Source organism: Arthrobacter sp. NPDC058127, from assembly GCF_042884555.1.
GTDB lineage: Bacteria > Actinomycetota > Actinomycetes > Actinomycetales > Micrococcaceae > Arthrobacter.
Genome location: NZ_JBHVTT010000003.1, coordinates 113057 through 343742, shown reverse-complemented (window position 1 = coordinate 343742; position 230686 = coordinate 113057). Strand labels below are relative to the sequence as shown.

201 protein-coding genes, 2 tRNA genes, 1 other RNA gene, 2 pseudogenes and 2 riboswitches (2 of these 208 cut by a window edge) are annotated in these 230686 nt (G+C 63.2%); of the genes and pseudogenes, 122 read left to right on the top strand and 84 right to left on the bottom strand.

Features of this window, described 5'->3' with window-relative positions; genetic code table 11:
• The 4 genes from ACFVTG_RS07730 to ACFVTG_RS07715 all read left to right on the top strand — a co-directional run.
• A protein-coding gene (locus tag ACFVTG_RS07730; protein WP_284751617.1) for a TIGR00730 family Rossman fold protein crosses the window boundary here: on the top strand, positions 1-191 show its end. Its footprint begins 610 nt before the window's first position; the window shows 191 of its 801 coding nt (coding positions 611-801); its start codon lies off the left edge, out of view; it ends in the stop codon at positions 189-191.
• A 37-nt stretch (positions 192-228) separates the two neighbouring features.
• Complete coding sequence (locus tag ACFVTG_RS07725; protein WP_390279317.1) at positions 229-564, top strand: DivIVA domain-containing protein; 336 nt, start codon at positions 229-231, stop codon at positions 562-564.
• Between the two features lie 35 nt (positions 565-599).
• The gene (locus ACFVTG_RS07720; RefSeq protein ID WP_390279362.1) at positions 600-1844 is read left to right on the top strand and encodes a hypothetical protein; all 1245 of its coding nucleotides are present in this window, start codon (positions 600-602) and stop codon (positions 1842-1844) included.
• A gap of 230 nt (positions 1845-2074) precedes the next feature.
• Positions 2075-2242 (top strand): DUF3117 domain-containing protein, encoded by a 168-nt coding sequence (locus ACFVTG_RS07715; protein WP_009357720.1) that lies wholly within the window; start codon positions 2075-2077, stop codon positions 2240-2242.
• A 75-nt stretch (positions 2243-2317) separates the two neighbouring features.
• On the opposite strand, the gene ACFVTG_RS07710 is transcribed toward ACFVTG_RS07715, so the two are convergent.
• Positions 2318-2950 (bottom strand): O-methyltransferase, encoded by a 633-nt coding sequence (locus ACFVTG_RS07710; RefSeq protein ID WP_028264931.1) that lies wholly within the window; start codon positions 2948-2950, stop codon positions 2318-2320.
• A 258-nt stretch (positions 2951-3208) separates the two neighbouring features.
• On the opposite strand from ACFVTG_RS07710, the gene sigE reads away from it, so the two are divergent.
• Genes sigE through ACFVTG_RS07695 form a run of 3 tightly spaced genes read left to right on the top strand, consistent with a single transcriptional unit; the run spans position 3209 to position 5186 of the window.
• Positions 3209-3853 carry an RNA polymerase sigma factor SigE gene (sigE, locus tag ACFVTG_RS07705; protein WP_234748318.1) on the top strand — a complete coding sequence of 215 codons (645 nt, stop codon included), beginning with the start codon at positions 3209-3211 and terminating at the stop codon, positions 3851-3853.
• A gap of 36 nt (positions 3854-3889) precedes the next feature.
• Positions 3890-4771, top strand: a complete 882-nt coding sequence (locus tag ACFVTG_RS07700; RefSeq protein WP_390279315.1) for a hypothetical protein — start codon at positions 3890-3892, stop codon at positions 4769-4771.
• Between the two features lie 31 nt (positions 4772-4802).
• The gene (locus tag ACFVTG_RS07695) at positions 4803-5186 is read left to right on the top strand and encodes a twin-arginine translocase TatA/TatE family subunit (protein WP_284751614.1); all 384 of its coding nucleotides are present in this window, start codon (positions 4803-4805) and stop codon (positions 5184-5186) included.
• Positions 5187-5189: 3 nt separating this feature from the next.
• On the opposite strand, the gene ACFVTG_RS07690 is transcribed toward ACFVTG_RS07695, so the two are convergent.
• Genes ACFVTG_RS07690 through ACFVTG_RS07680 form a run of 3 tightly spaced genes read right to left on the bottom strand, consistent with a single transcriptional unit; the run spans position 5190 to position 8306 of the window.
• Positions 5190-6317 (bottom strand): Mrp/NBP35 family ATP-binding protein, encoded by a 1128-nt coding sequence (locus tag ACFVTG_RS07690; RefSeq protein WP_390279313.1) that lies wholly within the window; start codon positions 6315-6317, stop codon positions 5190-5192.
• An 11-nt stretch (positions 6318-6328) separates the two neighbouring features.
• A complete protein-coding gene (locus ACFVTG_RS07685; protein ID WP_284751707.1) occupies positions 6329-6973 on the bottom strand; it encodes a DUF1003 domain-containing protein in 645 nt (214 codons plus the stop codon).
• A gap of 49 nt (positions 6974-7022) precedes the next feature.
• Positions 7023-8306, bottom strand: coding sequence for a magnesium transporter MgtE N-terminal domain-containing protein (locus ACFVTG_RS07680; protein WP_236812034.1), 1284 nt, complete (start codon positions 8304-8306; stop codon positions 7023-7025).
• A gap of 76 nt (positions 8307-8382) precedes the next feature.
• Here ACFVTG_RS07680 and ACFVTG_RS07675 point away from each other — a divergent pair, with 76 nt between their 5' ends.
• Positions 8383-9204: a general stress protein gene (locus tag ACFVTG_RS07675; protein WP_284751612.1), complete on the top strand. Its 822-nt coding sequence runs from the start codon at positions 8383-8385 to the stop codon at positions 9202-9204.
• Positions 9205-9207: 3 nt separating this feature from the next.
• Here ACFVTG_RS07675 and ACFVTG_RS07670 read toward each other — a convergent pair whose 3' ends face one another.
• Entirely contained in the window at positions 9208-11691 is a 2484-nt protein-coding gene (locus ACFVTG_RS07670) for an FtsX-like permease family protein (protein ID WP_390279310.1), read from the bottom strand.
• On the bottom strand, positions 11648-12427 hold the full coding sequence (locus ACFVTG_RS07665) for an ABC transporter ATP-binding protein (RefSeq protein WP_390279308.1): 780 nt from the start codon (positions 12425-12427) through the stop codon (positions 11648-11650). The genes ACFVTG_RS07670 and ACFVTG_RS07665 overlap by 44 nt, the downstream gene beginning before the upstream one ends.
• A 268-nt stretch (positions 12428-12695) precedes the next feature.
• On the opposite strand from ACFVTG_RS07665, the gene ACFVTG_RS07660 reads away from it, so the two are divergent.
• Positions 12696-12845 (top strand): hypothetical protein, encoded by a 150-nt coding sequence (locus ACFVTG_RS07660; RefSeq protein WP_390279306.1) that lies wholly within the window; start codon positions 12696-12698, stop codon positions 12843-12845.
• Between the two features lie 77 nt (positions 12846-12922).
• On the opposite strand, the gene ACFVTG_RS07655 is transcribed toward ACFVTG_RS07660, so the two are convergent.
• A complete protein-coding gene (locus tag ACFVTG_RS07655; RefSeq protein ID WP_390279304.1) occupies positions 12923-14506 on the bottom strand; it encodes an aminopeptidase P family protein in 1584 nt (527 codons plus the stop codon).
• Positions 14507-14586: 80 nt separating this feature from the next.
• Between ACFVTG_RS07655 and ACFVTG_RS07650 the strand changes: the two genes are divergently transcribed.
• On the top strand, positions 14587-15432 hold the full coding sequence (locus ACFVTG_RS07650) for a PHP domain-containing protein (protein WP_284751607.1): 846 nt from the start codon (positions 14587-14589) through the stop codon (positions 15430-15432).
• Here ACFVTG_RS07650 and ACFVTG_RS07645 read toward each other — a convergent pair.
• The 4 genes from ACFVTG_RS07645 to thiE all read right to left on the bottom strand — a co-directional run bounded on the left by ACFVTG_RS07645 (position 15429) and on the right by thiE (position 20533).
• Positions 15429-16292, bottom strand: coding sequence for a site-specific DNA-methyltransferase (locus tag ACFVTG_RS07645; protein WP_284751606.1), 864 nt, complete (start codon positions 16290-16292; stop codon positions 15429-15431). The two genes, ACFVTG_RS07650 and ACFVTG_RS07645, sit on opposite strands and share 4 nt — an antisense overlap.
• Before the next feature lie 8 nt (positions 16293-16300).
• A complete protein-coding gene (locus tag ACFVTG_RS07640; protein WP_390279302.1) occupies positions 16301-17995 on the bottom strand; it encodes a DEAD/DEAH box helicase in 1695 nt (564 codons plus the stop codon).
• A 290-nt stretch (positions 17996-18285) separates the two neighbouring features.
• Positions 18286-19806, bottom strand: coding sequence for an RNB domain-containing ribonuclease (locus ACFVTG_RS07635; RefSeq protein ID WP_390279300.1), 1521 nt, complete (start codon positions 19804-19806; stop codon positions 18286-18288).
• 37 nt (positions 19807-19843) lie between these two features.
• Complete coding sequence (gene thiE, locus ACFVTG_RS07630) at positions 19844-20533, bottom strand: thiamine phosphate synthase (RefSeq protein ID WP_284751603.1); 690 nt, start codon at positions 20531-20533, stop codon at positions 19844-19846.
• A gap of 26 nt (positions 20534-20559) precedes the next feature.
• Positions 20560-20679, top strand: a riboswitch (TPP riboswitch).
• Between thiE and thiO the strand changes: the two genes are divergently transcribed.
• The 4 genes from thiO to ACFVTG_RS07610 all read left to right on the top strand — a co-directional run bounded on the left by thiO (position 20671) and on the right by ACFVTG_RS07610 (position 23780).
• A complete protein-coding gene (thiO, locus tag ACFVTG_RS07625) occupies positions 20671-22011 on the top strand; it encodes a glycine oxidase ThiO (protein ID WP_390279298.1) in 1341 nt (446 codons plus the stop codon). (Overlaps the previous riboswitch by 9 nt.)
• A complete protein-coding gene (gene thiS, locus ACFVTG_RS07620; RefSeq protein ID WP_269992862.1) occupies positions 22008-22244 on the top strand; it encodes a sulfur carrier protein ThiS in 237 nt (78 codons plus the stop codon). The genes thiO and thiS overlap by 4 nt, the downstream gene beginning before the upstream one ends.
• A gap of 3 nt (positions 22245-22247) precedes the next feature.
• Positions 22248-23054 carry a thiazole synthase gene (locus ACFVTG_RS07615; protein WP_284751601.1) on the top strand — a complete coding sequence of 269 codons (807 nt, stop codon included), beginning with the start codon at positions 22248-22250 and terminating at the stop codon, positions 23052-23054.
• Positions 23055-23114: 60 nt separating this feature from the next.
• Positions 23115-23780 (top strand): 4a-hydroxytetrahydrobiopterin dehydratase, encoded by a 666-nt coding sequence (locus tag ACFVTG_RS07610; RefSeq protein WP_284751600.1) that lies wholly within the window; start codon positions 23115-23117, stop codon positions 23778-23780.
• A 50-nt stretch (positions 23781-23830) separates the two neighbouring features.
• Here ACFVTG_RS07610 and ACFVTG_RS07605 read toward each other — a convergent pair whose 3' ends face one another.
• The 3 genes from ACFVTG_RS07605 to ACFVTG_RS07595 are packed head-to-tail and all read right to left on the bottom strand — an operon-like array spanning position 23831 to position 25083.
• Positions 23831-24133, bottom strand: a complete 303-nt coding sequence (locus ACFVTG_RS07605) for a hypothetical protein (RefSeq protein WP_284751599.1) — start codon at positions 24131-24133, stop codon at positions 23831-23833.
• A gap of 36 nt (positions 24134-24169) precedes the next feature.
• Entirely contained in the window at positions 24170-24394 is a 225-nt protein-coding gene (locus ACFVTG_RS07600) for a DUF3107 domain-containing protein (protein WP_268021085.1), read from the bottom strand.
• A gap of 50 nt (positions 24395-24444) precedes the next feature.
• Positions 24445-25083: a TetR/AcrR family transcriptional regulator gene (locus ACFVTG_RS07595; protein ID WP_284751706.1), complete on the bottom strand. Its 639-nt coding sequence runs from the start codon at positions 25081-25083 to the stop codon at positions 24445-24447.
• Between the two features lie 103 nt (positions 25084-25186).
• Between ACFVTG_RS07595 and moeB the strand changes: the two genes are divergently transcribed.
• Positions 25187-26398, top strand: coding sequence for a molybdopterin-synthase adenylyltransferase MoeB (gene moeB / locus ACFVTG_RS07590; RefSeq protein ID WP_284751598.1), 1212 nt, complete (start codon positions 25187-25189; stop codon positions 26396-26398).
• Positions 26399-26431: 33 nt separating this feature from the next.
• Positions 26432-27424, top strand: a complete 993-nt coding sequence (locus tag ACFVTG_RS07585) for an SDR family NAD(P)-dependent oxidoreductase (protein WP_284751597.1) — start codon at positions 26432-26434, stop codon at positions 27422-27424.
• Positions 27425-27440: 16 nt separating this feature from the next.
• Here ACFVTG_RS07585 and ACFVTG_RS07580 read toward each other — a convergent pair whose 3' ends face one another.
• Positions 27441-28766 carry a glutamyl-tRNA reductase gene (locus tag ACFVTG_RS07580; protein WP_284751596.1) on the bottom strand — a complete coding sequence of 442 codons (1326 nt, stop codon included), beginning with the start codon at positions 28764-28766 and terminating at the stop codon, positions 27441-27443.
• A gap of 148 nt (positions 28767-28914) precedes the next feature.
• On the opposite strand from ACFVTG_RS07580, the gene hemE reads away from it, so the two are divergent.
• From hemE to ACFVTG_RS07530, 10 genes are all read left to right on the top strand, one after another.
• Positions 28915-30042, top strand: coding sequence for a uroporphyrinogen decarboxylase (gene hemE, locus ACFVTG_RS07575; protein ID WP_390279294.1), 1128 nt, complete (start codon positions 28915-28917; stop codon positions 30040-30042).
• 5 nt (positions 30043-30047) lie between these two features.
• Positions 30048-31547 (top strand): protoporphyrinogen oxidase, encoded by a 1500-nt coding sequence (gene hemG, locus ACFVTG_RS07570; protein ID WP_390279292.1) that lies wholly within the window; start codon positions 30048-30050, stop codon positions 31545-31547.
• A 72-nt stretch (positions 31548-31619) separates the two neighbouring features.
• On the top strand, positions 31620-32321 hold the full coding sequence (hemQ, locus tag ACFVTG_RS07565; RefSeq protein WP_284751593.1) for a hydrogen peroxide-dependent heme synthase: 702 nt from the start codon (positions 31620-31622) through the stop codon (positions 32319-32321).
• A gap of 65 nt (positions 32322-32386) precedes the next feature.
• Positions 32387-33562 carry a ferrochelatase gene (locus tag ACFVTG_RS07560; RefSeq protein WP_390279360.1) on the top strand — a complete coding sequence of 392 codons (1176 nt, stop codon included), beginning with the start codon at positions 32387-32389 and terminating at the stop codon, positions 33560-33562.
• A complete protein-coding gene (hemC, locus tag ACFVTG_RS07555; protein ID WP_390279290.1) occupies positions 33559-34560 on the top strand; it encodes a hydroxymethylbilane synthase in 1002 nt (333 codons plus the stop codon). Before ACFVTG_RS07560 ends, hemC begins: the two co-directional genes overlap by 4 nt.
• A 19-nt stretch (positions 34561-34579) precedes the next feature.
• On the top strand, positions 34580-35473 hold the full coding sequence (locus ACFVTG_RS07550; protein WP_390279288.1) for a uroporphyrinogen-III synthase: 894 nt from the start codon (positions 34580-34582) through the stop codon (positions 35471-35473).
• The gene (gene hemB / locus ACFVTG_RS07545) at positions 35470-36450 is read left to right on the top strand and encodes a porphobilinogen synthase (RefSeq protein ID WP_390279286.1); all 981 of its coding nucleotides are present in this window, start codon (positions 35470-35472) and stop codon (positions 36448-36450) included. Before ACFVTG_RS07550 ends, hemB begins: the two co-directional genes overlap by 4 nt.
• On the top strand, positions 36450-37526 hold the full coding sequence (locus ACFVTG_RS07540; protein ID WP_390279284.1) for an LLM class flavin-dependent oxidoreductase: 1077 nt from the start codon (positions 36450-36452) through the stop codon (positions 37524-37526). Before hemB ends, ACFVTG_RS07540 begins: the two co-directional genes overlap by 1 nt.
• A 63-nt stretch (positions 37527-37589) precedes the next feature.
• A complete protein-coding gene (gene hemL / locus ACFVTG_RS07535; protein WP_284751588.1) occupies positions 37590-38909 on the top strand; it encodes a glutamate-1-semialdehyde 2,1-aminomutase in 1320 nt (439 codons plus the stop codon).
• 93 nt (positions 38910-39002) lie between these two features.
• Entirely contained in the window at positions 39003-40298 is a 1296-nt protein-coding gene (locus ACFVTG_RS07530) for a glycoside hydrolase family 3 N-terminal domain-containing protein (RefSeq protein WP_390279358.1), read from the top strand.
• A gap of 84 nt (positions 40299-40382) precedes the next feature.
• Here ACFVTG_RS07530 and ACFVTG_RS07525 read toward each other — a convergent pair whose 3' ends face one another.
• The 4 genes from ACFVTG_RS07525 to ACFVTG_RS07510 form a co-directional block, all read right to left on the bottom strand.
• A complete protein-coding gene (locus tag ACFVTG_RS07525) occupies positions 40383-41120 on the bottom strand; it encodes an amino acid ABC transporter ATP-binding protein (protein WP_284751586.1) in 738 nt (245 codons plus the stop codon).
• On the bottom strand, positions 41117-41890 hold the full coding sequence (locus tag ACFVTG_RS07520) for an amino acid ABC transporter permease (protein ID WP_390279281.1): 774 nt from the start codon (positions 41888-41890) through the stop codon (positions 41117-41119). The genes ACFVTG_RS07525 and ACFVTG_RS07520 overlap by 4 nt, the downstream gene beginning before the upstream one ends.
• 12 nt (positions 41891-41902) lie before the next feature.
• Positions 41903-42856 (bottom strand): ABC transporter substrate-binding protein, encoded by a 954-nt coding sequence (locus ACFVTG_RS07515; RefSeq protein ID WP_284751584.1) that lies wholly within the window; start codon positions 42854-42856, stop codon positions 41903-41905.
• Positions 42857-43211: 355 nt separating this feature from the next.
• Positions 43212-43922, bottom strand: coding sequence for a 3'-5' exonuclease (locus tag ACFVTG_RS07510; RefSeq protein WP_284751583.1), 711 nt, complete (start codon positions 43920-43922; stop codon positions 43212-43214).
• Positions 43923-44010: 88 nt separating this feature from the next.
• Here ACFVTG_RS07510 and ACFVTG_RS07505 point away from each other — a divergent pair, with 88 nt between their 5' ends.
• From ACFVTG_RS07505 to ACFVTG_RS07495, 3 genes are all read left to right on the top strand, one after another.
• Positions 44011-44427 carry an MGMT family protein gene (locus tag ACFVTG_RS07505; protein WP_284751582.1) on the top strand — a complete coding sequence of 139 codons (417 nt, stop codon included), beginning with the start codon at positions 44011-44013 and terminating at the stop codon, positions 44425-44427.
• Between the two features lie 86 nt (positions 44428-44513).
• The gene (locus ACFVTG_RS07500; protein ID WP_390279356.1) at positions 44514-47780 is read left to right on the top strand and encodes an ATP-dependent helicase; all 3267 of its coding nucleotides are present in this window, start codon (positions 44514-44516) and stop codon (positions 47778-47780) included.
• On the top strand, positions 47777-51355 hold the full coding sequence (locus ACFVTG_RS07495) for an ATP-dependent helicase (RefSeq protein WP_390279278.1): 3579 nt from the start codon (positions 47777-47779) through the stop codon (positions 51353-51355). Before ACFVTG_RS07500 ends, ACFVTG_RS07495 begins: the two co-directional genes overlap by 4 nt.
• Before the next feature lie 34 nt (positions 51356-51389).
• On the opposite strand, the gene ACFVTG_RS07490 is transcribed toward ACFVTG_RS07495, so the two are convergent.
• Positions 51390-52688, bottom strand: coding sequence for a macrolide 2'-phosphotransferase (locus ACFVTG_RS07490; RefSeq protein ID WP_284751580.1), 1299 nt, complete (start codon positions 52686-52688; stop codon positions 51390-51392).
• Positions 52689-52831: 143 nt separating this feature from the next.
• Between ACFVTG_RS07490 and nudC the strand changes: the two genes are divergently transcribed.
• Genes nudC through ACFVTG_RS07475 form a run of 3 tightly spaced genes read left to right on the top strand, consistent with a single transcriptional unit; the run spans position 52832 to position 56576 of the window.
• Entirely contained in the window at positions 52832-53818 is a 987-nt protein-coding gene (gene nudC, locus ACFVTG_RS07485; protein ID WP_284751579.1) for an NAD(+) diphosphatase, read from the top strand.
• Positions 53815-55947, top strand: a complete 2133-nt coding sequence (locus ACFVTG_RS07480; protein WP_390279276.1) for an ATP-dependent DNA helicase UvrD2 — start codon at positions 53815-53817, stop codon at positions 55945-55947. The genes nudC and ACFVTG_RS07480 overlap by 4 nt, the downstream gene beginning before the upstream one ends.
• Entirely contained in the window at positions 55947-56576 is a 630-nt protein-coding gene (locus ACFVTG_RS07475) for a M48 family metallopeptidase (RefSeq protein ID WP_390279274.1), read from the top strand. Before ACFVTG_RS07480 ends, ACFVTG_RS07475 begins: the two co-directional genes overlap by 1 nt.
• A gap of 15 nt (positions 56577-56591) precedes the next feature.
• Here ACFVTG_RS07475 and ACFVTG_RS07470 read toward each other — a convergent pair whose 3' ends face one another.
• Positions 56592-58037, bottom strand: a complete 1446-nt coding sequence (locus ACFVTG_RS07470) for a zinc-dependent metalloprotease (RefSeq protein WP_390279272.1) — start codon at positions 58035-58037, stop codon at positions 56592-56594.
• A gap of 217 nt (positions 58038-58254) precedes the next feature.
• Here ACFVTG_RS07470 and ACFVTG_RS07465 point away from each other — a divergent pair, with 217 nt between their 5' ends.
• The 14 genes from ACFVTG_RS07465 (at position 58255) to ACFVTG_RS07400 (ending at position 72031) form a co-directional block, all read left to right on the top strand.
• A complete protein-coding gene (locus ACFVTG_RS07465) occupies positions 58255-59472 on the top strand; it encodes a PDZ domain-containing protein (RefSeq protein ID WP_390279270.1) in 1218 nt (405 codons plus the stop codon).
• A 133-nt stretch (positions 59473-59605) separates the two neighbouring features.
• The gene (locus tag ACFVTG_RS07460; protein WP_284751575.1) at positions 59606-62608 is read left to right on the top strand and encodes a UPF0182 family protein; all 3003 of its coding nucleotides are present in this window, start codon (positions 59606-59608) and stop codon (positions 62606-62608) included.
• Positions 62609-62810: 202 nt separating this feature from the next.
• Positions 62811-62884, top strand: a tRNA-Met gene (locus ACFVTG_RS07455).
• Between the two features lie 334 nt (positions 62885-63218).
• Positions 63219-63295 (top strand) — tRNA-Met (locus ACFVTG_RS07450).
• Positions 63296-63810: 515 nt separating this feature from the next.
• A complete protein-coding gene (locus ACFVTG_RS07445; RefSeq protein WP_390279268.1) occupies positions 63811-64053 on the top strand; it encodes a hypothetical protein in 243 nt (80 codons plus the stop codon).
• A 33-nt stretch (positions 64054-64086) separates the two neighbouring features.
• Positions 64087-64875, top strand: a complete 789-nt coding sequence (locus tag ACFVTG_RS07440; protein WP_390279354.1) for an ABC transporter ATP-binding protein — start codon at positions 64087-64089, stop codon at positions 64873-64875.
• Positions 64872-65165, top strand: a complete 294-nt coding sequence (locus tag ACFVTG_RS07435; RefSeq protein ID WP_390279266.1) for a hypothetical protein — start codon at positions 64872-64874, stop codon at positions 65163-65165. The genes ACFVTG_RS07440 and ACFVTG_RS07435 overlap by 4 nt, the downstream gene beginning before the upstream one ends.
• Positions 65166-65266: 101 nt before the next feature.
• Positions 65267-66673, top strand: a complete 1407-nt coding sequence (locus ACFVTG_RS07430) for a hypothetical protein (RefSeq protein WP_390279264.1) — start codon at positions 65267-65269, stop codon at positions 66671-66673.
• The gene (locus tag ACFVTG_RS07425; RefSeq protein WP_390279262.1) at positions 66666-67409 is read left to right on the top strand and encodes a hypothetical protein; all 744 of its coding nucleotides are present in this window, start codon (positions 66666-66668) and stop codon (positions 67407-67409) included. Before ACFVTG_RS07430 ends, ACFVTG_RS07425 begins: the two co-directional genes overlap by 8 nt.
• Before the next feature lie 112 nt (positions 67410-67521).
• Positions 67522-67893, top strand: coding sequence for a VOC family protein (locus tag ACFVTG_RS07420; RefSeq protein WP_284754776.1), 372 nt, complete (start codon positions 67522-67524; stop codon positions 67891-67893).
• Between the two features lie 184 nt (positions 67894-68077).
• Positions 68078-68845 carry an electron transfer flavoprotein subunit beta/FixA family protein gene (locus tag ACFVTG_RS07415; protein ID WP_390279260.1) on the top strand — a complete coding sequence of 256 codons (768 nt, stop codon included), beginning with the start codon at positions 68078-68080 and terminating at the stop codon, positions 68843-68845.
• 13 nt (positions 68846-68858) lie between these two features.
• Positions 68859-69830, top strand: coding sequence for an electron transfer flavoprotein subunit alpha/FixB family protein (locus ACFVTG_RS07410; RefSeq protein ID WP_390279258.1), 972 nt, complete (start codon positions 68859-68861; stop codon positions 69828-69830).
• 90 nt (positions 69831-69920) lie between these two features.
• Positions 69921-70853 carry a cytochrome b/b6 domain-containing protein gene (locus tag ACFVTG_RS07405; protein ID WP_284754773.1) on the top strand — a complete coding sequence of 311 codons (933 nt, stop codon included), beginning with the start codon at positions 69921-69923 and terminating at the stop codon, positions 70851-70853.
• Positions 70854-70894: 41 nt separating this feature from the next.
• Positions 70895-72031, top strand: a complete 1137-nt coding sequence (locus tag ACFVTG_RS07400) for an acyl-CoA dehydrogenase family protein (RefSeq protein WP_284754772.1) — start codon at positions 70895-70897, stop codon at positions 72029-72031.
• A gap of 58 nt (positions 72032-72089) precedes the next feature.
• On the opposite strand, the gene ACFVTG_RS07395 is transcribed toward ACFVTG_RS07400, so the two are convergent.
• Both ACFVTG_RS07395 and ACFVTG_RS07390 read right to left on the bottom strand, forming a co-directional pair.
• Positions 72090-72878 carry a PspA/IM30 family protein gene (locus tag ACFVTG_RS07395; RefSeq protein ID WP_284754771.1) on the bottom strand — a complete coding sequence of 263 codons (789 nt, stop codon included), beginning with the start codon at positions 72876-72878 and terminating at the stop codon, positions 72090-72092.
• A 100-nt stretch (positions 72879-72978) separates the two neighbouring features.
• Positions 72979-75048: a TPM domain-containing protein gene (locus ACFVTG_RS07390; protein ID WP_390279255.1), complete on the bottom strand. Its 2070-nt coding sequence runs from the start codon at positions 75046-75048 to the stop codon at positions 72979-72981.
• A gap of 331 nt (positions 75049-75379) precedes the next feature.
• Between ACFVTG_RS07390 and ACFVTG_RS07385 the strand changes: the two genes are divergently transcribed.
• The 6 genes from ACFVTG_RS07385 (at position 75380) to ACFVTG_RS07360 (ending at position 81800) form a co-directional block, all read left to right on the top strand.
• Positions 75380-76969 (top strand): trypsin-like peptidase domain-containing protein, encoded by a 1590-nt coding sequence (locus ACFVTG_RS07385; RefSeq protein WP_390279253.1) that lies wholly within the window; start codon positions 75380-75382, stop codon positions 76967-76969.
• 288 nt (positions 76970-77257) lie between these two features.
• Entirely contained in the window at positions 77258-78058 is an 801-nt protein-coding gene (locus tag ACFVTG_RS07380; protein ID WP_269992800.1) for an electron transfer flavoprotein subunit beta/FixA family protein, read from the top strand.
• A 13-nt stretch (positions 78059-78071) separates the two neighbouring features.
• The gene (locus tag ACFVTG_RS07375; protein WP_390279250.1) at positions 78072-79025 is read left to right on the top strand and encodes an electron transfer flavoprotein subunit alpha/FixB family protein; all 954 of its coding nucleotides are present in this window, start codon (positions 78072-78074) and stop codon (positions 79023-79025) included.
• A 5-nt stretch (positions 79026-79030) separates the two neighbouring features.
• On the top strand, positions 79031-79810 hold the full coding sequence (locus ACFVTG_RS07370) for a PIG-L deacetylase family protein (RefSeq protein WP_284754767.1): 780 nt from the start codon (positions 79031-79033) through the stop codon (positions 79808-79810).
• 74 nt (positions 79811-79884) lie between these two features.
• Positions 79885-80430 (top strand): gluconokinase, encoded by a 546-nt coding sequence (locus ACFVTG_RS07365; protein ID WP_284754766.1) that lies wholly within the window; start codon positions 79885-79887, stop codon positions 80428-80430.
• The gene (locus ACFVTG_RS07360) at positions 80427-81800 is read left to right on the top strand and encodes a gluconate:H+ symporter (protein WP_390279248.1); all 1374 of its coding nucleotides are present in this window, start codon (positions 80427-80429) and stop codon (positions 81798-81800) included. The genes ACFVTG_RS07365 and ACFVTG_RS07360 overlap by 4 nt, the downstream gene beginning before the upstream one ends.
• Positions 81801-81890: 90 nt before the next feature.
• Here the strand turns inward: ACFVTG_RS07360 and ACFVTG_RS07355 are convergent, their stop codons facing one another.
• From ACFVTG_RS07355 to ACFVTG_RS07335, 5 genes are all read right to left on the bottom strand, one after another.
• Positions 81891-82652 carry a MerR family transcriptional regulator gene (locus ACFVTG_RS07355; RefSeq protein ID WP_390279246.1) on the bottom strand — a complete coding sequence of 254 codons (762 nt, stop codon included), beginning with the start codon at positions 82650-82652 and terminating at the stop codon, positions 81891-81893.
• Between the two features lie 82 nt (positions 82653-82734).
• Positions 82735-83610, bottom strand: a complete 876-nt coding sequence (locus tag ACFVTG_RS07350; RefSeq protein WP_390279244.1) for an anti-sigma factor domain-containing protein — start codon at positions 83608-83610, stop codon at positions 82735-82737.
• Between the two features lies 1 nt (position 83611).
• Positions 83612-84208, bottom strand: a complete 597-nt coding sequence (gene sigK, locus ACFVTG_RS07345; protein WP_390279352.1) for an ECF RNA polymerase sigma factor SigK — start codon at positions 84206-84208, stop codon at positions 83612-83614.
• 233 nt (positions 84209-84441) lie between these two features.
• Positions 84442-84909 (bottom strand): tRNA (cytidine(34)-2'-O)-methyltransferase, encoded by a 468-nt coding sequence (locus ACFVTG_RS07340; RefSeq protein WP_059387528.1) that lies wholly within the window; start codon positions 84907-84909, stop codon positions 84442-84444.
• A 44-nt stretch (positions 84910-84953) separates the two neighbouring features.
• Positions 84954-85907 (bottom strand): J domain-containing protein, encoded by a 954-nt coding sequence (locus ACFVTG_RS07335; RefSeq protein ID WP_284754761.1) that lies wholly within the window; start codon positions 85905-85907, stop codon positions 84954-84956.
• Between the two features lie 252 nt (positions 85908-86159).
• Between ACFVTG_RS07335 and ACFVTG_RS07330 the strand changes: the two genes are divergently transcribed.
• Entirely contained in the window at positions 86160-87038 is an 879-nt protein-coding gene (locus ACFVTG_RS07330) for a diacylglycerol/lipid kinase family protein (protein ID WP_390279242.1), read from the top strand.
• A gap of 8 nt (positions 87039-87046) precedes the next feature.
• On the opposite strand, the gene ACFVTG_RS07325 is transcribed toward ACFVTG_RS07330, so the two are convergent.
• Positions 87047-87466 (bottom strand): hypothetical protein, encoded by a 420-nt coding sequence (locus ACFVTG_RS07325; RefSeq protein ID WP_390279240.1) that lies wholly within the window; start codon positions 87464-87466, stop codon positions 87047-87049.
• Between the two features lie 90 nt (positions 87467-87556).
• Between ACFVTG_RS07325 and ACFVTG_RS07320 the strand changes: the two genes are divergently transcribed.
• Complete coding sequence (locus ACFVTG_RS07320) at positions 87557-88222, top strand: helix-turn-helix transcriptional regulator (protein ID WP_390279238.1); 666 nt, start codon at positions 87557-87559, stop codon at positions 88220-88222.
• A gap of 97 nt (positions 88223-88319) precedes the next feature.
• Positions 88320-89570: a cysteine desulfurase family protein gene (locus ACFVTG_RS07315; RefSeq protein ID WP_284754756.1), complete on the top strand. Its 1251-nt coding sequence runs from the start codon at positions 88320-88322 to the stop codon at positions 89568-89570.
• Here ACFVTG_RS07315 and ACFVTG_RS07310 read toward each other — a convergent pair.
• Entirely contained in the window at positions 89567-90805 is a 1239-nt protein-coding gene (locus ACFVTG_RS07310; protein WP_390279236.1) for an NAD(P)/FAD-dependent oxidoreductase, read from the bottom strand. The two genes, ACFVTG_RS07315 and ACFVTG_RS07310, sit on opposite strands and share 4 nt — an antisense overlap.
• A 235-nt stretch (positions 90806-91040) precedes the next feature.
• On the opposite strand from ACFVTG_RS07310, the gene mnmA reads away from it, so the two are divergent.
• From mnmA to ACFVTG_RS07285, 5 genes are all read left to right on the top strand, one after another.
• On the top strand, positions 91041-92162 hold the full coding sequence (gene mnmA / locus ACFVTG_RS07305; protein WP_390279350.1) for a tRNA 2-thiouridine(34) synthase MnmA: 1122 nt from the start codon (positions 91041-91043) through the stop codon (positions 92160-92162).
• A gap of 266 nt (positions 92163-92428) precedes the next feature.
• The gene (locus ACFVTG_RS07300; protein WP_284754753.1) at positions 92429-94057 is read left to right on the top strand and encodes an ABC transporter substrate-binding protein; all 1629 of its coding nucleotides are present in this window, start codon (positions 92429-92431) and stop codon (positions 94055-94057) included.
• Positions 94058-94172: 115 nt separating this feature from the next.
• On the top strand, positions 94173-95261 hold the full coding sequence (locus tag ACFVTG_RS07295; RefSeq protein ID WP_284754752.1) for an ABC transporter permease: 1089 nt from the start codon (positions 94173-94175) through the stop codon (positions 95259-95261).
• Between the two features lies 1 nt (position 95262).
• A complete protein-coding gene (locus tag ACFVTG_RS07290) occupies positions 95263-96297 on the top strand; it encodes an ABC transporter permease (protein WP_390279234.1) in 1035 nt (344 codons plus the stop codon).
• Complete coding sequence (locus ACFVTG_RS07285; RefSeq protein ID WP_390279232.1) at positions 96294-98003, top strand: ABC transporter ATP-binding protein; 1710 nt, start codon at positions 96294-96296, stop codon at positions 98001-98003. Before ACFVTG_RS07290 ends, ACFVTG_RS07285 begins: the two co-directional genes overlap by 4 nt.
• 76 nt (positions 98004-98079) lie before the next feature.
• On the opposite strand, the gene ACFVTG_RS07280 is transcribed toward ACFVTG_RS07285, so the two are convergent.
• Complete coding sequence (locus tag ACFVTG_RS07280; protein ID WP_350225163.1) at positions 98080-98739, bottom strand: NAD(P)-binding domain-containing protein; 660 nt, start codon at positions 98737-98739, stop codon at positions 98080-98082.
• 78 nt (positions 98740-98817) lie between these two features.
• On the opposite strand from ACFVTG_RS07280, the gene ACFVTG_RS07275 reads away from it, so the two are divergent.
• Both ACFVTG_RS07275 and ACFVTG_RS07270 read left to right on the top strand, forming a co-directional pair.
• Entirely contained in the window at positions 98818-99204 is a 387-nt protein-coding gene (locus ACFVTG_RS07275) for a chorismate mutase (protein WP_284754749.1), read from the top strand.
• A 4-nt stretch (positions 99205-99208) separates the two neighbouring features.
• Complete coding sequence (locus tag ACFVTG_RS07270; protein WP_390279229.1) at positions 99209-100246, top strand: hypothetical protein; 1038 nt, start codon at positions 99209-99211, stop codon at positions 100244-100246.
• 18 nt (positions 100247-100264) lie between these two features.
• On the opposite strand, the gene ACFVTG_RS07265 is transcribed toward ACFVTG_RS07270, so the two are convergent.
• Genes ACFVTG_RS07265 through ACFVTG_RS07240 form a run of 6 tightly spaced genes read right to left on the bottom strand, consistent with a single transcriptional unit; the run spans position 100265 to position 106614 of the window.
• Complete coding sequence (locus ACFVTG_RS07265; protein WP_390279227.1) at positions 100265-100999, bottom strand: DUF4166 domain-containing protein; 735 nt, start codon at positions 100997-100999, stop codon at positions 100265-100267.
• A 52-nt stretch (positions 101000-101051) separates the two neighbouring features.
• Positions 101052-102344: a DUF58 domain-containing protein gene (locus ACFVTG_RS07260; RefSeq protein WP_390279225.1), complete on the bottom strand. Its 1293-nt coding sequence runs from the start codon at positions 102342-102344 to the stop codon at positions 101052-101054.
• A 49-nt stretch (positions 102345-102393) separates the two neighbouring features.
• The gene (locus ACFVTG_RS07255) at positions 102394-103467 is read right to left on the bottom strand and encodes an AAA family ATPase (protein WP_390279223.1); all 1074 of its coding nucleotides are present in this window, start codon (positions 103465-103467) and stop codon (positions 102394-102396) included.
• A complete protein-coding gene (locus ACFVTG_RS07250; protein WP_390279221.1) occupies positions 103464-104570 on the bottom strand; it encodes a DUF4350 domain-containing protein in 1107 nt (368 codons plus the stop codon). The genes ACFVTG_RS07255 and ACFVTG_RS07250 overlap by 4 nt, the downstream gene beginning before the upstream one ends.
• Before the next feature lie 59 nt (positions 104571-104629).
• Positions 104630-105316 carry a DUF4129 domain-containing protein gene (locus tag ACFVTG_RS07245; protein WP_390279219.1) on the bottom strand — a complete coding sequence of 229 codons (687 nt, stop codon included), beginning with the start codon at positions 105314-105316 and terminating at the stop codon, positions 104630-104632.
• The gene (locus ACFVTG_RS07240; RefSeq protein ID WP_390279217.1) at positions 105313-106614 is read right to left on the bottom strand and encodes a hypothetical protein; all 1302 of its coding nucleotides are present in this window, start codon (positions 106612-106614) and stop codon (positions 105313-105315) included. Before ACFVTG_RS07240 ends, ACFVTG_RS07245 begins: the two co-directional genes overlap by 4 nt.
• A 176-nt stretch (positions 106615-106790) precedes the next feature.
• On the opposite strand from ACFVTG_RS07240, the gene mtrA reads away from it, so the two are divergent.
• The 3 genes from mtrA to ACFVTG_RS07225 are packed head-to-tail and all read left to right on the top strand — an operon-like array spanning position 106791 to position 111161.
• Positions 106791-107465, top strand: a complete 675-nt coding sequence (mtrA, locus tag ACFVTG_RS07235) for an MtrAB system response regulator MtrA (RefSeq protein ID WP_059387541.1) — start codon at positions 106791-106793, stop codon at positions 107463-107465.
• On the top strand, positions 107437-109428 hold the full coding sequence (gene mtrB, locus ACFVTG_RS07230; protein WP_390279215.1) for an MtrAB system histidine kinase MtrB: 1992 nt from the start codon (positions 107437-107439) through the stop codon (positions 109426-109428). The genes mtrA and mtrB overlap by 29 nt, the downstream gene beginning before the upstream one ends.
• Positions 109425-111161 carry an LpqB family beta-propeller domain-containing protein gene (locus tag ACFVTG_RS07225; RefSeq protein WP_390279213.1) on the top strand — a complete coding sequence of 579 codons (1737 nt, stop codon included), beginning with the start codon at positions 109425-109427 and terminating at the stop codon, positions 111159-111161. The genes mtrB and ACFVTG_RS07225 overlap by 4 nt, the downstream gene beginning before the upstream one ends.
• On the opposite strand, the gene ACFVTG_RS07220 is transcribed toward ACFVTG_RS07225, so the two are convergent.
• Positions 111158-111313 (bottom strand): hypothetical protein, encoded by a 156-nt coding sequence (locus tag ACFVTG_RS07220; protein WP_390279211.1) that lies wholly within the window; start codon positions 111311-111313, stop codon positions 111158-111160. The two genes, ACFVTG_RS07225 and ACFVTG_RS07220, sit on opposite strands and share 4 nt — an antisense overlap.
• Positions 111314-111529: 216 nt before the next feature.
• On the opposite strand from ACFVTG_RS07220, the gene ACFVTG_RS07215 reads away from it, so the two are divergent.
• The 4 genes from ACFVTG_RS07215 (at position 111530) to secA (ending at position 117158) form a co-directional block, all read left to right on the top strand.
• On the top strand, positions 111530-112120 hold the full coding sequence (locus tag ACFVTG_RS07215; RefSeq protein WP_390279209.1) for a ComF family protein: 591 nt from the start codon (positions 111530-111532) through the stop codon (positions 112118-112120).
• A gap of 158 nt (positions 112121-112278) precedes the next feature.
• Complete coding sequence (gene hpf, locus ACFVTG_RS07210) at positions 112279-113004, top strand: ribosome hibernation-promoting factor, HPF/YfiA family (protein ID WP_234748144.1); 726 nt, start codon at positions 112279-112281, stop codon at positions 113002-113004.
• Positions 113005-113036: 32 nt separating this feature from the next.
• Positions 113037-114278, top strand: a complete 1242-nt coding sequence (locus ACFVTG_RS07205) for a winged helix-turn-helix domain-containing protein (protein ID WP_284751317.1) — start codon at positions 113037-113039, stop codon at positions 114276-114278.
• 135 nt (positions 114279-114413) lie between these two features.
• On the top strand, positions 114414-117158 hold the full coding sequence (gene secA, locus ACFVTG_RS07200) for a preprotein translocase subunit SecA (RefSeq protein WP_284751316.1): 2745 nt from the start codon (positions 114414-114416) through the stop codon (positions 117156-117158).
• A gap of 150 nt (positions 117159-117308) precedes the next feature.
• On the opposite strand, the gene ACFVTG_RS07195 is transcribed toward secA, so the two are convergent.
• Entirely contained in the window at positions 117309-117821 is a 513-nt protein-coding gene (locus ACFVTG_RS07195; RefSeq protein WP_390279206.1) for an Rv3235 family protein, read from the bottom strand.
• 89 nt (positions 117822-117910) lie between these two features.
• Positions 117911-118696 (bottom strand): LysM peptidoglycan-binding domain-containing protein, encoded by a 786-nt coding sequence (locus tag ACFVTG_RS07190; RefSeq protein WP_284751314.1) that lies wholly within the window; start codon positions 118694-118696, stop codon positions 117911-117913.
• A gap of 144 nt (positions 118697-118840) precedes the next feature.
• On the opposite strand from ACFVTG_RS07190, the gene ACFVTG_RS07185 reads away from it, so the two are divergent.
• Positions 118841-119413, top strand: coding sequence for a hypothetical protein (locus ACFVTG_RS07185; RefSeq protein ID WP_390279204.1), 573 nt, complete (start codon positions 118841-118843; stop codon positions 119411-119413).
• 44 nt (positions 119414-119457) lie between these two features.
• Here ACFVTG_RS07185 and ACFVTG_RS07180 read toward each other — a convergent pair whose 3' ends face one another.
• Complete coding sequence (locus tag ACFVTG_RS07180) at positions 119458-119673, bottom strand: helix-turn-helix domain-containing protein (RefSeq protein WP_059387549.1); 216 nt, start codon at positions 119671-119673, stop codon at positions 119458-119460.
• A 151-nt stretch (positions 119674-119824) separates the two neighbouring features.
• On the opposite strand from ACFVTG_RS07180, the gene ACFVTG_RS07175 reads away from it, so the two are divergent.
• The 4 genes from ACFVTG_RS07175 to ACFVTG_RS07160 are packed head-to-tail and all read left to right on the top strand — an operon-like array spanning position 119825 to position 128190.
• Positions 119825-120469, top strand: a complete 645-nt coding sequence (locus ACFVTG_RS07175) for an SAF domain-containing protein (RefSeq protein ID WP_390279202.1) — start codon at positions 119825-119827, stop codon at positions 120467-120469.
• Entirely contained in the window at positions 120466-121779 is a 1314-nt protein-coding gene (locus tag ACFVTG_RS07170) for a CpaE family protein (RefSeq protein ID WP_390279200.1), read from the top strand. Before ACFVTG_RS07175 ends, ACFVTG_RS07170 begins: the two co-directional genes overlap by 4 nt.
• A 57-nt stretch (positions 121780-121836) precedes the next feature.
• Positions 121837-126690, top strand: a complete 4854-nt coding sequence (locus ACFVTG_RS07165; protein WP_390279198.1) for an NAD-glutamate dehydrogenase — start codon at positions 121837-121839, stop codon at positions 126688-126690.
• 30 nt (positions 126691-126720) lie between these two features.
• A complete protein-coding gene (locus ACFVTG_RS07160; RefSeq protein WP_284751309.1) occupies positions 126721-128190 on the top strand; it encodes a sensor histidine kinase in 1470 nt (489 codons plus the stop codon).
• A gap of 130 nt (positions 128191-128320) precedes the next feature.
• Here the strand turns inward: ACFVTG_RS07160 and ACFVTG_RS07155 are convergent, their stop codons facing one another.
• Positions 128321-128569, bottom strand: coding sequence for a WhiB family transcriptional regulator (locus tag ACFVTG_RS07155; protein ID WP_003804966.1), 249 nt, complete (start codon positions 128567-128569; stop codon positions 128321-128323).
• A 228-nt stretch (positions 128570-128797) separates the two neighbouring features.
• Here ACFVTG_RS07155 and ACFVTG_RS07150 point away from each other — a divergent pair, with 228 nt between their 5' ends.
• Entirely contained in the window at positions 128798-129295 is a 498-nt protein-coding gene (locus ACFVTG_RS07150; protein ID WP_390279195.1) for a hypothetical protein, read from the top strand.
• Between the two features lie 6 nt (positions 129296-129301).
• Here the strand turns inward: ACFVTG_RS07150 and ACFVTG_RS07145 are convergent, their stop codons facing one another.
• Positions 129302-133408 carry an FtsK/SpoIIIE domain-containing protein gene (locus ACFVTG_RS07145; RefSeq protein WP_390279193.1) on the bottom strand — a complete coding sequence of 1369 codons (4107 nt, stop codon included), beginning with the start codon at positions 133406-133408 and terminating at the stop codon, positions 129302-129304.
• Between the two features lie 211 nt (positions 133409-133619).
• Here ACFVTG_RS07145 and glf point away from each other — a divergent pair, with 211 nt between their 5' ends.
• The 4 genes from glf to ACFVTG_RS07125 are packed head-to-tail and all read left to right on the top strand — an operon-like array spanning position 133620 to position 138461.
• On the top strand, positions 133620-134807 hold the full coding sequence (glf, locus tag ACFVTG_RS07140; protein ID WP_390279191.1) for a UDP-galactopyranose mutase: 1188 nt from the start codon (positions 133620-133622) through the stop codon (positions 134805-134807).
• Positions 134804-136831: a glycosyltransferase gene (locus ACFVTG_RS07135; protein WP_390279189.1), complete on the top strand. Its 2028-nt coding sequence runs from the start codon at positions 134804-134806 to the stop codon at positions 136829-136831. Before glf ends, ACFVTG_RS07135 begins: the two co-directional genes overlap by 4 nt.
• A complete protein-coding gene (locus ACFVTG_RS07130) occupies positions 136828-137721 on the top strand; it encodes an ABC transporter permease (RefSeq protein WP_390279187.1) in 894 nt (297 codons plus the stop codon). The genes ACFVTG_RS07135 and ACFVTG_RS07130 overlap by 4 nt, the downstream gene beginning before the upstream one ends.
• Positions 137722-137723: 2 nt before the next feature.
• A complete protein-coding gene (locus tag ACFVTG_RS07125) occupies positions 137724-138461 on the top strand; it encodes an ABC transporter ATP-binding protein (RefSeq protein WP_390279185.1) in 738 nt (245 codons plus the stop codon).
• A 191-nt stretch (positions 138462-138652) separates the two neighbouring features.
• Here ACFVTG_RS07125 and ACFVTG_RS07120 read toward each other — a convergent pair whose 3' ends face one another.
• Together ACFVTG_RS07120 and rfbA are read right to left on the bottom strand one after the other, a co-directional pair.
• On the bottom strand, positions 138653-140641 hold the full coding sequence (locus ACFVTG_RS07120) for a DUF6541 family protein (protein ID WP_390279183.1): 1989 nt from the start codon (positions 140639-140641) through the stop codon (positions 138653-138655).
• Between the two features lie 54 nt (positions 140642-140695).
• Entirely contained in the window at positions 140696-141559 is an 864-nt protein-coding gene (gene rfbA / locus ACFVTG_RS07115; protein ID WP_390279348.1) for a glucose-1-phosphate thymidylyltransferase RfbA, read from the bottom strand.
• Positions 141560-141723: 164 nt separating this feature from the next.
• Between rfbA and ACFVTG_RS07110 the strand changes: the two genes are divergently transcribed.
• The 6 genes from ACFVTG_RS07110 (at position 141724) to ACFVTG_RS07085 (ending at position 148783) form a co-directional block, all read left to right on the top strand.
• Entirely contained in the window at positions 141724-143868 is a 2145-nt protein-coding gene (locus tag ACFVTG_RS07110) for an acyltransferase family protein (protein ID WP_390279181.1), read from the top strand.
• A gap of 105 nt (positions 143869-143973) precedes the next feature.
• Entirely contained in the window at positions 143974-144972 is a 999-nt protein-coding gene (gene rfbB, locus ACFVTG_RS07105) for a dTDP-glucose 4,6-dehydratase (protein WP_390279179.1), read from the top strand.
• 3 nt (positions 144973-144975) lie between these two features.
• Positions 144976-146382, top strand: coding sequence for a sugar nucleotide-binding protein (locus ACFVTG_RS07100; protein ID WP_390279177.1), 1407 nt, complete (start codon positions 144976-144978; stop codon positions 146380-146382).
• A 111-nt stretch (positions 146383-146493) separates the two neighbouring features.
• Positions 146494-147159, top strand: coding sequence for a glycosyltransferase family 2 protein (locus tag ACFVTG_RS07095; protein WP_390279175.1), 666 nt, complete (start codon positions 146494-146496; stop codon positions 147157-147159).
• A 32-nt stretch (positions 147160-147191) separates the two neighbouring features.
• Positions 147192-147539: a DUF2304 domain-containing protein gene (locus ACFVTG_RS07090; protein WP_390279173.1), complete on the top strand. Its 348-nt coding sequence runs from the start codon at positions 147192-147194 to the stop codon at positions 147537-147539.
• Positions 147540-147685: 146 nt separating this feature from the next.
• The gene (locus tag ACFVTG_RS07085; protein WP_390279171.1) at positions 147686-148783 is read left to right on the top strand and encodes an acyltransferase family protein; all 1098 of its coding nucleotides are present in this window, start codon (positions 147686-147688) and stop codon (positions 148781-148783) included.
• Positions 148784-148898: 115 nt separating this feature from the next.
• Here ACFVTG_RS07085 and ACFVTG_RS07080 read toward each other — a convergent pair whose 3' ends face one another.
• Complete coding sequence (locus ACFVTG_RS07080) at positions 148899-150002, bottom strand: NAD-dependent epimerase/dehydratase family protein (RefSeq protein WP_390279169.1); 1104 nt, start codon at positions 150000-150002, stop codon at positions 148899-148901.
• A gap of 60 nt (positions 150003-150062) precedes the next feature.
• A complete protein-coding gene (locus tag ACFVTG_RS07075; RefSeq protein ID WP_390279167.1) occupies positions 150063-150950 on the bottom strand; it encodes a glycosyltransferase family 2 protein in 888 nt (295 codons plus the stop codon).
• A gap of 235 nt (positions 150951-151185) precedes the next feature.
• Here ACFVTG_RS07075 and ACFVTG_RS07070 point away from each other — a divergent pair, with 235 nt between their 5' ends.
• A complete protein-coding gene (locus ACFVTG_RS07070) occupies positions 151186-152385 on the top strand; it encodes a hypothetical protein (RefSeq protein WP_390279166.1) in 1200 nt (399 codons plus the stop codon).
• Positions 152386-152466: 81 nt separating this feature from the next.
• Here the strand turns inward: ACFVTG_RS07070 and ACFVTG_RS07065 are convergent, their stop codons facing one another.
• From ACFVTG_RS07065 to ACFVTG_RS07050, 4 genes are all read right to left on the bottom strand, one after another.
• The gene (locus ACFVTG_RS07065; RefSeq protein ID WP_390279164.1) at positions 152467-154698 is read right to left on the bottom strand and encodes a GH25 family lysozyme; all 2232 of its coding nucleotides are present in this window, start codon (positions 154696-154698) and stop codon (positions 152467-152469) included.
• A 449-nt stretch (positions 154699-155147) separates the two neighbouring features.
• A complete protein-coding gene (locus ACFVTG_RS07060; RefSeq protein ID WP_390279162.1) occupies positions 155148-156155 on the bottom strand; it encodes a GDP-mannose 4,6-dehydratase in 1008 nt (335 codons plus the stop codon).
• Positions 156152-157135: a GDP-mannose 4,6-dehydratase gene (gene gmd / locus ACFVTG_RS07055; protein WP_390279161.1), complete on the bottom strand. Its 984-nt coding sequence runs from the start codon at positions 157133-157135 to the stop codon at positions 156152-156154. The genes ACFVTG_RS07060 and gmd overlap by 4 nt, the downstream gene beginning before the upstream one ends.
• Before the next feature lie 89 nt (positions 157136-157224).
• Positions 157225-158376 (bottom strand): glycosyltransferase family 4 protein, encoded by a 1152-nt coding sequence (locus ACFVTG_RS07050; protein ID WP_390279159.1) that lies wholly within the window; start codon positions 158374-158376, stop codon positions 157225-157227.
• 122 nt (positions 158377-158498) lie between these two features.
• On the opposite strand from ACFVTG_RS07050, the gene galE reads away from it, so the two are divergent.
• A complete protein-coding gene (galE, locus tag ACFVTG_RS07045) occupies positions 158499-159542 on the top strand; it encodes a UDP-glucose 4-epimerase GalE (RefSeq protein ID WP_390279157.1) in 1044 nt (347 codons plus the stop codon).
• 123 nt (positions 159543-159665) lie between these two features.
• Here galE and ACFVTG_RS07040 read toward each other — a convergent pair whose 3' ends face one another.
• Positions 159666-161570: an S-layer homology domain-containing protein gene (locus ACFVTG_RS07040; protein ID WP_390279155.1), complete on the bottom strand. Its 1905-nt coding sequence runs from the start codon at positions 161568-161570 to the stop codon at positions 159666-159668.
• A gap of 192 nt (positions 161571-161762) precedes the next feature.
• Between ACFVTG_RS07040 and ACFVTG_RS07035 the strand changes: the two are divergent.
• Positions 161763-162238, top strand: a pseudogene (locus tag ACFVTG_RS07035) (CpaF family protein); the annotation flags it as partial.
• Between the two features lie 318 nt (positions 162239-162556).
• Here the strand turns inward: ACFVTG_RS07035 and ACFVTG_RS07030 are convergent.
• Positions 162557-163264 (bottom strand): recombinase family protein, encoded by a 708-nt coding sequence (locus tag ACFVTG_RS07030; RefSeq protein ID WP_390279154.1) that lies wholly within the window; start codon positions 163262-163264, stop codon positions 162557-162559.
• 431 nt (positions 163265-163695) lie between these two features.
• Between ACFVTG_RS07030 and ACFVTG_RS07025 the strand changes: the two genes are divergently transcribed.
• Positions 163696-164112 carry a hypothetical protein gene (locus ACFVTG_RS07025; protein WP_390279152.1) on the top strand — a complete coding sequence of 139 codons (417 nt, stop codon included), beginning with the start codon at positions 163696-163698 and terminating at the stop codon, positions 164110-164112.
• 153 nt (positions 164113-164265) lie between these two features.
• On the opposite strand, the gene ACFVTG_RS07020 is transcribed toward ACFVTG_RS07025, so the two are convergent.
• From ACFVTG_RS07020 to ACFVTG_RS07005, 4 genes are all read right to left on the bottom strand, one after another.
• A complete protein-coding gene (locus ACFVTG_RS07020) occupies positions 164266-164745 on the bottom strand; it encodes a hypothetical protein (protein WP_390279150.1) in 480 nt (159 codons plus the stop codon).
• Entirely contained in the window at positions 164742-168095 is a 3354-nt protein-coding gene (locus tag ACFVTG_RS07015) for an RHS repeat-associated core domain-containing protein (RefSeq protein ID WP_390279346.1), read from the bottom strand. Before ACFVTG_RS07015 ends, ACFVTG_RS07020 begins: the two co-directional genes overlap by 4 nt.
• A 97-nt stretch (positions 168096-168192) precedes the next feature.
• Positions 168193-170850 (bottom strand): hypothetical protein, encoded by a 2658-nt coding sequence (locus ACFVTG_RS07010; RefSeq protein WP_390279148.1) that lies wholly within the window; start codon positions 170848-170850, stop codon positions 168193-168195.
• Positions 170847-173690: a hypothetical protein gene (locus tag ACFVTG_RS07005; RefSeq protein WP_390279146.1), complete on the bottom strand. Its 2844-nt coding sequence runs from the start codon at positions 173688-173690 to the stop codon at positions 170847-170849. The genes ACFVTG_RS07010 and ACFVTG_RS07005 overlap by 4 nt, the downstream gene beginning before the upstream one ends.
• A 207-nt stretch (positions 173691-173897) precedes the next feature.
• On the opposite strand from ACFVTG_RS07005, the gene ACFVTG_RS07000 reads away from it, so the two are divergent.
• The 10 genes and pseudogenes from ACFVTG_RS07000 (at position 173898) to ACFVTG_RS06955 (ending at position 179564) form a co-directional block, all read left to right on the top strand.
• The gene (locus ACFVTG_RS07000) at positions 173898-174524 is read left to right on the top strand and encodes a hypothetical protein (protein WP_390279144.1); all 627 of its coding nucleotides are present in this window, start codon (positions 173898-173900) and stop codon (positions 174522-174524) included.
• A gap of 139 nt (positions 174525-174663) precedes the next feature.
• On the top strand, positions 174664-174951 hold the full coding sequence (locus ACFVTG_RS06995; protein ID WP_390279143.1) for a hypothetical protein: 288 nt from the start codon (positions 174664-174666) through the stop codon (positions 174949-174951).
• Between the two features lie 166 nt (positions 174952-175117).
• Positions 175118-175483 carry a hypothetical protein gene (locus ACFVTG_RS06990; protein WP_390279141.1) on the top strand — a complete coding sequence of 122 codons (366 nt, stop codon included), beginning with the start codon at positions 175118-175120 and terminating at the stop codon, positions 175481-175483.
• A gap of 21 nt (positions 175484-175504) precedes the next feature.
• Positions 175505-176497, top strand: a complete 993-nt coding sequence (locus tag ACFVTG_RS06985) for a phage major capsid protein (RefSeq protein ID WP_390279140.1) — start codon at positions 175505-175507, stop codon at positions 176495-176497.
• 267 nt (positions 176498-176764) lie between these two features.
• Positions 176765-177031: a hypothetical protein gene (locus ACFVTG_RS06980; RefSeq protein ID WP_390279138.1), complete on the top strand. Its 267-nt coding sequence runs from the start codon at positions 176765-176767 to the stop codon at positions 177029-177031.
• 376 nt (positions 177032-177407) lie between these two features.
• A complete protein-coding gene (locus ACFVTG_RS06975) occupies positions 177408-177626 on the top strand; it encodes a hypothetical protein (RefSeq protein ID WP_390279136.1) in 219 nt (72 codons plus the stop codon).
• Between the two features lie 2 nt (positions 177627-177628).
• Positions 177629-178675, top strand: coding sequence for an LPO_1073/Vpar_1526 family protein (locus ACFVTG_RS06970; RefSeq protein ID WP_390279134.1), 1047 nt, complete (start codon positions 177629-177631; stop codon positions 178673-178675).
• Positions 178676-178797: 122 nt separating this feature from the next.
• Complete coding sequence (locus ACFVTG_RS06965) at positions 178798-179088, top strand: hypothetical protein (protein ID WP_390279132.1); 291 nt, start codon at positions 178798-178800, stop codon at positions 179086-179088.
• A gap of 92 nt (positions 179089-179180) precedes the next feature.
• Positions 179181-179282: pseudogene (locus tag ACFVTG_RS06960) on the top strand (type II secretion system protein F); the annotation flags it as partial.
• 126 nt (positions 179283-179408) lie between these two features.
• The gene (locus ACFVTG_RS06955; protein ID WP_390279130.1) at positions 179409-179564 is read left to right on the top strand and encodes a hypothetical protein; all 156 of its coding nucleotides are present in this window, start codon (positions 179409-179411) and stop codon (positions 179562-179564) included.
• A gap of 44 nt (positions 179565-179608) precedes the next feature.
• Here the strand turns inward: ACFVTG_RS06955 and ACFVTG_RS06950 are convergent, their stop codons facing one another.
• Positions 179609-180067, bottom strand: coding sequence for a hypothetical protein (locus tag ACFVTG_RS06950; RefSeq protein ID WP_390279128.1), 459 nt, complete (start codon positions 180065-180067; stop codon positions 179609-179611).
• Positions 180068-180085: 18 nt separating this feature from the next.
• Positions 180086-180856 (bottom strand): hypothetical protein, encoded by a 771-nt coding sequence (locus ACFVTG_RS06945; RefSeq protein ID WP_390279126.1) that lies wholly within the window; start codon positions 180854-180856, stop codon positions 180086-180088.
• Positions 180857-180959: 103 nt separating this feature from the next.
• Here ACFVTG_RS06945 and ACFVTG_RS06940 point away from each other — a divergent pair, with 103 nt between their 5' ends.
• From ACFVTG_RS06940 to ssrA, 8 genes are all read left to right on the top strand, one after another.
• Positions 180960-181478, top strand: coding sequence for a hypothetical protein (locus ACFVTG_RS06940; protein ID WP_390279124.1), 519 nt, complete (start codon positions 180960-180962; stop codon positions 181476-181478).
• 154 nt (positions 181479-181632) lie between these two features.
• A complete protein-coding gene (locus tag ACFVTG_RS06935) occupies positions 181633-181944 on the top strand; it encodes a hypothetical protein (RefSeq protein ID WP_390279122.1) in 312 nt (103 codons plus the stop codon).
• A 66-nt stretch (positions 181945-182010) separates the two neighbouring features.
• A complete protein-coding gene (gene prfB / locus ACFVTG_RS06930; protein ID WP_284751283.1) occupies positions 182011-183126 on the top strand; it encodes a peptide chain release factor 2 in 1116 nt (371 codons plus the stop codon).
• Between the two features lie 163 nt (positions 183127-183289).
• The gene (gene ftsE, locus ACFVTG_RS06925) at positions 183290-184054 is read left to right on the top strand and encodes a cell division ATP-binding protein FtsE (RefSeq protein ID WP_284751282.1); all 765 of its coding nucleotides are present in this window, start codon (positions 183290-183292) and stop codon (positions 184052-184054) included.
• Complete coding sequence (gene ftsX, locus ACFVTG_RS06920) at positions 184051-184965, top strand: permease-like cell division protein FtsX (protein WP_390279119.1); 915 nt, start codon at positions 184051-184053, stop codon at positions 184963-184965. Before ftsE ends, ftsX begins: the two co-directional genes overlap by 4 nt.
• Positions 184966-184967: 2 nt before the next feature.
• Complete coding sequence (locus tag ACFVTG_RS06915) at positions 184968-186392, top strand: peptidoglycan DD-metalloendopeptidase family protein (protein ID WP_390279117.1); 1425 nt, start codon at positions 184968-184970, stop codon at positions 186390-186392.
• 64 nt (positions 186393-186456) lie between these two features.
• Positions 186457-186927 carry an SsrA-binding protein SmpB gene (gene smpB / locus ACFVTG_RS06910; protein WP_028264808.1) on the top strand — a complete coding sequence of 157 codons (471 nt, stop codon included), beginning with the start codon at positions 186457-186459 and terminating at the stop codon, positions 186925-186927.
• Positions 186928-187064: 137 nt separating this feature from the next.
• Positions 187065-187433: a transfer-messenger RNA gene (gene ssrA / locus ACFVTG_RS06905) on the top strand.
• Positions 187434-188156: 723 nt separating this feature from the next.
• Here the strand turns inward: ssrA and menE are convergent.
• From menE to ACFVTG_RS06875, 6 genes are all read right to left on the bottom strand, one after another.
• Positions 188157-189725, bottom strand: coding sequence for an o-succinylbenzoate--CoA ligase (gene menE / locus ACFVTG_RS06900; protein WP_390279115.1), 1569 nt, complete (start codon positions 189723-189725; stop codon positions 188157-188159).
• 40 nt (positions 189726-189765) lie between these two features.
• The gene (locus tag ACFVTG_RS06895) at positions 189766-191133 is read right to left on the bottom strand and encodes an MFS transporter (protein ID WP_390279113.1); all 1368 of its coding nucleotides are present in this window, start codon (positions 191131-191133) and stop codon (positions 189766-189768) included.
• A 63-nt stretch (positions 191134-191196) separates the two neighbouring features.
• Positions 191197-191652 (bottom strand): MaoC family dehydratase, encoded by a 456-nt coding sequence (locus ACFVTG_RS06890; protein WP_390279111.1) that lies wholly within the window; start codon positions 191650-191652, stop codon positions 191197-191199.
• A 26-nt stretch (positions 191653-191678) separates the two neighbouring features.
• Positions 191679-192902: an acyl-CoA dehydrogenase family protein gene (locus ACFVTG_RS06885; protein WP_390279109.1), complete on the bottom strand. Its 1224-nt coding sequence runs from the start codon at positions 192900-192902 to the stop codon at positions 191679-191681.
• Between the two features lies 1 nt (position 192903).
• Positions 192904-193800, bottom strand: a complete 897-nt coding sequence (locus tag ACFVTG_RS06880) for an amidohydrolase family protein (RefSeq protein WP_390279107.1) — start codon at positions 193798-193800, stop codon at positions 192904-192906.
• 1 nt (position 193801) lies between these two features.
• A complete protein-coding gene (locus tag ACFVTG_RS06875) occupies positions 193802-194743 on the bottom strand; it encodes an SDR family NAD(P)-dependent oxidoreductase (protein ID WP_390279105.1) in 942 nt (313 codons plus the stop codon).
• 123 nt (positions 194744-194866) lie between these two features.
• Here ACFVTG_RS06875 and ACFVTG_RS06870 point away from each other — a divergent pair, with 123 nt between their 5' ends.
• Together ACFVTG_RS06870 and ACFVTG_RS06865 are read left to right on the top strand one after the other, a co-directional pair.
• Entirely contained in the window at positions 194867-195337 is a 471-nt protein-coding gene (locus ACFVTG_RS06870; RefSeq protein ID WP_284751274.1) for a MarR family winged helix-turn-helix transcriptional regulator, read from the top strand.
• A gap of 141 nt (positions 195338-195478) precedes the next feature.
• Positions 195479-196477: a S1C family serine protease gene (locus ACFVTG_RS06865; RefSeq protein ID WP_284751273.1), complete on the top strand. Its 999-nt coding sequence runs from the start codon at positions 195479-195481 to the stop codon at positions 196475-196477.
• Positions 196478-196539: 62 nt separating this feature from the next.
• Here the strand turns inward: ACFVTG_RS06865 and ACFVTG_RS06860 are convergent, their stop codons facing one another.
• Positions 196540-196680: a hypothetical protein gene (locus ACFVTG_RS06860; protein ID WP_172465476.1), complete on the bottom strand. Its 141-nt coding sequence runs from the start codon at positions 196678-196680 to the stop codon at positions 196540-196542.
• 121 nt (positions 196681-196801) lie between these two features.
• Positions 196802-197176, bottom strand: a complete 375-nt coding sequence (locus tag ACFVTG_RS06855) for a hypothetical protein (protein ID WP_390279102.1) — start codon at positions 197174-197176, stop codon at positions 196802-196804.
• Between the two features lie 73 nt (positions 197177-197249).
• Here ACFVTG_RS06855 and ACFVTG_RS06850 point away from each other — a divergent pair, with 73 nt between their 5' ends.
• Positions 197250-198701: an MFS transporter gene (locus tag ACFVTG_RS06850; protein WP_390279100.1), complete on the top strand. Its 1452-nt coding sequence runs from the start codon at positions 197250-197252 to the stop codon at positions 198699-198701.
• 40 nt (positions 198702-198741) lie between these two features.
• Here the strand turns inward: ACFVTG_RS06850 and ACFVTG_RS06845 are convergent, their stop codons facing one another.
• The 7 genes from ACFVTG_RS06845 to ACFVTG_RS06815 all read right to left on the bottom strand — a co-directional run bounded on the left by ACFVTG_RS06845 (position 198742) and on the right by ACFVTG_RS06815 (position 205952).
• Complete coding sequence (locus tag ACFVTG_RS06845; protein ID WP_390279098.1) at positions 198742-199455, bottom strand: metal-dependent transcriptional regulator; 714 nt, start codon at positions 199453-199455, stop codon at positions 198742-198744.
• 29 nt (positions 199456-199484) lie between these two features.
• Positions 199485-200261 (bottom strand): class I SAM-dependent methyltransferase, encoded by a 777-nt coding sequence (locus ACFVTG_RS06840; protein WP_390279096.1) that lies wholly within the window; start codon positions 200259-200261, stop codon positions 199485-199487.
• A 51-nt stretch (positions 200262-200312) separates the two neighbouring features.
• Positions 200313-201737: an aminotransferase class V-fold PLP-dependent enzyme gene (locus ACFVTG_RS06835; RefSeq protein ID WP_390279094.1), complete on the bottom strand. Its 1425-nt coding sequence runs from the start codon at positions 201735-201737 to the stop codon at positions 200313-200315.
• Positions 201738-201772: 35 nt separating this feature from the next.
• Positions 201773-201885, bottom strand: a riboswitch (SAM riboswitch).
• 160 nt (positions 201886-202045) lie between these two features.
• Positions 202046-202858, bottom strand: coding sequence for a histidinol-phosphatase (gene hisN / locus ACFVTG_RS06830; RefSeq protein WP_284751267.1), 813 nt, complete (start codon positions 202856-202858; stop codon positions 202046-202048).
• A 59-nt stretch (positions 202859-202917) separates the two neighbouring features.
• Positions 202918-204033 carry a ribosome small subunit-dependent GTPase A gene (gene rsgA / locus ACFVTG_RS06825; RefSeq protein ID WP_284751266.1) on the bottom strand — a complete coding sequence of 372 codons (1116 nt, stop codon included), beginning with the start codon at positions 204031-204033 and terminating at the stop codon, positions 202918-202920.
• Positions 204034-204035: 2 nt separating this feature from the next.
• A complete protein-coding gene (aroA, locus tag ACFVTG_RS06820; RefSeq protein WP_284751265.1) occupies positions 204036-205430 on the bottom strand; it encodes a 3-phosphoshikimate 1-carboxyvinyltransferase in 1395 nt (464 codons plus the stop codon).
• A gap of 6 nt (positions 205431-205436) precedes the next feature.
• Complete coding sequence (locus ACFVTG_RS06815; RefSeq protein WP_284751264.1) at positions 205437-205952, bottom strand: DoxX family protein; 516 nt, start codon at positions 205950-205952, stop codon at positions 205437-205439.
• Between the two features lie 307 nt (positions 205953-206259).
• Between ACFVTG_RS06815 and ACFVTG_RS06810 the strand changes: the two genes are divergently transcribed.
• Together ACFVTG_RS06810 and rsrA are read left to right on the top strand one after the other, a co-directional pair.
• A complete protein-coding gene (locus ACFVTG_RS06810) occupies positions 206260-207009 on the top strand; it encodes a sigma-70 family RNA polymerase sigma factor (RefSeq protein ID WP_390279090.1) in 750 nt (249 codons plus the stop codon).
• The gene (gene rsrA / locus ACFVTG_RS06805; protein ID WP_028264789.1) at positions 207006-207263 is read left to right on the top strand and encodes a mycothiol system anti-sigma-R factor; all 258 of its coding nucleotides are present in this window, start codon (positions 207006-207008) and stop codon (positions 207261-207263) included. Before ACFVTG_RS06810 ends, rsrA begins: the two co-directional genes overlap by 4 nt.
• A 79-nt stretch (positions 207264-207342) precedes the next feature.
• Here rsrA and ACFVTG_RS06800 read toward each other — a convergent pair whose 3' ends face one another.
• The 5 genes from ACFVTG_RS06800 to ACFVTG_RS06780 all read right to left on the bottom strand — a co-directional run bounded on the left by ACFVTG_RS06800 (position 207343) and on the right by ACFVTG_RS06780 (position 213701).
• On the bottom strand, positions 207343-207417 hold the full coding sequence (locus ACFVTG_RS06800) for a 50S ribosomal protein bL37 (protein ID WP_369299106.1): 75 nt from the start codon (positions 207415-207417) through the stop codon (positions 207343-207345).
• 154 nt (positions 207418-207571) lie between these two features.
• Complete coding sequence (locus tag ACFVTG_RS06795) at positions 207572-208186, bottom strand: PadR family transcriptional regulator (protein WP_390279088.1); 615 nt, start codon at positions 208184-208186, stop codon at positions 207572-207574.
• Positions 208186-209034, bottom strand: a complete 849-nt coding sequence (locus tag ACFVTG_RS06790; protein ID WP_390279086.1) for a DUF4097 domain-containing protein — start codon at positions 209032-209034, stop codon at positions 208186-208188. Before ACFVTG_RS06790 ends, ACFVTG_RS06795 begins: the two co-directional genes overlap by 1 nt.
• Before the next feature lie 116 nt (positions 209035-209150).
• Positions 209151-209750 carry a GDSL-type esterase/lipase family protein gene (locus ACFVTG_RS06785; RefSeq protein ID WP_284751260.1) on the bottom strand — a complete coding sequence of 200 codons (600 nt, stop codon included), beginning with the start codon at positions 209748-209750 and terminating at the stop codon, positions 209151-209153.
• 144 nt (positions 209751-209894) lie between these two features.
• Entirely contained in the window at positions 209895-213701 is a 3807-nt protein-coding gene (locus tag ACFVTG_RS06780; protein WP_390279084.1) for a multifunctional oxoglutarate decarboxylase/oxoglutarate dehydrogenase thiamine pyrophosphate-binding subunit/dihydrolipoyllysine-residue succinyltransferase subunit, read from the bottom strand.
• A 532-nt stretch (positions 213702-214233) separates the two neighbouring features.
• On the opposite strand from ACFVTG_RS06780, the gene ACFVTG_RS06775 reads away from it, so the two are divergent.
• The 5 genes from ACFVTG_RS06775 to ACFVTG_RS06755 all read left to right on the top strand — a co-directional run bounded on the left by ACFVTG_RS06775 (position 214234) and on the right by ACFVTG_RS06755 (position 219741).
• Positions 214234-215715, top strand: a complete 1482-nt coding sequence (locus tag ACFVTG_RS06775) for a hemolysin family protein (protein ID WP_390279082.1) — start codon at positions 214234-214236, stop codon at positions 215713-215715.
• Positions 215712-216782 carry a hemolysin family protein gene (locus tag ACFVTG_RS06770; RefSeq protein ID WP_284751257.1) on the top strand — a complete coding sequence of 357 codons (1071 nt, stop codon included), beginning with the start codon at positions 215712-215714 and terminating at the stop codon, positions 216780-216782. The genes ACFVTG_RS06775 and ACFVTG_RS06770 overlap by 4 nt, the downstream gene beginning before the upstream one ends.
• 123 nt (positions 216783-216905) lie before the next feature.
• Positions 216906-217868 carry a metal ABC transporter solute-binding protein, Zn/Mn family gene (locus tag ACFVTG_RS06765; RefSeq protein WP_390279080.1) on the top strand — a complete coding sequence of 321 codons (963 nt, stop codon included), beginning with the start codon at positions 216906-216908 and terminating at the stop codon, positions 217866-217868.
• 121 nt (positions 217869-217989) lie between these two features.
• Positions 217990-218823 carry a metal ABC transporter ATP-binding protein gene (locus ACFVTG_RS06760; RefSeq protein ID WP_390279078.1) on the top strand — a complete coding sequence of 278 codons (834 nt, stop codon included), beginning with the start codon at positions 217990-217992 and terminating at the stop codon, positions 218821-218823.
• On the top strand, positions 218824-219741 hold the full coding sequence (locus tag ACFVTG_RS06755; protein WP_390279076.1) for a metal ABC transporter permease: 918 nt from the start codon (positions 218824-218826) through the stop codon (positions 219739-219741).
• Here the strand turns inward: ACFVTG_RS06755 and ACFVTG_RS06750 are convergent.
• Entirely contained in the window at positions 219738-220220 is a 483-nt protein-coding gene (locus tag ACFVTG_RS06750) for a Fur family transcriptional regulator (RefSeq protein ID WP_284751253.1), read from the bottom strand. The two genes, ACFVTG_RS06755 and ACFVTG_RS06750, sit on opposite strands and share 4 nt — an antisense overlap.
• Before the next feature lie 109 nt (positions 220221-220329).
• Here ACFVTG_RS06750 and ACFVTG_RS06745 point away from each other — a divergent pair, with 109 nt between their 5' ends.
• On the top strand, positions 220330-220986 hold the full coding sequence (locus ACFVTG_RS06745; RefSeq protein WP_390279074.1) for an MBL fold metallo-hydrolase: 657 nt from the start codon (positions 220330-220332) through the stop codon (positions 220984-220986).
• 18 nt (positions 220987-221004) lie between these two features.
• On the opposite strand, the gene ACFVTG_RS06740 is transcribed toward ACFVTG_RS06745, so the two are convergent.
• Entirely contained in the window at positions 221005-222093 is a 1089-nt protein-coding gene (locus tag ACFVTG_RS06740; protein WP_390279072.1) for a PLP-dependent cysteine synthase family protein, read from the bottom strand.
• Positions 222094-222208: 115 nt separating this feature from the next.
• On the opposite strand from ACFVTG_RS06740, the gene ACFVTG_RS06735 reads away from it, so the two are divergent.
• The 3 genes from ACFVTG_RS06735 (at position 222209) to ACFVTG_RS06725 (ending at position 224756) form a co-directional block, all read left to right on the top strand.
• Positions 222209-223063, top strand: coding sequence for a sulfurtransferase (locus tag ACFVTG_RS06735; RefSeq protein ID WP_284751250.1), 855 nt, complete (start codon positions 222209-222211; stop codon positions 223061-223063).
• A gap of 77 nt (positions 223064-223140) precedes the next feature.
• A complete protein-coding gene (locus tag ACFVTG_RS06730) occupies positions 223141-224331 on the top strand; it encodes an NAD(P)-dependent alcohol dehydrogenase (RefSeq protein WP_390279070.1) in 1191 nt (396 codons plus the stop codon).
• Positions 224328-224756, top strand: coding sequence for an HIT family protein (locus ACFVTG_RS06725; protein ID WP_390279068.1), 429 nt, complete (start codon positions 224328-224330; stop codon positions 224754-224756). Before ACFVTG_RS06730 ends, ACFVTG_RS06725 begins: the two co-directional genes overlap by 4 nt.
• A 237-nt stretch (positions 224757-224993) precedes the next feature.
• On the opposite strand, the gene hrpA is transcribed toward ACFVTG_RS06725, so the two are convergent.
• The 3 genes from hrpA to ACFVTG_RS06710 are packed head-to-tail and all read right to left on the bottom strand — an operon-like array spanning position 224994 to position 230174.
• On the bottom strand, positions 224994-228950 hold the full coding sequence (gene hrpA / locus ACFVTG_RS06720) for an ATP-dependent RNA helicase HrpA (RefSeq protein ID WP_390279066.1): 3957 nt from the start codon (positions 228948-228950) through the stop codon (positions 224994-224996).
• A gap of 13 nt (positions 228951-228963) precedes the next feature.
• Positions 228964-229950, bottom strand: coding sequence for a helix-turn-helix transcriptional regulator (locus tag ACFVTG_RS06715; RefSeq protein ID WP_390279064.1), 987 nt, complete (start codon positions 229948-229950; stop codon positions 228964-228966).
• Between the two features lie 59 nt (positions 229951-230009).
• Positions 230010-230174 (bottom strand): hypothetical protein, encoded by a 165-nt coding sequence (locus tag ACFVTG_RS06710; RefSeq protein ID WP_390279062.1) that lies wholly within the window; start codon positions 230172-230174, stop codon positions 230010-230012.
• An 81-nt stretch (positions 230175-230255) separates the two neighbouring features.
• On the opposite strand from ACFVTG_RS06710, the gene ACFVTG_RS06705 reads away from it, so the two are divergent.
• A protein-coding gene (locus tag ACFVTG_RS06705) for a GlxA family transcriptional regulator (RefSeq protein WP_390279060.1) crosses the window boundary here: on the top strand, positions 230256-230686 show its start. 538 nt of this gene lie beyond the right edge of the window; the window shows 431 of its 969 coding nt (coding positions 1-431); the start codon lies at positions 230256-230258; the stop codon falls past the right edge of the window.

Sequence of the window (230686 nt, the reverse complement as noted above, 5' to 3'; positions counted from 1 at the left end):
TCCTCCTGGGGGTCGACTTCTGGAGCCCGATGATCGAATGGATCAAGGGGACCCTGGTGGCCGAAGGCATGGTCTCCGCAAAGGACCTGGACCTGATCCAGCTTGTGGACGATCCCGCGGACGCCGTGCACCGGGTCCTGCACGGAATCCCGCGGCCACCTTCGACCAACGGAGACCAGCGCCCGGAGTAGCGTTGCCGGCGCTGAGCTCCCAGCTGAGTCTGGCACGATGGTTGTTGTGAGCTTTTTTCTGGTCTTTCTCGCGATTGTCATCATCGGTGCCGTGTTGTTCCTCGGCGCCGGAATGGCCAAATCGAGCCGCGACTCCGGCGCCGGGTTGGATGAACCTGTCCCGAACCTGCCTCCGGTTCTGCTACCGGCCGGAGCAAAGGCGTCCGACGTCGACCGGGTGCGGTTTGCCCTTGGCCTGCGGGGCTACCGGATGGACCAAGTGGACGAGGTGCTCGATGAGCTGAGGGATCAGCTGACCTCCCAGGAGAGGGAAATCGAACGGCTGAAACTGGCCCTTGAAGCAGCCGGGAACCAGGAAGAACCAAAAGAGTGACCCAGTCAGTCGAAGCGCGGTCCCCAAAGGGGTACCTGGCCCGAAGACTGCGCCGCCTCGGGGCCCATGCCGCGAGCTGGCCGTGGTGGCTCCAAGTGGCCCTCGTCTACATCGCCTCGAGACTTGTCAGCGCTTGTATCTTCATGGCTGCAGCATTGCAGCAAGGCGTCAATCCGTGGTTCCCGCCCGCACCCGACTACTGGAACTTCATCACCATCTGGGATGGGCGCTGGTACGCCGAAGCCGCAAACAACGGTTATCCGTCTGTTTTGCCGGTCAATGCGAACGGCGGCGTCGCGGAAAATTCCTGGGCGTTCTATCCGCTGTTTCCCTACCTTGCCAGGGCCCTCGGCGCCCTCGCCGGACTGGCGACGCTGCCCGCGCTGACGGTCGTCGCCATGGTGGCCGGGCTCGGAGCGGCCCTGGTGGTCTACAAACTGTTCCGCGAATACGCCGGGCGAACCACGGCACTGTGGGCACTGACCTTCTTCTCGATGTTCCCCGTCTCGGCCATCCTGCAGGTCCCCTACGCTGAATCCCTCAATACCCTGCTCCTGGCGGCTTCCCTCCTGCTGATCGTGCGTCGCAAGTACCTCGGGGCGATACCCGTGGTCTTGCTCATGTGCCTGTCGCGGCCCACCGGCGTGCCCTTCGCAGCCATGGCAGGGCTGCTCCTGCTCCACCACTTGTGGAAGAGGTTCGGGCGCCGCCCATCAGTGCCAGGCGACGTGCCAGCCGGCGTGCCCGCAGCCCGGTCCATTCCGACGCTCCGGGAACTTGGATCGCTGGCCGCGCTCGTAGTGGTCAGCGTGGCTGGGGCTTTCGCTTGGCCGGCCATTGCCTGGGCAGTCACGGGGGATCCGCTCGCCTACACCAAGACCGAAACTGTCTGGCGCGGGGACGACCTCGTTCCGTTCAAGCCGTGGTTCGAGACTGGTCAAATGCTCTTCGGACCGGTACTCGGCATCCTTGCGCCGTTCGTCTTCGTGGCCCTCTTTGCCCTGCTGATGTTGAGCAAACCTGTCCGGGCCCTGGGCACCGAACTGAGACTGTGGTGCACGTGCTACATGGGGTATCTTCTCGTCTTCCTGCACCCCCAGACGAGTACATTCCGGATGCTCTTGCCATTGTTCCCCTTGGCGCTCAGCACGGCCTGGTTGTCCCGTTCGAAGGCCTACCGGGGCACTGTGGTGGTCATGTTCTTCCTCCTCCAGATCGTATGGATCGTCTGGCTGTGGGCGTGGGCGCAGTTGCCGGGCGGCGGCGACTATCCTCCGTGAGGCACCGCGTCGTTTCGCCTGTTCAAGCGCGATCACGGCCCGCCGGGAAAAGTCCATCAATTAGCTACGGGCGGGTAATTACGAGATAATGGACACAAGCAAGGACAAAGGCACTCTCGGGTGCCCGGCGACGACGACTGAACTGCCATGACTGTCGACGCCGTATATTCCACGCGGAGCCAACCCGGCCGGGTTGGCGGGATTTGGGACAACTGGAGGGGATTTTCCTAATGGCGGCTATGAAACCACGTACTGGCGACGGCCCTATGGAAGTAACCAAAGAGGGCCGCAGCCTGATCATGCGTGTGCCGCTCGAAGGCGGAGGACGGCTGGTGGTCGAGCTCAACGCAGCAGAGGCGGCGAACCTCAAGGAATGCCTCGTAGGCGTTACCGAATAGATTCACTGGGCAGGGCCCGGCAGAAGAGCCGGCGCCCTGCTTTCATGTTTAAGCCTGAAAGCGAATGGTGGCCGCTTACTTCTTGACCGCTACGAGCAAGCCGTCGCCGGTGGGAAGCATCGCAGAGGAGAGCCGTTCGTCGTCGCGGATGGCCTTGCCGATCTGGCGCAACACGACGGTGGTGCTGTCCCTGGCAGCCGGATTGGAAACTTTGTCCTTGTCCAGGGCGTCATTGATGACGAGTGTCCCGCCCGACTTGAGCAACCGGATGGCTTGCTCGACGTAGCCGGGAAAGTTGGGTTTGTCGGCGTCGATGAACACGAGGTCGTACGCGGAGTCGGTGAGGCGCGGCAGGACGTCGGCCGCGCGGCCGGAGATGGTCCGGGTGCGGTTCGCCGGACTGCCGGACTCCAGGAAGGCCTCGCGGGCGGCCTTGAGGTGCTCGACGTCGACGTCGATAGTGGTCAGGACAGCCTGCGGGCTGAGGCCCCGCAGCAGGCAGACGCCGGAGACACCTGCCCCGGATCCGACCTCTACAACCGTCTGGGCCTTCGACGCCGCGGCCAGCACCGTCAGGACGGCGCCAACGCCGGGGCTCACGGGAGTAACGCCCAGCTCGAAGGAACGTTCACGGGCGCGAAGCAACACGTCGTCCTCGGCAGGCAGATCTTCTGCATAGGACCAGCTGGTTGACTTGTCGGCACTCATGGGGGTTCGCTTTCCAGGCAGAGGGGTATTGCTTACAGACTACTGGCTACGGGCCGCCCAGCCCGGACGCCTGTGGCGCGCAATTCTGTGTCTTCCAGGTGTCTTCCCCATGATGTTCGCTCTGCGGGAAAAGTGTGACTGCGATCAGCAAAATCTCAGGCAACACTGGGATGATGTATATCCAGCCATCCAAGTGACGGCCGGCAACGAACTCCTGAGTGACCGGCAGGATGACAAACAGTTTGAGGGGAGCGGACGATGCGGGCATCAAGTGCTGCGCCAGTCCAGACAACGGCAGCAGTCCTGGGTTCCACCGACACGGCCCCGCCGGCCGAAGAATGGGTCAGGCCAAGCTGGGAGGAAGTGGTGGAGAACCACTCCGCCAAGGTCTTCCGCCTTGCCTATCGGCTCACTGGAAATAAGTTCGACGCCGAGGACCTCACCCAGGAAGTCTTCGTCAGGGTCTTCCGTTCGCTCGAAAACTTCAAGCCAGGCACACTCGACGGCTGGCTGCACCGCATCACCACCAACCTCTTCCTTGACCAGGCGCGCCGGAAGAGCCGTATACGCTTCGACGCCTTGGCCGAGGACGCCGAATCCCGCCTGCCGGGGCATGAACCCGGTCCGGAGCAGAGCTTCGAGCTGAACAACCTCGATCTCGACGTCCAGCGCGCCCTGGAAGAACTCCCCCCGGACTTTCGCGCCGCCGTCGTGCTTTGCGACCTTGAAGGCCTCTCCTATGACGAAGTTGCCGAAGCGCTCGACGTGAAACTGGGGACCGTCAGGTCCCGCATCCACCGCGGACGGACAATGCTCCGCGAAAAGCTCGCCCACCGGGATCCGCGTCCGGTCCAAGCCCGCAAACCGCGGCTCAAGATGCCGCGCATCGCCGGTCTCCTTTAGTCGCCGATGGGTCTGCTGAAAGGACGACGCGGTGGTTTGGCCCGGGGAACTATCCGGCACAGCCGCGCCCCCGGCCATCTGCAGAAGTGCTCTGAATGCCACGCCGCGGTCCTGCGGGAACGCCAGTACCTCGAACGGCTTCGCCGCGCCGCCGTCCCTGAGGCCAGCCAGGATTTCACCAACAGGCTGATTGAGCACACGCAGCGGTTGGCGCAATCCGATTTTCCTGAGCGCCCTGCGCCTCAGCGAAGCGTGTGGCACGGTGTCCGGCTTGCCAGTGCCGCCGCCGGCGGACTCGCCGTCAGCGCCGGAATCCTCGCGGTTGCAGCCTACGCGCTCGGCGGTGAAGTTGCGCCACAGGCGTCTAACCGGGGAGAGCAGGAAGTCCGGACCTTGGTCAGTTCAACCGTGCCCGGAAACTCCGGCGAGCAGCTGCCCATGACAGGGTCGCAGTTGAGCCTGCCGGTCAGCGTAGCCGGAACGGTGAGCCTGAGCGAGCAGCAGTTGTCCGAGCTGCGGAAAGACGGCTGGGCATGTCCCGAAATGGCAAGCATGGGATACCACGTGGTTTCCGCCCGGGCCTTGATGCAGGACGGGCACCCCGCCGTTGAGCTGCACCTCAGCGACGGTGACCACCACGCCACCATGGTGGAGCAGCACTTGGAGGGCAGCAGCACTTCGGGAACCCAGCTGTCCATCACCCAGGGGGCCCCGTGGCAAGCCGTCTACTCCTCGCCCGTGGCCGTGCTGCGTTATTCCTCCGACATGCCTGCGAACCAGGCTGCGGGAGCCGTTCCGGAGCTCGTGAAGGCCGGCGACTCGCTGATGGTTGCCCGGCCCGCCGAAAACAGTGCAGAGACCTGGAACGAACGCTTGCAACGGGGACTCCACGCCCTGGCCGGCCTCGCGGGTTTCTGAGCGCACCAACAGACAAGGTAATCTTCGATACGTGTTTGGAATCAATGGCTCGGAGTTTCTCATCCTGCTGATCATCGGCGTCATCGTGATCGGTCCCAGCCGTTTGCCTGAATACACGCGGAAGTTGACGAATCTGGTCAAGGAACTGCGGCGCATGGCGTCCGGTGCCCGTGAGCAGATCAAGGAAGAAGTCGGCATCGACATCGATGAAGTCGACTGGAAGAAGTATGACCCGCGCCAGTACGATCCGCGCCGCATCATCAAGGAAGCGCTGCTCGACGACGACACGAAGCCTGTCAGCGACGGTGCGCCCGCCGCTGTAGCAGCCGTGGACGCCGCGCCGAAAGTTCCCGAGCGGGTTGTTGAACGGCTTTCCGTCGGTGAGAAAGCGCCCTTCGACGCTGAGGCCACCTAGAAGCTATTTCGGCTGGATCCCTAGGGACATACCAGCCAGGCCGCGAGGCTTGGCGTTGAGCTTGCCCGCGATGGCCTGAAGTGCCTGTGCGGCGGCCGTCTCCGGAGCCGTCAACACCACGGGGAGGCCTGCGTCTCCGCCTTCGCGCAGACGGATGTCCAAGGGGATTTGTCCCAACAGCGGAACGTCGGTTCCGACGGCGGTGCTCAGCCGCTCAGCCAGCACCTGCCCGCCGCCGCTTCCGAACAACTCCATCCTGCCGCCGTCGGGCAGTTCCAGGAAGGACATGTTCTCCACGACTCCGGCAAGCTTCTGGCCCGTCTGAGTAGCGATGGTTCCGGCGCGCTCGGCAACATCCGCTGCCGCGGCCTGCGGGGTGGTGACCACGAGGATTTCGGCGTTGGGAAGCAACTGCGCCACCGAGATGGCGATGTCGCCCGTGCCGGGCGGAAGATCCAGGAACAGGGCATCCAGATCGCCGAAATAGACATCCGTGAGGAATTGTTCCAGGGCGCGGTGCAGCATGGGCCCGCGCCAGGCCACTGCCTTGTTCCCGGAAACGAACATGCCAATGGAGATCACCTTCACGCCGAAGGCCACGGGCGGGAGGATCATGTCGTCCACCCGTGTGGGCTGCTGCGTGATTCCCATGAGCGCCGGGACGGAGAAACCGTGGACATCGGCGTCGACGATTCCGACGCGCAGCCCTTGTGCCGCAAGGGCACACGCAAGGTTGACCGTCACCGAGGACTTGCCTACACCGCCCTTGCCGCTGGCTACGGCGAAGACCTTCGTCAGGGAGCCCGGTTCGTTGAAGGGGATTCCGCGTTGCCCGCCTGCGCCTCGCAGACGTTCTTTGAGGGCATCGCGTTGCGCTTGCGTCATGACCTTGAGTTCAACCTCGACGCCGGTCACGCCCGGAACCCGCGTAAGGGCGGCAGTGGCGTCGGTCGTGATGGTTTCCCGCAAGGGGCAGCCGGCGATGGTCAGCAGCACCGCAACCCGGACGGTTCCGTCCGGACTGGCCTCGACCGAATCCAGCATCCCCAATTCCGTGATGGGACGGCGGAGTTCGGGATCGATGACGGTTGCCAAGGCAGCGTTGAGGGCCTCGACGGATGGAGTGCTCATGGGGTGGGTGTTCAGCTTTCGGGCTGGTTGGGAGGACCCGGGTTCCGCGCCGGCGCCGTGCCGACGGCCGAGAGGTCGGGTTCGGATTGGTCAGCGCTGGAATGCGCCGGATGGATCTTGGGGATCTGCTGGGTGGGGGGATTGCGCTGTTTGTTGCGCTTGTCCTTGATTTTGTCCTTGGCTTTCTCGCCGTTATTGGAGCCGCCGGAATTGTTCGGACCCAACTCTTCCTGGGCTTCGAGCAGATCTGACAGCAGCGAGCGGAGTTCGGCACGCACGTAATCCCTGGTAGCGACCTCGCGCAAGGCGATGCGGAGGGCCGCGACCTCACGGGTCAGGTATTCGGTGTCAGCCAGATTGCGCTCGTCACGGGCGCGGTCCTGCTCGATTGTCACGCGGTCCCTGTCATCCTGGCGGTTCTGGGCCAGCAGGATCAAGGGCGCAGCGTAGGAGGCCTGCGTGGAGAAGAAAAGATTGAGGAGGATGAACGGGTAGGGATCCCATTGGAAGCCGAACAAGCCAATAACGTTGAACGCGATCCAGACGACCACGAAGATCGTCATGTAGAACAGGAAATTCGCCGTACCCATGTAGCGGGCGAAGCGCTCGGCAAACCGGCCGAAGGCATCGGGATCGCTGCCGAAATTCGGCAGCATGCGGGAGCGCAGCTCGAGCGGCGTGTCCAGTCCTCCGCTGGTGGGCTTCTCAGCCAATTCGGCCTCCTAGTTTCCTGATCGGGGCTCCGTCTTCGTGGGTTCGCCAGTCGTCCGGGAGCAAATGGTCTAAGAGGTCATCAACAGTCACCGCCCCTACGAGACGGCCGGCGCTATTCACGACCGGGAGGGAGTTGAGGTTGTAGGAGGCCATGGTGTGGCTGACCTCGCTGACGCTGGCGTGATCGGAAACCGGCTCCAGGTTCTTGTCCACGATGCTGCCGAGCTGTTCGGGCGGGGCGCTGCGGAGCAATTGCTGGATATGCACGACGCCGAGGAAGCGCCCCGTGGGGGTCTCCAACGGCGGGCGGCAGATAAAGATGGCCGAGGCCAGGGCGGGGGAAAGCTCTTCGCTGCGCACATGGGCCAGCGCTTCAGCGACCGTGGCTTCCGGGGGCAGGATAACGGGAACCGGGGTCATGAGGCCGCCGGCAGTGTCTTCGTCGTACTGCAGGAGCCTGCGGACGTCGTCGGCCTCGTCGGGCTCCATCAGGAGCAGGAGTTCCTCGGCCTTCGCGGAAGGCAGGTCCGCCAACAGGTCGGCGGCGTCGTCCGGGTCCATTTCTTCCAGCACGTCGGCTGCACGTTCGTTGTCCAAAGCGGACAACAGGGTGACTTGGTCTTCTTCGGGCAATTCCTGGAGCACATCGGCGAGGCGTTCGTCCTGCAGCTCGCTGGCCACTTCGATCCGTCGCTTGTCCGACATTTCCTGGAGTGCATCGGCAAAGTCGGCCGGTTTGAGGTCCTCGTGAGTAGCAACGAAGTGGCTTGCACCCTGGGGATCGTTCTCGGAGCCCTGCAGCGTGTCCGCCCAGTCCACAAGGAGGGTATGACCGCGGCGCAACCCCCGGAGCCTGGAGGTGGACGTGCCGCGTCGAATGAAAAGTTTGGAGACCAGCCAGTCACCGTTGCGCTGCTGGTCCATGGCGATGTCTTCGATGATGGCGTCGCCGCTGCCGTCTTTAAGGGTCACCTTGCGGTCAAAGAGCTCGCCGACCACCAGTTGCTCGGCGCCGCGTTGCTGGAAGCGGCGCAGATTGACCAGCCCGGTGCAGATGATCTGGCTCTGGTCCATGGACGTCAGCCTCGTCATGGGAACGAAGACGCGCTTCTTGCCCGGAACTTCGACGACGATACCCACTGCGTGCGGGGCCCCGCGCAGGCCGCGCGAGAGCACCACGACATCGCGCAGCCGGCCCAGGCGATCGCCCAGGGGGTCGAAAACGTCGAGGCCGAGCAAGCGCGCAACAAAGATGCGTGACGGATTTGTGCTCACCCTTACAGGCTACCGAGTCTGCTCTCTTTTAGCTGAATTTCAGCCGGTTCACATGTGTATGGGACAGAATGGGGGTATGGCGAACATTTTCGGTGCCCCCAAGGCCACGGAGGAATCCCGCAGCGTCCCCAAAGGCGACACCGTGGGCTCTTACACTTCCTATCTCGATGCCCAAAAGGCGGTGGATTACCTTGCCGACCAGCAGTTCCCCGTCCAGCATGTCTCCATTGTCGGAAACGACCTCAAAATGGTGGAGCGGGTAACGGGACGGCTCAGTTACCCCCGGGTCGCTTTGTCCGGCGCCCTGAGCGGTATGTGGTTCGGCCTGTTCGTGGGCGTCATGCTTTCGTTCTTCACCCCGGCCGGAGGCCCCTTCTCGATCGTGACGTCGGTCCTCATGGGTGCGGCATTCTTCATGCTCTTTGGGATCGTCACCTACGCTGCGCAGCGCGGGAAGCGGGACTTCACCTCCACCAGCCAGGTGGTGGCGACGAACTATGACGTGATTGTCGCGCTGGAAGCGTCACAGGAAGCCCGCCGGCTACTTCACCAGTTGCCGATGAATCCCGCCGAGGCGGCTTTCGGCCGGCCGCCGCAGGCATACACGCCGCAGGACTACCGGAATCCGCCGGTCCATCCAAGTGCACCGCAGGGCCCGGCCCCGGAGCGCCCGGCTTCTTGGCAGGACCCTTACGGCCAGCGTGGACCCGAAGCAGCACAGGGAACGGCTGGTGAGGCCGCCCAGCCTGTCGCAGATGCCCCGGTCGCGGCCGCGCGGCCAACCACCGGCGTTCGCTACCCGGACCTTCCCGATGGCCGGCCGCAGTACGGTGTGCGGGTGAACGAACCAGGAAACGGCGAGCAGACCGGAAACGGTGAGGATCAGGCGAAGCAGTAGTTATTACTCGGCCCTCAGGGCCGCTACAGGCTCTATTCGAGCCGCCCTGCGGCTCGGTCCTATCGCCGCCAGGCATAAGGCAGTCAAGGTGACAATTGCGATTCCACTGAATGGCAGGACGGAAAAAGTCGTGCTCAGCGTCACGCCGAGTGCCCCGGCGACAAGCTGGGTTAGTACCCACCCAGCCAACTGACCAACGAGAAGTCCCGCAGCCAGCGCCGCAATTCCGATCAAGATCGCGTCAACGGCAACGAGCCTCGTGATGTCGCCCCGGGTGGCACCAATCGCGCGCAACATCCCGAACTCTTTCTCCCGACGAGCGACGCCGACTGAGAACAGGCCGGCCGCGCCGAGCGCGCCGAGACTGAGCGCCAGCACAACGATGCCGAAGGCGGCTCCGGCGTAGGAGCCGAGCTCTGATTCTGCGCGCTCCTTCATTTTGGCGGCAGTGATCACCGAGACCCCAGGGATGTCGGCAACTGAATCAGCGATCGTGTCCCGGAGCGCTGTGACGTCGGCACCCGGCCTCGCTTCTACATTCCAGCCGTTGGATCCAGTAATTCCGAGCTCGGCTGCCGCGTTGCGACTCATCACCACCTGGTTTCCTGTTGCCAAGGACGCGTACGTCCCGACAAGGCGAAGCGAGAGGGTCTTGCCTGCTCGATCTAATTGGACGGTGTCGCCCAAGGAAATATCGCGGCTCGCGGCGAGCGCTTCAGGAATGATGACCGCGCCTCCCTTTTTCAGGGCAGCGGGTGCAGATCCGTCACTTCCCTGACTCCAAGGAAGCTGAGCTGTGGCGAAGTAGCTATTTGGATCGACAGCCAGGATTGCAACCTGGCTCGTGGCGCCTTGGAACTGCAATGCTGCGTGATCCCAAACTGTGCCCGAAACCCTGTTGATCAACTGAATTGCCGCCAGGCGTTCGTCTAATTTTTCAGCGATGGGCGTCGTGGACGATATTTGAATGTCGGCCCCGAATTGACGGCCAATCTGCTCCATCATGGCACTCCGTACAGAGCCGACCCCGATCACAAGGGCCGCAGCCAGGCAGACGACAACGCCCATGATGGCCGTCGTCGAGTCGAGCGATGTGCGGTTGCGTAGACGCTGAGCCGCAGCCTTGCCCGTCCACCCTCTGAAGATCTGTAGCCTGGTGCAGGCGATGAGAATTGACGGAGCAAGGAAGCCCGCGGCGGCCAGCGATATGACGAAGCCAATGAGCTTGACGACGAGCGAGTCGAACAAGTAGCTGCCCGCTCCGAACATGAGGAGCATGATGCCGAGGGCGACGCGGAATTTCTTTGAAGACCTGCGCTCCGCGTCTTCGGGCGAGATGGCCGTAAGAGGGGCCTGGCGCAGCACTTTCACTATGGCCCGGGCCGCCCCGGCGCAGCCCGCGGCGACCCCGCTCAGGATGCCAAGCAGAACTTGCCAAAGTTCGACCGCCACGGTTGCTGGAGGTATGTTGCCAACAGACGATAGGCCTTGGTTGAGGATCCAGCTGACACCAAACCCAAGCCCCAGCCCGACCATCGAGCACGCGAACGCGAGCATCAGTGCCTCACACAAGACGGCGCCCGCCAGCCAGGAACCGCGGGCGCCGACAGCGCGCATGACACCATAAGTCAGCCGGCGGGCATTCACTACGGACTGGAAGGCCATCGCTGATAAGAGGATCGAGATGCCTAGTACGGTGCCGGAGGCGATCATCAAGATGAGTGAAACAACCGCGATGAGGGGACCGAGGGTCGAATTGAAGGCAGAAGTGTCCTGTACTTTGAACTGAGGAGGCAGGCTGGACGAATACTCGCTCTGCCAGCGTTCAGCGGAGGTCCCGGCCGCCAGCTGGATGTCAACCCTCGATACTTGGCCTTGTTGCTTGAAGATCATCTGGGCGTAGGACAAATCGACAAAAATGTTGTCGTACGCCAACGGACCAAGAACCTTGCCATTGAACACGCCCACAATGCGCAGTTGGGTGGTAGCGTCGCTCGACGCGACCACCAGCGAATCGCCAACGTCTACGCCTAAGCGCGAAGCCACGTCAGACGGAACCAGTGCCTCAGGCTTGCTTACGGCAGGGAGCCCGCCCCGAAGCTCAAGCCTCATGAGTTGAAGCTCAGTGTTGAACGTCGTGGGGTAACCCGTAACCGTCAGCGGGCGGCCTGTTCCAACGGTTCCCGCAGGCCGGACGCTCGAATTCCGTGCCAGAGTCGGGATCGGCGTCGCAACGCCAGGGAGATCCGCCACGGCCTTCACTGCGCTCTCCGGGACCGTGGTCCCGGGAATAGCAGGCACGACCGCGACGTCGCCTATGCCCGACAGCGAGCCGGCTCCTTGCGACAGCTGGTCGTTGATGCTCTTCGATGTAAGCAGGGTGCCGAAAGTGAGCGCAACGCCGAACACCAGCGCAACCGCTGCGACTCCATATCGGGAAAAATCAAAGCGAAGTTGCCGCAAACCACGAGCGAACGCGCTCATCATGGTGAGAATCTCCCTCCCGATGTGGTCCGTTGAGGGTCAGGTCGAGTTGATCAACGATCTTCCCGTCCCGCAGGGCGATGATCCGGTCGGCGTAACTCGCAGCATATGGATCATGGGTGACCATCAGCCCGGTCGTGCGACGACCGTCTCCGATCGCGTCGCGAATCAGACGGAGAACAATATCCCTATTCCCGGAGTCGAGGCTTCCTGTCGGCTCATCGGCTAGGACGACGCCAGGAGCCCCGAATAGCGCTCGAGCGACGGCGACCCGCTGACGTTGCCCGCCTGACAATTGATCGGGAAACCTATCGGCATATTCAAGCAATCCCAGCTGATCGAGCAGCACCAGAGCATCTGATCGCCAACGAAAGCCTCTTTGACCGGAAACAATCGATGACAACCCGACGTTCTCCACCACCGTCATGCTCGGAACAAGATGAAATGCCTGGAAAATGAATCCAATATTCTCCCGGCGGAAGATTGTCTTCTGTTTTTCATCCATCTCGGAGACCCGGAGTCCTGCTACGTCTATACTCCCTGCAGTCGGCGAATCGATTCCACCGAGCAATTGGAGCAGGGTTGACTTGCCGGATCCAGATGGGCCAATGACGGCAACAAGTTCACCCGGCTGGATCTCCAGTTCAGCAATGTCCAGTGCGGCTTTCTCGTTTCCGGCACCGTCGTCATAGTGGCGACGAACGCTTTTGAGGGAAATGGCGGGAAGGTTGCCGGTCATGTCTCGATGGCCCAGACCTGGGGGAGCATCCGCTCAAATTCGAACCACATTTCCCATTCTCCGACTTCTCCGGCGAGAAGCTCCGACTCGATGACCTCCCAAACGGCAAGCAGGGAGCGGCGACGTTCTTGCTATCTCACTTGGTTCGTTGGTGGCGATACACAAGCCTCGCCACCAACGAACCAAGCATGGCAACAGCACCAAACGGGGGATCGACTATCGGTGCTGCGCCTAGGAGGAGGGTACAAGTGCCGAGGGGCGTCTCCGTGTGGAATTCGTCAATCTCAGTGGTCAAAACGGCAAATCTCCGTGTAAAAAACCCGAAATTAAGTGGACGGTGGCCGGCGTCTACGTGTTTGAACGCCAGCAGGACATGGCACAGGAGCACCTGCTCATCGCGGCCGGCCATCATTACTAGGGCCGCCCAAAGCAAAAGAGGAGGGCTGCCGGATCATCAAGATCCGGTAGCCCTCCTCTTGCGGTTTGCCTCAGGGGTTACGCTTCGGCGTCCTGGTAGATGCCCGCCATCCAGGACTCGACGTCGTCGGCCTTGCGGGGGAGGGCGGCGCTGAGGTTGACGGGACCGTCAGCCGTCATCAGGATGTCGTCCTCGATCCGGACGCCGATTCCGCGGTATTCCTCCGGAATGGCGAGGTCCTCGTTCTTGAAGTAGAGCCCGGGTTCGATGGTGAACACCATGCCCTCGGTGAGCACGCCGTCCAGGTAGAGATCACGCTTGGCCTGGGCACAGTCATGGACATCCAGACCAAGGTGGTGGCTGGTACCGTGCGGCATCCAGCGGCGGTGCTGCTGGCCTTCGGCACTAATGGCTTCTTCGACGGAGACCGGCAGCAGGCCCCACTCGGCAAGGCGCTCGGCGAGCACCGTGGTGGCGGCCGTGTGGATGTCACGGAACTTCACGCCGGGCTGTGCTGCGGCGAATCCGGCGTCGGCGGCGTCAAGGACGGCTTCGTAGACCTTGCGCTGGACGTCCGAGAACTTTCCGTTGGCCGGAATGGTACGCGTGACGTCGGCTGTGTAGAGCGAGTCTGCCTCCACGCCGGCGTCCAGCAGCAGGAGTTCCCCGGCGTTGACCTTGCCCGTGTTCCGGGTCCAGTGCAGCACCGTGGCGTTGTTTCCGGCGGCCGCGATGGTGTCATAGCCGAGCTCGTTCCCTTCCTCACGGGCACGCGCGAAGAAAGCGCCTTCAATAACGCGTTCGCCGCGGTGGTGGGTCATGGCGCGGGGGAGGGCACGGACGACGTCGGCGAAACCCTCCACGGTCGCGGCCACGGCGATCTTCATCTGCTCGATTTCCCAGGCGTCCTTGAGTAAGCGCAACTCGGAGAGCGCCTCGCTGAGCAGTTCGTCGAGGGCATCGAGTTCGCCGAGGTCCAGGTTCTCCGGATCCTTGGCGGTGTTGTAGCGGGCGGTGTCCACGAGGGCATCGATGTTCTCGTCGACTTTGCGGACCAGGCGGATGGAGATGCCACCGATTTCCGGGGCGCCTACGTTCTTGGTGATGGCCATCTCGAGTTCGTCGAGATGTGCCGTCCTGAGTCCGAGGCGCGCTTCGAATTCTTCGAGCGTTGGGCGCGCGCCGATCCAGAACTCACCGGAACGCGAGTCGGCGTAGAACTGTTCCGTGTCCCGGCCGGCCAGCGGGCGGAAGTAGAGCGTCGCGAGGTGGTTGCCGCCGTCGTCGCCGGTTCCCTCCTCGACAGGTTCCAGGACCAGCACGGCGTCGGGCTCGTGGTCCAGGCCCAAGCCCGTGAGGTGGGCAAAACCGGAGTGTGGGCGGAAGCGGTAGTCGCAATCGTTCGAGCGGACCTTGAGCGGGCCGGCCGGTACGACGAGTCGTAGGCCCGCGAACTTGTCGGAGATGGCCCGACGTCGGGTGGCGGCGTGGTCTGCGACGGCGTCACGTGCAGGGGTTACCTGCGGCGAGGGCGCCCAATTGCTGGCCATGAACGCCTTGAAGGCATCGGATGTGGGCCGCTGGGAGCGGTTGTTGACGCGCTCCTCCAGTGGCTGGGAGGCTGTGGTTTCACCGTTTTGGGTGTTTTCTGCATCGTTCACCGTCCCATCGTCCCATCAAGGCCGACACTAGGCCAACGCCGCAACGGTCCAAGCCGCCCCTAATCAAATACGCTTGGAAAGTGAAGATCGACCTGCACGCGCACTCCAATGTTTCCGACGGGACCGAGGCTCCCGCGGGAGTGATCGCTTCCGCGTCTGCTGCGGGTCTGGATGTGGTGGCCCTGACCGACCACGACTCCACCGACGGATGGGAGCAGGCCTCCGTCGCGGCCCTCGAATTCGGGGTGGCTTTCGTTCCGGGGATTGAGATCTCGTGCCGCACCCGGGAAGGGATCAGCGTCCACCTGCTGAGCTACCTCCATGATCCCGCACATCCAGGCCTGCTCGAGGAAATCACCAAGGCGAAGGACGCGAGGCTCACCCGCGCCAAGCGCATGGTCACGCTTTTGGCGGAGGATTACCCCTTGAGCTGGGACGATGTCATTCATCATGTGGCTCCGGGTGCCACAGTGGGCCGGCCCCACATCGCCGACGCCCTCGTGGCCGCCGGTGCAGTTGCGAGCCGCTCCGAAGCGTTCACCGCGATCCTGACTTCGCACTCGCGCTACTTCGTGCAGCACTACGCACCCGACCCGGCGCTCGCCGTCGAGCTCGTCCGCGCGGCGGGCGGTGTCCCTGTTTTCGCGCATCCAGTGGCTTCGGCCCGCGGCCGGGTAGTCGGGGAACGGACTTACCGGGAAATGATCGACGCCGGCCTCCTGGGGCTGGAAGTGGAACACCGCGACAATCCCGAGGAAGGCCGCGTGTTCCTGCGCCGCCTGGCCGCCGAACACGGCTTGTTCATGACCGGTTCGTCCGACTACCACGGAACCGGCAAGCCCAATCTGCTCGGGGAGAACCTGACGTCCCCCGAGGTCCTGGCCCGCATCGAGGAACTGGGCACGGGAAGTTTTGTGGTCCGCTAGGTGGGATAGAAGGTGGCCTTGCCGTCCAGGCGCTTCCGCATCACTTCGATTGCCGGGGCGTTCTGGTCCACGCACACGAACTTGCGCTCGAGTTTCGCCGCGACTGAACCGAGGGTGCCCGAGCCGGCGAAGAAATCGAGGCACCAGTCTCCTGGCCGGCTCGATGCCGTGACGATCCGCCGGACCAGTCCTTCGGGCTTTTGCGTCGGGTAGCCGGTCTTTTCCTTGCCGGTCGGGGAAACGATGGTGTGCCACCAAACATCCGTGGGAAGCTTCCCCAGTTCGCGTTTGGCGGGCGTCACGAGGCCAGGTGCCATGTACGGCTCACGGTCAACCTCGGCGTTGTCGAAGTGGTACTTCGAGGGGTTCTTGACGTACACGAGGATATTGTCGTGCTTGGTGGGCCAGCGGTTCTTGGCGCGTGCGCCATAGTCGTAGGCCCAGATGATCTCGTTCAGGAAACACTCCCTGCCGAAGATCGCGTCCAGCATGACCTTGGCGTAGTGCACCTCGCGGTAGTCGAGATGCAAGTACAAAGTGCCGTCGTCCGCGAGCAGGCGCCAGGCCTCCACGAGCCGGGGTTCCAGGAAGGACCAGTAGTCGCTGAACGCGTCGTCGTAGCGGTGCAGGGCGCCCTTGATGGTGTCATACGAGCGCCCCTTGAAGCCGACGCGGTCGCCGTCGCCATCGGCGTTGCGGACCATGCGCGTTTCCTGGCGGCTCTGGACCCGGCCCGTATTGAAGGGCGGGTCCACGTAAATCAGTGTGAAGGCGCCGTCCGGCAGCGTCGGGAGGAAATCCGCGTTGTCCGCGTGAACCACCAAATTGCTGCCGTCCGGCGCCCAAACAAGGTCAGTCATTGAGGCCGTTAAGCCTCGGTGCTCTCGCCGGATGCACCGGAAGCGGATACCACTTCGCCGTTGCGGCGGCGGGTGCGGGAACGACGTGCGCGGGCAGGCTTGTCAGCGCCCTCGCCGGACTGCGGCTCGGCAGACTGGGCCGTTGCCTCAGCGGGGGCTGCCTCACCTTCGGACGTACGACGGCGGCGGGTTCGGTTGCGTCCGCCGTCACCGTCGCCTTCCCGGGACGGAGCGTCGCCGGACTTGGGACCGCGGCGGGCACCTTCACGGCCACCGTCACGGCCGGAGCGTCCACGCGCGGAATCGCCGCTGGAACGGGAGTTCTTCTTGCCGGTCTCGCCCAGGTCTTCAAGGACCTCGGCGTCGACGCCCGCAAGGGTGCGCTGGTTGCGGGGCAGGCGGCCTTTGGTGCCTTCCGGAATATCCAGGTCCGAGAACAGGTGCGGGGACGAAGAGTACGTCTCCACGGGCTCGGGAGAGCTCAACCCGAGGGCCTTGTTGATGAGGGCCCAGCGGGGGACGTCGTCCCAGTCGACGAACGTGACCGCGGTGCCCTTGTTGCCGGCACGGCCGGTGCGGCCAACGCGGTGCAAGTAGATCTTTTCGTCTTCGACACACTGGTAGTTGATGACGTGCGTGACGTCGTCCACGTCGATGCCCCGGGCGGCGACATCCGTGGCCACCAGGACGTCGACCTTGTTGTTGCGGAAGGCGCGCAGGGCCTGCTCGCGGGCGCCCTGGCCGAGGTCGCCGTGGATAGCCGCGGCAGCGAAGCCGCGATCCACGAGTTCCTCGGCAACCTTGGCTGCGGTGCGCTTGGTCTTGGTGAAGATGATGGTCCGGCCACGGCCGCGTGACTGCAGAATGCGGGCCACGACCTCGATCTTGTCCATGCTGTGGGCACGGTAGATCAGCTGGCGGATGTCTCGCTTGGTCAGGCCTTCGTCGTTCGGGTCGGCGGCACGGATGTGCGTGGGCTGCGTCATGTAGCGGCGGGCCATGGCAATGACCGGGCCGGGCATGGTTGCCGAGAAGAGAAGAGTCTGGCGGACGGCGGGAGTGCCGGCAATCAGCGTCTCCACGTCCGGAAGGAAGCCGAGGTCAAGCATCTCGTCTGCTTCGTCGAGAATCACCATGCGAACGTTCTTGAGGTTCAGGTGCTTCTGCTTGTAGAGGTCGATCAATCGGCCGGGCGTGCCGACAGCAACCTCGACGCCCTTCTGCAGGGCTTCGATCTGGGGCTCGTAAGCGCGGCCGCCGTAGATGGTAGCGATGCGGGCGTTGCGCTTCCGCGATGCTGTCTGGAGGTCGTTGGCCACCTGAACGGCGAGTTCACGGGTAGGAACAATCACGAGGGCCTGGGGTGCGCCCGGGACAGCGAGCTTTTCATGGCCGGCGTCGCCGGGTCCGACGACGCGCTGCAGCGCCGGAATGCCGAAGCCGAGGGTCTTTCCGGTGCCGGTCTTGGCCTGGCCGATGATGTCGTGACCGCCCAAGGCCACCGGGAGGGTCATGGCCTGGATGGGGAAGGGGTGGGTGATTCCGGCATCGGCGAGGGATTCAACGATGTCGGCGCGGACGTTGTAGTCGGCGAAGGACTTTTCTGCGATCTCGTGCGGTGTTTCGTCCGAGGAAATGGTTTCCTCGGGTTCGATCGTTTCGGTTCCGTCTGTCAGAACTTCATGGGTGTGCAATTCACTCACAGTGGAGTTTTCCTTATTCATTTTGGGCTGCGCTGCGTGCTCAACGGTTGTGGCCGGGCCGTTCCGGAGCACGAATGGGCGCAAGCAAATCCAGTGGAAGCCGATCGCGGGCTATCTAAATACTGGCACTGGGGACCAGCTGGTGTATCTCAAGATCGCGTAGGGGCGGGCTTGTTGATGTCAAGAAAATTAACTGAATCAACGACCGGGCATCCATTACTACTCACACAGTCTAGCGTCTGGGGGCAATAAACCCCGGATCGCGGTTCCAGGCCTGCGAACTGAGTGCGCTACGGGAGCAGTTCGAAGGTGATTTCGCGGGTGGCGATGTCCGCGTCAAGCAGTTTCACACGGACCTTCGTACCGGACTCCATTTCGCCGTCGCAACGAGCGGTGACCGCGGGTTCGGCGATCTGGACGATGCCGTAGGGGCCGTGCGGGGCTCCGTTCCCATTGCCGTTTCCGTTGTTGGTGTGGTTCCCGTTGTTGTTCCCGTTGCCGTTTCCGTTGTTCTTGGCGGGTTTCGATCCGGAGATCACGACGGCGTCGAATTCCTGTCCGATGTGGTTCACCAGGAGTGCTGCCTCCACGGTGTCCAGGGCCAGGCGCTCCATTTTGGCGGCAAGCTGGTCGGATGACGCCATGATCTCGGGCAGGCTCGGCAAAGCGTCCCTGGCCCATGCAGGGATCTCTGTTCCATTACTCAGTGCTTCGCAGATGACCAGGACAAAACGATCGACCAGCCTGCGCAATGGCGCCGTGGTGTGGGCGTACGGTGCGCCGATGGCTGACTGCATGACGCTTCCCGGTACTTCGCCGTCGAAAGGCGTGTAGCCGGCGCCGCGGAAAAGCAGCCCCGCGGAGTGGAGGATGGCCAGTTGCCGGGGGTCCTTGGCGTCGAGGGTCCGCAGGTACTCGCCATAGCTGGTCCCCTCGGTCCAGGGCTTGCCGAGTGCCCCCGTTTGCCGTTTGAAATGGAGCAGCGAGCGTTCATCGGGCGCCGGCATGGTGCGCAGGATTCCCACTTTGCCGTCGAGCATCAGTTGCGCGGCGGCCATCCCGGTCATGAGGGAAATCTGGGCGTTCCAGTCCTCCACCGGCAGCGAGGGAGCTGCGACGATCCTGTACCCCTCGCCGTCGGGCAATTGGACGATTTCCTGTTCAGGCATGTTCAGGCTTGCTCCGCCGCGGCGGCGTTCGAGTTCCACCCGCTTGAGCCCGACGTCCTTGAGGAGTTGGAGGACCGGATCGGCCGTTCCGGAATCGATCTCCGCCTGGACACCCTTGTAGTTGAGCTTCGCGCGGCTGCGAACGCTTGCCCGGCGGACGGAGACGGTGCGGAACTCCGCCTCGGCATCGAGTTCGAAGTCCCATACAAATGCGCCGCACGTTTGGCCGGCCAACAGGCTTCCGGCATGCTCGCTGATGATCTCGGGGTGCAGCGGTATGCGGCCATCCGGGGCGTAGTATGTTTGCCCCCGGTGGCGGGTCTCGGCGTCGAGCGCTCCTCCGGGCGGCACAAAGGATGGCACATCGGAGATGGCGTAGAGAACCCTGTAACCATCGCCGGAACGGTCAATGAAGAGGGCCTGGTCCAGATCGGTGGAAGAGGCCGGGTCGATCGTGATGAACGGAACGTCCGTGAGGTCCTGCACCGGCAGGGTGTGTCCGGAAACCGCGGCTTCGGCGTCACGCAGCGCTTCAACGGGATAGCCGGCGGGCAGCTCGAGTTCAGTCCGAAGCGCCGCCAGTGCTTCCGCGAGCCGGTTCGACGTTTCACTGACATTCGGGGCTATCCGCTGATGTGACACGAAAGTCAGGGTAACTCCAAAATCTTTCGGCGTCTCGCTAGGCCGCCGCTGCGTCAAGGGCGGCCAGGAGTGCCTGGGCCGCCGCCGTCGGATCCTGTGCTTCGGTGATGGCTCGCACCACCACGATGCGGCTGGCGCCGGCCCGCACTACCTCTTCCACGTTGCTGAGATCGATGCCGCCGATCGCAAACCAAGGGAGCACAACACCGCCGACGGTCTCCTCGTCTGCCTGCTTCACCGCGTTGGCGGCGTACTTCACCAGATCGAGCCCGACGGCGGAGCGTCCGGGCTTGGTGGGGGTGGCCCATACCGGCCCGACGCAGAAGTAGTCCAGCCCGCTGCGGCCGGGTGATGCGGCGATGGCTGCGTCAATCTGTTCCGGCGTGTGCGTGGAGAGCCCGATGATGGCGGGGTCGTGGAGCAGCTTCCGGGCCGCCCGCAGTGGAATGTCCTTTTGGCCGATATGGAACACCGGTGCGCCGGAGAGGGAAGCTACGTCCGCGCGGTCGTTGACGGCCCAGAGACGGCCGTGGCGGTGCGCCACGGATTGCAGGATCTCCAGGAGCTCCAGTTCCTCTGCCGCTTCGATGGTCTTGTCGCGCAGCTGGATGATGTCCACGCCGCCCTCGAATGCGGCGTCGACAAACTGCTCAAAATCACCCTGTTGCTTGCGGGCGTCGGTGCAGAGGTAGAGGCGGGCGGTGGTGTGGACATCGTGCTGGGTCATGGAAACAGAGTAGTTCCTCTAAACTGGGCTGGTACCGCGGGAGCCGCGGCGGCAGTCACAATCGCCGCGCGGCTGAGAGGGCTTCAGCGCCGACCGCTTGACCTGATCCGGCTAGTACCGGCGTAGGGAAGGACTCCATGGACGAAGTAAACACCCGGCACGAACCCCTGCGCGCGTCCCTGCACGCGGATGTGGCGGTGATCGGAGGCGGTGTCATCGGCCTTGGCATCGCGTCGGAAGCCCGAAGGTCCGGCCGCTCGGTTGCCCTGATCGATCCCGCACCGGCCAGCGGAGCCACCTTCGCGGCGGCGGGCATGTTGGCGCCCGTCAGTGAACTGCACTACCAGGAAGAGGACCTCCTGGAACTCATGCTCGAATCGTCGGCATTGTGGCCGGACTTCGAACACAATGTGACTGGCTCAAGTGCCGGACGCAGCACGGGTTACCGTACGACGCCGACCCTCGCCGTCGGCGCGGACGCTGCGGACCGCCGGGCGCTCGCCGACCTCCGGGACGTGCAACTGGCCAACGGCCTGCTGGTGGAATCCGTGCCGTTGCGCGAGGCCCGGGAGCGTGAGCCGCTGTTGAGCCCGCAGATTTCCTGTGCCTTCGACATCCCGGGCGACCACCAAGTGGATCCGCGCCGGCTTTCGGCCGCGATCCTTGGCGCACTGGCAGACCACCAGCCGGGCAATTCCAGCTGGATTGCGGGGGCCGAGGGCGGTTTTGCGGTCCACGACACGGCGGCGGGCCTCTTGTGGGAGGACGGACGCGTCGTCGGGGCCGTGCTTGGCTCAGGCGTCAAAGTGCTCGCCGCGGAAACCGTGGTTGCCAACGGCCTGGGCGCCGCCCGCTTGAAGGGCCTGCCGGATGGATTGTCGCTCCCGTTGCGTCCCGTGTACGGCGACATACTGCGGCTGCGCGTCCCGGACCAGCTGCAACCTCTGGTCACCGCCACAGTGCGGGGAATCGTGCGCGGAGTGCCCGTCTACATCGTTCCCCGCGAGGACGGGACAGTGGTGATCGGCGCAACGCAACGTGAAGACGGATTGTCGGCGTCCGGGGGAGCGGCCAACCCGGTGTCGGCGGGCGGTGTGTACCAGTTGCTCCGCGATGCCCAGGTACTGGTCCCGGCCGTGGCTGAACTGGAGCTCCTGGAAGCAACTGCCCGCGCCCGTCCGGGCACTCCGGACAATGCACCGCTGCTGGGCCGTGTAAGGGTAAAAAGTGCCGAAAGGGTGGAAGGAAGCGAAGGGACCGTGCCCGGACTCATCGTGGCGAGCGGATTCTTCCGCCACGGCGTCCTGCTCACTCCGGCGGCGGCGAAAATCTGCGTCGGGCTGATGGACGGCACCGCCGATCCCCGGTGGAGCAAATTCCGCCCGGACCGCTTCTCCCGCCCCCTTTCAGCAGCAAGGGCCTCCACAAACGGCCCATCGGCCGATACCTCGAATCCCCTTCCGAAGGACCACGCATGAACATCAAATTGAACGGCGCAGACCACACGCTGAGCGACGACGCGTCCGTCACCACCCTCGTGAGCCACATCACCGGTCGGGTTGTGGACTCGAGCGGCCAGGCGGCCGACGGACGCAAGATCGGCGTCGCCGTCGCACGCAATTCCGAAGTGGTGCCGCGCAGCCAGTGGGCGGCAACCGCGCTCGCAGAGGGCGACGAACTCGAAATCGTTACCGCAGTACAGGGAGGCTGAACCATGACCACGGCAAGCACTGAAGCAGCAAGCACCCGGACCGACGCCCTGGTGATCGACGGTGTTGAGTTCGGCTCGCGCCTCATCATGGGGACCGGCGGAGCCCCGAGCCTGGACGGACTGGGGGCAGCCTTGCTGGCCTCGGGCACCGAACTCACCACCGTTGCCATGCGGAGGTACTCACCGACGGAAACAGGTTCGCTGTTCCAGTTGCTCGTGGACCACGGCATCCGTGTCCTGCCCAACACGGCCGGCTGTTTTACCGCCAAGGATGCTGTCATGACAGCCGAGCTTGCCCGGGAGGCCTTGGAAACGGATTGGGTGAAGCTTGAGGTCATCGCGGACGAGCACACGCTCCTGCCGGACGCCGTGGAGTTGGTGGACGCAACCGAGAAACTCGTCGACCGCGGATTCAAGGTCTTCGCATACACGAACGACGACCCCGTGCTGGCACTTCGCCTCGAAAACCTCGGAGCCACTGCCGTGATGCCCTTGGGCGCGCCCATCGGCACCGGCTTGGGCATCCTGAATCCCCACAACATCGAGCTGATTGTGTCCCGCGCTTCTGTGCCGGTAGTGCTCGACGCCGGCATCGGCACCGCGTCCGACGCAGCGCTGGCCATGGAGCTCGGCTGCGACGCCGTGCTGCTGGCCACCGCGGTCACCCGTGCGCAGAACCCGGTGCAGATGGGCGAGGCCTTCAAACACGCAGTCATCGCCGGTAGGCTGGCGAAGCAGGCGGGCCGCATCCCGCGCCGGGAACACGCCCTGGCCTCCTCGGCGATGGAAGGCCGGGCCGAGTTCCTCTAGCGGCCCACGCTGGCCTCTCCGGGGATTCCTGCGAATTTCCCCGTCAGCGAAGGAGCCACCATGGCCGGCAAGGATGACGTTCTTAGCAGGTCCGCGATCGACGACGCCTTGGCGGAGCTGCCGGACTGGCGGTACCGCCTTGGCGGCCTCGTCACCGTCTATAAATCCCCGACGTCGGCTGCCGCACTGGAGCTGGTTGCCGCCGTCGGGCGCATCGCCGAGCAGCAGAACCACCACCCGGACCTGGACTGGCGCTTCAACCGGGTGTTCGTCCGGTACACCTCCCACGACGCCGGGAGCGAGGTGACCCGGCGCGACGTCCGGGCGGCCACGAACGCCAGCCAGGTGGCCGCGGAAGCCGGGGCAGTGGCCGAACCCGGGCTCTACCGGACGGTTGAAGTCGGAATCGACACCCCGGATCCGGAAGAGATCTCGGAAGTCTGGAGGGTGGCGCTCGGCTACCGCAAAGGCCGCTTCGGAGACCTCGAAGACCCGTATGGGCGAGGGCCCAACGTGTGGTTCCAAACAACTGAAACACCCAACCCGAACCGGATCCACCTGGATGTGCACAGGAGCCAGGCTGAATCGGGACCCGCCATGGAGAAAACCGCGGCGACGGGTGCGTTAATGGACCGTGACCACGCACCCAAATGGGTGGTGGTCACGGATTCACAAGGAAACCGGCTGTGCCTCTGCACCGAAGCAGGTGACGGGCCGGATCTGTAGATTGAGCCGAAGCGGTAGAGCCGCGGCGCCAGCTAGGGTCTCGCCGCCAGCTAGAGCCTGAGGGCCGCGGTTAGCTGGGCGGTGTCGTGCCGGGCCCGGTGGCGGCCCAGGAAGTACGAGACCACCGCGGCCGCCACGGTACCCAAAATGACGGGCAGGACCCACGGGATCCACGTCACCCCGGGCTGGTAGCCAAAGCCAAGCTGGATGAAGATCATCCAACTCAGCATGGCGACGGCCAGGGAAACACCGGCGGGCAGGGCGATGCCATATGTGCCACGGTGTTTGTCATTTCCCCAGACGATGAAGCCTGAAGCGATGGTGGCTAGCGCCACGATGACAAGTGAGAGCATGCGGACTCCTGGCTCGCTGGTGTTCTGACGTATGAGCTAGAGCGCGCCGAAGCCGACCCGGCGTACTTCTTCGGCACCGATCTCCACGTATCCGAGGACGTTGCCGGGAACGATGACCTGACGGCCCTTTTCGTCGGTCAGACGCAGGTCCGTGCCATTGGCAATGGCGTCGCCCACGATCTTGGCAACAGCCTCGGCATCCAGAGCGGATTCCAGCACGATCTCACGGCCAACGTTCTGAATGCCGATCTTTACTTCCACAGCAGGGCCTCCCAGCCAATCAAGAATTTACTCAGTCCTCTATTTGTAGCCTAGGACTCTTTCGGGAAGCGACTGATTCCGCGCCAAGCTAAACGGTAGATCAAATCGCTGGCGACATCGAGGTCCAAATCGCCATCGGTCTCAAGCCAATACCGGGCACTGACCTGCGCCATTCCTGCTAAGCCCCGGCCGAGCAACTGGGCCTCCAGCGGGGGCAGCTTGGTGTCTTCGGCGATGACCTTGGCGACGGCGTCGGCGAAAGTGCGGTTGAAAGTTTCCAGCCGGGAGCTGACGTCCGGGTCATTGATGAGATCGGATTCGAAGACGAGCCGGTGGGCTTGGTCATCGCTCGCGATGAAACGGTAGTAGGCGCGCATGACGGCCTGGACGCGTTCCTTGTTGTCCGACGTCGAATTGAGTGCCGTCAGCATCTGGTCCGTGAGCATGGCCAGGTGGCTGTCGAGGAGGGCCATGTAGAGCTCCCGCTTGGACGGGAAGTGTTGGTACAGCACCGGCTTGCTGACATGGGCGGTCTCGGCGATTTCGTCCATCGCAGCACCATGGAAGCCGTTGGCAACGAAAACTTCCAAGGCGGCGTTCAAGAGCTGGGCCCGGCGCTCATCGCGTGGCAGCCTTGCCGAGCGTGGCGAACCGATCCGATCTTGCCTGACCTGTGCCTCCTGTTTGATACGTGCACTCTCAGCCACTTGTCTGCCGCCTTTCCTTTGCAGTTATGACCACAATACTGCGCAGTAATATGACCGGGCGGCAGCGGCAGGCATACTTTGGAGTATGGCCACTATTTTTGCTGCCCAAACGTTGCCGCCCTCTCCTTCTTCAACGCTGCCGCCACTCGTGGAACCGGCCGCGGGGCTGACCACCGAAGAGGTCGAACGGTACTCGCGCCACCTCATTATTCCCGAAATCGGAGCGGCCGGTCAGCGTCGGCTCAAGAATGCAAAAGTCCTCGTGATCGGGGCAGGCGGGCTGGGCTCTCCGGCGTTGCTGTACCTCGCCGCCGCGGGGGTGGGGACGCTCGGAATCGTGGACGACGACGACGTAGACCTCAGCAACCTGCAACGCCAGATCATCCACGGCGTCGGCGATGTGGGCCGGCCGAAGATCGAATCGGCACGTGACGCCATCAAGGAACTCAATCCGCTGGTCAACGTGCAACTGCACAACGTGCGCCTGGACTCCTCCAACGCTTTGGAGATTTTCTCCGGCTACGACCTCATCCTGGACGGCGCAGACAATTTCGCCACCCGGTACCTGGTCAACGATGCTGCCGCGATTCTCGGCAAACCGTACGTCTGGGGATCCATTTTCCGCTTCGACGGCCAGGTCAGCGTGTTCTGGGAGAAGCACGGACCCAGCTACCGGGATCTGTATCCCGAGGCCCCTCCGGCCGGTTCGGTCCCGTCCTGCGGCGAAGGCGGCGTGTTCGGCATGCTGTGCGCCGCTGTCGGCTCGCTCATGGTGACGGAGGCAGTCAAGCTGATCACCGGCGTCGGGCGCTCCATGCTGGGACGCGTGGCGCTCTTTGACGCGCTCGGCGGCAGCTGGCGCGAAATCAAGGTTTCGAAAGACCCGGAGGCCGAGCCGATCACCGAATTGACCGACTACGAAGCCTTCTGTGGCATCACCCCGGCGCCCGCGGGCGACTCGGTTCCGACTGTGACCGCCACCGAACTTTCGGGAATGCTCGAGGCCCGCGCTGCGGGGGAGCGCGACTTCGAACTGGTGGATGTCCGCGAGATCGGTGAACACGAGATCGTGAGCATCGACGGTTCAGTGCTCATCCCGCAGGGACGCATCCTGGCGGGAGAGGCATGGACGGAACTGCCGCAGGACAAAGAGATCGTGTTCCACTGCAAGGGCGGCACCCGTTCCGCCGCGGTGCTCGCGGCCGCACAGCGCGCCGGCTACACGCGCGTGAGCCACCTCGACGGCGGGATCCTGGCGTGGGTGCACGACGTCGAGCCGGGCAAACCGGTTTACTGAACCCACAATGCTGGTGAGCGCGAAGGTCCCGACATGATTGAGGAATCCATGAACACACCGCAATACCCCATCGGATCGGGTTTCGGCCACGGATCGACGGCGTCGGACGTTTTGGCGGGAGTGGACCTCCACGGCAAGACGGCAATTGTCACGGGCGGGTATTCCGGGCTCGGACTGGAAACGGTGAAGGCCCTGTCCTCCGCTGGAGCCCGGGTCACAGTTCCCGCCCGGCGTCCCGAACACGCCACGGAAGTCCTCGCCGCGGCCGGCCTGGCACCGGAGCAAGTCACCGTGGAGGCCTTGGATTTGGCCGATCAGGGGGCAGTGAAGGATTTCGCGGTACGCTTCCTGGAATCGAACCCAACGCTGGACATCCTGATCAACAACGCGGCCATCATGGCCAGCCCGGAACAGCGCGTGGGTCCGGGCTGGGAATCCCAATTCGCCACCAACCACCTGGGCCACTTCACGCTCCTCAACACTTTGTGGCCCGCACTGGCAGCTTCCGGTTCTGCACGCGTCGTGTCCTTGTCCTCCACCGGGCACAAACTCTCGCCCATCCGTTTCGAGGACATCAATTTCGAGAACGGCTACGACAAGTGGAAGGCCTACGGCCAGGCAAAGACGGCCAACGCACTGTTCGCCGTCGAGCTGGACCGCGTGGGCAGTTCCTCCGGGGTGCGGGCCTTCGCGGTCCATCCCGGCGGCATCATGACCGAGCTCCAGCGCTATCTTCCCCGCGAAGAGATGGTCGCGGCGGGTTGGATGGACGACGCGGGCAATGTCCGGGAGGGTTTCAAGACTCCGGAGCAAGGAGCCGCCACGTCCACGTGGGCAGCCACGTCGCCGGCCCTGGCAGGCATGGGCGGGGTGTATTGCGAAGACTGCGACATCGCCAAGCCCACGGACCCGGCCTCGCCGCTCGCCCGATACCAGGGAGTGGATGCGCACGCAGTGGACCCGGAAGCCGCGACAAGGCTGTGGGCCGTGTCTGCGGAAATGACGGGTGTCAACGCGTTCGCGTAGAGCGGGATCGTGTGGGCTAGGCGCTTTCAGCCTGCTGGGGTGCCTTTTGGTGGTCCACGGGGCACTCGGCTGCGGATGACGCAGCCGGTTGCTCCACCTGGATGCCATACAAGGCCTCGAGGGCTGCCACGTAATCGTCTTGCTGGCCGTTGGCGGCGAGTTCGCGTGCGCGGACCGTGGGGATGTGGAGCAATTGCTTCACCATGCGGCGCAACGCGAACTCGACCTCTTCGGCCGCAGCGGTGCAGCCGTGCCGGGCCCGGACTTTCTCCATTTCGGCGTCGAGCACGTTCATGGTGTGGCGGCGCAGTGCCACAATGGCCGAGTCGACGGACCGGGCTTCGCGCTCTTGCTCGAAGGCCTCTGCCGCGCCGGAAACAATGGTGCTCGCTTGCGCCAGCGACTCCGCTTGTTCCTGGGGCGCTGCGAGCCGCACGGATTCGAGCGTCAGGAGCTCGACGCCGTCGAGCTCGCCCACTGCGGGGTCGAAGTCGTGGGTGAGGGCGAGGTCGATCGCGATGAGTGTCTGGGTGGACAAAGCGCGGACCTTGGCAAGCTCGGCGGCCTCAACGCGGGTGTCCGATCCGCTGCAGCCGATCATGACATCGGCGGCAGCGACGGCGGCGGGAAGGGTTTCGGCGTCGAGCGCGGTTCCGCCGCGGGTCGCCACGAAAGCCTCGGCCCGGCCTGAAGACGAGTAAACCGAGACGTCGGTGCAGCCGCGATCGCGAAGCAGCGACATAGTGGCCCCGGCGTAGGCCCCGGTCCCGAAGACAACGACCTTCTTGGTGCTCCAGTCGGCATTCTCGGAGAGGTCGGTGGCGAGGTCCAGGGCAACTGAGACGATGGACAGCCCCCGCGAACCAAGGGCGGTCTGGGCACCGACGTCCTTGGCCGTCTTGGAAGCGGCCTGGAACAAGCGGACCAGCCCGGAACTCGCGGTTCCTTCGTGCTGGGCAGTGATGAGGGCGCGGCGCACTTGGCCAGCGATTTCGCGTTCGCCGACGACGGCGGAGTCCAGTCCGGCGCTGACGGCGAAGAGGTGCCTGCTGACCTCAGGGCCGGTGCGGGTGCTGAAGGCGCGGGAGACGACTTGCTCGTTGAGTCCGCTCAATCCGCTGATCTGCGCGACGAGCGCCGAGCGGGCGGCTTCGAGGTTCTCGGCATGCGGGGTTTCGCCGTAGATTTCGTAGCGGTTGCACGTGGCCAGGACCACGGCGCCGGAGACAAGTTGGGAATCGGCCAACGCGGACGAGGCAACCTCGGATGAACCGTTGCTCAACTGAGCGACGGTCTCAAGATCGATGTCGGCGTGTGTAGCCACCAATGAGAAAAGAACCACAGCAAAGCAATCATAGCTTTTTCGGTGCCATGTAGAACAACGCGGGCCAGTGGTTCTCCGCACTGCCCGGAGTGACGCCTGTCACCCGAGGTGGTGCGGGACAGGCTGTCGTTATCTTTTGATCCCGATCTTCGGCACAATCGAAGGCATGACTTCCAGTTCCGCACTGCCTCACTCTGTGCCGGCCAACGGCGTTTCCGGCACCGCCGCCTCGAGCCTTGATGCAAGCCACCCGCTCATGGATGGCCGCACCGCAGACTCCCCCCTGATCCAGGCGTACCGCGGAGGCAAGCCGTCCCGCCGTCCAGTGTGGTTCATGCGACAGGCCGGCCGATCGTTGCCGGAATACCTCATAGTCCGTGAAGGCGTCGCGATGCTGGACTCCTGCCTGCGTCCCGAGCTCGCCTCCGAGATCACTTTGCAGCCGGTCCGTCGCCACGACGTCGACGCAGCCATCTTCTTCTCCGACATCGTCATTCCCCTCAAGCTGGCGGGTGTCGGCGTGGACATCGTCCCAGGCGTCGGGCCCGTCCTGGACAAGCCTGTCCGCACCGCCGCTGACGTAGCAGCCCTGCCGCAGCTGACGTGGGAAGCCCTCGAGCCGATCCGTGAGGCCGTGCGCCTGACGGTGGCAGAGCTTGGCACCACGCCCTTGATCGGCTTCGCCGGCGCTCCGTTCACGCTCGCCGCGTACATGGTGGAAGGCAAGCCTTCCCGCGACCACCTCGGTCCGCGCACCATGATGCACGCCGATCCGGAAACCTGGACCGCCCTGGCGAACTGGGCAGCCGACGCCTCCGGCATGTTCCTGCGCGCGCAACTGGAAGCAGGCGCCTCGGCAGGACAACTGTTCGACTCCTGGGCCGGTTCCCTTGGCTTGGCCGACTACGCCAAGTACGTTGCACCCGCCTCGACCCGCGCCCTTGACCACGTCCGCCACCTCGGCGCGCCGCTGGTCCATTTCGGTACGGGAACGTCCGAGTTGCTCGTCGCGATGCGCGACGTCGGTGTGGACGTCGTCGGCGTGGATTACCGACTGCCTCTTGACGAAGCAAACCGGCGGCTCGGCGGCACCGTGCCCTTGCAGGGCAACATCGACCCCGCGCTGCTCTCCGCGCCTTGGGAGGTTCTTGAAGCCCATGTCCGCGAGGTGATCGCAGCCGGATCCGCGGCCCCGGGCCACGTCCTGAACCTCGGCCATGGCGTGCCCCCGGAGACGGACCCCGCGGTCCTGACCCGGGTAGTGGAACTCATCCACTCGATCCCGGCAGGATAGCGAGCATGAGCCGCGGGCACGCACGGTCCGAACAAACACGGCCCGAACACGCATTTCCCGGAGATTCAGCAGCTGGCCCGGCCGCCGTCGTCCTGGGCGGCGGCATTTCCGGCCTGCTCGCAGCCCGGGGACTGGCCAAGGCCGGATTCACTGTCACCGTACTCGAAGCGAGCGACGCGTGGGGCGGCTGCGTGGGAAGCCACACTGTTGGCGGCCTTGGGCTGGACAGCGGAGCAGAGTCCTTCGCGACGCGTTCCACCGCCGTGGCCGATCTCGCCCGCGATCTCGGGCTCGGCGGCAACATCGTGGCGCCCCACCCTGGAGGTGCCTGGGTGCAGTTGCCGGACGGTCCGCAGGAACTGCCCAAGACCGGAGTGCTCGGAATCCCCGCGAATCCCTGGGACCCGGAGGTCCGGCGTTCCCTGGGCTTCGCCGGTTCCTTGCGGGCCTCGCTTGACCGCTACCTGCCCGTATCGGTGGGTACTTCCGCCGAGGTCACCAGCGTCTCTTCCTTGGTCCGGGCGCGGATGGGCAAGCGGGTGCTCGAACGGCTTGTGGCACCCGTCGTCGGGGGAGTGCACTCCGCTGATCCCGGATTGCTCGACGTCGACATGGTGGCCCCCGGCCTACGTGCGGCATTGCGTCAGCACGGCTCGTTGGCCGCGGCGGTGGCCAGCCAGCGCAAGGCCGGTTCAGGACAAACTGCCTCAGGGCAAAACGGGACCGGACCGGCGAAGGCCGGATCCGCCGTCGGCGGCTTGAAAGGCGGAATGAACACCCTGGTCTCCGCCCTCGTTGCGGAACTGCGTTCGCAGGGCGTCGCCCTCGTTTCCGGCGCCCTGGTGGATTCGATCACCCGCATTGAAAGCGGTTGGCAGGCTACCGCTGCGGGCACAACGTACGACGCCGGGCGGCTCGTGGTGGCGCTCGACGGTCCGGCCGCGGTCGGGCTGCTGGAGGGGGCACTTCCGGAATTGTCCGCGCTGCGTCCCTCCGCGGGCCCCTTGGTGAGCCTCGTGACGTTGGTGGTGGACGTGCCCGAGCTGGACCGCCGTCCCCGCGGCACAGGCATTCTCGTCGCTCCGCAAACCGCTGGTATCGAGGCGAAAGCGCTCACGCATGCCACGGCAAAGTGGGACTGGCTGGCAGAAGAAGCCGGCCCGGGAACGCACGTACTGCGCTTGTCCTATGGGCGGGGCGAAGGGGTGGATGCCCCTGAATCGGCGGCCGCGCTGGATGACGATGCCTTGTTTGAGGCTGCGCTTCGCGACGCCTCGACTTTGCTGACCGTGCCGATTGTCCGCGAAGACGTGCTCGATTGGGACGTCGTCCGGTGGGCGGGCGCCCTGCCGTTCGCCGCCGTCGGTCACAAACAGCGCGTGGCCGAGGTGCGCCGCATCTGCGCCGAAGCCGACGGCTTGTCCGTTGTGGGCGGCTGGCTCGCCGGAAACGGCCTGGCCGCGGTGGTTGCCGACACTTCTGCGCAAATCGACGCAACATTGTGAAATGCACCACTTCTACGCCTTGTAGAAGTGGTGCATTTCGACTTAGCGCCATACACGGGGCAGACTTGTACCATGAGCCACACTTCTGCCGAATCTGTCACTAAAACTGCCGAATCCGAAGAGCAGTTCTTTACGCTGTGGACCGTGTTCAAGCGGTCGGGCGATGTCCTGCGCAGCGCCGATGCTGTCCAGGATTTCGAGCAGCTGGCTGCCAAGCTCGCCGAGGACGGCGTGGTCCTCCGCGGGAGCTACGATGTCTCCGCAATGCGCTCCGACGCCGACATCATGGTGTGGCTCCACGGGGCCAAGCCCGAGGCCCTGCAGCAGGCCGTCCGCGACATCCGCCGCAGCGCGCTCTTCGCGGGCACTGAGATTGTCTGGTCCGCCATGGGCGTCCACCGCGAAGCCGAATTCGCCAAGAACCACGTTCCGGCCTACGCCCGGGGCGTCGAGCCCAGCACCTGGCTGTGCGTTTACCCGTTCGTCCGCTCCTACGAGTGGTACATCCTGCCGGCCGAAGAGCGTGGCAAGATGCTTCGCGATCACGGCATGCTCGGCCGCGACTTCCCCCAGGTCATCTCCAACACCGTGTCCTCCTTCGCTTTGGGCGACTGGGAGTGGATCCTCGGCCTGGAGGCGCCCGAGCTCGTTGACCTCGTGGACCTCATGCGCCATCTTCGGGCCACGGATGCCCGCAACCACGTCCGCGAGGAAATCCCGTTCTACACCGGCCGCCGCATCAGCGCGGCGGAGATCGCCGAGGTCCTCGCGTGAGCGGCCGCCACTCCACCGGCCCGGCCAGCCTCACCGAGGTCAATGACGTCACCGAGGCTGGACGCATGGCTCCCAAAGAGTACGACGCGGTCCTTCTCGCCTCTTTCGGCGGGCCCGAGGGCCAGGACGACGTCATTCCCTTCCTGCGCAATGTGACCCGTGGGCGCGGCATCCCTGATGAGCGTCTCGAAGAGGTGTCGCACCATTACCGTGCATTTGGTGGGATCAGCCCCATCAACCAGCAAAACAGGAACCTCAAGGCCGCCCTCGAAGCGGAGCTCGCATCGCGGGGCATCAGCCTGCCCGTGCTGTGGGGCAACCGCAACTGGGACCCCTACATCCCCCAAACGCTCCAGGAAGCCTACGACGCCGGCCACCGCAAGTTGCTGATGGTCACCACGAGCGCTTACTCCTGTTACTCCAGCTGCCGCCAGTACCGTGAGGACATCGGCATTGCGCTGACGGAAACCGGCCTTGACGGCAAACTCGAGGTGGACAAGGTCCGCCAGTATTTCGACCACCCTGGCTTCGTCGAACCCTTCGTGGAAGGAACGGCTGCAGGACTTGCGGAGGTCAAGGAGAAACTCGAAGCGGCAGGTCTCCAGGACGCTCCCGTGCACATCCTGTTCGCAACGCACTCCATTCCAACCCGCGACGCCGAGGCTGCCGGGCGTTCGGACGCCGAGCCCCGCGAGTTCGAGCAGGACTCGGCCTACGTGGCACAGCACTTGGCTGCCGGCGCAGAGGTGGTTCGCCGTGTTGAAGCCGAATCCGGGCTGACTGCGCCGTGGTCCTTGGTGTACCAGTCCCGTTCGGGTGCCCCGCATGTTCCGTGGCTTGAGCCGGACATCAACGATGCCATCGAGGAACTGGCCGGCCAGGGGATCAGGGGTGTTGTGATCGTCCCCCTCGGCTTCGTCTCCGACCACATGGAAGTGGCCTGGGACCTGGACACCGAGGCCTTGGAAACGTGCAAGAACCTCGGCGTCGCGGCGACCCGCGTCCCCACGCCCGGTACGCACCGCAAGTTCGTTGCCGGCCTGGTGGACCTTATTTGCGAGCGGACGGTAGCCAACAACATCGCCGATCGCCCCGCCATGACCGGGCTGGGGCCGTGGTACGACATCTGCCGTCCGGGCTGCTGCGCCAACTTCCGCGGCGAGAAGCCCACGATTGCCGGGGCGGACACCACAGTCGGCACCGGACACGATGCCTACCCCGTAGAAGAAAGCGCGAAATGACGGTTCGGATCGGTACCCGCGCGAGCAAACTCGCGCTCACCCAGAGCCAGCAGGCCGCGGACCAGTTGGCCGCCGTCGGTGGCTTCCCCGTCGAACTGGTGCGCATCAAGACCGAAGGCGATGTCCGGACGGGCTCCCTGTCCCAGATGGGCGGCACCGGAGTATTCGTCGCCGCCCTTCGCGACGCGCTGTTGGAGAATGCGTGCGACGTCGCTGTGCACTCTCTGAAGGATCTCCCGACAGGTTCGGCACCGGGACTCACCATTGCCGCAACGCCCAAACGCGTCGACGTCCGGGACGCCCTGTGCGCCCGTGATGGGCTCAAGCTGGCGGACCTTCCGGCCGGCGCCAAGGTCGGCACCGGATCGCCGCGCCGCGCCGCCCAGCTGCGCGCCGCCCGCCCGGATCTCGACGTCGTGGACATCCGCGGCAACGTGGACACCCGGTTGGGCAGGGTTCCGGGGCTCAGGGGAAACATCGAAGACGCGCTGGTTCCCGGAAAGAGTGGCGACCTCGACGCCGTCGTCCTCGCCGCCGCGGGACTGGAACGGATCAGCAGGCTCGACGTCGTGACAGAGTTCTTCGAGACCGACGTCATGCTTCCTGCCCCCGGGCAGGGCTCACTTGCGATCGAGTGCCGCACGGCCGACGCACCCGGGCAGTCCGGCTCGGGTGAAGGTTCCCAGGGCGCACTCGCCCAGGCCCTTGCCGCACTCAATGATGAAGACACCCGTCTGGCCGTCACCGCGGAGCGGGCCGTCCTGGCCCGTCTCGAAGCCGGCTGTGCCGCGCCCGTGGGCGCCTATGCTTACCGCAAGGGCAGCATGCTGTACCTGGAAGCCGTTGTCTGCGCCGTGGATGGGAGCAAGTCCGTGCGCGAGAAAAAGGCCACGGACGGGCTCACTGAGGTGGGCGCCACGTTGCTGGGCATCGAAGTCGCCGAGCTCCTGCTTGCCGCGGGTGCCGCGGACATCACAGATCTTGCAGCTTCCCGATAACCGGAGCCAACAGGAGACCATGGGACGGCACAGCGCGGTGAAGCCGGGGGAGACCCGGGTCCTTGAAGGCGCCCGGGTCCTTGTGACGCGCAGCCCGGATCGCGCCGCCCCGCTCGTCAGCGCACTGCGCGAGGCCGGAGCCGAGCCGCTCCTGTTGCCCTTGATCGACTTTGAGCGTGCACGCGACCAGCACTCCCTCGAAGTCGCCTTGGACGCCCTCCGCGCGGGAGCGTACGGCTGGCTGGTGGTCAGCAGCATCACCACGGTGCGCGCCCTGAAGGAAAAGGCAGCCGAGCGGCGCTTGGAACTGAAGGAGCTGATTCCGGATTTCGTCCGGATCGCGACGATTGGTCCGTCGAGCCGGCGAGTCCTTGAAGCGGAGGGCATTCCCGTGGACCTCGCGCCGGAGCTTGTCCAATCTGCCGCTGGACTCGTCAGCGTCTGGCCGACAGGCCCGGCCAACGTACTGTTGCCCCAAGCGGACATCGCCGACGCCGTATTGGCGGCGGGGATTGAAGCCAAGGGAGCCGCGGTCCAGGCAGTGACGGCCTACCACACTGTTGACTACCCGGCCGACCCCGAGCGCCGGCTCACGGCTGTCCTCGCGGCGGCGAACGGCTGGCAGCCCGGCGACGCATCCCGGGCGCCGGAACTCACTCCGGCAGCCGCCAAAGCCGAGCTCGCAAGCGGCCGGCTCCACGCCGTCGTCGCCGCCTCTCCCAGTGCGGCCCGCCGCATCCACGCCTCGCTGGCGCCGCTGCGGGATTGCCGCTTCATCGCGATCGGGCGCTCGACGGCGGCAGAGGCTGCCGCGCTCGGCATCCCGGTCGCGGCAACCGCCAAGGAACCCACACCCGCCGGCATCGTGGCCGCCCTACGCACCGTATTCGACACCGAAGGGAACGAAAGTTGAGCTTTCCAAACCACCGGCCCCGCCGGCTCCGCACCACCCCCGCCATGCGCCGGATGACCGCCGAACACCGGTTGGCGCCAGCGGACCTCATCCTGCCGGCCTTTATTCGCGAGGGACTCAGCGAACCAGCCCCGATCAGCTCCATGCCCGGCGTCGTGCAGCACACCACGGACTCGCTCAAGCGCGCCGCTGCCGAAGCCGTGGAATTGGGTGTCAGCGGAATCATGCTGTTCGGTGTTCCGGCAGTCCGCGATGCCCGCGGCACAGCCTCCCTGGATCCCGACGGCGTGTTGAACAAGGCCATCCGCGACGTCCGTGCAGAAGTCGGCGATGACCTGGTTGTCATGGGCGATGTGTGCCTCGACGAATTCACTGATCACGGCCACTGCGGTGTCCTGGACGCCAACGGCTACGTGGACAACGACGCCACCCTCGAAATCTACGCCCAAATGGCAGTAGCGCAGGCCGACGCCGGTGCCCACGTCCTGGGGCCGTCCGGGATGATGGATGGCCAGATCGCCGTGATTCGCCAGGCCCTTGAAGAGGCCGGACACCAGAACACCGCGCTCCTGGCGTACGCGGCGAAATACGCCTCCGCCTTCTACGGCCCCTTCCGCGAAGCTGTCGACTCGCAACTCAAGGGTGACCGCCGCACGTACCAAATGGATGCCGCCAACCGCCGGGAAGCCATCATCGAGGTGGAACTCGACCTCGAAGAGGGCGCAGACATGGTGATGGTCAAGCCGGCCATGAGCTACTTCGATATCCTCGCCGACGTCGCCGCCATGAGCCCGGTTCCCGTGGCGGCCTACCAAATCTCCGGTGAATACGCCATGATCGAAGCGGCTGCCGCGAACGGCTGGATCGATCGCCGCGGCGCCATCACAGAATCCGTGCTCGGCATCAAGCGGGCCGGCGCCGACATGGTGCTGACGTACTGGGCCTCCGAGCTTGCCGGCTGGCTTAAGGAGTCCTGATGACCGATACCGCTTCCACTCCCACAGCCCCTGTCGGAGCTACTGAGATCCTCCTGGGACTGAATACTTTCGGTGACGCCGGGGTGGACGCCGACGGCAATCCGAAACCGCACGCCCAGGTTTTGCGGGAGCTGCTGGCGGAAGCGGAACTGGCGGACGCCGTCGGGCTTCATGCCTTTGGGGTGGGGGAGCACCACCGGCGCGACTTCGCCGTCTCGGCGCCCGAAGTGTTCCTCGCGGCCGCCGCCGCCCGGACATCACAGATCAAGCTTGGCTCGGCCGTCACCGTGCTCAGCTCCGACGACCCCATCAGGGTCTTCCAGCGCTTCTCCACTGTTGACGCGCTCTCCAACGGTCGTGCGGAAGTGATGCTGGGCCGCGGCTCCTTCGTGGAGTCGTTCCCATTGTTCGGCCTGGACCTGGCGGACTACGAAGTCCTGTTCGAGGAGAAGCTGGAACTCTTCGACAAGGTCCGGGCGCAGAAGCCGGTGCATTGGGAAGGCCGCACCCGGCCGAACGTGAACGGAATGAGCGTCTTTCCACCGCTGGAACACCACTTGTTGCCAACATGGATCGGTGTGGGCGGCACCCCCGAGTCGGTACTGCGCTGCGCCCAATACGGCTATCCGATCATTTTCGCCATCATCGGCGGGGAACCGCGCCGCTTTGCCCCGCTCGTGGAGCTCTACCGCGAGGCAATGGGAAAATACGGGCACACCATGCAGCAGATTGCCACGCACTCTCCCGGCTACGTCGCCCCCACCGACGAGCAGGCCCGGGAGGAACTGTTTCCGCATTGGCTGGCCCAGCGCAACCGCATCGGCGCGGAACGCGGCTGGGGACCGGCGAGCAGGGGCGAGTTCGACGCCATGTGCGGCCCGGAAGGAGCCCTCTACGTGGGCTCCCCGGAAACGGTCGCCCGGAAGATCGTCTTTCTGAAGCGGAACCTCGGCGTTGACCGTTTCGACCTCAAGTACAGCAACGGGACCTTGCCCCACGAATCGATGATGCGCTGCATCGAACTTTTCGGCACCGTGGTGGCCCCACTGGTGGCCGAGCAGCTTGCCAGCGCCTGAACCGTCTTTGCAGGCGCCTTGCCGTCGCCTGAACCGTCCCGAATCCCTGAAAGAATGGACACCATGACTTCAAACACCCCTGTCTCCGACCAGCTGTTCGACCGTGCCCGCTCCCTGATGCCCGGCGGCGTCAACTCTCCGGTGCGCGCCTTCGGCTCCGTGGGCGGCACCCCGAAGTTCATGGTTTCAGCAAAGGGGCCGTACCTCACCGACGCGGACGGCCGCGAATACGTCGACCTCGTCTGCTCATGGGGCCCGGCGCTGCTGGGTCACGCGCACCCGGCCGTCCTCGACGCCGTCCACGCCGCCGTCGACCGCGGCTTGTCCTTTGGTGCCTCCACACCCGATGAGGCGAACCTCGCCGCGATCGTCAAGGAACGCGTCTCCGCCGTTGAACGCATCCGCATGGTGTCCACCGGAACCGAGGCCACCATGACCGCGGTGCGCTTGGCCCGCGGATTCACTGGGCGCAACCTGATCGTGAAGTTTGCCGGCTGCTACCACGGCCACCTCGATGGACTGCTCGCTGCGGCCGGCTCGGGACTGGCGACCATGGCGCTGCCCGGTTCCGCCGGAGTCACTGAAGCGGCCGCGGCCGAAACGCTCGTCCTGCCGTACAACGACCTCAACGCGGTGGAAGCCGCTTTCGCTGCGCACGGGAACAACATCGCAGCCGTCATCACCGAAGCTGCTCCTGCCAACATGGGCGTCGTTACGCCGGACGAAGGCTTCAACGCAGCGCTGTCACGCATCACCCGTGAACACGGCGCACTCTTGATCCTGGACGAGGTCCTCACCGGCTTCCGCACGGGCTACGCGGGCTACTGGGGCCTCACCGGCCGGCAGGAAGGCTGGGCGCCGGACCTGCTGACCTTCGGCAAGGTCATCGGCGGCGGCATGCCGACGGCGGCCCTCGGCGGGCGTGCCGACGTCATGGATTACCTTGCGCCCCTTGGCCCGGTGTACCAGGCGGGAACCTTGTCCGGGAACCCGGTGGCGATGGCTGCCGGCGTCGCCACCCTGACGCTCGCGACGCCCGAGGTCTACAGCTTCGTGGATGCCCGCTCGCTGGAACTCTCGGCGGCACTCTCATCCGCGCTGGACACCGCCGGCGTGGACCACTCCATCCAGCGAGCGGGGAACCTCTTCTCCGTGGCGTTTGGCACGTCGGCCAACGGCGTGCACAACTACGCCGACGCCCAGGCCCAAGACGTCTTCCGCTACGCGCCCTTCTTCCACTCCATGCTGGACTCCGGCGTCTACTTGCCGCCGTCGGTCTTCGAGGCGTGGTTCCTGTCCGCTGCCCACGACGACGCCGCCATGAACCGGATCTTCGACGCGCTCCCTGCAGCAGCCAAGGCGGCCGCGGAGGCCGCAGCCTGATCTACGGCGCTTTTCCGATGTTTTGCAGCCTGCTCCTTGCACGCACTGCCGGGCCGGGAGCAGGCTGTGGGCAACGATCGAATCGACAAGGCGATGATTCATCTGCTCAAGCCGTCCAGAATTTCACTGCTCGTCCTCTTCGCCCTGATGGCCGGGGCATTTGCCGGAATTGCGCATTCTGATAGCGCGGACCGCGGTTTGTTGGCGGGCGGGGACCCTCCCACGACGCTGGGCATTCCCCAGGCCGCCCCGCCGCCCAGGCTGTTAAACTCTCCACCGGTGGGATCGCCGAGCGCATCTACAGCGCCGGCCGGGCCTACTGAGCCGCCACCGCCACCGCCACCGCCTCCGCACCCGACGCCGGAACAGCGGCTCGCGGGCCTGACCCTGGAACAAAGGGTAGGGCAGTTGTTCATGGTGGCAGCCAAGGCCGACGGAAGCGATGCGGGCACCGTGGCCGATCTCCTGAACAACTACGTGGGCAATATCTATTTGGCCGGACGCAGCCAAGCAGGCGTTGCGGCGACAGCCTCAGTGGTGGCAAAGCTTCGGGCGGGCATTTCGCCGACCTCAAGCCGTGGCTTGCCGCTGTCCGTCGCTACGGACCAGGAAGGCGGCTCCGTTCAAGTCCTCAGGGGACCCGGGTTCCTGCCTATTCCCGCGGCCTTGGACCAAGGGAATTCGAGCCCGGAACAACTTCGCGCCGACGCCCGGAACTGGGGGTCCGAGCTCTTGGAAGCCGGAGTGAATGTTGATCTTGCGCCGGTACTGGACACAGTTCCCAGCCCCGAATTTGCTCCCTCGAACAAGCCCATTGGTGCGTTCAAGCGCGAATATGGCTTCACCCCGGCTGCGGTGTCCGAGCATGGGAACGCAATGGCGGCGGGATTACGGGATGCCGGTGTGGCGCCGGTGGCCAAGCACTTTCCGGGAATGGGGCGCGTAAGCCTGAACACGGACGTCAGCGCGAACGTTCACGATACCGAAACCACCCGGACGGATCCCTACCTAATGCCGTTCAAGGCCGCGATCGACGGCGGACTCCGGTGGGTCATGATTTCCAACGCCTACTACGACAAGATCGATCCCGACCTTCCGGCCCCGTTTTCCCCCGTGATCATGCGCACCATGTTGCGGTCGGACGCAGGGTTCACCGGCATCATCGTGTCCGATGATCTGTGTAACGCCGTGCAGCTGTCGCCTTGGAGCGTGGGGGACAGGGCAACGAATTTCATCGGCGCGGGCGGCACCATGGTTCTGTGCGCAGACACTGCTTCAGTTCCGGCGATGTATGCCCAGGTCCTGCAACGGGCGCAGACCGATCCTGGATTCCGCAACTCAGTGGATGCCGCGGCCTTGACCGTTCTTCAAGTGAAAGCAGGGAAATAGGCTGGACGCGAAAAATCCCCGGCTTCCGGACGGTTCACCACTACGGGTGTTTCGTCCGGAAGCCGGGGATTCCCGTCACAAGGCCTAGAGCACGTCCGAAAGGAAGCCCTTCAGGCGATCGGTCCGCGGCGCGCTAAAGAGTTGCTCCGGCGATCCGGTCTCCACAACGACGCCCGCGTCCATGAACGTCACGGTGTCGGACACGTTCCTTGAGAAGCCCATTTCGTGGGTCACAACCACCATGGTCATGCCGCCCTTGGCCAGATCGGTCATGAGCGCGAGCACGCCCTTGACCAGTTCAGGGTCCAGGGCCGATGTTGCTTCGTCGAAGAACATGACCTCGGGCTTCATGGCAAGCGCGCGGGCAATGGCCACTCGCTGCTGTTGCCCGCCCGACAGGTTCGCTGGCCGGGCGTCGGCCTTGTGCTTAAGTCCCACGAGGTCCAGTTGGGCCAAGGCATCTTCGCGTGCCTGTTCCTTGGACATGCCGCGGAGCTTCCGCAGGGCCAAGGACACGTTCTCCGCCACTGTCTTGTGCGGGAACAAGTTGAACTGCTGGAAGACCATGCCGATCCGCCGGCGCAGTTCATCCGGGTTGTCCTTGAGTACCGAACGGCCATCGAGCAGAATGTCGCCCTGGGCGGGTTCGATCAGCCGGTTCATCACTCTTAGGAGCGTGGATTTCCCTGAGCCGGAAGGGCCGATCACGGAAGCCGTGGTGCCCTTCTCGACGTGCAGGTCTATGCCCCGCAGGACGTGGTTGGACCCGAAAGACAGATGGATATTTTTTGCCGTCAGTGTTCCTGAAGCGAACTCGCTCATGCCTGGGCTCCCTTCCCGACGACGGCCGCTGCCTCGTCCGGTTCCTTCTTTTCCGGCCGGCCTGTCCTTAGGCGGCGGTCAATCGAGTTCACGAAGTGCGTCAATGGAATGGTCATCGCCAGGTAGAAGATTGCTGCCGCTACATAGGGCGACAGATTTCCGCTTGTGGAGGCCGCATCCTTGCCAATCTGGAAGATCTCGCGCTCTGAGGCCAGCAAGCCAAGGAGGAAGACCAACGACGACTCCTTGATCAACGCAATGAATTGGTTGACCAGCGCCGGCAGGACCCGCCGGACGCCCTGGGGAACCACCACAAGCCGCATGGCAGGGCCGTAGCCGAACCCCAGGGCACGTGTTGCCTCTAGTTGGCCTTTGTCGACACTCTGGATACCGGAACGGAAGATCTCGCCGATGTACGCCGCCGACATCAGGGACAGCGCCGCGACGGCCAACGGATACGGACTCGTGGAGCCGCTCAGCTGACGGATGATGGGGCCGAAGCCGAGGCCGATCACGAGGATGGTGAGGACGGGCGGCAGCCCACGAAGGACGTCGGTGTATATGCGGGCTATCCACCGGGCCACGGGGTTCCGGGAGATCCCCATCAAGGCGAGCGCCATGCCGAGCACAGTTCCGATCACGCCCGAGGTGACGGCCAAGACAATGGTATTCGGCAAGCCGACGGCGAACATCTTGGGGATGACTTCGCCTATCGCCTTCCAATCGAGGAAGGTCTCACCGAGTTGCTTGAGGATTTCCTGGAGATCCATGGAACGCCTGGGTTACTTGGCCGGGATCTGGACGGCCTTGCTGCCCGGCTTCCAGCCCTGAGGGGTCTGCTCCGCCTGGGTCGGGCGGTCCTTGTACCACTCGGCCGTCAGCTTGGTCCAGGTACCGTCTGCGATCACGGCGTCAAGGCCGGAGTTGAGGGCGTCGATCAGGGGCTGGTTGTCCTTGTTCACGGCCCAAGCAGTGAAGTTCTGGGTGTTGACGACCTTTTCGGCGATCTTTGTGTTGTCGCCGTCCTTGACCTGGCCGGTTGCCTGCTGCGACGGGGCGACCCAAGCGTCAACCTGGCCGCTCTTCACGTTGGCGTAAACCGTGTTGTAGTCCGGGAAACGGACGGGCTCAAGCTTGAGCGTGTTGGTGACGTAGTCGTCCTGGACGGTGCCCTGGACGACGCCGATGCGCACGTCGGACTTGAGGTCCGCGAAGCCCTTGACCTTGGAGTCGGTCTTGGTCACGACGGCCATGTAGCCGAAGTCGTAACCATTGGTGAAGCCGACGGTCTCGCGGCGCTTGTCCGTGGTGGAGATCGAGGAGGATCCGACGTCGAACTGCTTGTTCTTGACCTGGGAGAGCAGCGCCGAGAAGTCAGTGGAGGCGAACTCGACCTTGAGGCCCAGCTTGGCGCCGACGGCGCGCAGGAGCTCGTTGTCATAGCCGGTGAACTTGCCTGAGGGATCGATGAAGATGTTCGGCGGGGCGTCCGAGAGCGTGCCGACGCGCAGGGTGCCGTCGGTGATCAGGCCCAGCTTGGACTTGTCGATCTTGTCCACCGGAGTGACGTCCTTGGTGGTGTACTTGTCCAGCGTCTTCTGGTCGCTGCCCTGGAGGGCGTCGGTCGGCGAGGCGCTGCTGGTGCTGCCCGCTCCGCCACCGCAGGCGGCCAGGGAGACGGCGAGAACTGCAGCCACAGGGACAGCAGAGAACCACTTCAGGGCTTTGATTTTCATCAAGCAAATCACTTTCATCGGGGAACACGCGTTCGTATCGAGACGGGCGGGGAACGCAGCCAAAGCAGGTTTGGGCCGCAATATCAGAACTCGACCCGCCAAACTTAATTATGTCATCCGCCCATTCATCGATAAATTGACGACGATAAGGCGTGCAGTTCCCGGAAACTCCGAATTAAATTCAGCATTGAATGGAATTTGTCGCTGAAGTGCAGCACCCTACGGCGTCGAGGGGAATTCGTGGCTGACGTCCAGCTGGCTTTCAGGCAGCAGCTGCCATGTGACGTGCGTCCCATCATGCGGACGCTGGAAAAGCGTCCGGTCCGTGGACGGGCGCTTTGAAAGTCCCGACGCTTTAGAAGTCTCCGCGGCTGGCGTCTTCCGGGGGAAGAACCGGCCAATTGCCTTCGATGACGGCTGTTGGTTTTGTCTTGCGCAGGTAGCTCTGGAAATCGGCGGCCTGTGCAGCTGCCCAATCAACCTGGAGGTGGTGCAGCTTGGAAGCGGGCATCTGCAGCTTCGGGAATTTGCCGGCCATGGCATCAAGGACGCGCAGGGTGGCGAGGGCGTCTGCGGCGGAGGTGTGGGCGTTATCGAGGTTCACGCCGTACTCCTCGCACAGCGCGGTCAGGGTCCGCTTGCCCTTGCGGTATCGGTCGACCTGCTTGTTCATGACGTAGGGGTCAAGCACGGGGAAACGGCTCAGTTGAGGCACGCCGTAGCGGGCGGATTCGGCCGCCAGAACTGTGAAGTCATAGCTGGCATTGAACGCAATGACCGGCACGCCGTCGTCGAACAGTTCCTGGAGCGCTGCCGCGACTTCCCGCGTCACGTCTGCGGCCGGACGGCCCTCGGCCCTGGCCTTTTCCGTGGTGATGCCGTGGATCTCGCTGGCCTCCAAAGGGATCTCCACCCCCGGATCCGCCAACCATTCGAGTTCCTTGATGATGCCGCCGTCGTCGTCCACTACAGTGACGGAAGCGGTGACGATCCTCGCGGAACGGGAGTTCCGTCCCGTGGTCTCAAGGTCGAACGCGGCGCGGGGGAGGGTGTTCCAGGAGCTCATGCTTCAACGCTACCGGCGCCCTCCGACAAGAACCGGAGCGACACTCCTTCTGCGCCGATCCGGCTGCGCATGCCGATAGGCTGGTGGCATGCGGATGGAGTTTGTGACGGCGGTACTGGCCGTCGTGGATCTCATGCCGCCCGGCGTTGCCGTGTCCTATGGGGATGTTGCCGAGCTTCTGGGCTCAGGTGGTCCCCGGCAGATCGGATCGGTCATGAGCCACCATGGGAGCACAGTGGCTTGGTGGCGCGTACTGCGTGCAAGCGGGGAAGCGCCCCCAGGACTTGAGTCGGAAGCGCTACATCACTACTTGGATGAGGGAACGCCGCTGCACGGCGCCTACGCGGAGTATCTGCGGACCGGCGAGGGCCGCTGGCGGGTTGACCTGTCCCTGGCCCGGTGGGCTCCCACGGACCGCGATTTCGACAGTATCGACGCGATCTCTGAGCAACTCGAGCGTCAGCTCCATAAATTGTCGGTACCCGATGATGAAATGACCGTGTGAGTCCAACACCGACACCTCAAGCAACAACGCAGGAAGCAACATCGGCACAACCGCGGCAGGCACAACCGCGGCAGGCGCCCGCCCGGTTGCGCCTGCTTCCCCCGCGCGAGGTCCACTACGCAGCGCCGGAGTTGTCAGCCGACCAGGCTGCCGTCGTCGGGCTCCCGCACGGATCCGGGCCGGTCCTGATACCGGGGGCGCCGGGCACCGGAAAATCCACTGTGCTGGTGGAAACCGCCGTCCGCCGGGTTCAGCGTGACGGCGTGGATCCGGAACGGATCCTGATTCTCGCACCCGGCCGGCATGCGGCGTCGGCGTTGCGGGACACCTTTACCGGGCGGCTGGACCGCAGCTTGAGTACGACGCCGGCGCGCACCTGGGCATCATACGCTTTCGACCTGATCCGGCGAGCCAAGGCCGAGGGCGTGCTGCCGCTGCAGCGGCCGCCCAAATTGCTCTCGGGGCCGGAACAGGACCTCATCATCAAGGAACTGCTGGAGGGGCACGCCCGGCCGGGCTTCGAACTTCCCTGGCCGCAGGACTTGTCGGCCGCGTTGCCAACTCGGGGTTTCCGCCAGGAGATCCGGCAACTCTTCGACCGGATCATCGAATCCGGCCGCACTGCGGACGACCTCACGTCGCTTGCCTATGAATGCGGCAGACCGGACTGGATCGCTGCCGCAGACCTCTATTCGGAGTACCGGGATGTCCTGGACCTGCGCATGCCGGAAGCCTTTGACCCGGCAGGAATCATCACCGCGGCGCGCCAGATCTTCCAGGACTCGCCCGGATTCCTGGCGGCAGAGCGCGAGCGGCTGCAGTTGATCCTGGTGGACGACGTCCAAGAGGCAAATCCCGCCGTGTTTGAACTGCTCGCGGACATTGCAGAAGGAAAGGACGTTTTGGTGGCGTCCTCCCCGGACACCGTGGTCCAAGGGTTCCGCGGTGCCCGTCCTGACCTTGTCGCCGAACTGCCGCGGCTTCTCGGAGGCCTTGCAGGCACGGTGCGGGAGCTTCCGCTATGGCACACCCACCGGCATCGCCCTGTCGTTGCGGAGGCGTGGACCGGCGTGGCTGCGCGTATTTCGCAGCGTGCGGGAGGCCAATTGGCGCGGCGCCTGGACCCGTTGCCTGCATCGGCGGAGGAAACGCGTTCCGGAGGCAGGCAGGGCGCGGGCCGGGTGGAAGCACATGTCCTTCCCTCCACAGTCCACGAATTGCGCTACGTGGCACAACGCATCCTCGAAGCACAGCTGCGCGAGAACCATGAGTTCGGCGACATTGCTGTGATCGTGCGCAACGGTGGTCAACTAGCGCAATTGCAGCGTTATCTGAGCGGCCAAGGCATCCCCGTCCGTGTCCCGGTCGCGGATTCCGCTGTCCGCGACGAAGTGGCTGTTCGTCCCCTGCTTGAGGTGTACGGCGTCGTCCTGGATGCCGCCAAGCTGACGCCTGAGTCTGCCGTCTCGCTTCTCACGTCGAGGATCGGCGGCGCTACCGCCATCGAGTTGCGCCGCCTACGGCAATCCTTGCGCCGGGAGGAGCTGTTGGGCGGCGGTGGACGGTCCAGCGATGCGTTGTTGGTTGAAGCGTTGCTGGAGCCGGGGGCGCTGGGGTCTTTGGGTATCGAGGGTAGCTCGGCACGGCGTTTGGCCCGCATGATCGCGGCGGGACGTTCGGCGGCCGCCGAACCCGGAGCCAACGCGGAGACGGTGTTGTGGGCGTTGTGGCAAGCCACCGGTCTGTCTTCGCGCTGGACGGAAATGGCGCTCGACGGCGGCGCGGCCGGCGCCCGCGCGGACCGGGACCTTGACGCCATGATGGCCCTGTTCCACACCGCCGAGCGCTACGTCGACCAGCTCCCTGGCTCAGGTCCCGAACAGTTCCTGGAATATCTGCTCAGCCAGGAACTCCCCATGGACACCCTTGCCGCCAGGGCGCAGTTGGAGGAAGCGGTGGAGCTCATGACGCCGGCCAGCGCGGCCTGGCGGGAGTGGGCCGTGGTTATCGTCGCGGGCCTGCAGGAGGGCGTCTGGCCCAATACCAGGCTCCGGGGTGAACTCCTCGGCAGTACTTTATTTGCCGATGCCGTGGAGCATGGAGTTGAACACGCCTTGCAGCGAGGGCCCCTCAGCAGGCTGAGGGATATCCGCTACGACGAACTGCGCAGCTTCTCCACAGCCGTTTCGCGTGCCCGGGAAGTCCTCATATGCACAGCGGTTTCTTCCGAAGACGAGCAGCAATCGGCCTTTCTCGACTACGTGGTGCCTTTGGAACCAGGGCAATACAGGCGCGAGTACACGCCGGTTGGCCGGCCCATGACCCTGCGCGCCTTGGTGGCCGAGTTGAGGCAGCGCGTTCAGCCGGACGACGCCGCGCTTGCCCGCCCGGGCGTGGCCGAGGACGCCGCCGAAGCCGCGCGCGTGCTGGCACACCTCGCCACCGCGGAGCCTGCAGTGCCGGGGGCGCATCCGGATTCCTGGTGGGGATTGGCACCGCTCAGCAGCGAGGAACCGGTGGTCCCGGCGCAAGGCACGGTGTTCGTTTCTCCTTCGAAGGTGGAAACTGTGCACAAATCGCCGTTGGATTGGTTTGTCCAGGCGGCAGGTGGCGAAGCCGCTACCGACTTTGCCCGTAGCCTGGGCACCTTGGTCCATGCGATTGCCCAGGAGTTGCCCGATGCCTCCGGGGCCGAGTATGTCGCGGAGCTTGTGCGTCGCTGGCCGACCCTGGGCATGAAGGACAACTGGGAGGGCAGGCTTGACTTCCAGCGAGCAGAGCAGATGGTCCGGAAACTCGCCCAATACGTCCTTGTCATGCGGAGCGAGGGCCGAAGCCTGGCCGGGGTCGAAGCGGACTTCGAGGTTCCCCTTCCGGAAGTCCGCCTGGGCCACGTTGCCGAGGATTCCGATGCTGTCCGGAACGCCGTGCTTCGGGGACAAGTGGATCGTTTGGAAATAGACACTGAGGGCAGGCTGGTGATTGTTGACCTCAAGACGGGCAAACGCCAGCCAGGCAAAGCCGAGCTCGCCAGGCACCCCCAGCTGGGTGCCTATCAGGCGGCCGTGCTGCACGGGGCATTCCAGGATCTGCCTGTTCCGGGGCTTGTCCCGGGCGGCGCCGTCCTGGCGCAGCTGGGGACCAAGACGAAGACACCGGCGGTCCAAGTGCAAGAGCCCCTGGACCCGGGAGACAACTGGGCGCAGGACCTTGTCAGCGAGGCCGCCGTGCTCATGGCCGGAGCAAGCTTCGAAGCACGTCACGATCCCTCAAAGGGCAGCCATGGAGGCCACGGCTGCCGTCTGCCCGATATTTGCCCATTGTGCGCCAGGGGAAAGCAGGTCACCGAATGACCGTCCAGACACTCGCCGGAATCGAAGCCGGAGAGGCCGCCGAGGTTGCCTCCGTACTGCCGGAACCTCGATTCTCGCCCGGCGCATTGGCCGATATCCTCGGCGAACGGAACCGTCCCACGGAGGAGCAATCCGCCATCATTGCCTCGCCCCTGACTCCCCGGCTGGTCATCGCCGGCGCCGGATCCGGGAAAACCGCAACTATGGCGGACCGGGTGGTGTGGCTCGTCGCGAACGGATGGGTTCGCCCCGAAGAGGTCCTTGGCGTCACCTTCACCCGTAAAGCGGCAGGGGAGCTGGCCAGCCGCATCCGGGCCAAATTGGCCACCTTGCAGCGCATCGCGTCCTCGGACAACGGGCAGTTCGGCTTCCCGGAGGGGGTTGCCGGCTCCGACGAGCTTGAACCCAAAGTGTCCACCTACCACTCCTACGCCAGCGGGATCGTGTCCGATTACGGTCTGCGCCTGGGTATCGAGCGCGATGTGGTGCTGCTCGGCGGCGCCCAGGCCTGGCAGCTTGCGAGTGAAGTGGTCGAAGCTTACGACGGCGACTATGAGCACTTCACCGCTGCCAAGTCAACGTTGGTCAACGCCGTGATGCAATTGGCCGGCGAGTGCGCCGAACACTTGCGCGAACCCGCCGAGGTTCAGCGCTGGTTGATGGAGCGCGTGTCCGAATTCGCGCAGTTGCCCTATATGTCCGCGGCGAAAAAGAACCCAACCCAAGCCGCCGGCGATCTCGGCGCCATGTTGCGGACCAGGGCAAGTGTCGCGGATATGGTGGGGCGTTACCAAGACGCCAAGAGGGACCGCGGCGTCCTGGACTTCGGCGACCTCGTTGCGCTCGCTGCGAAGATTGCCCAGGACATACCCTTGGCGGCCGCCACCGAGCGGGCCCGGTACAAGGTTGTGTTGTTGGATGAATTCCAGGACACCTCGCACGCGCAACTAGTCCTGTTCTCCCGCCTGTTCGGAGGAGGGCACGCCGTGACGGCGGTGGGGGATCCCAACCAATCCATCTATGGGTTCAGGGGTGCATCGGCCGGCCAACTGTTCCACTTTGTCCAGGAATTTCCCGTCCGGGTGGAAGACAGCGTCGGAGCGGGATCCCTTGCCACCGCACCTACCTCGTACCTGACCACTGCTTGGCGGAACGGGCGCAACATCCTGGCCACCGCCAATGTCATTTCTGCGCCGCTTAACAAGGCCGGCGCGAGTGAGGGAACCCCGGGCTCGAGGGCCGAAGACAGTGCCGTGGCGGTGCCTCCGCTGCAGCCGAGCCCGGCGGCCGTGGACGGCAACGTTGTTCTCGGACGTTTTGCCACAGATGAAGACGAAGCCGCAGCGATTGCCCGGGACGTCCGCCGCTACCGGCGCACAGTCTTTGAAACCTCTGCGGACGGTACGCCGGTTTCTCCCACCATGGCAGTACTTTGCCGCCGTCGGGCCCAGATGGAGTGCTTGCGGCGTGAATTCGAGGTCCAAGGGATCCCGTACGAAATAGTCGGACTGGGCGGCCTCCTCGATACCCCTGAAGTAGTGGATCTCGTGGCAGCGCTCCGGGTCCTCGCCGATCCCGGCCGTTCCGATGCCCTGATGCGTTTGCTGGCAGGCGCCCGGTGGAGGATCGGAACTGCAGATCTGATGGCATTCCGCGACTGGTCGCAGTTCCTTGCCAGGCGGCGATCCCACGGCGGTGCGGGAGACAGCGGTATGGGGGACGATCCGTCAAGCGCGGATGAAAGCCCGATGGAGACGGTCGTGGAGAGCGACATAACCGATGCAGCCAGCCTTGTTGAAGCGCTGGACTTCCTGCCACGCCCGGGGTGGACCTCCGGCCATGGACGCTCCCTCAGCGTTGCGGCCTTGGACCGTCTCGGCCGCTTGTCTGCAGAGCTTCGGAACCTGCGCGGGTTCATCGGAGACGATCTGACCACGCTAATTGGCGAGGTGGAACGTGCCATGCTGCTGGACATCGAAGTCGCAGCCAAGCCCGGCACGAGTATCCACCAGGCCCGCCGGAACCTGGACGCATTCCATGACGCCGCGGCGGGTTTCCTGCAGACCTCGCAGCGCGTCGATCTATTGGCTTTCCTGGGGTGGCTTGAGGCGGCCGCATCAGAAGAAGGCGGACTGGACATGGCCGACGCCGAGGTGAACCACGAGGCCGTGCAACTGCTGACAGTTCATGCCTCCAAAGGCTTGGAATGGGACGTTGTCTTCGTCCCTGGCCTCAACGCCGGAGCCTTCCCAAGCAACCGGGACTCCCGGTGGAGCAGCGGTACCGCGGCCCTGCCATGGCCCCTCCGTGGCGACCGGGCGGACCTCCCCCAATGGGATCTGGACCAGCCGGACCAAAAGGGCTGGCTGGACGCAGAAAAGGACTTCAAATCGGAAGTCCAGCATCACGGCGAGGCTGAAGAGCGGCGACTCGCCTACGTTGCCTATACCCGTGCAAAGTTCGTCCTGTGGGCATCGAGCGCCGCGTGGAATGGTTCCCGGGCAGGCATTGCGGAGACGTCACCTTTCCTTGCCGAGCTGGCCGGCCTCGCCGGTGGGGCAGGAGACCATTCCGGCGGAGCATCGGCCGCTGCCATTCACCCGCAGTCCCTCAGCGAAGACGCGCTGCCCACTGAGAGCCCCCTGACCGCCGGCACAGAGGTGGCAATCTTCCCCTATGATCCGCTCGAAGGTCCCAGCGACCCTCGTACGGGGGAACGGCTCCGCTTGGTACCGGGGCGGCGGGCCGCCATGGAAGCGGCAGCAACCCGGGTCCGGGACGCTGTTGAGGCACTGCGACCGGATGCGCCGCTGGTCGATGCCACCCTGACCTCCCTCCGCGGGGCGGCAGCCGGCTGGGCCGCCGAAGCGGAGCTGTTGCTGGAACGGCAGTTGCGGCGGAAACCCGTCCAGGACGTCCATTTGCCCGGACACATCTCAGCATCCATGTTCGTCGACCTCGGAGACGATCCGGCTGCGGTCCTGGCCCAGCTCCGGCGTCCGGTGCCCCGGCAGCCCGGGATCTCGGCACGCAAAGGCACCGCGTTCCATTCCTGGGTGGAGGAATACTACGGAACCACAGGCATGCTGGATCTCGACGAAGCGCCCGGTTCTGATTCCCATATCGACGAAGCTTACGGACTCGATGACATGGTGGCGACGTTCACCAATTCAGAATGGGCACACCGGTCCCCGGCTTTCGTCGAAGTTCCCGTGGAAACAAGGATCGGGGACGTCGTGGTGCGCGGACGGATTGACGCAGTTTTCCGCGGCGCGGACGGCACGTGGGAACTGGTGGACTGGAAGACGGGCAAGCGCCCGGCCGGCAGGCAACTCAAGACCCGTGCCGTGCAACTGGCCGTCTACCGGCTGGCATGGGCGCGCCTCAAGGGTGTGCCGTTGGAGCACGTCAGTGCAGCGTTCTACTACGTTGCCGACGACGCTGTCGTGCGGCCCCACGACCTGGGCACAGCCGAAGAACTGGAGAAGATCATCGCTTCCGCGTTAGGCAACCGAAACCACCAGGCAGCCGAAACCACTAGGCAACCGAAACCACTAGGCAACCGAAACCACTAGGCAATCGAAACCACGGTAGCTAAGCCGGGACGGACTAGTGGTCCTTGGCGTCCTGGAGCGGCGCGGGCTCCACCACCTGGAGGGCCGTCGTCGACGTGTCGTCTGATTCGGACGGCGCCTCCGGCGTGGAGCCGGTTCCGTTTGCTGAATCTTCCGCAGGCTCCACGGCGGCTTCGTCTGTGGTGGCGACATCCAACGGTTCAACCGTGACCGAGGGCGTTGCGGCGGCCGTCTCCGGGCGAACCTCGGGAACGTCGTCGGGAGCAGGCTCGGGGATGGCTGTAACACTCACCGTGGGCTTCGCTGAGCCGCCCTCCGGGGCCTTGGCTTCCGAAGCAATGACGACTGCCGGTGCCGCCAGCCCGTCGGCAGCGGCAAGCTCCGCAGCGGCGGCCTCTGCCTCCTCGGCTGCCAATGCGTTTTGCTCTTCGATGTCGTCGGCGAGGGATTTGAGCATCGCCTCGGCTTCTGCCGTCATCTCGCTGTGACCGGCTGTCAAGGCCTTGACGAGATACTGGGCCAAGGCGAATTCGGCAAGAAGTGCCGAGCGTCGCAGCAAGTGGCCGTCAGGCGTGTCCCGCCGGGCTTCCGTGTAGTGGCGGAGGACGGACTCAACAAACTTCTGTTCGTTTGACGCCACGAGCCAGGCGAAGTCATCGGCAGGATCGCCGATCCGCAGATCCGTCCAGCCTGTCAGGGCGGTGACGCTGTCGCCGTCGATCAGCAGATTGTCTTCATGGAGATCGCCGTGGACCACGCACGGATTGAAGCGCCACAGCGCCACGTCCTCCAGGGCGTGCTCCCAGCGGCGGAGCAGGGAGGGCGGAATCTTGCCCGTGGTGGCGGCCTGGTCCAGCTCGTTCAACTTGCGCTGGCGGAATTCGTTTGCCGTGTAGCTGGGAAGATCGGCGTTATTGACGAGGGACTGGGGGAGGTCATGGACCGCTGCCAGAGCCGTGCCGATCTCCTTGGCCAAGGCATCATTGCAGGTGGACAGCTCTTCGATGCTGCGCGTGGCCCCCGCCAAGTGTGCGTATACAAAGGTGCTCAGCGCACCCTGGCGAACCGTTCCGGCCACGGTAGGCATCAGAAAGGGCAGCTCGGCCCGGATGGCCGGGGCGAAAGCCCTGAGAATCATGAACTCGGTTTCCAGCCGGGCACTGGCTTCCGGATGGCGTGGTGAACGGACGCGCCAACGCTTGCCCTCCGAATCCAGCAGAAGTGCCGAATCGAAATCGGCAGCATCATCCGGGGCGGAGGCGGCAGCCATCGGCGTCAGGCCGGGCACCGCCGCGGTAGCTACAGCGGCCAGTTCGAACGGTGTTCTTCTCACGTCTTCCACGGTAGATTGACAAGCGCCTCTGGCAGCGATGCAGCGCGGCGAGTCTCGAGATCCGCAGGAAAACAGCATCCAGGGGCGTGCATCGCTGGAGGATCCAAATGTCAATTGTCGGTGCGAGTCAGTACGGTAGGTACATGAGTTTCACCGAGTTCCAGGCGCCGGCAAACCACCTTATCGATACCGTTCTTCCCGTGCGCCCCGCCATGGTTGACCGTGGATCTGCTGAACGCCTGAAACCGGGCATGCTTGACGAAGTGATCTCATCGGGCAAAGCCAAGGCCCTGGTATTGTCGCAGCGCCAAGCCCTCGTAGTGGGCGACAAGCTGTGGCTGGGCGACGCCGCGCCGCTCTTCGAATCCCTCCAAGCCGCAAGCGGACCGCTCACAGCCATTTATCTCGGCCGGACCCTTGCTGCTTCCTCCGTCCCGGAGCAAACACCAATCGTCCTCTTTGTCCCTGCTGAGCCGGTTTCGCCTGGAGCCGCGGGCCTTCCGGCCGATGGCTCGTGGGCGGGATTCCGGGAGGTAGCCGCCCGCCTTGGTGCACTGGACACAGCCTTGTTTGTCGAGGCCAGTGCCATTTCCAATTGGCATGCCACCCATACCCACTGCCCGCAGTGTGGAACTCCCACGGAAATCGAAGCCGGCGGCTGGGTGCGGCGATGCCCGCGGGACAAATCGGAGCACTATCCGAGGACCGATCCGGCCATCATTGTCACCGTGGTCGGTTCCGACGGCAGGCTGCTCCTGGGTGGAGGCGGGCCGCTTGACGCCAAGAACTACTCCACGCTGGCCGGCTTCGTTGAGCCAGGGGAATCGCTTGAACAGGCCGTGGTTCGCGAAATCGGGGAAGAAGTGGGTGTGCGGGTCACCGCTTGCCAGTACCTTGGTTCGCAGTCGTGGCCATTTCCGGCCTCGCTTATGCTCGGGTTTACGGCAACAACGGACGACGTCGAGGCCCGGCCCGACGGCGTCGAGGTCACCCGGGCGCGCTGGTTCAGCCGCGCGGAACTCCAAGCAGCCGTGCTCAGCGGTGAGATCACGATCTCCACGAGGCTTTCGATCGCGCGTTCCCTGATCGAGCACTGGTACGGCGGCGTCATCGAGGACCTCCAGCAGTGACAGGCGGCATTTTCAACGACACCGTTTCACTCGAGGACCGGATTCTCGGCGGCCTCGATGCCGAGCAGCGCGAAGTCGCCAGCAACCTCAACGGGCCAATGTGCGTTCTCGCCGGAGCGGGTACCGGAAAAACCCGGGCCATCACGCACCGCATTGCCTACGGTGTCCACTCCGGGGTCTACAGCCCACAGCGCCTCCTGGCTGTCACCTTCACCTCCCGGGCCGCCGCCGAGATGCGCAGCCGGCTGCGGGATCTCGGCGTCGGAAACGTCCAAGCACGCACCTTTCACGCCGCTGCGCTCAGGCAACTGCAGTTCTTCTGGCCGCAGGCGATCGGCGGCGTCCTGCCAAACTTGCTGGACCACAAGGCGAACATGATCGCCGAAGCCGCGCGGCGGCTCCGGCTGAGTACCGATCGGGCTTCCATCCGCGACCTCGCGGCGGAGATCGAGTGGGCCAAGGTATCCATGCTCGCGCCGGCCAACTACCTTGAGAACGCGCATGGCCGAGGCACTCCGGGAGGCTTCGACCTCACAGCCGTCGCACGGGTTTTCCAGTCTTACGAGGACGTGAAGACCGACCGCAACGTGATCGACTTCGAGGACGTACTGCTGATCACGGTGGGCATCCTCCAGGAAGACCCGAAAGTGGCTGCCACAGTCCGCGAGCAGTACCGGCACTTCGTGGTGGACGAGTACCAGGACGTTTCTCCGCTTCAACAACGGCTTTTGGAACTGTGGCTTGGCGGTCGTGACGAACTCTGCGTCGTGGGCGACGCAAGCCAGACCATCTATTCCTTCACGGGAGCTTCTCCTAAGCATCTCCTGGGATTCAAGGGCCATTACCCCTCGGCGACGGTCGTCAAACTGGTCCGTGACTACCGTTCTACGCCCCAAGTGGTGAAGCTGGCCAACGATCTCCTCGGGTCCCGCCGCAGCGGTGGAACTGTTGCCGACGCCGCGTGGGCCAAGCCACTGCAGTTGGTGGCCCAGCGCCCGGCCGGACCGGAGCCGCGGTTCATGGAATGCCCCGACGACGAGGCCGAGGCGGCGGTAGTCGCAGGCCGGATCCGGGAATTGATCGACGCCGGTACCAAGGCGAGCGAGATTGCCGTGCTGTTCCGCACCAACGGACAATCGGAAGCCTATGAACAAGCACTCGCTTCCGCAGGTATCGGGTACCAGCTGCGAGGCGGTGAGCGGTTCTTCGCGCGCAAGGAAGTCCGGGACGCCATCCTCCAGTTGCGCGCCGCCACACGTGCGGTAGCCGAAGATTCCACTAAGGAGCCGCTCGGTCAACTGGTCAGGGACATCGTGGCTTCGCTCGGCTACACGGATTCCGCCCCGCATAGCGGCGGCGCCCTCCGCGAACGCTGGGAGTCCCTCGCAGCGCTCGTGGCGCTCGCGGACGAACTCGCCGTCAGCCGCGGGGCGGAATTCACGTTGATGGAATTCGTCAACGAACTCCAGGAACGTTCGGTGGCCCAGCACGCCCCTACGGTCCAAGGTGTGACGCTCGCATCGTTGCACGCCGCGAAGGGCCTGGAATGGGATGCTGTGTTCCTGGTTGGCCTGAGCGAGGGACTTATGCCTATTTCCTTCGCCGACACTCCCGAGAGCGTGGACGAGGAACGCCGCCTGCTCTACGTCGGAATCACGCGGGCACGCGAGCACCTGACCCTGTCCTGGTCCACGGCACGCACGCCCGGTGGCCGTGCCAACCGCAAGCCTTCACGCTTCCTCGACGGACTCCGCCCCGATTCGGTGCTCGGAGCCAGCGCGCGCAGCCGGGCCACGCCACGGCGCAAGGCGGCAGCACCGGCGTCGTGCAGGGTCTGCGGCACCATGCTCGCCACTGGCGCCGAACGCAAAGTGGGTCGCTGTAGCCAGTGCCCGCCCACATACGAAGAACAGACCTTTGAGGCTTTGCGGCAATGGCGCAAGGAAGAGGCCCTGAGCAACGAGGTTCCCGCTTATGTGGTCTTCACGGACGCGACGTTGACGGCCATCGCCGAGGCCCGCCCGGCGTCGCTCGAGGAACTGGCAAAACTCGCTGGTGTCGGTCCTTCCAAGCTGGAAAAGTACGGCGAAGCCGTGCTGGCGGTTCTGGTCGAGAACGGGTCTGCCTAGTGCCCCGGGTCGCGGGACAGCCCGCTTTGCCGCTGACCACCGACGACGGCGCACCCGTCGTCGTGCGTCGCTCGGCCCGCCGCCGTCGTACTGTGGCGGCTTTCTGGGAGGATGGGAACGCAGTTGTTGCAATCCCTGCCCACTTCACGAAAGCTCAAGAGGGTGAATGGGTCCGGCGGATGCTGGACAAGCTCAAGCGTCAGGGTGAGAGGGGCGCCCAAGGCGCCGGCAGGAGGAGACCCGCGAGCGACGCCGCCCTTGCCGGTCGTGCCGCGGAATTGTCTTCGAGGTATCTGGGCGGGCGTGCCACACCGACGTCGGTGCGCTGGGTCAGCAACCAGAAGTCACGGTGGGGCTCGGCAACTCCGGCGGACGGGACCATCCGGCTTTCGGACAAGCTCCAGGCGATGCCGCAGTGGGTGGTCGACTACGTGTTGCTCCACGAACTCGCCCATTTGCTCGTGGCCGGGCACAACGCCGCGTTTTGGCGCTTGCTGGAGGCGTACCCCGAAACGCAGCGTGCCAAGGCCTTCCTGGAGGGCGTCGCCTTTGCGACGTCGCGGGGGCTTGGACCGGATGAAGAAGGCGTCGGCGTCCCGGCCGGGGGCTGGGACGCCGACGCCGATTAGGCGTTTTAGGAGCGGCTAAGCCTTGGGCTCTCCGGGCTCCGTGTCGTCAGTGGAATCGCCGTCTTCAGGCTTCGGAGCCTCCGGTGTGCCCTCGCCCTTCTCCTCATCGTTCGGAGCGTCGTAGCCGCCTTCAAGGAGCTTCTGCAGCGCGTCGTCCACTTCGGTGTCGCTGGCTTCAGCCAGGCGGCGCCGTTCCGTGAAGCCCGCTGGGTCGTCGAGGTCATGCGCCGTGGGGAGCAAATCTGGGTGCTGCCAGATGGCATCGCGGCCGGCTATTCCACGCTCGTCCTTCAGAGCGGCCCACAGTGTGGCGGCTTCGCGCAGGCGCCGCGGGCGCAGTTCGAGTCCCACCAACGAGGAGAACGCGTGTTCAGCGGGTCCTCCCGTGGCGCGGCGCCTCCGCACCGTCTCGCGGAGCGCGACGGCGGATGGCAGCACGTTCTCGGTGGCGGCGGCAGTCAGTTCGTCCACCCAGCCCTCAACCAGCGCGAGCGCGGTTTCGAGTTTCTCCAGGGCGGCCGATTGTTCGGGAGTGCGCTCGGGCGTGAACACCCCTTGGGAGAGGGCTTCTTGAATGCCCTCTGGGTTGCCGGGATCCAGGTCCCGGGCGAGGTCCTCGACGCGGGACATGTCGATGTGGATTCCCCGGGCGTACGCTTCGATGGCGCCGAGGAGATGGCCTCGCAGCCAGGGAACCTGCACGAAGAGCCGGGCATGAGCGGCTTCGCGGACGGCGAGAAACAGCCGGACGTCGTTCTCCGGGACGCTCAGGCCTTCACCGAATTTCGCCACATTGGCCGGTAGCAATGCCATCTCGAGATCAGCGAGCGGAACTCCGATATCGGTAGAGCTGACCACCTCGGCGGACAGGGCACCGATGGCCTGGCCGAGCTGCATGCCGAAGATGGCTCCGCCCATGTTCTGCAACATGGACGAGGTGCCACCCATCATGGCCTTCATTTCCTCCGGCATCTGCTGTGTCAGCGCGTCCGACAGGGCATTGGCGATGCTGTTGGCCACCGGTTCCGTGAGTCGTTTCCACGTAGAGAGGGTGGCTTCCACCCATTCGGCGCGGGACCAGGCGCGGCCGATGAGGCCCGTCGCCTGAAGATCGGTGACCGGATCCAACCAGAGTTCCGCGAGCCGGAGCGCCTCGTCGACTTCTCGGGCCTGCAGGGCATTCACCGACGGATCCGTGCCCGCAGCGGCAACGCGGCGGGCATTCTCGTGTGCGAGCTGCCAATTGACAGGGCCCTCGGAAGTGGAGCTCATCATGGCCTGCACTTGGGCGAACATCTGCTGCAGCATGTTGGGATCGTTCGGGAGCCCCGCGGCCTTGGCTAATTCGGCGGGGTCGATGTTGCCCATGCCTTGCCCGCCCATCAGGTTCTTCAGCATTTCTGCCAAGGGATCCACAGGGGAATCGTCTCCATTGGAGGGGGTATTGGGGTTGGAGGTCATGGTGCCGCCGATCGTCGGTGTGACTGGTGATCACTTTCAAGGTACCGCGATGCCCGGGGGCTGTCTGCCTCAATAACGCGTCGTTCGCTCTAGGCAAAGCAGGTCTGGCGGGCACAGCGACGTAGGGTGGATCGTTGGTATGTTTACTCGCCTCCACCCTGAGGGAGTCGAAACGGTAGCGTCGGGCACACGGTTCCCGGCGCGGAGAGGTCTTTCATTGACTAGTTTGCCGAGCCCCGGAGCTGCCGGGGAACCCGGACAGCCTCTCGGCCCCTCCAACCCCCAGGGCGTCCCGACGTCGCCCGGCCATTCCCCGGCACAGGATGCGGCAGCATCGCAGGAGCCAGGGCAGGAACCGCCCCGCGCGCCCCAAGCGGCACAGCGCCGCGACGGACGGTACATCGCGATGCTCGTCTCCGGCGCCCTGACCATTGTGTTGGGAATCGCCGCGGCTGTTCTCCCTGTTCCTTACGTCGTGGAGTCTCCCGGGCCGACGTTCAACACCTTGGGCACGGACCACAACAAACCGGTCATCAGCATCACCGGGCACGCGACGTATCCTGCCAAAGGAAATCTGGACCTGACCACCGTCTACATCAACGGCGGTCCCAACGGACCCGTCAACATTTTCGAGGCCTTCCAAGCCTGGCTGGACGGTTCCAAGGCTGTGTACCCCGAAGAACTTCTCTACCCCAAGGGCACCACCAAGCAGCAATCCGAACAGGAAAGCGCGCTTGCCATGACCACGTCCCAGGAGAACGCTGTTGCCTCGGCCCTGCAGGAAGAGAACATTCCGTACGGGCAGAAGCTTGAAGTCGCGGGGTTGTCTGACGGCTCCGCCTCTGCAGGCAAACTCCAAACAGGAGATGTCTTCACGTCGATCAACGGCAAGGCGATTACGTCCCTGAACGTCGTCCAAACCGCACTGGCCGACGGCGCGGGCGCGCCCGCCGTCGTCGTCGTCGACCGGAATGGCAAGCCCGTGACGGTGAGCATCACCCCGGGCAAGGGCTCAAACGGCAAGTACATCCTGGGCGTGCTGCTGCAGTACAAGTTCACGTTCCCGTTTGACGTCAAGATCTCCCTGGACCAGGTGGGCGGACCGAGCGCCGGCATGATGTTCGCGCTGGGCATCATCGACAGCATCACCCCCGGCGACCTCACGGGGGGCAAGCATGTGGCCGGTACCGGGACCATTTCGCCGGACGGCACCGTGGGACCTATTGGCGGGATCGCCCAGAAAATGCGCGGAGCCCGCAACGGCGGCGCCACGCTTTTCCTCGCGCCTGCCGCCAATTGCGACGAGGTAGTAGGACACATTCCGGACGGGCTGCAGGTAGTCAAAGTGGACACTCTGGCGGACGCAAAATCAGCCGTGGAGCGACTCGCCTCGGGCCAGGATATGTCCCGCCTCCCGACATGCTCCAACAACTAGACTGATGATGGAACTTAGCTCCACTGCCACTCGTGGCACTAGTGACGGCCTCCGCCATTAGCACCCGGCACCGGGGCCGACGAACACACGCACTGATGACCGTTAACTGACGACCAGCGATGAGGTATCGAGTTTGTCCCGTCCAGCCAGCACCAGCCCGCCCGGAAGACCGCAGCGGAGACGGGGTGCCCTCACTCCAACTTTGATCATCGTCGCCGTCGCGGTGGTGGGATTCATTTTCTTCGCCAATGTGTGGACAGACGTCCTCTGGTATCAGCAGCTGGGCTTCTTCGAAGTTTATTTCAAGGAAAACCTTGCCCGGATACTAATTTTCCTCGCGGGCTTCGTCCTGATGTCCGTGCCGATCTTCTACGCAATCCGCGTTGCTTACCATGCGCGGCCTGTCTATGCCCCGGATGCCGAGGTCAGGGACAACCTGAACCGGTACCAGGCCCAGCTGGAACCCGTGCGACGCGTGGTCATGATCGGCATCCCCGTGCTGTTCGGCCTGTTCGCCGGCAGCGCGGCCGCGAGCCAGTGGCAAGCGGTGCTTTTGTTCTTCAACCAGGTACCGTTCGGCCAGACCGATCCCCAGTTTGGCCTGGACATCAGTTTCTACCTCATGACGTTGCCGTTCCTTGGCTTTGTCACGGGTTTCCTCATGAGCGTTGTGGTGATTGCCGGAATCGCGGGAATCCTCACCCACTACCTCTACGGCAGTATCCGGCTCATGGAGCGGGGGATCTTCACCAGCCGTGCCGCCCAAATCCACCTGGCCGTGACCGGGGCTGTTTTCCTGCTGCTGCTTGGAGCCAACTTCTGGCTTGACGTCTACAGCACCGTCCAAAACAACGGCGGACACTGGGCAGGCGCCCTCTACACCGACGTCAATGCGGTGATCCCGACGAAGACCATCCTGGCCGTTGCCGCGGGTCTGGTAGCCATCCTCTTCATTGTGGCCGCCGTGATTGGCCGTTGGCGCTTGCCCGTCATCGGCACGGCCATGCTGATCATCACGTCCATCCTCGCTGGCGGTGTCTACCCATGGGTCATCCAGCAGTTCCAAGTCCGCCCCTCGGAGCAGACGCTGGAAAACAAGTACATTGACCGCAACATTGCCATGACCCGGTCCGCCTACGGTTTGGACAAGATCAAGGTTTCTCCGTACAACGCCACCACGGACGCCAAGACCGGGGCGCTTGCCAAGGACGCCCAGACGGCCGCCAATATCCGGCTGTTGGACCCGAACCTGGTTTCCTCGGCGTTCTCCCAGCTGGAGCAGTACCGTCCGTACTACCAGTTCCCCAAGTCTCTCAACGTCGACCGTTACACCGTGGACGGCAAGACCCAGGACACCGTGATCGCTGTCCGCGAATTGAACCAGGACGGGCTGAACGCCAGCCAGCAGACCTGGGTCAACCGGCACATCGTCTACACCCACGGTTACGGCGTCGTCGCCGCCAAGGGCAATACCTTCACGGTTGATGGCAAACCGGACTTCCTGCTGTCCGGAATTCCATCCATGGGTACGCTTGGCAGCGATGCGAGCTACCAGCCCCGCATCTACTTCGGTGAAGATTCGCCGGACTACTCAGTGGTCGGTGCCCCGGATGGCGCTCCGCACCGTGAACAGGACCGTCCGGCCGGCAAGGACACCTCCACCGAAACGCAATACACCTTTACCGGCAACGGTGGCCCCAGCGTGGGCAACTGGTTCAACCGACTCCTGTACTCCATCAAGTTCCAGTCCTCGGACCTGCTGCTCTCTGACGGCGTCAACGAGAAGTCGCAGATACTATACGACCGCACTCCGCGTGAGCGCGTGGAAAAGGTTGCTCCCTACCTGACGGTGGACGGCAGCGCTTACCCCGCAGTGGTCGACGGCCGGGTGAAGTGGATCGTGGACGGCTACACTACCAGCCAGTACTTCCCCTACTCCCAGCAGCAGCAACTGGGAAACGCTACGGCCGATTCGCAGACCACCTCCGGGCGCACTGCGGCCCTGCCGAACAGCACGGTCAACTACATCAGGAACTCGGTCAAGGCCACTGTTGACGCCTATGACGGCTCGGTCACGCTGTACGCCTGGGATGACCAGGACCCCATCCTGAAGTCGTGGGAGAAGATCTTCCCGACCACCGTCAAGCCGTACTCGGAGATGTCGGGACAGCTGATGAGCCACGTACGCTACCCGGAGGACTTGTTCAAGGTCCAGCGTGAGTTGCTTGGGCGTTACCACGTGACCAATGCGGACAGCTTCTACCAGAACAACGACGCGTGGAGCGTTCCGAACGACCCCACGGTCACGGATCCCGTGCGGCAGCCTCCGTTCTACATGTCCCTGCAGATGCCTGACCAGACCAAGCCGGCCTTCCAGCTGACATCGTCGTTCATCCCGCAGGTGGTCAACGGCGCCGCCCGGAACATCCTGTACGGCTTCCTCGCGGCCGATTCCGACGCCGGTAGCCAGAAGGGGGTGAAGGCCGACACCTATGGCCAGTTGCGATTACTCCAATTGCCAACGGATACCCAGGTACCGGGCCCCGGCCAGGCCCAGAACAAGTTCAACTCCGATCCTGAAGTGTCGCGGGAACTCAACCTGCTCAGGCAGGGAGCATCTGATGTGCTCAATGGCAACCTCTTGACGTTGCCGGTGGGCGGAGGCCTGCTCTATGTCCAACCGGTCTATCTGAAGTCCACTGGTGAGACGTCATATCCGACGCTTCAGCGCGTGCTCGTGGCCTTTGGCGACAAGGTCGGCTTTGCCCCCACGCTCGACGGTGCGTTGAAGATCCTCTTCGGCGGTGACTCAGGAGCATCGGCAGGGGACTCGGCCAATAACGGCCAGACTCCCACTCCGCCGGGGACAACGACGCCACCGGCTGCAGCGGATGCGCAGGCCCAGCTGAAGGCTGCACTGGATCAGGCCAACAAGGCCATCCAGGATGGCCAGGCTGCACTGGCCAAGGGCGACTTCGCCGGATACGGTGCCCAGCAGAGCATCCTGTCCGCGGCGATACAGAAAGCGCTCGACGCCGAGTCCCGGCTTGGTGTCACTCCGGCTCCGTCGGCAAGTGCCAGCCCTTCGGCGAGCCCGTCGCCGTCGTCGTCCTCGTCGCCTTCGCCGAGCAAGTAGGCAATTCTCCAGCAGGCTGATTTCGGCTTGGCTGGGGTTTCGAAAGACCGGGCCAGCCCTCAGACGAGGGCTGGCCCGGTTTTCTCTTGATCTGGCTTCTGATCTGGCGGCCCGTGAGAGGTGGCCGCTGGACAGGGGAGACGGAGGTCACGTCGTTTGGATTTGGCCTGACATTCACCTGCAGGTAAAGTAGTTCTTGCGACGCGGGGTGGAGCAGTTCGGTAGCTCGCTGGGCTCATAACCCAGAGGTCACAGGTTCAAATCCTGTCCCCGCAACTGGAGAAAAGATCCGGCACAGTGGAAACACTGTGCCGGATCTTTTTGTTTTCCACCAATTTGTGGAGGGGGGATGGGTAGATCGTGTCCCCCGTGTGGGCGTGCAGACTCCGTCCTGACCTTCTTTGCGCCGCCTCGACGCCGATATGACGCGACTCGCCGTGTCGCAAGCGCTTTCCCAAAGCAAAGAAGGTCAGGATGGCGCCAAGCCCCCGAGAATAGCCCCCTCAAGGGCTGTCACTGCGCCCGAAGGTCCTCCAGATCCCATCGTGCTGCAGCGCACATCTGAATGGTCAGGGGCGCCCTCGAATGTGCGGTAGAGTTGATTCTGCGACGCGGGGTGGAGCAGTTCGGTAGCTCGCTGGGCTCATAACCCAGAGGTCACAGGTTCAAATCCTGTCCCCGCAACCAAATAAACGAAAGAGTCCGCCCGTCTGGGCGGACTCTTTCGTTTAACTCCTGTTTTGCAGCCCTCTCGATCCCGGGGTCATAGGACAAAACGTGTGTAAATCCCTGATGCGTCATGTCCGTCCCGGGATCGTCTTCGCTGGGATGTCAGATTCTGCTCAATCATTCGAATCGACAAATTCCGGGCCCGCGGAATCACGGGGCGGGCAACCTCAGCGAAGCGAATGATCTAGCAGAATCCAGCGGTGTGCGCAGATCCTGTCGATCTGGATCTGGTCTTGGACACGGATTTAGACGGCTTATGCGGGCCGATCCGGGTGAAACGTTTTTTCACACGTAGAAGGGCCGAGGTCCACACTGAGATTGCCCAAAAACACACTGATTTTTGGCAAATCTGTACGGATTTTGACCACTTCGACCGCTGAGAGGCGAAATATCGCGCTAGTTTCTTGGGCGGGGGAACAAAGCTTCATCACGGGATTTCCCCGCAGCCAGTTCAAGAAGCTAGGAGGAAATCGATGCAAAAACTCTCAACGCTATTGCTCACGGCTCCCGCACTAATCCCACAACAAACCGCGGACGCGATGGCCCGTCGTAAGAACGACGTCGGATTTCTGATCGTGATCCCGATTGTAGCCGTCATCGTCATGGGCTTCGTTGCCGCTTGGTTCTGGTATTGCCAGCAGCGTGGCGCTTGGCCGGCAGTGGATATGCCGAGTTGGGAATCCGGGGGAACGGGGAAGCTCTACTGCCGGGTCTAGATCGACGCAACGGTGAATGAACCATTGAAATCTGTGCATTTCACCTGCAGGGTCGAGGAGCTCGGAAAGGACTATGGAACGGTACAAGCGGTGCGGGACATCTCGTTCGAGCTTGTACCCGGAGAAGTATTCGGACTCCTCGGCCCGAACGGGTCCGGAAAGACAACCACCCTTCACATCCTGACTGGTTTGCTTGATGCGAGCCGGGGCAGTGTTGAAGTCAACGGCATTCCTATTGGCCACAAGGAGTCCCGGCAATGGATCGGGTTCGCGCCCGATGACTTGCCGTTGCCTTTGTCGTTGACGGGCACTGAATACCTGGATCTCCATCACCGGCTCCGGAAGCGTGACGACGGGGACGTTGCCGCCCGGTTGGCCGACGTGCTTGGTCTGACGACGGCCCTGGAACGATCCATCATTGGCTACTCCCATGGCATGAAGCGGAAGTTGCAGCTGATCGCCGCCGTCATGCATTCTCCGGAACTCCTCGTCCTCGACGAACCGTTTCGCGGGCTCGATCCGGAAGCTGCGGCTGTGCTTCGGGATTTGCTGGCGATGTTCGCCGGGGCTGGCGGTTCGGCGCTGATAGCCACACATGACATGCTTCGGGCCGAGCGCGATTGTGATCGGGTGATGATCCTCCATAACGGTCAACAGGCCGCATTGGGCAGCCCCTCCGGACTTCGCGAAGCCTACGGAGGGCTCGCATCGCTTGAGGCCGTGTTCCTTCAAGCAACGAATCTTGACGAGTTCCAGGCGGAGCGTCGGGAACAACTACAGGCGGCGCTCCGCGTTGGCCGGCTCGAGGAGGGACCTCAATGAACACGACGTCGAAAATAGTTGGTGCTGTCCTGGGTGGTATGGCCGGGGGACTGGCGCTTTCGTTCATTCTATTCGTGGCCACGAGCGTGATCGCCATTTCGACGGGCTCCCCGGCGACCCTGCCGGGCCTTTTTACCGCCACGGCCGGAACCGAAAACGGGGCATTGGCCTTGGAATTCCAGCCCAACTTCGCCGGAATCCTTGTGGTCATAGCGTTGTCGGTGCTTGTCAGCGTGTTGATGGCGGTGCGAAGCAGCAATGCGTCCCCGGGACCCTCAGGACGCAACTAGTGGGCGCCGCAGCGACGGTCGCCCGCACTACGCTCACAGCTTGGACGAGAGAGACGGCGGGACAGCTCCGGCTCTCTGTAACTACAATCAGGGCTTTCACGTTGACGGCAGTTGCCACCGCCATGGCCTTCGGGACGATCCTGGCTTTGCTGGTCGGGAGCGCAGAAGGAACACAACAGATCACGCTCACACCCGGATTGCTATCCTTTATGTTGGCCGGCCCGTTCCTGACAATCGTGTTTCTGACCGCTTTGTTCTCGATACTAGGCCCGTCCAGGAACTCCCTTGGGACTCTGCTGGAGATGCTCCCGGTTTCCCGGAGGGCGGTTTTCGCGGGGCTGCAGATGCCGGTGCTGGCTTTGTCTTTCATTTTGGCCTTCGGCCTCTGCATTCCTTCACTCGCCGCCCTTTGGCGCACCAGCGTTGACGGTTGGGCTGCTGCGGTTGCGTCAATTCTGTTTGTGGCCTTCCTTGCCTCTGCCGAGTTGCTGGTCCTGGCCATGTTCCAAACCCTGGGCTACGTGTACCGGCGTTGGCTTAAGTTACCGCGCTACTACGCCCTGACGTTCGCCGGGGTTTCTTGCTTCATCATCAGCACACTGCTCGTCTGGACAGATGTCCTGCCGCTGCCGGAGAGCATGGCCGATACTGTCGAGGGTCCACGGAACTTCGCCATGCACCGTCTGTGGGGGCGTGCACTGGCGCCGTTGTGGACTGGCGCCCCTGCTCCGTGGCAGGACCTCGTGATGGGTGTTATCTGGCTGGCGGTTCCTTTGGGCCTGATGTTTCTTGTGGCTCGCGTGGACATCGACAACCACGCGGACGTAACGCTCCGGCTCTTCGCCAACGCCCCACTTCCCCGGAACAGGCTGCTTGCTGCCGCGTACATCGACGGGATACAACTCTTGCGCAGCCACCAGTTCACCGTGTTGGTATTTCTGTTGGCGATAGGGCTTGGCGGCATCGTTGCCTTGTCCACCCACCCTGAGTTCGAGTTCCTCGCAGCGGCCGTAGCGCCCAGCTTGGCTGTAGCACCTTGTATGGTTGGCATGCAATCCTACGGGCTGACAAGCAGGACCCACTGGGTCCAGCGTCACCTCATTGGACGCGCCACTTCCTGGGTTGCACCCAAACTCATCGCCTGCTCAATGATCTCGTTGGTGATTGGTGCTGTTTTCGTCGGATCGTTGGTCGCTGCGGGTCTCCTCACCGCGGATCATTGGGCCCGACTTATTCCTGATGCTGTCCTGGCTTGGGCTGCAGGCATGATCGGTGGAGTGCTCGTGCCATTCAGCCGCGAGCAGCCTTTGGCCAGCGGTGCCACTGGCTTCACGGTCTTCCTGATCTATGGCGCTTCGTCTTCGGCGTCGCGCTGGACGGGAACGCAGCTCGGGAAGTTTTTTGGCGATGCTTCGTACCTCGGGGAGATTCTCTCCAGCGCAGTCTTGACTGTCCTCCTTGCATCGGCACTTGGTCTCCTTGTACTCCGGGTGTCCAAAGATGGATGACGAAGCGGCCGGAGGAACCGAGCTTTATCCGGTTGAGGGTGTTGTCCAGCAAGACGGGAAATGGGCCTACACTCCGCTGGGGATATCCATCTTGGCTCCGCGGCCGATTATCAGACCAGGCGACAGCCCCGAAGACTTCGTGCGTGCTCGCGAGGCCCTCGACAGCGGGCTGGCTTCAGCCCGGCACGTCGGGCACCGAAGTTTCCTCAACAAACTGCTGTGCGCTGCTCCCTTGCCCGCCACTGCATCGGCAGCTCTGCTACCGGGTGGGGTACGCGCCCAAGCCCAATCCTTGACGATGATGCTCAGAAAGCTGGGCTGGCCCCTGGCGCTCGTCACTGGAGCTTGGTGGGGGACGGAACCCACTGGCCTGCTTATCCTTGGCCTTCTCAGCGCGATGGTCTTCCTCGTCCTGGTGTCGTTGATTCTGCACGAACTGGGACACGTGGCCACCTTCAGGATCTTTGCGCCATCTGCGCCGGCTTTGTTCAGTGTCCGTGCAGGGAGGTTGCGACTGGTTCGTTGCTGCCTGCCAAAACATCAGGACCTTGCCGTCACTATTGCCGGCCCCGCTGCACCGCTTATTCTCCCAGTGGTGCTATGGCTCTTCTATGCATCGTTGCCCGTCCTATTCTGGACTTCAGCAGTAGTCGCAGGTTCGCATCTTGCTTTGCTGCTTCGCGATGACGGCGATGGGCGTATGCTCCGCGTGGCTCTGAGGCAAGGCCCGGCGTGACGCACCGCGAACCGAACGCTTGAAGCGTTGACAGTCCAGCTCCTGGAGGATGACACTTGGGCCGAATGGCCCCTTCATCCTGACGGAACGGGCCAGCCTGAGGAGGCCCGAGATGATCAATGCAACGATGGTCGTGGCGACAATTCCGGTCACGGATCTGGATCGGGCGAAGGAATTCTACGGCGGCGTCCTGGGGCTGACCTTCCTCTGGGAAACTCCGATAGGCGTGCGGTACCGCTGCGGCCCCGTCAGTGAGATCTCAGTCTTCAAGCGTCCGCCTACTACCACCGAGCACACCCTGGCCCACTTCGAAGTCGACGACATCGAGGCGGTCGTCCAAGACCTGGCCGCCAAGGGCGTAGAGTTCCTCGACTACACAGAGGGTCCCCTTGCCACAACAGGGCACATCGCTCAGCTCGGCCCCGCCCGTGGCGCATGGTTCCGTGATCCCGACGGGAACACCCTCGGCATTCGCCAGGGCTAGATCGATCGCTTCGAAAGAAGGCCTGCAACCTGCTGCCGGCCCGAATCCCCATGCCCGGCGCGGAGAATCCCGGCAGAATCAATAGGAGTTCCTAGCATTCCGTCCTTCGCTCCATGGTAAATACTAGGAGTTCCTAGTATTCTCGATTCCAAGCGTCAGCCATTTGCATCGAGGGAGCTGTTGAATGAAGATCGTCGTGCTCGTCAAACAAGTGCCGGATACGGCCGAGGAACGGAAGCTCGACCTGGCAACGGGCCGGCTCGACCGTGAGGCTGCCGACTCCGTGGTCGATGAAATCAACGAGCGCGCCCTCGAAGCCGCGCTGCGCATCAAGGATGCCAACAAAGGCACCGAGGTTGTGGCAATGACCATGGGTCCTGACGACGCCACGCAGTCCTTGCGCAAGGCCCTCTCCATGGGAGCCGATTCAGGGGTTCACATTGTGGATGATTCCCTGGCCGGCGCCGACACCGGTCGAACGGCCGCAACGCTGGCGGCTGCACTGAGGTCTACTGGGTTCGACGTGGTGATGGCCGGCAACGAATCGACGGATGGCCGCGCCGGCGTCGTGCCCGCCATGGTTGCCGAACATCTCCAACTGCCACTGTTGGGTTCATTGATCTCCGCGGAAATCGCCGACGACGGCGTGAGCGGCGTTCGCCAGGGTGAGGGTGGAACCCTCAATGTCCGTGCCGGACTGCCCGCCATCATCACTGTGACCGAGCGTTTCCCGGAGGCCCGGTTTCCCAACTTCAAGGGCATCCTGACGGCCAAGCGCAAACCCGTCACCACGTTGTCCGCCGCCGAGCTTGGCGTCCCGACGGGCGCCAGCCACACCGTAGTGGTCTCCACCGTTGAGCGGCCGCCGCGCGCGGCCGGACGAAAACTCATAGATGACGGGACCGCGGCCGACGAGCTGGCCGAGTTCCTCGTCGCGAATCGCCTGGTCTGAGGGAGGAAAAGAAATGTCAAACGTCTTGGCGCTCATTGAAGTTTCCCACCGCGGCGAGATTGCCGCTTCCGCCCGAGGGCTGCTGGCTGCCGCAGCCACGCTGGGCTCTCCGGTCGCCGTCGTCGTGTCGCCTGCACCCCTGGCGGACGACGACGTCGCGCGCCTGGGTGAGCTGGGCGCGGCAAGGATCTACTCGGCGGTGACAGCTGTCGCCGGCACTGTTTTGGTGGCACCCGCAGTGGACGCCCTGAGCGGGGCCGTCGACGCCTATGGGCCGGCTGCCGTCCTGACCGCGAACTCGGTGGACGGCCGCGAAGCTGCTGCAAGGCTTGCCGTGCGGGTCGGCGGAAGCGTGCTCGCCGACGTCGTGCAGGTTCGTGGCGACAACGGAACGGTTGTTGCCCAGCATTCGGTATTTGGCGGGGCCTACACGGTCGAGTCCGTGGTGGAAGGCGGGCTGCCCATCCTGACCATCCGGCAGGGGGCGATCGAAGGCGAGGCTCCCGCAGTCACAGCAGGAGTGGACATTGTGTCCCTCGAAGTCAGGACAGAAGGTGCCGCAGTCATTGACCGGTTCAACGACGACGTCGCCGTCTCCGTCCGGCCTGAGCTACGGAGTGCCGCCACGGTGGTTTCGGGCGGGCGGGGTTTGGGCTCGTCCGAGAACTTTGTCCTGGTTGAACAGCTCGCCGACACGCTGGGGGCGGCGATCGGTGCGTCACGCGCCGCCGTCGACGCCGGGTACGTTTCCCAGACGGCCCAGGTAGGCCAGACCGGTGTGAGCGTGTCCCCGCAGCTGTACATCGCATTGGGAATTTCCGGAGCCATCCAGCACCGCGCGGGCATGCAGACCGCGAAGACCATTGTGGCCATTAACAAAGACGAGGACGCGCCCATTTTCGAGGTGGCCGACTTCGGAATCGTGGGCGATATTTTCACGGTGGTTCCGAAACTCATCGAGGCCGTCAAAGCCCGTTCCAACTGACGGCGTAACAGGCTTTGGCCGCTTCGGTCCAAAGCCTGTTAGCTTGATGCGTCCCTGATTGCAAAGTTCTTCCGAGAGGTGTCCGAGAAGATGTCCACCCCCGCCAAAAAGTCGACAGCAGCCAAGAGCAAATGGTCCCAACCCCTCTGGGTGGTTCCAGGCGTGCTGCTTGCACTTTTGCTCATCGTCTTGTTGGCCAAATGGTTGACGGGCCTGTCGGGTGTGCAGTCGTTCTTGCACGACTTCCCGGGCGCATCCAGCCTCCCGGAGAGTGCCCCTGTAGGTTTCCCGGCATGGCTCGGGTGGCAGCATTTCCTCAATGTCTTCTTCATGGTGCTTATCGTCCGATCCGGTTGGCAGGTCCGCACAGCCAAGAGGCCGCCAGCCCAATGGACCCGCAACAACAAAGGATTCATCCGGACCAAGAATGCGCCGACCAAGATCAGCCTGGACCTGTGGTTCCACCTGACCCTGGATGCCCTGTGGGTGCTGAACGGCATCGTCTTCATCATCGTGATCTTTGCCACCGGTCAATGGATGCGGATCATCCCCACCAGCTGGGATGTCTTCCCGAACGCCATTTCCGCTGCCCTCCAGTACGCTTCCCTGAACTGGCCAACTGAGGACGGATGGGTGAACTACAACGCCCTGCAGTTGCTGACGTACTTCGTCACGGTATTCATCGCCGCCCCGCTTGCCATCATCACTGGCCTGCGCACGTCTTCGGCGTGGCCGAAGAAAGCCGGCACGGTGAACAAGATCTATCCCATCGAACTGGCCCGGGCAGTACATTTCCCAGTGATGGTGTACTTCGTGCTCTTCACCATCGTGCACGTCACCTTGGTCCTCGCCACAGGGGCGCTGCGCAACCTGAACCACATGTACGGCAGCAGCGACGATATCAACTGGGTTGGTTTCGGCATTTTCGCCGTATCCCTCTTGGTGATTGTGGGCGCGTGGTTCCTCGCGAGGCCGCTGTTCCTTCGCCCCGTCGCTTCGCTGATGGGCAAAGTCAGCAAATAAACCGCTACCAATAGCCGGACAACCCGGGAAAAGGAGTGCCAATGTTTGAGCTCACAGAGGACCAGCAAGCGGTGGTGGAGATGGTTCGCGACTTCGCCACAACGGCCATTGCGCCGCACGCCGCAGAATGGGACGAGACCAAGCATTTCCCTGTGGATGTCCTGCGTGAAGCGGGGACACTTGGCATGGGAGGCATCTATGTCCGGGAAGAATTCGGCGGCTCGGGGCTATCCCGCACGGATGCGGCGCTGATCTTCGAGGAGCTGTCCAAGGCAGACCCCACCATCGCGGCCTACATCTCGATCCACAACATGGTGGTCTGGATGATCGACGCTTTCGGCAACGATGAGCAGCGGGCCCAATGGGTGCCGCAGCTCGCGTCCATGGAAGCGCTGGGCAGCTATTGCCTCACGGAGCCGGGAGCCGGCTCGGACGCCGCCGCGCTGAGCACCAAGGCAGTGCTCGACGGCGACAGTTACGTTCTTAACGGCACCAAACAGTTCATATCGGGCGCCGGAGTTTCCAGTGTCTATGTGGTCATGGCACGGACCGCGGACACGGGCAGCCAAGGCATCACCGCAATAGTTGTGCCTGCGGACGCGGCAGGCCTGTCCTTCGGCCCGAATGAAAAGAAAATGGGATGGAATGCCCAGCCCACCCGGCAGGTCATCTTCGAGAACGTACGGGTCCCTGTGACGAACCGACTTGGCGAGGAAGGCAGCGGATTCGGCATCGCCATGAAGGGCCTCAACGGAGGCCGGGTCAACATGGGCGCTTGTTCGCTGGGAGGTGGCCAGGCGGCCCTCGAGAAGTCCATCGCCTACCTCAAGTCACGCTCGGCTTTTGGTGGCCCGCTTATCAACCAGCAGTCCCTGCTGTTTGACATCGCCGACATGGATACGGAACTCGAAACCGCCAGGACCTTGGTCCTCCGGGCCGCGGACGCCTTGGATCGTGGAGCCCCGGACACCGTGAGATTGTGCGCAATGGCGAAGCGCGTAGCTACAGACGCCGGTTTCAACGTGGCAAACAAGGCCATCCAGCTGCATGGCGGCTACGGCTACTTGTCGGAATACGGCCTCGAGAAGATTGCCAGGGACCTGCGAGTCCACCAGATCCTGGAAGGCAGCAACGAAATCATGCGGCTCATTGTTGGACGGCTCGCCGTAGGAGCTTAAAGCACGAATGGCCGGGCCTCACGTGTGAAGTGAAGGCCCGGCCATTCGTTTGGCGGGACTAGAGCTTGTCGAAGTCGGCTTCGTCCACTGTGTCATCTTCCTGCGCAGTGGCGCCGGCGCCGATAGCAGCCTTCGATCCGCCGGACTTCAAGGCCGCAAGGCGGGCCTCGATTTCCGTCTGCTCTCCGAGGTCCTCAAGCTGGTTGAACTGTGCGTCCAGGCTGGAGGCTGCCAGCTCCTGCTGCCCGAGGACCTTGGCCTCTTCGCGGCGGATCTTCTCTTCGAAGCGGCCCACCTCGCTGGTGGGGTCCATGATGTCGATGCTCTTGAGGGCGTCGTGCACCTGGGTCTGGGCAGCAACCGTCTTGGAGCGGGCAACCAGCTCGTTGCGCTTGCTCGTGAGCTCGTTGAGCTTGCCCTTCATCTGGTCAAGGCCGCTCTTGAGCTTGTCCACGACCTCCGACTGGGACGCGATGTTGGGCTCCGCTGCCTTGGCCTCGTTCTCGGCCGACATCTGGCGCTGGATGGCTACCTTGGCAAGGTTGTCGAACTTCACGGCGTCGGCCGCGTTGCCGGCTGCACGGTACTCGTCCGCCTTGCGGGAGGCTGCGAGGGCCTTGTTGCCCCAGTCCTGGGCGTTCTTGATGTCCTCGTTGTAGTCAGCCTGCAGCATGCGGAGGTTGCCGATGGTCTGCGCCACGGCGGACTCGGCCTCGGCGATGTTGTTCGAGTAGTCGCGGACCATCTGGTCCAGCATCTTCTGCGGGTCCTCAGCCTGGTCGAGCAAGGCATTGATGTTCGCCTTGGCGAGCTGTGCGATCCGCCCGAAAATGGACTGCTTAACCATGGTGTTGCCTTTCGTCCTGCTCAGTGGTGCCCACTGAATCCAGTGATCAGTTCTTGTACCGCTCTACGTGGGGAACAGGCCCCCACCTAGTCTTTGGGAGCTAGAAACTACCGGAGTCGCCGCCGCCGAAGTCGCCTCCACCCCCACCTCCGCCGTCGCCGCCGAAGAAGCCTCCGCCCCCACCGCCGTCGCCGCCGAAGAAACCTCCGCCTCCGCCGTCGTTGTTTCCGCCGCCCCAGCCGCCTCCGCCGCCATGGAGGATGGAGTTGATGAGGATGCCGCCGAGGATCGCTCCGCCGAGGCCGCCACCACTGCCTCCACCACCGAACATGCCGCCGCGGCCGTAGCCTTGGTTGGCGAAGCCGCCGAACTGATCGACGTCGGACTGGGCCAGTTGCGCGGCTTGTGCAGCGAGGGACTGGGCCTGCTGGGCGTACGTCAGTGCGGTGACTGGGTCATTGCGGGAAATGGACAGGGCGTAGTCGAGATTCCGTTGCGCTTCGGCCAAACGGGTACGGGCCTCGGGCCCAACGCCGCCGCGTCGCGCCGCGATGTAGTCCGAGGTAGCGCTGATCTGGGACTGGGCAGCCATGATGGTCTGCTGGAGCGCGGCTTGCGCGCGCCTTGCCTGTTCCTGGTGGTCACGGATTCCCGTGAGGGACTGGTCCAAGGCTTGGTGTGCCTTCTCCACCCGGTCCAGGGTGGCAATGGGATCGATCTTTCCGCCCTGGATTTCAGCCTTGACCTGCGCCAGTGCGGCTTCGACGCCGGCTACGGGGCCAGCCAGCTCCGGGTGTTCGCCGGACTGGATCATCGCCTTGGCCTGGGCCAGGTCTTGGCTAGTCTCCACCACGGCGCCCTCCAGCGAATTCCGGGCTTCGGCGAGGTTGCCCGCCACCTTGGAGATCGCGTCGATCAGCACGTTGGTCTGGTGCAGACCTTCTTCTGCGGCGCGGACGGCCACAGCGGCGAGGCTCCTCTCACCTGCGGCGAGCTTTTCCTGCGCCGTCGTTGTTGCGTTTTGAACGAAGGCAAGCCGGTCCTTGGCCTGGGTGATGTTGTCGCTCACGTGGCCAAGTGCGCTGTCTGCGTACTTCTCGCGCAGGCCGTTGAGCGATTGCTCCGCGCTGCTGATCTTTGCCTCGGCTTCGTTGGCGCCGGCGGCAACAGTGGCCAAAGCCTGCGGCGCGTTCTTCTCGAGCTCGCGCAGGGAGTCGAAATCTGCTTTCTGCTCCCGGAGCGACTCAAGGGCCGCGTCCGAGCGCCGGATGATTTCGCCAAGCCAACTGCGCTGCTGCTCTTCGGTGTCCGGGATGTGGTCATCGAGCTGTTGCTGCAGCTTGAAGGACTCGGTCATGTGGTTCTTTGCTTCCAGCAAGGCCTTGGTGAAGTTCCCGACGGCGGCATCGCCGTATTGCGCCTGGGCGAAGCCGAGTTCCTGCTCGCTGGACTTGATGGTGTCGTCCGCTTCGATGAGCAGGGAGCCGGCTTTGCGCCGCAAGTCCGGGATGCTCAAGGATGCGAGAGGATCGAGCTGTTCCCCTTGCGGGCCATAGCTGACGCTGGATGCCTGGCTCTTCTTGCGTCGGTTGCGGAAGTACAGGTACGTGCCCACACCGCCGGCCGCGACAACGCCGGCGCCGATCAAAACGACTGCACCCGAGTTGCCGCTCGGAACCGTGCCGCTGCCTCCGCTGGCGGCGTCGCCGACGGCGGCCGCGGTGTCGATGGCCGCCTGGGCAAAGTCACGCTTGCCTGCGCCCAGGTTGGCCGCGATGGCATTGGACGAAATGGTTGACCGCTTGGAATAGATCGCACTGGCCGAATTGGGTGCGAAATAGTACTGACCGGCCGTGGAGATGGCCAGAATGACGTCAGCCTTGCCCATACCCTTCTTGTTGGCCACTGCCGTGGCCCAGGCTGCGGGCGATGAGGGGTTGTCGAAGGAATCCACCGTGACCACATACAAGTTGTATTTGTGGTCCTTCAGGAGCTTCTGGATTGCATCCTGGACCTCGCCCTTGCGGTTGCCCAGGACGTTCGCGTTGTCCACGATGTTCTGGCCGGACGGAATGGTCACCGGGTCTGCGGCCCAGGCTGCGGTGGCCGGGAAGACCAGCAATCCGGCCAGGCCGATGACGGCGAGTACACGTTTCAACATTGACCGCATGTGCAACCCTTCAGCACGTCTGCGACTGGTCCGGGCCGGAGCAATCGAAACAGAATGCATCAGCGCCCCCACGCATGGTTGTCAAGCGGCAGGTCGCTGTGGCAATTCCACTTGATACTATGGTGCACCTTTTGGAGCGTCCACAGCGGTAAATATGCCGCCAGCGAAACGGGGAGAGATCTGCCCTTCTCCAGCGTTGAGGGGCTAGTTGGCGCCATTCGACGGCACAGCGCCAATCCGATGACGGCGTTCAGCAAGCTCCCAGCGAACGTCGACTCTTGATCCAGCAAGAGCGACGATAGTTAAGGGGACGAGGAAGAAAGGAAGTCCCATGACGGAGAACCCAGCACAGGGCGCCGAGCCTGAGAACAATGGCCCCGAGAACCATGGTCCTGAGGGCACCGGCAAGGCGGAGGCGGACAAGCAAGCCAATTCCCAGCCTACGGCCCCGCTGCCGGCATACCAGCCGGGTCAGGATTTCACGGCGAAGCCCGAATACACTGCGCCGACCCCGGTAGCCCCCGCCCCCTGGGCCCAGGGCCCGGCCGAAAACGCTACCGAGCAGATCCATGCCCAGCACGGCGCGCCCCAACACGGCGCGGGACAGCAGCACCCTTACCCGCAGCACCAGCCTTTCTACGGGGGACCGAACCCGGCGCAGCACTATCCCACGCAGCAGTTCCCGGCTCACCCGGGCGGCCCGGCGGCCAGCCCGAAGCGCAAGCCGGTCTTCGGCGTCGGGACCTTGGTGGCCTGCATCCTGGCAGCCGGTCTCGTGGGCGGAGGCGTGGTGGCCGCCAGCGATCAATTGCTCAGCAACCGGGCTCCGGCGGCGGCCAGCAGCGGCCAGACGGGAACCGTGATTGTCAACAACACGGACAATGTCAACGCGATCACCGCAGCCGCGGCCAAGGCTACGCCGAGCGTCGTGACCATCATGGCCTCAAGCGGAAGCCAGGGCGGCACCGGTTCGGGCATCATCCTCGACGACCAGGGCCACATCCTGACCAACACCCACGTGGTGACCCTTGACGGTGCCAGCGCAAACGCTGCGATTGAAGTGCGGCTGAGCGATGGACGCGTCCTGAAGGCGACGGTAGTGGGTACGGACCCGCTGTCGGATCTCGCCATTATCAAGGTGGACAACGCTTCCGGCCTCGTGCCGGCTACCCTGGGTGATTCCAGCAAGATCAACGTCGGGGACAATGCGATCGCGATCGGCGCTCCGCTTGGCCTGCCCGGCACGGTCACCGACGGTATCGTGTCCACTCTCAACCGCACCATCAGCGTGGCGTCCTCGGCTGTTCCCAACGGCGGCTCGGACAATTCGCAAAACGGCGGCCAGGGCGGATTCCAATTCGCCCCTCCAGGCGGTGGCCAGAGCCAGAGCAGTGCGGGCCAGGGCACCGTTTCGCTCAACGTGATCCAGACCGACGCGCCGATCAACCCGGGCAACTCCGGTGGAGCGCTCGTCAACACCAAGGGCGAGATCATCGGCGTCAACGTGGCAATCGCTTCTGCCGGCAGCAGCAGTTCCTCGTCTTCGTCCAGCGGCAACATTGGTGTGGGCTTCAGCATCCCGATCAACAACGCGAAGCGTATTGCGCAGGAACTCATCAAGAACGGCAAGGCCACCCACGGGCAGTTCGGCGTCAGTGTTCAGCCTAAGTCGGCAACAGGCAGCAGCTCCGGGTTCTCGGTCGGCGCCCAGGTCGCGGCTGTTACCAAGGGCTCTGCAGCTGAGAAGGCCGGGCTCAAGGTGGGCGACGTCGTGACCAAGTTCGCCGGTATAGACATCACCGATCCAGAACAGCTCACTGCGGCTGTCCGGGAGCAGCCGGCAGGCGCAACGGTCAAGGTGACCGTTCAGCGTAGCGGCCAGTCGCAGGAGCTCGACGTGACCTTGGACGCTGCTCCGTAACAGCTGCGCTGTAATAGCCATGCAGTAGCGGCGGATTCCAGCCGAGCAAGCAGTTAGCAGTCGACGACGGCGGGCGGCACCAAGGGTGCGGCCCGCCGCCGTCGTATGTCCTTGCTGCTGTATGCGCAGGCGATCCACGCAACAGGAGTTAACGCGGCGCCGTTGTCCGACATGTCCCGCAATATGCTTAGCTAGGACGAGCCCGTACGCCGGGCACTCTTGGCCATGCGCCTAGTTGCTGGCCATCCCCGAGTATGGAAGGCTGCCTCGAACACAGTGGGAGATACATTGAAGATTGTTGTTCTGGTCAAGCACGTCCCGGACGCGCAGTTCGACCGACACCTCACCGGCCCAGGCAACACCACGGACCGCGACGAGAGCATCCTGTCCGAACTGGACGAGTATGCGCTTGAAGCAGCGCTGCAGCTCAGCGAGGCCCGCGGCGGTGCGAAGGCCGGCAACGAGGTCATCGCCTTGAGCATGGGTCCCGCCGGTGCCGTGAACGCCGTCAAGAAGTCCTTGCAGATCGGTGCCTCCTCGGGAGCGCATTTGAGCGACGACGCCTTGGCCGGTTCCGACGCCGCCGCGACCTCGCTGGCTCTCGCCGCGGCAATCCGGTACCTCGGCGCCGATTCGCCAGTGGACCTCGTCCTGACGGGAATGGCCTCGACCGACGGCGAAACGTCCTTGGTTCCGGCGCAACTCGCCGAGCGGCTCGGACTTCCGCAAGTCACTTTTGCTTCCTCCCTGGAGGTCAATGGCGAACACGTCGTCGCGCGCCGTGACGGTGACGCCCACGCGGACACCGTGGAAGCAACCTTGCCCGCGCTGGTATCCGTGACGGACCAGATCAACGAACCGCGTTACCCCAACTTCAAGGGCATCCTTGCAGCGAAGAAGAAGAAAATCACGGCACTTACACTGGCCGACATCGGCGTCGATGCCGCGCAGGTGGGCGCCGCGGGTTCGCTGACTGCTGTCGAGACCGCGGAGGCGCGGCCGCCGCGCACTGCCGGTACCATCATCACCGACGAAGGCGACGCCGGCATCAAGCTGGTTGAGTTCCTGGCCGCCCAGAAGCTGCTCTAAGAGGATCCCGCACATGGCAAAAGCACTTGTATTCATTGACAACCCGGGCGCGGCGCTCAAGAAGAGCAGCCTGGAACTCCTGACGATCGCCAATTCCCTCGGGCAAGCGGTGGTCGCCGTCAACGGCGAACTGCACGACGACGTCGCAGCCGCCTTGGGGGCGCACGGAGCCACGGTTCTCTACCGTCCGTCCGCCACGGACCTGGACGACTATCTGGTTGGCCCGAAAGCCGCGTATCTTGCCGCGGTAGTTGCGGCCTCCGGGGCCGAGACCGTCCTGCTCGAGAACACAGCCGACGGCAAGGAAATCGCGGCCCGTCTTGGCGTGAAGCTCAACGCCGGCGTCATCACCGATGTCGTGGGCGTCGACGCTGACGGCACGGCCCACAAATCGGTCCTTGCAGGTTCGTACACGACCACGGCCAAGGCGCGCACCGCCGTCGCCGTGCTCACGGTCAAGCCGAACAGTGTCGACGTCGAGGCCCCGGCCGCGGCGGGGACCCCTGAGGCCGTCACTATCGACGTCCCGGCCGATGCCACCGCGAATGCCGCACGGGTCACCGGGCGTGCGGAGAAGCCGGCCAGCGGGCGTCCTGAGCTCACGGAAGCCCGGATCGTGGTTGCCGGTGGACGCGGCGTCGACGGCGACTTCGGTCCCTTGGAAGAACTTGCCGACGCGCTGGGCGGTGCGCTCGGGGCTTCCCGTGCCGCCACGGACGCAGGCTGGATCGGCCATGACTACCAGGTTGGCCAGACGGGCAAGACCGTATCCCCGCAGCTCTACATCTCGGCGGGCATCTCCGGAGCGATCCAGCAGAAGGCCGGGATGCAGACCTCCAAGGTCATCGTCGCGATCAACAAGGATGCGGAATCGCCGATCTTCGAAATCGCGGACTTCGGCATCATCGGCGACCTCTTCAATGTTGTTCCGCAGGCCACCGAAGAGATCAAAAAGCGGAAAGGCTGATCCCTTTGTCTTCTGACGCTACGTCAGCAAAGAGCCCGTTCAACGCCTCCACGGAGCGCGTTGAACGGGTGCTTTGTTTTACCGCCCACCCGGACGACATCGACTTTGGCGCGGCCGGCACCATCGCTGCCTGGACCGCTGCCGGCGTCGAGGTCAGCTACTGCGTCATGACCGACGGCGACGCCGGAGGCTTCGATCCGGCCCACCGCGAAGAGATCGTCGCCATGCGCGCAGAGGAGCAGCGGCAGGCTGCTGCCCTCGTCGGCGTGACCGATGTGCACTACCTCCATGAGCGCGATGGCTACCTTGAACCGACGCATGAGGTCATCAAGCAAGTGGTGAAGCTCATCCGCGAAATACGCCCCGACGTCGTCCTGGCCATGCACCCGGAACGCAATTGGGACAGGATCCAGAAGAGTCATCCCGACCACCTCGCAGTGGGGGAGATCGTGACCCGGGCGGTGTACCCCGCGCTTGAGAACCCCTTCGCTTACCCGGAACTGGCGGAAGGTGGTCTCGAGGCCTTCAAACTGCCATGGCTGTGGCTCTTCGCCGGTCCAGAAGCCCGTGAGAACTATTTCGTGGATGTCACTGACCACATAGACGCGAAACTGGCCGCGATCCGGATCCACGCGAGCCAGCACCCCGATCTGGAAGGCATGGAACGGGCCGTCCGGGGCATGCTCCGGCACAATGGCTCGCGCGCCGGCATGCCCGACGGGCGCAGCGCCGAGGCTTTCCATGTGGTGGAAGTCAACGGATCCCAAACCATCGCCGGTTTCTGAAATTGCTGATGTGTTACCTGTGTCATATGCTTAGTCTCGTTTAAATCATATTTAATTGAGGAAGGCAGACTTTGATGGCGAAGACTGCACAGCAACCGGTATTGGTAATCATGGGCGTGTCCGGTTCCGGTAAATCGACAGTGGCCGGCGTCTTGGCCGGCCGGCTGGGTTGGGACCTCGCCGAAGGCGACGACCTGCACCCGGAAGCGAACGTGGCAAAGATGCAGGCAGGACAGGCACTCAGCGATGAGGACCGTTGGCCCTGGCTGGACATCATTGCCGATTGGATCAGGGAGCGCACCGCAGAAGGAAAGCCCGGCATCATCACGTGCTCGGCCTTGAAGAAGCGCTACCGGGATGTCCTGCGCGGCGAGGGCGTCGTGTTCGTCTTCCTCCAGGGGAGCAAGGACAAGATTTCCGACCGGCTGGCTTCACGCCACGGGCACTTCATGCCTGCCTCGCTGCTGGAATCCCAGTTCGATGCACTCGAGGCGCCCACCGAGGATGAGAACCACATCTCGCTGTGCGTCTCCGCTTCTCCGGCCGAAGAGGCAGACGAAATCATCGAACGGCTCGGCCTTGAGGCACAGCAGGCCCATCCGGTCGGTGGCGCTGCGTGAACTGGACCGGGCACGATACCCAACTCCTCGTGGTCGCGGCCATCGGCATTGCGCTGATCGTCCTGCTGATCGCCAAATTCAAGGTCCACCCCTTCCTCTCCTTGGTACTCGGCTCGGCCTTCGTCGGCCTGGCATCCGGAGTCGGGCTCGACAAGGTCGTTAGCAACTTCGAAGACGGAGTGGGCGGCGTCCTCAAGGAGGTCGGCCTCCTGATTGCGCTCGGCGCCATGCTGGGCAAGCTCCTGGCGGACTCCGGCGGCGCAAACCGGGTAGTCGATACCCTGCTTGAAAAGGCCAAGGGCAACAAGGTGGTCTGGATGATCACCTTGGTTGCGGTCATCATCGGCCTCCCGATGTTCTTCGAGATCGGCCTCGTCCTGCTGCTTCCGGTGATCGTCCTGGTCACCCAGCGCTCGCAGATGAAGCTCATGCGCATTGCCATTCCGGCGCTCGCAGGGCTGTCTGTGTTGCACGGCTTGATCCCGCCGCACCCCGGGCCGCTCATCGCCGTCAGTGCAGTGAAGGCTGAACTGGGCACCACCCTGGCGTTGGGGCTCCTGGTGGCCGTCCCCACCGTGATCATTTGCGGACCGCTGTTTTCCCGTCTGGCCGCGCGCTGGGTTCCCGTGGATGCCCCCGCGGTGGCCGGTGGCGTGGACACCAAGCACGCCGTCGACCTCAGCGAGGTCAAGCGCCAGCCGACCTTCCTCGTCACGTTGCTGACCATCATTTTCCCGGTCGTGCTCATGCTGCTGAAGGCCGTCGCGGACATTGTCTGGCCCGACGCCGCTCACGCTCCCATGATCCGCACCGTCCTGGACTTCGTTGGCCAGCCCCTCGTGGCGATGACCTTGGCAGTGCTCGCGGCCATGGTGACCTTCGGCTACGCCGTCGGCTTCACCGGCAGCAAGATCACCGCAAAGCTCGGCAACAGCCTCGGCCCCATCGCCGCGATCCTGCTGATCGTCGGCGCAGGCGGCGGCTTCAAGCAGACCCTCATCGGTGCAGGCGTCGGTGACGCCGTCAAGAAATGGGCCGAGGGCGCCAATATGTCCGTACTGGTCCTGGGCTTCATTGTGGCTGTGGCGCTCCGCCTGGCCACAGGTTCGGCAACTGTCGCCACAGTGACGGCGGCCGGCATCGTGGCTCCGTTGGCGAGCAGCCTGAGCCCGACACACGCGGCACTCCTTGCCTTGGCCATCGGTGCCGGCTCGCTCTTCCTGTCCCACGTCAACGACGCCGGATTCTGGCTCGTGAAGGAACTCTTCGGGCTGACGGTCGGGCAGACGTTCAAGACCTGGTCAGTGATGGAGACGCTCATCTCGGTGGTCGCCTTCGCCTTCATCATGGTGCTCTCGCTGATTATTTAGCGGGGCCGCTTAGCAGCCAGTACGACGGCGGCCCGTCCCCTATGTTTCCAGTGGGGACGGGCCGCCGTCGTGCTTTTCAGGAGGAACGGCCTAACTGAGGTTTTCCGCTGCGTAGACCTTGATGCCTTCCAGCAGGTAGGGCGCCAGACCGACCCGGACCTTGTCGTAATTGGCGGTGAACCGGGGGTCGTCCACGTACATCTGTCCCAGGCCTACGTAGGATTCGGCGTTTGGCGTCCAACTGGCGCAGATCCACTTGTAATGCCGGCCGACGGCTGCCTGGACGTCCGGGTGGTCCGCCGGAAGGGCTGCGTCGAAACAGCGGGCGAGATCCTGGTTCAGGTCCGCGTACTCCTCCATGAAGGCCTGTTTTTGGGCCGTTGTCATGGCCGAATGCCGGGCCTTGCTCTCCTCGACGGCCCGATCGCCCCAGCGCTCGCGCGCCTCGGCTTCGTAGGGGTTGCTGTCGAAATCCTTGAAGATGTTCTCCGCGGTCATGGTTTCTCCTTGGCGTAGTGCTGCGATAGTGGCGTCGACCGTCCGGGACATCCGGTCCAGTCGGTCGCGCTCGGCCAGCAGCCAGTTCCTGTGCACGGCAAGTGCCTCCACAGGATCGGCCTGGCCATCCAGAACTTCGCCGATGGTCTCGAGCCCAAGGCCAAGTTCACGAAGCAGAAGGATCCGCTGCAGGCGCAGCAGCTCAGGCTGGCCGTAGTACCGGTAGCCGTTGTGTCCCGTGTGGGCAGGCTCCAAGAGCCCGAGCTGGTCATAGTGGCGCAAGGTCCGCGAGGAAACCTTGCTGGCCTTGGCCAGCTCGGAAATGGTCCAGGTATCTGCCTTGTCCTGCTTCATGTATCCAGCGTAGAAGTTGACGTTACGTCAAGGTCAAGCCCCGCCGTCAGGAACCCCTTGGCCGGACACGGTCCCGTTGCTGCTACGTGAGAGGCGCTGCTGCGACCGTCGGGAGTGTCGGTTTCTTGGAGCCGCCCACGGGTTCCACCGTGATGCCTATGGCCGCCGCGCTGGAAATGCCGGAGACAACCGCCGGATGGCTCAAGGCCTGGGCGTCCATGAGTCCCTGTGATACAGGGTCGGAGCCGTCCTTGGGAATAAGCCACATCTGATAGACCTTGCCGGCGGGGGGAGCGGGAACTCCGTTCATACGGACCACCACAGCGTTCTTCGAGCTGGAGATGGACACGGTGGCGGTACCGCCGCCGTTGACATCGACGGTGGCTTGCCGGACATCGCTGGCTTGCAGTACTTGGTTCACAGGATCGTTCTGCCCGGCTACGTAGACGCCCACGCCTACACCGCCAAGCGCAATGACCGCGGCCGCTGCAGCGGCTGCTACCCAACCACGGACGCCGCCGAAGCGTCGGCGATCCCGTCGGCTCCGTGCCGCGGCAAGGTCAACGACGTCGGGGGTAACTTCCATAGTGGCACTGGCAGGCAGTTCGGGAACCGACGATGGCGCGGACACTGCGCCGGCTTGTGCGAGTGGTTGGTCCGGGAGCTGCCTCAGGATGTCCTGCAAGAGCCCGGGCCGCGGTTCGGCCTCGTCGGCGAAGGAAGTGGCGAGGGTTTCGCGTGACTGCCGGACCCGCTCGAGGAACGCCGAGCGTTCAGGCGCCGTGGCAATGTATTTGTCGATTTCCGCCCGCTCGGTGTCGCTCAAGGCGTCGAGGGCATAGATCTCGGCAAGCTCCAGGACGCGGCCTTCGGCAAGGTCAGTGGCTATATCGCCGGCGAACATCCTGCGGAGGCCTTCCTTCCCGAAGTCCTGCTTGTTGTCATCGTGTTCGGTCATGTCAGCTCACCCCCAGACAGGTCTTGAGTCGGAGAAGTCCATCGCGGATGCGGGACTTGATGGTCGGAATCGCGGCCCCGAGTTGTTCGGCGACTTCCCGGTACGTAAGCCCGCCATAGTAGGCGAGCCGCACGGATTCCAATTGTGTTTCCGTCAGGGTGCCAAGGCAGCGGGTGACCGCCTCGGCCTCAAGCCGGCTATTGGCTTCTTCTTCCACTGAATCGTGGTCAAGGAGTTGGCTCGCGGCACCATATTTCGCCTCGCGATCCGTGGCGGACTGGGCCGAGCGGACGCGGTCGATCGCGCGCCGGTGGGTGATCGTCATGAGCCACGCGAGCGGGCTGCCCGCCTCGGGATCGAATTTGGCCGCGTTCTGCCAGACCTGGATGAAAACTTCCTGGGTGGTATCCTCGCTCAGGCCCGCATCCACCAAGACACGCTTGGCCATACCGAAGACACGCCGCGCCGTGAGCCGGTAGAACTCGCTGAAAGCGCCGCGGTCGCCGTCGGCCATCAAGCCCAGCAATTCCGCAAGCTGCGCGTTCGAGCCGGCAATCAGGCCGGGGGCCTCGGGGCCTCGCACATTCGGTGTATCCATCACCGTCCAGCTTAGGTTGCCCGTGACCTTCGCAGTACCAGAAGCACCGCGCGTCTTGAGAGTGGTCACCTGCGCCCCTTCCGCGGCCGTCGCTGCACCGGCCCCCTTGCTTCGCAGGCCAGATGCCTGCCCAGGCTGTTGGTGCCTGCACAGGGTATTCGGCGCAGGGGGAGCGTTGGATGGGTGATCCGCCGAGGTGACCATGCGGATGTCCGGGCTGTTAGGCCGGGCTGCTAGAGCTTCGCGCCCGCAAAACCGTGTTGGCGCCAGGCCTCGTACACCGCGATGGAGGCGGCATTGGCAAGGTTCAGCGAGCGGAGGGACGGCAGCATGGGGAGCCGAACGCGGGCCGTGACGTGCGGGTCCTGCTTCAGCCAGTCGGGAAGCCCGACGGACTCGGGTCCGAACATCAGGACGTCGCCCTCCTCGTAAGCAATGTCCGTATAGGAGGATTCGCCGTCGGACGTGAATGCGAAGACGCGCTCGGGCTGCAAAGCCGCCCAGGCAGCCTCGATGTCCTTGTGCACCGTGACCACCGCGAGGTCGTGGTAGTCGAGCCCCGCGCGGCGCAGCTTTGCGTCGGAGAAGTCGAAGCCCAGCGGCTCCACGAGATGGAGCTCCGCGCCTGTGATGGCGGCGAGCCGGATGGCGTTTCCCGTGTTGCCCGGGATTTCAGGGGTGTGGAAGAGGATGCGGAACACGTATCAATCCTAGCCAGCGAAAATACAGGGTTGTTCCTGCAGGCTCAGTGCATGCCGCGCAGAAGCCGGGCCAGGACCGGGACAACTACGGTGTTGGGCACGGGGCCTGAACTCAGGAACTGCTTGAGGCCGCGGGCCAGCCCGGAGGCATTGACGATCTGGACCGAACCGAAGTCGACGTCCGTGCGCCGGTAGTGGTCGATGACCGGCTCGTGCGGGTTGCCGTCCGGGCTGTGGACTACTACCCAACCCGTCACATTCAGTTCCGGGAAGATCTCCTGCATGTGGCGCACGATCAGCTCGAGCTGGGGTGGCGGTACCGAACGGCCGCCGTGCTTGAGCGCCACGCCGTCCCAGGCATAGGCGCCCTTGGGCAGCAGCATGGAACCGATGAGCGCCAGGCGGTAGCCGGCAAGCAGGGCATGATCGATGTGGCTGTCGTCCGAGGGGGAGCGGAGCCCGTTGATGAGCCGGGCTGAGGGGATGGCAGGCAGGATTTGGCGGCTGATGAGCTGGACAGTCCGCATTTCGCGCTGAATGCGGGCTTCGGCGCCGAAGATCCCACGCTTCCGGGGAATCCCGTGGATCTGCAAGGCGGCCTCGCCCTTGGAGAGCAGCGGCACCTCGTGGGGATCATCGAAGGGCGGCACATAGACGGGGGCGTCGCCGGCCGTGTTGCGCGGGGCATTCGGCCTGTGGACCCCGGCGCGGGTTTCCGGCCCGGGAGCGCCGGTGCCGCCGTAGTCCGGCCTTTGCGTAGGGAAGGGGTTCGCCCTGCCGGAGGTGCCGCTCGCATAGCGACGGTCGTACTCCGCGCGTCGCTTGGGATCAATCAGGGTCTCGTACGCGAGCGTGACCTCCCGAAAGACCTCAGGATCCCCGCCATGGTCCGGGTGGGCGTTCCTCGCGGCCTTCCGGTAGGCCACTTTGATCTCCTTGTCCGTCGCAGTGACGGGGACCCGGAGGATCTGATAGTGGGAACTGCTGCCCTGAGCCAACCATGGGCCTTTCTCTGGGATTCTGAAAATTCCTGCCGTCCCGGTGCGGAGCGGCGGTCTTGGCAAGTCTAGCTAGCCCACCATGAGAACGACGGCGGCCCAGGCTTTAGTTCCGCTGATCCCGCGCCTGCCGGTGGCATGATTCATGCTGTGAACTCCCCGGCCGGCTCCGATCATCACCCAGACCCACCCAGACCCGGCCCACCCAGCCCCGGCCCCGAACGGTTGAACGGATCGCCACGCGGAACGATCGTGCTGGCGGTCAATCCCGCCGCAGCGTTTGGCCGGCATGCCCTAGCAGGGGACGAAGCCGCCCGCTTCCTTCGCGCCGAGGGTCTCGACGTCGTCGTACTTCGGCGCAACAGCATGGACGCCTTGCGGGAAGCGGTAGACGAAGCCCTTCGCGCAGGCGCCGAAGCCTTGGTGGTGGTTGGCGGCGACGGCATGGTCCATTTGGGCGTCAACTCACTTGGCAGGACCGGGTTGCCGCTCGGGATTGTGCCCGTGGGTACGGGGAACGACGTAGCCCGGATGCTTGGACTGCCTTTGCAGGATGTCGAGGGCTCCTGTGCCCGTGTGGTTTCGGCGCTCGCCGACGGTGGGCGGGTGCTCGACGCCGGCCGCATCACCACCGGCGGGCGCACTATTTGGTTTGCTGGAGCCGTATCCGCGGGATTCGACGCTGCCGTCAACGAACGGGCAAACTCCTGGAGGTGGCCCCGCGGAGCACTCCGCTACACCCTGGCGATGCTCCGGGAGCTCGGATCGTTCCGGGCGATCAACTACACGGTGACGGCCGACGGCGTGACGTCGCGGGAAGGTGCCATGCTGATTTCAGTGGCCAACGCCCAATCGATCGGCGGCGGGATGCGCATCGTCCCGGATGCCGCGCCCGACGACGGGTTGCTGGATCTGTTTATCGTCAAGCCGCTGTCCCGGCTGGCCCTCCTCGCGGTCTTCCCGAAGGTCTTTTCCGGCCGGCACACCTCGCACCCGGCGGTTGAAATCCGCCGGGTGCGTTCAGTGCGGCTTGCCGCCGAGAACGTGGTGGCCTACGCCGACGGTGAGCGGATCGGCTTCCTTCCCTTGGACATCGACGTGGTTCCGGGCGCCCTGCGGGTATTGGCCTGACCGGCCGGTCAGTGACGCGAGGCGACGGCCAGGCGGTTGAGCGCGAGGGCGCCCACGAGCAGGCCGAAGTCGCGAAGGGCGACGTCGAAGAAGTTGCCGAGCACCAGCAGGTTCACGATGATGCCCAGAAGCCACACGGCTACCAGGAGCGAGCCAAAGCGTGGCCGGACTGCCACTGCGACGCCGGCGACAATCTCCACGACGCCCACGATGTACATGAAGGTCTGGGCCGGGACCGGAATCACAGAAGTGGCCACGGGCGCCAGGTAGATCGTCCAGTGGGTCAGCAGGTTGGTGAACTTGTCCAGGCCGAAAATGATCGGCGCCACGGTGAACACGGTCCGGAGGAGCAGGAATGCCTGCCGCTGGGGATCGAGGGCCATGCGCGATCCGGTTTTCGCTTGGGCCGGGGATGATGCGATGTTCATGATGCCTTCTTTCTAAAAGTTGATAGTTTGATTTTAGAAAGCCCGGAAGGATTAAGCAATGAGTGTTGATTTTAGAGTTAAGCTGGTTGCATGACCGGACTTCCTTGGCTGCGTCGGCTTTCCGCGCTGGCATCACTCGACGACGGCAACCGCCGCCGCTTGTACGAGCACGTCTGCGGCGCAAGCGACGCGGTCAGCCGCGACGACGCCGCGATGGCTCTTGGGCTTCCCCGCAGCACGGCCTCCTTTCACCTGGACCGGCTGGTCCGTGACGGGCTCCTCAGTGTTGAATTCCGCAAGCTTGGCGGCAAGGTCGGTCCGGGTTCCGGGCGCCCTGCGAAGCTGTACGCGCCTGTCATTGAAGAGATCGGCGCCTCGGTTCCGGAGCGCCATTATGATCTCGCCGGGGAAGTGATGGCCTCTGCCATCCAGGACTTGATGGCGAAGGGTGGCTCGCCCCGCGAAGCTCTCCTCGAAACCGCCTACGCCCGGGGCCGCGAAGCCAGCAGCGCGGAGCCGCATTTCGAAGATGTCCTGGCGAACTATGGTTACAGGCCGGAAGCTGACGAGGACGGCGGCTACTCCTTGGTCAATTGCCCGTTCCACCGGCTGGCCGAAAGCCACACGAGCGTCGTCTGCGCCATGAACGGCGCCTTCCTGAGCGGAGCGGCGGCCGCGTGCGGAATTGCCGAGGACCGGATCGCCGACGACGACCGCGAAGGCCATTGCTGCGCAAGAATCCTTCCGACATCGTGATCCGTCCGGCGGATCAGTCCCGCGGAGAGGAGAGCGGCCGGGGAAGGCACCTTCCGTCGCCGGAGCCTGATTCCGCCTGCCTCGATAGACTTGGGTAGTGCCTGTTTACCTGGACCATGCCGCCACCACGCCCCTTGCCGCCGTCGCCCTCGCTGCCATGACCCGCGAGCTGGCACGGACCGGCAATCCGTCATCGTTGCACGCTTCAGGTCGGCGTGCCCGGCGATCCGTGGAAGATGCGCGAGAGGCGATTGCGGCAGCGGCCGGGGCGCATCCTTCCGAGCTCATCTTCACGTCCGGAGGCACCGAGGCAGACAACCTCGCCGTCAAGGGGATGTACTGGGCCCGCCGCGACGAAGACGGCCGGCGCAAGCGGATCCTTTGTTCCGCCGTCGAGCACCACGCGGTGCAGGACACGGTTGAATGGCTTGAACGGCACGAAGGGGCCGAAGCGGTGTGGCTTCCCGTCGATTCCCAAGGCGTGGTGCGGCTGGACGCGGTGCGGGCGGAGATCGAACGTGATCCGGGATCGGTGGCCCTGGTCACCGTCATGTGGGCGAATAACGAGGTGGGCAGCATCCAGCCCGTCAAGGAAATCGTGGAAATCGCCGCCGCCCACGGCATTCCTGTGCACTCGGACGCTGTCCAGGCGTTCGGCTCTATTCCCCTCAGTTTTCGCGAATCCGGGCTCGCTGCGATGTCGGTGTCGAGCCACAAAATCGGCGGACCCGTGGGTGTGGGCGCCCTGTTCCTGGGGAGGTCCACCAAGGTCACTCCCGTCCAGCACGGGGGAGGGCAAGAGCGCGACGTCCGCTCGGGAACCCTGGATACGGCGTCGATCGCTGCTTTCGCCGCCGCAGCAGAGTCTGTTGCCCGGAACCTGCCCGCGGAGCGCGAGCGAATCAGTGGCTTGCGGGACAAGATCATTGAGGGGGTCCACGCGGCCATTCCCGAGGCTGTGCTGCGCGGAGCGCCTGGAGACGCCCGGCTTCCGGGCAACGCGCACTTCACCTTCCCTGGCTGCGAGGGCGATTCCTTGCTGTTCCTGCTGGACCTCGCAGGTATTGAGTCTTCCACGGGATCCGCCTGTACCGCAGGGGTCCCCAGGCCATCTCACGTCTTGCTCGCCATGGGGCTTGATGAGGACACCGCCCGGGGTGCACAGCGATTCAGCCTGGGGCACTCCTCGGACGACGCCGACGTCGACGCCCTCCTCAAGGCCCTGCCGGACGCGTATGCCCGGGCGAAGCTTGCCGGAATGGCCGGTCACGAGTCCAGCATCCAGACCGCGGGCACCGTGGCCCGGGGCCACGGTAGCGGTTCTGCAGGCAGCTCGGCGGGCGATTAGGTACCGGGCAACAACTGATCCAGCGGAACGGCAGGATCGGTCAGGCGGTCCACGTCCACCGGAACGCGCCCCGAAATGAGTGCCTTGACGGGCTTTTGTACCCGTTGCTGGTTGACACTCATGCCGGCCACGATGGCGCCGTCCCGTAGCCAGAAGGCAAGGAAGCTGTTTTCCTCCAACGCGCCGCGGATGACGGGTACTGACCCTGCCGCGAGCGTGGGATATCCCCAGTACTCCATTGAGACGTCGAACTGGTCCGTGTAGAAATACGGGACGACGTCCAGCATCGCATCCTGTCCCAGCATCGCTTTCGCGGCGACCTTGCCGCCGTTGAGGGCGTTGGACCAGTGCTCGCTGCGGTGGTGATCGCCCGTGAAGGGGTGGAGGGCGTTCGCGACGTCTCCGGCGGCGAACACGTCCGGACTGCTGGTCCGGAGCGATGAATCCACCACGATTCCGTTGCGGATATCCAAACCGGCGGCTTCGGCCAAGGCCGTATCCGGAACGACGCCGACGGCCATCACCACGAGGTCAGCAGCGAGGACTTCGCCGGAGTTGGTGACGACGACGCTCGCCTTGCCCCCGACGCCGGTGATTTCCGCGGCGCTCGCGGGGAGCCGGAACTGCACGCCGTGCTTTTCGTGCAGGCTGCGGAAGAAGCCGCCCAGTTCGGGTCCTATGGCCATGCTGAGAGGTACGTCTTCCAAGCCCAGCAGCGTCACGGTATTGCCGTAGCTGCTCGCGGCCGCGGCAAGCTCCATGCCGATCCAACCCGAACCGATCATCACGACATTCCGGCCTCCGATCGACAGTTCTTCCTTGAGTCGGCGCGAATCATCGAACGTCCGGAACGTCATGACACCCGCAAGATCGGAACCGGGGAGCGGAATCCGGCGCGGCTGCGCCCCCGTGGCGATCAGGAGCTTGCTGAACTGAAGCTCGGTTCCTGATCGCAGCTGTGCCGTGTGGGCGGCAGGATCGGCAGCCGCGACCGCCTCGCCAAGGAGGAGTCCAACGTCGTTCTCCCCGTACCAGCCGGCCGCCAGCACTGGGACGCTATCCTCGCTGGCTTTGCCCAGGAGGAACTCCTTGGAGAGGGGAGGGCGCAAGTAGGGCTGTTCATTCTCGGCGCAGACCACGGTGATGCGGCCCTGGAATCCTTCGGAGCGCAATGTCTTGGCAGTCGTTGCGCCGGCCAGCCCGCCGCCTGCAATAAGGATGTGTTCGGTGTCCATGGTGACTCGATTCGCGGGGCGTCGGCGGTTCGCATGCGCGGTCCGCGTGTGCGTGAACGCGCGTGCCGCAATCTAAAACTGTTAGTTTTGACTTTAGAATCGTCCTCGACGGTGGTCAAGGCATTTTTGGGGCGGATTCCCGCGGGCGCTAGAATAGTTGGGCGCGCTCACTCTCTTCAGCCGCAATTCTTCTCCCTAACATCAACAGGAAGCCAGCATGCGAGTTCTTGCAGCCATGAGCGGCGGAGTCGACTCCGCCGTTGCCGCCGCCCGTGCCGTCGAGGCAGGGCACGACGTCGTAGGCGTCCACTTGGCGCTGTCCCGCATGCCCGGAACGCTGCGCACCGGCAGCCGTGGCTGCTGCACGATCGAAGACTCCCGCGACGCCTGGCGTGCCTGCGACGTGCTGGGGATTCCCTACTATGTGTGGGACTTCTCGGAGCGCTTCAAGGAAGATGTTGTCCAGGACTTCATCGATGAATACGCCGCGGGCCGCACTCCCAATCCCTGCATGCGCTGCAACGAGCGGATCAAATTCGCCGCCCTGTTGGAGAAGGCCATCGCCCTGGGCTTCGACGCGGTCTGCACGGGCCACTACGCCAAGGTCATCCAGGACGCGGACGGAAACCCAGAACTCCACCGTGCGGCGGATTGGGCCAAGGACCAAAGCTACGTGCTCGGCGTCCTGACCCACGAACAGCTCAAGCACTCCATGTTCCCGCTGGCGGAGACTCCCTCCAAGGCCGAGGTCCGTGCGGAGGCCGAGCGCCGCGGCCTGTCCGTGGCAAACAAGCCGGACAGCCATGACATCTGCTTCATCCCGGACGGCGATACCGCCGGCTGGCTCGCCGAGAAGATCGACATGACCACGGGCGACATCGTGGACGAGGCTGGAACCAAGGTAGGGGAGCACCCCGGGGCGAACGCGTTCACCGTCGGCCAGCGCCGCGGCCTCAAGCTGGGCACCCCGGCCGCTGACGGCAAGCCGCGCTTCGTACTGGAGATCCGGCCCAAGGAAAACAAGGTGGTCGTCGGGCCCGAAGCCCTGCTGGCCATCGACGAGATCCGCGGAATCAAGGTGTCCTGGGCAGGCCTGCCCATTGCCGAGGTCGCTACCGGCGCCGAGTTCGACTGCTACGCGCAGGTGCGCGCCCATGGCGATCCCGTTCCTGCCAAGGCATCTGTGGAGCGGCACGTCGACGACACCGGCATCGAGCGCGAAGGCCTCGTGGTGACTCTTGTCGATCCCCTCCGTGGAGTGGCTCCCGGGCAGACCATCGTGCTGTACCAAGGCACCCGTGTCCTGGGCCAGGCAACCATCGACGCCGCCCGTTCCCTTCAGCGCGCGGAGCTCTAGGCCCGCGAATTCCGGTGACTTGCTCCCCGGAAAGTCGCGCGCGAAATTGTGAGCGCTAACGGCCTCCGCTCGCTAACGTTCGAAGCCGCGTGCGCCGGTCTGCCTAGCCCACTGCGCGCCAAAAGAAAAGTAAATTTTGTGTCTCAACTCACAAAATCAAACGTTTCACCTGAAAAGCTTCTGATTGAATCGTGGAGTCAGGAGTATGTGCTCCTAGGAAATTACCGACGGCGGTTCGCCGTATCCATCGAACAGAAAGTTCACTGATGGCATTGAACAAAAAAGCCTTGCGAAGCGCTATCGCGTTCGCGGGCATCTCCGTATTCGCGTTGACGGCCTGCACGGGCCCGGCAGGCGGCGGCAGTTCGGCTTCTTCAGCTGCCAGCGGTCCGATCGCATATGGCACCACCGACAAGGTGACTGCACTCGATCCCGCGGGCTCGTACGACAACGGTTCCTTCATGGTGATGAACCAGGTATATTCCTTCCTCCTCAACTCGAAGCCAGGAAGCGCCGACCCCGTTCCCGACCTGGCAGCGTCGGCGTCGTTCACGTCGCCCACCGAGTACACCGTCAAGCTGAAGCCCGGACTCAAGTGGGCCAATGGCCACACGCTGGACTCCACCGACGTCAAGTTTTCGTTCGACCGGCAGCTCAAGATCAACGACCCCGCCGGTCCTGCAAGCCTGCTCGCAAACCTGGACAGCGTCACCACCCCTGACGCCAACACGGCCGTTTTCAAGCTGAAGCTCGCCAACGACCAGACGTTCCCGCAGATCCTCAGCAGCCCGGCCGCGCCGATTGTTGACCACCAGGTCTTCCCGGCCGACAAACTCCTTTCCGATGACGACATCATCAAGGCCAAGGCGTTCTATGGCCAGTACACGATCGACAGCTACAAGAAGAACGAGCTCATCAGCCTCAAGGCCTACCCTGACTACCAGGGTGTCCTAGGCAAGCCGGCCAACGACGCCGCCACGATCAAGTACTACGCCGAGCCCACCAACATGAAGCTGGACATCCAGCAGGGCAACATCGACGTTGCGAACCGAAGCCTCAGCGCCACCGACGTCGACGACCTCAAGAAGGACTCGAAGGTCAAGGTCAACGTTGGTCCCGGCGGCGAAATCCGCTACATCACCTTCAACTTCGACACCATGCCGTTCGGCACCAAGGCAGCCGGTGCCGACCCGGCCAAGGCACTTGCCGTGCGCCAGGCGATCGCCAACCTCGTTGACCGCCAGGCAATCGCGGACCAGGTCTACAAGGGCACCTACCTGCCGCTCTACTCCAACGTCCCCAGTGGCTTCCTGGGCGCCAACGAGTCGTTCAAGGATGCCTACGGAGACAACGGAAAGCCGAGCTTGGACAAAGCCAAGAAGGTCCTTTCCGATGCCGGCGTCAAGGACGTCGTTACGCTGAACCTCCAGTACAACCCGGACCACTATGGCAAGTCCTCGGGCGACGAGTACGCCATGATCAAGGACCAGCTTGAGAAGTCGGGCCTCTTCAAGGTGAACCTGCAGTCCACCGAATGGGTGACCTACAGCAAGGCCAGCCGTGCGGACGAGTACCCGCTGTTCCAGTTCGGTTGGTTCCCTGACTTCAGCGACCCCGACAACTACCTGACCCCGTTCTTCCCGAACGGTGGCTTCTTGAAGAACCACTTCAACGACCCGGCCGTGACGGACCTGATCAACAAGCAGCTGACCACTACGGACAAGTCGGCTCGCGAATCCACCATCAAGGACGCCCAGAACGCTCTGGCAAAGGACATTTCCACTTTGCCGCTGCTCCAAGGTGCCCAGGTTGCCATCTCGGCGAAGGGCGTGAACGGCGTCGACAAGACGCTTGACGCTTCCTTCAAGTTCCGATTGGGAACTATTTCAAAGTAAGCAGCCGGTAGGGGGAGGCGGGTGCCAACAGGTGCTTTGCCTCCCCTTATTGCTGATTGCCTCACATTTTGAGCAAAACCCCGCGCGATCCGCGGGCAATGAACTTTAGGTAGCAATGACAACACTTATAGAGGTGCCCGACGTCGAACCGGACGCGGTCGCTCCCAAGAGTAAATCAGCGGGCGGGGGTCTCGGCAGGTACATCGTGGTCAGGTTCTTCCTGATCATTCCCACGATCTTCATCCTCGTGACTCTGGTCTTCTTCCTCATGCGGGTCATCGGAGACCCCATCACCGCGGCGCAGGGCGGCCGGCTTCCTCCGGATGTCCTGGCACAGCGAATCCACGACGCCGGTTACGACCGGCCGATCATCATCCAGTACTTCGAATACCTGGGCCAGCTGATCACCGGCAACTTCGGCACCACCATCACCGACCGGCGGCCCGTCGTCGAAATGCTGTCGACCTTCGGTGCGGCCACCCTTGAGCTGTCCATCAACGCGCTGATCGTGGCGCTCGCGGTCGGCATCCCGCTGGGCATGATCGCCGCGCAACGGCGCGACAAGGCAACAGACGCCTTCCTGCGCTGCTTTGCCATCCTCTGCTACGCCACTCCGGTCTTCTTCTCCGGACTCTTGCTGAAGCTGACGTTCTCGGTTTGGCTCGGCTGGCTCCCTGTGGCCGGCCGCGTGTCCACCCGCACTGAGCTGACCATGGGCCAACTGGCCGCTCCCACCGGGATCTATTGGCTCGACGCGCTGCGCAGCGGCGATTTCACCGCACTCGGCGACGTCGTGTCGCACGCTGTGCTTCCCGCCATTGCCCTCGGTCTCCTGACCGCCGGTGTCTTCCTGCGCCTTGTCCGGACCAACGTCATCGGAACCCTGGGCAAGGACTATGTCGAGGCCGGCCGTTCCCGTGGCGTGAGCGAGTTCCGGCTCGTGACGAAGCACGCCTACAAGCCGGCGCTCATCCCCATCATCACCGTCATGGGCTTGCAGATCGCCCTGATGCTCGGCGGAGCCGTGCTTACCGAGACCACTTTCGAATGGAAGGGCCTTGGCTACCAACTGGTCCAGTACCTGAACGCCAGGGACTTCGTGGCGGTCCAGGGCATCGTGGTGCTGCTGGCCGTCATCGTCGCATTCACCAACTTCGTCGTGGACGTCGTCGCCGCGCTGATCGACCCGCGAGTGAGGTACTGACATGAGCACCGCAACAGTTTCAGGACGGAAGAAGTCCTTCCTGTCCGGACTTCCCGTCATTTCCCATGTCAACAAGAGCGTCGGCCTCCAGCGGGGCATGCTCATCACCGGGCTTGTCCTGACCGGGCTCTTCCTTCTCTCCACCGTGCTCGCGCCGTTCATCGCGCCATACGGCTATTCCCAACTCAGTGACGCTTCCGGTTCGTTCCCCACCCAGGACGCCCCGAGCAGCAAGCACCTGCTCGGCACCACGGTCGGCGGCTATGACGTCCTCTCCCGCGTCCTGTGGGGTTCACAGACCGCGGTGACCGTGATCGTCGTCGCCGTCGCGATGTCCATCTTCCTCGGCGTGGCGCTGGGCCTGCTCAGCGGTTACTTCGGCGGCTGGCTGGACCGGGTGCTGGTAGTCATCGCCGATGCCATTTATGCCTTTCCGTCCCTGCTCTTGGCGATCGTCATGTCGATCGTCATCAGCCGTGGCCAGTCGAGCTTCTGGGGCGGCATCCTCGCCTGCGCCTTCTCGATCACCGTGGTGTTCGTTCCGCAGTATTTCCGCGTGATCCGTGCCGAAACCATCAGGCTCAAGGCCGAGCCCTTCGTGGAATCGGCCATGGTCCTGGGCGCTTCCAGCCTCCGGATCATCACCCGGCACATCTTCAAGAACGCCACCAGGACGCTACCGCTGATGTTCACCCTGAACGCCTCCGAAGCGATCCTGACCCTGGCCGGCCTTGGCTTCCTGGGCTTCGGCATTGAACCGTCCTCGGCTGCGGAGTGGGGCTTCGACCTCAACAAGGCCATGGCGGACGCGTCCTCCGGCATTTGGTGGACCGGTGTCTTCCCCGGTATCGCGATCGTCCTCACCGTGCTGGGCCTGACCTTGGTCGGCGAGAGCATCAACGACCTCAACGATCCCCGCCTGCGCGGTCGCAAGCGTGCCGGAGGCAAGGCCTCCCGTTCCAAGGCCGCGGCAGGAACCGACGGCAAGAACACAGGGGCCACTACCGCTCCTGAACCAGAAGCAGGTAAGGCATGACCACCAACATCGGCAACATTTCGGACCAACCGCTGCCAACCGGGCAGCCTGTCCTGGACATCGAACGGCTCAAAGTCACCTTTGCCACCGACAGCGGCGACGTCTACGCGGTCAAGGACGTCAGCCTCGAGGTCAAAGCCGGCGAAGTGCTGGCGATCGTAGGGGAGTCAGGCTCCGGCAAGACCGTCACGGCCAAGACCATCCTCGGCCTGCTCCCTGAAACGGCCATCAGCTCCGGGGCTGTGCTGATCAACGGCAACAACGTCATCAGCGTCAGCGCGTCCAAACTGCGCAAGATCCGTGGCCGCGACGTGGCCATGGTCTTCCAGGAACCGTCAACGGCCCTGAACCCGGTTTTCACGGTCGGCTGGCAGATCGCCGAAGGCATCCGGGCACACGCCTTGGACGGACACCGCATCTCGGCCAAGGAAGCCAAGAAACGGGCCACCGAAGCCCTGCGGAAGGTGGGCATCCCCGATCCCGAAATCCGCGTCAACTACTATCCCCACCAGCTTTCCGGAGGCCAGAAGCAACGCGTGGTCATCGCAGCCGCGCTCGCCTTGAACCCCGGTTTGATCGTGGCGGACGAGCCTACGACGGCGCTGGATGTCACTGTCCAGGCCGAGATCCTTCAGTTGCTCCGGGACCTGCGGGACAAGTACGGCACCTCGATTGTGCTCATTACGCACAACATGGGTGTCGTGGCCGACCTGGCCGACCGCGTCGTTGTCATGTACCAGGGCGACGTCGTCGAAGAGGCCACCGCAAGGGTCCTTTTCGCCGAGCCCAAGCAGGACTACACCAAGAAGCTGCTGGCCGCGGTACCGCACCTCGGCCGTAACTCAGCGTCCGAAGGGGCCACCGAGCGCCTGCACCAAGGCGGAAAGATCCTGGTTGAGGCCAAGAACCTCACCATCGAGTATCCGGGCCGCCTCGGGAAGCCCGGGTTCAAGGCCGTGGACAACGTGAGCTTCACGGTCTCCGAGAACGAGGTCTTCGGCCTGGTCGGCGAGTCCGGTTCGGGCAAGTCCACCATCGGCCGCGCTATCGCGGGACTCAACAGGGCAACCGGGGGCAGCCTCAAGGTCCTCGGCTACGAAATGCTGGGCTTCAAGGAACACACGTTCAAGCCGCTGCGCAAGGATATCGGCTTCGTCTTCCAGGACCCGGCCGCCTCGTTCAACCCTCACCTGACCATCGGTGAGTGCGTTGCGGAACCGCTGCTCATCCACACCCACCCGAGCCCGGCTCAAGCACGCCTGCGCGTGGCGCAGTTGCTCGAATCGGTCCAGCTGCCGGCGTCGTACGCTGAGCGCTTCCCGCACGAGCTCTCCGGCGGGCAGCGCCAGCGCGCTTCGCTGGCGCGTTCGCTCGCACTCAACCCGCGCCTCCTGATCGCCGACGAGCCGACCTCGGCCCTCGACGTTTCCGTGCAGGCAAAGGTCCTGGAACTGTTCAAGGACATCCAGGAAGAGTTCGGTTTTGCGGCGCTGTTCATCAGCCACGACCTCGCCGTCGTGGACATCCTCTCCCACTGGGTGGGTGTGTTGTACAAAGGCGAGCTCGTGGAGCAAGGGATCGGCAGCCAGATCATGGGCAATCCCCAGCACGACTACACCCGCAGGCTCATTGCCTCGCTGCCCGTGCCGGATCCTGACGAACAGGCCCGACGCCGGGAAGAGCACCGCGCGCTGCTGGGCATCTAGCCCGCCTCCTGCGGCGACCCGCAAGAACACATGCCCGCCCTTCTCCGCGAAGGGCGGGCATGTTCGTTCTACCGGGCTACTCGGACACGATGCTGATGTTGAAGAGCTTGTCCTTCGGCTGGCGCACGAAGATCCGGAGCCACAGCGGCATCCACATCTCAAGGCCGCGCGCGACGTCGAGCCCGCCCAAGTCGTGGATGTGTTCCGGAAGCCAGCCGAACTCCCGAAGGAGCGCGACGACGGTGGCTTTCGCGTCGTCGTCGTTCCCCGCCACGAAGACGTCATGGGCACCATCGGCGAGCCTAAGCGGATCAACCATCAGGGGTGCAGTCAAGGTGTTGAGGGCCTTGACCACACGCGCCGCGGGGAAGGAGCGCTGGATGGTTTCGGCAATGCTGTCGGTATTGCAGACGGACAGCGACGGCGGGAATCCGGCGGAAAAATCCAGCGGGTTGGACACATCCACAAGCACCTTGCCCGCCAGGTTCGCCGCTCCGGCTTCACTCAACGCCGCGAGAGAGACCATGCCCGGGGTTGCGTTGACCACGATCTCGGCCATGGCTGCCGCCTGCGCGAAGGAACCGGAGCTTGCCCCCGGACCCGCCTGCGCCGCCCACTCCGTCCCCTTGGGATTGCCGGCCTCCCGGGAACCCATCATGACCTCGTGGCCTACCGCCACCAATTTGCCGGCCAGGGCATGCCCCACCATTCCGGTGCCAAGAACTGCGATTTTCATGCGTGCTCTCCTTATCATCGGCGCGGACATGCCCATTCTGCCCCTCGGACGGCGGCCAGCACACCCTAGACTGGAGGAATGACCGAGCAGAACCACGCCCTCCCCGACGCCGACTCCTTCGATCCTTCTGCCAGCTCCCTCGCCGGCCGGGTGGACCAGGCCGTCATGGACGAGTTGCTCTCCATCCGCTCAAGCATCGACAACATCGATGCCACCCTCGTCTTCCTCCTCGCGGAACGCTTCAAGGCCACGCAGAAAGTGGGCGTCCTCAAGGCGACGCACAAGCTTCCTGCCGGGGACCCGGGGCGCGAGTCCGCCCAGATTGAGCGGCTCCGCCGGCTCGCCGAAGAAGCGCACCTCGATCCTGCCTTTGCGGAGAAGTTCCTGAATTTCATCATCAGTGAGGTCATCCGGCACCACGAGGCAATCGCCGAAGGCCACCAGGCTTCCATCGCGCAGGCCTGAACCCGTGTCTGCCGAAACCGTGCAGAACCAGGTCACCGCTACGGCGTTGGGTCCTTGGCCCGGGACGGATCCTGCTGAGGCGGCACGGGTCATCCGTGGCGAGCTGGGCAGCCCGCACCTGCCGTTCCTGGCCGAGCTTCCGGACCGTGGCGTTGGCTCCGACGCCCTCGGCCGGACGGCATCGCTCCTGGTCGAGCTGGCCATCGATGTGCAACCGCACGGCTGGCGCCTGGTGGACCGCCCGGGCAAGGACCTGCGGCGTGCGAAGTCCGCCCTCGCTATGGACATCAACATCCTGGCCGACGTTGCCGGCTCGGAAGAATCCTCCGCCGAGGAACTCAAGATTCAGTTGCGCGGGCCCCTAAGCCTCGCGGCGGGCCTCTACTTGCATAACGGGGAGCGCGCCCTTCTTGACTACGGTGCCCGCAGGGACATCGCTGAGTCTTTGGCCGCCGGCGTCGCCGAGCACGTATCGAAAGTCCGTGCTGCCGTGCCCGGCGCCGGTATTGTGGTCCAGCTCGACGAACCGGACATCTCTTCAGTGTTGGCCGGCACCATTCCCACGGCGAGCGGCTACCGCACGCTGCGCTCCATCCCTGGCGAAGAAGTCACGGGAGCCTGGCGGTTGGTGGTCGACGCGCTGCGGGCCGCAGGGGTGGCGGAGATTGTGGTTTCCGTTCCGGAGATCGAAGCCCCCATCCAGCAGATCCTCGCCTCCGGAGCCGACGGCGTCGCCGTTCCCCTCAAAGCGCTCACCACGCGCCAATGGGAACAGATTGCCACTGCGGTGGAAGCGGGCAAACGCTTGTGGGCCGGCGCTTTGCCCGTAGAGAACCCAAGGGCAACCCTGCCACGCACCGCTGAGCTCGTGGACACCGTCTGGCAGCCTTGGCGCCAACTCGGCCTACCGGCGTCGAGCCTGGGGGCCGTGCGCGTCACGCCGTCGGACGGGTTGGCCGGATATTCGCCGTCGGGAGCCAAAGAGGTTCTGAACCGTTTGACCCAGCTTGCGGACGGGCTGAACCAGCTCGCGCTCGGGTAGCCTGCCGTCCGGCTCCCTCTAGACGCGCCGTTCCCAACGGTCCGGCTCGGCGTAGCGGGGGAGCCCGACGGCGGCGGTGGCGGTTCGCGGGGCTGCCGCGCCGTCCGTCGCGGGCAGCGACGGCGCCAAACGGTAGTCGAAGGATCCCGCGTAGACCAGGACCAGTCCGACGTGTGGCTGGAGCACCTTCACCTGGATCCGATGCTTGCCTTCTGCCGCGTCCCACCACTGCTCGGCATAGGCCTTCGCGTCAAGGGAAGCCGGCAAGGCGAGCCTCAGCGGACCCAGGAACAAACGCGAATCACCCGAGACGCCGCGAAGCCGCCCCTCCGGTGTCACATCCAGATCCAACGCCGTGGCCAGCCTTCGATGCCGGCCCAGATAGTCGACCAGGCGCGTGCCGCCCTCGCTTGTGGTCTCCGCGACGGTGGTGTCGTGGAACAAGCGGGTGTGCCCGGGAAAGAAGATTTCACGCCGGGCCGTGAGGCTGGACCGTCCGAACGGATCAAAATGGGCATGATTTTCGATGCGGAACGGGATGCGCTCGCCGTACTCGGGGAAGAAGGCCTCTTCCCCGGCAACCGTGGCAAGGAGTGGGCGGAGCCACTTTTGCCGGCAACCGACCACCTCGAACACGCCCTCGCCGATTCCGTAGGATCCGGAGCCCGGGGCAAGGGAAAAGTAGTCCTGGAGCTCGGGCTGCAACTGCCGGAACTTGGCGCCCAGCGCCAACTCGTAGATGGGTGTGCTCATGTGCTTTCCTCGGATTCCGGTTGTTGATTTCTGGACTCGGGGCCTGGCCAGGCTACAGGCGCCCGGCAGCCTTCAGCCGTATGTACGCATCCGCCAGGAGCGGCGGCAGTTCCAACGGCTCGGCGTCGACTACCTCCGCCCCGAGCTGGCGCAATTGGGCGCTGACGGCCTCACGGTCCAGCAGGGCACGTTCGGCGGCCGAGGCACGGAAGACCTGGCTCGCCGTCGTGCGTTCTTCCTTCATTCGCCCCAGCAAGGGGTCCCGGACCGATCCGATCAGCACGACGTGCTGACGTACCAGTTGCGCCACCAAGGGAATGAGTCCTTCTTCGGGGGCGCCGCTGTCGAGCGAGGTCAACAGGACCACGAGGGAGCGGTGCGCCGAAATGGCCCGCACCTGGGCCGGGACTTGGGCCCAATCCATCTCGATCAGTTCCGCCTCAAGCGGAGCCATGGCCTGCACCAAGGAGCCGAGGAGGTTGCCCTTCGCCGCTGAATCGACGCGCCCGCGGACGCGCCTGTCGAAGGCGAAGAAGTCCACGCGGTCTCCGCCCCGCTCAGCAAGCACCGCCAGCAGGAGAGCCGCTTCCATCCCCGTGTCCAGGCGGGGCTCGTCGTCGATTCGGGCGGCTGCAGTGCGCGAGGTGTCGAGCATGATCACGACGCGGCGGTCCCGTTCCGGTCGCCAGGTCCGGACGACGACGGCGGTGCGCCTGGCGGTTGCCCGCCAGTCGATGGAGCGCACGTCGTCGCCCCGGACGTAATCGCGGAGGGAATCGAACTCCGTGCCCGCCCCGCGGATCTGGACAGCGGCCTTGCCATCGAGCTCCCGCAGTTTCCGTAGCTTCGACGGCAAATGCCGCTTGGAATGGAACGGCGGCAGGACGCGCAGGCGGCCGGGAAGGGCCACGGTACGTTGCCTGGCGGCCAGGCCGAGCGGGCCGAAGGAACGCAGCGTTACGTGCGGTGCCGTAAGGTCGCCCCGCCGTGTTGGCCTCAGCCGTACCGATATTCGCCGCCGCTCACCAGCCGGGATCTCGACACGCTGAACCGGGGCGAGGGTCCCCGCGGAGGGCTGCCAGGCGTCGCGCACCATTCCGCGGAAGGTCCGCCGGTTGCCGTTTTCCAGCGTCAGGACGGATTCCGTTTCCGAGTTCAGGGTGACATTTCCGAGGTCTGTCCGCTGAAGCATGATCTTGGCGGGCGATGCGGCCAGCAGGAGGTCGGACAACACCAGGGCCAGCAGCACGGCGGTGGTGAGAAGGATCGTAGCCCAGGCGGGAAACAGCACCAAGGGGGCCAACGCGGCGAAAGCCAGCAGCACAAAGCGGCCTGTGATTGCCATTCAGCACCCCTGGATGGTCGTGGACGGGACAGTCATGGGGCACGGCCAATCAGCGCGGCACGGGAACAGAAGCCAGGATGCTGCCGAGGACATCATCTACGCTCACACCGTCCATTTGGGCTTCGGGACGAAGCCCCACACGGTGCCTCAAACATGGCAGGGAGAGCGCTTTGACGTCGTCGGGGGTGACGAAGTTGCGTCCGGACAACCAGGCCCAGGCACGCGAGGTGTTCAGCAGCGCTGTGGCGCCGCGTGGGGAGACTCCCAACTGGAACGACGGCGCCGCCCGGGTCGCCCGCACGACGTCCACGATGTAGCCGAGGATCTCGGGGGCCACTGTCACTCCGGCCACCGCGTCGCGGGCATTTTGGAGTTCGGCGACGCCCGCCACGGGCCTGACTCCCGCGGCCAGCAAGTTGCGCGGATCAAAACCTTCCGAATGCCTGCGGACCACTTCGATCTCTTCGGCACGTCCGGGCAGCGGCATGGAGAGCTTGAGGAGGAAACGGTCCAGCTGGGCCTCCGGCAGGGGATACGTGCCCTCGTACTCGACGGGGTTCTGCGTGGCGGCGACAATGAACGGCGACGGCAGGGGCCGGGAGAGTCCGTCAACGGATACCTGGCGCTCCTCCATTGCCTCCAGCAGCGAAGCCTGGGTCTTGGGCGGCGTTCGGTTGATTTCGTCCGCCAGCATGATGTTGGTGAACACCGGCCCTTCCCGGAAGGTGAATTCCGAGGTGTGCGAGTCGTAGACGAGCGATCCGGTGACGTCACCCGGCATGAGGTCCGGAGTGAACTGGACGCGCTTCGTATCCAGGCTCAGCGCCGTGGACAAGGCCCGCACCAGCAGTGTCTTGGCAACGCCCGGAACGCCCTCAAGCAGCACGTGGCCTCCGCAGAGCAGCGCGATGAGCATGCCAGTCACCGTTGCATCCTGCCCGACGACGGCCTTGCCGACTTCGTGACGGACGTCCAGCAGGGCTTTGCGGGCAGGATCGGACCGGGTGGCTGCCTGCACCGCCGGCTCCTGCGACGCCGGACCTCCCGGATAGCCATAGGCGCCGTCGGTGAAACCGTCTGCTTGATTGCTCTGTGCTTGATTGCTCTGTGCTTGATTACTCATTGGGCTATTGCCTCCTGCTCGAGTGTTTCGATGCTTTGTGCCCATTGGACGAGTTCTGATTCGGTGCGTGGCCGGTGCTCCAGCAGGAGCATACGCAGCTCCTGTGCCGGCCGGTCGACCTTTCGGGCCACGGCATCGAGTACGGCATCTGCGCCGGCCTCGGGGCCGAGCCGGAAGTGCTTGGCAAGCCTGGTCAAAGTTCCGGACCGCAGATTATCGGCCGCCTGGCCGACGGCGCGGGAATCCTGGTAGAGGCGGGCGCGGCCTTCGGCGGTCTCCACGGCCTTGACCACCACCGGCAGCGGCTCGAATACGAGCGGACCAAGCCGCCTGCCGCGCCACAGCACAGCCAGCAACGCGACCACCGCCAACCACAATCCCAGGAAGCCAACCCACGGTGGCGCCAATTCATTCAGCGTGGGCGGTCTGCCGTCGCTTGGTACGTCTCCGAGGCCCGGAAGATACCAGACGAGATCCGGAGTCGGCCCGAGAGTTCGGAGGGCCAAGGCGGCATTGCCCTCTTCCTGCAGCAGATCGTTGCTGAGCAGGGCTGTGCTGCCGAGAACCACCAAGCGACCGTCCGCGCTCGCCGCGTACATGCCGCCGTCGTTGCTACTCGGCCTGTAGCAGGTCACCTCGGCGCCCGTGTAAAGGAATCCACCCTTTCCGGAGACATCCCCTGCGGCGAGTGGATCAGCCTGAACGCACCCCGCTCCCAACGTTGAAGTGCTGTCGGGAACCACCCCCGCGTTATGGATCTCGCTGCCCAGTCCGGTCAGGGTTCGGAGGCCGGGGGCCACCACCACCACGCGGGCAGCCGATTGCAGCAAGCTTTGCAACTGGGTGGGGCCGAGATAGCCATTGCGGTCATACAGGAAGACGGTGGCGCCTGGTTTCCCGGCGAGCACGGAGGTTGTCGTCGCGAATGAATCGGATTCCGTGACCGCGACGCCGTGCCGCCGGAGGATTTCGGCCGTGGCCATGGCACCATCCGGTGCGGGATTGCTGGCAGAGAGGGGTTCCTTGTCCCCGTTTGCGGGGGATTGGGCCAGGGCGGCAATGCCCAGTCCCGCGACGATGGCTCCGATGATGAGCCAGGCCATTTGGCGGCGCATCCAGCCCCGAAACTGCGCCGACCACCGGAGTGTTTGAGTGTCCGCAGTCATCGCGGCACCGCGAAACCGTTGGCGGAGTGCCCGGCGAAATCAGGTTTCATGGCCGATAACCCGGTGTCCAATGCCAGCACGGCGGCGTGATCGGACGCGGTGGCGCTTGCCTTCCCGTATTTCACGCCATCGAAAATCCGCGCCGCTTCCTCAAGCCGCGAACTGGCTGCCCCGAACGCGCGCCCCAATTGGGCAGCCGCCTCGTCCGCTGTCCGGCCAACCTGGATATCGATGACTGCCCGGTCCTCCGCAGAGCGAACCACCGCGCGGAACTGTTCGACGACGGCCGTTTGCCAGTCCTCGCGGCTTGCCGCAGCAGATGCCCGGGCGCGGAAGGCATCGGCATCAACTGTTGCCTCGCCGTCGAAAACCTCTGCTGATGTCTTCTTCCTCGCGTTGAGCCTCGGCCTGACCACAATCACGGCAACCACAATGAGGACTACGGCCAAGGCGGCGATCAACGGCATGCCGATATCTGGCCCGCTGATGGAACCGCCGTTCAGGGAACGGAGCCAGTCGATGAACTGGTTCCACATCTGATCGATCCAACTGGGTTTGGCCGATGCGTACTGCGGTTTGGACAGTTCCTCAACCGCCCACCGTTGGGCTTCTCCGCGGTCCGGATCAACGGGAGGCTCGGAGGCGGCGAAAGGAAGCGCGAAGGGCGCGGATGCCGCAATCATCCTGTGGGGAAACCCTGAGCGGGGTTTGGCGGCCATGGACGCGGACTGGCTTGAGGTGCCCGGCGCCGGCCCGGAACGCCGTCGGGATCTTCTCCGGTCTCCAGAAGCCGCAGGAGCTCCACGTCCAGGCCGTCGCGCCGCATCCTCAGGTCCATGTAGATCAAGGCTGCCACGGAGGTCTGGAAAGCGAAGCCGACTGCACTTATGAGGACCGCTACGACCTGCGAAACCACAAGCAGGACAATCGCCGTGGTGGTCACCTGCGAGGCGCCGGCATGGGGTGCGAACACAGAGGTTACTCCGCCGGACGCCAAGCTCAGGGGAATCTGGATGACCGACCCGATGATGCCCACCATGAAGGCCACCAGCAGGGTGATTCCGAAGATCCGCCACCAGCTCCGGGTGGTCAGCGCCCACGAGCGCCGGAGACCGGCGAAGACGCCGAGTTCTTCTACAGTGATCGCGGCGGGGGCCACCATCAGCTTGGTGTAGATCCAGACATAAACGACGATCGCACCGAATCCCAACGGGAGAAGCAAAAGCGCCCCGGCCGGTCCCAAGCCGGTCAGGATGAGGGCGGCCAGCACGAACAGGACCACGAAGAACACCAACGATCCGGCAAGCAAGAGGAAGGCGAGGCCTACCAGGGGCCAGATACGGGAGCGGGCCAGGGACCACATTTGCTTGAAACCGGTGGGCCGGTTCAGCGCCGACCGGGCGACGGGGATGGCCATGACGCCCTGAAGGATGGCGGCGAGCACCATGGCGAGCAAGGAAATTCCCAGAATCCCGGCAGTGGCGCTCATGATCGGGCCAAGATAGCGCATCGCGTCGTCTTGGCTCGTGAATCCTCCTACGGGAGGTCGGACCATCCCGAGCATGCCCAGCGCGGCCACCGTGCTCAATGCACCGGTGACCGCCTGGACAATAAGGGCGGAGCCGAACATGGTTTTGGCGTTCCGGCGGATGGTCTGGAAGGCGCCGTCCATGATCTCGCCGAAGAAGAGCGGCCGGAGGGGCACGATTCCGGGTTTCGGGGGAGCCACATAGCGGGGCTGGCCATAGGGCGGCGGACCGCCGCCCGGCCAACGCGGATCGATCGGCGCGCCCCACGCTTGCCCCGGATACTGTGGCGCGCCCCATTGCGGCCGGGAGCCCCACTGTGGCTGGGCGCCGGGCTGTGGCTGGGCGCCCCACGGTGGCTGGGCGCCTGGCTGCGGCGCGCCCCACTGTGGCTGGGCGCCCCACGGTGGCTGCGGTCCCTGTTCGGGCCGGTTCCCCGGATCTGGCTGTGACACTTTTTCCTCCCCAAAAGATGCGTCCGCAGCAATGCACGGGACCCCGAAAGGGGCCGTTCGCCCAGCCTATAGTTCCGCCGTCGCGCCTCATAGCCCAATCGCCTGCTGGCTGCAGCGCGCCATGCCGTGATCTGGCTCAACGGGACAAAGGCCTGGTGATAAGGGAATATATAACTATGAAGGCACGCATCCTGGTAGTAGACGACGACGAAGCGCTGGCCGAAATGATCGGCATCGTGCTGCGGAACGACGGCTTCGACCCGGTTTTTTGCGCGGACGGCGGGCAAGCACTGGAGGTCTTCCGTTCCTCAAAGCCAGATCTGGTACTGCTTGACCTCATGCTGCCCGGATCGGATGGCATCGAAGTGTGCCGCCAGATCCGCGGGGAGTCGGACGTTCCCATCGTCATGCTTACCGCCAAATCGGACACCTCCGACGTCGTCCGCGGCCTTGAATCCGGTGCCGATGACTACGTGCCCAAGCCTTTCAAGCCGGCCGAACTCGTGGCCCGGGTCCGCGCCCGGCTGCGTCCCGGAGACCAGAAGGCGCCCGAGACCCTGCGGATTGCCGACGTCACCATCGACGTCGCGGGCCACTTGGTGACACGCGGCGGAGAGCGGATTTCGCTGACGCCGCTGGAATTCGATCTCTTGGTCGCGCTGGCGCGCAAGCCCTGGCAGGTCTTCACCCGTGAACTGCTCCTAGAGCAGGTATGGGGCTATCGCCACGCTGCCGACACCCGGCTGGTCAATGTCCATGTCCAGCGCCTCCGGTCCAAGATTGAGCGTGACCCGGAAGCTCCCGAAGTTGTATTGACGGTTCGTGGTGTCGGATATAAAGCAGGCGCCTGAGTCTTCCACCGGCGAGCCCGGCACTGACCAAGAGGCCCCGGCGGCCAAGGTCAAACATCCCGCTTCAGGACATCCTGTCCCGGAACACACGGATGCCCGGGCACTGAACCTCCCGTGGATCCTGGAGCGCACCCGCATTTGGACACGCCGCGCCCTGATTCTGGCACTGCGTGTCTCCCGCCTTGTAGTGACCGGACTTCGCCACATCCGGCCGGGAATCCGGTATTTGTGGCGCGCGCTGCTGCGCCGTTGGCGCCGCTCGCTCGAATTCAGGACCGTCGCGGTGACGATCGTACTGTCGATGGTGTCATTTGCGGTGGTCGGTGCGTACCTCTCGAACCAAATAGCGAACAACCTGTTCCAGGAGCGTTTGAAGCAGGCCGAATCCGAGAGCCGTTACTACGTCAAGCAAGTCCAGGACACCTTCGACGGCTCACAGGCCAACGACCAATCAAGCGTCATCACCCTCGTCTACGACACCCTCAAGGCAGTGGAGGGCAACGGCTCGGTCATCCAGCGGCGATACGTGTTCGAAGCGATGCCCGAACAAACCAAGCCGCGCAACCGGTGGGTGGAATCGCGGGCCTCGGATCAATTGACTGTCCGCGTCATTCCTCCGGCACTTCGCAAGTCGGTGCAGGAATCGGGCAAGGACCAGTACTGGGCTTCCACTGAGTTCCCTGTCGGCAACCAGGACCACCCCGGCATCGCCGTCGGCAACAAGGTCACGTTCAACGGCACGGTCTACGAGCTCTATCTCCTCTATGACCTGGATACCGCCCAACAAACCCTTGACGAAATCCAGAACGTGCTGTGGGCGGGCGGCGCCGCACTCATCCTGATGATCGGCGGGATTGCCTGGTACGTGACCAGGAACGTCGTGAGTCCCGTAAGCCACGCCGCGGTCGTCTCCGAGAAGCTGGCCGCGGGCCAGTTGCAGGAACGGATGGTGGTCAAGGGCGAAGACGAGGTGGCCAGGCTGGGCGCCTCCTTCAACCACATGGCCGCGAGCCTGCAGGAACAGATTACGCAGCTGGCCACGTTGTCCCAGATGCAGCAACGGTTCGTCTCCGATGTGTCCCATGAACTGCGGACACCGCTCACCACCGTCCGGATGGCGGCGGAAGTGCTGTTCGATGCCCGCGACGACTTCGACCCCATCAACAAGCGCTCCGCGGAACTGCTCTACAACCAGGTGGAGCGCTTCCAGTCCTTGCTCTCGGACCTGCTGGAGATTTCACGCTTCGACGCCGGAGCCGCGGTGTTGGACTCCGAGCCGACGGACATCTTCCAGGTCGTCTCGCATGTCATCGACGGCGCCTCGCCTGTTGCCGCGGAGTACGGCTCCGAAGTGCGCCTTACCTCGCGCCACAAGCGGATCATCGTGGAGATGGACGCCCGCCGGATCGACCGCATCCTGCGGAACCTGCTGCTCAACGCCGTCGAACACGGCGAGGGGAAGCCCGTCCACGTTTCCGTTGCGGCCAATCACGACGCTGTCGCCATCTCCGTGCGTGACTTCGGCATAGGGATGAGCCCGGCAGAAGCCGCGCGGGTCTTCGATCGTTTCTGGCGCGCCGATCCCGCGCGTGCCCGGACCACGGGTGGCAGCGGACTGGGACTTTCCATTGCTGCGGAGGACACCAAGCTCCACAACGGTTGGCTGCAGGCTTGGGGGCGCAAGGGATCCGGTTCGAACTTCCGGCTGACGCTGCCCCTCAAGAAGGGAGGCACCATCGTGAAATCACCGTTGCAGCTTGAACCCGCTGACATCCATTTGCCGGGCGCCGCCCCTGAGCGCCAGATGCTCGTTCTGGATGCGGGCGACCCGCCCCAGGAGCGCGCTTCCGCCGCGGATCCGAAGCCGGAGGACGCTCCGTCACTGCAGCCTGTACTGCCCGCCGTACTGCCTTCAGCCGGAAACGACGACGCCGACAAACCCCAAGGGGGGACGGCACCTTGAGTTCCCAACGCCCTTACCTTTCCCGGCGCCCGTACGTGTTAAGGGCCGTGATTGCCGTTCTTGCTGTCCTCATGGTGGTCCTTAGTTCCTGCGCCCAGATCCCGAGGTCCGGTCCGGTGGGGAAGAGCAAGGACGAGAGCGCGGGCAACCCGAACGCTCCCGTCTTCTTCCCTCCGCCGCCACACCCCGGAGCCACTCCCGAGTCCATCATCGAAGACTTCTATGGTGCAGGCAGCGGTTACGAAGGCGACTACGCGGTGGCCCGGCAATACCTCACGCAGGCGCTGTCCGTGAGCTGGAAGTCGGACAAGCGCACGCTCGTTTTCCGCAAGGCGACAGTCGTCAAGACCGGTGTGGAAAACGAGTTCAAGTACCAGTTGGACCTCGCCTACTCGGTTGACGCCGACGGCGTCGCGACGCAGTTCCCGGAAGGAACAACCGAAACAATTCCGGTGACCCTGGAACAGGTCGACGGCGAATGGCGGATCTCAGCCGTCCCGGACGGCACCGCGATCCCGGAAGAGACGTTCAAAGTCATCTACGCGGCCCAGCCCATCTATTTCTACGACCCTACGTTTATGTATGCGGTTCCGGACGTCCGGTGGTTCATCAAGAAGAACACTGTCAAGGCGATGACCAGCGCCTTGCTTGACGGTCCTGCGCCCTACCTCCAGGGCGCGGTGGTCAGTGCTTTTCCTTCCGGCATGAAACTGGCCCGGGAGTCCGTGCCGGTTGTGTCGGGCGCAGCCCAGGTGGACCTTTCCGCGAAGGAACTCGTGGATGCCTCTGCCGAGGACCGGCAGCGCATGCAAAACCAACTAACCTTGACCTTCCGTAGCCAGCCGGACGTGGTGAACGTTCAGTTGCGGGCTGACCAGGACCTTGTCCGGGTGGAGGACAACGGTTCGGTCCTGCCGCCAGTGCTTGAGAAGAATGCTCCTGCGCGCCAAATCGCCATCAGCAACGACGAACTCGTGCGCTACGAGAACAACAGGGTCTCGGCCCTCCCGGACATGCAGCCGGTGGCCGGGCTGAATCCGAGCGCTCCCGCAGAGTCCCCGACATCCCAGGCCGTGGCCTTCCTCAACGGTGCCGGAACCGTCCTGTATTCGATGATTCCGGGCCAACCCGCCCGTCAACTGACAACCAGGAGCACCCTGAGCCATCCCTCCTTCAGCCCGCAGGACTGGGTCTGGACGGCAGGCCCGGGAGCCAACGGTGCCACCGAGGTGGTGGCGTTCAAACCGTCCAACGTTCCCCAGGGCCAGCCCGTCCCCACGGTGACGATGGCGCCGCCATGGCTGGCAGGGCGCGTGGTGAGGGACTTCCGGATATCCCGCGAAGGGACGCGCGCATTGGTCATCTCCGAGATGAACGGCAAGTCATCGGTGCAGGTGACCGGTATTGTCCGCAATCCTGACGGGACCCCCAAGGATCTGACTTCACCCCTCACCTTGTTCGCCTCCGCTCCGGTTGATCAAGGGGTTTGGGTCAATTCCACGACGGTCGCGGTGATGAAAGCCTCGTCAACCGAGAACGTGGTTCCCGAACTGTTGTCCTTGACGTCGAGCCAGCCGCAGCTGCTTCCGGCATGGCCGAACCTGACGACTATCAGCGCAGGCAACGGACCGGAGCAGATCTTCGGACAGTCAGGGGCAGGCGTGTTCCAACGAGTGGGCAACGGCTGGGAACTGCAACTCAAGGGCCCCGTAGATCCTTCCTTCCCGGGCTAGGCGTTCACCGCGAAACGCGGTTTTCCACATAGCGCGCCTCGGGAGTGTTGGCCGTCGGCGAGGAGCCGGATGCTTGGGGCATGGGTACTGACAGCCGTTGCCGAGCGCGCGACCCTGACCTTGCCGTCGTCCTTGGTGGCGCCGCGCGCCATAGGGGACTCCATCCTGCCCGATGGACGAGGCTCGCCCAGGGCGTTGGTGAGGCCTTCGTCGAGTTGCTGGCGGTTCTGGCTCCCGTGGAATGCGTTTGCTGTGGTTCCGAGGATTCGGCGCTCTGCCGCTCCTGTGCGCGGCAGTTGCGCCTTCTGTGCTCCCGTCCATTCCGCGCTGAAGGGCAGGCACCGGCCTTGCTTAGGGTGGATGGGTCCGTGATTCTGCCTGTTGTCGCAGGCGGGCACTATCGGGATGAACTGGCCCAAGCACTCCTTTCTTTCAAGCATCTAGGCCAGGGACGGCTGGCCTCGGTGCTCGCGCCTGCGCTCGGCAAGGCCATCCGGTCTGCCGTTGGAGACAAGGTGGATGTCTGTCTTGTACCGGTTCCCAGTAGCAATGCGGCCTTTCGGCGTCGCGGCTTCAGTCCGGTCCATCTCTTGCTCGGCCGCCTGCGGCGCCTGGACGCTTTGCCGGGTCTGCAAATCATGGATGCGTTGAAGAAGGCGCCTGGACCGGGAAACGGGCAAAAGGGCTTGGGCCGCGGAGAGCGTGCGCGCCGTGTCCGCGGCTCCATGACCCTTCGGTTGTTCCGCAGAGCTTCCTTGGAGGGCAGGATATGCGTGATCGTCGACGACGTCCTCACTACCGGTGCCACCCTCGCCGAAGCCGCCCGGGCGGTGTCGGCGGCGGGAGGCGTGGTGCGTGGCGCCGTGGTCCTGGCAGCCACCCGGCCGCCGTCCGGAAGCGACCTTCCTCCGGACTTGCAACACACCCGGCCCGTGCCGACTCAAACAAAAAATAAGTGACGAAAGGATGAATTACCCGTGGCGATGAACTAACGTCGGTTATGGGTACCAAGAACAGATGTACCTGTCGATAGCGGCTCGGAAAGGGGCTCGACTGTCCGTCAGATCAGCCCCGAGAAGCGCCCTTATCGTGTCACCTGAGTTGTTTGGAGGGCACCATGGAGTTCATGATCAGCGGCCGTAATCTGACCGTTTCGGATCGCTTCCGCGAGTATGCCGGCGAGAAGATTTCAAAGATTGAATCGCTTGGGGACAAGGTCCAGAGGGTTGACGCGAAGGTTTCAAAGGAAACCAACCCGCGCCAGACACCGGGCCAGCTCACGGTGGAAGTGACAGTTCTGGGCCGGGGCCCTGTGATCCGGGCCGAAGCGAGCGCCGCTGACAAGTTTGCCGCCTTTGATCTCGCCTACAGCAAGCTGCTGGAAAGACTCCGCAGGGCCAAGGACCGCAAGAAGGTTCACCACGGCCGCCACACCCCCAAAGCCGTCCGTGAGGCTACTGCGACGCTTGAGCCTGCCAGCGCAAGCGAACCCATTTACGTAGAGGCCAGCAACCACCAGGAGCCAACGACGCCACCGGTGGAGACCTCGCCCTACGACGTCGACAACGACATTCCGGCCGGTGATTCCCCGGTCCTGATTCGTCGCAAGGTTTTCCCCGCCGCTTCGCTCACCCTTGATGACGCGGTGGACAACATGGAATTGGTGGGCCACAATTTCTACCTGTTCGTGGACAAGGAAACCAACACGCCGTCGGTTGTCTACCGTCGCCGTGGCTGGACATATGGAGTAATCACTCTGGATTCCACATGCGAGCCAGGAGACGAACCCGTGGAGGAAAAGATCCACGCTTACCGTTCGAATGACCAGGCCGCTACAGCCTAGGCCGCATTCGTTTTTCCCATGAAAGGACTGGCATGGCCGCTTCGCTGAGCCTGTTGCAGGCACGGCGGATTGCATTGGCAGCCCAAGGACTGGACAAGGAACGGCCCACCGGCCCCGTGACTTCACGGACGGTGGGCCGCACCTTTGCCCGCCTCCAGGTGGTGCAGATCGACTCCGTCAACGTCCTCTCGCGCAGTCACTACCTTCCTTTCTTCTCAAGGCTTGGCAACTACGACCGAAGCATCCTTCATGCGATGGCCGGGCGAAGTCCGCGGCGCATGATGGAGTACTGGGCGCACGAGGCGAGCTTCATCCGCCCGGAACACTTTCAAGATCTGCTGCTCTGGCAAAACCGCGCCTGGGTAGGCGCGTCCCACTTGGAACGCGGAATCCGGGAGGACATGGCCAACCGGATCCTCGAAACGCTCGCAACCGGACGCCCCATGACTGCCGCTCAATTGACCGCGCATCTGGGGCACCAGGAAGACCGGCAGCACGACAACTGGGGTTGGAACTGGAACCTGGTCAAGAGGGTTTTGGAACACTTGTTTGAAGAGGGACTCGTGACGGCTGCGTCGCGGACTGAGCAGTTCGAGCGGCGGTACACGCTGACATCGCGGGTTCTACCGCCAGGATTGCCTGCCGTCATCGCTCGCGCAGGAGCGCTCCCGGACGCTGGCTCCGACGTGTCGACGGCGGCCATGGACCGGCTGATCGACGCCGCAGCCCAGGCCCATGGCATCGGAACAATCCGCTGCTTCGCAGATTACTTCCGGACTCCGGTGAAGGCTGCAGCAGCATCGATCGACAGGCTCGTTGCCGCCGGGCGTCTGGAACCGGTCACGGTGCGTGGCTGGGACCGGGCTTTGTACCGGCATGTGGACGCCCGGCTTCCCCGGGCCGCGACGGGCCGCGCACTCCTCAGCCCGTTCGATTCGCTGGTCTTCGAGCGTAGAAGGCTCGAGGAGTTGTTCGGTTTTCACTACCGGATCGAAATCTATACGCCGGCGGAGAAGCGCAAGTTCGGCTACTACGTACTGCCTTTCCTCCTCCGTGACGCCGTGGTCGCGCGCGTAGACCTCAAGGCGGACCGCGCAGCCAAGCAACTTCTGGTGCGTGCCGCCCACGCCGAGCCGGACGCCCCGGCGGACACCGCCGTCGAGCTTTCCGCGGAGCTGCGGCTTATGGCCGGGTGGCTGGGGCTCGACGACGTCGTCGTGTCACCGACGGGGGATCTCTCGTCGACGCTTGCCTCGGCAATGGCCCGCGGCTGAGACCCGGAGGGCTCCGACAGCGGCCTATGGGCGCGCTGCGCTCCGCTCTCAGGGAAACGGGGCCGCGCGGCGTTGGTCTCTCCCGTAGACTGAAACCGCCAGAATTCGGCAGCTTGAGACTGGGAGCAACTTTACGTGGCATCACTTATCGAAAAACTTCTCCGCACGGGTGACAAAAAAACCCTGAGGCAACTGCGGACCTATGCCGATTCCATCAACGCCCTCGAAGACTCCTTCAAGACCTTCTCCGACGCCGAATTGCGCGAGGAGACGGACAGGCTGCGCGCCCGTCATGAGGACGGCGAGAAGCTGGACGATCTCTTGCCGGAGGCTTTCGCGGCTGTGCGGGAAGCTTCCTCCCGCACCCTGGGAATGCGCCACTTCGATGTCCAGCTCATGGGCGGGGCCGCTCTCCACCTCGGCAATATCGCCGAGATGAAGACCGGTGAAGGAAAGACCCTCGTGGCCACTGCTCCGGCCTTCCTCAATGCGCTCACCGGCAAGGGCGTGCACGTCGTGACAGTCAACGACTACCTCGCCGAATACCAGTCCGAGCTCATGGGCCGTGTCTACCGATTCCTTGGCCTCAGCAGCGGGTGCATCCTGTCCAACCAGGATCCCGAAGTGCGCCGCCAAATGTACGCGGCAGACATCACTTACGGCACCAACAACGAATTCGGCTTCGACTACTTGCGCGACAACATGGCGTGGGACAAATCCGAGCTTGTGCAGCGCGGCCACCACTTCGCGATTGTCGACGAAGTGGACTCCATCCTCATCGACGAGGCCCGTACCCCGCTCATTATCTCCGGTCCGGCCCAGGGTGACACCAACCGCTGGTACAGCGAATTCGCCAAGGTCGTGCAGCGTCTCCAGCCTGAAATCGACTACGAGGTCGATGAAAAGAAGCGCACCGTCGGTGTTCTCGAAGCCGGCATCGAGAAGGTCGAGGACTACCTCGGCATCCAGAACCTCTACGAATCCGCCAACACCCCGCTCATCGGCTTCTTGAACAATGCCATCAAAGCCAAAGAGCTCTTCAAACGGGACAAGGACTACGTCATCCTGGACGGCGAAGTCCTCATTGTTGACGAACACACTGGCCGTATCCTTGCCGGACGGCGTTATAACGAAGGCATGCACCAGGCGATCGAGGCCAAGGAAAACGTCGAGATCAAGGCCGAGAACCAGACTCTCGCCACCGTGACCCTGCAGAACTACTTCCGCATGTACTCCAAGCTCTCGGGCATGACCGGCACGGCTGAAACCGAAGCCGCTGAGTTCATGAGCACGTACAAGCTTGGCGTGGTGCCCATTCCCACCAACCGGGACATGCAGCGCATCGACCAGTCGGACCTCGTGTACAAGAACGAAATCGTGAAGTTCGAAGCCGTCGTGAAGGACATCGCGGAACGGCACGAAAAAGGCCAACCCGTGCTCGTCGGTACCACCAGCGTGGAGAAGAGCGAATACCTTGCCAAGCTGTTGGCCAAGGAAGGCATCCGGCACGAGGTCCTGAATGCGAAGAACCACGCGCGCGAGGCGGCCATTGTCGCCCAGGCCGGACGCAAGGGTGCTGTCACGGTCGCTACCAACATGGCCGGCCGTGGTACTGACATCATGCTGGGCGGAAACGCCGAGTTCACGGCCATCGCCGAGTTGGCAAAGCGGGGCCTGGATCCTGAAGAAAACTCCGAGGAGTACGAGGCCGAGTGGCCGGAAGCCCTCGAAGCAGCCAAGCAGGCAGTCAAGGACGAGCATGAGGAAGTGCTTGAACTGGGCGGGCTGTATGTACTGGGCACGGAACGCCACGAATCCCGTCGAATCGACAATCAGCTCCGTGGCCGCTCCGGGCGCCAGGGTGACCCGGGCGAGTCCCGCTTCTACCTCTCGCTGACCGATGACCTCATGAGGCTCTTCAACTCCGGTGCCGCCGAGCGCCTCATGAACAGCTCCGTGCCGGACGACGTTGCCCTCGAATCCAAGCTCGTGTCCCGTGCGATCGCTTCGGCCCAGGGCCAGGTTGAAGGGCGGAATGCCGAGCAGCGCAAGAATGTCCTTAAGTACGACGACGTCCTGAACCGCCAGCGTGAAGCCATCTATGGCGACCGTCGCAGGATCCTGGAAGGCGACGACCTGCACGAGAAGGTCCAGTTCTTCCTGGAAGACACCATCAACGCCCTGATCGATGCCGCGACGGCGGAGGGAACCGGAGATGACTGGGACTTCCACCAACTGTGGACCAACCTCAAGACGCTGTACCCGGTAACTGTGTCGTCCCAGGACATCATTGACGAAGCCGGTGGCAAGGCCCGCGTGTCCGTTGAATTCCTCAAGAACGAGATCCTTTCGGACGCGCAGCTCGTTTACAAGGAGCGGGAAGAAGTCATTGGCGCCGAGAACATGCGCGAGCTTGAGCGCCGGGTTGTCCTCTCGGTCCTTGGCCGCAAATGGCAGGAACACCTCTATGAGATGGACTACCTCAAAGAGGGCATTGGCCTGCGCGCCATGGCCCAAAGGGATCCCCTGGTCGAGTACCAGCGCGAAGGATTCACGATGTTCCAGAGCATGATGGAGGCCATCCGCGAGGAGAGCGTTGGCTTCCTCTACAACCTGGAAGTGGAAGTAACGCCCGCCGAAGACGTGGTGGTAGTGGACGGCAGCCCGGAAGGCGGTCACGTGGAACACCACGATCCGCAGATTCGCGCGGCCGGCCTCGAAGCCCCGGAGAAGCCTGTTCAGCTCCAGTACACGGCACCCGGTGAAGACGGTGCGAGCCAGACCCGTGTTGAGGGGCGGGCCTCGGGACGCTCAGGCAACCCCGCCAAGGCCGCCGCCGATGACAAGCAGCGCGGATCCAACAAGAAGAAGCGCCGCTGACACCGTGGTTGCCTGACGCATATAGCTGAGGGACGCTCGCAACTGCCATACGTATCCAACAAGCGGATGCTTGCCGTGAAAACGGAGAAGGACCAGAACACCCCGTTCTGGTCCTTCTCCGTTGTGCTGCCATTTCAGATGAACCCGCCGTCAGCCGATTTCCAGGGCGGTGACCCTCCACGTGCCATTGCTCCCTTCAAGCCTCATGGCTACGGCGCGGGATCGGAGTTCTTCCGAGACAACCAAGCTGGCCTCGTACACTCCGTCCTTCACCGCGCAGACATGCACGGAGCGGACCATCGGACTTCGGTGAAGTCTGGACTGCCCGCCCTGGGTGCTGGCAGCGTGGGCTCGCGTCAGTGCGGCCCGGTGTTGCAGTGCGCTGAGGCATCCGGGATCCAACGTGCGTGAGAGTTGTTGCACCGGCCGGGTCCCGGCAAGGACCTCCATCGCGGCTTGCGCGATACTGCGGGCCAGCGCGCGGATTTCACCGTCGAGGCTAAGGAGCCGAGCCGCTTTGCTGGCAGAGGAAGGCCCCTTGTCGGACGGACCTCCCGCCCGGGCTTTGGCCCGCGGCGAAACCACGATTGAACGCGAGGCAATGGGTGGAGGAGGCGTCCGGACTGCATTGGGCACAGTGCGGATGGCTGGTGATGCACTCATGGACTTCCTCGGCTACGAGTCGATGGCGGATGGCGGATGGCGGATGGCGGATGGTGGTGGTTCGGGGCTCGTGGGGTCCGGCTGCTGGGCTACCTGGGCGGTGGTTGCAGGATCTGACCTGGGACAAGGAGACCCGGGTCGTCTCCGATGACATGTCGGTTTGCGGCATACCACTTCGGCCAGCGAAGGGCAATGTCGACGTCACTGGCCATCGGGCCCAGCTGCCGGGCGGCAATTGACCACAGTGAATCTCCCCGCCTCACCACCACTTCGCCTTGATTTGGCGAGGCAGACTGTTCCGCGGCCCGCTGTGGCCTGGTTCCCAGAAGCCTTGGCTCGGCAGCAGGCGCGCGCGGTTGCCAATAGGGGTCGATCTCCGATGAGCCGGACTCAAGCGAGGGCACGACTGGGCGATTCGGAGAAGGATTGGAGCCGGGTGTCCATTGGGCCGAGATTCCGCTGGACGGTGTTGAGCCGTTTGCCGGGCCCCACGCTCGTTCAAGCTGTGCCGATGACGCATTCGCCAGGGGAATTCCCGCGAGATTCAGGCCCAGAATTGCAACAGCAAGCCTGCGCATGAAGGCTGGGCTGAGTTTGGCGGTGGCGCTCGCGCAGCGGTCCTTGCCGGCTTGCTGGAGGAGCGCGGCGGCTATTGCCAGAAGGAACGTGCCGATCCACCAGACCCCGATCCCCAGACCGGCGGCAGTTGCGACAAGTCCCAGGAGGTCTTCGAACGTGGGTGCCTGGAGTCGGCGTGCCGCGGAGTGCCATCGGTCAATCAAGATCAATCCGGTGGCGGCGAGCAAAAGAGCGAGCGCCAGGATGGTCATCGCCATTGCGACGTCGTGCCGAACGGGTCTGCTGGCCTGTTCCATGGGTTCCCCCTACCCAGTTGATGCTGTTTGATGCAGTTTGATGATGTTTGACTTATTTTGGTCTCAAAATGATGGATTTGTCTAGGAGTTGGTTGTCGATGAAGAAAGATTGACCATCGAGGGGTGCCCGCTTACGCTGACGCAATGCGTTGGGATGCTCTGTTTGAAGACATGGAGGCACAACTGACCTCTGAACGATTGCTGGGACTTGAATCCGAAATTTCAGAGCGGGCACGGGTGGAGATGGCCGGAATCGAGGTCTCAGACAGGCTGCGTGGAGCAATCGGCCAGAAGATTGATGTGAAGCTCCGGTCCGGGACGCAGGTGTCCGGGACGCTTAGTCATGTCGGAAGCGAATCGTTGGTCCTTGACGATGGTCGCCACCAGTGGTTGGTGCCTGTAACGGCCGCATTGGCGTATCAGGGCCTGGGCCGGCAGGTTCGGGCAGGCCGATCTAAGGCGTCACAGCGGCTTGGCTTGGCCAGCGCATTGCGAATGCTGGCCCGCGACAGGGCGGAACTGGTGGTTCATCTGCTTGAGTTGGCGCGTGATGAGCAGACGATGCGGGGCGTCATTGATCGCGTGGGCAAGGACCACTTTGATCTCGCCGTCATGCTGCCGGGCGAAGTCCGCCGGTCCGGCAACGTCGTGTCTGTGGCGACAGTTCCATTCCAGTCGCTTGCCGCGCTGCGTTCATTGCGGGGCCAGGACTTCTAGCCCGGCCAGCCTCCCCGCCGCCGTCCTGGGGCCCTGGACGGAGATCAGGAGGACTTGGATTTGGCCTCTTGGATTATCCTGCTGGCCTCGGCGTAGCGTTCCTCGATGTACTGCTCCAGCATCTTCTCTTCGACGCGCCACTGGCCCCTGCCACCCACTTGGATGGCCTTGAGTTCTCCGCTGCGCACCAAGGCGTATGCCTGCGGAGAGTTGATCTGAAGCTGTTCGGCGACATCAGCCAGGGTGAGGAATCGGGGCATGCATCCATTTTGCCACTGTTCGACCCACTTGCCGGGGTTATCCACAGTTGACGTAATTTGAGGCTTTTGGCTTTCGAAAGGGACCAACATGCGGTCAGAATAGGGGCCACTGGAGGTCGTCGCCGACTAACTATGCAATGGGGGAAGCAGGATGGGTGTAACTACCGCGGCCGCTGCAGCGCGGCTCAGGAAACCGTCATGGAGGGATCCGCGACTTTTGGTGGGGGTTCTCCTGGTCTTGGCATCACTGGCTGGAGTCATCGCCCTCGTTGGAAGCGCGGACCGTACCATCCAGGTGTATGCGGCGCGCGAGTCGATTGCCGTGGGCCAGAGAGTCAGCAAGGACGATCTTGCGATAGTCAAAGTCCGGCTCGACGACGTTGAGTCCAGTTACGTGACTCTCGCGGATGGCCTGCCCGAAGGAAAAGTTGCCGTTCAAAGAATTGCCAAGAACCAACTCGTTCCGCAGGAGAGTCTGGGGGCCGCGGACTCCCTGAACCGCAAACCTGTGGCGATCGCGATCCAGGAGTCACTGCCTTCCCAAGCGGTGGCAGGATCCCGCGTTGACGTTTGGGTAGCCCTCCCCGATGCGCGCAACGGTTTCGGCACGCCACAGTTGCTGTTGCCCGGTGCGGAGATCGCCCAGATCACGGAAGGCGCCTCCACGCTCGGGGCGTCCAAGGAGAAAGTGGTTCTGGTCCTAGTGACCGATGAGCACATGCCGAAACTTCTTGGAGCGCAGGCGAACAAAGCGAAGATAGCTGTGGTTTGGAATCCGGGCGGTGCCGGCACATGAGCATCCCCGTTGTCACAGTCGGGCAGTCCCGGGAGGACTTGGTCGGGGGACTAGAGCGGCTCCATGGGCCGGTCACGGTAGTGCGCCGGTGCGGCGAACTCGCGGAACTTCTGGCTGTTTGCCAAAGCGGTCTCGCGCGTGCCGCGGTCATAGCCGAAGGCGCTGAGGAACTGACGGCATCGTTGGTCGACCGGCTGGCGGCTGTCGGAGTGTCCATCGTTGCCCTGAGCGACGACGCAGGGGAGGAGAGCCGCCTGCGGAGCATCGGCGTCGTGACAGCGTCGCTGGATGTTGATTCGGCAACTCTGGCTTCCAGGATCTCCGATGCCGTAGGCCAGCTGCCCGGACAAGGAAGGCGACGCGCGGAGCCTCGGGATTCCGAGTTTGCCGACACCGCCGCAGAACTCCGTCCCACCGAAGCGGCGGAAGAACCGGAACGGGCACCGGCAGGTGCTGGCCGGATCATCGCGGTCTGGGGGCCCACCGGGGCGCCGGGCAGGACTCTTGTGGCTGTCAACATTGCTGCAGAGCTGGCGGCTGAAGGCAAGTCAGTGATCCTTCTCGATGCAGACAGTTACGGGGCCAGTGTCGCGGCATCGCTGGGCTTACTGGACGAATCCGCCGGACTGGCACAGTCTTGTCGACTGGCGGATCAAGGATTGTTGGACGCCGAATCGCTCAAGCGGATCGCCGCGCCTGTCTTCGCCAAAGCTACTAGTTTCCGGGTTCTTACCGGCATTACGCGCGCGGACCGGTGGACGGAGCTCCGGGCTGGCGCGCTCTCCTCCGTACTTGAACTCGCCAAGGAGATCGCGGACGTCGTCGTGGTCGACGCAGGTTTCTGCCTTGAAGCCGACGAGGAACTCAGCTTCGACACCATGGCCCCTCGACGCAATGCCGCAACACTACGCAGTATCGAACTGGCGGACACCGTTTACGCCGTGGGCGCGGCCGACGCCGTCGGGGTTCCGCGACTCGTGCGTGGGCTCGCGGAACTTGAACGGGCAGTCCCGCACGCGGCTCCACGGGTGGTCCTGAACAAAGTTCGGGCAGCATCCGCGGGCCGGTCGCCCGAGCGTGAGCTCCGCGAAGCATGGGAACGGTACGGCCCCGGCCATGGCATCGAGGTATTCCTTCCATCCGATCCGGAAGCCTGCGACGCGGCGTTGTTGTCCGGTGCCGTGCTCTTCGAATCTGCCCCCGAATCTGCCTTGCGGCTAGCAATCGCAAAAATGGTCTGTGCACCTGTCCAGCAAAATGGCAAATCCTCTGTCGCATATTCCAGAGCAAGGCAACGCCTAAAGCGTTAGGCTCGCCATGTGGGCTGCAAGGACGCAGCAATCGAGATGTGATGGAGGCGTTTGTCGATGTCGTCAGGATCCAGCGTGGAGGATCGTTCTAAACCTGCAGTAGTCCGGGAAGGGTTCTTCGGAGACTACTACGAGCATCTCGCAGAGGAGGACGCCCGCGGATACGCTGCCGAGCAATTGACCTCCAGGGCAGCGGCCCACCGGGAAGCGGGACAGAGCCGAAAGCCGGGCACCGCCAAGGTCAAGATTGCCAACGAGGGTGATCGCAGCATTCTGTACATCGTCACAGATGACATGCCGTTCCTGGTGGACTCGGTGAACGCCGAACTCGTCCGCCAGAACTGCGCTATCCGGCTTGTCATGCACCCACTCTTCGTGGTTTCGCGTGACCACCTCACGGGCGACCTGTCCGACATTGCCCGGGTGCCGTCGAACATTGGCATCTCAAGCGGTGACACCGCGGCAATGCCGAATATCGCCCATCTGATCGCCCAAGGCGACAACGTCTCCCACATGGAGTCGTGGATCGCCGTCGAGGTTGACAGGGTGGCCGACGACTTCCAGAAGGAACTCGTGGACGGAATCCACCGCGTCCTGAACGACGTCCGCGCCGCCGTCGAAGACTGGCCCAAGATGCGCACGAAGGCGCTTGAGCTGGCATCATCCCTGGACAAGGTGGCCCACCCGGAAGACATCGCGGAGCTCAGGCAAGCGCAGGACCTTCTGCGTTGGTTGGACAACGGCAACTTCACGTTCCTCGGCTACAGGGAATACGACCTCATCACCGAGAACGGTGAAGACGTCCTTGAGTTGCGCGAAGAGAGCGGCTTGGGACTCCTGAGGGCAGGGGACCACCCGCACCAAATCCAGCACCTCACCGACGCCGGACGCAGGAAGGCGCGCGAGAAGCGTGCCTTGGTCATCACCAAAGCCAACTCGCGGTCCACCGTGCACCGTCCCGCATACCTGGACTACATCGGTGTCAAGAGCTTCGATGTTGCAGGCAACGTCAACGGTGAGCGCCGCTTCATCGGCCTCTTCGCCACGAGCGCGTACACCGGTTCCGTAAGGAACATCCCCATCGTTCGGGAAAAGGTCGACGCCGTGCTCCGCTCAGCCGGTTTCCCGCAGGACTCCCATTCCGGCAAGGACCTCGTCGGTATTCTCGAGACCTACCCGCGTGATGAACTCTTCCAGATCGAGACCGAGGATCTGGCCGCAACGGCTTTGGGTATCCAGCGTCTGCAGGAGCGGCGCCGCACCAAGCTCTTCCTGCGCCCGGATATCTACGGACGGTTCATGTCGGCACTGGTCTACCTGCCCCGTGACCGCTACACCACCAACGTCCGGCAGCGGATTGAGCAGGAGCTCCGCGAGACTTTCGAAGCCGAGAGCATCGACTACGAGGCCCGGATCACGGAGTCCGCACTCTCGAGGGTGTTCTTCCGTATCCGGCTGCCGCGGGAGGCTGAGCTTCGCGACGTCGACGCCGGTGAACTCGAAAAGCGGCTTGTCCGGGCTTCTCGGTCCTGGGCTGAAGGAATTGCCGAGGTGCTCCGCGAGAACACCAGCGGTTTGGATGCCGAGCGGCTGTCCGCCCTGTGGGCTGATGCGTTCCCCGCCGGCTACCGGGTCGACTACGAAGTCGAAGACGCACTCAAGGACATTGAGCGTTTCGAGAAGTATGCCGCCACAACCGACCGCGACGCCGTCGCTGTCCAGGCGGTCCCCGGAGTGCATGTCTATTTGCCCAGCGGCGCCGGCGAACTCCTCGAAGAGGATGCGCGCGTCAAGCTCTACCTCTTGGAACCCAAGAGCCTGAGCCAGATCCTGCCGTACTTCCACAATCTTGGCCTCGAGGTTCTCGACGAGCGACCATTCGAGATTGAGACTGCCGACCACCGCGACTTCTTCCTCTACGACCTTGGCCTGAAGTACCCCGCCGGTGTCGATCCCGTGGCCACGGGCCAGCTCTTGGCGGACTCCTTCAGTGCCGCAGTGACGGGTGCGGTGGAATCCGACAGTTTCGACCGGCTCGTACTCCGGGAAGGTATCCACTGGCGGCAGGTTGTCATGCTTCGCGCCTATGCGAAGTACATGCGCCAGATGGGGAACACCAACTCCTTCGAGTTCATTGCGGATACCCTTCTTGCGAACCCGGAGGTTGCACGCGGCCTGATTGACCTGTTCGGGGCCCGCTTTGATCCTACTTCGCCTGACGCCGCGCGTCCGGCCCGCCAAGAGAGCGCCCGCGCCACATTGGCCGAAGCAATTGACCAGGTGGCTACGCTCGACGCCGACCGGGTCCTGCGGACGTTCGTCAACCTCATTGAGTCGACGCTGCGCACGAACTACTTCCAGGGCAAGTCGTACGTCAGCTTCAAGCTCGATCCCACCGCGATCGACGGCCTGCCGTTCCCGAGGCCCAAGTACGAGATCTGGGTTTACTCGCCCCGCGTTGAAGGCGTTCACTTGCGCTTCGGCAAGGTAGCCCGTGGCGGCTTGCGCTGGTCCGACCGCCGTGAAGACTTCCGGACCGAGATCCTCGGGCTGGTCAAAGCACAGACGGTCAAGAACGCCGTGATTGTGCCGACCGGCGCCAAGGGCGGATTCTTCGCGAAGCAACTTCCGGATCCGGCACTTGACCGCGCCGCGTGGATGGCGGAAGGCATCGAAAGCTACAAGACCTTCATCCGCGGCCTCCTCGACCTCACTGACAACCTTGTGACCACAGCGGACGGCGAGAAGATCGTGCCGCCGTCGGACGTCGTCCGTCAGGATGACGACGATTCGTACCTGGTGGTGGCCGCGGACAAGGGCACGGCAACCTTCTCGGACACTGCCAACGGCCTGGCCGCCGAGTATGGCTTCTGGCTGGGGGACGCATTCGCTTCCGGTGGTTCCATCGGATACGACCACAAGGCCATGGCCATTACGGCCCGAGGTGCATGGGAGTCGGTCAAGCGACACTTCAGCGAGCTGGACCTTGACACCCAGACTGAGGAATTCACCGTGGTTGGCGTCGGCGACATGTCCGGCGACGTGTTCGGCAACGGGATGCTGCTCTCCAAGCACATCCGCCTGCTGGCCGCCTTCGACCACCGCCACATTTTCCTCGACCCGACGCCGGATGCGGCTTCGTCCTTCGCCGAACGGCGGCGTCTCTTCGAGCTGCCCCGTTCTTCCTGGGATGACTACGACCGCTCGCTCATCAGCGCAGGTGGCGGGGTCTTCCCCCGCCAGGCCAAGGTCATCCCGATCTCGCCGGAGGTCGGCAGGTCCCTCGGCCTGCCGGACGGAACGGTCCAGCTGAGTCCTCCGGAACTTCTGCGTGCAATACTCCTGGCTCCGGCCGATCTCCTGTACAACGGCGGGATCGGAACGTACGTCAAGGCCAGCACCGAGTCCCACGCCGAGGTGGGGGACAAGGCAAACGACGTCATCCGCGTCAACGGGCGCGAGCTTCGGGTCAAGGTTGTCGGCGAAGGCGGCAACCTCGGAATGACGCAGCGCGGACGCATCGAGGCCGCATTGCAAGGCGTCATCCTCAATACCGATGCGATCGACAACTCTGCCGGCGTGGATTGTTCCGACCATGAGGTCAACATCAAGATCTTCGTGGACCGGATGGTTGCCGCCGGGAAGCTGGACGTTTCCGAGCGCACATCGTTCCTCGCCGACATGACCGACGAGGTCGGGCGCCTTGTGCTCGAAGACAACATCGATCAAAACATCCTGTTGCTCAACGACCGCACACGCGTCGCCGAATGGAGCCCAAGCTACGAGCGCCTCATGGACTGGTTGGAGAAGTCCGCCGACCTCAAGCGGGACCTTGAAGCGCTACCGACCACCGACACTCTTCGTGAGCGGCTGGAACAGGGCCAGGGCCTGACGTCCCCGGAACTGTCTGTCCTCGCCGCATATGCCAAGATCGAATTGGGCTCGGCCTTGCGCGAAAGCGATCTGGCGGATGATCCCTGGTTCCGTAAGACGATTCGCTCCTACTTCCCGAAGCAGCTCCGCGAACGTTTCGACGCCGAACTGGACACCCATCCCTTGCGTCGTGAAATCGTCGCGACCGTGGTGGCCAACGACATGATCAACCTGGGCGGCATCACCTTCGCCTTCCGCACCATGGAGGAGACTTCGGCTACCGAGGTCGCCGTCGCGAAGGCGTTCGTGGCCCTTCGAGAGATCTACGAACTCGACTCGATGGTGCGGGAGCTCAATGCCTTGCCTGCTTCGTTCCCCACGGAACACTGGAGCACCGTCCACCTCGACATCCGAAGGCTCCTGGACCGCGCCGTTCGCTGGTTGCTCAGCCAAGGTAACGCGTCGAAGCCGATCTCGGAGATCGTCGCCGAATTCAAGCCGATGATGGACCCAATGCGGGCCAGGGTACTCGACTACCTACGCGGCAGCGACAAAGAGCGCGTCACCGCTTGGCTTGAAAAGGCGCGTGCGTGGGGCCTGCCGGATGAGCTTGCCCATCGCTGGGCCGAGCTTTTCGAGAGCTTCGTGCTCCTGGACATTGCCAAGATCGCGCAAAGCCGCGAAGCCCGTGTGGAAGAAGTCAGCCACGTCTACTACACGGTGTTCGACCGCTTCCACGTCGATTCATTGCTGGAGCGAATCACAGCACTGCCGCGCGATGACAGGTGGCAAGCTCTTGCCCGTGCAGCCCTGCGCGACGACCTCTACTCGACCGTGGCGGACATGACGACGTCGGTGCTCGAATCGACCGACGCCGGACTGGACGCCGAGGCTCGTTTGAGGGCTTGGGAGGATCTCAACGCCGAGCAGTTGGGACGCGCGAAGAGCATGTTTGACGAGGTCAACGCGTTGGAGGCCGACGACATGGCCTCTCTGTCGGTAGCATTGAGGCTCTTGAGGTCAATCGTTCGACGCTAGGGACAAGCCCCGGCGTTATATGGAGGTGCAGTGGCAATCTTTACAGACCCCATCAGGGAGCACGCTGATTTCGGGCCTGGAGATGCCGAATGGCTGCACCTCCTGGTCGGCGACTGGCAGATGGTCGCCGACCTGGCGTTCGCGGACTTGGCCCTATGGTTTCCGCACCCTGAATTCGGTTACATCGCGCTTGCCCACGTCAGGCCGTCGACGAGCCACACCGTGTTTCATGCGGACTTCGTCGGGGAAGGCATCCGCTCGGATCTGCGACCGATAGTCGACAAGGCGTGGTCCAGCCGCTCCATCGAACGCTCCAGCGAAACAAGCTGGAGCAGCGAGATGGCCTTGCGGGTAGAAGCGGTGCCCATGGTCAGGAACGGACGGACCCTTGCGGTCGTCACATCCCATATGGACCTTTCCAGTTCACGGATGCCTTCACGCCTGGAGCTCACGTACAGGCAATGCGCCTACGATCTGCTCCGGATGGGAACGCTGGGACTGTGGCCGGACTTCGCTTCGCCGACGGGTTCCCGCCGCGGCGCTCCCCGCGTGGGTGACGGCCTCATCAGGCTCGACGCCGACGGCATCGTGCAGTATGCGAGTCCGAACGGCGTCTCCGCGTTCCGCCGCCTCGGCGAGGTGGAAACCTTGGAAGGGCGGTCCCTCGCGGAAGTAACCGCAGGACTCCTCAAGGACCGGCGGATGGTGGACGAGACGTTGCCGCTGGTCGTGACCGGTCGGATGCCGTGGAGAAGCGAAATCGAGTCCCGCGGAGTCAGCTTGTCACTGCGCGCGATTCCGTTGCGCGATGAAAAGCATCGCTTCGGTGCCTTGGTTTTGTGCCGCGACGTCTCCGAGCTGCGACGCCGCGAGCTCGAGCTGGTGACGAAGGACGCGACGATTCGTGAAATCCACCACCGTGTCAAGAACAACCTGCAGACAGTGGCTGCTTTGCTGCGCATGCAGTCGCGGCGGATGGTCAGCGATGAGGCGAAGCAGGGCCTGGAGCAGGCAATGCGGCGAGTGGCGACGATTGCGCTGGTGCACGAGACGCTTTCGCAGGGGCTCACTCAGAGCGTTGATTTCGACGAACTCATCGGACGTCAGTTCCGGCTTTCGGCGGAAGTAGCGTCCCCTTCGCAGCACGTCCGGACCGAGCGCGCAGGCCTGTTCGGGGAATTGCCGAGCGACTTCGCCACGCCTCTTGCGTTGGTTATCAATGAGCTCGTGACAAATGCCGTGGAGCACGGTCTTGAAGGACGGGCCGGAACAGTATGGCTGATGGCCGATCGTTCCACGGGGGAGCGCGGCGATGAACTCCTGACGGTGACGATTGCCGATGATGGGGTCGGTCTGCCCGAGGGGTCCTACACGGAGGGCCTCGGCCTTCAGATTGTGCGGACGCTTGTCACGAGCGAGTTGGGTGGCAGCATCCAGTGGATGCCGCGCGACGGCGGTGGCACCGCCGTCGAGATCGTCCTGAACCTGGTGCGAAGCTGATGCCGGCCGCTCGCGACGCGCTCTGTCGGTAGACGCGACAGACATACGAAGATGGCCCGGACCTTTCGGTCCGGGCCATCTTCGTATGTTCTCTTTGCCTCAGGCGCTGTGCTTTGTGGGTCCCAGACGCTTAGGAAGCGCGGCGGGCGCGGGCGGCGCGGCGCTTGAGCGCGCGTCGCTCGTCCTCGCTCATACCGCCCCAGACGCCAGCGTCCTGGCCCGATTCAAGCGCCCACTGAAGGCATGTGTCCACGACGGGACAGCGGCGGCAGACACTCTTCGCTTCCTCGATCTGGAGAAGCGCAGGGCCGGTGTTGCCTACTGGGAAGAAAAGCTCCGGGTCCTTGTCAAGGCAGGCTGCGCGGTTACGCCAATCCATGCTGATCAGTCACTCCATTCGTGAGTACTAGTTAAGCCTTTTGTGAAAATATTCACGAGAGGCTTCATAGGAAAGGGGACCCATTGGGCCCCCTTGGTCGTCTGAGTCAAGCGTGTCATGTTAACGCCATGTAAACAAGGGGTTCAAGCCTTTGAAACCGTGAGCGATGCATCACACTGGCCGCCGGGCTACTCACAGGTATTCGACTATGTCCGGTAGTGTGCCAGTGTGTCAAGACCCCCTCTGAACCCTAACCATGACCCAGCAGCGCCCGGCGACGACAGCCGAGGGACCGGCCGCGACAACTTTGGCCGGACATCCGGCGGAGGAACGCGTCCCGTAGGAATCGTTGTTATTTCGATCGTGGTTGTGCTGGAAGCCCTCGCACTATTGACCGCCGGGGTGCTGTATATATACGAGTTGGTGACTGGTGCTCCGGTGGCCTCATTCTGGGGAGCCGTGTTCACCCTGGGCCTCCTGCTGGCCTTTTCTGCGTTGCTGTTTGCCGTGGGACATTTCCTGTTCCGTGGCTACCGCTGGACCCGGGCGCCAGCGTTGGTTGCCCAACTGTTCGCCCTGACGATCGGCTTTCCCACTTTGACTGGAGGGCTGGTTCTCGCCGGTCTTGCCATGGTGGTGCCGGCTTTGGCCGGGATTGTCTTCTTGTTCGACAAGCGGGTCATTGCCTTCGCGTCCCGAGCGGGCGGATCCCGCGCCGCCCTCTGACCGTTTTCACTTTGGTGCGGCTTCCGAGTCCGGTGCTACTTCCGAGTCCGGAGCGGCGACCTGGAGGGCACGTGTTTGTCCGTTCTCGATGAGAACAGCACGACCCGGCGGTGCCGCGTGTTCAATGTCGAGGCGCACGCCGAAGAAGTCCCCGGCTGTAGGCGAGCCATTGCCCAGAAGAATTCCGCTTCCGTGGTTTCTGGCCAGGGAGGCAAGGGGCGTCCGGTGCAGAAGGGCCGGGCTGTGACCCGCAGTTGCGACGACCGAGAAACCCATACCGGGAAGTTCGGCCAGGAGAGTACCGGTTTCGATGCTGAGGCGTTCGGCGTCGTCCACGAGGGGGACGACTTCCGGACCCACGAGCTTGCGGCTGGCGTCCCCGTGGAATTCGGCCCAAAAGGCATCAGGATCGGCACCTTGGGGTAGCGTCCGCCATTCACGGCCTGGATTGAGCTGAGCCAATGAGGTGAGCAAGGACGACTTGCCTGAACCCGGGGTACCGAGGGCGAGGAGGACGGCTGATCGCGGCAGTGTGATCCAAACAGGTTCGTTTTCGTCCCCTCCCACGCCGATGAGCACCGATCCCGGCCCACGAGCGGGGGAATGGGCGACGGCTTCTGTTCGGTTGTCCGCCGCGAGATCCGAAGCGCGGATGAGTTGCGGCAAGGGATCCACCCGGAATGGGTGCCGACCAGGCTGACAGGGCACACAGTACGGCCAGGCCGCATTTGGCGGGGGTGCCACTAGCTGGGCGACTGCAGTGTCGACTTCTATGAAGTTGCCGCCCACGACGGCCCGACCCCTCAGGGGCTTCATTGCCGCGAAACGGGGCCACGCCAACCGCCCTTCTTCTGTGGTTCCGGCGGGAAAGTATGCGCGGTTGGGGATTGACCCGAACATGCGCGACGCCGTCAGTTCGCGGTCGCCCGTGACAAGAACGGCCAGTCCTGACTTCGGTCCATCGCGGACGATTGCATGGACAAGGTCTTCGGCCCAGGCCAGGGGCCCTGCGCGCAACTCAGAGACCCACGAACCCCAGCTTGATATGACGAGGAAAAGAGGGACTTGCCCGACGACGGTCCCTAGGGATTGCCGCGCCGACATTTCGGCCGCAAGCCTCTCCAGGATGCGGACGCCCCTTCTGATGTCGTTGACGGTGGCAACCGCACCGACGCGTCCCTGGGCTCCCACATCAGCGAATAAGCCGTCTCCGTCAAGGACGTAGAGATGGAGGTCCTCCGCACCTCCAACAAGTTGCGCCGCTGTTGCCCGACAGGCATCTTCAATTCCGCTTCCAGGAGGGCCAACGAGTCCAAGATGCCCGTGGACGAGCGGACTCCAGCACAGGCCGGCCACTCGTTGCTGCGTGGGGAAGTCGGCCAAGCCAAGGTAGGCCGTCGGGCCTGCCCTCGTTCTGCTTGCCGTGTGCTTGCTTGTCGTTGCCGTCCTGCCAAGGGATTCGGGAAACGGGATGGACTCAGGAAGGGGATGTGCAACGGGTGTCCGGAGCGGTCTACCCCCGTGGACGTCCCAAACCCGGTTGATTGCTTTGATGATGGGGCGGGCGGCTTCCGCGGGCGTTGCCTCCACAGCCTGAGTCTCTGCCTCGGCGCTTTCGAACCAACCGCTGAAGCGGAGCGACCCTGCCGCCGGCCGGGCAATGGTCTTCGTGACTGACGGGGCCTTTTCGCTACCGGAGAGAGTCGCTGACTGAAAGGGCTCGGCATCTTCCACTCCGCGGACCATGTAGGCGCGGCCAGGCAGGGACACGGGAATCGATGCCGCTGCGGCCGAGTTGATGACGTCCCGGGATTCCATTTCCGATTGGACGCGAAGAGCAATGCTGGTGGTGACGTTCGCCCGGATGTCCGCACTCAGTGCACCCTGTGGACGTTGGGTTGCCATGATCAGGTGGATGCCCAGAGACCGGCCCAGGGTGGCGATCCGCATCAATTCGGCCAAGGCATCCGGGGCGTCTTCAATGAGCATCCTGAATTCGTCGATCACAAGGACCAGACGGGGCAGCACTGGAAATTGGTTTCTTCGTCCCGTTGCTGCCCTACTCCCGGTTCCCCCGATGTTGGCCCAGTATGCGGGCAAATCAGGGACACCGGCCTTCGCGAGGATCCCCTCCCGCATCCGAACCTCGGCACGGAGGGACGTGAGGGTACGTTCGAGCTCGTGTTCACTGAGGTCCGTGAGCATTCCGACGCATTGCGGGAGGTCGACCAATGGCCCGAGTCCCGAACCTCCCTTGAAATCAACAAACAGGAAGTTGACCCGGTCCGGGCTGTGGGTCAGCGAGATCGCCGACACTATTGTGCGCAGAAGTTCGGACTTGCCCGATCCCGTTGTTCCAGCAACGAGGAGATGCGGGCCATCCGAAACCAGGTCCAGGGACCGGGGACCGTCGGCTCCTTGTCCGATGACCGCTGAAAGCCCTCTGCGTACTGAAGAAGCGTGCCAGCGGGTTGCGATGTCAGAGGGCTCATAGGGAAGCAGGTCAGCCAGCTGGCAGGTAGACGGGACAAGCGGCGCCCTTTCTGCCGTAAGGCCGGGCGCTCTTGCCAAGGAGCGACAGTAGAGGTCAAAGACCGAGCGCGGGACAAGGTCAGGATCGAATTCCGTTTCTGAAAGACACGAGCGGAGGACTGCGCGCCTGTTCCACAGATCGACTACGTAATCGCTTTCATCGCCGCTCGCCGAGCGTTGGAAGATTCTCCAGCCAGACTCGATCGCCGCTAGCCGGAGTGGGCCGACGGCGGGATCCTGTTCGGGCCCCACCAGAAACAGTGCTCCTGATCTTTCCGCGGGCGCCGAAAGAACAGCTGCTGCTGAAGAGGCGTCCGTGGTCAAGGTAACGCGGGGGAGGAAGCGGGCGCTGGACGGCAAGAAGGCAATCGGTCCGTGTATGAGGACAGGAACGTTGGTCGCGCTGGGAAAGGCCGCCAGCTGCATGAGCAGAAAGCTGAACATTCCTTCCACGATGGCGTCAGGTCCCGTGAGTGAAACTGCTTGGATAGAGGGATCCAGGGCCACCGGCACCGGGCCCAACTGAGGTGGCTCGAAGCTTGGATCCGCGGGATCGAGTGCAACCAAGGCGTTCTGCACACTGGTTCCGAGCCGGAGCCAGATATCGCGGCGGACCACCGTTCCTTCCGTTGTACTGGTTTTTGGCGGCGTAAACTGCATTCGCCCGAGTTCTCCTGAGGAGGAAGCAGTTGAGCTGACGGCATAGGCGAGCTCCGCAGCGGACGGTGAGCATCGCCGTCGTCGGGCTCGGTCTTGTTCGACGGCCGCCGCGATCGCGGCAGCCAGAAGGCGGCGCTCACGTCTTCCCGATATTGCCGGGGCAAGGACCGCGATGGCAGAAATTGCGGTGAATCCAAGGAACATCCACATGCCAGTGGCGAGTGCCATTCCAACTCCCAGCAGGAACGGAAGTCCGGCCGTGAGGAGAAGTTGCGTGCGGTTGCCGGCATCGTGGCGCCGAAGAACCACAATCGGCTCGGCGACGCCCAGGCCAGCTGCCCCCAGGGAATCCGCTCCGAATTCTTCGTTGCCGAAGACCACTGACATGACGGAGCCGCCACAACGGATCGTGGAAGCGGTTGAGAGAGAAGCGGAGCGGACTTTGCGTCCATCGACCATTGTTCCGTTAGCGCTGTTGTTGTCCCTTATGGTGACTGCTGTCTCGGAGATCGTCAGCACGGCGTGAACCCGGGAAACATCAGGATCCGGGAGGCAAATGTCCGCGTCGCTCCTGCCGATCCTGTAACTGCCACGTTCCAGTGGAATCACCAGGCCCGCGGCAGGTCCGGCGTGCACGAGCAAGGACAGAGCCGCGGGACCGCGTTTGCTGTTAGGGGTATCCCGTGCCTCCGGATCGGCCCCGTCGACCAACACAGCTCCGGACATGAGCGGCGCCGAGCCAACGGCGAGACCGCCGAGCGGTAGCCCATCGACCGTCAGTCTCGCAGTTCCGAACTCGGCCGCCACGGCGGCCTCGACGACGGCGCCGGGGGTGCCGTTGCCCACGGCTATGGCGAGCTCGACGGGTTCACCTTGCCGTAAGGCCCCTGGGGCCCGGACGAGGGTGCAATGGAGTGTCACTGTGTCCGCTCCTTCGGCTCGCGCGACTGCTGTTCATCCACGATATTTGGGATGTGGGCCGGGTGTTCTTGGGCAGTTGGCCTATGTGGAAAACGCCGTGCTCGCGGGGCAGCGAACGGCCGCGGCGGCAATTGGATGCGGCATCTCAGGTAGGCTTGACCTGCAGCCAATGCAGATCATTAGGCTGCCCGCATTCGAACCAGGAGTATTTGTGACCGCTGACCTCGTCATCGTCGGGTCGGGCTTTTTTGGCCTGACAATCGCAGAACAGGCCGCCACTGAGCTGGGCTTGAAGGTTGTTGTCATTGACCGCCGGCACCACATCGGTGGCAACGCCTACAGCGAAACGGAGGAGCAGACCGGAATCGAGGTGCACCGCTATGGTGCACACCTCTTCCACACCTCAAATGAGCGGGTATGGGAGTATGTCAACCGGTTTACGACCTTTACAAACTACGTGCACAAGGTTTACGGCGTGCACAAAGGCGAGGTCTATTCCCTCCCCATCAACCTGGCAACAATCAACCAGTTCTTCCGCGCCAACCTGACTCCTAGCCAGGCGCAAGACCTGATCAAGGAGCAAGCTGGTGAACTCGCGGGAACAGATCCGCAGAATCTCAATGACAAGGGCATCCAGCTGATCGGCCGCCCACTGTATGAAGCATTCATCAAGCACTACACCGGCAAGCAGTGGCAGACGGACCCCAAGGATCTCCCGGCGGGCATCATTTCGCGTCTTCCTGTCAGGTACAACTACGACAACCGGTACTTCAACGACAAGTACGAAGGCCTGCCGACCAACGGATACACGGCGTGGATCGAGAAGATGGCCGAGCACCCGAACATCGAAGTTCGCCTGAACACGGACTTCTTTGACGAGTCGCATGAGTATTCAAAGAACAAAGTTGTCGGCAAAATTCCGGTCGTCTACACAGGACCCGTGGACCGCTACTTCGACTTTGTCGCTGGAGATCTGTCCTGGCGCACCATCGATTTCGAGGAAGAAGTCCTGGACATGGGCGACTTCCAGGGAACGTCCGTTGTCAACTACAACGACGACGACGTCCCGTTCACCAGGATCATCGAGCCGCGCCATTTCCACCCGGAGCGTGGCTACCAGACGGAGAAAACCGTCATCATGCGCGAATTTTCCCGGTTCGCTGAAAGCGGCGATGAGCCGTACTACCCGATCAACACCCCGGATGACCGCGAAAAGCTGCTGAAGTACCGCGATCTCGCAGCCGCTGAAAAGGACGTGCTGTTCGGCGGACGCCTCGGCACCTACAAGTACCTCGATATGCACATGGCCATCGGTTCTGCCCTGTCCATGTTTGACAACAAGATCCGTCCGCACTTCGAAAGCGGCGCAGAAATTGAAAGCGGAGGAGTGGACGCATGAGCGTTTCAACAGAGCCCATGAACCAGGGCGCTACGCCCGGACTGGGCGAAGATTGGCAAACCGTCCATCGTGTTGTCTTTCCGACGGACGGCGACACCGACACCCTTCCGCTCTACCTGGACTTTAACGCAGCCCAGCGAGTTGTATCTGAAGAATCGCAGACATCCAAATCCGGTTCGGGTGTCACTGCCGTTACGTCGAGCGGGGCAAAGATCCGCTCAGATTTCATCGAGAACCGGCGCCAGCTGCACTTGCCGGCGTATCGGCGGCTTTCCTTCGGCACGTACTTCAATGCGTTCCCCGCGAGCTACTGGCGGGCGCACACGGATATCACCAGTGTGCGCCTCACGGTCGCGGTCGACGCGCCGGCAACCGTTGTCATTCTTCGGTCCAGTGCGAGGGGTACTTCCAACAGGGTTGAAAGCATCAGCGTAGACGCAGGGCGGCCGGTAGATGTCGTCCTGCCGTTGGCCAACTTCGGCGACGGCGGCTGGTACTGGTTTGACCTCGTGGCTTCATCTGAGCAGGTCAAACTCCTCGGCGCCGAATGGTCCGTAAAGAAGCCTGAAGGATTCGAGGCCGGCACCGCCACGGTAGCGGTAACCACTTTCAACCGCCCCGATTTCTGCGTCAAGCACCTATCGACATTTGCCGATTCCCCCGAGCTTCTCGACGTGATGGACCGGCTCCTGATCACGGACCAAGGTACGCAGAAGGTACGGGACCAGGAAGGCTTCGAAGGGGCAGCCGCTCGACTCGGGGACAAGTTCGGACTCATTGAGCAGGGTAACCTCGGTGGTTCGGGTGGTTTTGCGCGCGGCATGCACGAGACGGTTGAAGACGGCCGCAGCAAGTACGTGCTGCTGTTGGACGACGACGTCATCATCGAAACCGAGGGCGTCTTGCGCGCCATCAACTTCGCTGACTTCACCAGGAAACCGACGATCGTGGGCGGTCACATGTTCAACCTGTACGAACGCTCTGTCATGCACAGCTTCGGTGAGGAAGTGAACGAGTACAAGTTCCAGTGGGCCGCGGTCGACAGCACCAAGGAAGCTCATGACTTTTCCGCGAGCAACCTTCGCACGACCCCGTGGATGCATCGTCGGATCGACGTGGACTTCAACGGCTGGTGGATGTGCCTGATTCCGACGAGCGTTCTACGCGAGATCGGACTCTCCCTACCGGTATTCATCAAGTGGGACGACGCCGAATACGGCATCCGGGCCCGCCGACACGGCTTCCCCACGGTAACCCTCCCTGGGGCTGCAGTCTGGCACATGCCCTGGACTGAAAAAGACGACACTATCGACTGGCAGGCTTACTTCCACCAGCGAAACCGCTGGCTTGCTGCCCTGGTCTACTCGCCCTACAAGAAGGGCGGATTCCTGCCGCGCCAGAGTTTCATGGTGGATGTCAAGCATTTGTTGTCGATGCAGTACTCAGCGGTCGAGCTTCGCTTGGATGCCCTTGAGGACTTGCTCAAGGGGCCCTCTCACCTGCACCAGACGATTCGGACCAAACTCCCCGAAATTCGTTCGCGACGTGCAGACTTCGACGATGCCCGCATCACAAAAGAAGTGGCAACCTTCCCGCAAGTTAAGCGCGTGAAACCGCCGAAGCGTGGAAAGAAGCCTTCCTCTCCGAAGTCTCTTCTCGCTGCCCTTGCGACGGCGGCGTCGGCAGGGGTCCGTCAGGTGCAAAGCGTAAGGCCCGGAGCCCTGGAGCACCCCGAGGCTCTCGTTCCGGCAATGGATGCTCGCTGGTGGCGGCTGTCCCAGCTGGACTCGGCAATCGTCTCGTCTGCTGACGGAACCGGCGCGTCCTGGTACAAGCGGCACCCTGAGCATTTCCGCAACATGATGGCACGCAGCATCAAACTCCACCAGCAACTCCTCCGGGACTGGGAAAAGCTTTCCGAGGAGTATTCCCGGAGCTTGCCCGAGTTCACGTCGCAGCAGGCGTGGCGCGAGACTTTCGACGCGGTGACCACTACGACCCCGCACGAAAAGGCCAAAGGGTGACAACTGCGAGTGACTTCAACGAGACCGCCCCGCTCGTCCGTCCGGGCGTGGGGGGCGGTCTCGCGGACGTGTTCAGACAGCGATTTCTGCTCAAACTCCTTGTACGCAAGGAGCTGCAGATCCGCTACAAGGGCTCGGTTCTCGGGCTGCTTTGGTCCTACGTAAAGCCGGGCGTTCAGTTCCTCGTCTTTTACATTGCCTTGGGGGTCTTTCTCGGACTTGAGAAGAGCGCTCGAAACCCGGACGGTCTGGCCAACTACGCCGTGTACTTGTTCTCCGGGATCGTTCTGATCAACTTTTTCACCGAGGCGCTCAGCAACGCGGCCCGTTCCATCGTCGGCAACGGTGGCCTCATTAAAAAGATCTACCTGCCGCGTGAGCTTTTCCCCGTTGCCTCCGTCTGGGTTTCGGCCGTACATTTCATACCCCAGTTGATTGTCCTGGTTGTCGCCTGTGTCTTCGCCGGGTGGCACCCTAGCTTCGTGCAGCTCGCTGCAGCCATTGCGGGGTTTGTGATCGTAGCTATGTTGGCCACCGGTCTAGGACTCCTCTTTGGCTCTGCGAATGTCTATTTCAGGGACTCCGAGAACATCGTGGACATGCTGCTGATGGTTGCGACCTGGACTTCTCCCATCATGTACTCGTGGACCATGGTGCAGAGCAAACTCGGCGCGAGCTGGTACGCCGTTTACCAGGTCAATCCCATTACGATCGGCGTCGAGGCGTTTCATTATGCCTTCTGGCTTCCAACCACCGATGAAACCGCCCCTATGCCGCCGAATCTGCTGCCCCTTTGGGTCCCCGTGGGAATCATTGTTTCCCTCGCAGTTCTCGTTCTCGGCCAGTGGGTATTCCGCCGGCTTGAGGGCCGATTCGCGCAGGAGCTGTGACGATGTCTGTTGCAATTGAAGTTCAGAAACTGAATAAGCAGTTCGTGCTGAGGCATACGCGCTCCCTCAAGGAGGCAATTGTCTGGCTTGTCAGCGGACGAAGGGGCGACATCTCGAAGAAGTTCCATGCTCTTCACAATGTCGATCTTGAAGTCCAACAAGGTGAGACTGTGGCGTTGTTGGGTTTGAATGGATCCGGCAAGTCCACGCTGCTCAAGCACATTTCAGGCGTCATGTTGCCCGATAGTGGATCCGTGCGCACGCGAGGCAGAGTTGCCGGCCTTATCGAGGTAGGCGCGGGGTTCCATCATGACCTGTCCGGCCGGGAGAACGTCTACCTGAACGGTGCGATCTTGGGGATGACTGAAGCTCAAATCGACGAACAATTCGACTCCATCGTGGAATTTTCCGAGATCGGCGAGTTCATCGACACGGAGGTCAGGTTCTATTCATCGGGTATGTACCTTCGCCTGGCGTTTTCAGTCGCCGTTCACACAGATCCCGAGGTTTTCCTCGTGGACGAGATACTGGCAGTTGGAGACGAGCCGTTTCAGCGCAAGTGCCTCGCCAGGATCAAGGAGCTTTCCGCGGCAGGGAAGACCCTCGTCGTGGTCAGCCACGACCTCGAACTCGTGTCCCGCATTTGTGATCGAGGCGTGGTGCTCAAACACGGAAATATCGTTTTTGACGGAGCCATTAATGATGCCGTGGCCCAATTACGCGCCGAAAGCTCGCACTAGGGCAAGTTTGTAGCGGCTGGAGACGAGTTGGAAGAACAAATCCGCGGCGCCGGGTCGGAACAGGACGTTGGCCTGCTTCGTCCGCTTTGAGGAGGCCCTAGCGGCGCAGCGGGCGTCCCCGGCCTTGGCCATTGACCGGTCGAATCGGCGGTGCGCAGGATATATGCCTGAGCGCAACCAACAATCTGGCGTCAGTTGCAGGCGGTCAGCTTGAAGAGTTTAGCCGCGCCGTCCTTGGCCAAGAGTTCGAATCCTGGGGCAGAATCAGGGATTAACAGTCCCTGGAATCCGTGGTTGCCGCCGTGGACCTCTTGGGTTCCGAAGTCAAGGACGTACTGGACTCCAGTGGAGCGGGCTGCAGGGCACACAGCGGGATTCTTTTCGACGTCGCGAAGTGAATCGTTAAGTAACAACTCGTCGCTAGTGTAAGTCGTCAGAGTGTGTTTGGACGTTGTTTTTCGGTCTGCCAACGCGAATGCCAATGCACCGCCGTTCCAAGGGTTTACGGCTATGGTTGCATCTTTGGGAACGAGCGCATCGATTTCGTTGATTACTTTTAGTTCGTCGGCGCTCACAAGGGGTGCATCTGGCCCCGCCGTGTAGTGGCTTAGCGTCACCGCGATCGAGCTTTGCAGTGGTATCGACTGGACCACTGACAATACGCTCATGAGGGCGAGCGGAAGCACTACGCCTCCGGACCATCGAGCCTGGGTCCATGCCACTCGCTTGAGCGAAGACGTTGCTTGGATGGAAGTCCACAACATTTGCAATTTGCGGCACAACCAGACTGCCCCCAACGCAGCTAGAGGTACGGCAACCACCGGCATTAGGGCCGCCAAACGATAGCTGTCGTTGTACCAAACGCCCGTCAAGGCGTTGCGAAGCACCTTATTGTTTTCAGCCGATACGACGACAAACAACACAGCGGCTATGAAGAAGGACCCAATGAACCAGACCTTCGTGGGTTTGCGGAGTAGGAAGACGAGCCCTGCGATCATCAACGCGCTGATCACCCAGGCCGCCGGGTGCTTCATCCCTGAATTCGTGACAACTTCGCCTACAGCTTGGCCAACAGTCTGCACGGTCGGCCAAGAAGCCGCCTCAGCTGGGGGCCTGATGAACTTCCACATGACTGCGACCACCGCCAGGAGGCCAAGGAGACCGGTCCCAAGGAGAATGCTCATCCTTGCCGGGAGGCCGGCTCGGCGCCTTTTAATGCAGAACCATACGTAGCTGGACAAGATCAACGGTCCGGAAAGAGCAATGAGCGACATCAGCCCGTTCGGATGTGCGATCGCGACACCAGCGGCCGCCAGAGGTGCGAGCGAGTAGCGGGTCAGCCCGCGAAACCTGCTGCTATCGCCGATTCCAAAGAATACAGCGACGCATGCCAAAGCGGCGGGGAGCATACTCACCGAGAGGAAATTGGGGTAGAGAACGCCGAAGTCGAGCAGCAACAGGGGAAACGCCCCAAAACCTGCTGACAAAATGCCCGCCGCTCCGATGGCGTAGGGGTTTGGCCCAGCCAGAGTGCGTGTAAGGAGCATGCATCCGAGCGGCCAGACAACCGCAGCCACGCAGATGTTGAGGACGTTGACGCCCACGTTGACCGGAGCACCGGTAATCTCGATAAGCAATGATGCAAGGTCATGCCAAGCTGCCGGATAGAAGAACGGGGGGGCATCTCCACTTGTCATGCTTGACATGGTCAGCGAAGAGGCATTACCAGTATCAAGGATGTAGCGTACGGCGTTCAGATGAAAGATGTTGTCAAAAGTCTGAGAAAAATTGTCCGGTCTTCCAAAGGCATCTCGAAGCTGGATCCCTATGGATACGGCGCCACCGAGGAAGCCGATAGCCGGAAAGGCATAGCGCCGTGCCCCTGGCAACTCAACTCGCCAGGTTGCCGCCTTCCCACGAGCGCGATTAGTCAAGAAGGCGATGCCGAACGCGCAGGCGGCGAGCAAGACGGAAACCGCCGCCACGACCTGTGGGGACCACCCGATGCCTGCGACCTGAACGGCCACGGCCGTACCGGCGACAACTGCCACGGTGAAGATAGGAGTGACTGCAGCGAAAGTAAGGTTCCTGAGACCCAAGGCAAAGGCGATCAAGCCGCCAGGAATGAACAGAAGCCCAAGGCAGGCAAGAATGTAGGGCAGGATCGAATACCAACTCATTAAATCTCCAGTCGAAATACCGCGTAAATGGGACCGCCAACTGGCCCAGGGCAACTAGTCGTTGAGCAAATCCAGTAGGTAAGCGCCGTATCCGCTCTTCACAAGGGGCTCGGCGCGTGCTCGAAGTTCCTCGTCATTGAGGAAGCCCAATCGCCAAGAAATCTCCTCTGGAGCGCCGATCTTCTGGCCCTGCCGATTTTCCACCGTGCGGATGAAGTTTGAAGCATCACTGAGGTCGTTGAAGGTCCCCGTATCCAGCCATGCGGTTCCTCTGGGAAGGATTTCGACCTGGAGTTTGCCGCGCTCAAGGTAGACGCGATTCACGTCGGTTATTTCCAGTTCGCCACGTGCCGAAGGCTTGAGATGGCGAGCAATGTCGATAACGTCGTTGTCGTAGAAGTAAAGCCCCGGAACGGCGTAGTGGCTGCGTGGCTTCTCTGGTTTCTCTTCAAGAGACAGGGCGCGTCCGTCGTCGTCAAACTCCACCACGCCGTAAGCCTTGGGGTCTTTCACCCAATAACCGAAAACAGCCCCACCGTCTATATTTGCGTGGCGGCGGAGTTGGGTGCCCATGCCCTGACCATAGAAAATGTTATCTCCTAGTACCAGGGCCACTGTTTCGTCCCCGATGTGGTCGGCGCCCAGAATGAAGGCCTGGGCCAGCCCGTCCGGCGAAGGTTGCTGAACGTAGCTGAGGTTCACTCCGAACTTGGTTCCATCGCCGAGCAACCGCTGGAACTGCTCAGCGTCCTGGGGAGTCGTGATGATCAAGATATCCCGGATGCCTGCGAGGATAAGTGTCGAGAGCGGGTAGTAAATCATCGGCTTGTCATAGACCGGGACGAGTTGCTTGCTTACACCGAGGGTGATTGGGTGCAACCGGGATCCGGTTCCGCCGGCCAAGATTATTCCACGCATGGCTTCAATACTCCCGTACCAACTTCGAGTCAGCAAACCCGCGGCGAGACTTAGCTGCACTGCTCGCGAAACGGCGCGCATGCCTCAGCCTGCGGCCGTCAACCCGCGTTGTAGAATGTCGAGGGCTTGTGGCCACGCTGGCCACGCTATCAATCTAGAACGGAGTGCGCGTGTCATCGAGTCGCGCTGTGCCTTTGGGGGAGTCGACGCTGGATTCGGCCACGGCCACGCCGAGTGTCCGGCCAGCTGCGAAAAACCGAAGCGGCTTCCGCCCGGACATTCAGGCACTCCGTGCGCTTGCGGTGAGTTTCGTCGTACTCGGTCACCTGTGGCCCAAGTTGCTCCCAGGCGGCTACGTCGGTGTCGATGCTTTCTTTGTTATCTCTGGGTTCCTCATCACAGCGCACTTGTCCAAGGAAGTATTCGCTACTGGACGTTTGGACTTTGCGGCGTTCTATTCGCGCCGTATTCGGCGGCTTCTTCCCGCCGCATTCGTCGTACTGGCCGTATCCCTCGTTGCGGCGGCCGTGATTCTGCCCTTCTCCCGATGGGGGGACACCGCTCAACAAGTTCTGGCCAGCGCCATTTATGGGGAGAACTGGGTCCTGGCCGCTAACGCCGTCGACTACTCGGCTTCAACATCGAGCGCTACGGTGGCGCAGCACTACTGGTCGTTGTCAGTGGAGGAACAGTTCTACTTGTTTTGGCCGTTGCTGCTCGTCGGTTTGGCGTGGGGGGCCAAACTGCTGAAGGCCCGCCCGCGATGGATTGTGGCGGCGGGAATTGGCGCGGCGTCTCTGGTTTCTCTCGCACTCTCCTCACATTATGCGGACATGGGACGCCATGAAGCTTACTTCTACACCCCGGTCCGTCTCTGGGAGTTTGGGGTCGGTGCGATCTTGGCCCTGGTGGTCAGCAGGCTGCGATTCCCGCGGGCTGTCTGCGGACCGATAGTACTGCTAGGTTTTGGCGGACTTCTCGCGAGCGCCTTGCTCTTCAACGCTGCGACCCCTTTCCCTGGCACGTTCGCCCTTTTGCCGGTGCTCGGAACTGCCCTCGTTATTGCCGGAGGAACGCCGGGACACCGCTTCTGGCATAGCCGACTCATTTCTTGGAAGCCCGTGCAATTTCTGGGCAACATTTCGTACTCCCTCTACCTCTGGCACTGGCCTCTGATCGTCGTTGGGCCGTTCCTTATCAGTGCCGAGTTGCGGACACCGGCCAAGCTGGTGCTGCTAGCAATCTCAGTGGCTCTCGCGTGGGCCACGAAGGTGTGGGTCGAAGATAAGGGCATTGCGTTCCGCCCGCAGGTTCGTCCCGCTCTCAAGACCGTGTTGGCAATGGTGGTAGGCATTGTTGTCGTCGGCGCCGGATGCGGCGGCCTCGAGCTCGGACAAACTGCCAAGGTCGCTGCGGCAGAGGAGTCCATGCTGCGGCAAAAGACCTCTGTGTGCTACGGACCTAGTTCCATGGACCACCCGACCGAGTGCCCGGATAGGTTTGGGCCTGCCGCGACCCCAATCATGAGCGACGCGAATGCCTATTTCAAAACTCCCTCGGAATGCACTGAGCCTCTGGATATCCTGCTGGCGGGTGACAAGAAGACGACACGGATCTGTGATTTCAGTGGGGGCGCAGCGAACCCGCAGACGATATGGCTAGTCGGTGATTCACACGCACAGCAGTGGCAGGGGCCGATATTCGACCTTGCCAAACGAAACAAATGGGTGGTCAAGATCAGCTTCGACGGTGCCTGTCCGCCGGCCGCGGTGTCTTACGTGGGCTACTACTCGTCGGTGGCAAACCAGGCAAATGTGGACGCTTGCAGGAACTGGGGTCGGGAGGTGTCCGACGCTATTAAGGCCGAGCGGCCGCAGTACGTCTTTACCGCGGCGTTTGCACGCAAGGAGCGTGTGGACGACGGCTCTGGGCGGTCACAGAACGAACAGTACGCCGAGGGGTTCGGCAAGTACTGGGAGTCATGGACGTCTGTGGGTACCGAAGTGAGGGTATTGTCCGACCCGCCTTACAATGTCGACGTCAGGTCTTCGGACTGTGTCCAGTTAAATGCCAAAGATCCCGTACGATGTGCCGTGGACCGAGGGGTGGCCGATCCGGAAGATCCTATGAGCTATGCCGCACGGGTGAGCCATGACCCTAAGGTGAGGCTCATTGACCTGACCCGATATTTCTGCGATGCGAAAATGTGCTATAGCGTGGTTGGTGGGGTCGTCGTGTACTACGACGTTAACCACCTGAACCTTGAATTTAGCCAATTGCTGGCGCCAATGATTCAGGCCAAACTCTAGCGGCCAAGTCGACAACGGGGAGAGTCGTCCCCGGCAAGACCCGGAGAATCTGGGGCCGGATGCGCTGCACGCAAAGAGGTGCCGATCGGGCGTTAGGCTGTAGGCATGCAGAAACTTCTCGTCACTGGGGGCGCGGGCTTCATCGGTTCGAATTTTGTCCGCTATGCCCTGGAAAACACGGACAGCCACGTCACAGTCCTGGACAAGCTCACTTATGCCGGCAACAGGGACTCTTTGAAGGGACTACCAGCAGAACGATTCCGGATGGTGCAAGGCGATATCTGTGATGCGAGGGTCGTGGACGGGCTCGTCGCGGCGAGCGACGTCGTGGTCCATTACGCCGCGGAGTCGCACAATGACAACTCCCTGCATGACCCGCGCCCGTTCCTGGACACCAACATCATCGGCACGTACACGCTGATCGAGGCCGCCCGGAAGCACGGCAAGCGCTTCCACCACATCTCCACCGACGAGGTCTACGGGGACCTGGAACTCGATGACCCGGAACGGTTCACCGAGAACACCCCCTACAACCCCTCCAGCCCGTACTCCTCGACGAAGGCCGGTTCGGACCTGCTGGTCCGGGCATGGGTGCGCTCCTTCGGGCTGCAGGCCACGATCAGCAACTGCTCGAACAACTACGGCCCGTACCAGCACGTGGAAAAGTTCATCCCGCGCCAGATCACCAACGTGATCGACGGGATCCGCCCGAAGCTCTACGGCAAGGGCGAGAACGTCCGCGACTGGATCCACGCGAACGACCACTCCTCCGCCGTGCTGGCGATCATCGACAAGGGCCGGATCGGGGAAACCTACCTGATCGGCGCGGACGGCGAGAAGAACAACAAGGACGTCGTGGAGCTGATCCTCTCGCACATGGGCCAGGACAACGACGCCTACGACCACGTCGTGGACCGCCCGGGCCATGACCTGCGCTACGCGATCGACTCCACGAAGCTGCGCACCGAGCTGGACTGGAAGCCCGAGTTCTCCAACTTCGAGGCCGGCATCGAAGACACCATCAAGTGGTACCGCGACAACGAAGCATGGTGGCGCCCGCAGAAGGCCGAAACCGAAGCCAAGTACAAGGAACAGGGCCAATAGACGATGTCGATCGAGTTTTCCAAGCAGCTGAGTGCCCGCGAAACACCGATTCCCGGCGTCGTTCTTTACGAGCTTCCCGTCTACGGCGACAACCGCGGTTGGTTCAAGGAGAACTGGCAGCGCGAGAAGATGGTGGCCCTGGGCCTTCCTGACTTCAAGCCGGTTCAGAACAACATCTCTTTCAACGAAAAAGCCGGTACCACCCGCGGCATTCACGCCGAGCCGTGGGACAAATTCATCTCTGTCGCCACGGGCAAGATCTTCGGTGCCTGGGTGGACCTGCGCCAAGGGCCATCGTTTGGTGCCGTGTTCACCGCCGAGCTGGACCCGAGCCAGGCCATTTTCATCCCCAGAGGCGTGGGCAACGCCTTCCAGACCCTGGAAGACAACACTGCCTACACCTACTTGGTCAACGACCACTGGAGTGCCGACGCCCAGGGCCAGTACACCTTCCTGAACCTGGCCGACGAGACCGCCGCCATCGACTGGCCGATCCCGCTGGAGGAGGCCGAACTCTCGGACAAAGACAAAGCCCACCCGCGTCTGGCGGATGTGCGGCCGATGGGCCCGCGTAAGACGCTCGTGGTGGGTGCCAACGGCCAGCTCGGCAAAGCCCTTCGGAAACTGTACGAAGGCGATGCCTCCGTGGAGTTTGCCGGCCGAGCTGAGTTCGACCTCGGCTCCCCAGAAGCGATTGCCGAAAAGAACTGGAAGAACTACTCCACCATCATCAATGCGGCCGCCTACACGGCCGTCGACACGGCCGAAACCCCCGAAGGCCGCCAGGCTGCCTGGCAGACTAACGTCACGGCAGTCGCCCGATTGGCGCGCACCGCCATCGAACACGACTTGACGCTGGTGCATGTGTCCTCTGACTACGTGTTTGATGGCACAGCGAAGACCCACACCGAAGACGAAGCCCCGACCCCGCTGAGTGTGTATGGCCAGACGAAGGCGGCAGGAGACGCGGTGGTGAGCGTTGTGCCGCGCCACTACATTGTGCGCACTAGTTGGGTGATCGGCGAGGGGAACAATTTCGTCCGGACGATGGCTAACCTCGCCGCCCGCGGCGTAAGGCCCGCAGTAGTGAATGACCAGATCGGACGACTGACATTTACAAGTGACATCGCTGACGGGATCCGGCACTTGCTTGAGACCGGGGCGCCTTATGGAACATACAACCTCACCAACGACGGCGAACCTAAGTCATGGGCGGAAATTGCCGCCGACGTCTTTGAGTTGTCCGGGGCTTCCCGATCAGACGTCTCTGGCATTAGCACCTATGAGTACTTCAAGGGCAAGGACGCGGCCACAAGGCCCTTGCACAGCATCCTTTCGCTGCATAAGATCCAGGCCGCAGGATTCCATCCGCCTGTTGGGGAAAGTCGTTTGGCGGACTACTTGGGTTAGCATGCCCGACAGAGGTTCCGTCGCAACCCACCTGAGAAAACAAGGTCATCGCGTCGGGTGGGGCACTGTGGGGCGCCCGGATTCATCTGGCGCGTATGCAACAATTGGTACGTGAGTCGCACCTGGATCGTCATCCCCATGTACAACGAGGCTACCGTCGTAGGTTCTGTCATTGAAGGGCTTCGCAGACAGTTCCCCTTTGTAGTTTGCGTCGACGACGGCAGCACTGACGGGTCCCAGAACGCGGCGCGCGCTGCGGGGGCAGTAGTCGTTCAGCACCCCATTAATCTTGGCCAGGGCGCTGCGCTGCAGACGGGGATCGAGTTTGCCCTTCAAGACAAGAATTTGGGGTGCATCGTGACCTTCGACGCCGATGGCCAGCACCGGGTTGAAGACGCCAAAGCCATGGTGGAGCGGGTGCAGTCGGGCGAGGCAGACATCGTCCTTGGCTCGCGCTTTCTGGATGACCGTACGAAGCTCTCGCCAGCCAAACGGCTAGTACTCAAGACAGCTGCCATTCAGTCCCGTTTGGCAACAGGCATGAACCTCACCGACGCCCACAACGGGCTTCGGGCGTTCAACCCCTATGTAGCATCGAACATCCACCTAACACAGAACCGTATGGCGCACGCTTCTGAGTTGGTACACCAAATGGCGAAACTCAAGCCGAAGTACGTCGAGCACCCCGTGGAAATTATCTACACAGACTATTCCAAGTCCAAGGGACAGTCGCTCCTCAACTCGGTCAACATCGTGGCCGAACTCTTCTTCAAATAAGCCCTCTTCGTTTACGAGCTCAAGGTGTCGGATTGCTGATTATCGTACAAATCGTCCTGGTCATTGCTGTCATGTTGGTCTCCCTTGCTTTGATGCGCGGCGGATCAAACGCAAGGCATCTGGCCGTGCGGCGAATCTTGCTCATGTTGTTTGCAGCAGGGGCTGCTCTATCGGTGTTCTTCCCTGACGCACTGACCCATGTTGCGACTTTCTTTGGCATTGGACGTGGAACCGACTTGGTCCTGTACGGCAGTGTCGTTTCGTTGTTTGTCTTCATGGCGACCACCTACCAGCGCTTTCGCCATTCCGAAACGGCACTTACGAAGCTTTCTCGCCGGATCGCGATCGATGAAGCCGAGAAACCCGGGGAGCTGAACTGATGTCGGCCGCGTCGCCCGATGCTACGGCGGAGAGCGCGGGGCCCCGACTGACGGCGCGGCGGAGCGTTTCTCCCCAAGCGAGGGACCGACGCGACTCACGGATGGTTCTCGGTAAACCTCTGGATCCTCGAAAGAACAGCCTGAATATGATCAGGCTCGGTCTGGCAGCCCTCGTGCTCTTCGCGCATAGCTTCTACTTGGCCGGGGCGGGCGTCGGCCCGCACATCCGCGGTGAAAACCTCGGCGGATGGGCGGTGGCAGGATTCTTTGCCCTAAGTGGATTCCTCATCACGGGCAGCCGTCTGACCAACGGTCTGGGTGAGTACCTCGTACACCGCGTTGCCCGGATCTATCCGGCGTTCCTGGTCTGTCTACTGGTCACGATTGCAGTCTTTGCTCCACTTGGGTATCTGCATCAGAACGGCTCACTCGAGAAGTACTGGTCGACTGAGACTACGCCGCTGAGGTTTGTGTTTTCGAACCTCTTCTTGCAGATGCGCCAATACGATGTTTCCTTCACGCCAGCGTCGGTTCCCTTTGCGGGGTCGTGGAACGGCTCGCTCTGGAGCCTGTACTACGAGTTCTTGTGCTATCTGGTCATCGCAACCATTGGCGGGCTCGCTTGGGTTCGTCGCTCACCTGTGCCAATGGCCGTGGCTTTTGCCCTAAGCGTGACCCTCTATGCCAACCTGTCTGCCCTCAAGCCCTTCATTAATGATGTCGACTTCTCCCTCCTGGCTAAGCTGCTGCCGTTCTTCCTCGGCGGAGCGCTTGTCCAGATGTTGTCGTCTCGCATCGGCTTGCACTGGATCGCCGGGCTTGGGTCCGTAGTTATCGTAGCGGTTAGTGTCTACGCGGTGCCATCCTGGGGCGGACAGCTTGCCAGCCCATTCATAGCCTATGGACTGCTGTGGATTTCGTCCGTTCTTCCGTCACCACGGCTGATCCGTGTCCACGACGTATCGTATGGTTTTTACATTTACGCTTGGCCCGTCCAACAGCTGCTTGCTCTTTACGGCGTGCACGGCAAGGGGCTGGCGATTTACCTACTGGCCTCTTGCGCAGGGACCCTGGTGCTTGCGACCCTGAGCTGGTTGTTCGTAGAGCGTCCAGTCATGCGTCTGGTCCGCCGTCGGCGCAAGAATCGCGACGCCACCGGTCAGCCGGTACCTGGCGACGACGTGAACGCGCCGACTGCTGAGGTGCAGGTGCACGAAGAACCGGCCACGGTCGGCGGACGCTAGTCGCTCGACGCGTTTACCCACGCACGGTTGGGTTCGCCGTTTCATCCTGAGCGTGCGGCTGCCGGCCTATGGAGTAATCCCATAGGGCCGGCAGCCGTTCCAAATTCAGTTTGTGTTAGAGGGCTGCTTCAGCAGGAAGACGCCCGTCAATCCAGTCGGCGAGACGGGCAATTCCTGCTTCAAGCTTGTACTGGGGTTCCCACGATAACGCGGACTCCGCTGGCTCCACATCCGCCCAAGCATGGCGGACATCGCCCTGGCGGAATTGTCCGGTGACGTGAGGAGCCGGTGCTCCGTAGTGATTGCTGATAATCTCTGCCGCCGTACGGATGGTCTGGAATTCTCCGGACCCAATGTCGAGCGCGCCGTCGTGTGAGCGCTCAGCAACAGCTGCGGCCACGATTGCTGCGGCAACGTCATCGATCAGGACGAAGTCCCGGCGCACCTCGCCGTCTTCGTAGAGTGGGATCGACTTTCCAGCCTTGGCCATCCGGCAGAACAGAGACATGATGCCCGTGTAGGGGTTGATCAGAGACTGGCCAGGACCGTAGACGTTCTGCAGACGCAATACCGCGGTCTCAACTCCGTAGGATTTCGCCCAAGACTCAAGGATGTTCTCCTGAGCGAGTTTCGTTGCTCCGTAAACGCTGACGGGCGCGGGCGCGACCTTAGAGGCGGACATGGCGACAGGCTCCGCGTCGGGGAAGTCCCATTGAGCCCGTGAAAGGATTTCGTTCGAGCGTTGTCCAGGGTAGAAAAGGGTACCAGTGGCGTTGGACTTCCAAGCGCCCTCGCCATACACGGCCCGGCTGCTGCTTAGGACGATGCGTCGGGGGAGCAGGCCGCTGCGATTTAGGCCATCGAGCATCTGGGTGGTGCCGACGACATTGACCATGGCGTGGCGTGAGGACTCCTCGAGAGACTGTCCGGTTCCGGTCTCGGCTGCCAAATGGATGACGACGTCTGGCGTGACATTTGCCAAGACCTTGTCCCAGGTCTGGGCCTCGGTGATGTCTGCGACGATCAGCTCAACTGCCGGGTCGAGTCCATCTGGACGTGTCTGGGCCGCATGAATCTGCGGGTGCAGATTGTCCACCGCAACGACCCTGTCAAATCCAGCTACCAACGCCGGGGAGACAGCGCAGCCAATGAATCCGGCGCCTCCGGTTATCAGGGCGGTGCCACGCTTGTTGGGGGATGTGTTGATTGACAGGGTCACTTATTGGGCCTTTCTGGGGCGAACGTGTTCACGTTCAGTTTCTCACATGCGTTTGCAACGTCAGGATCCGAAGGCATGCCGTAGGGTTGCCCGGATGACATCAGGCTTGAGTGACACTAGCGCTGTTGGCAAGAGTGATACTGCGTGCAGACGCGAAGTCCAACGAACGCGCGCGGCGAAGGCGGCTTTGTTCCAGCCCCTGTCGAGGCACAGCTTCTGGGCGATCTGCGCGTACTCACGGTCCCCGGCGAATCGGCTGCCGTCTGTGAGCGTTGCGGATGAGGCGCTTGCCGAATGCCGGCGGTAAGAAAACGCCAGGGCAGGCTCGTACACCAGCGATCCCCCCTGCAGAACAATGTCCATCACCAATGCAAGGTCCTGCACGATGGGCAGTCCGTCGCGGAAGCTTACTCGACGGATCGCGTCCGTTCGGAACGCCAACGACGGCCAGTAGAGCCAGTTGCCCCCCAATAGGCTGACTGCCAGGGATTCCCCGCCCAAAACGGTCGCAAATCCGGTCTTCGGTCCCACAAGCCTCCGTTTGACCGAGTCCGCGAGAGAGGTGACAACCTTGCCGGTCTCGTCGATGATCTGGACGCCAGGCTGGATCACGGCGGCGTCGGGGAAATCCCGGTTGGCTTTCAGAACTACGTCCACGTAGTTGGGCAGAAGTACGTCATCGCAGCCGAGAATAACCATCAAGTCGTATTTTGCCAGTGCAACGCACGTGCGGTAGTTCTCCGTGATGCCCTTGTTCGTCGCATTCCGGACGTACGTGACGCGGGTATCCTCAAGGCCGGCAAAGTACTCGGCGACGGAATCGTCGGGATAGCAGTCGTCGACGACGGTCAGGGTCCAATCGCTGTTGTTTTGTGCCAGAACGCTCCGGACAGTTTCCTTGAGCAGATCCGGATCGCCCCAGAAGGGGACAAAAATTTCGACTGGCATATTCCAACTTCCACGTATCGTTTGGGCTTTAGAAATCACTTGAGCCAACTCGACGGCGCGCCGCTAGATTGAGTGCCCGTCCGCTCCCGACACTAATATGGTGCCATGACCTCCCAAGTTCTCTGTCCATTTGACACTGTGATCGAGAGCATGGCGAATGACTGACCCCGACGGAATCCAGCCACAATCGACTATTGCGGGGCGCCAAGCGGCGTCTGTGGGCTTAGCATCTCTTGTGTCGGCGGCAGCTGGCTACCTCGTCATCTGGTTTGTTCCACGGGTCCTCGACAAAGCCGACAATGCCGAATTCCTGGCGTTCTGGTCGGCTCTGTTCCTGCTTTTTGGCCTGTTGGGTGGGCTTCAGACCGAGATCGTACGGCACGTTACGGCCCGAGGCGCCGATAGGCACGAAAGACACCCGGAGGACCATCCGAAGAGCGTGGGCTTGTTCCGCGTGGTGCTGACTCTTAGCGGCTCCCTTGCGGTAATTCTGGCCGCGAGTTCCTTCCTGTGGGGCCCCGCGGTACTTGGCCCGCACTGGGGCGTTCTGGCCTTGGTCCTTGCGGGGTCCTGTTTGGCGTTCTCCATCCACGCTGCGCTGGCGGGGGTGTTGAGCGGACGCCGCAGTTGGGGGCACTTCTCGACGCTCGTTGCCTCTGAGTCCACGTTCCGTCTGGCCCTGGTCCTTGCCGTGGGCCTGTTGGCTGGCTCCACAGCGGGTATTGCAGCGGCAGCAGGAGCCGGAGCCTTGGCTTGGGTCCTAGTATCTGTGTTCCGGCCCGAGGTTCGGGGCGCTTTCGCTCAGCGTCTCGATGTTCCGGCGCAGGTGTTCGCAAGGAAGGTTGGCCACGCGAGCATTGCGACGGCGGCGAGTGCGTCCTTGATGGTGGGGTTCCCAATCCTGTACCGCCTCACGACGCCGTCCCCGGTGTACCTGGCTTCCGCGCCTCTCTTGCTTGCCATCCTTTTGACACGGGCGCCACTGATGGTCCCACTGGGTACTTTCCAGAGCGTGGCGATTGCACACTTCGTGGCTCATCGTCACCGTGGTTTGGCCGCCCTTCGACCGATAGCCCTACTGCTCGGTGCCGTGGCCGCGCTCGGCGCCGTGGCGGCATATTTCCTGGGGCCGTGGCTCATGGTCCTGCTGTTCGGGCCAGACTATCTGGTCGAGCCGTGGATTTTGGCTGGCCTCACCGTTGCGGCAGCCTTGCTAGCACTTCTTACGCTGACGGGCGGGATGTGCGTCGCATTGAACCGGCACCGGGTTTCATCTCTTGGTTGGGTATTAGCTGGGGCCGTGACCCTCGTCGTCTTGCTGCTCCCCGTGGAAGCTGATCTGAGGGCTGTAATGTCGCTGCTGCTCGGACCGCTTTTGGGAGTGGGGATCCACATCTTCGCTTTGTCGAGGCAGGTATCTTTCGTCCGGGTGTGATGTTCCCGAAGGTGCGAGCCGCTGCGGACAAAGCGAACGCCTTCCGCGGCGGCTCGTACCAAGACGGGTGTTCCAGCCTGGTCAGTAGCGTGTAATCGCGAATCCGGTGAAGGCATTCCACCTGATCGAGCCGCCATTAAAATATTGGATGCATTCGGTGGAAGTGCAAGTCTCGGTGCTTGTGGGGAATCCAAAGAACCCCTGTTGAGCCCCGTTGGATCGCCACACTCCGCCGATGCCGCTCTTATATACCGCACCCATCCCGATGCCTGAAGCCCATAAGATGTCGCCGCCCGCGAAGGACTGAGTACAGGAGTTGGCCCCGCATGTCTCGCTGTTTGTCGGGAAGCCCAATCGTCCAGTTTCGGCACCGAGAGTCCGCCACAGTGAGCCGATGCCGCTGTTATATACCGCACCCATCCCGATGCCCGAAGCCCAAAGGATTTCGCCGCCGGTGAAAGACTGCGTGCAAGTGCTTGCCGTGCACGACTCGTCAGTTGTTGGATAGCTCAAACGCGCTTGCTGGCCACCCATGTTTGTCCACAGGGCTCCGATTCCGGTTCCGCGGAGCACGCCAAACGCAGCGGTGGCTGCACTCGGATCTTTGAGGATCCGCCCGCCGGCAAAATCCTGGGCGCATTCTTTTCCTCCGCAGAACTCAGTGTCTCCGATAGGGACTCCGAACCGGCCGTTCTCGGCCTGCTCGGTCTTCCACTTCAAGGAAATCTGCCCATTGCTGATGATCTTTGCGCCGGAGGCCGCAGCCCAGAAGATTTCACCATTCGCAAAGGCTTGTCGACACGTTGTCACCTGGCATGTTTCGCTGGCGATCGGAGCCCCGAGGCTACCAGACAAGCCACCTTGGGATAGCCATCTGGCTCCGATGCTTGTACGCCAAACGGGTGTCGCTGGTGTTGCAGAGGTCCAGACGAGAATGCCGCCTTGGTAGCCTTGTGTGCATTGCGTGCTAGTGCACGTCTGGTTTTCGATCGGGTAGCCTAGTCTGCCGTTCTCCGCTCCCAGAGCGACCCAAGCTGTTCCAATGTTGCCTTGAACAATTGCCCATGCGCCGGACGACGCTGTCCACACGATTTTGCCACTCTGGAATGTCTGACTGCAGGCAGTGGTCGAGCAGGTCTCGCTGCCCGTCGGGTAGCCCAGGATGCCGGACGTACCTCCCATCGAACGCCATCTAGCACCAATACTGGTGGTAAAGACGGGTACAGCGTTTGTGGACGTCGTCCAGTAGATCGAGCCGCCCTGGAAGTTCTGGGAGCAGGCATTGGAGGAGCAGGTTTCATCCGATGTTGGGTAGCCAAGACGACCGTCCACGCCACCCAAGGCCCGCCAGGCGCTGCCGATTCCGTCGAAGTAGACGGCCTGGGCTCCGGTCGCCGCGTTCCAAATGATCTGTCCGCCGTCGTACTGCCGGTAACAACCTCCATTGCGCAGTCCGCAATAGAGGGACAACGTCTGGTTTCCCAGTCGGCTTGCGGATCCTCCCATAGCGTCGTACTTGTTGAGTACAGGGTCAAAGCCCGTTGCCAACGCCTGAAGTTCGGCATAGCTGCCGTTGAACACATTTTGATCGCCTACGAATTGGCCTGCGTCGCTGTACTGCCAGATTGCGTAGCTGCTCCAGCCTGCCGGAAGTATGCCAGGCGAGCCTGCCGTTGTGTAGGACGCTATATGAAGTGGTTGTCGGCCGAACGAAGGGGTATTGCCGGTGCATGTTCTCCACCAGTCGGTGGTGGTGTAGATCGCAGGATAGCGCCCAGTGCGCGTGTACATCGTGTTGGAGAAATCAGAGATCCAATTGACCATGTCGCTTTGTGACAGGTTGTAACACGTGTTGCCGAATTGCGGATATGGGTTGTATTCAATGTCCAACAGGGGAGGGAGTGTGGAACCGTCTCCGCTCCAGGCGCCGCCGTTTGATGCGAAGAAATTGGCCTGAACGGCGCCGGACGAGACATTGGGGACCGCGAAATGGTAAGCGCCGCGGATCATGCCAACACTGCTTGAACCGTTGTACTGGCTAGCGAAGTAGGGGTTGACGTAACCGTAGTCCTCGGTAGCTTTCACGTAGGCAAAAAGCGCTCCCATGTTGCGCTGCTGCTGCCAGTCGACGTTGCCCTGGTAGTAGCTGACATCGAGTCCCTGGATCCCAGGCGGCATATATACCGCCTGAGCCGAGACAGTCCCCGGCTGCGCCATGGATCTGAGTCCCGACTGTTTCTGTATACCTTGTCCCATGCGCGCCCCGCCGGGCCCCTGAGCGGCTTTGAATTTGGCTAAAGCATCTGCGCTCACGAGGGCGCCCTGAGGGACCGGACCGCTGGCTGCTGCTGCGGTCGAAGGGGGAGCGGGCGAAGCCGGGTTTGTAGCGGTCACGTGTCCCGGCGTCGCAGTCGCCGGCGCGGGAACAGGCTGGGTGTCAGCATGCGCCGGCACAGCTGGAACGAAGGAACCACTTACAAGGCAAATGAGCACAAGCGCTGCGGTCAGCAACACCTGTCGACCGAGGGCAGGACCGCCACCCTTTCGTTTGCTGACGACTTTGCTGAGACTCATTACTTGCTCCGGCCAGCGACACGCAGTCCCCCACGTGTCGCACATTAGAAACTAAATGGCTTGTTATTCCGACGTGTGGACCACTGCGCCGTGTCGGGTCATCCTTGTGACCCGGCCAATCTAGCACCAATGTTACAGATGAAACCAGAGTTAGTCGTGTTACTGAAGCGATCAGAGAGGACAGAAAACTATTCGGCCAGCAAGGCTTGGTCATGCCGCACCATGGCGGCAACAAGCTCGTCGAAGTCGACGGTCGGCTTCCAGCCAACGCGCGACGAGATCTTTGAAATATCGCCCCTCATCTCGGATGCATCCGTAGGACGTGACAGTGACTCGTCGACGTCCACGTACCGTTGCCAGTCCTCGATGCCTACTGCTTTGAAAGCCGCCACGACAAAGTCTTGGACGGAGTGGGAGATCCCGGTGGCAACGACGAAATCATCCGGCTCGGAGGCGTGCGCAATGCGGTCCATGGCGTCCACGTAGTCCGGAGCCCATCCCCAGTCGCGGACGGCCGCAAGATTTCCCAGGGATAGCTTGTCTTGCTTACCGGCCGCAATCGCCGCGGCAGCGGAGGTGATCTTCCGCGTTACAAACTTTGATGGCCTGCGCACGGACTCGTGATTGTAAAGGATTGCGGTTGACGCGAACATTCCGCGGCCCCGATAGACTCCGACGGCGTGATGGGCCAAAGCCTTCGCCGCCCCGTATGGGGAAACCGGGCGGATCGGCGTTTCTTCGGACTGAGGCGAGAATTCAGCGTCACCGAAAAGTTCCGCGCTGGAGGCCTGAAGGAAACGTATTTGCTTCCCCGTCGCTTGTTGTACCTGCCACATTGTTTCGAGCATGCCCACGACCGATGCACCCGAAATCAAAGCCGTGTCATAAGGCTCCTGCCAAGACTGGTACACCGAGCTGATTCCACCGAGGTTGAAGACCAGCTCGGGGGCGACAGACCTAAGGATCGCCTCCAGTCCCGACGGCTTGGCGAGGTCCCCCACATGGTAATGGACCCCGTCGATGAACATCTCACCGTCGACCGTTGGTCCGGCCTGAGGCCGCTGCCGGACCAGACCGTGTACTTCCCAGCCCCGGGAAAGCAGCGACTCCGCCAAATACGATCCATCCTGCCCCGTCACTCCGGTGAGGAAAGCAGTACCCCCGGCAACGGCTCGCACGTCGCGGAAATCGCTCAACGCATCAATGCGGACTGTTCCGCGATGTCGTTTTCCACCATCATCTGGACGAGTTCGTTGAATTCGACCTTGGGTTTCCAACCCAGCTTCTCTTTGGCCTTTGTGGCGTCGCCGATCAGGAGATCAACCTCCGCGGGCCGCATGAAACGGGGGTCTTGACGGACGTACTGCTGCCAGTTGTCAAGCCCGGCTGCGTCAAAGGCCGCCTGAAGCAGCTCTTCAATCGAGTGCGTCTCGCCAGTGGAGATGACGTAGTCATCCGCTTCAGGCTGTTGGAGCATGAGCCACATCGCCTCCACGTAGTCGCCAGCAAAACCCCAGTCCCGCTTGGCGTCCAAATTTCCGAGGACGATTTCGTTTTGAAGCCCGAGCTTGATGCGTGCAACGGCCAGGGACACCTTGCGAGTTACGAATTCCGGTCCGCGGCGGGGGGACTCATGGTTGAACAGAATGCCGCTCGACGCGTGCATGCCGTACGACTCGCGATAGTTGATAGTCATGTAGTGACCAAAGACCTTGGCCACACCGTAGGGAGACCGCGGCCAGAGCAGGGTCTCCTCGGTCTGTGGCACCTGCTGAACCTTGCCGAACATCTCCGACGAAGAAGCTTGGTAGAAACGTACTTTGGAGATGTCATCGCCCGCATACAGGCGAGTTGCTTCAAGCATGTTCAAGACGCCCTTACCGGTGACGTCCGATGTGAGCGAGGCGTTTTCCCAGGAGTAGGCAACGAACGAGATCGCGCCCAAGTTGTAGACCTCGTCAGGCTGTGCGGCATCGAGCACCCGCACCAGTGATGAGACATCCGTAAGGTCCCCGGTGAGAAGCCTTACTCCTGGTACCGTCTGGCGAACGAGCTCATACTTGGGGTTGTTTTGACCGCGGATGAGGCCGAAAACCTCGTAGCCCTTGGAAAGAAGCAACTCGGCGAGGTACAGGCCGTCCTGGCCGGTGATTCCAGTAATCAGAGCACGGGGCATTGGTTGGTGTCCTTAGTTTTCGGTGCAGCGGGCATACCAACTATATCGTGCTCGCGCATCGACGCCGCTGTAGCAAGCAACGTCAGGTCTCAGCTACCGGCCGCCGCGAGGTGTCGCTGGGCATATGCGTAGCGATACGCCTCCTCGTGCACCTCGGCACAACGCTCCCAGGAAAACTTCCGGACCTGCTCGAATCCGAGGCGCTGGAGCTCTTCAGACCGGGCGATAGCCTGACGGATGGCCTCGGCGATGGCCTGAGGATCGTCCGGGTCAAACAGCTCAGCCGCGTCCCCGACTATTTCAGGAAGCGAACCCGCAGTAGAACTTGCCACCGGACAACCAGAGGCCATAGCTTCGAGGGGAGGGAGTCCAAAACCTTCGTAGAGGCTGGGGAACACCATGCAGGCCGCGGTCCGGTACAGTTCCCGCAGCTCGCTCAGCGGCACGAGTCCACGGACGTCCACATTGGATGGGATATCGGTGAGCGTATCCAAGGCGCCGCCCGTCAGGACAAGGCGCAGTTCCGGATTCGTCTTCTGCAGCAAGCGCATGGCCGCGAAAAGTTTGGTGTGATTCTTGTGTTTCCAACCCCGGGCGGGATACATAATGAAGTTCTGCCGGGGACCCAGGTTGGGAACGAAATCATCTGGGTTGACACCAAGGTGGGCCGTGAAGATCTTTTCGGGCGGGATCCCCACCTGATCTACTATGCTCTGTTTCGCGAAATCACTGATGGTGACGATCGCGTCGGCCTGGCGGGCTGCCCTTTCATAGAAGATCTTGCGGTAAATCTTATCGGGCGTGCTGAACAGGTCCGGCAGGTCCAGGTGCTGGACATCGAGCAGGGTCTGCACGAAGGGCTTTCCCTTCGGGGGCTTCGGAAGGGGGACCGTGAAAGGGACGTGGAACACGTCCATTGGGCGCATCTTACGCAGGATCGAGCGTCTGAACACCGTGCCCCTGGCCAAGGTAGCCAGCCGCGCGATAGTCGAGGATCCGCCTCCCATCCCGGGAACGACAATTTCATCCGCTCCCTCGCAGAAGCCCGCAGCGGACTCGTTGACGTAGCAGGTCGCCTTGACGGAAGATGACTTGCCGAGCTGGCGAACCAGCTCGCGGGCGTACGTTTCACTTCCGCCCATCCCCCCGGGGACGAGGGTAAGCATTGACACTCCGACATTCAGTTTGTCGGTGGCTTCCACTTGGTTGGCATGCGAACTGATCGGCCCGGGGATAGTCATGCTGGCTATCCTAGCGTTTTGTCGCCATCGCGGGCGTCGTCAGAGCTCGCTGCCCTTGGGCGGCGTTGCGGGCACATAGGACTTTTGTGGTCATGCCCCGGGGCCGCCCTACACTTGAGCACATGAAGGTATTGGTTACCGGCGGCGCCGGATACATCGGATCGCACACTGCGCTTTGTCTCCTTGAAGAGGGGCACGAGGTCGTGGTTCTCGACAATTTGATGAACTCGAACCCCGAGTCCCTGCGCAGGGTGGAACGGCTCACGGGAAAGAGCGTGGACTTCCGCAAAGCCGACCTGCTTGACGTTGCCGCCGTCGACGCCATCTTCGCCGAGGGAGGCTTCGGGGCCGTTATTCATTTCGCGGGCCTGAAGGCAGTTGGCGAGTCTGTCGACAAACCACTCTGGTACTACCAGAACAATGTGGTAGGCACGCTCAACCTGCTGCACAGCATGGACGCAGCTGGCGTGCGTCGCCTGGTCTTCAGTTCTTCAGCTACGGTTTACGGCGCCTCGGAGGAAGTTCCCCTTATCGAGAAGTCACCACTGGACGCCACCAACCCATACGGTCGCACCAAGGAACAAATCGAGGACATTCTTTCGGATCTAGGTGCCGCCGACGAGAGTTGGAGCATCGCCCTGCTCCGCTACTTCAATCCGGTCGGCGCTCATGAGTCCGGCCTGATCGGCGAGGATCCGAGCGGCATTCCGAACAACCTGTTGCCCTTCGTGGCGCAGGTCGCTGTCGGACGCCGCGAAAAGGTGATGGTTTTCGGTAACGACTATCCGACGACGGACGGTACCGGCGTACGCGACTACATCCATGTGATGGACCTCGCCGAGGGTCACCTCGCCGCCTTGCGTCACCTCAGCAATCGGACCGGCGTATTCCGCTGGAATCTTGGAACCGGCCGGGGATCATCAGTGCTGGAAGTCATCAGGGCGTTCAGCCAAGCGGCAGGCCATGACGTTCCCTATGACTTCGCGCCCCGGCGGCCAGGAGATGCCGCGGTCAGCTATGCCGATCCTTCGGCGGCTCTGGCGGATCTTGGTTGGTCCGCACACCGGAACCTTTCGCGGATGTGCGAGGATCACTGGCGTTGGCAGAGCCGCAACCCCCATGGATATTCCCCGGCTGAGGAAGCCGCAAGTGTCTATGCCGACTGATATGGGCGGCCTCTGCGGGTAGAGGATTTCCGGCTGCTGACCTCCTGAAGGCCGGTTTTCAGTTCGGACGTTTTCCAACGTCCAAACAGTCCCTGCCCAGGAACCGGCCCTTGGCTCCAGCCCTCAACGTCCGATTTTGGCGTTGTAGCGGTACATGAACGCAGCCATGGCGTCGCGGCTGACAGGGTTCAGCGGCCGGAAGGTGCCATCGGCGTATCCGGTGGTGATGCCGGTCGAGGCCAGCCAGGTGATTTCGAGGTAGAACGGGCTCGCCGGAGTGAGATCGGTGAACGGTGAGGCGCCGGGCGGGGTGTATGCGGGTTTGCCGGCAACCCGGTAGAGGAATGCGGCCATGGCGTCGCGGTTGACAGGATCCGAGGGGCGGAAGGTGCCGTCGGGGTATCCGGTGGTGATGCGGGTGGAGGCGAGCCAGGTGATTTCCTTGTAGAACGGTGAAAGGACCCCTATGTCCCTGAACGGAGAGATGACCGGGGGGACAAAGGTGGGGCTTCCCCGGAGACGATAGAGGAAAGCAGCCATTGCCTCGCGTGTGACGGCTTGGACGGGGCGGAACGTGCCGTCGGGATAGCCCGTGGTGATGCCGTTGTAGGCCATCCACGTCACTTCTATGTAGAAGGGGTAGCTCGCGGGGATATCGGTGAACGAAGGCGGGCTCGAACGAGTGAAGGCTGTCAGACCTTGCGCTGTGCCGAGTCCGGTTGGCCCGTCATATCCGTAACCGGCGATGCACAGATAAGGCATGGTGCAGGTGCCGTTCACACCGTTTGCAAGGTCATTCAGCGCCCAGGGTGAGCTGTAGGCAAGCTGGGCAGGCGAGATTCCCGCAGGCACAGGCCCTGCGAGGGCGTAGGCGGCGGCGATGACGGGGGCGGCCGCACTCGTTCCGCCAAAGACCATCCACCCGCTCATCCCACCGTTGTCATAGCTGTCGTAGACGGCGACGCCGGTGCTCGGGTCGGCAACTGAGGCAAGATCGGCGACGGTGCGGTTGGGACAGCCCACGTCGTGCTGCCAAGCCGGCTTGGGCTCGTAGATGGAGCAGCCGCTGCCGGGCCCGGCTGCGCCGGATCCCGTGGCCCCCCAAGCGCGTTCGGTCCAGCCCCGGACTTTGCTTGTGTCGAGGGTCAGGGTGGTGCCGCCGGCTGCGACGACGTTGGGCGAGGACGCAGGATAATTCACGGTGGGTGGGGCGGTGCCGTTCGTGTACCCGTCGTCACCGGAGCTTGCAACAAAAGGAATCCCGGGGTGATTGAAATAGAGGGCGTCGTATCGGGTGATCCCCGCGACCTCCTGGGCGCCGAAGCTCATCGACACGGCACTGGCACCTAAATTGACCGCGGTATTGACGGCGGTTCCCAGATCCGTGAGGGAAGGGGACGCGGCCTCGACGAGCAGGATGTTGCAATTGGGGCAGGCCGCCGAGACCATTTGCACATCGAGCGACGCTTCCTGCGCCCACGCTGCGTCGGGGGACGGCAGGGAGGTCCCGCCGTTTTGGTCCACTTTCCGGAAGCACGCTGAGACGGAGGAACAAGGAAGCTGCCCGTACCGCGTCCGATAGACAGCCAAATCCGCCTCGGCAGTCGGGGCATCGTACGGATCGACTACCGCTACGGTCCTGCCTATGCCGGCGGTGAGTGAGGGCAGTTTATAAGCGGATTGCAGATCCGCCGGTCCGTAGCCAGCAGGGAGTAGCTGCCCGGCAGCCAGGGGACCGGCAACTTCATCATCGATCTCCGCATGGCACGATGCGTAGCCCGGGGGCGCGTTCCCGCATACCTTCGAATGGCGGTGACCCTTCAACCGTGCCATGGCCTGGGCTGCGGGTGTGGGCTGAGGGGGCGAGACTGATGCCGACGATGCTTCAGGAAGGGGGTCGCTTGGATTTTCTTCTGCTTGTGCAGGCGTGACAATCCCGGACAGTAGCAACAGCACCGCGGCACCGGTCACGAAGCGGGGCCAGCTGAACCGGCGGCCGCGGGGATATCCGCGCGGTGTCTTCGGCATGAGATCCTTCTTTGCCCGGATATTTGGGGTCTGTAGTGGCCAGAGATTCACGTGTTTCTGGTGTGACTTGTGGATAAGACAATTATCCACATGTCCGCCAAAATGACTTGGTCTCACGTTGTAACCTCCCCTACTTTTTAACCTTGTTGAAGGTTTCCGCAGCGCCTGCGCGCATGCTGCATTGGGGAAAACATGGAGGCTTTGCGTATCGTCGAGGATGAAGTCCGCGAGCTGATTCGTTGGCGCGGGCTGGATCCTTTGAGTGAAGCAGCCGAAGTGCACCGGCTCGTCGAGGCCGCGGTGAATGACTACGATGAACGGGCGCTTCTCGGCCCTCTGCCTCCTTTGGGACATTTGGAGACTGCGCGCAAGTACGTGTTCGATGCCGTTGCCGGCTTCGGGCCGCTGCAGCCGCTTCTGGATGACCCCACCATCGAAGAGGTCTGGCTCAACGCGCCGAGCGAGGTTACGTTGCTCGGAACGGCGAATCCGAACTTACCTTGATCAGCGTCAGCGAGCAGCAGGTCCGCGACCTTGTTGAGCGGATGCTTAAGAACTCCGGGCGCAGGCTCGACCTCTCCTCACCCTTCGTAGACGCGGCCCTGCCCGATGGCTCCCGGCTCCACGTCGTCATTCCGGATACCGGTATTGAAGCCTATTGGAAAGTGACCTGTTCGTCTCGAGGGTGGTCCTCGTGCGCCTTGATCGGTTCGCTGCACAGATTCGACAATCGCGACGGCCATGCATTCGCCCAATGGGGGTCCCCGTAGCATTCGGGAAAAATCGGGCGGATATGCATATGACTGACCGGGGCAACCGGGGCCGTTCAGTCGCCTCGGGTGCCTGGCGGGAGCGTGGCGAAGTCGGCGTCGGCCTGCTCGACCGCTTCGGGGTGGGCCTGGCGTTTCTCATGTTCGTTGAACGCCCGGTAGATGCTGGCCAGGCTGGGGTTGCGGCCTTTGCGTTTGCCGGTGGGGATGATCAGGTCAAGCCGGATGTCCTGACTCGCCGCTCGCGCGGCGGCGCAGCAGGGTGTGCAGCATGTCATCGGTGATCACCGGGGGCCGGCCTCCGTGGTGTTTCGTGCGGGCCGGGTTGAGGCCTTCGAGGGTGGCTTTGCGGATGTTCTCGCGTTCGGTTTCGGCCATCGCGGCGAAGAACGCGAACAGCACCCGGCGGGTGCCGGCCGGGTCGTAGATCCCTGTGAGCGGCCCGGCGAGCATCTCCAAGGTGATGCCGTGCGCGGTCAGGTGGTCTGCCAGCGCGGTGAGTTCGGCGGAATCACGGCCGAGCCGTTTCATCTCGTAGACGGTGAAGATGACGCGGCAGTGCGGGGCGTGGGCTTTGATCTGCCGGGCTGCCTCCAGTGCTGCCTCGAACTTCGGGCGGACCCCCACGCGGGTGGAGACCTTCTCGGCGAAGGCCTTTTCGCGCGGAATGCCGTGCGCGGCGAGGGCATCCAGTTGGGACTGGAGTTCCTGGGTCAGGTGGTAGCAGCGGGCGTAGCCGACGCGGATGTCCGCGCTCGGGGTGTCTGCGGGGATTGTGCCGGAGGCGGTGTGTCCGGCCGCCAGGGTTGGCCGGGTCCGCGGTCGGCTGGGGTCGGCATGCGCAGTTCCTTCGCCAGGCGGGGGACGTTGGTGAACCGGCCGGTGTCGTAGGTCGACTCTACGGCACCGGAGCGGGACCGGCACGGTGAGCCTGGCTGGATGTCACAGCGGGGAGACCGATGCCGCTCGACCTCATCGGCGTCGGATGCGGCAGTGGATTCGGGGCTCCTCATCCCGAAGTCCTCTCACAAACAACTCTCAGAAGTTGACTTATGCTTCATTGAGTGAGGATGGGTTTTGAGAAGAAATCCGGCCTTCACCTGCCCTGCGGACCGTGTCGCCGTATGCTTTCTCAAAATCGGGCGTTTGCGGGAGGGGGATCCGCGCCGTTCTGGTTCAGAGATAACCCTTAGAGACCCCGGGACGCAAACCTAGGACCTCAAGGGTCACCTCTTACGAAGAGGAAACGACCTTCTTTGGACAACCGATCCGCCACTTGTCACCTAGGGACAGCTCTACGAGTACCAGGCCCTCTCGGTGTGGCTTAGCGAATTCCCGCAAGTACAGTGTTGCCCATGGGAAACTTCGAAACGCTCGTCTACTCGAATGGAGAATGGGAACGCTACGTCAAGAATGATGCATGGGATCGTGATCGCCAGACTCATCCATACATAGCCTTTGAAATCCATGACAGCGATTTCGCTGTGGTAGATTACAGGCCGGCAACCATCGGGTCAGGGCGCTTTTACCTGCGGCTTCAGCCAAGGGACTACTTTGAGGATCCGAAGGCCAATCCGTGGGTAGATATCGAGGCCGAAGCCTCAGGCCTGGCCGCTTGGGCACATAGTGCACTGGGTAGGACTATTTCCTCGGACGATGTGCGTGAATTTGTGGCCCCCGACAAGGTCGATGAACCAGAAGACGTTTTCGTGGAAGAAACAATGGAACGCCTGCTTAGGCAATTGGGCCTAGGCATGCCAGATGTCACCTGAGTGCCTTGCCGCTTGCAGACGCCAGACCACCGGAAAGAAACTCGCCCACACACCTAGGGGTTCTTTCGGAATTGTGATCCGTGCAGAGCCCGATCACCTAAAGGAAGATCGACTTACGAGGCCCGTTGGTCTTCTGTGCCGTGACAGCCCAGACTACTCATTTCCCCGGAGGGGTCCTTCCAGAATTGTTCGCGCCTCACGAAGCATGATGGATGGACGTAGTTCCCCAGCCGCATGGCTTTGCCGTAGAGAATTCACATCCGGATGACCGTGCGCGTAATCCGTCAGTGCGGTCAGAATGCGCCGGACTTCCATATGGCGTGATTCATCGTCCATGTCGAAGTCCAAGCTGAAGGCCTGCCGCACCTCGTATGTGCCAACCCCGGTTGCTGACTTCATCTGTTCTAGACCTGTCAGGATGTGACAGAAATTTATGCTCTTTGGCCGAACCGTGCCGCTGAGCGGGTACAGATCTATGCCAACCTCAATTGAGTATCGGTGACTATGACGGGTGTCGAGCGCCAAGAGCCATGCGGCGTCGGTACCGAGGAGAATCCAGCCCTTGCCGTGTCTGCTGAAGCCTTCTGCCTGGACTGTCTCCCGGATGATGCGCTGGAGTTCAGTTGGCGTCATTTTTCGTACGTATCCACGAATGCTTGCCAGGCTTCACCGGTCGCATCTTGCAGGAGCTGTTGGTACTTCCGCACTTGTCGCCATCCTTCCGCAATTGCCTTGGCATTGTTGGGTTTGAGCTCTCGGACAATCCTAAGGTCTGGATTGATCGCATCTGGACGAAGCTGGCTCCCCGGAATCTTCGCTCTGTTAAAGACGTAGCCCTCATCTCCCAGCGTTAGCCCATATGCTTCATGGGCTCTGCGCCCGTTTGCAGCATCCGCACTCTCGCCACCGGAACCGGAGGTGAATTGGCCGAGGGCATTCCGTGCCTGGTTTTGGTTGCCGATCGCTTGCGTGGCCGCTTGGCTGGCTGCGTGCATGATGGCGTTTGCGGCTGCCAAGGCTGCCCCGTCGTTCCGGGCACCATGGTCGTTGGTTGACGAGGGCCTCTGGGGGATAGCGGGGAAGAATGTTCCTGTGGCCTGCGGGTATTCGGCGACGTAGCCTTCGTCGGGGCCGGTCGCGGTGACCATTGGCCTGTCAAAGGAGATGGTGCTGTCCGCAGACGCGGGTATCGCCGGGTAGCTGGAGCTTGCCTCTGCTGCCGATGATGTTCCGGATGAGCTGTGCTGTTCCCAAGGCCACTGCGTAGGCAACTGGATCGGGGGTAGGTGGACTTGTGTCGCGAGCCACTCGCCAATGAGGCCGACTCCCATGATTACCCCAATACCTATGGCGTCGTCGATGCCGTAGTCGAGTCCTGACGGGTCGCTGTGGTTGACGGGGTCCTGGCCCGAGTACGCGTAGGGGCTGTATTTGTTCGGTTCGGTTGGATCCAGGAGGGGGTCCGGGCTGGTGAAGACCCCCAGCACGGGGTCCAGGTCGCGGGCGCCGAGGTGGGTGAGGGTGCTGATCGTGTCGGCGAGCCCGCCGATGTACCCGTTGGGCGCGCCGTACCCGGCAGGGTTGGCCGCGTTGGACCCCACACCGTTGGTTCCGGCAGGCGCGGTCGCGTACGCGCCGGAACCTACTGCGGATTGGGTCGCGCCCCGGGCAAGACCCATCGGATCCGTGTAGCGGGTCTGGGCCGTGACCAGTGTCGCCCCGGACGTGGGCTGCACAATCGTCTGGGCGGTATCGACCCCGTCGCTGAGGATGAAGGCGAGCTTCACCGCACCTGCGGCGGCGGTACGTTGGCCGATGGTTTTGCCTGCGAAACTGTAGGTCTTGGTGGCGGTCTTCACCCCGGCCGGGGTCGAGTGCGCCGTGATGGAGCCGATAGTGATGGTGGTTCCGGTGCCGTCGGTGAGCCCGACGAGGGTCCCGCCGGCGTCGTAGTACCTGGTCCCGGTACTGCCCGCTCCCGTCACGGGTGCGGGCGGGGTGCCGGCGGTGGCGGAGGGGTTCGGGTTCACCGGCAGGGTGGACGCACCGGTGGTGGTCGCGAGCTTCCCGTCCGCGGTGTAGCTCAGGGTTTCCCCGGCACGGCCGCTCATCCGCCCCGCCGCGTCCCAGGAGAACGTGCTGGTGGTGGCTGTCCCGGTGGCGGGCGTGCTGGTCAGGGATTGGAGCCGGTGCGGACCGGGCTGCCCCGCGGCAGGGTAGGTGTAGTTTTCGGTGGCGGCGAGGTTCCCGGTGGCGTCGAAGCGTTTGACCTGGGACCGGTCCCCCGCAGCTGTGTAGGTGTAGGTCTGGGCGTAGGGTGCCGGGCCTCCGAGCCCGGTGACCGACGTCGACGCCGGGGTCGGTGCCGTGTTGCAGTTCTTCGCCGCCGCGGTCCACACCGCGGCGAGCCGGGAAGCATAGTCGTAGCCGTAGCACTGATAGTCATCCGGGGCCCCGGGCCGGGACGGGTAGGACACCTCCCGGGCGCTGAGCTTCCCCGCCGGGGTGTAGGTGTAGTTGGTGGTGCCCAGGTCTGAGGTGACGCCCTTGGCGATGTTGGTTGCGGACTGGTTGGCCAGACGCCCGGTGGTCGCGTCCCAGCTGAAGTAGACCTGGTTCACGCCGGTGGTGTCCAGGGTCATGCTGTTGTTGTTGCGGTCGAATTGCTGGTAGGTGGCGATCTGGTTCAGGTGCCCGTACTGGGTGGAGCCGACCAGGAAATTCCCTGCCGCGTCTTTGACAGCCGAGGGGTTCTCGAAGGAGTCGTAGAAGGGATAGATGGTTTCCGCGGCGAGCCCGCCGATCGCGGGGCTGGTCTGGGCGCTGAGGTTGCCGGTCTTGGTGTAGAAGCTTGAGGTGGTGTAGGTTCCGGCGTATCCGGTCAGTCCTGCGGGCAGGGTGACGGTGGTGGTTTTGGGCAGGTAAGCGGCGTTGTAGCCGGAGACGGCGGTGGTGACGGGCTGGTCGTAGTTGGGTCCGTTGTTCCGGGTTGTGGTGCTGAGCTGGCCCTTCTTTTCACCGTCGAAGGTGCTCGTGACCAGGGTGTGGGCGGTGCCGCCCTGCGGGGTGACGCTGGTGCTGATGGCCCGGTCCAGGACGTCGTAGCTGTAGCTTGTGAGGGTCCCGGCGGCATCCGTTGTCATCGCGATGCGCCCTGAGGGATCGTAGCTGGTCGCCGTGGTCCCGGTGTCCGGGTCGGTGGCGGAGGTTTGCCGTCCGGCGGGGTCCAGGGTCCAAGTCCATTGGTTGCCGGCGGTGTCCTTCATGGTGGTCATCCGGCCGAGGGCGTCGTAGCTGTAGCCGGTGGTGTCCGGTGTGCCCGTGGGGGTGGTGCCGTGGTACAGCAACTGGGAGACGGTCTTGCCGGCTGCGTTTACGATGGTTCTGGCGGCGGATTCATTCCCGGGACCGGTGGTCGTCGTGGTGTCGGCGCCGATGTAGCTGATGTTGGTGGCCCAGAGCGTCTGGTTGTCCCAGGCCAGCGCTGTGTTCGTGGTGATACGCCCCGCGCCGTCGTAGTCGTACTGCGTGGAGGACGGCACGGCCACGTTGGGGATCATAAGGGTGGATCCGGGGTTGGTGGCGTAGTAATAGTCGTTGTTGACCAGCCGTGTTGCACCAGTGGTGTTGTAGAAGGTGTCCGTTGCGATTGTGCCACCACCCGGTGAGGGCTTCTGGGTTTGCCGGATCCGTCCCAGACCGTCGTAGATCTCGTAGCTGGAGACCGCTTCGCCGATGCCGTTGATGGACGTGCGCATGATCGATGACGGCGCGGTCTGGGAGATCGTGTAGGCGGTTGCCTGGGTCGGGACCGGGTTGGTGGCCTGCGGGCGCATGGGGTCCCACACGCCGGTGACCCGTCCTGAGGCGTCGTACTGGTAGCTGGTGACGTTCCCGTTCTCGTCCGTGCTGGTGGTCTTGTTGCCCCGGATGGTTTCAAAGGCGGTGGTGGTGGTCCAGCCCAGCGGGTTGGTGGTGGTCACCGTGGTGGGCAGCCCGGTCGCCGGGGTGTAGGCGATGGAGCTGGTGCGGGCGGTGCCGGTGGTGTTGTCCGTGGAGGACACGGTCCTGCCCAGGCTGTCATAGCCCAAGGTGGGTCCGGTCTTCCAGGTCGTGACGGTCGTGCCGTTGACCGCGGTGGCCGTGTCGGTGCGGGCCGGGTTGCCCAGGGTCGGTGCCTGGTAGCCCGGGGTGCCGGGGGTGGCTGCGGTGGAGGCGTCGTAGAGGGTGGCTCCGGCGGTGATGATGTTCCCGGCCGGTGCCCCGTTCCCGGTGCAGGGCCCGGCGTAGGTGGTACTTGTTGCCGGCAGTGCCAGGAGGTTCGTGCCGGTGTTGTCGGCGAATGCCGTGACGGTGCAGCTGCCCGGCGTTCCGCCCGCCTCGCCCGAATTGGAGACGACCGTGGTCCGGCCCAGCGCATCGAAAGTGCTGGTCGATGTGGTGGTGCGGGTGCCTGTTCCGGTGCTGCTGGCCAGGATGGTCTTGACCATCCCCGCCGGTGTGGCGGGCCTGGGCGGCGCCGGTTCCGGCAGACCCTGTCGCGGTCGGCGCCGAGGACCAAGGGGTGCTGATCGTGGTGCTTAGCTGCGTACCGGCCTCGCCCAGGAATTTCTGGGTTTCGACCGCGGCCCCGGCAAGCCAGGGGGAATCGGTGATGGTGGTGCCGTCGGAGGCGGTCACGGACGCGGAAACCTTTCCTCCGCTGCCGTTGGAGGGGGTTCCGTCCAGGCCGCGCAGGTACGTGGTGATCGTGGAGGGGTTCTGTCCGGCGGCGGCGTTGCCGGTGATGGTTTTGAGCTTGCCCCATCCGGCGAGCACGGACCAGGTCAGCTGGGAGCCGCCCGTGCCTGTCACATAGGCGGGGCCGGCGTATTTCCAGGCCGGGGTGCCTTGGTATTCGTAGCGGGTGAGCATGTCCAGGCTGCCAGTAGCGCCCGGCCCGGCGTTAGTGGAGACGGACGCGACCGGGTAGATGTGGAAGTAGTCCATCCGGGCAGGCTGGGCGATCGGTGTGGTCGGGGCCCACCATTGCGGGAAGCAGCGCTTCGTGTTCGTTTCAGGCGCGGCGGGGAGGTTGCTCTGGGTGCATTCGGCGCCCTGGTAGGTGACGGCGATCGAGGCGCCGGTGACGGTCTTGATCGAGGAGATCCGGTAGCGGTCCAGGGGTGCGAGGCCGTCGACGACCCAGACCCGGTTCTGCAGGGTCTGACCGGAGAAGACCACGCCCGGATCCGAGACTATTCCGCCGGTGCCGGTGGCAGTGTTGGCTCCCTGGTGGTCCACGGAGCCCAGCCACAGGGCCGGTTTCGTTCCGTCGCCGGGGTCCGGCATGGAGTGGTGCAGGTTCCAGACGTCCACGTTCTGGTACGCGGTGGGGCTCGTGGCGGTGCGGGTGGTGACGGTCAGCAGTCGCTGGTCGCCGTAGAAGGTTGGCGAGTAGACCGTGCAGGGACCGGTCGGTGCGCAGGCGAAGGTGGTGGGGACGTCGTTGCCCTTGGTGCAGTCGACCCCGGTGCAGCGGGGCGTGTACGCGAACTCGATGCGCAGCGGGGAGGGATTGTTCAGTTCGGTGCCAGCGCGCATGCCGTAATCGACGCGCGCCAGGCGGCTGGAGCGGATATAGCTCTTCAGGGCGCCGGTGCCGGCCTGGGAAGAATAGGTGTTGGAGTCCTGGGTGTAGTAGAACGCCTGGGAGTTGCCCTGGATGTCCACGACGTAGTCCAGGTTCCAGGCGTAGGCCTGCTGGCACAAGGATGCGGCGAAGCTTCCGGCGGCGCAGGGCTGGGACGGGGTGGCCGCCCCGACCGGGACCGTGTCCGCGGAGTTGGTGCTGGCGTTCCCGGGGGCCCAACCGGGCAGGTGGTTGCGGCCGAAGAAGTACTGGGTGCCGGCGGTGTCGGTCAGTTTCCAGTAGCCGCCGTCGAAGGTGCCGTTGGAACCGGCGGCGGTCAGGTATTCGATGCGGGTGTTGTCATCGTTTTGCAGCTTGTATGTTCCGGTGGCGGCGTCTTTGATGACCTGCCCGGAGCGGCCGCCGAAGGAGATGCTGAACTGCTGGCCGCCCATAGCCCCGCACAGGTCATAGGAGCCGGACACGCCCTGGTCCATGCAGGCGGCGAATTTCTGCCGGATCGACCCGGCACCGGCGAGGGACCAGCCGTCCCCGACGACGGAGGCCTGGTTGTTCGTCGAGCTCGTCAGCCCGTCCACCATGGAAGAGTCATAGGCCAGAGCCAGCGAAGGTGTCGGGCCGGCCGGGGCCTTCCGCGCGGTGAAGGGGTAGCTCCAGGTGAAGCCGCCGGTCTGGCCCGTGACCCCCCACGTCCCGGAGGACGCCCCGGGCAGCCCCGTGAAGTCACCGGAGCCCTTGTCGTTGCCCTGGACCGGTGCGGCCAGTGGCGTCCTGCCCGTGAAACTCGCGGGTTTGACGCTCAACCCCGCCCCGGCATCGGACGTTCGGGCGGGTGCTCCGGTGACCGTCGCGGGTCCGGTGCCGGTGACCGTCCCGTGAACGGATGCCGGATTGGTCCCGTCCAGGAACGGTCGCACAACCGCGGGATCCTGGCCGCTCGCGGTCCAGGGGCTGACCTGGACCGCCGCTACGGGATCGGGCAGGTGCGGTGTCCACCCCGTGGAGTGGTCGATGGTGATCGCGAACAACCCCGCCGTGGCGGTGACCACGGCGGCGGCGACGGCAAGAACAACAGACTTGGGGGTACGCATGAGGATTTTGCTCATTTCAGGACTCCCGTGTCGGTGCTGGTGAAGTTGTTTTGCACGTTGGCGAACTGGATCGCGGTCAGGACCCCTTGGGTCATCACTGGGTTCAGGATCTGGCCCGTGAACTGGGCAAACCCATTGGGACCGGCTGCCCCGAGCAGCACGGGCTGGGTGGACGGTGCCGGCAGAGCGGCCGCCGCCGACGTGGCCGCGGTCCAGCTGCCGGTGGAGCCGTCCGTGGTGACCGTGATGCGCAACTGCCGGTTGACCTTGTCATAGACCGCGGAAACGAAATTCCAGACATTGGCCGCAAGTGGTTGGGACCCGCGCCGGACAGTTTCCTGTCCGCCGCCATTGACTGCGGACCAGGTGGAAAACTCAGCGAATCCGTCGGTGCTCAGACGCAGGGCGCCGCCCGGGGAGCCGGTGCCGGCCATTTGCCTGATCAAAGACTGGACACCGCCGCCGGCCGGTGTCGTGGGGCAGAACCAGCCCGAGACACTGTAGCTTTGGGCGGTGTCGACCGCGGCCGAGACGGTGTTGGCGTACTGTCCGGCGGCGGTGAGCTGCAGGGCCTTGCTGGTTTCCGGGACCGAGGACGGGTCCACGCTTCCCTGGCAGGACCCGGTGGGTGCGGGGGCGTGGGCGTTCGTGGCGATGTCCACCCAGGAGGCCCCGCCCTGTGGCGTTGCGGTCAGCACGGTCGTGGGGTCCGTGGCGGTCTTGGTCACGTTGAAGGTGTAGGAGACCGGGGTGCTGTTGACTTGCTGGTTGACGTTCCCGGCGTAGTCGAAGGACCATACGGTCAATTTGGTTTGCGTGTCAATCGCGCCGATTGTGATGGTCTTGGTCCGGCCGCCATCGGGGCAGGCCACCACGAACTCACCGAACCGGGTACCGCAGGTTACGATCCCCGGGAAGGTCGGGGTGGTCGCCGCGTTCGTGACCGCGTACACGAAGCCCTTCGCCGCGTAGGGGCCGTTGTTGTTCAACGTGAAGTCGTACGCGGTCGCGCCGATGGTGCCGTTCGGATCCTTACCAGCGGAATCAAAGGCAGACGGCGGTGCGATCGCCGGCGGCGCAGGCGCCGTCGTATCCACCGTGAAGTAGAACTGCATGGTCCCGGAGGCCTGGCCTTGCTGGTCCACGGCTTGGGCCTGCAACTGGTACTTCCCGTCGGGAAGCACTCCGCCTTGCCAGGACGGGTATCCGCCGGATCCGGGCACTGTTACGGGGGTCGTTGTGCTGAACATGGATTGCCCGGAGCTGTTGAACACGGTCATCCACACCTGAATTGGGCCGCCAGCGTCGCCGTCGGGGTCGCTGGCACCAACCGTGTAAATCGGCTGCCGGTCCCTTGTCACATACGTGGAAGCGAACGGGGTCCCGGTCCACTGCGCATGGGTTATCGTCCAGATATACGGTGTTGTAGGCGGCGTGTCGTAGGTGACGATGACCGAGGCGTCGTTGTTGAACCGCTTCCAGCCCAACGGGTCGCCCTCGTTGCCGGCCCGCAGGGACACCGTCCATTGCCCCACCTGTTGCAGGGTGGCCTTGATTGATGACAGGTCAAAGCCCACGGTCCCGGCAGGGCACCCCGAGTTGTACCCCATTGCCACGGTCCTGGAATCCGTCTTGGCCACCAGGCCGGGCTGGGCGTTCCACGTCGTGCCCGGGCTGATGCCGCCGGTCACCCACGCATCCACCGGCGTCGCGGTGCACGAAGATGACCAGGTCTCGGTCGCGTTCATCCGCGCCGCGAGAATGACCTTCCCAGACATGGGCGTGGTGCTGAACTGGTAATACCCGCGCGTAGTGTGCGAAACACCGTCCGGAGCCCACGACGGCGGTAGGTACCCGACGTGCACCGTGGAGTCCGTGTACTGGCCGTTCCAATACGACGTGCCCGGGTAGGCGCTGTCGACGTACAGGTACGAAGCCCTGGTCGTCGACCAGTCCGGGTCTATGTAGAGGGGGAAGACCATCTTCGGGGTGTGCAGGATTTCGCTCATGCCGAAGACCTGGGTCTGCTTCCCGTTTTCGGTGCCCAGGCTCAGGGAAAAGGGCCGGGTGATCCCAGGGCCTCCCGGGTCTGTGGCGGAGGCACCGGTCTGGGAGGAGTCCCACCACTGGCCTGCGGCCGTGCGCAGTTCCGTGTTGCCCGTGTCCTTACCCTTGGCTGCCAGCCCGCCGCCGGTTTCGTTCTGGACGGTGACGTTCTGCGCGTCCAGGAGAATGCGCATCTGTACCACCCTGGGATCCCTGGCGGCCTCTGCGGTGGCAATTTTCAGGACCTGCGAGACGCCGGTCTTGTGGGTAACCTGGATCAGGTCCACTCCCGGCAGCACCGCGGGGTAGGTGGCGGTGTTGCCTTGGACGACCGGCTCGGGCAGCGGGCCGAAGGGCCAGGACTGCTTGACAGCGTGCCCTTGTTTGTCGTCGACGCTTGCCATCTCAGCGGTCCCGCCGCGTCCAAGGCTGACATTGACCGGGGCCATCTTGGGTTTGAGGACCGGCCGCCCGTTCTCGGTCACGGAAACCAGATCGGTCGAAATGTCCTGCCAGCCACCGGCCGTTTGCATTCGGACTGGCCCGGTGGTCACCGTCCGGGTGAAGGTCCCGTCGGGGTGCGCGACCGTCTGCTCGGTCGGGGTGGTGAGGGAATCAACCACGACATCGGCGCTGGTCTGGGCCGCTTTGGCCTTGGCCGTGCTCTCCGTGATCGGACCGATAATTCCAGTGTCGACAGCGGCTGGCGGCGCTGAGCCGGCCCACGCCGCGCCCGGCGCCGTCAGAAGCCCGGCAACAACCGACAAACCACAAAGAGCACGCAACAACAACGAGGAACGAGAACCCACGGGACAACTTTCACGAAGAGGAAGTGTGCGGGATCCCCAAAAGACCGTTCCCCCAAGCACGGATATCTGAGAGCAAACTACATGTCACCTGGATAAACACGCAATAGGCACGGATAATGGACGGGTTTATTACAAACCAGACCCCCAAGCCCGATCCCTGTTAGGTTTCCCGTGCCCGGCCGCACCCTTCAACCTCGCCACGCCAAAATGAGCGATGCATTCAAGCACGGCGCGAGCGGCTACCGGCATCACAACTGCCGCTGTGAGACTTGCCGTGCGGGCCATTCCGAGGCGCAGCGCCGTCGCCGGGCGAAGGTGGACGGCATGCCGTTTGTCCCGGCGAGACCAGGGCCTGCGGTTGTCAGTGCGCCGTTCCCGGCGTTCCCGGCTGATGATCCGCCCGTGGTTGAGCGCGGACCCGCGCCCGAGTCCACGGAGTCCGCTGTTGAGGCTGAAATTGACGCGCTGGCCGTGCGGGCTGGCATCTGGACGAAGGAATGCGCACGCCTTGAATCTCAGGCGATGTCAGCGGCGAGAATCGTTGACAAGGTGATCGCTGACGGGCGCGTGCATATGGCCCCGGCGCATTACCGGCTTATCACCCAAGCCATGGCTGAACTCAGGGCGATTCTGGCCCCGGCGCGCATTTCGGGGTCGCGGAGTGCTGAGGATGAGATAGCAGCTGCCCAGGCGGAGATTGACGCTGAGTTCGGTGGACCATTCGGCACCCTCGGTCCTGATTCCTACCCCGCTCCCTTGCCCCGGACGTGGAATGGGCACGGAGACCGTGACGACCCATCCACTTGGGGAACTCATACCCGGTTCGAGAAATAACTGACGTTTACGCGTCAAGACTAATTAGGAGATTAAAATGACCACGATTCGAGAATTGATCGCCCGAGAGCGGTAGCAGCTAGTCGCAAAAAAGGCGCGGCGCAGTGCACTTGGGGATGCGCTGGCTGACCTTGGCCGAATGAACAAGGCCGATGTACTTGACCGGACGCTTTCCGTGAAAACCGAGTTGGGTTCGGTTGACGCCGACATTGCGAACAGCGAGGCCCGTATCCGGCTATTGAAAAGGGAACAGGCCCTGGACGAAAAGGTCGCCGCGCTGTCCGAGGTTTCCATTCGGGTACCCGATCACGATTCCCCCGAGTATCCGGCTTACCGGCAACGAATGGACGAAGAGGCCGATGCTCGCCGGGCCGAAATTGAACGCGAACAGGAGGCTATTCAGCGGGAATGGGCCGGTCTCCGGTAGAATGGTCTATAGCTCCCGATGGGGTCTCCGGTGAAAGCCGCAGCCTATCGCAAAGCTAGTGCAGGACCGCCAGACTTCGCCTTTGGTTGGAAAAGTAAGACGCGCCATTTGGCTGCGCCATTCCATCCGGGCGAAAGGCCCGCATTAGGCTTTAGGAGCCACCAAAATGACCAGAAGCATTCAGGATTCCATTGCCCAGAAACTAGAGCGTCGCAACGCCCTGGCCGACGAACTAGGCAGAATCCGTCAAGGGGACATCGACGCATCCGCAAACGAGATTCAAGCCAAGCGCAAAGAGCAAGCCTTGCTTGACACTGAAATCGATGCGCTGCAAAACGCCAACCGCGCGCCCAGTCCCGGCGACGGCGACTATTCAATGGGACGTAATGGGGGATTTACCCGCAACGAGTCCAGCAGTTCGCGTCTTGCAATGTCCGGTGACAAGTTCATCCGTAGTCAGGACAACACCCCCGCTGCAATCCGTCGTGGCGAGTCCTTCGGCTCCCATCCAGTTGTGGCCGAGGCGCGTTAGCATGACCGTGCACGGGAAGAAATGGCAACCGCACAATTCGGCGGCATGTCCCAGATGGTGCGTTCGCTTTCAACGTCCGGCACGTCCGCCATTGTGCCGGTAGTTTGGGCCACAGAAATTATCGACCTCGCCCGCAACTACAGTGCGGTTCTGAAAGCTGGTGCAAATGTCGTCCCGATGGATGCCGTCACGCTCAATATCGGACGGCTGACCGGCGACGCGACTGCGGCTTTCCGTTCGGAAGGCAGCGCAATTACGGCGAGTGATACGACGTTCGATCAGGTCCAATTGACCGCAAAGTCATTGAATGCGCTGGTTGTCGGTTCCACGGAATTCTTCGCCGACGCGCCCAACGCCGACTCGTTGGTGGCCAATTCGATTGCGAAGGCCATTGCTCTCAAAATCGACCTCGTTGCCCTCTACGGCGGGATTACTAGCGGTGCTGGGTCAATCAACTTGGCGACCCCGCCCATCCCGCGTGGAATTCTTGCGGCGCTGAATGCGAGCCTTCCGGCGAACGTCCTTGGCGGCGGCGCAACAAACGGAACGGATTTGACCCAGTACTCCCAGCTTCTGGATCTTTACTGGCAGGTGGCCAACGGGAACGAAAACCCGAACGCCATTATCTGGCCCCCGAAACTGGCTCAGGCATATTCGAAGCTTCTGGACACCACGAACCAGCAATTGCGCGTTCCGGCCCCGCTTGGTCCCGGCGCAATGATGGTCGCGCAAGATACGTTCCCCGGTGACGCTGACGCGGGTCTGCCGTTCTACGTTTCGAAGCAAGCCCAGCAGGGTATGACCCAGGGCACGCTGACAACTGCGGCAGATGTTTTCCTTGGCGATTTCACGGAATTGCTCGTGGAGCAGCGGCTCGATATTTCGGTGCAGGTATTGCAGGAGCGTTACGCCGAGCTTGGTCAAATCGGCATTGTCGCAACCTGGCGGGGCGATATTCAGCCAGCGCGATCCAGCGCTTTCGCGGTTTACCGTTACCTCACCGGGGCGGCATAAAAAATGGGGCTCTCCGAAGGCATTATTGGGCCGGTTGCGACATCCCGGCCCAATGTGCCGACGATTCAATGGATCAATCCGGATACGTTCCCGTTCTGGCAAGGTGCCGAGGACGCGCGTCTCCCGACGAACGTTCCATTCGTGCCCACTCCGCGAACGGACGCCCTCAGGATCATGAACTTGACCGATCCTAATGGGCATCCAGTCGTGTTCATGCCAGGCGAGACCCTGCCAGCTTGGGCGCTTCAATACCGTTAGGGGTTTGAAATGGTTCTGAGTAACAACCGCCGTGCAACGCCGCTCACGTTCGCTGACAGCCCCTACACGGCCCAGCCCATCGTGGAGGACTACATACACGCCAAGCACCCGGAAACGGGGTTGGACGAGGTTTTTGTCCCCGGCGAGGCAAAGCCAAGCTGGCTCGTGGAGCAGGAGCAGGGTCACGCCGCCGCTGCGGAAGTCCAGGCCGAGCCTGTAGCACGACGCAAGGGCAACAAGGCCGCGACGGCTTCACGGGAGGAAGGTTTGACGTAAAGGTCACTGCTCCGGCTTTTCAATAAGCGGGCCTGAGCAGCCCATGGCGGCGAGGCACCTGCCTTTCTCGGGGCCGATGAAACCGCCAGCGCCATCACCAAGAGACTCCCGCCCAATGAGAGCAAGGTGGGAGTCTTTTGGTGTGTAAGAGACTAAAATCGGGGTAGGGGGGACTCAAGTGGTGCTTGGAGTGCGAAAAAGTGGTGTTCTGAGCATCACAGTGGAGATTTCGCCCTGCTGTCGATAGCGCTGGCACAGTCGGGGACGTGGGCGGGCCTCATCGTATGATCGACAAATGGGAAATATTGGGGATCGCCTGTCGCAGGCTGGTGGCGTCTTTCTTGGTAGCGGAATAACAATCGGGGTCGGATGGGGAGTGTTTGCAGCCCAAACCGACCCAGCCCGATTGTGGGACTGGCCGATGTGGGTCGCAGCGGCCATGAGCCTACTCGGTGCGGCAATGCTCCTTTGGTCCTTCTTTGGAAGCGACAAATCGGAGCAGGGCAAGCGTCGTCTCGTGCAGAAACAATCGGGCGGAGTCGGGTCCGTCAACCTCCAGGCGGGCCGCGATATCACGTACAAGAACAAGGACTGACCTTGGCACTTCAGCAGCGCCAGCAGGGCGGAGACAACTCAACAAATTTCCAGGCCGAAGTCGTCCATTTTCACCAAAGCGGTGTTTCGATAGCTGACCCGCGGGGCATTGCGCAGGATGTATACAAGGCTAACGCGCTTGAGATGGCGGGTCTGGCTCGTTCCGTGGCAGCGGAACGCTGTGAAGAGTGGTCCGAGAAATTCTTGATGAAGCTTTCGAAAGTATCACCCGCTCTGCTGGCCGCCCTCATGGATCCAGATATTCAGCATTCACTTTTCTCGGCTCAGCGCGACTTTGCCCGTTCCGGCGACGATCAGTTGGGGGATGCTCTTGCGGATCTTTTGGTGCTTCGTTGCCGAACGGAACCCAACAGTTTCACCAAGGTCGTTCTCAATGAGGCCATCGCAACTCTTCCGAAACTGACTCACGCCCAGGTCGACATACTGAGCTTGATTTGGACGTTGACACGCACATACGAGCCGACAGTGACGGAACCGGCGCATCTGTCCACTTTGTGGTCAAGGGTGATAGGTCCTCTGTTGACCGACATCCCGACTTCGCGGTCCCACATAGAGCATCTGAGCTATGCGGGCTGCCTCACTATCGGCATTTCGGGAACCTCCATCTGGCACCTAGCAATGCGGACCTACGGGCAACTGTTCAGCCAGGGAGTCTCAGAGGAAGTCATTCCGGGCCTTCTGACAAACTTTTGGAACGATGAGAGAGTTTTCAAGCCGTGTCAACGGGACTCCTCACTTAAACGGGCCGCGCAGGAAGCGGAGATTTTTGTCGAAGGCACTGTCCTTACAGACAACGAAGAATATGAGCTTCGTAAGCTCCGCGATGGGAACTATCTTCAGCAGAGCGAGTTTGTGAATGAGATGAGCACTGGCTTTCCAGCTATTCAAAATCTGTGTGATGTTTGGGACAAGTCCGCGATGAGTGCCGCAGATCTGAGTACGGTTGGAATCGCAATAGCACACTCGAACGCCCGTCGTTTTGGCGGCCCCGAAGATGACTCACCGCTCGAAGAATGGCTCAAGGTTTAGGCACGCGATCAGGTCGGCTCGCGGAATGCTCAGACGGACACGCTGGCGACGATCACCCGCTGAAGGCTTTGCCCGCGCAATACAGTTGGGCTTGTCAGCCTTGAACGATCAGATGGGGAAACATGAGCGGCGAAGTCATTTTGAATGGGTTTGATTCACTTGTAGAAAAGCCAGTGGAGAAGGTGCGCCCGAGCGCGGTGGTCCCTGACCCGAAAAGTGTGACCGAACTGGACTGGGTAGTCGTGCAGATCGTCTCAAACGCTGATGGCACGCTGACCACGCTTCAGGAACTTCGTGGATGGTGGACTGGCAAGAACTATTACGGCGTAGCCGAAGGCAAACGATACAGGACGCGCGTCGTAACCCAGGTTGAACAGGGTGAAGTCGTGGAGTACGACACTTCGACAATCTGAGCAAACGCTGTTCCTACTAGAGCCCTCGTCAGTCATTGCGACTGGCGAGGGTTCGTCGTTTTAGTGTCCGCAGCCCGGCATCCAATAAATACAAACGTTGCGCTAGCGTGGTGCCTCTGGTTTTCGGCGTTCTGCCCCTCACTGTGATCTTCGCCGTCTATCCGGGCTTGGCCGCGCTGGATCTTGGCTTCTGATGACGATCGCCGACAAGCCTTTTCACGTCCATCACATTGGCATTCGCTTGAATGCCAATTCTAGAAACTGCACGGAAATCCACAGCGGACTCCTGCACAGCGAAATGGGGAAAAATGAATTGGGGAATGAAAAAGCTCGGACGCCGCGGCGTGCCAGCTTCGGGACTTGTGCTGTGGCAGCTGTGGACTCTCCTGCCGTCCGGATCAGCGCTGGGATCCAACCCAGACAAGAGTTCGGTCCTCGACGACGATCCTTCCGAGCGAGGCGACGTACCCGGTTGACCAAGGATATTTACCTACCCAAGTTGATGTCCAGCTTTCCACACTCACTTTGGGCTGCGGACGTCAGCTCGGCACCGCCCGTTAAACACCATTTGCTTGGCTCCGAAGGCTTCGTGTAAGGCAACCAACTGAGGTGAGCCTGTGGTGTAGCCGTTCAGGGTGACTTCTTGAGCAAATTCGTACAAGTTGTTGATCATGTCGTCAGCGGCCTTGAGCGTGGCATCAGGCGCAAGCATGACGAGGTGACCACTTTTGAGGGACGCTAAAACTGCGAGCCCTTGCTCATGTCTTTCTTGCTCGGACTCGATTTTATAGGCGGACAGAACCCACTGTGAGGCCTCTCGGGTTGAATCGATTAAGGCTGCGTAGGCAGTCGCTTGCTGATCTCTAAGCCATCGTCCATGCTCGGTCAGCTTGTCGTGCTTCGACCTGAAATAGGCAAAGACGCCGTTAATGATTGCTGCCCCGAGTGCGCCGCCAAGTAGGGGTATCCAGAAGTCCATGGGTCAAACGTACAAGCTCTACTTCTGCTCCTCTTGTATCCATGCCATCGTGGGTTCCACAGGGGGAAGCTTCTTTTCAAGGCTCCGCCTCATCAACAGCGTCGTCACCGCTGACTTTCGCTGGAAATCATCACAGGCGGCAGCAAAATCTTCTTCGCTGAGTTCTCTACCTTCATTAAGGGATTCTTCAACGAGCGTTAGAAGATCCGCCTGCGATTGCATTGCCGCCGTCATTGAGGCGGTTACAAGTTCCGTACCGGGAAGAAGCTTCATCGTTTGAGATGCTTCAGACATAGCTCGTCGGACCTCAAAGATGGGTCCTTCGTCCAGTCGGCGGGGGTCGGAAAGATGCCCATAACCTATCAGTGTGGTAATTGAGTGTAGGGCCGTGTTGTAGGCGACATAGACGTCTCTCTTCTCCTCACGTCGGGCCTCGTCCCGGTCGTGTGAGCTGCGGAGTTCCCACATCGCGCGCTCCGCCTCGCGTGCCGCCTTGGCGTTCTTGAGATTGATCCATCCCGTGACCCCCGCACCGAGCAACACGCCAAGGATGCCAGCGCCGGTGGAAAGTATCATTCGAAGTGTTTCGGGATCCATAGGCACAACATCCACAGAAGACCCCTCCGAAGAGAGGTCTTCCTGTTCAGACTTCGCGCTCCCACGCGCCACGTTCGGCGTTGTACACCAAGTAGTAGCCAGTGTGTCGGCCGTTGGTGAGTCGCGGATCGATCGTCCATTTCCGGTCGCCGTCTTTCGGACCGGTGGGTTCAATCTGTTGTCGTTAGTCATGTTCACCCCCTGTTGAGTGGGGCGAGCCTACTACACGCTAGTTGCCTCTGAGGACAGACTGGACGGCTGATAGGACCTGGGGCCGCGCTGGAGGTGAGGGGGCATGCTGCGACTCCTGGTTGATGCTGGCCGTGCCGTGCTCGCCCGCTTCCGGGAGGCGGCCGGCCTGCCACTCGCGGAGAGCCGGAAATCTAACGGCCCAGGATGTGATTCCGAGCGGGGAAGCGCAGTGGTCGAATTCGTCCTGCTGTCCATCCTGCTCATGGTTCCCGTGGTCTATTTCATCGTCACTATGGGACAAATCCAGGGCGGTTCCTTCGCCGTCGTGGGGGCAGCGGACCAAGCGGCCAAGGTCTTTGTCATGCAGAAGGACACCGCCCAGGGGCGCGTCGCCGCTGAACAAGCTGTCCTTCTGATCCTTGCCGACTATGGCCATTCGGCGGAGCAGGCAGCCCTGGACGTCGCGTGCGACCGCAGCGACTGCGGGTCTGCCGGTGCTGCGGTCACCGTTACCGTCAGGCTCACGGTGCCGTTGCCCATGCTGCCGTTTGGAGACGCCCTGAAACTGGACGCCGCGAACCTGAGTGCGTCGGCCACGCAAATCGTCGGGCGGTTCCGGTGAGGGGCCTTCCCATGGGCATGCGGTCCAGTAAGTCGGGTGGAGAAGACGGTCATTTGATGGTCTTGAGCATCGGTTATGTGGCGATCGCGTTGTTGCTGGCAACGGTCGTTGCTGCGGCCTCCGCCAACTACATCGAACACAGAAGCTCCTCTCCATGGCCGACGGAGCTTCGGTGGCAGCCGCAGACAGCTATTCCCTCGGCCAAGTAGACAGCAGCGGTGAAACGCCCTCGGCCATCCTGAACAGCGGGCGGGTGCGAAGCGTTACCGAGTCATACCTCAGCCAAAACGGCGCCCATTCTCGGTTCGATCAACTTGCCGTCGCACCGGGTACTGGTAGTCCGGACAGCACCACGGCCGAAGTTGTGCTGAGCGCGGTTGCCCATCCGCCCGTGGTCAGCTTTCTGCTTCCCAGCGGTGTTCCGATCGAAGCGCGGTCCACCGCACGTTCCCGGCTGACCCGCTGAATTCCAAGCGTCACACGTCCAGCCCCGTGCCAAGGCCGCCAGCGGATGGCGTACTCTGGAACAACCATGGCTCAGATTGACTTTCCCGCAGAAATCCGCGCGCTTCGCTCCACCTACCGCTCCATCGAACAGGTTTCCGACGTCGAGAAGCTCAAGGAAGAGATCGAAGAACTGAGCGAGCAAGCTGGTGAACCGAATCTCTGGGACGATCCAGCCTCCGCGCAGGTCATTACGTCCAAGTTGTCCCACCGGCAGTCGGAACTTGAACGGTTGAACAGGCTGACGGGCCGCATCGACGATCTCGAGGTTCTTGTCGAACTCGGCCAGGACGAGGACGACGACGACTCCATGGTCGAAGCCGCCACGGAACTCGAATCAATCCGCAAGGCCCTCAAGGAACTTGAAGTGGTAACCCTGCTCTCGGGCGAATACGACGAACGTGAAGCCGTCGTCACGATTCGTGCGGGCGCCGGCGGTGTTGACGCGGCAGACTTCGCCGAAATGCTCATGCGCATGTACTTGCGCTGGGCGGAACGCCATGGCTACCCGACGACCGTGATGGACACCTCGTACGCCGAAGAGGCCGGCCTCAAATCGGCCACTTTCGAGGTCAAGGCGCCGTACGCTTTCGGTACCCTCAGTGTCGAAGCCGGGACGCATCGGCTTGTCCGCATCAGCCCCTTCGACAACCAAGGGCGCCGGCAAACGTCTTTTGCCGCCGTCGAGGTCATCCCGCTCATTGAGCAGACCGACTCGATCGACATTCCGGACAATGAGATCCGCGTCGATGTTTTCCGTTCTTCCGGTCCTGGCGGGCAATCCGTCAACACGACCGACTCCGCAGTACGGTTGACCCACATCCCCACGGGGATCGTCGTCTCCATGCAGAATGAGAAGTCCCAGCTGCAGAACCGCGCAGCCGCAATGCGCGTGCTGCAATCGCGGCTCCTCCTCCTGAAAAAGGAGCAGGAAGATGCTGAGAAGAAGGCATTCGCAGGTGACGTGAAGGCATCGTGGGGCGACCAGATGCGTTCGTACGTGCTCAATCCGTACCAGATGGTCAAGGATTTGCGGACTGAACACGAAGTGGGCAACACGTCAGCGGTGTTCGACGGCGACATCGACGACTTCATCGACGCGGGCATTCGTTGGCGCACGGGAAACCGGAACGCCGAAGGGTAACGGCGCCTGCGCTGATTGAGCGACACACCGTACCAAGCCCGCGATTCCATCGCAGAGCGTGCGTATAGTCGAAGAGCCGGCGCTCAACTTCCCCCAACGAAAGCCCGTGCGCTGGCGGTTGGACTGGCCGAACGTGGCATGTCCGGCGGGGTTCTGAAGAGTCATGATCCGATTTGAGAATGTCACCAAGGTCTACGACCCCAATGCCCGTCCGGCGCTGGATGCTGTCAACCTTGAGATTGACCGTGGAGAATTCACCTTCCTCGTCGGGGCCTCGGGCTCCGGCAAGTCGACGTTTCTACGACTCATTCTGAAGGAAGACCGGGCAACATCCGGTTCGGTCTACGTCGCAGGCCAGAACGTAGCCAACATTTCAAGCTGGCGGGTCCCCAAGCTTCGCCGTGGAATCGGCGTCGTTTTCCAGGACTTCCGCTTGCTGCCGCAGAAGAATGTCTTCGCCAACGTGGCCTTCGCCATGCAGGTGATCGGCAAAAGCCGGAGCATCATCCGGGAGACAGTTCCGGAAGTGCTGAAGACTGTCGGGCTTGAGGGCAAGGAACGCCGCATGCCCCATGAATTGTCCGGTGGTGAGCAGCAGCGCGTGGCCATCGCCCGCGCCGTGGTCAACCGCCCAGGTATCCTGCTGGCTGACGAACCCACCGGAAACCTGGACCCCATTACTTCGATGGGCATCATGGGCGTGCTCGACAAGATCAACCAGAACGGCACGACTGTGGTCATGGCAACGCACGACGACGACATTGTGAACGAGATGCGCAAGCGCGTGGTAGAGCTCCGGAACGGAGTCGTGGTCCGTGATGAGGCAAAGGCCCTCTACACTTCGATGATTCCGGTGGTCGGAGAGTCCCGGCGAATGAAGGACGCGAGCGATGCGGAAATAGACCGCGCGCAGGGGGTCCAGCAGTGAGGCTCGCTTTTATCCTGGGCGAGATCGGAAGCGGCCTGCGCCGGAACCTGTCCATGGTGATTTCCGTCGTCCTGGTGACTTTTGTCTCCCTCACCTTCGTCGGCGCGGCCGGCATGCTGCAGATGCAGATCAACCAGATGAAGGGTTACTGGTACGACAAAGTCCAGGTTGCCATCTTCCTCTGCAACGACTCCTCGACATCGACCGGATGCGCTTCGGGCGCTGTCACCAAAGAGCAGCAGGACAACCTCGCGAAGATGCTCGATTCGCCGGCGGTCAAGCAGTACATCAACGATTACCAGTTCGAGTCACAAGCCGATGCGTTCAAACACTTCAAGGAACAGTTCTCCAACTCTCCGATTGTTGATTCGGTAACCCAGGACCAGCTTCCTTCGTCTTTCCGGATCAATATGAAGGACCCCCAGAAGTACCAGATCATCAGCGAGACATTCTCGTCCCAGGCCGGGGTGGAGACCGTGAGCGACCAGCGCCAGGTCCTTGAACGAATCTTTGAGTGGATGAACGGCGCCTCCGTGGCGGCAATGGTGGTCGCCGGAGTCATGATCTTCTGCGCCGTCCTGCTCATCACCACAACCATCAGATTGTCCGCGTTCAGCAGGCGGCGGGAGACAGGCATCATGCGCCTCGTTGGTGCATCGAAGACCGTCATCCAACTGCCGTTCATCCTCGAAGGCGTCATCGCCGCCGTCGTGGGCGCAATCCTGGCCTCCGGCACCCTGTGGCTGGTGGCCCAGTTCTGGCTCAATGGAGACTTGTCGCAGCAGTTCCTGAACACTCCGTTTATTTCCTCGACCCAGGTACTCGTGATTGCTCCGGTCCTGATAGCGTTGGGCGGCGGCCTGGCCGGGATCTCTTCACTCCTGACCCTCCGTCGATATCTCAAGGTGTAGCCATGAAGAGCACTGATCCCGAGCGAACAGGACAGCCGATGCCCCGGAAGTACCACGCTGCCATGCGGATGCGCATGGTTAGTGGCCGTGCCAAGGTTGCCGGCTCTGTGCTTGCCATCGTGCTGGCTGCGAGTTTTGGAACAGCGCCCGTGGCACACGCGGATGACCTCGATGACCAACAGGCCGCCCTCAACGCGGAATCGGCGCGCGTGCAGCAGTCGCTGGAATTCGTTGATGCCAATATCGCCAAGGCGGCTGGCGACCTTGTGGTGTACCAAGGACAGCTTCCGGGAGCGCAGCAGGCACTTCTCGAAGCCCAGGGCAGGGTTGCTACTGCGGTGAAGGAAGCTGATGCCCTGGCGGCGCGCGTGGATCTGGCTCAGCAGAGTAAAGCCCAGATCACCCAGCAGCTGGAAAACGACAAGCAAAAGATTACGGATACCAAGAAGCTCATCGGTCAGATCGCGGCGCAGGCATATAAATCCGGCGGCGTTCCCACGAACGTTGCCTTGTTGTTCGGATCGAACGACGGCGGCAACCTCACGGAAACCATGGACCTCGCCAACCAGGCGATGCGCAGCCAGAACGCCGCGATGACGAAACTGACGCAGCAGAGCGCGACGAACGTGAACTCGCAGGCCCGGCTCGCCGCCGTCGAGCAGGAAATCCGCGATCTCAAGGCGAAAGCGGACGCGGCACTTGAGCGTGAAAAGGTAGCCCGCGATGACGCCGCTGCCAAGAAGGCACAGGTGGACAAGCTCATCTCCGACACCACCCGTCTCAACGCCCAACTTCAAGCGGCCAAGCCCGGAATCCAGGCCCAGCTCCAGCAAGTGAAGTCGATGCAGGACGCCGTCGCCGCGGAAATCTCGGAGCGGGACCGCAAGCTGCGCGAAGCATGGTTGGCCGAACAACAGCGGCTGGCCGCAGCCGCTGCAGCCGCCGCCCAGGCGCAGGGCCAGGCCCCGCAGCCCTACGTCCCGCCGGTGAGCAATCCGCGCGGCAACTTCGGCTTGATCCACCCGGTACCTGGGAACATTCCCATCACTTCAGGGTTCGGTTGGCGCGCGACGCCGCCCGGAACCATCGATTTCTACGGCCAGGGCGGTTACATGCACACGGGCATCGACTTCGGTGCCCCTTGCGGAACGCCCGTATACGCAGCCGCAGCCGGCACCGTGTTTTCGGCAGGCTGGGGCAACGATGGTGGTGGCAACCGTGTCAAGATATCGCACGGAGTCATCAATGGAGATTCCCTGACTACGGTTTACTACCACAACACCAGCGTGGTGGTTTCTTCCGGGCAGCAGGTGAGTCAAGGCCAGCTCATTGCATATTCGGGTACCACGGGTAACTCCACCGGCTGCCATGTGCACTTTGAAACCTGGGTGAACGGGCAGGCTGTTGACCCGATGAACCTTCTATAGCCCACACGACAAGGTTCTGCTGGCGTAGACTAGTGTGATTCTTCGACAACCAAGGAGTTCTACCGTGCCCAAGGAAAGTGGCCGTAAGGTAGTGGCCACCAATCGCAAGGCTCGGCATGACTACCACATATTGGATACCTATGAGGCCGGCATTGCCCTCATGGGAACCGAAGTAAAGTCCCTGCGTGAAGGCCATGCGTCCATGGTCGATGGCTTCTGCACCTTCTACAATGACGAGTTGTGGATGGAGGGCATCCATATCCCTGAGTACAACCAGGGGAGCTGGACCAACCACGCGGCGCGCCGCCGTCGGAAGCTGCTGCTCCACCGCGAGGAGCTCAACAAGATCTCCGGCAAGATCCGCGAGACCGGGCTGACAGTAGTGCCGCTCCAGCTGTACTTCCTGGACGGACGAGCCAAAGTAGAGATTGCCTTGGCTCGAGGCAAGAAGGATTACGACAAGCGCCAGACCTTGCGCGAGCAGCAGGACAAGCGCGAATCCCTGAGGGAACTGCGTGAGCGCAACCGCCGCTGAGTTCGGCGGATACGTTCGGCAGTCGAAGTGTGTCCCGGAATGTCCGGGCGCCGCGATGCGTTATGATGATTAACCCGGCAGGTTTTAGGCGGTCGCTTTAGGGCGGGCTTCGTCTGCGGGGATTGATAACAAAATACGGGGATGATCGGTTTCGACGATGTTAGTCGCGACAGGTGAAGCGGGCCGAGGATGCAGAATTATCTCGTAAACGCTGTCTGCAAACCAATAAGTGCCAATTCTAAGCGCACTGACTTCGCTCTTGCTGCCTAAGCAGTAAGACAGTCCGTCAGCCCGAGGTTGCTATTGCCCCGGATCCTGGCGTCATTTAGATAGCCACTGCTGCTTGCCTTCGTCATCGAGGCGAGCGGGACTCTTAGATGACTGGGCCCGGATCAGCTACTTGTTCGCAGGATAGCTGGGGCCGAGAAAATCCGACGCGAACTGCGCCCGGAGAAGCCCTGACAACACGACATCGGACGGGGGTTCAATTCCCCCCATCTCCACTTTTTGTGATGAGTCGAGACATCCTTCACGGATGACTCGACTCATCGGTAACACCCCGGTCTCTGACCGGGGTGTTTTTCTTTGTCTGGGTTGGTGGTCCCGTGCGGGGTTTCGCCACTCCAGCCTGGTCTCAGTGGTTCGGACTCCGGGCTGCCGGCTCGTCATCCGAGCTGTCGACGCCGTTCGGGGGGCTTCCGGGTTCCCCGCCGGGATGTTTGGTGCCGGGTTTGCGATCAACCAGCCTTCGTCGCTGGTGTCCAAAGACCATCACGACGGCTACCAGTGCGGCCCCGACAAGGACCATCACGACCCAAATCCATTGTTGCCCGTCCACGTTCGCCCCAATCTCAGCCCGTTGGCTGGGTGCTGCGTTGTGCTACGAAAGGCCCTCGCTCCGTCGGCCCACGCTGGGAGGACAGGCCCGGTGAGGAGTCAGTCTTTCTCCTGATGGATTGCGTAGGCGATACACCGACCCCGGTTTTTGGAATGTGGGTAGTCCATTCAGCAAGCCCCCTTGCTTTTTGGCTGCGGCCCCTCGCCGGTCTGAGCCCAGTCGTGGCGATCCGCCCATCTGTTTGGCATGGACGCTCTCCGACACGATAGGACTCCGGGCCGTTGTTGTCTTGAGTAGTTATTACTCGTTTTCGGGTATTCCTGCGAGACAACCGTGCCGTGCCGCCGAGGGTGCTTATTAACAAGTGCCAGGCACCCTGTAAGCGGATCCCTCAGGAAACGGTGCTCCGGCGGAGCTCGCTCTTGCGGATCTTTCCACTGGCCGTTCGCGGCATATCGCCCACGAACGCCACAGTTTTCGGGATCTTGTAACGGGCCAGTTTCCCGGTCAGGTGTTCCTTGAGTTCGTCCTCGGTCAAGAAGGCGCCCTCGCGGAGCACCACCACGGCGCGTGGCACTTCTCCCCACTTCTCATCCGGCACGCCGATGACTGCCACGCTGCCCACGGCGTCGAGTTCGCTGATTGCTTGTTCCACCTCGGCGGGGTAGATGTTCTCGCCGCCCGAGATGATCATGTCCTTGAGCCTGTCCGAGACGAAGATGAATCCGTCTGCGTCCTTGTAGCCCATGTCTCCGGACTTGAACCAGCCGCCGTCTTCATATGATTCGGCAGTGGCGTCGGGCCGGTTCCAGTATTCGTGGATGACGTTGGGGCCTTTGATCTGGATTTCGCCCACCGTGCCCTGCTGGGCAAGGCCTCCGGCGACGTCGGCGATCCGGACGTCGCTGAAGAAATGCGGTAGTCCGGAAGAGCCCGCCTTGTCCCGGGACCTGGCGGACGGCAGCGTGGTGGCGCCGGGCGCCGTCTCCGTCATTCCGTAGCCGTTGGAGAAGCGCAGTCCGCGCGCCTCGTACGCTTCCAGGACGCGCGTCGGAACTGCCGATCCGCCGCAGGTCAGCTTGTTGAGGGAGCTAAGGTCCGACGTCGGCCAGGCCGGATTCTCGCACAGCATCTGGTAGGTGGTGGGCACCCCGCTGATGGTGGTGGCCCGGTGCTGCTCGATGAGCTCCAGGGTGCGTTGGGGGTCGAACCTCGACTCCAGGACGACAGTTCCGCCCTTGAGGAGCGTTGGCAATACCCCCATGGCGAGTGAAGCGACGTGGAACATCGGCGAGATCATGAGGGCCACGTCGCTGGAGGAGAAATCGAAGTCGACAATCACGTTGATGCAGTTCCAGGTGATGTTGCCGTGGGTCAGGAGCGCACCCTTGGGGCGTCCCGTTGTTCCGGACGTGTAGAGGATCATGGCGCCGTCATCGAGCTCGACTTCCTCGTCCAGATGCAGGGGTGCCCCGGAGGCGACGACGTCCTCGTAGTCTTCCGCCGACGTCGGGGTCTCACTTACGGCGCCACTGAAGGCAGCGGTGCCCTCGCCCGGGAAGGAATCGTCGACGACGACGCGCCGGCCCACGCGGGTGCCTTCCGCGCCGCTGGCCGCGAGGCCGTTGAGGCTCGCTGAGTGGATCAGCGCAACGGCTCCGCAGTCCTCAAGCTGGAAGTTGATCTCCGGGGGCGCCAACCGCGTGTTGAGGGGTACGAAGATCGCCCCGAGCTGCCCGCAAGCGAAAAGCGTTTCCAGGAAAGCGGGATGGTTGTCACCGAGATAAGCAACCCTGTCGCCTTTGGCAACCCCTCCCGCTTTGAGGGCGTTGGCGAGCCTGTCCGATCGTTCGGCAAATTCCTCATAGCTGAGTTGGCGATTTCCGGAGATCAGCGCAATCTTGCTTCCGGACTTCGGGCGGCGACGCTGCAACCACGAACCGATGCCAAAATTCTCCATGGCGGTCCTTTCTTATTCCCAAGCTAGACCCTTCCCGGCCTCAAGGCCGGACGGCCTGCAAATCGTTGTTCTTCGGTTCCCGGGTCAACAGGATGAAGATGATGGAGACGACGGACATCGCAGCCAGGTAGAACACCACCGAGCCTGTGTTCTGGCCCGAGTCCTTGAAGATCTGGGCCACGATCCCCGGCGTGAATCCCGCGCCGAGTAGCGTCGCGAGCTGGTAACCGAGTGAGGCTCCCGTGTAGCGGGAGGTGGTGCCGAACTGCTCGGACACGAATGCGGCCAGTGGCCCGAAGAGCGTTGAGTGGATCATCAGGCCGACGGTGAAGGCGACGAAGACCAGGAGGATGTTGTTCGAGGACAACAACTGGAACATCGGGATCAGATAGGCGATGAAGAGTACGAGCCCGCCGATCATCACGGGCCTCCGGCCCAGTTTGTCGGAGAGCCTGCCGCCAAGGACCACGAAGGCGATGGAAATGAAAGAAGCGGCGGCGAAGGCGTACAGCACCCCCTGGCGGTCGGCGCCCTTCGAGACGGCGAAGGTGACCGCGAAGGTTGCCAGCACTACTTGGAGGGCAAAGCCGGCGGCCCCGGCGAGCATGGTGAAGATCAAGGTCTTGGGCCGGCGGAGCACCTGGAGGAGCGGCATGACGGGCTTCGCGATGGATCGGTCGTCAGTGTTCCGGGCCGCCCTCTCCTGCTTTGCGATCCTTTCCTGCTCAATGGCGGCTTGGAAGATGGGGCTCTCCGAAACCTTTAGCCGGACGAACATGCCCACTGCCAGCAGGACAAACGAGAGCAGGAATGGAACACGCCAGCCCCAGGCAAGGAACTGGGAGTTTGGCAGGGCAGAGAAGGCGCCCATGATGAGGGTGCCGAGCACGGCGCCCGACGGAGCTCCGGCATTCACGAACGAGGCCGCGAACCCGCGCTTCCCCGATTCCGAATGCTCCAACGCCATCAAGGCGGCCCCGCCCCACTCGCCGCCCACGGCGATGCCCTGGAAAACGCGGAGCACAACGAGCATCACTGCGCCCCACGGACCGGCCACCGAGGCGCCGGGGACCAGGCCGATCAGTGCCGAAGCCAAGCCCATGACCAACATGGAGACGATGAGCATTCCCTTGCGACCCAGCTTGTCGCCGAAGTGCCCGAAGATGACTCCACCCAACGGGCGAGCTACGTATCCTGCGGCGAAAGTTCCGTAGGCTGCCACGACGCCAACCCAGTCGTCCATTCCCGAAAAGAAGACCTTGGGGAAGACCACGGCCGCGGCTGTGGCATAGAGCAGGAAGTCGTAGTATTCGATGGTGCTGCCCAGGTAGCTGGAAGCAATGACGGTGCGTGCTTCCTTGCGTTTGGTGGCCACGTCCATGGATTGAAGCTGCGATATTTGGGACATCGTTGTTCCTTAAAGCAGAGGGTGGGGGAGTGCCCGCAGAAGCGGGCTATTTGTAGAAGCGGGCTATTTGTAGAAGCGGGCGAGGAATTCGGCCACGACCGCGGGGCGTTCCTGGCCTTCGATCTCGATGGTGTTGGAGACCTTGATCTGGGCGCCGCCCTTGACCTCGGTGACTTCGGCGATGGTGGCTTGCATGCGGATCCGCGCGCCCACCTTGACCGGGGACGTGAAACGGACCTTGTCCAGGCCGTAGTTCACTTTGGTGGTGACGCCTTCGACGTCGAACAGCTCGCCCCAGAACGGGATGATGAGCGAGAGCGTGAGGAAGCCGTGGGCGATCGGGGCGCCGAACGGGCCGTCTTTGGCGCGTTCCGGATCGACGTGGATCCACTGATCGTCTCCGGTGGCGTCAGCGAACTTGTTGATTTGTTCCTGGGTAATTTCGCGGTATTCGGTGACGCCGAGATCGGTTCCGGGGAGGGTGAGCAGTTTGTCGAAGTCGACGACGAGATTTGGCATGGTTGCCTCCTGTGGTGGTTTTGGGGTTAGCGGGCGAAGGCGCTTTCGCCCGTGAGTGCGCGCCCGACGATCAGGGCGTTGATTTCGTGTGTTCCTTCGTAGGAGTAGACGGCTTCGGCGTCGGCATGGAACCGGGCAACATCACTCTCGAGCGTGATTCCGTTGCCGCCTGCCAGCTCCCGGGCAAGCGCGACTGTCTCCCGCATCGCCAGGCAGCTCTGCATTTTCGCCAAGGCGGAGTCCTGGTCGCGGTAGACCCCGCGGGCCTGCTGTTCGGTCAGCCTGACCACGAGGGACAGGCTTGCCGTGAGGTTGCCGAGCATGCGGGCCAGCTTTTCCTGCACCAGCTGGAAGGAACCCAAAGGGCGGCCGAACTGGTGGCGCTCGCGGACGTACCGGCGGGCTGCTTCGAAGGCGCCGGCCTGGATGCCGGTGGCAATCCAGGCGACGTCCGAGCGCATGGCCCGGAGCATCGCCGCTACATCCCTGAAGGAATTCACGTTGTGCAGGCGCATGGATTCGGGGACCCTGACGCCGTCGAGGGTGATGTGGGAGTTTTGCATCATCCGCAGGGAGGTCTTCCGGTGGATCTTCTCCAAGGCCACCCCGGAGGCTTCGCGGTCCACGAGGAACGCCTTGACCTGTCCGTCGCCCACGTCCCGTGCGAACACAGCGAGGACATCCGCCGTCGAAGCGCCCCCGATCCAGCGCTTGGCACCATCGAGCACCCAGGTATCGCCCTCGCGGTGGGCCCTTGTGGAGAGCCCGCCGGCAATGTCCGATCCGGATTCCGGTTCGGTCAAGGAGAAGACGCCCTTGAGCGAGAAATCGACCACGCGCGGCATCCACTCGGCTTGTTGTTCTGCCGAAGCACCTACGCGGATGGCGGTGCGGAAGAGGCCGGCCTGGGCCGTGTACCAGGTAGCGAGCGAAGCGTCCGTGCGGGCGAGCTCGAAGATCCTGAAGCCCTGGTAGATCCCGCGCGCCGGGTTGCTCCTTGGCCCGAGGCCCCTGAGTTCGGCCGGTTCCATGAGGTCCAGTTCGATGAGCGGCTGGACCAACTTGTCGGGGAACTCGCCCCGCTCCCAGTAGTCGGCCAGCAGCGGCTTCGCTTCGCGGTCCAGGAAATCCCGCAGTCGGTGCAGGACCCGGCGCTCGTCCTCGGTGAGGAGGGACTCCGCGTCGTAGTAGTCGCAGTCGTTGTAGAGGCGTTCCGCAACCGCGGTCTCCACGGGGGTGTCAAAGCTCAAGTCAGCCTCCCAGCCCGAGCATGCGCACGGCGTTGTGCTTGAGGATCTTGGGACGGACCTCGTCCTTGAGCGGGAGGTCAGCGAAGGCGGCCAGCCATTTCTGCGGCGTGATGAGCGGGAAGTCCGTGCCGAAGAGGACTTTGTCCTGCAGCACCGAGTTGGACATGCGCACCAGTGACTCGGGGAAGTACTTGGGGGACCAGCCGGAGAGATCGATGAACACGTTCGACTTGTGCGTGGCGATGGAGTTGGCTTCATCCTGCCAGGGAACCGAGGGGTGGGCCATGATGATCTGCAGGCCCGGGAAGTCGGCGGCTACGGCGTCGAGCAGGAGCGGGTTGGAGTAGGCCAGCTTGATGCCGTAGCCGCCGGGCAGGCCGGCGCCCATGCCGTTCTGGCCGGTGTGGAAGATGGCTGGCAGGCCCAGTTCCTGCAGTGTCTCCCAGAGCGGGTAGAACTGTTCGTTGGAGGGGTCGAAACCCTGCAGGCTGGGGTGGAACTTGAAGCCGCGGGCGCCTAGGTCGATCGCCTGGTACTTGGCGCCCTGGATGGCCTCGGTGCCGGTGCGAGGATCCACGCTGCCGAACGGGATCAGCACGTCGTTGTTCCTTGCGGCTCCCGCGATCAGTTCGGGAATGCTGTTGGGCGCGTGCTTGAGCTGGGTGCGGGCGTCCACGGTGAAGACGACGGCGGCCATGTTCAGTTCGCGGTAGACCTCGGCGATGCGGTCCAGCGAGGGCGTGCGGTCCTCGGCCTTGAAGTACTTGGCAGAGGCCTCCGTCAGGGCCGGTGGCAGGGATTCGTGGCCGTGGCCGTCCACTTCGAGATGGACGTGCATATCGATCGCTTCAAGTTTCGAGACGTCGATGCCGGGTTCGTAGCGCTGGGGTGCGGGCATGTCAGCGGACCTGTGAGGCGGCGGCCTCAGGCTGCAGTTCCGCGGGGAGCGCCAGGAATTCCTCGCCGACGGTCTGAAGCTTGTCGCTGAACAACGGGCCGAAGTTCTCCACGAGGTCCTGGTAACCCCAGCCGCCCTCGCGGTAGGCGGTCGCCGCGGCTTCGGGGTGGGTCCAGAGCTGGAGGCGGTCTCCACCGGCGCCGATGGCTTGGCCGGTAATGCCGGCCGCCTCGTCGGAGGCGAGGAAGGCAATGAGCCCGGAGACGTCGTCGGCCGTTCCAAAGCCAAGCTCGTGGCGGAAGAAGTGCGGCATGGCCTCGCCGCGTTCGTCCGCCTCCACTGCTTTCCGGAAGTACGGGATAGTCTTGGTCATCGCCGTCGCGGCTACCGGAATCACGGCATTGGCAGTGACGCCGGCCTTCTTCATTTCCAGCGCCCAGGTCCGGACCATGCCCACGATTCCGGCCTTCGCTGCGGCGTAGTTGGACTGGCCGAAGTTGCCGCGCTGCCCGCTCGGGGAGCCGATGGCGATGATGCGGCCGGCGATCCCGTTCTCCTTGAAGTAGCCAAATGCCTCGCGGGCGCACGTGAAGGTGCCGCGGAGGTGGACGTTGATGACCAGGTCGAAGTCTTCGTCCGTCATCTTCAGAAGGCTCTTGTCCCGCAGGATGCCGGCGTTGGTGACCAGGATATCCAGGCGGCCGAATTCCGTGACAGCCGCTTCCACCAGCTGCTTCGCCGCTTCTGTGCTGCCTACGGGAGCGACGACGGCGACTGCCCGGCCGCCGTCGGCCTCGATGGTCCGGACCGCTTCGCCGGCCACCTCGGCGTCGACGTCGTTGATGACCACCGCCGCGCCTTGGCGGGCGAGTTCCCGGGCGTAGGCGAGCCCCAGGCCGCGTCCGCTTCCGGTCACAATTGCTACTTTTCCTGACAGGCTCATCGCTGCTCCTTTGCTCGATCCCTGTGCATCCAGGCCTTCGGCGTGGGATGCTGTTCTGTATCCATGAAAATACGTATCGTTGAAAATGTCAACGATTGATTTTGAAGATTATTGGAGTTTGTTATGACGATCGAGGCGCAGGACGAGCAACAGGCTGCCACGAAGGACCGGCTGGTCGCCGCGCCTATCAGCCAGGATGTGGGTTTCCTGCTGGCCAAGCTCCATGCAAGCGGCTCGGTCGTGAACAACCGGGCGCTTGCTGAGTTCGACTTGAAGGAGAGGTCCTATTCGGTGTTGATCCTGGCCGACAGCGGGCTGGAGCCTACCCAGCGGGAGTTGGCGGACTTCCTCAGCCTTGACCCCAGCCAGATCGTCGCCTTGGTGGACGAACTTGAAAAGCGGAAACTGGTGGCCAGGGCCCCAGGCAAGCAGGACCGAAGGGCCAAGACAGTGACGGCAACGTCGAAGGGGAGCCAATTGCTCGCCCAAGCAGCCATTGCAGCCCGGCACGCGGAATCCGAAGTGCTGGCGGCGCTGGACGACCGGGAAGCCGCACAGCTTAAGGCGCTGCTGCGAAAGGCGTTATGGGGTTAGGCGTTGTTGGGTTAGCTGCTGAGGGGCCGGTTTCCCATTCATTAGTGCCGTGACAGAGTTCACCCACGGCGTAGGCCGGAACGGACTAACCGGAGCAGTGTATTCGTTGATATAGACACCACCGGTTACAGGAGGTGCACGATGAGTACGTTGCCGGAACAGACATTTCCCGAGGACATCCCTGACGCCCCGTCGGACGACGAAGCCTTGGACGCCTACTCGCGGACAGTGATGCACGTCGCAGAGACGGTCACGCCGCATGTTGCAGCATTGGAGATGAGCAGCGCCCGCAGGAACGGCCAGGTCAGGATCGGAAGTGGGTCGGCCGTGGTGTTCACGGGCGACGGCTATATGCTGACCAACGCCCATGTGGTCTCAGGCCTCCGCTCGGGGCGGGCAATATTCGCCGACGGAACCCATTCCGACGTCGAACTCGTCGGTGCGGATCCCTTGTCCGATCTCGCCATCGTCCGCGGGCACCACACGCCGCTGCCCGCCATCTTGGGCAACGCGGAGTCACTGCACGTCGGCCAATTGGTGATCGCCGTCGGTAACCCGCTGGGGCTGGCAGGATCAGTGACCGCGGGCGTCGTCAGCGGACTTGGACGTTCCATCCCGGTTAGGTCCGGCCGGCACAGCAGGGTCATCGAGGACGTCATCCAGACCGACGCAGCGTTGAACCCGGGCAATTCAGGGGGAGCCCTGGCCGACACCAGGGGGCGGATTGTGGGAATCAACACCGCTGTGGCAGGTTTGGGGCTCGGACTCGCAGTGCCCATCAACACCACCACTCAACGGATCATTGCCGCCCTGCTGAAGGACGGCCGTGTCCGCCGGGCATACCTTGGGTTGGTGAGCACCCCTATTCCGCTGGACGCGAGTGCGGTGATCCGGACAGGCCAGAAGGAAGCGCTCCGGGTGGTGGAAGTCATCGCCGGATCTCCCGCGGAGCGGGCGGGACTGCTCGCGGGCGACCTGGTCCTCAGTGCACAGTCGCGGGCCGTATCCAGTGCCGAGAGCCTTCAGAAACTCCTGTTTTCGCAGGCCATAGGGGAGCCGTTCCTCCTGACGGTCCTGCGCGACGGCAAAATCCACGCGATAGTGGCCGTGCCCAGCGAAATGACCGACGCGGATTCGTGAGGAGCCGCAGCCATGACGGAACCAGTCCGCTAAAAAGCCGGGGCCAAGGCTCCGGCTTTTTGCTACTTCTTCCTCATCCTCAAATGGGCCACGGGATCTACAGCGGCATCGGATTCGTGCTTGGCACGCTTCACTGCCCGTTTCTCCTTGATGGACTTGATACTCTTCTTCGTCTCGTGCTGGTGAGGCGCTTTGTCAGGCATGTCATGCTCCCTAACTACGGATCTTCCCTGCAGATCCTGCAAAGAGGGTCCTGAAAGGCCCTCTCCTTGTAAGCTACGCCTGTTTCAGGCGAAAGCAACCGGCCGCTGAACGCCCAAGGAACTAGGCTTCGGAAGCCGGGACGTCCACAACGCCAACGAAGCGCGAGCCGATTCCTTCGTACTCGCTGCGGACCTCGCCGGGCAGGATTCCGGGGACCTCGCTATTCCGGTGGTGACCACAGAAAACGTAGGTGAACTCCGGCCACCATTTCTTGGGACGCGCAGCTTCGGTGTAACCGCACACGACGCAGCTCAGGTGCACCCACACAGGACGCTTGCCGGTGCGGTTGGCGCGGGATTGGACGAGCCACTGAGGTGGATTGTCTTGCAGCTCGTTCAGCTCGGCTTGTGAAAGCCGGGAGGGGATGCCGTGGCGTTGGGCCATTTCCATCGAGATATCAAGGGCCAATGCGGCGTCACGTCTGCTAATCACCATTCAACGATACGGGACTATCGCCGTGACAGGATCCGCAGGAATCCGGGCGACAGGGTTCTAGCAGGCGTAGGCTGTGCTCATGACCGACGCAGCGGCCCTGCTGCCAAGCACTCCGCTGCAAAGGCGGGTCCTTGTTGTGGCTATTGTGGCTTCCTTCATCGCCATTTTGGATGGCTTCGTGGTGAACCTCGCACTCCCGGCAATTGGCCGCGAGTTGGGTGGTGGCCTTGTCATCCAGCAATGGGTGGTGGATGCCTACCTTTTGACCCTGGGCGCGCTGATCCTGGTCGCCGGATCCTTGTCCGACCACTTCGGCCGCGCGCGCATCCTGGAATGGGGACTCGCCGGCTTCACCCTCACCTCCGTCACGTGCGGTCTTGCCTGGAACGGGGAGGTGTTGGTGGTATCGCGGGCCCTCCAGGGGATCGCCGGTGCCCTGCTAGTCCCGAGTTCGCTCGCGATGATCGTCACGTTCTTCTCCGGGCCCGCGCAGTCGAAGGCAATCGGCCAATGGTCCGGTTGGACCAGCGCGGCCGCTATCGTCGCCCCGCTGATCGGCGGCGCATCGGTCGATCTGCTGTCCTGGCGCGTCATCTTCTTTATCAATGTCATTCCGGCCGTCGCCGTCTGGCCGATCCTCGCCGGATTGCGGAAGTCCGATGCCGCGACGGACACGAGCAAGAAGATCGACTACCTCGGCGCGTTCCTGGCCATGGTGGGACTCGGTGGCCCGGTCTACGCGTTCATTGAACAAGGGCGCATGGGCTGGGGGAACATGGTGGTCTGGATGCCGCTCGCTGTCGGAGCCGTCGGCCTGGTCCTCTTCCTTGTCCACGAAGCCAGGACCCAGGAACCGATGTTGCCCCTGCGGCTCTTCGGCATCCGCAATTTCGGTTGGGGAAACATCGCCACACTGGCCATTTACGGCGCCTTGTCGCTCGGCTTCTTCGCCGTAGGCATCTACTTGCAGCAAGTGGGAGGAATGAAGGCGACCACTGCGGGGATCGCGTTGCTTCCCGCGACAGTCCTCCTGATGCTCACGGCCTCATTCTTCGGTGGACTGGCCGGAAAGTACGGTCCGCGGTGGTTCATGACGGCCGGACCGTTCATCTGCGGAATCGGTTTTCTCATGACCCTGGCCGTCCAGGAGCCCCTGAACTACTGGACGCAAGTGCTGCCCGGGCAGATCGTCTTCGGGATCGGCCTCAGCACCTTGGTGGCGCCCCTCACCGCTGCTATCCTCGGCGCGGTACCCACGGAGGAGGCCGGGATCGGCTCCGCGGTGAACAACGCCGTGGCCCGTATCGCGGGCTTGATCTGCATCGCTTTTGCCGGGCTCATCATCGGTCCGGTCTTCAGCCGCCAAGGCCTCATGAATGCCGTGGTGGTCACCGCGGTGCTGTTCTTCCTCGGGGCGGCGGCATCCGCCGTCGGGATCCGGAACCCGGTGCTGGGCGCTGCAGTGGTGGACTCCCCGGAAGGCCCAGCGCCCGACGACGGCGGGACGGCCGCCCAGCGCGCCTGAACAGCGCCTTCTAAAACACGCCTTCTAAAACACGGCTTCGTCAGCGTTCCGCGAGGACGCAGCCTTCGTGTTCGACGTCGGTGGCTACCCACAATGCCGAGGCGACCTCATCGGCGAGATCGTAGTCGCGGCTGCCCGGGCCTTTTCCGATCCGGACCACCAGCGCACCGCCGAACGGTTTGCGTCCAATCACCTGGATGCTGGCATCGAGGTCGATTTCTTCGGCGGACAGGTAGCGCAGCAGCTCCGGGTTTTCGTCGCTGATCCGGGTGATCTTGCCGGAATGGCCGTCGTCGAGCTCTATCATCCGGTGCGCATGCGGGAGGGTCACTGAGCCGTCCGCTGCGGGGATGGGGTCACCGTGGGGATCGCGTCCGGGGTTACCCAGCTTTGCGGCCATGCGATCGATGAAGGTGTCCGAGACGGCGTGTTCGAGCATCTCGGCTTCATCGTGGACTTCATCCCAGCTGTAGCCCAACTCCCTCACGAGGTATGTCTCGATCAGGCGGTGCCGGCGGACCATGCCCAAGGCAAGCTGAATTCCCTGGGCGGTCAACGTAATGGCGCTGTAGGGCTGGTGGTCAACCAGGCCTTGGTCCTTGAGCTTGCGGACCATCTCCGAGACGGACGAATTGGCGACGCCGAGCCGCTGCGCGAGCTGTGAGGACGTGATGGGTTTGTCCTGCCACTCCGTAAAGGAGTAGATGACCTTGACGTAGTCCTCGATCGAGGAGGAGGGCGCACTGGTCTTCACGGTTCCAAGCCTATCGTGAACCGGCCGGATCAGACTTTCCGCGCCCGCCAGCTCTGCGTGAGATAGGGCAAGGGGATGGCCTCGTCTTCGGCATGTTCCAAATGTTCGAAGAGGTACCACCGGAGATTTCCCATGACTTTGGCCCGGGTGGCGTCGTTCGCCCTCAGGTAGTAGCTGCGCGACTTCACGAGTTCGAGGATGTCCGCCGGAGTCAAGGGATCCTCCCAACGCGTCAGGTGGCTTTCGAGGCCGGCGAACTCCGGGCCCACCACAGGCCGGAAGTCCGGTTTGTGGACATCGCCGGCATGCATGATTCGGGACAAGCGATGGACCCAGGGCACTGAAGTGTCCAGCTGGTTCCAGATCAAGCCGATGACGCCCTGCGGTCGAAGGATCCGGGCGATCTCGGTGCTGGCGGCGAGGGGATCGCACCAGTGCCAGGCCTGGGCAACGCTGACGACGTCGAATGCTGAGTCCGCCAGTCCAGTTGCCTCGGCCGTGCCCTCCAAGGCGATCACATGCGGATACGTTTTGCGCAGCTGCATGAGCATGTCCGTGGAGGGGTCCACTGCGGACACCGCCAACCCGCGCTCGACGAGAAGAGCGGTGAACTTTCCGGTGCCGGCGCCGATGTCTGCCGCGTCCCGCGCGCCTACAGGTAGCAGCCAGTCGGCCGAATCCGCGGGGTAGCCGGGCCGCACGCGATCATAGTGCTCCCCGCCGTCCTGGAAACTCTGACCGAGTTCAAGGCGCCGTTCCTCGAAGAGCTTGGGGCCGGCTGACGTGCCTTTGGGTCGCGGGGACACGCGGGAACTCCCTTCGTAGGACAGGAAAAATACCCTACGAATCTACCGCAATCAGTCGATGCTGCAGGGTGCGGCGCCCGCGGTCCCGGGAGTGTTGGGCGCCCACTCCGGGTAGCTGCGATGGTCGTTCGCCGGAACCCAGCGGCCGGCATCCACCACGTAGTCCCAGCCGAGGCCATTGCTCTTGAGCGCCCGGATGCCCGCGATGAGCCGGGTGGCGTCTTCCAATCGCGACCCCACGCCGAAACTGGCGCGCAGGGAACCGGAGGGAAGGCCGAGGCGCTTGAGCAGCGGGTGGGCGCAAAAGCGTCCGTCGCGCAGGCCAATGCCGTGTTCGGCCGCAAGATAGGCCGCAACGAGTCCGGCGTCGTAGCCCTGGAGCGAGAAGTTCACGACGCCGATGGTGTCCTCGGGATCCGTGTCGCTGAAGATCTGGTGCACGGTGACGCCGTCGATTTCCTTGAGGCCCTCGACCAGGTGCGAGCGGATGGCGGCCTCGTGGGCGTGCCATTCATCGTGGTCGAGGCTGGCGATGACCTGGGTGGCGCGGGCAAGGGTGGCCGCGCCGAGTACGTTCGGTGAGCCGCCTTCGTGCCTTGCCGGGCCCGTGGCCCAGCTGACGGAATCCAGGCGCGCCTCGCGGACAGCGCCGCCACCTGCAAGGTGGGGCGTGCCGGCGTCGAGCCAGTCGGGACGGCCCACCAGGACACCGGCGCCGAACGGTGCATAAAGCTTGTGCCCCGAGAAGACCAAGTAGTCAACATCCGCGGCGGCGATATCGATGCGGCGATGCGGGGCGAGTTGCGCCGCGTCCACCACAATCCGCGCCCCGAATTCGTGGGCCAAGGCAGCGAGTTCCTTGATGGGCAGGATCTCGCCGGTCACGTTCGACGCACCGGTGACCGCCAGGAGGCTGACGCCACCGTGGGAGAGCGCCGTGCGGACGTTGGCAACGGTCTCGGACAAGGTTCCCGCGGCAACGACGCTTCGGTGGGGGACGCCTTGCCACGGCAGCAGGTTGGCGTGGTGCTCGATGTCCAGGTAAAGGACTTCGGCGGTGTGCCTGCCGTCCTCGACCGGCAAGCAGCCGGCCAGGAGGTTGAGGGAATCGGTGGTGTTACGGGTGAAAATGACGGAATCGTCCGGCCTGCCGCCGACGAAGTCACGGACGATGTTGCGCGCGTTTTCGTAGACCGAGGTGCTGATTTGGGAGGCATAGCCTGCGCCGCGGTGCACACTCGCGTAGTACGGCAGGATTTCGTTGAGGTACGCGGAGACCACGGTCAGGGCAGGTGCGGAGGCGCCGTAGTCAAGGTTGGCGTAGCGGATGTGGCCGCCCTGGATCAGGGGTGCCTGCAACTCCGCGCCGGTGACTGCGGCCAGTGGGCGCGATGCCGGTGTCCGGGATTCACCGTGCTGATGCCCGGATTCGTGGTGCTGCGGGAGAACAGGAGAAGTAAATGTGGCTGTGCTCATGGGACCTCACTCAAGAGGGACCCCTGCGTACAGGGGGTCCGCGCTTGCCGCATCCGTTCCGGACCGGCCGGGTCGTCACCCGGGGCACCCCGCCGCGATGGAGGGTTGCCGGCCAGCAAACCGGGGTTTCGCGCTGGCACTCGTGACCTGTAAAGAGACTAGGACACCGGTAAGGCTCGTTCCAATGTGACCGGGATTGTTAAGCGGATTGTTACACGGCCGGAAAAATGTGCCTTCTGCCGAAGAAAGAGTGGCGGACGCCCCCAAAAAGGGGCGCCCGCCGTCGTTTATTCAGTGAAGAGGGTGGACTAGAGGAGGTCGTCGAGCTCGGGGTTGAGCCTCTTGAGGACCTCGGAGTGCAGGATCGAGTTGCTCGCAACGGCGTTTCCGCCGAAGGGGCCATCCGTGCCGTCCAGGGACGTGAAGCGTCCGCCGGCCTCCGTCACGATCGGTACCAAGGCGGCCATGTCGTAGACCTGGAGCTCCGGCTCGGCGGCGATGTCCACGGCGCCTTCGGCCACGAGGCAGTAGGACCAGAAATCGCCGTACGCGCGGCTGCGCCAGACATCGTTCTCCAGGCCCAGGAAGTTGTCGAGCTTATCGTGCTGCTTCCACTCGGAAAGCTCGGAGTAGGAAAGCGAGGCGTCCTCAAGCCGCGACACGTTGGAGACTTTCAGCCGGGTGGCTGCGGCCAGTGATCGGCCCATGTAGGCGCCTGAGCCCTTGGCCGCCCACCAGCGCTTGCCGAGCGCCGGAGCGCTGACGAGCCCCACCACTACTTCGCCCTCGTCCACGAGGGCGATCAGCGTTGCCCAGACGGGTACGCCGCGCACGAAGTTCTTGGTCCCGTCGATGGGATCGATGATCCAACGCCTTGAGCCGTGGCCCGTGCTGCCGAATTCTTCGCCGAGGACGGCGTCGCGGGGGCGGGAACGGGAGAGCTGCCCGCGGATTGCTTCCTCGGCGGCTTTGTCGGCATCGGTGACTGGGCTCAGGTCGGGTTTGGTCTCCACCTGAAGGTCCAGCGCCTTGAACCGCTCCATTGTCAGGGAATCGACGGAGTCGGCGAGGACATGGGCCAGCCGCAGGTCGTCGTTGTAGCTCGAATCGGGTTGGGTCATGGTTCCAAACTACCGTCTATTCGCCGGTGAGCCGGGGACGTAGCCCGGCATGCGCTGAGTTAGTTGACCGTACCCAGTTCCTTGGCCTCTTGGGCTTCCATGCGCGGGTCGGCACCAAGGAGCCTGCGCAGCGATGCGAGGCGGGCGGGGCCGGCCTCCCCGGCATGGCCATCGGCAACCCAGGAATCCAGTCCGCATCGAACGGCGGAGGCATCGTGCTTGCAGCCCCGCTCGCACGTTTCCGTTCCGGGCTCCAGATCCGGGAAGGCATGCAGGATGCGGTCAGGGTTCACGTGGGCGAGGCCGAAGGAACGGATGCCGGGCGTATCGATGATCCAGCTTCCGCCCGGGGAGTCGCTGAGCTTCAGCGCAAGGGCAGAGGACGAGGTGTGGCGTCCGCGGCCCGTTACTGCGTTGACTCCACCCGTGGCGCGTTCGGCGCCGGTCAGGGCGTTCACCATGGTGGATTTCCCGACGCCGGAATGGCCCAGGAGCACGGTGACCTTGCCGTCGAGGTAGTCCCGCAACTGGCCGACGGCGTCACCATCGAGGCGGGCGGACAGGCCGTCGTCGGAACGGGCGTCGATGCCGGAGGCGCCCGCGTCGGCCGTGCGGCTGATGATGATCGGGAAACCCAGGCTCACATAGTTGGCGAGCAGTTCCGTCGGATCCTTGACATCCGCTTTGGTGACGAGCAGCAGCGGCTCGATTCCGGCGTCGTACGCTGCCACCAATGCGCGGTCGATGAATCCTGTCCGCGGCTCCGGGTTGGCGGCCGCAACCACCACCACGAGCTGGTCGGCGTTGGCGACGACGGCCCGTTCGATCGGATCCGTGTCATCGGCACTTCGCCGCAGGAGCGTCTTGCGCTCCTCGACGCGCACGAGGCGCGCGAGGGTGTCCGGGGCTCCGGATACATCGCCGACGAGGGCCACGAAGTCTCCGGGAACCACGGGGGAGCGCCTGAGTTCCCGGGCGCGGGCCGCGATGACGATGCGCTCGTTGTCCGAGCTTTCGTCCACTATCGCGGTGTAGCGGCCGCGGTCGACTGTGATGATGCGCCCGATCACGGCGTCGTCGTGGCTGGGGCGGTCCTTGGTGCGGGGGCGTGTGCCCTTCTTGTTGGGGCGGATCCGGACATCGGACTCATCCCAGGAGCGTGCGTCGCGAGCCATCGTCAGTTGCTTGTCTCCGTTGAAACGGGGTCCGCAGCCGCTGGGCCGGCAGTGAGCATCGATGCCCAGATTTGCGGAAATTCGGGCATGGTCTTGGACGTCGTCGCGATGTCTTCAACCTGGACACCCTCGACGGCGAGCCCCAGGATGGCGCCGGCGGTGGCCATGCGGTGGTCCGCGTAGCTGTGCACGACGCCGGCGTGCAGCGCTGCGGGCCGGATCACCAAGCCGTCGCTGGTTTCCTCGGCGTCGCCGCCGAGCCGGTTGATTTCGGCGACCAGCGCAGCCAGCCTGTCTGTTTCGTGTCCACGCAAATGCGCGATGCCGGTGAGCCGGGAAGGGCCGGTAGCCAGGGCGCACAATGCCGCTACGGTAGGGGCGAGTTCGCTGGTTTCGTCGAAGTCCGCGCCCAGGATCTCGGAACCGCCAGTGACGGTCAGCGTGCCGTTGTCCAGTGTGACAGTGGCACCCATGGTGGCAAGGATGTCCCGCCAGAGATCCCCGACCTGTGTGGTGTTGACCGGCCAGTTGGGGATGCGGACGGTTCCCTTCGTGGCGAGTGCCGCAGCGAGGAAGGGACCCGCGTTGGAGAGATCCTGCTCGATCCTCACGTCGAACGCCTGGATGGTGCCTGGGGAGACGCGCCAATGGTTCGGAACGGAGTCATCCACTTGCACTCCGACGCCGCGCAGGACCGAAACGGTCATGTTGATGTGGTCGAGGCTCGGCACGGGCTTGCCGACGTGCTCCAGGTGAAGGCCCTCTTTGAACCGGGCACCCACGAGCAACAGGGCGGAGACGAACTGCGACGAAGCGCTCGCATCGATCACCAAATGGCCACCGCGGACAGAGCCGGTGCCGGAAACCTTGAACGGCAGGGAGCTCGCCGATTGCCCGTCCAGTGCGCTGACGTCCACTCCGAGTGTCCGGAGCGCTTCGATGATGGTGCCCATGGGACGTTGGCGTGCGTGCGGATCGCCGTCGAACACCGAAGCACCGTTGCGGAGGGCCGCGAGCGGCGGCACAAATCGCATGACCGTGCCAGCCAGGCCGCAGTCGATGGCGGTCTCCGACGCGGCAGCCGCCGGGTCGATGGGGGTGACTTCAAGATCCGGGCCGTACTGACCATCGCCGGGAACCTCGGTGATGGTGGCGCCAAGCTGGCGCAGCGCCTCGACCATCAACGCGGAATCCCGCGAATGCAGGGGTGCCCGCAGCCTGCTTGGGCCGTCGGCCAATGCCGCCAGGACCAGGTAGCGGTTGGTCAGCGACTTCGAACCAGGAACCGTGACCGTGGCATCCACAGGGCGGCTGGCGAAGGGCGCCGGCCACAAGGGGAGTGCGGAGGCTATGGTGCTCCCTGAATCGTCTGTCTGCGTGGCGGGGGTTCCTGGCATGCTTCCTTATGCTCCAACTGCGTTGTTTACGGCCTTGCGGACGGCCCGGTCTGTCTTCTTGATCTGCTTGCCCGTGGCGTTCTTGGCGTCCATGGCGAGGTGTTCGGCGCGCCATGCGAGGCTCGGTTTGCCGGCCGTGTCGACGGCGGCTAGGAGGACGCCGCCGGTCAGGGAAATGTTCTTGAGCAACTGGGCGCGGCGGGCGAGCCGGCCTTCCTTGGTGCTGATGTCGGCAGAACGCCACTCAACAAAGGTGTTCAGGACCGAAATGCCGGCAAGCAGGGTTGCCGAGAACCGTGAACATTTGCCGAGGGCAAGCAAGGCGCCTGCGCCCACCTGCGTGCCGCCGATGACCCGCGCCAGCATCTTCTCGTCCGCCGGGAAAGGCAACGACTCGGACGCGCGGCGGAGCAGCGGGGAGAGCTGCTTGGCAGTGTCATCCGCGTTCTTGAGCTTGTCCAGCCCTGCGACGACAAAACTGGAAGCCAACATTGGCCTGGCGAGAAAACGGACGAGGGACATGTTTTGCCTCCTGGATGGCGTGCCACAGTGTTCAGGTGGTGCTGCGTTCAAGTGGTGCGGTGTTCACGGGGTGCAGTCGGATCTAGTCTTGCATCTTTGCGGAATATTTGCCCGGAGCTTGCCGTTGTCAGAAGAAGGTGCGGTATGGGCTGGACCTCGGATTGTGGCGTGTGTGTTGTGCCGCGCTTTGTCACGTCGTTTGAGCGGAGATGGTTTTTTGGCCTTGGTTAAGGACCGCGAGGGACACTTGGCGCTCGGGCGGGAGCTGCCAGGGGACTCCCCGAGGGTGACAGTAGACTTGGATGCAATGAGCACCATGGATCCGGCCGCAGCGGCCATGTACAAAGCAGCGACGGAAGTCGCGGACGCAACGTCCGACGGCGACGCAACTGTTGAGGCCGGCGTCGAGATTGCGGTGGACTTCGCAAACGAGACTCCCGAACAGCGGAGGGCGCGCTTCGAGCGCGACGCCATGCAGTATGTCGACCAGCTCTATTCGGCTGCCATGCGCATGGCCAGGAATCCGTCCGACGCCGAGGACTTGGTCCAGGAGGCCTACACGAAGGCCTTCTCGGCGTTCCACCAGTACAAGCCGGGTACCAACCTCAAGGCGTGGCTGTACCGCATCCTGACCAACACGTACATCAACCTCTACCGGAAGCGGCAGCGCGAACCGCTCCAGTCCAATTCGGACTCCATCGAAGACTGGCAGCTGGCGCGGGCGGAATCCCATACGTCCACGGGGCTCCGCTCTGCGGAGGCGGAGGCACTGGATCATCTACCGGACTCGGACGTGAAGAGCGCCCTGCAGTCCATTCCGGAGGAATTCCGGCTCGCGGTGTACTTCGCTGACGTCGAAGGCTTCGCATACAAGGAAATATCAGACATCATGAATACCCCGATCGGGACGGTCATGTCCCGGCTTCATCGCGGCAGGAAGATGTTGCGCGATCTGCTGGCGGACTACGCCGCAGAACGGGGAATCAGCGCCGGCGCGGAAGAAAAGGCATTGGCCGTGGGCGCGGCCACAAGCAAAAAACAGGAGAAAAGGAAATGAGCTGCCAAGGATTGGGCGACTGCGACGATGCTCGGATGCAGCGTATCTACGAGTACCTGGACGGTGCGTTGACCCGCGAGGACATCGCAGAGATCAAGGTGCATCTGGAAGACTGCCCGGAGTGCACCGAGCAATACGATCTTGAGTGCGTCATCCGCACCGTGGTCAAGCGCTCCTGTACGGAAGCGGCTCCTGAGAATCTCAAGAACTCGATCCTGGACAGGATCCACGCTATGAAGTCCGTGGACGTCTAAGAGCCTGGAACGGCAAGGGCCCCGGAAACCTGATGGTTTCCGGGGCCCTCCGCATTAAGTCTTACGCTAAGCCGCTGGCTTAGGTGTTGGGACGCTTGCCGTGGTTTGCGCCGCCGCGCTTACGGTCACGACGCTTACGTGCACGCTTGCTCATAGCTGGCCTCCTTAGATTCTTGATACTCAATAAAGCTGCCCTCCAGTCTCCCACATCCGGGGGCCGCCCCGCGAACCGTGCCGGCCGGCCCCGCAGGGAATCCGGACTCAGCCCGGTAGGGAATCCGGACTCAGCCCCGCAGGGAACTGGCGGCTCAGTCCCGAAGGGAATTCCGGATGGAGATCCTGGCCTGGTCCAGGACCGTTCGCACGGTTTCAAGGGCCACCGGAGTCAGGGCCTTCGAGCCGGCGTGCTTTCGCAGCTCGACGCGGATGTCGTCCCGGAAGGACTGGACCATCATCTCGGCTTCCTTCAGGATGCGGTGTCCCTCGGGCGAGTAGCTTCCAGCCCACGACTGGAATTCCGCGGACTTCGCTGTGGCCCGCGCGGCCTCGGCGGTTGCTGCCAGGTCTGCGCGCAAGCCGCGCATATTGCTGCGGATGTCTTCTCGGAGATTATCGGCCAGCCGCCGCACGGAGGCAGAGATGTTGTCCTCGACATCCGCCAGTTCCTGCCGCCGGCTGTTGAGCTCCGCCAGTCCGGCCGCAGTGATGGAGTAGTTGGTGCGGCGCCCGTCGCTGCTGGTAGCTACGAGTCCTTCTTCCTCGAGCTTGCCAAGGCGCGGGTAGATGGTTCCGGCACTGGGCGAGTAGGTCCCGCCGAAGCGTTCGCCGAGGGCCTTGATGAGCTCGTAGCCATGCTTGGGGCCTGATTCCAGGAGTGCCAGCAGGTAGAGCCGGAGGGCTCCGTGGGCAAAGACGGGCGGCATCAGGCTTCCTCTTCTCCGGGGACTGGGTGCGTTGTTCCCGGTGCTGGCGCACTACCGTGGATGATGGATGTCTTTCCGGACACGGAATTGGTACGCGCCACCATGAGCCGTTCATCGGGGCCGACGATGGTCTGGACCCTGCCGCCTGCCTGGGCGTAAAGCTGGTCATCGATCATCACGGTCCCACCGGCCGTTTTGGCCACGATGTCCACGCCCACGTCATGCGGCAAGCGGATGGTGAGGTCGCCTGAAACGGAATTCGCTCCGAAATCCTGGGTAAAGCCGTGGAGGTCGAAGCTGAGGTCGCCGCTGACGGTATTGGCCCGGATGTTCTTGAAACGGCCCGAAGCCGTGACTTCGCCCGAGACGCTCTTGGCGGTCATGACGCCGTCGTGGTTCCGGGCGATGACTTCGCCGCTGACGGTGTTGACGTGAAGATCGCCCCGCGTGCCGTCCGCGAGCACGGACCCGGAAACCGTGTTGAGGCGGATGTGGCCGCTGACGCCCGACACCATGCCGTCGCCGCCCACGGTTCCGGCTTCGATGTCGACGCCGGCAGGCAGCGCGATGCTGATGACGATGGTATTGGTGCTGGTGTTGTTGACGGTCCCCATCAGGTTCCGGAACCAGCCCTGCGGGCCGTGCAACTGGTGGCGGACTTCGAGCCGGCCGTCAATCAGGCTGACGCTCAGTGGATCGCCGCCGATTTCCGAGACTTCGATCCGGGTGATTGCTTCGTCGTGCGTGACGACGTCGAAGCGGCCCTTGACGATCCCCAGCTTGAGTGAGCGGACGCCGTCGACGTCGATGGTCTGCGGACCGGTAACGGTCCAGTTTTCTTCTGACATGACCCCTCCAATGATGCGTCATCGCCAATGCGATATATCGCGTTGATGGATTCACGATATATCGCGATATCGAAGTTGGCAATGGGTCCCGCTTGGAGAGGGGGCTTTTGCCCCGGTTATTCCGGCTGGGCGATCCTCAGCCACTGGAACCAGCCGCGGTGCAACACAAGCCAGGCCATGAGCCCGTAGCCCGCCTGGCCCGGTGTGCCGCCATTCGCTGCGAGGTCCGTGCGCCATTGTTCGTGGTTGAGCAACGGCGAGAACGTGTCGACGTATTGGTGGTTGCGGCGGGTGGTGACGTCCGCAAATGCTGCGTTCAGTTCGGCGATCCTGCGGTTCTTGGCCGGGTCCAGCGTGGGTGGCGGACCGACGACGAACACTTCGATGTTGCTTTGGGACGCCCCGTCCAGGATATTGGCCAGATTGAGGCGGCTGCGTGCTGTGGAGACGCCGAATTCGATGTCGCGGCCGGACAAGCCGATCACGAGGCGGTTTTCGTGGACGTTGCTGAAGCGCCTCCCGGCTTCGTCGAGCCAGCGCCCCGCAAGGCCTTCTGTGCCCTCCATGGGGCAGGGAAGGGAGTAGCTCTCCACAAGAACGGAGTCCTGGGGAGTTCGCGCAAGAACCCGTCCGAGCCAGCCCAAAGCCCTGGGGTCACCGAGCCCGGCGAGTAGTTCATCACCAACAGCTGCGATGCGCAGCTTCCTGTCTTCCACAGTTACCTCTTCACCAAACGTTGCGGTCCTTGCACTGTGCCCGGCCGGGCGGCTTGATCACCGGACACTTGTTCCATTAAACAGAATTGCCCGGCTGGAAGCGGGTATTGAACCTCCAGCCGGGCAGCCTTCTTATATTAGGGCCTACTTGCGTTCGAATGCCTGCTTGAGCAACGTGGCCTGCTCGGCGCTGTGGCGCTTCATGGAACCGGCTGCCGTCGAAGCCGATGCCGGACGCGAAACGAGCCGGACCTTGCGGTCCAGTGCCTGCGGCAGGTTCAAACCGATGAACGGCCACGGACCCTGGTTGGCCGGTTCGTCCTGCGCCCAGACGATGTCGGCGTTCGGGTACTTGGCCAGTTCCGCCTCGATCTGGGCCTGGGGCAGCGGGTACAGCTGCTCCAGTCGGATGATTGCCGTCGAGGTGTCGCCGGTCTTCTGGCGGTTCGACAGAAGATCGTAGTAGAGACGGCCGGAAACCAGGATCACGCGGTCAACGCTCTGGGCCTGGAGGGGCTCGTGTTCGCCGATGACCGGCTTGAAGCCGCCCGTGGTGAAGTCCTCCACCGCGGAGGCTGCACCCTTGAGGCGCAAAAGCTGCTTCGGGGTGAAGATGATGAGCGGCTTGCGGGGACGGCTGTAGGCCTGACGGCGCAACAGGTGGAAGTGCGAGGCGGCGGTGGTGGGGTTCGCCACGATCATGTTGTCCTCGGCGCAAAGCTGCAGGAAGCGCTCGATGCGTGCGGACGAGTGGTCCGGTCCCTGGCCTTCGTAGCCGTGGGGCAGCATGAGCACGAGCGAGGAGCGCTGGCCCCACTTCTGCTCGGCCGAGGAGATGAATTCGTCGATGATGGTCTGCGCACCGTTGACGAAGTCACCGAACTGGGCTTCCCACAACACCAAGGCGTCCGGGCGTTCCACGGAGTAGCCGTATTCGAAGCCCATGGCTGCATATTCGGACAACAAGGAATCGTAGATCCACAGCTTGGCCTGCTTCTCGCTCAGGTTGCCCAGCGGCATCCATTCGCTGCCGTTGGCGCGGTCGTGGATGACGGCGTGACGCTGCACGAAAGTGCCACGGCGGGAGTCCTGGCCGGCAAGGCGGACGGGTACGCCCTCCATGACGAGGGAACCAAAGGCCGCGATCTCGCCGAAGCCCCAGTCGATGCCGCCTTCGCGGGACATCTGCTCGCGCTTCTCAAGGAGTTGCTTGAGCTTGGAGTGGACCGTGAAGCCTTCCGGAATATCGAGGTGCGCCTGGCCGATCCGCTGGAGCATTTCGGCTGAAATGGCGGTGGTGGCGGGCGCGTTGGTACCGAAGTCCGCCTGCTGGGCGATGGGGCGCTCGATGTCCGAAACCGCGGCGGAGTCCGCCGTGATGATCGGGATGGGCGAAGTCTGCGCGGCGTGGGTCTCCGCGAAGACGCGTTCGAGGCGTTCCTGGTAGTCGCGCAGCAACTGCTCGGCTTCGTCCTCGGTGATGTCGCCACGGCCGATGAGGGATTCCGTGTAGAGCTTGCGGACGGAGCGCTTGGCTTCGATCAGGTTGTACATGAGTGGCTGCGTCATCGAGGGGTCGTCGCCCTCGTTGTGTCCACGGCGGCGGTAGCACACCATGTCCACAATGACGTCCTTGTGGAAGCGCTGGCGGAACTCGTAGGCCAACTGGGCGATGCGCACCACGGCCTCGGGGTCGTCGCCGTTCACATGGAAGATCGGCGCCTGGATCATCTTGGCCACGTCGGTGGAGTACGTCGAAGAACGCGATGACGACGGTGCGGTGGTGAAACCGACCTGGTTGTTCACGATGATGTGGATGGTTCCACCGGTACGGTAACCGCGCAGCTGGGACAAGTTGAGCGTTTCCGCCACAACGCCCTGGCCGGCAAAGGCGGCATCGCCGTGAACCATGATGGGCAAAACGGGGAACGCCTCGCCCTGGTCCAGCCGGTCCTGCTTGGCCCGGACAATGCCTTCAAGCACGGAGTCCACCGCTTCAAGGTGGGACGGGTTGGCCGCGAGGTAGACCTTGGTCTCGTTGCCGTTGTCCGAGGTGAACGTGCCCTCGGTACCGAGGTGGTACTTGACGTCGCCCGAGCCCTGCACGGAGCGCGGGTCCTGGGTGCCTTCGAACTCGCGGAACACCTGGGCGTACGTCTTGCCCGCGATGTTGGTGAGCACGTTGAGGCGGCCTCGGTGTGCCATGCCGATCGCGACTTCGTCGAGTCCGTCGTCGGCGGCGTCCGAAATGATGGTGTCCAGCAGCGGAATCAGGGATTCCCCGCCTTCGAGGGAGAATCGCTTCTGGCCCACGAACTTGGTCTGCAGGAAGGTTTCGAAAGCCTCTGCCGCGTTGAGCTTGGACACGATGCGCAGCTGTTCTTCGCGGCTCGGCTTGGAGTACGGGTGCTCCACCTGGTCCTGGAACCACTTGCGTTCTTCAGGCTCCTGGATGTGCATGTACTCAATGCCCGTGGTGCGGCAGTAGGCGTCGCGGAGAACGCCCAGGATGTCGCGGAACTTGAGCATCGGCTTGCCGCCGAAGCCGCCGGTGGGCCACTCGCGGTCCAGGTCCCACAGCGTGAGGCCGTAGGTCAGGACGTCAAGGTCCGGGTGCTTGCGCTGGACATATTCGAGTGGGTTCGTGTCTGCCATGAGGTGGCCGCGGACCCGGTAGGAGTGGATCAACTGCTGGATGCGGGCGACCTTGTTGATCTCGTCGGCCGGGTCCACCTGGAGGTCGGGGCTCCAACGGACGGGCTCGTAGGGAATGCGCAGCGCTTCGAAGATTTCGTCGTAGAAGTTCTGGGCACCAAGGAGGAGCTGGTGGACGAGCTTGAGGAACTCGCCGCTTCCGGCGCCTTGGATGACGCGGTGGTCGTACGTGGACGTCAGCGTGAGGATCTTGCTGATGGCGTTCTGGGCGATGATTTTCTCGCTCGCGCCTTGCCATTCAGCCGGGTAGTCGAGGGCTCCGACGCCGATGATGGCGGCCTGGCCCTTCGAAAGCCGGGGCACGGAGTGCACGGTACCGATGCCACCCGGGTTTGTGAGGGAGACGGTGGTGCCCGCGTGGTCGTCCGCCGTGAGCTTGCCGTTGCGCGCGCGCTTGATGAGGTCTTCGTAGGTGTGCCAGAACTCCGCGAAGTTCATGGTCTCGGCCTTCTTGATGTTGGGAACCATCAGGAGGCGCGTGCCATCGGGCTTGGGCATGTCAATGGCGATGCCGAAGTTGACGTGTGCGGGCTGCACGGCAACGGGCTTGCCATCTACTTCGTCGTAGTAGACGTTCATCGACGGGAACTGGGACAGGGCGCGAACCACTGCGTAGCCGATGAGGTGGGTGAAGGAGACCTTGCCGCCACGGGCGCGGGCAAGGTTGGAATTGATGACAACGCGGTTGTCGATCAGGAGTTTGGCGGGAACGGCCCTGACGCTCGTGGCGGTAGGAACCTCGAGGCTCAGGACCATGTTGGAAGCGATGGCCTTGGCCGGGCCACGGAGGACGGAGACGACGTCCTCTTCCGGCGGGGTGGGAGCCTTGGTGCTCTTGGGAAGCTGTGCCGGGATCGGCTGGGACTGGCTGCCGTCGGATGGCTTCTGAGCGCCGTCCTTGGCGACAGTGGCCGGAGCCTTCTTGACCGGTGCCGCAGGTGCGGCCGGAGCCGGTGCCGCAGGGGCAGCTGCCGGGGCAACCGCGGGCGCAACCGGCGTCATTGCCGTTGCCGCGGCCTGTGCCACGAGGGGAAGTTCGCGAGTGGGAGGGTTTGCAGGGGCTGCGGACGTTCCGTTGGAGGAAGTGCCGTCAGCGGTGTCGAAGGACTCGAAAAGCGGCCACCACTTGGCGTCGACCGAATTCTTGTCCTGCTGGTACCGCTCGTACAGTTCGTCAACGAGCCACTCGTTTCCGCCAAATTCCTCGGGTAGACGGTGGCTTGGCTGCTCTGGCACTTGAAATACGCCTCTTCCATGAGTGTTGATTTCCAGCTGGCCCGGGGAACTGCAAGGGGTGCAAAGGCGAGCCAGGGTCTGGGTCCCGCGAACTCAGACCCTAGCCAGTCTAGTGACGAGCGGAGGCTATCTGCCAATAGTGGTGACCTAAATCATGCCAATCGCGATATGGCCCGGCCTTTACGTCCTGGGAGGGGTCTTCTTCCACGGGTTTTTCCTACCGTTTGACGCGTCGGGAACCGTGCCCCTGCCGGTGAAGTCGTGCGCCGGCCGGACTGTAGACTTGAATTCTTATGGACAGTAATTCTAGGTGCCGGCCTGGGAGCTGCAGGGGAAGCCGTTCGGCAATCTCCGCGCAACGCACCCGCAGAGCCGGCAATGCCCGTACACATGCCCATCGCACCCCGGAGCTCTTGGCCGGCCGGTCGGCGGATCATTCATCCGCTGCGTCCGACCAACCCCCGCCGGGTCAACAAGCCTTTAGCCCTCCTGGTGCCCTGCTCCAGCCGTCCGCGCTATCCGGCGGCCTCTAATGGAGTGGCTTTTCCTTCTCGCCGGCATACTCCTGATTCTGGGCACCGGCTTCTTTGTCGCCGTCGAGTTCTCGCTCGTGGCACTCGACCAGTCAACCGTCCAAAGAGCGGTCGACGGCGGCGACCACGCCGCCGCTGCGTTGCTCAAATGCCTCAAATCCCTTTCCACCCAGCTCTCAAGCTGCCAATTGGGGATCACCCTCACTACCCTGCTGACCGGTTTCGTCATGGAGCCGTCCGTTGGCTCCCTATTGCACGGACCGCTGCTCTGGGCCGGGCTGCCTGAGGCTGCTGCGCAGTCCTTGTCGCTCGTCCTGGCCATGACGTTCGCCACCGCCTTGTCGATGCTGATCGGCGAACTCGTCCCCAAGAACATGGCCCTGGCATTGGCATTCCCGCTGGGCCGGGCGCTGGCCCGCCCGCAACTGCTGTTCACGGCCGTGTTCAAGCCCGCAATCGTTGTGCTCAATGGCTTCTCGAACAAGATGCTCAACCTCGTGGGACTCGAGGCCAAGGAAGAGATCTCCGGTGCCCGCTCGCCTTCTGAACTAGCCTCCCTGGTGCGCCGTTCGGCAGAGCTGGGAACCCTCGACGCCGGGACGGCCAACTTTGTTGCCCGGACCCTGAACTTCTCGGCGCGTACGGCGGCCGATGTCATGACCCCGCGCATCCGCATGGAAACCATCGATGCCGACCAACCGGTATCGGACATCATCGAAGCGGCCCGGCGGACCGGGTATTCGCGCTTCCCGGTCATTGGCGAATCGGCCGATGACATCCGGGGCGTGGTGCACATCAAGAAAGCCGTGTCCGTTCCGTCCGAACGCAGGAGCCGGCTCGAGGCCGGAGCCATCATGTCCGAGGTCCTGAGCGTTCCCGAGACCATCCACCTTGACGCCCTGCTCCTGGAACTCCGCGAGGGCAACCTGCAACTCGCCGTCGTGCTCGATGAGTACGGAGGAACCGCGGGAATCGCCACGCTTGAGGACTTGGTGGAGGAAATCGTCGGCGAAGTGGCGGATGAACACGACAGAGTCCGGCCCGGATTGCTCCAGAGCGCCTCGGGGGACTGGTATTTCCCCGGACTATTGCGTCCGGACGAGGTCAGCGAACAGATCCCGGGCCTCACGGTCCCCGACGACCCCGCCTACGAAACCGTGGGTGGCTACGTCATGAGCCAACTGGGACGGATCGCGACGGTCGGCGACGTCGTCGAGGCGGGCGGCGGCACGCTGGCCGTCACCCGGATGGACGGCCGCCGGATCGACCGCATTTGTTTCCACCCCACGGCGCCCGACACCAACGATGACGGCGACGACGGTGACGGCACCGGCGAAAATGGCACAGCGGAAAGTGATTCGGGCGGATGGCAAAGCAGGAAGCAAGCCGGCAAGCGGCTGGGTAGGGGCTCCGGCGGTTCGGCAGGCGATGCCGTTGGCAACCCCGTAGCCAAAACCAACCGCAAGGGACGTGCCGCATGAGCGACTGGGTAGGAATCCTGTGGCTCGTGGCGCTGTTGATCGGCAATGCCTTCTTTGTCGGCGCCGAGTTTGCCGTGATGTCCGCGCGCCGCAGCCAGATAGAGCCTTTGGCCCAAGGCGGTTCCAAGCGCGCGCAGACCACCCTGTATGCGATGGAGCACGTCTCGCTGATGCTGGCGTGCGCCCAGCTTGGCATTACCGTGTGTTCCTTGCTGATTCTCCTTGTGGCCGAACCTGCCATCCACCATTTGCTGGGGGCGCCGCTGGAGTCCGTGGGCATCCCTGTTGAATTGGCAGACGTCATCGCTTTTGCGGTTGCCTTGCTGGCGGTCACGTTTCTGCATGTGACCTTTGGCGAGATGGTCCCCAAGAACATCTCGGTTTCCGTGGCGGACAAGGCCGCCTTGCTGCTGGCGCCGCCGTTGGTTCACATCGCCCGTTTCGTGAAACCAGTTATCTGGACGCTGAACTGGTTGGCCAACCGCATTCTGCGCCTGATGAAGATCGAGCCGAAGGACGAGGTGACCTCCTCCTTCACGCTTGAAGAGGTGCAATCGATCGTCCAGGAATCGACCCGCCACGGGTTGGTGGATGACGACGCCGGCCTGCTGAGCGGCGCGCTCGAATTTTCCGAGCACACCGCGGCTCACATCATGGTGCCGCTCGACAAGCTCGTGATGCTCAAGCCCGGGTCCACGCCGCGCGAACTGGAGAAAGCGGTCAGCCGTACCGGTTTCTCCCGTTTCCCGGTGTTGGACGACGACGGCGAGCTGACAGGCTACCTGCACATCAAGGACGTGCTCTCGATCCCCGAAGAAGGACGCCGCTATCCGATTGCGGAAAGCCGGATCCGGTCCCTCGTGAACCTCGCACCCGAGGACGAGATTGAAGATGCCATGTCCGTGATGCAACGGACCGGCTCGCACCTGGGCAGGGTTGTGGGGACGGGCGGCGCGACTCTCGGTGTGTTGTTCCTGGAAGACGTGATCGAGCAGCTTGTGGGTGAAATCCGTGACGCCACCCAGGCCAGGGGAATCCGACGGCTGGGCGGAACCGAGTCGGCGTAACCTCTTGCTGGCCCCGAGGGGGCCAGCAAGTCCCTCAGATTTTCTAAATAGGAATCATTCCCATTTGTGGGTACACTCATTTGAGTCCCTGTTGTGTTTGATTCGGTAGATCCGAGGTTTCCCGTGCGTCGTACAGCCGCCCGACTTTCCCTTGCCACCCGCCTTTCGCTTGCCGCTTCCGCCGGCCTAGCCGTCCTGCTTTCCGCATGCGCGGCACCCGCCGCGACTGCGCCGTCGTCGTCCTCCGGAGTGATCGATGTGGTGGCCTCCACCAGCGTGTACGGCGACATCGCCAAGAGCGTCGGCGGTGACAAAGTGTCTGTCACTTCCATCATCAGCAAGACCAGCCAGGATCCGCACTCCTACGAGGCAAGCACCCAGGACAAGCTGGCCGTCTCCAAGGCCCAACTGGTGATCGACAATGGTGCGGGCTACGACGACTTCTTCAGCAAGCTGGCCGATGACAGCAAGGTGGCGGCGGACAAAACCGTCACCGCGGTCAATGTTTCCGGGCTCCTTCCCACGGCGACGGCCGGCGCATCTCCCGCAGCGGTGCCGGAAGGGTTCAACGAGCATGTCTGGTACAACTTCGACGCGATGGCGAAAGTGGCCGATGCTGTCGCTGCGAAGCTCGGAAGCCTGAACCCCGCCGATGCCAAGGCCTTTACCGCCAACGCTGACAAGTTCAAGTCCTCGCTGACCGGACTCAGCGCCAAAGTCGCTGAAATCAAGTCATCCAAGGGTTCCGCTCCGGTCGCCATCACCGAGCCCGTCCCGGGCTACTTGCTTCAAGCCGCCGGCTTGGAGAACAAGACGCCTGAGGAATTCAGCCACGCCATTGAGGTCGGCTCGGACGTTCCGCCGGCAGCGGTCAAGGAAACGAGCGATCTGATTTCCTCGAAGTCCGTTCGCTTCCTCGCGTACAACGAGCAGACCGCCAGCGCCGAGACGGAAAAGCTGAAGGCCGCAGCAACTGCTGCCGGTGTTCCGGTGGTCGGTTTCACCGAGACACTTCCCGAGGGCAAGGACTACGTTGCCTGGATGACGGACAATGTGAGCCACGTTGCTGCTGCCCTGAACAAGTAGACGGCGCCGACAAGTTAAGAACAGACGGGCCCCGCAATCGTCCTAAGATGTACAGGGCGGCTGCGGGGCCCTCTCTGTTCATCCAAGTGCAGGCCACCAGCAACATAGCTTCGCGAACCCCATGGATCGAGGAATCTTTTTGACACCGGTAGTGAGCCTTCGCGGCGCGGGCCTCCAGTTCGGCCAACGGGCCCTCTGGAAGGACCTCGACGTGGACATCCAGGCGGGTGAGTTCTTCGCTGTGCTCGGTCCCAACGGCAGCGGCAAGACGAGCTTCCTCAAGGTCCTGCTCGGCTTGCAGCAGCTTCACTCGGGGACGGCGACTGTGGCGGGACACCCCGTGGAGCGTGGCAGCCGGAAGATCGGCTACATACCGCAGCAGAAGTCCTTTGCTCCGGATACGCCCTTGCGTGCCAGGGACTTGGTTGCCCTGGGCGTCGACGGCCACCGCTGGGGCCTGCGGATCAAGGCCAAAGCCGTCAATGAGCGTGTCGACGCCCTCCTGGATTTAGTGGGGGCGAGTGATTACGCCCGCGTGCCTCTTGGTCAATTGTCCGGCGGAGAGCAACAGCGGCTCCGTGTTGCGCAAGCCCTTGCCGCCGAGCCTGAACTCCTGCTCTGTGACGAACCGCTGCTGTCCTTGGACCTGCATCACCAGCAGGCCGTGAGTGCCCTCATCAACCAGCAATGCCATGAGCGGAACAGCGCCGTGGTTTTCGTGACCCATGAGATCAACCCGGTCATCGACTACGTGGACCGCGTCCTCTACCTTGCCGGCGGCAGGTTCCGGGTGGGAACACCGGAGGAGGTCATGACCACCGAGGTTCTCTCCGAGCTGTACAACAGCCGCGTTGAGGTCATCCGCGCGAACGGCAGGATCGTCGTCGTCGGACTCCCGGACGCCACTACCCACTACCACGATGACGCCCACGCCGGTGTGGAAGAAGGCCACTAAATGGATCTCGGCAGCATCCTGCACACCATCTTCAACTTTGAAAACTACGGCGAACTGCTGGCGCTGGTCCAGAATTCCATCTTGGCCGGTGCGGTCCTTGGCCTGCTCGGCGGGCTCATAGGCACCTTTGTCATGAAGCGGGACCTCGCTTTCGCGGTGCACGGGATTTCGGAGTTGTCCTTCGCCGGCGCCTCCTTCGCCCTGCTCATCGGGGCGGACATCATTTTCGGTTCGCTCGCGGGATCCGTCGCGGCTGCGCTGCTTCTGGGACTCATGGGCGTCCGGGCGCGGGACAAGAACTCGATCATCGGCGTCATCATGCCGTTCGGGCTAGGCCTAGGCATCTTGTTCCTTGCCCTATACCAGGGCCGGGCGGCCAACAAGTTCGGGCTTCTGACCGGCCAGATCGTTTCGGTGGACACCGTCCAGCTCCAGGTCCTGGCAGGCACGGCCGTGGTGGTCATGCTCGCCCTGGCCGCGATATGGCGCCCGCTCAGCTTCGCCAGCGTGGATCCCGAGATGGCGGAAGCCAGGGGAGTGCCTGTCCGCGGTTTGGCAATTGCCTTCATGGTGTTGCTCGGAGTGAGCGTTGCCTTGTCCATCCAGATAGTCGGCGCGCTTCTGGTGCTGGCCCTGCTGATCACGCCCGCGGCTGCTGCCCTGCGGGTGACCACTTCGCCGCGGCTCGTGGTCTTGTTGAGCGTGGTCTTTGCGATCACCGCGACTGTAGGCGGCATTCTCCTGGCGCTCGGCAGCAGGATTCCCATCAGCCCGTATGTCACCACGTTGTCGTTCCTGATTTATGTGGTGTGCCGGATCATCGGCAACGTACGCGCCAAACGCGGAATCAACGGCAGGGTAGTCCGTCCCCACGCTGCCATGGGCCAGGCAGTGGAAGACCAGCCGGTAGCCGGCTAGAGCAAGCCCGCAGCCTTCTTGGCAGTGCACTCAGGGCACAGCCCGAAAATCTCCACCGTGTGCGCCACTTCGGTGTAGCCGTTCTCGGCAGCCACGCGGGCCGCCCACGTCTCTACTGCCGGAGCTTCCACTTCAACGGCCTTGCCGCAATTGCGGCACAGCAAATGGTGGTGGTGGCCCGTGACCGCACAGCGGCGGTAGACGGCTTCACCATCGGCATTTCGAAGGACATCGATCAGGCCGTCGTCGGCAAGCGACTGAAGAATGCGGTAAGCCGTGGCCAGGGACACCGAGACGCCCTGGTTCTGGAGCAGCCGGTACAGTTCCTGGGTGCTCACGAAGTCATCCAGTTCGTCCAGGGCGGCGCTGACGGCCAGCCGCTGCTTGGTGACGCGCTGCTCTTTGACGGCGGGATCCTTGGCGGCCGGAAGCGGCTCGGCTGAGGGCCCGGACGTGGCGGCATTGGCGCCCTGTGACATTCGTGGACTCATTTCGATGTGGATGTTCGCAAACACCAACGTTACCAGCCGGCCACGCTTGGACGCCGGTTCGTGGACACCATCGGAGGCCCGCCCCTAGGCTGGCTCCATGAAGCTCACCAAGTTCACCCACGCTTGTGTCCGTCTGCAAAAGGATGACCAGGTCCTCGTGATTGATCCCGGGACATTTTCGGAGTCCGAGGAAGCCCTTGCGGGCGCCCATGCCGTGCTGATCACCCACGAGCACGCCGACCACGTGGACGCCGACGCCGTCGTTGGTGCCCTCAAGGGAAACCCCGGACTGCAGGTGCACGCGCCCTCGGGGCTCGCTTCCCAGCTGGCCGCGAAGGCGGGCGACGACGGCGGGCGGGTACACGCCGTCGAACCCGGCACGTCCTTTGAAGCCGGTGGCTTCGCGATCCGTTCCTTCGGAGGGCAGCACGCCCTCATCCACCCGCAGATTCCGGTAGTGGCTAACATTGGCTACCTCGTCGACGAAAACGTCTTCCACCCCGGGGACTCGTTCGTTGTGCCTGACGGCATTGATGTGCAAACCCTGCTGGTGCCCATTCACGCGCCTTGGTCAAAGGTGGGCGAAGTGGTTGACTTCGTGATCGCGGTCCGCGCACCCAAGGCCTACCCGGTCCACGATGGCCTGCTCAACGAACTCGGACGCGGATTGGTGGAAGGCCACGTAACCCGGATCGGCGCGAAGTACGGGACCAGCTATGCAAGGCTGTCGCCGCGCGAATCGGTGGAGGTCTAGCTCACTCCGCTGCGCCGCCTACATGCTGCTTGGCCACGTGCCCGTCTCGAAGAAGTCGGCTAGGACAGCCTCATACGGTGCAGGATCCAGGCCACGCTCGGCGATCCAGTCCGGGTTGTAGTAGCTCCCCGTGTAGCGATCACCGGCGTCGCACATAAGTGACACAACGCTGCCGCGCTTTCCCTGGGCCACCATCTCGCCGATTAGTTGGCAAACACCCCACAGGTTGGTTCCCGTGGAGGGCCCGGCGTGGAGCCCTGCCAGCCGGCGCAGGTGCCGCATGGCAGCCACCGAGGCGGCATCGGGAACCTGGATCATGGTGTCGATGACGGCCGGGACAAAGCTGGGCTCCATGCGCGGCCGCCCGATGCCTTCGATCCTGGATGGCATGCCCGTGGAGTAGTCCGATACGCCGTCGCGCCAGCCGGGATAAAACGCGGAATTTTCCGGATCGACCACGGCCAGCCGGGTTGAGTGGCAGTGGTACCGCAGGTACCGGCCGATGGTGGCGCTGGTTCCCCCGGTGCCGGCGCCCACCACGATCCACTCGGGCACCGGATGCTCCTCAAGCGCGAGCTGCTCGAAGATCGATTCCGCGATGTTGTTGTTGCCCCGCCAGTCGGTGGCGCGCTCAGCAAAAGTGAATTGGTCCATGTAGTAGCCGCCGGACGTCCGGGCAACCTCCTCGGCCATCGCGTAGACCTCCGAGGCGTGGTCTACGAGGAGGCAGGCGCCACCGAACTCTTCGATGAGCGCGATCTTTTCGGGGCTCGTGGTCCGGGTCATCACGGCAATGAACGGAAGCCCGATCAGCCTGGCGAAATATGCCTCGGACACCGCTGTGCTCCCGCTGGAAGCCTCCACGATGGTGGTCCCTTCCGTGATCCATCCATTGACCAGGCCGTAGAGGAAGAGCGAGCGGGCCAAGCGATGCTTGAGGCTGCCCGAGCGGTGGGTGGACTCGTCCTTGAGGTAAAGCTGGACACCCCAATGCTCGGGGAGCGGCACCGCGTAGAGGTGCGTGTCCGCCGATCGGTTGTTCTCGGCCTCGATGCGTCGGATTGCCTCGCTGGCCCATGCCCGGTCCTGGTTGCGTAGAGTGCTCACCGATCCAGCCTACCGGCGGAGGCTGCCGCCCAAGGATAGGCTGGTAGCCGGTCGGCAGCTGCATGGCGGCAGCTTCGAAATGGTTTGGTAGACGCAGCAAAACGAAGGAGATTTGATGGCCACCCTCATTGACGTAGCCGCGCTCAAGGACCGCGTGGATGCGGGCAAGCGGACCGTGTTGCTCGACGTCCGGTGGGTGTTGGGCGATCCGCACGGTCATTCGCACTTCCGCCAAGCCCACATTCCCGGGGCAGTCTACGTGGACTTGCATAACGAGCTCGCCGATCCCACGGCCGAGGGCCAAGGCAGGCACCCGTTGCCCCCGACCGCTGCGTTGCAGCGGAGTGCCCGCGCCTGGGGGATCAACGACGGCGACACTGTTGTTGCGTACGACGACAGCGGCAGCACCGCCGCGGCGCGGTTGTGGTGGCTGCTCCGCGACGCCGGTTTCCATTCCGTCTTCCTGCTCGACGGCGGATTGGGTGCCTGGCGCGCTGCCGGCTACCCGCTGGCGCAGGACGAACAACCGCCGGTTCCGGGCGACGTCGTGCTTGGACACGGCCACATGGATGCCATCAGCATGGAGGATGCGGCTGATTGGCACAGCAGGGGAATCCTTCTCGATGCCCGGGCGGGGGAGCGCTACCGCGGCGAATTCGAACCCATTGATCCCCGCGCGGGACACATACCGGGCGCGCTGAGCGCCCCCACCAGCGGAAACCTCGGACCGGACGGCACATTCCTCCGCGCAGCGCAGCTCCGCAACAGATTCGCTGCCCTGGGCATCGACGAGGGCAGCAAGGTAGCGGTCTACTGTGGCTCGGGGGTAACGGCAGCCCACGAAATCGCCGCCCTCGAAATCGCGGGATTCAGGGCAGCCCTGTTCCCGGGCTCGTTTTCGCAATGGTCCTCGCTCGACGCCAACCCGGTCGCCACCGGCGCAGCGCCGCTGGGTACTCCGGGCCACTGAGACTTGGCCGCGGTGCAGCTGGCTGGCGTCACGGGGCAGAGTGGCAAAAAATCAGCCCGCGGGGGTAGCGTCGAGGCATGACTCCCGGACGCCCCGTTCCTCCGCCCCTTGGCAAGCCGCTCGTCGTGAGTGACGAGACAGCGGACCCCACCCCTGCCACGCCATCAACACGCGTGGCCGCGCAGTGCACTCCGACACTCGCGGCCGCATACGGCGCCACTTCTGCGGACAGCGGGCTTGTCCCGCTGACGGTGGCCCGCCGCGTTCCCAAGGAAGACGACGTCGAGATCGAGATCGATTTCTGCGGCCTCTGCCACTCCGATGTCCACGCGACACGGGGCGAATGGGGGACCCAGAACTATCCGCTCGTCCCGGGCCACGAAATCGTGGGCCGGGTCCGCAGGGTGGGCTCCGCCGTCGACGACTTCGCGCCCGGAGACCTCGTGGGAGTCGGTTGCTTGGTGGATTCCTGCCGCGAGTGCGATAGCTGCCTCGAAGGCCTCGAGCAGTACTGCGAACGCGGAAACGTCGGCACCTATGGGGTGAAAGACGCCCGGAACGGCGGCGCCATCACCCAAGGCGGTTATTCGACGTCGGTGGTGGTTGACCGCCGCTTCGTGTTGCGCGTGCCCGAGGGCCTTGACCCGGCCGCGGCGGCGCCCTTGCTGTGCGCGGGCATCACAACCTACTCGCCGCTTCGCTACTTCGACGTCGAGGAGGGGGACGTTGTGGGCGTCGTCGGACTTGGCGGACTCGGCCACATGGCGGTCAAGATCGCGAAGGCCATGGGGGCGCAGGTGGTGGTCTTCACCACCTCGGATGCCAAGGTCGAGGCGGCAATAGAGCTCGGTGCGGACGACGTGATCCTCTCGAAGGACCCCGAAGCCATGGAAGGCGCCGACCGCACTATCGACGTCATTATCGACACCGTCGCGGCGCCCCATGACCTGAACCCGTACTTCCGGACCTTGCGGCTGAACGGCGCCCTCTTCCAATTGGGACTACCTCCCACCGCCATGCCTCCGGTCAGTCCCGGGGTGCTGATCCGACGCCGGCTCTCCTACGCGGGCTCGTTGATCGGCGGCATTGCCGAGACCCAGGAAATGCTGGACTTCTGTGCCGAGCACGGCGTAGTCAGCGATGTGGAAGTCGTCACTGCCCGGCAACTCAACGAAGCCTACGACCGCATGGTTGCCGGCGACGTAAAATACCGATTCGTCCTCGATACCAAGACCCTTCAGCCCGCTTCGGAAAAGGCAGACGTATGAGCACCCTGTTTACCAAGATCATCAACGGCGAGATCCCCGGACGCTTTGTCTGGAAGGACGACGACGTGGTGGCCTTCCTGACCATCGCCCCGCTTACCGACGGCCACACGCTCGTGGTGCCGCGCGAAGAGGTGGACCGCTGGACCGACGTCCCTCCCGAGCTCCTCAACAAAGTCATGTCGGTCGCGCAGACAATCGGCAAGGCACAAGTGGAGGCGTTTGGCGCACCACGGGCGGGACTGTCCGTGGTGGGCTTCGAAGTGGAGCACTTCCACGTCCACGTCTTCCCGGCAACGTCCTTGGCCGACTTCGACTTCGGAACCGTAGAGCACAACCCGGACCCTGCCCGGCTCGACGCGAACGCGGCGAAACTCCGCGCCGGCCTCGTCGCCGCCGGACACGGAGAGTTCGTTCCGGCGGACTGAGGTTTGCTCCTGGGCAACGCTCGCTCACCTTTGGCGGTGTTTTCCCGAACGCTCGCTTACCTTTGGCAAGGAATGCCTGTATAGGTGAGCGAGCGTCGGGGGATTTGGCCATATAACCGAGCGAGCGTCGGGGGAATTGCCTGTATAGGTGAGCGAGCGTCGGTATCCTCGCGGCAACCCGACGCATCCCGGGAGGAGCGGAGCGGGGTGGCGGGTATTTTTCCGCCCGTCACCGCGCTACGCGGGTGCCAGAGCCTGGTTGAGGACCGTCCGGATGCGCTTTTCCGAGACCGAGTAGGCCGTGCCGAGCTCGACGGCGAAAAGGCTCACGCGAAGTTCCTCGATCATCCAGCGCACCCGTGTTAACTCAGCTCCTGCGCGTCGGCCGGGCAACAGTGCGGAGACGGCGTCGTCGTAGTCGTCCTCCAGCGCCTGCACCACCGACATGTTCAGCCCGTCGCGCTGGACATTGTTCGGGAGCTTTTCGAGGCGCTTCTCGATTCCGGCCAAATACCGGGGCAACTGGCTCAATTGGGCGTAGCCCGTCCGTGCTACAAAACCGGGGAACACGAGTTGCTCCAGTTGGCTCTTCATGTCGTTGAGCGCACTGATCAAGGCGAGGCTCGTGCTGCCCTTGAGTTGCTTCTCGATCCGCCGGGTGCTCCCCAAAACGCGTTCGACGACGGCGGTCACCGTGAAGACGGTGTCGATCAGTTCCGCACGGACCAGCTCGTACAGGGCATCGAACGCCTCCTTGTCCCATGGAAGTTCGGCTGGAGTCAGTTTGTCGATGGCCGCCAGGACGCAGTCCGCGATCAAGGCGCTCACCGAACCATGGGGATTCTGGCTGAACGTCAACTTCTCCGTGTTGTTCAGATGTTCGAGGACGTAGCGGTCCGGGGCGGGAACACGCAGGGCGAGCAGCCGGATAACCCCGCCCCGCATTGCAGACTCCTGCTCCGCGAGGGTCTGGAACACGCGCAACGCTACCGATTTGCCTTCGTCCACGAGAGCGGGAAAACCCGTGACATCGTGCCCCTTTACCGTGCGCGTCACTTGGCGTTCGATAGCTCCGAAAGTCCACGCGGTGAGCCCGGTTTGCTCTGAGAGGAAACCGGTGGCCTGAGGGGTCGCGCCGCCGCTGCCGTTTCCACTGGGGGATCCGGCACCGCCGGCATGTGCAGCGCCCTTCGGACCGTTGGTGCGTGCCGTCGTCGCGGGTGTTGCCCCGAGGGATTCGGCGATGGCACGGCGGGTAACCGGAGCCAGCTGCTCCTGGAGGGCGGCGAGGTCCTTGCCTTCGTCGAGCACCTTGCCGCGGCTGTCCACTACCTTGAAGCTGACACGCAGGTGCGCCGGAACGGCGTCCCAATTCCACGATCCCGGAGGAATGACGTGTCCCCGGATTCGGCGCAGCACCAGCTCAAGTGAGGCCTCAAGATCGTCCGAGGCAGGATCGAAGTCGGCCTCCAAGGCAGCCGCCGCTTGCCGGGCGACATCCGGGGCCGGCACGAAGTTCTTGCGGAGGTGTTTTGGCAGCGACTTGATCAAGGCCGTGACGAGCTCCACCCGCTGGCCGGGTATCTGCCAACGGAAAGCGGCGTCGTCGAGCTGATTGAGGAACAGAACGGGAACCTCGGCCGTGACACCATCCGAGGGATTGGGCGGCGAGCCGGGGGCGACTGGATGGAACTCGTAGCTCAGGGGCAGCTCAAAGCCCTTGTGCAGCCAGGTTTTCGGGTAGGCGGAATCATCCAGGGCTTCCGCGTCCTCGCTGATGAGCAGCGATTGGTCGAAGTCCAGCAAGGTGGGTTCCTGCTGGCGGGCTTCCTTCCACCATTTGTCGAAGTGGCGTTCGGAGACCACGTCCTTGCCGATTCTGGAGTCGTAGAACTCGAAAAGCGTGTGGTCGTCCACCAGGATGTCGCGGCGGCGCATGCGCGTCTCGAGTTCCTCGATTTCGAGGAGCAAGGCGCGGTTGCGGTGGAAGAACTTGTGGTGGGTCTTCCAGTCTCCCTCTACGAGGGCATGCCGGATGAAGAGTTCGCGGGAGAGCTCCGGATCGATCCTGCCGTAGTTGATGCGGCGGTTCGGGATGATGGGGACTCCGTAGAGCATCACCTTCTCGTGCGCCATGACTGAGCCCGTACGGCTGGACCAGTGGGGCTCGCTGTAGGAGCGCTTCACGAGGTCCGGTGCAACCTGCTCGGCCCACAAGGGATCGAACTTCGCCGCGACCCGGGCCCAGAGCCGGCTTGTTTCAACCAATTCCGCGGCCATGACGAAGGCGGGCGACTTCTTGAACAACGCCGAGCCCGGGAAGATGGCGAAACGGCTGCCGCGTGCTCCGGCGTATTCGCGCTTGCGTTCGTCCAGCATGCCGATGTGGCTCAGCAGTCCCGAGAGCAAGCTGATGTGGATTCCCTCGTTGTTTCCTACGGGGTCGGCCTCGCGCTTGTTGTCGATAGTGATGCCCAGCGGCTTGGCGAGCTGGCGCAATTGTTGGAAGAGGTCCTGCCATTCGCGGACGCGCAGGTAGTTGATGAACTCGTTCCTGCACAGCCGGCGGAACTGCGTGGAGGAGAGCTCCTGCTGCTTTTCCTGGATGTAGTTCCACAGGTTCAGGAATCCGGTGAAGTCCGAGTTCTCGTCCCGGAAGCGTGCGTGCTTCTCCGCGGCAAGCTGCTGCTTGTCCGTCGGGCGCTCGCGCGGGTCCTGGATAGTCAGAGCAGCTGCCAGGATCATGACTTCCTTGACACAACCGCGCTTTCCGGCCTCAACGATCATCCGGCCGAGCCGGGGGTCCACCGGGAGCTGGGCCAACTTCTGCCCGACCGCGGTCAGGCCGCCCCGGTTGTCGGCGCCGCCGCCCGTGCGGGCAGCGCTCAAGGCGCCGAGTTCGCGCAACAGCGTGACGCCGTCGTTGATGGCACGGGAGTCCGGCGGCTCAACAAACGGGAAGTTCTCGACGTCCTTGGGGCCGCGGGCTACACCCATGGCCGTCATCTGCAGAATGACGGCGGCAAGGTTGGTTCTCAGGATCTCCGGATCGGTGAACTGCGGGCGGGACTCGAAGTCTTCCTCGGAATAGAGCCGGATGGCGATACCCTCGGACACGCGCCCGCAGCGGCCGGAGCGCTGGTTTGCCGAGGCCTGTGAAACACGTTCAATCGGCAGCCGTTGCACCTTGGTGCGGTGCGAGTAGCGCGAGATGCGGGCCGTGCCGGTATCGATGACGTACTTGATGCCGGGAACGGTCAAGGACGTTTCCGCGACGTTGGTGGCAAGGATGATCCGCCTCTTGCCGCCCGGGTTGAAGACCCTGTGCTGCTCCTGCAAGCTCAAACGGGCAAACAACGGCAGGACTTCCGTGCCCGCCAACCTGCGGTTGGCTTGGATCCGGCCGTTCAAGGCTTCCGCGGCGTCGCGGATCTCGCGCTCGCCGGAGAAGAACACCAGGATGTCTCCCGGAGCCTCAAGTGCAAGCTCGTCGACGGCGTCGCACACGGCGTCGAGGGGATCGCGGTCTTCCTCAAGCTCGTCGTCGGACGCGTCTTCGTCTTCACCGGGTGCACCGCCGGCCGGTTGGGACAGCGGCCGGTAACGGATTTCCACCGGGTAGGTGCGGCCCGAGACCTCGATGATCGGCGCGGGTTCTTCTTCGCTGCCGAAATGCTTCGCGAAACGTTCGGGGTCGATGGTGGCCGAGGTGATGATGACTTTCAGGTCCGGCCTTTGCGGCAGGATCCGCTTGAGGTAGCCGAGGATGAAGTCGATGTTGAGGCTGCGCTCATGTGCCTCGTCGATGATGATGGCGCTGTACTTCCGTAGCAGCTTGTCCCGCTGGATCTCGGCCAGCAGGATGCCGTCGGTCATCAGCTTGATTTTGGTAGCCCTGCTGACTTCGCCGGTGAAACGGACCTGGAAGCCCACTTCCTGCCCTATCTCCACGCCCATCTCGAAGGCGATGCGCTCGGCAACGGTACGTGCGGCAAGGCGGCGCGGCTGGGTGTGGCCTATCAGGCCCTTGTCCCCGAGGCCGAGCTCCAGGCACATTTTGGGGATCTGCGTGGTCTTGCCGGAACCGGTTTCGCCGGCGATGATGGTCACTTGGTTTGCGGCGATGGCCGCCATCAAGTCCTCGCGGCGCTCGGAGACGGGCAGCTCTGCGGGGTAGGAAATATGAAGTGTCATGGCTGCTGACAGTCTACTGTGGCGGCGCGTCGCCTTGCATTGCGTGGTTCCCCGCGGCTTTTTCCAATCGCCCGGCCATGGTGCGGGCGTACTCCTTGAACTCTTCCGGAGAGATGATCTCGAAGTCCATGTCGAGCGCTGCGAGGTGTGCCGCCGGCTGCGCCAGGCTGTCCCAGCCGGCGCGGAGCAGGGTGGCGTTCCCGCCGTCGTCGCTCAAGCTCGCGAGCTGCGGGCCGACGACGGCGGCCACCTCGCCGATGGGGGCGTGGAGGCGCACGACGACGTCGTAGCGGTAAGGCGAGCGGGTCACGGAGCGCTGGACGTAGTCCGCGAGGTCCTTGGCGGGCAGGGGGCGCGGCACGTACTTCTTCCGTTCAGCCGGTAACGAGGCGATGCGGTCGGCGCGGAAGGTGCGCCAGTCTTCCCGGTCCACATCCCACGCGACGAGGTACCAGCGCCGCCCGGTGTCGACGAGCCGGTATGGTTCCACCAGGCGCCGCCCGGCGTCGCCGTCGGCCTTGACGTAGTCGAAACTGAGTTGTCGCTTGTCCGCGATCGCCGCAGAGACCACCGTGAGCTGTTGGGGGTCCACCGACGCCGCGTTGCTGGGCAGTGTGGTGACCGCGGCCTTGAGCATCGCGAACTTCGGGCGGAGACGTGAGGGCAGCACCTGCTCAAGTTTGGCGAGGGCGCGAACCGATGCTTCGCCGATACCGGCCACGGGACCCGCCGCCACCGAGTTCAGCCCCAAGGCGACGGCGAGAGCTTCATTGTCGTCGAGGAGCAACGGCGGGAGCTGGGCTCCGGCGCCCAGTTGGTAGCCGCCGGCTATGCCCGGCGAAGCATGGATGGGATAGCCAAGGTTCCGGAGCTTGTCGATATCGCGGCGGACGGTGCGCTCCGTGACACCCATCCGGTTGGCCAATGCCGGGCCGGCCCATTCGCGCCGGACCTGCAACAAGGACAGCAATTGCAGCAGCCTGGCGGACGTTTGGATCATGCATTGAATCTAGCCCACGATGCGGACAAAAGTCGTCCGTGTTCAGGGGCAGACTGTGCTTAGAAAGCGCGCAGTGTCCAGCATGAGTTGTTAGGCAGGTCCCTCGCGGTCCAAGGCTCGGAACGGTCGGGAAGGCGGCCGGGGCCGTCCCGAAGGACCGCTGACATGGAAGCGGCGGCAGTGATGATGAGGATGATGAAGAGTAAGACTCCGATGAATTCCATGACTCCATCGTGTTCCTCATCCCCTTCAAGAAACAGTGGCAGAAACGACCCATTTAGGCAATTTTCTGCCACACTGGATCTATGTTGAAAACGGTGGCGATCATTGTTGTTCCCAACTTCTCGATCTTCGAATTCGGAACCGCCTACGAGGTGTTCGGGATTGACCGGGCGGACCGGGGGAACGGCGTTCCCGGCTTTGACTTCAGGGTTTGTACTCCCGTCCCGGGAGACGTGAAGATGAAGTCCGGCCTGTCGATGCATGTCGACCTGGGGCTGGAGGCTACGGCCGATGCCGACCTGGTCATCATGGCCCCGTACGGACGGGATGAGGATCTTCCGGAATCTGTGTTGGATGCGCTGCGGGCGGCGCATGAACGGGGTGCCTGGGTCATGTCGATTTGCTCCGGGGCCTACGCGCTTGCGCGCGCAGGGCTCTTGGACGGGCGCCGCTGCACTACGCACTGGCACTATTCACAGGACCTGGCCAGCAGGTATCCGAAGGTTCACGTGGA

Excerpts from the sequence above, each read along its gene's own strand:
- ACFVTG_RS07725 (WP_390279317.1), top strand. The coding sequence starts at position 229 with ATGGTTGTTGTGAGCTTTTTTCTGGTCTTTCTCGCGATTGTCATCATC.
- ACFVTG_RS07715 (WP_009357720.1), top strand. The coding sequence starts at position 2,075 with ATGGCGGCTATGAAACCACGTACTGGCGACGGCCCTATGGAAGTAACC.
- ACFVTG_RS07710 (WP_028264931.1), bottom strand. The coding sequence starts at position 2,950 with ATGAGTGCCGACAAGTCAACCAGCTGGTCCTATGCAGAAGATCTGCCT.
- sigE (WP_234748318.1), top strand. The coding sequence starts at position 3,209 with ATGCGGGCATCAAGTGCTGCGCCAGTCCAGACAACGGCAGCAGTCCTG.
- ACFVTG_RS07690 (WP_390279313.1), bottom strand. The coding sequence starts at position 6,317 with ATGAGCACTCCATCCGTCGAGGCCCTCAACGCTGCCTTGGCAACCGTC.
- ACFVTG_RS07685 (WP_284751707.1), bottom strand. The coding sequence starts at position 6,973 with ATGCTGCCGAATTTCGGCAGCGATCCCGATGCCTTCGGCCGGTTTGCC.
- ACFVTG_RS07675 (WP_284751612.1), top strand. The coding sequence starts at position 8,383 with ATGGCGAACATTTTCGGTGCCCCCAAGGCCACGGAGGAATCCCGCAGC.
- ACFVTG_RS07670 (WP_390279310.1), bottom strand. The coding sequence starts at position 11,691 with ATGATGAGCGCGTTCGCTCGTGGTTTGCGGCAACTTCGCTTTGATTTT.
- ACFVTG_RS07665 (WP_390279308.1), bottom strand. The coding sequence starts at position 12,427 with ATGACCGGCAACCTTCCCGCCATTTCCCTCAAAAGCGTTCGTCGCCAC.
- ACFVTG_RS07645 (WP_284751606.1), bottom strand. The coding sequence starts at position 16,292 with ATGACTGACCTTGTTTGGGCGCCGGACGGCAGCAATTTGGTGGTTCAC.
- thiE (WP_284751603.1), bottom strand. The coding sequence starts at position 20,533 with ATGACCCAGCACGATGTCCACACCACCGCCCGCCTCTACCTCTGCACC.
- thiO (WP_390279298.1), top strand. The coding sequence starts at position 20,671 with ATGGACGAAGTAAACACCCGGCACGAACCCCTGCGCGCGTCCCTGCAC.
- thiS (WP_269992862.1), top strand. The coding sequence starts at position 22,008 with ATGAACATCAAATTGAACGGCGCAGACCACACGCTGAGCGACGACGCG.
- ACFVTG_RS07615 (WP_284751601.1), top strand. The coding sequence starts at position 22,248 with ATGACCACGGCAAGCACTGAAGCAGCAAGCACCCGGACCGACGCCCTG.
- ACFVTG_RS07610 (WP_284751600.1), top strand. The coding sequence starts at position 23,115 with ATGGCCGGCAAGGATGACGTTCTTAGCAGGTCCGCGATCGACGACGCC.
- ACFVTG_RS07605 (WP_284751599.1), bottom strand. The coding sequence starts at position 24,133 with ATGCTCTCACTTGTCATCGTGGCGCTAGCCACCATCGCTTCAGGCTTC.
- moeB (WP_284751598.1), top strand. The coding sequence starts at position 25,187 with ATGGCCACTATTTTTGCTGCCCAAACGTTGCCGCCCTCTCCTTCTTCA.
- ACFVTG_RS07585 (WP_284751597.1), top strand. The coding sequence starts at position 26,432 with ATGATTGAGGAATCCATGAACACACCGCAATACCCCATCGGATCGGGT.
- hemE (WP_390279294.1), top strand. The coding sequence starts at position 28,915 with ATGACTTCCAGTTCCGCACTGCCTCACTCTGTGCCGGCCAACGGCGTT.
- hemG (WP_390279292.1), top strand. The coding sequence starts at position 30,048 with ATGAGCCGCGGGCACGCACGGTCCGAACAAACACGGCCCGAACACGCA.
- hemQ (WP_284751593.1), top strand. The coding sequence starts at position 31,620 with ATGAGCCACACTTCTGCCGAATCTGTCACTAAAACTGCCGAATCCGAA.
- ACFVTG_RS07560 (WP_390279360.1), top strand. The coding sequence starts at position 32,387 with ATGGCTCCCAAAGAGTACGACGCGGTCCTTCTCGCCTCTTTCGGCGGG.
- hemC (WP_390279290.1), top strand. The coding sequence starts at position 33,559 with ATGACGGTTCGGATCGGTACCCGCGCGAGCAAACTCGCGCTCACCCAG.
- ACFVTG_RS07550 (WP_390279288.1), top strand. The coding sequence starts at position 34,580 with ATGGGACGGCACAGCGCGGTGAAGCCGGGGGAGACCCGGGTCCTTGAA.
- ACFVTG_RS07540 (WP_390279284.1), top strand. The coding sequence starts at position 36,450 with ATGACCGATACCGCTTCCACTCCCACAGCCCCTGTCGGAGCTACTGAG.
- hemL (WP_284751588.1), top strand. The coding sequence starts at position 37,590 with ATGACTTCAAACACCCCTGTCTCCGACCAGCTGTTCGACCGTGCCCGC.
- ACFVTG_RS07530 (WP_390279358.1), top strand. The coding sequence starts at position 39,003 with ATGATTCATCTGCTCAAGCCGTCCAGAATTTCACTGCTCGTCCTCTTC.
- ACFVTG_RS07525 (WP_284751586.1), bottom strand. The coding sequence starts at position 41,120 with ATGAGCGAGTTCGCTTCAGGAACACTGACGGCAAAAAATATCCATCTG.
- ACFVTG_RS07520 (WP_390279281.1), bottom strand. The coding sequence starts at position 41,890 with ATGGATCTCCAGGAAATCCTCAAGCAACTCGGTGAGACCTTCCTCGAT.
- ACFVTG_RS07515 (WP_284751584.1), bottom strand. The coding sequence starts at position 42,856 with ATGAAAATCAAAGCCCTGAAGTGGTTCTCTGCTGTCCCTGTGGCTGCA.
- ACFVTG_RS07510 (WP_284751583.1), bottom strand. The coding sequence starts at position 43,922 with ATGAGCTCCTGGAACACCCTCCCCCGCGCCGCGTTCGACCTTGAGACC.
- ACFVTG_RS07505 (WP_284751582.1), top strand. The coding sequence starts at position 44,011 with ATGCGGATGGAGTTTGTGACGGCGGTACTGGCCGTCGTGGATCTCATG.
- ACFVTG_RS07495 (WP_390279278.1), top strand. The coding sequence starts at position 47,777 with ATGACCGTCCAGACACTCGCCGGAATCGAAGCCGGAGAGGCCGCCGAG.
- nudC (WP_284751579.1), top strand. The coding sequence starts at position 52,832 with ATGAGTTTCACCGAGTTCCAGGCGCCGGCAAACCACCTTATCGATACC.
- ACFVTG_RS07470 (WP_390279272.1), bottom strand. The coding sequence starts at position 58,037 with ATGACCTCCAACCCCAATACCCCCTCCAATGGAGACGATTCCCCTGTG.
- ACFVTG_RS07445 (WP_390279268.1), top strand. The coding sequence starts at position 63,811 with ATGCAAAAACTCTCAACGCTATTGCTCACGGCTCCCGCACTAATCCCA.
- ACFVTG_RS07435 (WP_390279266.1), top strand. The coding sequence starts at position 64,872 with ATGAACACGACGTCGAAAATAGTTGGTGCTGTCCTGGGTGGTATGGCC.
- ACFVTG_RS07425 (WP_390279262.1), top strand. The coding sequence starts at position 66,666 with ATGGATGACGAAGCGGCCGGAGGAACCGAGCTTTATCCGGTTGAGGGT.
- ACFVTG_RS07420 (WP_284754776.1), top strand. The coding sequence starts at position 67,522 with ATGATCAATGCAACGATGGTCGTGGCGACAATTCCGGTCACGGATCTG.
- ACFVTG_RS07415 (WP_390279260.1), top strand. The coding sequence starts at position 68,078 with ATGAAGATCGTCGTGCTCGTCAAACAAGTGCCGGATACGGCCGAGGAA.
- ACFVTG_RS07410 (WP_390279258.1), top strand. The coding sequence starts at position 68,859 with ATGTCAAACGTCTTGGCGCTCATTGAAGTTTCCCACCGCGGCGAGATT.
- ACFVTG_RS07405 (WP_284754773.1), top strand. The coding sequence starts at position 69,921 with ATGTCCACCCCCGCCAAAAAGTCGACAGCAGCCAAGAGCAAATGGTCC.
- ACFVTG_RS07400 (WP_284754772.1), top strand. The coding sequence starts at position 70,895 with ATGTTTGAGCTCACAGAGGACCAGCAAGCGGTGGTGGAGATGGTTCGC.
- ACFVTG_RS07395 (WP_284754771.1), bottom strand. The coding sequence starts at position 72,878 with ATGGTTAAGCAGTCCATTTTCGGGCGGATCGCACAGCTCGCCAAGGCG.
- ACFVTG_RS07390 (WP_390279255.1), bottom strand. The coding sequence starts at position 75,048 with ATGCGGTCAATGTTGAAACGTGTACTCGCCGTCATCGGCCTGGCCGGA.
- ACFVTG_RS07385 (WP_390279253.1), top strand. The coding sequence starts at position 75,380 with ATGACGGAGAACCCAGCACAGGGCGCCGAGCCTGAGAACAATGGCCCC.
- ACFVTG_RS07375 (WP_390279250.1), top strand. The coding sequence starts at position 78,072 with ATGGCAAAAGCACTTGTATTCATTGACAACCCGGGCGCGGCGCTCAAG.
- ACFVTG_RS07365 (WP_284754766.1), top strand. The coding sequence starts at position 79,885 with ATGGCGAAGACTGCACAGCAACCGGTATTGGTAATCATGGGCGTGTCC.
- ACFVTG_RS07355 (WP_390279246.1), bottom strand. The coding sequence starts at position 82,652 with ATGAAGCAGGACAAGGCAGATACCTGGACCATTTCCGAGCTGGCCAAG.
- ACFVTG_RS07350 (WP_390279244.1), bottom strand. The coding sequence starts at position 83,610 with ATGACCGAACACGATGACAACAAGCAGGACTTCGGGAAGGAAGGCCTC.
- sigK (WP_390279352.1), bottom strand. The coding sequence starts at position 84,208 with ATGGATACACCGAATGTGCGAGGCCCCGAGGCCCCCGGCCTGATTGCC.
- ACFVTG_RS07325 (WP_390279240.1), bottom strand. The coding sequence starts at position 87,466 with ATGAACATCGCATCATCCCCGGCCCAAGCGAAAACCGGATCGCGCATG.
- ACFVTG_RS07320 (WP_390279238.1), top strand. The coding sequence starts at position 87,557 with ATGACCGGACTTCCTTGGCTGCGTCGGCTTTCCGCGCTGGCATCACTC.
- ACFVTG_RS07310 (WP_390279236.1), bottom strand. The coding sequence starts at position 90,805 with ATGGACACCGAACACATCCTTATTGCAGGCGGCGGGCTGGCCGGCGCA.
- mnmA (WP_390279350.1), top strand. The coding sequence starts at position 91,041 with ATGAGCGGCGGAGTCGACTCCGCCGTTGCCGCCGCCCGTGCCGTCGAG.
- ACFVTG_RS07300 (WP_284754753.1), top strand. The coding sequence starts at position 92,429 with ATGGCATTGAACAAAAAAGCCTTGCGAAGCGCTATCGCGTTCGCGGGC.
- ACFVTG_RS07295 (WP_284754752.1), top strand. The coding sequence starts at position 94,173 with ATGACAACACTTATAGAGGTGCCCGACGTCGAACCGGACGCGGTCGCT.
- ACFVTG_RS07290 (WP_390279234.1), top strand. The coding sequence starts at position 95,263 with ATGAGCACCGCAACAGTTTCAGGACGGAAGAAGTCCTTCCTGTCCGGA.
- ACFVTG_RS07285 (WP_390279232.1), top strand. The coding sequence starts at position 96,294 with ATGACCACCAACATCGGCAACATTTCGGACCAACCGCTGCCAACCGGG.
- ACFVTG_RS07280 (WP_350225163.1), bottom strand. The coding sequence starts at position 98,739 with ATGAAAATCGCAGTTCTTGGCACCGGAATGGTGGGGCATGCCCTGGCC.
- ACFVTG_RS07275 (WP_284754749.1), top strand. The coding sequence starts at position 98,818 with ATGACCGAGCAGAACCACGCCCTCCCCGACGCCGACTCCTTCGATCCT.
- ACFVTG_RS07265 (WP_390279227.1), bottom strand. The coding sequence starts at position 100,999 with ATGAGCACACCCATCTACGAGTTGGCGCTGGGCGCCAAGTTCCGGCAG.
- ACFVTG_RS07260 (WP_390279225.1), bottom strand. The coding sequence starts at position 102,344 with ATGGCAATCACAGGCCGCTTTGTGCTGCTGGCTTTCGCCGCGTTGGCC.
- ACFVTG_RS07255 (WP_390279223.1), bottom strand. The coding sequence starts at position 103,467 with ATGAGTAATCAAGCACAGAGCAATCAAGCACAGAGCAATCAAGCAGAC.
- ACFVTG_RS07250 (WP_390279221.1), bottom strand. The coding sequence starts at position 104,570 with ATGGCCTGGCTCATCATCGGAGCCATCGTCGCGGGACTGGGCATTGCC.
- ACFVTG_RS07245 (WP_390279219.1), bottom strand. The coding sequence starts at position 105,316 with ATGATTGCGGCATCCGCGCCCTTCGCGCTTCCTTTCGCCGCCTCCGAG.
- mtrA (WP_059387541.1), top strand. The coding sequence starts at position 106,791 with ATGAAGGCACGCATCCTGGTAGTAGACGACGACGAAGCGCTGGCCGAA.
- ACFVTG_RS07220 (WP_390279211.1), bottom strand. The coding sequence starts at position 111,313 with ATGGCGCGCGGCGCCACCAAGGACGACGGCAAGGTCAGGGTCGCGCGC.
- hpf (WP_234748144.1), top strand. The coding sequence starts at position 112,279 with ATGGAGTTCATGATCAGCGGCCGTAATCTGACCGTTTCGGATCGCTTC.
- ACFVTG_RS07205 (WP_284751317.1), top strand. The coding sequence starts at position 113,037 with ATGGCCGCTTCGCTGAGCCTGTTGCAGGCACGGCGGATTGCATTGGCA.
- ACFVTG_RS07195 (WP_390279206.1), bottom strand. The coding sequence starts at position 117,821 with ATGAGTGCATCACCAGCCATCCGCACTGTGCCCAATGCAGTCCGGACG.
- ACFVTG_RS07190 (WP_284751314.1), bottom strand. The coding sequence starts at position 118,696 with ATGGAACAGGCCAGCAGACCCGTTCGGCACGACGTCGCAATGGCGATG.
- ACFVTG_RS07185 (WP_390279204.1), top strand. The coding sequence starts at position 118,841 with ATGCGTTGGGATGCTCTGTTTGAAGACATGGAGGCACAACTGACCTCT.
- ACFVTG_RS07180 (WP_059387549.1), bottom strand. The coding sequence starts at position 119,673 with ATGCCCCGATTCCTCACCCTGGCTGATGTCGCCGAACAGCTTCAGATC.
- ACFVTG_RS07175 (WP_390279202.1), top strand. The coding sequence starts at position 119,825 with ATGGGTGTAACTACCGCGGCCGCTGCAGCGCGGCTCAGGAAACCGTCA.
- ACFVTG_RS07170 (WP_390279200.1), top strand. The coding sequence starts at position 120,466 with ATGAGCATCCCCGTTGTCACAGTCGGGCAGTCCCGGGAGGACTTGGTC.
- ACFVTG_RS07165 (WP_390279198.1), top strand. The coding sequence starts at position 121,837 with ATGTCGTCAGGATCCAGCGTGGAGGATCGTTCTAAACCTGCAGTAGTC.
- ACFVTG_RS07155 (WP_003804966.1), bottom strand. The coding sequence starts at position 128,569 with ATGGATTGGCGTAACCGCGCAGCCTGCCTTGACAAGGACCCGGAGCTT.
- ACFVTG_RS07135 (WP_390279189.1), top strand. The coding sequence starts at position 134,804 with ATGAGCGTTTCAACAGAGCCCATGAACCAGGGCGCTACGCCCGGACTG.
- ACFVTG_RS07125 (WP_390279185.1), top strand. The coding sequence starts at position 137,724 with ATGTCTGTTGCAATTGAAGTTCAGAAACTGAATAAGCAGTTCGTGCTG.
- ACFVTG_RS07120 (WP_390279183.1), bottom strand. The coding sequence starts at position 140,641 with ATGAGTTGGTATTCGATCCTGCCCTACATTCTTGCCTGCCTTGGGCTT.
- rfbA (WP_390279348.1), bottom strand. The coding sequence starts at position 141,559 with ATGCGTGGAATAATCTTGGCCGGCGGAACCGGATCCCGGTTGCACCCA.
- rfbB (WP_390279179.1), top strand. The coding sequence starts at position 143,974 with ATGCAGAAACTTCTCGTCACTGGGGGCGCGGGCTTCATCGGTTCGAAT.
- ACFVTG_RS07100 (WP_390279177.1), top strand. The coding sequence starts at position 144,976 with ATGTCGATCGAGTTTTCCAAGCAGCTGAGTGCCCGCGAAACACCGATT.
- ACFVTG_RS07085 (WP_390279171.1), top strand. The coding sequence starts at position 147,686 with ATGATCAGGCTCGGTCTGGCAGCCCTCGTGCTCTTCGCGCATAGCTTC.
- ACFVTG_RS07075 (WP_390279167.1), bottom strand. The coding sequence starts at position 150,950 with ATGCCAGTCGAAATTTTTGTCCCCTTCTGGGGCGATCCGGATCTGCTC.
- gmd (WP_390279161.1), bottom strand. The coding sequence starts at position 157,135 with ATGCCCCGTGCTCTGATTACTGGAATCACCGGCCAGGACGGCCTGTAC.
- ACFVTG_RS07050 (WP_390279159.1), bottom strand. The coding sequence starts at position 158,376 with ATGACTATCCCCGGGCCGATCAGTTCGCATGCCAACCAAGTGGAAGCC.
- galE (WP_390279157.1), top strand. The coding sequence starts at position 158,499 with ATGAAGGTATTGGTTACCGGCGGCGCCGGATACATCGGATCGCACACT.
- ACFVTG_RS07040 (WP_390279155.1), bottom strand. The coding sequence starts at position 161,570 with ATGCCGAAGACACCGCGCGGATATCCCCGCGGCCGCCGGTTCAGCTGG.
- ACFVTG_RS07025 (WP_390279152.1), top strand. The coding sequence starts at position 163,696 with ATGGGAAACTTCGAAACGCTCGTCTACTCGAATGGAGAATGGGAACGC.
- ACFVTG_RS07020 (WP_390279150.1), bottom strand. The coding sequence starts at position 164,745 with ATGACGCCAACTGAACTCCAGCGCATCATCCGGGAGACAGTCCAGGCA.
- ACFVTG_RS07010 (WP_390279148.1), bottom strand. The coding sequence starts at position 170,850 with ATGAGCAAAATCCTCATGCGTACCCCCAAGTCTGTTGTTCTTGCCGTC.
- ACFVTG_RS07000 (WP_390279144.1), top strand. The coding sequence starts at position 173,898 with ATGAGCGATGCATTCAAGCACGGCGCGAGCGGCTACCGGCATCACAAC.
- ACFVTG_RS06995 (WP_390279143.1), top strand. The coding sequence starts at position 174,664 with ATGAACAAGGCCGATGTACTTGACCGGACGCTTTCCGTGAAAACCGAG.
- ACFVTG_RS06990 (WP_390279141.1), top strand. The coding sequence starts at position 175,118 with ATGACCAGAAGCATTCAGGATTCCATTGCCCAGAAACTAGAGCGTCGC.
- ACFVTG_RS06985 (WP_390279140.1), top strand. The coding sequence starts at position 175,505 with ATGGCAACCGCACAATTCGGCGGCATGTCCCAGATGGTGCGTTCGCTT.
- ACFVTG_RS06980 (WP_390279138.1), top strand. The coding sequence starts at position 176,765 with ATGGTTCTGAGTAACAACCGCCGTGCAACGCCGCTCACGTTCGCTGAC.
- ACFVTG_RS06965 (WP_390279132.1), top strand. The coding sequence starts at position 178,798 with ATGAGCGGCGAAGTCATTTTGAATGGGTTTGATTCACTTGTAGAAAAG.
- ACFVTG_RS06955 (WP_390279130.1), top strand. The coding sequence starts at position 179,409 with ATGAAAAAGCTCGGACGCCGCGGCGTGCCAGCTTCGGGACTTGTGCTG.
- ACFVTG_RS06950 (WP_390279128.1), bottom strand. The coding sequence starts at position 180,067 with ATGGACTTCTGGATACCCCTACTTGGCGGCGCACTCGGGGCAGCAATC.
- ACFVTG_RS06945 (WP_390279126.1), bottom strand. The coding sequence starts at position 180,856 with ATGACTAACGACAACAGATTGAACCCACCGGTCCGAAAGACGGCGACC.
- ACFVTG_RS06940 (WP_390279124.1), top strand. The coding sequence starts at position 180,960 with ATGCTGCGACTCCTGGTTGATGCTGGCCGTGCCGTGCTCGCCCGCTTC.
- ACFVTG_RS06935 (WP_390279122.1), top strand. The coding sequence starts at position 181,633 with ATGGCCGACGGAGCTTCGGTGGCAGCCGCAGACAGCTATTCCCTCGGC.
- prfB (WP_284751283.1), top strand. The coding sequence starts at position 182,011 with ATGGCTCAGATTGACTTTCCCGCAGAAATCCGCGCGCTTCGCTCCACC.
- ftsE (WP_284751282.1), top strand. The coding sequence starts at position 183,290 with ATGATCCGATTTGAGAATGTCACCAAGGTCTACGACCCCAATGCCCGT.
- ACFVTG_RS06915 (WP_390279117.1), top strand. The coding sequence starts at position 184,968 with ATGAAGAGCACTGATCCCGAGCGAACAGGACAGCCGATGCCCCGGAAG.
- menE (WP_390279115.1), bottom strand. The coding sequence starts at position 189,725 with ATGGAGAATTTTGGCATCGGTTCGTGGTTGCAGCGTCGCCGCCCGAAG.
- ACFVTG_RS06895 (WP_390279113.1), bottom strand. The coding sequence starts at position 191,133 with ATGTCCCAAATATCGCAGCTTCAATCCATGGACGTGGCCACCAAACGC.
- ACFVTG_RS06890 (WP_390279111.1), bottom strand. The coding sequence starts at position 191,652 with ATGCCAAATCTCGTCGTCGACTTCGACAAACTGCTCACCCTCCCCGGA.
- ACFVTG_RS06880 (WP_390279107.1), bottom strand. The coding sequence starts at position 193,800 with ATGCCCGCACCCCAGCGCTACGAACCCGGCATCGACGTCTCGAAACTT.
- ACFVTG_RS06875 (WP_390279105.1), bottom strand. The coding sequence starts at position 194,743 with ATGAGCCTGTCAGGAAAAGTAGCAATTGTGACCGGAAGCGGACGCGGC.
- ACFVTG_RS06870 (WP_284751274.1), top strand. The coding sequence starts at position 194,867 with ATGACGATCGAGGCGCAGGACGAGCAACAGGCTGCCACGAAGGACCGG.
- ACFVTG_RS06865 (WP_284751273.1), top strand. The coding sequence starts at position 195,479 with ATGAGTACGTTGCCGGAACAGACATTTCCCGAGGACATCCCTGACGCC.
- ACFVTG_RS06860 (WP_172465476.1), bottom strand. The coding sequence starts at position 196,680 with ATGCCTGACAAAGCGCCTCACCAGCACGAGACGAAGAAGAGTATCAAG.
- ACFVTG_RS06855 (WP_390279102.1), bottom strand. The coding sequence starts at position 197,176 with ATGGTGATTAGCAGACGTGACGCCGCATTGGCCCTTGATATCTCGATG.
- ACFVTG_RS06835 (WP_390279094.1), bottom strand. The coding sequence starts at position 201,737 with ATGAGCACAGCCACATTTACTTCTCCTGTTCTCCCGCAGCACCACGAA.
- hisN (WP_284751267.1), bottom strand. The coding sequence starts at position 202,858 with ATGACCCAACCCGATTCGAGCTACAACGACGACCTGCGGCTGGCCCAT.
- rsgA (WP_284751266.1), bottom strand. The coding sequence starts at position 204,033 with ATGGCTCGCGACGCACGCTCCTGGGATGAGTCCGATGTCCGGATCCGC.
- aroA (WP_284751265.1), bottom strand. The coding sequence starts at position 205,430 with ATGCCAGGAACCCCCGCCACGCAGACAGACGATTCAGGGAGCACCATA.
- ACFVTG_RS06815 (WP_284751264.1), bottom strand. The coding sequence starts at position 205,952 with ATGTCCCTCGTCCGTTTTCTCGCCAGGCCAATGTTGGCTTCCAGTTTT.
- ACFVTG_RS06810 (WP_390279090.1), top strand. The coding sequence starts at position 206,260 with ATGAGCACCATGGATCCGGCCGCAGCGGCCATGTACAAAGCAGCGACG.
- rsrA (WP_028264789.1), top strand. The coding sequence starts at position 207,006 with ATGAGCTGCCAAGGATTGGGCGACTGCGACGATGCTCGGATGCAGCGT.
- ACFVTG_RS06795 (WP_390279088.1), bottom strand. The coding sequence starts at position 208,186 with ATGCCGCCCGTCTTTGCCCACGGAGCCCTCCGGCTCTACCTGCTGGCA.
- ACFVTG_RS06790 (WP_390279086.1), bottom strand. The coding sequence starts at position 209,034 with ATGTCAGAAGAAAACTGGACCGTTACCGGTCCGCAGACCATCGACGTC.
- ACFVTG_RS06775 (WP_390279082.1), top strand. The coding sequence starts at position 214,234 with ATGGAGTGGCTTTTCCTTCTCGCCGGCATACTCCTGATTCTGGGCACC.
- ACFVTG_RS06770 (WP_284751257.1), top strand. The coding sequence starts at position 215,712 with ATGAGCGACTGGGTAGGAATCCTGTGGCTCGTGGCGCTGTTGATCGGC.
- ACFVTG_RS06760 (WP_390279078.1), top strand. The coding sequence starts at position 217,990 with ATGGATCGAGGAATCTTTTTGACACCGGTAGTGAGCCTTCGCGGCGCG.
- ACFVTG_RS06755 (WP_390279076.1), top strand. The coding sequence starts at position 218,824 with ATGGATCTCGGCAGCATCCTGCACACCATCTTCAACTTTGAAAACTAC.
- ACFVTG_RS06750 (WP_284751253.1), bottom strand. The coding sequence starts at position 220,220 with ATGTCACAGGGCGCCAATGCCGCCACGTCCGGGCCCTCAGCCGAGCCG.
- ACFVTG_RS06745 (WP_390279074.1), top strand. The coding sequence starts at position 220,330 with ATGAAGCTCACCAAGTTCACCCACGCTTGTGTCCGTCTGCAAAAGGAT.
- ACFVTG_RS06735 (WP_284751250.1), top strand. The coding sequence starts at position 222,209 with ATGGCCACCCTCATTGACGTAGCCGCGCTCAAGGACCGCGTGGATGCG.
- ACFVTG_RS06730 (WP_390279070.1), top strand. The coding sequence starts at position 223,141 with ATGACTCCCGGACGCCCCGTTCCTCCGCCCCTTGGCAAGCCGCTCGTC.
- ACFVTG_RS06725 (WP_390279068.1), top strand. The coding sequence starts at position 224,328 with ATGAGCACCCTGTTTACCAAGATCATCAACGGCGAGATCCCCGGACGC.
- hrpA (WP_390279066.1), bottom strand. The coding sequence starts at position 228,950 with ATGACACTTCATATTTCCTACCCCGCAGAGCTGCCCGTCTCCGAGCGC.
- ACFVTG_RS06715 (WP_390279064.1), bottom strand. The coding sequence starts at position 229,950 with ATGATCCAAACGTCCGCCAGGCTGCTGCAATTGCTGTCCTTGTTGCAG.
- ACFVTG_RS06710 (WP_390279062.1), bottom strand. The coding sequence starts at position 230,174 with ATGGAATTCATCGGAGTCTTACTCTTCATCATCCTCATCATCACTGCC.